Source organism: Nocardia sp. NPDC050412 (assembly GCF_044458825.1).
Classification (GTDB): Bacteria; Actinomycetota; Actinomycetes; order Mycobacteriales; family Mycobacteriaceae; genus Nocardia.
On record NZ_JBITIJ010000002.1, the window covers coordinates 496,279 to 726,964 of the forward strand.

General features: G+C 65.8%; 187 protein-coding genes and 2 pseudogenes (2 of these 189 running past the window's edge). 109 read left to right on the forward strand and 80 right to left on the reverse strand.

The genetic code is table 11. The annotated features are described in order from the left end of the window. Positions 1-867: the 3' portion of an SDR family NAD(P)-dependent oxidoreductase gene (locus tag ACIBI6_RS06355; protein WP_364347830.1), read on the forward strand. It extends 45 nt beyond the left edge of the window; the window shows 867 of its 912 coding nt (coding positions 46-912); the start codon falls outside the window, past its left edge; the stop codon is at positions 865-867. Here the strand turns inward: ACIBI6_RS06355 and ACIBI6_RS06360 are convergent. Next, complete coding sequence (locus ACIBI6_RS06360; RefSeq protein WP_364347827.1) at positions 828-1,925, reverse strand: 4Fe-4S binding protein; 1,098 nt, start codon at positions 1,923-1,925, stop codon at positions 828-830. The genes ACIBI6_RS06355 and ACIBI6_RS06360 overlap by 40 nt on opposite strands. Positions 1,926-2,176: 251 nt before the next feature. On the opposite strand from ACIBI6_RS06360, the gene ACIBI6_RS06365 reads away from it, so the two are divergent. Genes ACIBI6_RS06365 through ACIBI6_RS06375 form a run of 3 tightly spaced genes read left to right on the forward strand, consistent with a single transcriptional unit; the run spans position 2,177 to position 4,231 of the window. Next, positions 2,177-2,833 (forward strand): urease accessory UreF family protein, encoded by a 657-nt coding sequence (locus tag ACIBI6_RS06365; RefSeq protein ID WP_364347824.1) that lies wholly within the window; start codon positions 2,177-2,179, stop codon positions 2,831-2,833. A 41-nt stretch (positions 2,834-2,874) separates the two neighbouring features. After that, positions 2,875-3,591, forward strand: a complete 717-nt coding sequence (gene ureG / locus ACIBI6_RS06370) for an urease accessory protein UreG (protein WP_364347821.1) — start codon at positions 2,875-2,877, stop codon at positions 3,589-3,591. Next, positions 3,581-4,231 carry an urease accessory protein UreD gene (locus ACIBI6_RS06375; RefSeq protein ID WP_396955502.1) on the forward strand — a complete coding sequence of 217 codons (651 nt, stop codon included), beginning with the start codon at positions 3,581-3,583 and terminating at the stop codon, positions 4,229-4,231. The genes ureG and ACIBI6_RS06375 overlap by 11 nt, the downstream gene beginning before the upstream one ends. A gap of 144 nt (positions 4,232-4,375) precedes the next feature. Here ACIBI6_RS06375 and ACIBI6_RS06380 read toward each other — a convergent pair whose 3' ends face one another. Both ACIBI6_RS06380 and ACIBI6_RS06385 read right to left on the reverse strand, forming a co-directional pair. After that, on the reverse strand, positions 4,376-5,140 hold the full coding sequence (locus ACIBI6_RS06380) for a hypothetical protein (RefSeq protein ID WP_364347815.1): 765 nt from the start codon (positions 5,138-5,140) through the stop codon (positions 4,376-4,378). 111 nt (positions 5,141-5,251) lie between these two features. Next, a complete protein-coding gene (locus ACIBI6_RS06385; protein WP_364347812.1) occupies positions 5,252-6,694 on the reverse strand; it encodes an NAD(P)/FAD-dependent oxidoreductase in 1,443 nt (480 codons plus the stop codon). Positions 6,695-6,871: 177 nt separating this feature from the next. Between ACIBI6_RS06385 and ACIBI6_RS06390 the strand changes: the two genes are divergently transcribed. Then, positions 6,872-8,365 carry a cytochrome P450 gene (locus ACIBI6_RS06390; protein ID WP_364347809.1) on the forward strand — a complete coding sequence of 498 codons (1,494 nt, stop codon included), beginning with the start codon at positions 6,872-6,874 and terminating at the stop codon, positions 8,363-8,365. A gap of 32 nt (positions 8,366-8,397) precedes the next feature. Here ACIBI6_RS06390 and ACIBI6_RS06395 read toward each other — a convergent pair whose 3' ends face one another. Further along, on the reverse strand, positions 8,398-9,246 hold the full coding sequence (locus ACIBI6_RS06395; protein ID WP_364347806.1) for a tat pathway signal sequence: 849 nt from the start codon (positions 9,244-9,246) through the stop codon (positions 8,398-8,400). 100 nt (positions 9,247-9,346) lie between these two features. Beyond that, complete coding sequence (locus ACIBI6_RS06400; protein ID WP_245567223.1) at positions 9,347-9,544, reverse strand: hypothetical protein; 198 nt, start codon at positions 9,542-9,544, stop codon at positions 9,347-9,349. A 263-nt stretch (positions 9,545-9,807) separates the two neighbouring features. On the opposite strand from ACIBI6_RS06400, the gene recC reads away from it, so the two are divergent. The 9 genes from recC to ACIBI6_RS06445 all read left to right on the forward strand — a co-directional run bounded on the left by recC (position 9,808) and on the right by ACIBI6_RS06445 (position 21,918). Beyond that, entirely contained in the window at positions 9,808-13,155 is a 3,348-nt protein-coding gene (gene recC / locus ACIBI6_RS06405; protein ID WP_396955503.1) for an exodeoxyribonuclease V subunit gamma, read from the forward strand. A 118-nt stretch (positions 13,156-13,273) separates the two neighbouring features. After that, positions 13,274-16,624, forward strand: coding sequence for a UvrD-helicase domain-containing protein (locus tag ACIBI6_RS06410; RefSeq protein ID WP_364347799.1), 3,351 nt, complete (start codon positions 13,274-13,276; stop codon positions 16,622-16,624). A gap of 136 nt (positions 16,625-16,760) precedes the next feature. After that, the gene (gene recD, locus ACIBI6_RS06415; protein ID WP_364347796.1) at positions 16,761-18,650 is read left to right on the forward strand and encodes an exodeoxyribonuclease V subunit alpha; all 1,890 of its coding nucleotides are present in this window, start codon (positions 16,761-16,763) and stop codon (positions 18,648-18,650) included. Positions 18,651-18,702: 52 nt separating this feature from the next. Further along, a complete protein-coding gene (locus tag ACIBI6_RS06420; RefSeq protein ID WP_364347793.1) occupies positions 18,703-19,182 on the forward strand; it encodes a sigma-70 family RNA polymerase sigma factor in 480 nt (159 codons plus the stop codon). Beyond that, a complete protein-coding gene (locus tag ACIBI6_RS06425; protein WP_396955607.1) occupies positions 19,182-19,796 on the forward strand; it encodes a methylated-DNA--[protein]-cysteine S-methyltransferase in 615 nt (204 codons plus the stop codon). The genes ACIBI6_RS06420 and ACIBI6_RS06425 overlap by 1 nt, the downstream gene beginning before the upstream one ends. 11 nt (positions 19,797-19,807) lie before the next feature. Continuing rightward, positions 19,808-20,527: a 2OG-Fe(II) oxygenase gene (locus tag ACIBI6_RS06430; protein WP_364347791.1), complete on the forward strand. Its 720-nt coding sequence runs from the start codon at positions 19,808-19,810 to the stop codon at positions 20,525-20,527. 1 nt (position 20,528) lies between these two features. After that, a complete protein-coding gene (locus ACIBI6_RS06435) occupies positions 20,529-20,783 on the forward strand; it encodes an Ada metal-binding domain-containing protein (protein WP_364347789.1) in 255 nt (84 codons plus the stop codon). Between the two features lie 62 nt (positions 20,784-20,845). Beyond that, entirely contained in the window at positions 20,846-21,358 is a 513-nt protein-coding gene (locus ACIBI6_RS06440) for a methylated-DNA--[protein]-cysteine S-methyltransferase (RefSeq protein WP_364347786.1), read from the forward strand. Positions 21,359-21,405: 47 nt separating this feature from the next. Beyond that, positions 21,406-21,918, forward strand: a complete 513-nt coding sequence (locus ACIBI6_RS06445) for a DUF664 domain-containing protein (protein ID WP_364347783.1) — start codon at positions 21,406-21,408, stop codon at positions 21,916-21,918. Between the two features lie 2 nt (positions 21,919-21,920). Here ACIBI6_RS06445 and ACIBI6_RS06450 read toward each other — a convergent pair whose 3' ends face one another. Next, a complete protein-coding gene (locus tag ACIBI6_RS06450; RefSeq protein WP_396955504.1) occupies positions 21,921-22,484 on the reverse strand; it encodes a TetR family transcriptional regulator in 564 nt (187 codons plus the stop codon). 139 nt (positions 22,485-22,623) lie between these two features. Here ACIBI6_RS06450 and ACIBI6_RS06455 point away from each other — a divergent pair, with 139 nt between their 5' ends. Both ACIBI6_RS06455 and ACIBI6_RS06460 read left to right on the forward strand, forming a co-directional pair. Further along, positions 22,624-22,911, forward strand: a complete 288-nt coding sequence (locus ACIBI6_RS06455) for an antibiotic biosynthesis monooxygenase (RefSeq protein ID WP_396955505.1) — start codon at positions 22,624-22,626, stop codon at positions 22,909-22,911. A 23-nt stretch (positions 22,912-22,934) separates the two neighbouring features. Next, positions 22,935-23,525, forward strand: coding sequence for a DUF2867 domain-containing protein (locus ACIBI6_RS06460; RefSeq protein ID WP_396955506.1), 591 nt, complete (start codon positions 22,935-22,937; stop codon positions 23,523-23,525). 27 nt (positions 23,526-23,552) lie between these two features. Here ACIBI6_RS06460 and ACIBI6_RS06465 read toward each other — a convergent pair whose 3' ends face one another. From ACIBI6_RS06465 to ACIBI6_RS06475, 3 genes are all read right to left on the reverse strand, one after another. Then, positions 23,553-24,122, reverse strand: a complete 570-nt coding sequence (locus tag ACIBI6_RS06465; protein ID WP_396955507.1) for a DUF3558 domain-containing protein — start codon at positions 24,120-24,122, stop codon at positions 23,553-23,555. Then, positions 24,119-24,508 (reverse strand): hypothetical protein, encoded by a 390-nt coding sequence (locus ACIBI6_RS06470; protein WP_364347768.1) that lies wholly within the window; start codon positions 24,506-24,508, stop codon positions 24,119-24,121. Before ACIBI6_RS06470 ends, ACIBI6_RS06465 begins: the two co-directional genes overlap by 4 nt. 82 nt (positions 24,509-24,590) lie before the next feature. Next, entirely contained in the window at positions 24,591-24,752 is a 162-nt protein-coding gene (locus ACIBI6_RS06475) for a hypothetical protein (RefSeq protein WP_364347915.1), read from the reverse strand. Between the two features lie 73 nt (positions 24,753-24,825). Here ACIBI6_RS06475 and ACIBI6_RS06480 point away from each other — a divergent pair, with 73 nt between their 5' ends. After that, complete coding sequence (locus tag ACIBI6_RS06480) at positions 24,826-26,319, forward strand: flavin-containing monooxygenase (protein ID WP_396955508.1); 1,494 nt, start codon at positions 24,826-24,828, stop codon at positions 26,317-26,319. Between the two features lie 7 nt (positions 26,320-26,326). On the opposite strand, the gene ACIBI6_RS06485 is transcribed toward ACIBI6_RS06480, so the two are convergent. Beyond that, positions 26,327-27,001 carry a TetR/AcrR family transcriptional regulator gene (locus tag ACIBI6_RS06485; protein ID WP_364347762.1) on the reverse strand — a complete coding sequence of 225 codons (675 nt, stop codon included), beginning with the start codon at positions 26,999-27,001 and terminating at the stop codon, positions 26,327-26,329. A gap of 120 nt (positions 27,002-27,121) precedes the next feature. Between ACIBI6_RS06485 and ACIBI6_RS06490 the strand changes: the two genes are divergently transcribed. Both ACIBI6_RS06490 and ACIBI6_RS06495 read left to right on the forward strand, forming a co-directional pair. Continuing rightward, entirely contained in the window at positions 27,122-28,069 is a 948-nt protein-coding gene (locus ACIBI6_RS06490; protein ID WP_364347759.1) for a metal-dependent hydrolase, read from the forward strand. Further along, complete coding sequence (locus tag ACIBI6_RS06495) at positions 28,066-29,136, forward strand: PDR/VanB family oxidoreductase (RefSeq protein ID WP_396955509.1); 1,071 nt, start codon at positions 28,066-28,068, stop codon at positions 29,134-29,136. Before ACIBI6_RS06490 ends, ACIBI6_RS06495 begins: the two co-directional genes overlap by 4 nt. Positions 29,137-29,138: 2 nt before the next feature. Here ACIBI6_RS06495 and ACIBI6_RS06500 read toward each other — a convergent pair whose 3' ends face one another. Further along, complete coding sequence (locus ACIBI6_RS06500; RefSeq protein ID WP_364347753.1) at positions 29,139-29,834, reverse strand: TetR/AcrR family transcriptional regulator; 696 nt, start codon at positions 29,832-29,834, stop codon at positions 29,139-29,141. Between the two features lie 164 nt (positions 29,835-29,998). Here ACIBI6_RS06500 and ACIBI6_RS06505 point away from each other — a divergent pair, with 164 nt between their 5' ends. After that, positions 29,999-31,570 carry a succinic semialdehyde dehydrogenase gene (locus ACIBI6_RS06505; protein ID WP_396955510.1) on the forward strand — a complete coding sequence of 524 codons (1,572 nt, stop codon included), beginning with the start codon at positions 29,999-30,001 and terminating at the stop codon, positions 31,568-31,570. Positions 31,571-31,613: 43 nt separating this feature from the next. Further along, positions 31,614-32,444, forward strand: a complete 831-nt coding sequence (locus ACIBI6_RS06510; protein ID WP_364347747.1) for an SDR family NAD(P)-dependent oxidoreductase — start codon at positions 31,614-31,616, stop codon at positions 32,442-32,444. 59 nt (positions 32,445-32,503) lie between these two features. Here ACIBI6_RS06510 and ACIBI6_RS06515 read toward each other — a convergent pair whose 3' ends face one another. After that, a complete protein-coding gene (locus tag ACIBI6_RS06515) occupies positions 32,504-33,304 on the reverse strand; it encodes a putative protein N(5)-glutamine methyltransferase (protein ID WP_364347744.1) in 801 nt (266 codons plus the stop codon). 101 nt (positions 33,305-33,405) lie between these two features. Continuing rightward, positions 33,406-34,248 carry a YdcF family protein gene (locus ACIBI6_RS06520; protein WP_364347741.1) on the reverse strand — a complete coding sequence of 281 codons (843 nt, stop codon included), beginning with the start codon at positions 34,246-34,248 and terminating at the stop codon, positions 33,406-33,408. A 236-nt stretch (positions 34,249-34,484) separates the two neighbouring features. On the opposite strand from ACIBI6_RS06520, the gene ACIBI6_RS06525 reads away from it, so the two are divergent. After that, a complete protein-coding gene (locus ACIBI6_RS06525) occupies positions 34,485-35,339 on the forward strand; it encodes a bifunctional 5,10-methylenetetrahydrofolate dehydrogenase/5,10-methenyltetrahydrofolate cyclohydrolase (protein WP_364347738.1) in 855 nt (284 codons plus the stop codon). Positions 35,340-35,572: 233 nt separating this feature from the next. On the opposite strand, the gene ACIBI6_RS06530 is transcribed toward ACIBI6_RS06525, so the two are convergent. Further along, complete coding sequence (locus ACIBI6_RS06530) at positions 35,573-36,055, reverse strand: MarR family transcriptional regulator (RefSeq protein WP_364347735.1); 483 nt, start codon at positions 36,053-36,055, stop codon at positions 35,573-35,575. Positions 36,056-36,136: 81 nt separating this feature from the next. On the opposite strand from ACIBI6_RS06530, the gene ACIBI6_RS06535 reads away from it, so the two are divergent. Next, on the forward strand, positions 36,137-37,897 hold the full coding sequence (locus ACIBI6_RS06535; protein WP_364347732.1) for an ABC transporter ATP-binding protein: 1,761 nt from the start codon (positions 36,137-36,139) through the stop codon (positions 37,895-37,897). A gap of 27 nt (positions 37,898-37,924) precedes the next feature. On the opposite strand, the gene ACIBI6_RS06540 is transcribed toward ACIBI6_RS06535, so the two are convergent. Beyond that, positions 37,925-38,335 (reverse strand): helix-turn-helix domain-containing protein, encoded by a 411-nt coding sequence (locus ACIBI6_RS06540; protein ID WP_364347730.1) that lies wholly within the window; start codon positions 38,333-38,335, stop codon positions 37,925-37,927. 67 nt (positions 38,336-38,402) lie between these two features. On the opposite strand from ACIBI6_RS06540, the gene ACIBI6_RS06545 reads away from it, so the two are divergent. Continuing rightward, a complete protein-coding gene (locus ACIBI6_RS06545) occupies positions 38,403-39,311 on the forward strand; it encodes an NADP-dependent oxidoreductase (RefSeq protein WP_364347727.1) in 909 nt (302 codons plus the stop codon). Positions 39,312-39,314: 3 nt separating this feature from the next. Here the strand turns inward: ACIBI6_RS06545 and ACIBI6_RS06550 are convergent, their stop codons facing one another. From ACIBI6_RS06550 to ACIBI6_RS06560, 3 genes are all read right to left on the reverse strand, one after another. Further along, positions 39,315-40,733 carry a hypothetical protein gene (locus ACIBI6_RS06550; RefSeq protein ID WP_364347724.1) on the reverse strand — a complete coding sequence of 473 codons (1,419 nt, stop codon included), beginning with the start codon at positions 40,731-40,733 and terminating at the stop codon, positions 39,315-39,317. A 133-nt stretch (positions 40,734-40,866) separates the two neighbouring features. Then, complete coding sequence (locus ACIBI6_RS06555) at positions 40,867-41,619, reverse strand: L,D-transpeptidase (RefSeq protein WP_364347721.1); 753 nt, start codon at positions 41,617-41,619, stop codon at positions 40,867-40,869. Positions 41,620-41,783: 164 nt separating this feature from the next. Then, positions 41,784-42,416, reverse strand: coding sequence for a cyclodeaminase/cyclohydrolase family protein (locus ACIBI6_RS06560; protein WP_364347719.1), 633 nt, complete (start codon positions 42,414-42,416; stop codon positions 41,784-41,786). A 117-nt stretch (positions 42,417-42,533) separates the two neighbouring features. Between ACIBI6_RS06560 and ACIBI6_RS06565 the strand changes: the two genes are divergently transcribed. Then, the gene (locus ACIBI6_RS06565; RefSeq protein WP_364347716.1) at positions 42,534-43,574 is read left to right on the forward strand and encodes an LLM class F420-dependent oxidoreductase; all 1,041 of its coding nucleotides are present in this window, start codon (positions 42,534-42,536) and stop codon (positions 43,572-43,574) included. 186 nt (positions 43,575-43,760) lie between these two features. Here the strand turns inward: ACIBI6_RS06565 and ACIBI6_RS06570 are convergent, their stop codons facing one another. The 7 genes from ACIBI6_RS06570 to mftR all read right to left on the reverse strand — a co-directional run bounded on the left by ACIBI6_RS06570 (position 43,761) and on the right by mftR (position 49,756). Continuing rightward, positions 43,761-44,135 (reverse strand): STAS domain-containing protein, encoded by a 375-nt coding sequence (locus tag ACIBI6_RS06570; protein WP_396955511.1) that lies wholly within the window; start codon positions 44,133-44,135, stop codon positions 43,761-43,763. A 43-nt stretch (positions 44,136-44,178) separates the two neighbouring features. Then, positions 44,179-46,518 (reverse strand): SpoIIE family protein phosphatase, encoded by a 2,340-nt coding sequence (locus ACIBI6_RS06575; protein WP_396955512.1) that lies wholly within the window; start codon positions 46,516-46,518, stop codon positions 44,179-44,181. A gap of 165 nt (positions 46,519-46,683) precedes the next feature. Further along, positions 46,684-47,322 (reverse strand): SpoIIE family protein phosphatase, encoded by a 639-nt coding sequence (locus ACIBI6_RS06580; protein ID WP_364347710.1) that lies wholly within the window; start codon positions 47,320-47,322, stop codon positions 46,684-46,686. Further along, positions 47,315-47,740, reverse strand: a complete 426-nt coding sequence (locus tag ACIBI6_RS06585; RefSeq protein WP_040691752.1) for an ATP-binding protein — start codon at positions 47,738-47,740, stop codon at positions 47,315-47,317. The genes ACIBI6_RS06580 and ACIBI6_RS06585 overlap by 8 nt, the downstream gene beginning before the upstream one ends. Then, positions 47,718-48,107: an STAS domain-containing protein gene (locus ACIBI6_RS06590; RefSeq protein WP_327098425.1), complete on the reverse strand. Its 390-nt coding sequence runs from the start codon at positions 48,105-48,107 to the stop codon at positions 47,718-47,720. Before ACIBI6_RS06590 ends, ACIBI6_RS06585 begins: the two co-directional genes overlap by 23 nt. Positions 48,108-48,119: 12 nt before the next feature. After that, entirely contained in the window at positions 48,120-49,028 is a 909-nt protein-coding gene (locus ACIBI6_RS06595) for an STAS domain-containing protein (RefSeq protein ID WP_040691747.1), read from the reverse strand. A gap of 74 nt (positions 49,029-49,102) precedes the next feature. Then, the gene (gene mftR, locus ACIBI6_RS06600; RefSeq protein WP_396955513.1) at positions 49,103-49,756 is read right to left on the reverse strand and encodes a mycofactocin system transcriptional regulator; all 654 of its coding nucleotides are present in this window, start codon (positions 49,754-49,756) and stop codon (positions 49,103-49,105) included. Between the two features lie 67 nt (positions 49,757-49,823). Between mftR and mftE the strand changes: the two genes are divergently transcribed. Both mftE and mftD read left to right on the forward strand, forming a co-directional pair. Beyond that, complete coding sequence (gene mftE, locus ACIBI6_RS06605; protein WP_396955514.1) at positions 49,824-50,552, forward strand: mycofactocin biosynthesis peptidyl-dipeptidase MftE; 729 nt, start codon at positions 49,824-49,826, stop codon at positions 50,550-50,552. Further along, on the forward strand, positions 50,549-51,742 hold the full coding sequence (gene mftD, locus ACIBI6_RS06610) for a pre-mycofactocin synthase MftD (RefSeq protein ID WP_396955515.1): 1,194 nt from the start codon (positions 50,549-50,551) through the stop codon (positions 51,740-51,742). The genes mftE and mftD overlap by 4 nt, the downstream gene beginning before the upstream one ends. A 9-nt stretch (positions 51,743-51,751) precedes the next feature. On the opposite strand, the gene ACIBI6_RS06615 is transcribed toward mftD, so the two are convergent. Further along, positions 51,752-52,222, reverse strand: a complete 471-nt coding sequence (locus tag ACIBI6_RS06615) for a MarR family transcriptional regulator (protein ID WP_364347696.1) — start codon at positions 52,220-52,222, stop codon at positions 51,752-51,754. Positions 52,223-52,477: 255 nt separating this feature from the next. On the opposite strand from ACIBI6_RS06615, the gene ACIBI6_RS06620 reads away from it, so the two are divergent. From ACIBI6_RS06620 to ACIBI6_RS06635, 4 genes are all read left to right on the forward strand, one after another. Continuing rightward, entirely contained in the window at positions 52,478-54,154 is a 1,677-nt protein-coding gene (locus tag ACIBI6_RS06620; RefSeq protein WP_364347693.1) for a fumarate hydratase, read from the forward strand. A gap of 187 nt (positions 54,155-54,341) precedes the next feature. Continuing rightward, entirely contained in the window at positions 54,342-54,743 is a 402-nt protein-coding gene (locus ACIBI6_RS06625; protein WP_396955516.1) for a hypothetical protein, read from the forward strand. 30 nt (positions 54,744-54,773) lie between these two features. Beyond that, a complete protein-coding gene (locus ACIBI6_RS06630) occupies positions 54,774-55,073 on the forward strand; it encodes a hypothetical protein (RefSeq protein ID WP_396955517.1) in 300 nt (99 codons plus the stop codon). Between the two features lie 294 nt (positions 55,074-55,367). Then, positions 55,368-55,970 carry a D-alanyl-D-alanine carboxypeptidase family protein gene (locus ACIBI6_RS06635; RefSeq protein WP_396955518.1) on the forward strand — a complete coding sequence of 201 codons (603 nt, stop codon included), beginning with the start codon at positions 55,368-55,370 and terminating at the stop codon, positions 55,968-55,970. Between the two features lie 4 nt (positions 55,971-55,974). Here ACIBI6_RS06635 and ACIBI6_RS06640 read toward each other — a convergent pair whose 3' ends face one another. The 10 genes from ACIBI6_RS06640 to ACIBI6_RS06685 form a co-directional block, all read right to left on the reverse strand. Continuing rightward, entirely contained in the window at positions 55,975-57,276 is a 1,302-nt protein-coding gene (locus ACIBI6_RS06640) for an MFS transporter (RefSeq protein WP_396955519.1), read from the reverse strand. Between the two features lie 16 nt (positions 57,277-57,292). Next, entirely contained in the window at positions 57,293-61,504 is a 4,212-nt protein-coding gene (locus tag ACIBI6_RS06645; protein WP_396955520.1) for a TIGR02680 family protein, read from the reverse strand. Positions 61,505-61,507: 3 nt separating this feature from the next. Beyond that, positions 61,508-62,917, reverse strand: a complete 1,410-nt coding sequence (locus ACIBI6_RS06650) for a TIGR02678 family protein (protein WP_364347900.1) — start codon at positions 62,915-62,917, stop codon at positions 61,508-61,510. Beyond that, positions 62,917-64,404 carry a TIGR02677 family protein gene (locus tag ACIBI6_RS06655; protein ID WP_364347897.1) on the reverse strand — a complete coding sequence of 496 codons (1,488 nt, stop codon included), beginning with the start codon at positions 64,402-64,404 and terminating at the stop codon, positions 62,917-62,919. Before ACIBI6_RS06655 ends, ACIBI6_RS06650 begins: the two co-directional genes overlap by 1 nt. Positions 64,405-64,557: 153 nt before the next feature. After that, complete coding sequence (locus ACIBI6_RS06660) at positions 64,558-64,881, reverse strand: type II toxin-antitoxin system PemK/MazF family toxin (RefSeq protein ID WP_364347678.1); 324 nt, start codon at positions 64,879-64,881, stop codon at positions 64,558-64,560. Then, entirely contained in the window at positions 64,871-65,083 is a 213-nt protein-coding gene (locus ACIBI6_RS06665) for a hypothetical protein (protein WP_364347675.1), read from the reverse strand. Before ACIBI6_RS06665 ends, ACIBI6_RS06660 begins: the two co-directional genes overlap by 11 nt. 61 nt (positions 65,084-65,144) lie before the next feature. Then, a complete protein-coding gene (locus ACIBI6_RS06670; RefSeq protein WP_396955521.1) occupies positions 65,145-69,086 on the reverse strand; it encodes a CHAT domain-containing protein in 3,942 nt (1,313 codons plus the stop codon). A gap of 47 nt (positions 69,087-69,133) precedes the next feature. Next, positions 69,134-70,273 carry an XRE family transcriptional regulator gene (locus ACIBI6_RS06675; protein ID WP_364347669.1) on the reverse strand — a complete coding sequence of 380 codons (1,140 nt, stop codon included), beginning with the start codon at positions 70,271-70,273 and terminating at the stop codon, positions 69,134-69,136. 530 nt (positions 70,274-70,803) lie between these two features. Beyond that, on the reverse strand, positions 70,804-73,410 hold the full coding sequence (locus ACIBI6_RS06680) for an AMP-binding protein (RefSeq protein WP_364347666.1): 2,607 nt from the start codon (positions 73,408-73,410) through the stop codon (positions 70,804-70,806). A 99-nt stretch (positions 73,411-73,509) separates the two neighbouring features. Then, positions 73,510-74,412, reverse strand: a complete 903-nt coding sequence (locus ACIBI6_RS06685; RefSeq protein WP_387293241.1) for a PAC2 family protein — start codon at positions 74,410-74,412, stop codon at positions 73,510-73,512. Positions 74,413-74,548: 136 nt separating this feature from the next. Here ACIBI6_RS06685 and metH point away from each other — a divergent pair, with 136 nt between their 5' ends. From metH to ACIBI6_RS06740, 11 genes are all read left to right on the forward strand, one after another. Beyond that, complete coding sequence (gene metH / locus ACIBI6_RS06690) at positions 74,549-78,148, forward strand: methionine synthase (protein ID WP_396955522.1); 3,600 nt, start codon at positions 74,549-74,551, stop codon at positions 78,146-78,148. Between the two features lie 414 nt (positions 78,149-78,562). Then, a complete protein-coding gene (locus ACIBI6_RS06695; RefSeq protein WP_396955523.1) occupies positions 78,563-80,218 on the forward strand; it encodes a serine/threonine-protein kinase in 1,656 nt (551 codons plus the stop codon). Between the two features lie 18 nt (positions 80,219-80,236). Then, positions 80,237-80,908 carry an HAD family phosphatase gene (locus ACIBI6_RS06700; RefSeq protein ID WP_364347654.1) on the forward strand — a complete coding sequence of 224 codons (672 nt, stop codon included), beginning with the start codon at positions 80,237-80,239 and terminating at the stop codon, positions 80,906-80,908. Positions 80,909-81,110: 202 nt separating this feature from the next. Further along, entirely contained in the window at positions 81,111-81,974 is an 864-nt protein-coding gene (locus ACIBI6_RS06705; RefSeq protein WP_364347651.1) for an arpA protein, read from the forward strand. 10 nt (positions 81,975-81,984) lie between these two features. After that, positions 81,985-82,821 (forward strand): class I SAM-dependent methyltransferase, encoded by an 837-nt coding sequence (locus ACIBI6_RS06710; RefSeq protein ID WP_364347648.1) that lies wholly within the window; start codon positions 81,985-81,987, stop codon positions 82,819-82,821. Next, a complete protein-coding gene (locus ACIBI6_RS06715) occupies positions 82,818-84,629 on the forward strand; it encodes a choline/carnitine O-acyltransferase (RefSeq protein ID WP_364347645.1) in 1,812 nt (603 codons plus the stop codon). Before ACIBI6_RS06710 ends, ACIBI6_RS06715 begins: the two co-directional genes overlap by 4 nt. A gap of 113 nt (positions 84,630-84,742) precedes the next feature. After that, positions 84,743-85,006 (forward strand): phosphoribosyl-ATP diphosphatase, encoded by a 264-nt coding sequence (locus tag ACIBI6_RS06720; protein WP_069162624.1) that lies wholly within the window; start codon positions 84,743-84,745, stop codon positions 85,004-85,006. A 123-nt stretch (positions 85,007-85,129) separates the two neighbouring features. Continuing rightward, positions 85,130-85,981, forward strand: coding sequence for an ATP phosphoribosyltransferase (gene hisG / locus ACIBI6_RS06725; RefSeq protein ID WP_364347641.1), 852 nt, complete (start codon positions 85,130-85,132; stop codon positions 85,979-85,981). A gap of 146 nt (positions 85,982-86,127) precedes the next feature. Further along, positions 86,128-86,262 (forward strand): hypothetical protein, encoded by a 135-nt coding sequence (locus ACIBI6_RS06730; RefSeq protein ID WP_364347638.1) that lies wholly within the window; start codon positions 86,128-86,130, stop codon positions 86,260-86,262. Then, positions 86,262-87,425, forward strand: coding sequence for a putative sulfate exporter family transporter (locus tag ACIBI6_RS06735; protein WP_364347635.1), 1,164 nt, complete (start codon positions 86,262-86,264; stop codon positions 87,423-87,425). The genes ACIBI6_RS06730 and ACIBI6_RS06735 overlap by 1 nt, the downstream gene beginning before the upstream one ends. Before the next feature lie 200 nt (positions 87,426-87,625). Next, positions 87,626-87,775 (forward strand): hypothetical protein, encoded by a 150-nt coding sequence (locus ACIBI6_RS06740; protein ID WP_364347632.1) that lies wholly within the window; start codon positions 87,626-87,628, stop codon positions 87,773-87,775. Between the two features lie 2 nt (positions 87,776-87,777). On the opposite strand, the gene ACIBI6_RS06745 is transcribed toward ACIBI6_RS06740, so the two are convergent. Next, complete coding sequence (locus tag ACIBI6_RS06745; RefSeq protein ID WP_364347629.1) at positions 87,778-88,677, reverse strand: RecB family exonuclease; 900 nt, start codon at positions 88,675-88,677, stop codon at positions 87,778-87,780. Positions 88,678-88,757: 80 nt separating this feature from the next. Between ACIBI6_RS06745 and ACIBI6_RS06750 the strand changes: the two genes are divergently transcribed. Beyond that, positions 88,758-89,591: a tRNA (adenine-N1)-methyltransferase gene (locus ACIBI6_RS06750; protein WP_062989275.1), complete on the forward strand. Its 834-nt coding sequence runs from the start codon at positions 88,758-88,760 to the stop codon at positions 89,589-89,591. A 1-nt stretch (position 89,592) separates the two neighbouring features. Here ACIBI6_RS06750 and ACIBI6_RS06755 read toward each other — a convergent pair whose 3' ends face one another. Further along, a complete protein-coding gene (locus ACIBI6_RS06755) occupies positions 89,593-90,087 on the reverse strand; it encodes a hypothetical protein (RefSeq protein ID WP_364347625.1) in 495 nt (164 codons plus the stop codon). Between the two features lie 206 nt (positions 90,088-90,293). Here ACIBI6_RS06755 and arc point away from each other — a divergent pair, with 206 nt between their 5' ends. The 4 genes from arc (at position 90,294) to ACIBI6_RS06775 (ending at position 95,039) form a co-directional block, all read left to right on the forward strand. Beyond that, positions 90,294-92,054: a proteasome ATPase gene (gene arc / locus ACIBI6_RS06760; protein WP_364347894.1), complete on the forward strand. Its 1,761-nt coding sequence runs from the start codon at positions 90,294-90,296 to the stop codon at positions 92,052-92,054. Between the two features lie 289 nt (positions 92,055-92,343). Then, positions 92,344-92,973, forward strand: coding sequence for a helix-turn-helix domain-containing protein (locus tag ACIBI6_RS06765; protein WP_364347622.1), 630 nt, complete (start codon positions 92,344-92,346; stop codon positions 92,971-92,973). Continuing rightward, a complete protein-coding gene (locus tag ACIBI6_RS06770; RefSeq protein ID WP_396955524.1) occupies positions 92,973-94,490 on the forward strand; it encodes an ArnT family glycosyltransferase in 1,518 nt (505 codons plus the stop codon). The genes ACIBI6_RS06765 and ACIBI6_RS06770 overlap by 1 nt, the downstream gene beginning before the upstream one ends. A gap of 111 nt (positions 94,491-94,601) precedes the next feature. Continuing rightward, positions 94,602-95,039: a VOC family protein gene (locus tag ACIBI6_RS06775; RefSeq protein ID WP_364347616.1), complete on the forward strand. Its 438-nt coding sequence runs from the start codon at positions 94,602-94,604 to the stop codon at positions 95,037-95,039. Positions 95,040-95,058: 19 nt separating this feature from the next. Here the strand turns inward: ACIBI6_RS06775 and ACIBI6_RS06780 are convergent, their stop codons facing one another. The 3 genes from ACIBI6_RS06780 to ACIBI6_RS06790 all read right to left on the reverse strand — a co-directional run bounded on the left by ACIBI6_RS06780 (position 95,059) and on the right by ACIBI6_RS06790 (position 98,117). Beyond that, positions 95,059-96,216 (reverse strand): alpha/beta hydrolase family protein, encoded by a 1,158-nt coding sequence (locus ACIBI6_RS06780; protein WP_396955525.1) that lies wholly within the window; start codon positions 96,214-96,216, stop codon positions 95,059-95,061. A 153-nt stretch (positions 96,217-96,369) separates the two neighbouring features. Next, positions 96,370-97,245 carry an LLM class F420-dependent oxidoreductase gene (locus ACIBI6_RS06785; RefSeq protein WP_396955526.1) on the reverse strand — a complete coding sequence of 292 codons (876 nt, stop codon included), beginning with the start codon at positions 97,243-97,245 and terminating at the stop codon, positions 96,370-96,372. Positions 97,246-97,397: 152 nt separating this feature from the next. After that, complete coding sequence (locus tag ACIBI6_RS06790; protein ID WP_364347607.1) at positions 97,398-98,117, reverse strand: peptidylprolyl isomerase; 720 nt, start codon at positions 98,115-98,117, stop codon at positions 97,398-97,400. 404 nt (positions 98,118-98,521) lie between these two features. Here ACIBI6_RS06790 and ACIBI6_RS06795 point away from each other — a divergent pair, with 404 nt between their 5' ends. Next, positions 98,522-100,264, forward strand: a complete 1,743-nt coding sequence (locus ACIBI6_RS06795) for a CocE/NonD family hydrolase (protein ID WP_396955527.1) — start codon at positions 98,522-98,524, stop codon at positions 100,262-100,264. Here ACIBI6_RS06795 and ACIBI6_RS06800 read toward each other — a convergent pair. Beyond that, complete coding sequence (locus ACIBI6_RS06800; RefSeq protein WP_396955528.1) at positions 100,261-101,712, reverse strand: aminotransferase class I/II-fold pyridoxal phosphate-dependent enzyme; 1,452 nt, start codon at positions 101,710-101,712, stop codon at positions 100,261-100,263. The two genes, ACIBI6_RS06795 and ACIBI6_RS06800, sit on opposite strands and share 4 nt — an antisense overlap. 122 nt (positions 101,713-101,834) lie before the next feature. Here ACIBI6_RS06800 and ACIBI6_RS06805 point away from each other — a divergent pair, with 122 nt between their 5' ends. From ACIBI6_RS06805 to ACIBI6_RS06835, 7 genes are all read left to right on the forward strand, one after another. Continuing rightward, entirely contained in the window at positions 101,835-102,671 is an 837-nt protein-coding gene (locus ACIBI6_RS06805; protein WP_364347598.1) for a nitrilase-related carbon-nitrogen hydrolase, read from the forward strand. A 16-nt stretch (positions 102,672-102,687) separates the two neighbouring features. Then, the gene (gene hydA / locus ACIBI6_RS06810) at positions 102,688-104,109 is read left to right on the forward strand and encodes a dihydropyrimidinase (protein WP_364347595.1); all 1,422 of its coding nucleotides are present in this window, start codon (positions 102,688-102,690) and stop codon (positions 104,107-104,109) included. A gap of 37 nt (positions 104,110-104,146) precedes the next feature. Then, positions 104,147-105,184 (forward strand): TIGR03842 family LLM class F420-dependent oxidoreductase, encoded by a 1,038-nt coding sequence (locus ACIBI6_RS06815; RefSeq protein WP_396955529.1) that lies wholly within the window; start codon positions 104,147-104,149, stop codon positions 105,182-105,184. A gap of 88 nt (positions 105,185-105,272) precedes the next feature. After that, positions 105,273-106,163: an ABC transporter permease subunit gene (locus tag ACIBI6_RS06820; RefSeq protein WP_364347589.1), complete on the forward strand. Its 891-nt coding sequence runs from the start codon at positions 105,273-105,275 to the stop codon at positions 106,161-106,163. Further along, a complete protein-coding gene (locus tag ACIBI6_RS06825) occupies positions 106,160-107,068 on the forward strand; it encodes an ABC transporter ATP-binding protein (protein ID WP_396955530.1) in 909 nt (302 codons plus the stop codon). Before ACIBI6_RS06820 ends, ACIBI6_RS06825 begins: the two co-directional genes overlap by 4 nt. Then, entirely contained in the window at positions 107,065-107,841 is a 777-nt protein-coding gene (locus ACIBI6_RS06830) for an ABC transporter permease subunit (RefSeq protein ID WP_364347583.1), read from the forward strand. The genes ACIBI6_RS06825 and ACIBI6_RS06830 overlap by 4 nt, the downstream gene beginning before the upstream one ends. Then, positions 107,838-108,980, forward strand: coding sequence for an ABC transporter substrate-binding protein (locus ACIBI6_RS06835; protein WP_364347580.1), 1,143 nt, complete (start codon positions 107,838-107,840; stop codon positions 108,978-108,980). The genes ACIBI6_RS06830 and ACIBI6_RS06835 overlap by 4 nt, the downstream gene beginning before the upstream one ends. A gap of 130 nt (positions 108,981-109,110) precedes the next feature. Here ACIBI6_RS06835 and ACIBI6_RS06840 read toward each other — a convergent pair whose 3' ends face one another. Next, on the reverse strand, positions 109,111-109,632 hold the full coding sequence (locus tag ACIBI6_RS06840) for an OsmC family protein (protein WP_364347577.1): 522 nt from the start codon (positions 109,630-109,632) through the stop codon (positions 109,111-109,113). A 181-nt stretch (positions 109,633-109,813) separates the two neighbouring features. Between ACIBI6_RS06840 and ACIBI6_RS06845 the strand changes: the two genes are divergently transcribed. Beyond that, positions 109,814-110,023, forward strand: a complete 210-nt coding sequence (locus ACIBI6_RS06845; protein ID WP_364347575.1) for a hypothetical protein — start codon at positions 109,814-109,816, stop codon at positions 110,021-110,023. Positions 110,024-110,271: 248 nt separating this feature from the next. Then, complete coding sequence (locus ACIBI6_RS06850; protein WP_396955531.1) at positions 110,272-112,281, forward strand: polyprenyl synthetase family protein; 2,010 nt, start codon at positions 110,272-110,274, stop codon at positions 112,279-112,281. 177 nt (positions 112,282-112,458) lie between these two features. On the opposite strand, the gene ACIBI6_RS06855 is transcribed toward ACIBI6_RS06850, so the two are convergent. Further along, entirely contained in the window at positions 112,459-113,574 is a 1,116-nt protein-coding gene (locus ACIBI6_RS06855) for a YbdK family carboxylate-amine ligase (protein WP_364347571.1), read from the reverse strand. A 404-nt stretch (positions 113,575-113,978) separates the two neighbouring features. Here ACIBI6_RS06855 and ACIBI6_RS06860 point away from each other — a divergent pair, with 404 nt between their 5' ends. The 5 genes from ACIBI6_RS06860 (at position 113,979) to ACIBI6_RS06880 (ending at position 118,506) form a co-directional block, all read left to right on the forward strand. Then, complete coding sequence (locus tag ACIBI6_RS06860) at positions 113,979-114,254, forward strand: hypothetical protein (protein WP_396955532.1); 276 nt, start codon at positions 113,979-113,981, stop codon at positions 114,252-114,254. 253 nt (positions 114,255-114,507) lie between these two features. After that, positions 114,508-115,821, forward strand: a complete 1,314-nt coding sequence (locus ACIBI6_RS06865) for an aspartate aminotransferase family protein (RefSeq protein WP_364347566.1) — start codon at positions 114,508-114,510, stop codon at positions 115,819-115,821. A gap of 56 nt (positions 115,822-115,877) precedes the next feature. Further along, on the forward strand, positions 115,878-117,410 hold the full coding sequence (locus tag ACIBI6_RS06870; RefSeq protein ID WP_396955533.1) for a glycosyltransferase family 39 protein: 1,533 nt from the start codon (positions 115,878-115,880) through the stop codon (positions 117,408-117,410). A 13-nt stretch (positions 117,411-117,423) separates the two neighbouring features. Then, entirely contained in the window at positions 117,424-117,798 is a 375-nt protein-coding gene (locus tag ACIBI6_RS06875) for an arsenate reductase family protein (protein WP_396955534.1), read from the forward strand. Positions 117,799-117,825: 27 nt separating this feature from the next. Then, positions 117,826-118,506 (forward strand): TIGR00266 family protein, encoded by a 681-nt coding sequence (locus ACIBI6_RS06880; protein WP_396955535.1) that lies wholly within the window; start codon positions 117,826-117,828, stop codon positions 118,504-118,506. Positions 118,507-118,720: 214 nt separating this feature from the next. Here the strand turns inward: ACIBI6_RS06880 and ACIBI6_RS06885 are convergent, their stop codons facing one another. Then, positions 118,721-119,230 (reverse strand): NUDIX domain-containing protein, encoded by a 510-nt coding sequence (locus ACIBI6_RS06885; RefSeq protein WP_396955608.1) that lies wholly within the window; start codon positions 119,228-119,230, stop codon positions 118,721-118,723. A 116-nt stretch (positions 119,231-119,346) separates the two neighbouring features. Between ACIBI6_RS06885 and ACIBI6_RS06890 the strand changes: the two genes are divergently transcribed. Next, entirely contained in the window at positions 119,347-119,685 is a 339-nt protein-coding gene (locus tag ACIBI6_RS06890; protein ID WP_364347554.1) for a nitroreductase family deazaflavin-dependent oxidoreductase, read from the forward strand. A gap of 448 nt (positions 119,686-120,133) precedes the next feature. Beyond that, complete coding sequence (locus ACIBI6_RS06895) at positions 120,134-123,403, forward strand: protein kinase (RefSeq protein WP_396955536.1); 3,270 nt, start codon at positions 120,134-120,136, stop codon at positions 123,401-123,403. Positions 123,404-123,536: 133 nt separating this feature from the next. Here the strand turns inward: ACIBI6_RS06895 and ACIBI6_RS06900 are convergent, their stop codons facing one another. Continuing rightward, on the reverse strand, positions 123,537-123,992 hold the full coding sequence (locus ACIBI6_RS06900; protein WP_364347544.1) for a nitroreductase/quinone reductase family protein: 456 nt from the start codon (positions 123,990-123,992) through the stop codon (positions 123,537-123,539). 57 nt (positions 123,993-124,049) lie between these two features. Beyond that, positions 124,050-127,334 (reverse strand): BTAD domain-containing putative transcriptional regulator, encoded by a 3,285-nt coding sequence (locus ACIBI6_RS06905; protein WP_396955537.1) that lies wholly within the window; start codon positions 127,332-127,334, stop codon positions 124,050-124,052. Between the two features lie 56 nt (positions 127,335-127,390). Between ACIBI6_RS06905 and ACIBI6_RS06910 the strand changes: the two genes are divergently transcribed. Next, positions 127,391-128,083 (forward strand): hemerythrin domain-containing protein, encoded by a 693-nt coding sequence (locus ACIBI6_RS06910; RefSeq protein WP_396955538.1) that lies wholly within the window; start codon positions 127,391-127,393, stop codon positions 128,081-128,083. 306 nt (positions 128,084-128,389) lie between these two features. Here the strand turns inward: ACIBI6_RS06910 and ACIBI6_RS06915 are convergent, their stop codons facing one another. After that, positions 128,390-129,322 carry a hypothetical protein gene (locus ACIBI6_RS06915; RefSeq protein ID WP_364347535.1) on the reverse strand — a complete coding sequence of 311 codons (933 nt, stop codon included), beginning with the start codon at positions 129,320-129,322 and terminating at the stop codon, positions 128,390-128,392. 281 nt (positions 129,323-129,603) lie between these two features. Further along, complete coding sequence (locus tag ACIBI6_RS06920; RefSeq protein WP_364347532.1) at positions 129,604-129,978, reverse strand: hypothetical protein; 375 nt, start codon at positions 129,976-129,978, stop codon at positions 129,604-129,606. Between the two features lie 1,217 nt (positions 129,979-131,195). On the opposite strand from ACIBI6_RS06920, the gene ACIBI6_RS06925 reads away from it, so the two are divergent. Together ACIBI6_RS06925 and ACIBI6_RS06930 are read left to right on the forward strand one after the other, a co-directional pair. Beyond that, a complete protein-coding gene (locus ACIBI6_RS06925; RefSeq protein WP_396955539.1) occupies positions 131,196-155,630 on the forward strand; it encodes a non-ribosomal peptide synthase/polyketide synthase in 24,435 nt (8,144 codons plus the stop codon). Further along, on the forward strand, positions 155,624-156,412 hold the full coding sequence (locus tag ACIBI6_RS06930) for an FkbM family methyltransferase (RefSeq protein ID WP_364347526.1): 789 nt from the start codon (positions 155,624-155,626) through the stop codon (positions 156,410-156,412). The genes ACIBI6_RS06925 and ACIBI6_RS06930 overlap by 7 nt, the downstream gene beginning before the upstream one ends. A 32-nt stretch (positions 156,413-156,444) precedes the next feature. On the opposite strand, the pseudogene ACIBI6_RS06935 reads toward ACIBI6_RS06930, so the two are convergent. From ACIBI6_RS06935 to ACIBI6_RS06955, 5 genes and pseudogenes are all read right to left on the reverse strand, one after another. Continuing rightward, a pseudogene (locus ACIBI6_RS06935) lies at positions 156,445-156,624 on the reverse strand (sterol desaturase family protein); the annotation flags it as partial. 55 nt (positions 156,625-156,679) lie between these two features. Further along, positions 156,680-157,498 (reverse strand): helix-turn-helix domain-containing protein, encoded by an 819-nt coding sequence (locus tag ACIBI6_RS06940; RefSeq protein ID WP_396955540.1) that lies wholly within the window; start codon positions 157,496-157,498, stop codon positions 156,680-156,682. A 308-nt stretch (positions 157,499-157,806) separates the two neighbouring features. Further along, positions 157,807-158,979, reverse strand: a complete 1,173-nt coding sequence (locus ACIBI6_RS06945) for a helix-turn-helix domain-containing protein (RefSeq protein WP_364347520.1) — start codon at positions 158,977-158,979, stop codon at positions 157,807-157,809. Between the two features lie 21 nt (positions 158,980-159,000). Next, positions 159,001-159,297, reverse strand: coding sequence for a fatty-acid--CoA ligase (locus ACIBI6_RS06950; protein ID WP_396955541.1), 297 nt, complete (start codon positions 159,295-159,297; stop codon positions 159,001-159,003). 110 nt (positions 159,298-159,407) lie between these two features. Then, the gene (locus tag ACIBI6_RS06955; RefSeq protein ID WP_364347514.1) at positions 159,408-160,184 is read right to left on the reverse strand and encodes a helix-turn-helix domain-containing protein; all 777 of its coding nucleotides are present in this window, start codon (positions 160,182-160,184) and stop codon (positions 159,408-159,410) included. A 45-nt stretch (positions 160,185-160,229) separates the two neighbouring features. On the opposite strand from ACIBI6_RS06955, the gene ACIBI6_RS06960 reads away from it, so the two are divergent. Further along, positions 160,230-161,099: an alpha/beta hydrolase gene (locus tag ACIBI6_RS06960; protein WP_364347511.1), complete on the forward strand. Its 870-nt coding sequence runs from the start codon at positions 160,230-160,232 to the stop codon at positions 161,097-161,099. Here ACIBI6_RS06960 and ACIBI6_RS06965 read toward each other — a convergent pair. From ACIBI6_RS06965 to ACIBI6_RS06985, 5 genes are all read right to left on the reverse strand, one after another. Then, a complete protein-coding gene (locus tag ACIBI6_RS06965) occupies positions 161,096-161,986 on the reverse strand; it encodes a DUF4873 domain-containing protein (RefSeq protein ID WP_364347508.1) in 891 nt (296 codons plus the stop codon). The two genes, ACIBI6_RS06960 and ACIBI6_RS06965, sit on opposite strands and share 4 nt — an antisense overlap. A gap of 10 nt (positions 161,987-161,996) precedes the next feature. Continuing rightward, on the reverse strand, positions 161,997-162,461 hold the full coding sequence (locus ACIBI6_RS06970; RefSeq protein ID WP_396955542.1) for a hypothetical protein: 465 nt from the start codon (positions 162,459-162,461) through the stop codon (positions 161,997-161,999). A 207-nt stretch (positions 162,462-162,668) separates the two neighbouring features. Then, on the reverse strand, positions 162,669-163,196 hold the full coding sequence (locus tag ACIBI6_RS06975; protein ID WP_364347505.1) for an NUDIX domain-containing protein: 528 nt from the start codon (positions 163,194-163,196) through the stop codon (positions 162,669-162,671). Positions 163,197-163,206: 10 nt separating this feature from the next. Further along, positions 163,207-163,965 carry a hypothetical protein gene (locus ACIBI6_RS06980; protein ID WP_364347502.1) on the reverse strand — a complete coding sequence of 253 codons (759 nt, stop codon included), beginning with the start codon at positions 163,963-163,965 and terminating at the stop codon, positions 163,207-163,209. Between the two features lie 197 nt (positions 163,966-164,162). Then, the gene (locus ACIBI6_RS06985; protein WP_364347499.1) at positions 164,163-165,377 is read right to left on the reverse strand and encodes a DUF418 domain-containing protein; all 1,215 of its coding nucleotides are present in this window, start codon (positions 165,375-165,377) and stop codon (positions 164,163-164,165) included. 138 nt (positions 165,378-165,515) lie between these two features. Between ACIBI6_RS06985 and dop the strand changes: the two genes are divergently transcribed. The 5 genes from dop (at position 165,516) to pafA (ending at position 170,781) form a co-directional block, all read left to right on the forward strand. Then, complete coding sequence (dop, locus tag ACIBI6_RS06990; protein ID WP_040691614.1) at positions 165,516-167,015, forward strand: depupylase/deamidase Dop; 1,500 nt, start codon at positions 165,516-165,518, stop codon at positions 167,013-167,015. A 382-nt stretch (positions 167,016-167,397) separates the two neighbouring features. Continuing rightward, a complete protein-coding gene (locus ACIBI6_RS06995; RefSeq protein WP_014351559.1) occupies positions 167,398-167,592 on the forward strand; it encodes a ubiquitin-like protein Pup in 195 nt (64 codons plus the stop codon). Continuing rightward, the gene (prcB, locus tag ACIBI6_RS07000; RefSeq protein ID WP_364347495.1) at positions 167,589-168,470 is read left to right on the forward strand and encodes a proteasome subunit beta; all 882 of its coding nucleotides are present in this window, start codon (positions 167,589-167,591) and stop codon (positions 168,468-168,470) included. The genes ACIBI6_RS06995 and prcB overlap by 4 nt, the downstream gene beginning before the upstream one ends. After that, positions 168,467-169,246 (forward strand): proteasome subunit alpha, encoded by a 780-nt coding sequence (gene prcA, locus ACIBI6_RS07005; RefSeq protein WP_364347492.1) that lies wholly within the window; start codon positions 168,467-168,469, stop codon positions 169,244-169,246. Before prcB ends, prcA begins: the two co-directional genes overlap by 4 nt. Positions 169,247-169,422: 176 nt before the next feature. Further along, positions 169,423-170,781: a Pup--protein ligase gene (gene pafA, locus ACIBI6_RS07010; protein WP_364347489.1), complete on the forward strand. Its 1,359-nt coding sequence runs from the start codon at positions 169,423-169,425 to the stop codon at positions 170,779-170,781. A gap of 159 nt (positions 170,782-170,940) precedes the next feature. Here pafA and ACIBI6_RS07015 read toward each other — a convergent pair whose 3' ends face one another. Next, entirely contained in the window at positions 170,941-171,237 is a 297-nt protein-coding gene (locus ACIBI6_RS07015; RefSeq protein ID WP_364347486.1) for an MTH1187 family thiamine-binding protein, read from the reverse strand. 88 nt (positions 171,238-171,325) lie between these two features. Between ACIBI6_RS07015 and ACIBI6_RS07020 the strand changes: the two genes are divergently transcribed. The 7 genes from ACIBI6_RS07020 to ACIBI6_RS07050 all read left to right on the forward strand — a co-directional run bounded on the left by ACIBI6_RS07020 (position 171,326) and on the right by ACIBI6_RS07050 (position 179,581). Next, on the forward strand, positions 171,326-172,321 hold the full coding sequence (locus tag ACIBI6_RS07020) for a YafY family protein (protein ID WP_364347483.1): 996 nt from the start codon (positions 171,326-171,328) through the stop codon (positions 172,319-172,321). A 70-nt stretch (positions 172,322-172,391) separates the two neighbouring features. After that, positions 172,392-173,369, forward strand: coding sequence for a YafY family protein (locus ACIBI6_RS07025; RefSeq protein ID WP_364347480.1), 978 nt, complete (start codon positions 172,392-172,394; stop codon positions 173,367-173,369). 22 nt (positions 173,370-173,391) lie between these two features. Then, on the forward strand, positions 173,392-174,435 hold the full coding sequence (locus ACIBI6_RS07030; RefSeq protein ID WP_396955543.1) for a 2-dehydropantoate 2-reductase: 1,044 nt from the start codon (positions 173,392-173,394) through the stop codon (positions 174,433-174,435). A 197-nt stretch (positions 174,436-174,632) separates the two neighbouring features. Continuing rightward, positions 174,633-174,905, forward strand: coding sequence for a Sec-independent protein translocase subunit TatA (gene tatA / locus ACIBI6_RS07035; protein ID WP_364347477.1), 273 nt, complete (start codon positions 174,633-174,635; stop codon positions 174,903-174,905). A 105-nt stretch (positions 174,906-175,010) separates the two neighbouring features. After that, on the forward strand, positions 175,011-175,964 hold the full coding sequence (gene tatC, locus ACIBI6_RS07040) for a twin-arginine translocase subunit TatC (RefSeq protein ID WP_364347474.1): 954 nt from the start codon (positions 175,011-175,013) through the stop codon (positions 175,962-175,964). 2 nt (positions 175,965-175,966) lie between these two features. After that, complete coding sequence (locus tag ACIBI6_RS07045; RefSeq protein ID WP_364347471.1) at positions 175,967-178,705, forward strand: RNA helicase; 2,739 nt, start codon at positions 175,967-175,969, stop codon at positions 178,703-178,705. A 150-nt stretch (positions 178,706-178,855) separates the two neighbouring features. Beyond that, positions 178,856-179,581: a DUF4333 domain-containing protein gene (locus ACIBI6_RS07050; protein ID WP_364347468.1), complete on the forward strand. Its 726-nt coding sequence runs from the start codon at positions 178,856-178,858 to the stop codon at positions 179,579-179,581. A 304-nt stretch (positions 179,582-179,885) separates the two neighbouring features. On the opposite strand, the gene ACIBI6_RS07055 is transcribed toward ACIBI6_RS07050, so the two are convergent. After that, on the reverse strand, positions 179,886-180,857 hold the full coding sequence (locus ACIBI6_RS07055) for a 5'-3' exonuclease (protein WP_364347465.1): 972 nt from the start codon (positions 180,855-180,857) through the stop codon (positions 179,886-179,888). An 89-nt stretch (positions 180,858-180,946) separates the two neighbouring features. Here ACIBI6_RS07055 and ACIBI6_RS07060 point away from each other — a divergent pair, with 89 nt between their 5' ends. Beyond that, positions 180,947-182,074: a Xaa-Pro peptidase family protein gene (locus ACIBI6_RS07060; RefSeq protein ID WP_364347462.1), complete on the forward strand. Its 1,128-nt coding sequence runs from the start codon at positions 180,947-180,949 to the stop codon at positions 182,072-182,074. A gap of 156 nt (positions 182,075-182,230) precedes the next feature. Here ACIBI6_RS07060 and ACIBI6_RS07065 read toward each other — a convergent pair whose 3' ends face one another. Further along, on the reverse strand, positions 182,231-182,641 hold the full coding sequence (locus ACIBI6_RS07065) for a PPOX class F420-dependent oxidoreductase (RefSeq protein WP_364347459.1): 411 nt from the start codon (positions 182,639-182,641) through the stop codon (positions 182,231-182,233). 138 nt (positions 182,642-182,779) lie between these two features. Here ACIBI6_RS07065 and ACIBI6_RS07070 point away from each other — a divergent pair, with 138 nt between their 5' ends. From ACIBI6_RS07070 to ACIBI6_RS07090, 5 genes are all read left to right on the forward strand, one after another. Then, positions 182,780-183,304, forward strand: a complete 525-nt coding sequence (locus ACIBI6_RS07070; RefSeq protein ID WP_364347456.1) for a hypothetical protein — start codon at positions 182,780-182,782, stop codon at positions 183,302-183,304. Between the two features lie 43 nt (positions 183,305-183,347). After that, the gene (locus ACIBI6_RS07075) at positions 183,348-184,103 is read left to right on the forward strand and encodes an SDR family NAD(P)-dependent oxidoreductase (protein WP_396955544.1); all 756 of its coding nucleotides are present in this window, start codon (positions 183,348-183,350) and stop codon (positions 184,101-184,103) included. Beyond that, on the forward strand, positions 184,100-185,341 hold the full coding sequence (gene cbiE, locus ACIBI6_RS07080; protein WP_396955545.1) for a precorrin-6y C5,15-methyltransferase (decarboxylating) subunit CbiE: 1,242 nt from the start codon (positions 184,100-184,102) through the stop codon (positions 185,339-185,341). The genes ACIBI6_RS07075 and cbiE overlap by 4 nt, the downstream gene beginning before the upstream one ends. Positions 185,342-185,439: 98 nt before the next feature. Beyond that, complete coding sequence (locus tag ACIBI6_RS07085; protein WP_396955546.1) at positions 185,440-186,021, forward strand: hypothetical protein; 582 nt, start codon at positions 185,440-185,442, stop codon at positions 186,019-186,021. Continuing rightward, positions 186,018-186,761, forward strand: coding sequence for a cobalt-precorrin-6A reductase (locus ACIBI6_RS07090; protein ID WP_396955609.1), 744 nt, complete (start codon positions 186,018-186,020; stop codon positions 186,759-186,761). Before ACIBI6_RS07085 ends, ACIBI6_RS07090 begins: the two co-directional genes overlap by 4 nt. A 1-nt stretch (position 186,762) precedes the next feature. On the opposite strand, the gene ACIBI6_RS07095 is transcribed toward ACIBI6_RS07090, so the two are convergent. Then, positions 186,763-187,293 (reverse strand): PadR family transcriptional regulator, encoded by a 531-nt coding sequence (locus tag ACIBI6_RS07095; RefSeq protein WP_364347444.1) that lies wholly within the window; start codon positions 187,291-187,293, stop codon positions 186,763-186,765. Positions 187,294-187,395: 102 nt separating this feature from the next. On the opposite strand from ACIBI6_RS07095, the gene ACIBI6_RS07100 reads away from it, so the two are divergent. Both ACIBI6_RS07100 and ACIBI6_RS07105 read left to right on the forward strand, forming a co-directional pair. Next, complete coding sequence (locus ACIBI6_RS07100) at positions 187,396-188,037, forward strand: GntR family transcriptional regulator (protein WP_396955547.1); 642 nt, start codon at positions 187,396-187,398, stop codon at positions 188,035-188,037. After that, positions 188,037-189,263 (forward strand): MFS transporter, encoded by a 1,227-nt coding sequence (locus tag ACIBI6_RS07105; protein WP_364347438.1) that lies wholly within the window; start codon positions 188,037-188,039, stop codon positions 189,261-189,263. The genes ACIBI6_RS07100 and ACIBI6_RS07105 overlap by 1 nt, the downstream gene beginning before the upstream one ends. Before the next feature lie 43 nt (positions 189,264-189,306). Here ACIBI6_RS07105 and ACIBI6_RS07110 read toward each other — a convergent pair whose 3' ends face one another. The 4 genes from ACIBI6_RS07110 to ACIBI6_RS07125 form a co-directional block, all read right to left on the reverse strand. Then, positions 189,307-189,861, reverse strand: a complete 555-nt coding sequence (locus ACIBI6_RS07110; protein WP_364347435.1) for a dihydrofolate reductase family protein — start codon at positions 189,859-189,861, stop codon at positions 189,307-189,309. A 107-nt stretch (positions 189,862-189,968) separates the two neighbouring features. Continuing rightward, the gene (gene cobJ / locus ACIBI6_RS07115; protein WP_396955548.1) at positions 189,969-191,615 is read right to left on the reverse strand and encodes a precorrin-3B C(17)-methyltransferase; all 1,647 of its coding nucleotides are present in this window, start codon (positions 191,613-191,615) and stop codon (positions 189,969-189,971) included. Continuing rightward, entirely contained in the window at positions 191,612-192,238 is a 627-nt protein-coding gene (locus ACIBI6_RS07120) for a precorrin-8X methylmutase (RefSeq protein WP_396955549.1), read from the reverse strand. Before ACIBI6_RS07120 ends, cobJ begins: the two co-directional genes overlap by 4 nt. Before the next feature lie 104 nt (positions 192,239-192,342). Continuing rightward, the gene (locus ACIBI6_RS07125; RefSeq protein ID WP_040691444.1) at positions 192,343-192,780 is read right to left on the reverse strand and encodes an Lrp/AsnC family transcriptional regulator; all 438 of its coding nucleotides are present in this window, start codon (positions 192,778-192,780) and stop codon (positions 192,343-192,345) included. Between the two features lie 171 nt (positions 192,781-192,951). On the opposite strand from ACIBI6_RS07125, the gene ddaH reads away from it, so the two are divergent. Then, a complete protein-coding gene (ddaH, locus tag ACIBI6_RS07130; RefSeq protein ID WP_396955610.1) occupies positions 192,952-193,827 on the forward strand; it encodes a dimethylargininase in 876 nt (291 codons plus the stop codon). 16 nt (positions 193,828-193,843) lie between these two features. On the opposite strand, the gene ACIBI6_RS07135 is transcribed toward ddaH, so the two are convergent. Further along, positions 193,844-194,356: a hypothetical protein gene (locus ACIBI6_RS07135; RefSeq protein WP_396955611.1), complete on the reverse strand. Its 513-nt coding sequence runs from the start codon at positions 194,354-194,356 to the stop codon at positions 193,844-193,846. A 134-nt stretch (positions 194,357-194,490) separates the two neighbouring features. Then, complete coding sequence (gene cobG / locus ACIBI6_RS07140; RefSeq protein WP_396955550.1) at positions 194,491-195,705, reverse strand: precorrin-3B synthase; 1,215 nt, start codon at positions 195,703-195,705, stop codon at positions 194,491-194,493. 108 nt (positions 195,706-195,813) lie between these two features. Here cobG and ACIBI6_RS07145 point away from each other — a divergent pair, with 108 nt between their 5' ends. The 3 genes from ACIBI6_RS07145 (at position 195,814) to ACIBI6_RS07155 (ending at position 200,743) form a co-directional block, all read left to right on the forward strand. Next, positions 195,814-196,254 (forward strand): nuclear transport factor 2 family protein, encoded by a 441-nt coding sequence (locus ACIBI6_RS07145; RefSeq protein WP_364347415.1) that lies wholly within the window; start codon positions 195,814-195,816, stop codon positions 196,252-196,254. 178 nt (positions 196,255-196,432) lie between these two features. Next, complete coding sequence (gene cobN / locus ACIBI6_RS07150; protein ID WP_364347412.1) at positions 196,433-200,041, forward strand: cobaltochelatase subunit CobN; 3,609 nt, start codon at positions 196,433-196,435, stop codon at positions 200,039-200,041. A 171-nt stretch (positions 200,042-200,212) separates the two neighbouring features. Then, positions 200,213-200,743: a hypothetical protein gene (locus ACIBI6_RS07155; RefSeq protein WP_364347409.1), complete on the forward strand. Its 531-nt coding sequence runs from the start codon at positions 200,213-200,215 to the stop codon at positions 200,741-200,743. 113 nt (positions 200,744-200,856) lie between these two features. On the opposite strand, the gene ACIBI6_RS07160 is transcribed toward ACIBI6_RS07155, so the two are convergent. From ACIBI6_RS07160 to ACIBI6_RS07170, 3 genes are all read right to left on the reverse strand, one after another. Next, a complete protein-coding gene (locus ACIBI6_RS07160) occupies positions 200,857-201,831 on the reverse strand; it encodes a YafY family protein (protein ID WP_364347406.1) in 975 nt (324 codons plus the stop codon). A gap of 114 nt (positions 201,832-201,945) precedes the next feature. Next, positions 201,946-202,197 (reverse strand): DUF6228 family protein, encoded by a 252-nt coding sequence (locus ACIBI6_RS07165; protein WP_364347403.1) that lies wholly within the window; start codon positions 202,195-202,197, stop codon positions 201,946-201,948. Between the two features lie 188 nt (positions 202,198-202,385). Beyond that, on the reverse strand, positions 202,386-203,384 hold the full coding sequence (locus ACIBI6_RS07170; protein ID WP_364347400.1) for a putative sulfate exporter family transporter: 999 nt from the start codon (positions 203,382-203,384) through the stop codon (positions 202,386-202,388). Between the two features lie 147 nt (positions 203,385-203,531). On the opposite strand from ACIBI6_RS07170, the gene ACIBI6_RS07175 reads away from it, so the two are divergent. The 14 genes and pseudogenes from ACIBI6_RS07175 (at position 203,532) to ACIBI6_RS07240 (ending at position 219,281) form a co-directional block, all read left to right on the forward strand. After that, positions 203,532-204,461 carry a LysR substrate-binding domain-containing protein gene (locus ACIBI6_RS07175; RefSeq protein WP_364347397.1) on the forward strand — a complete coding sequence of 310 codons (930 nt, stop codon included), beginning with the start codon at positions 203,532-203,534 and terminating at the stop codon, positions 204,459-204,461. Between the two features lie 122 nt (positions 204,462-204,583). Further along, positions 204,584-205,402 carry a GntR family transcriptional regulator gene (locus ACIBI6_RS07180; protein ID WP_364347394.1) on the forward strand — a complete coding sequence of 273 codons (819 nt, stop codon included), beginning with the start codon at positions 204,584-204,586 and terminating at the stop codon, positions 205,400-205,402. A gap of 12 nt (positions 205,403-205,414) precedes the next feature. After that, a pseudogene (locus ACIBI6_RS07185) lies at positions 205,415-208,080 on the forward strand (fumarate reductase/succinate dehydrogenase flavoprotein subunit). Then, positions 208,080-208,307: a ferredoxin family protein gene (locus ACIBI6_RS07190; protein ID WP_327098653.1), complete on the forward strand. Its 228-nt coding sequence runs from the start codon at positions 208,080-208,082 to the stop codon at positions 208,305-208,307. Before ACIBI6_RS07185 ends, ACIBI6_RS07190 begins: the two are co-directional and overlap by 1 nt. 22 nt (positions 208,308-208,329) lie before the next feature. Further along, positions 208,330-209,760: an ABC transporter substrate-binding protein gene (locus tag ACIBI6_RS07195; protein ID WP_364347390.1), complete on the forward strand. Its 1,431-nt coding sequence runs from the start codon at positions 208,330-208,332 to the stop codon at positions 209,758-209,760. 29 nt (positions 209,761-209,789) lie between these two features. Beyond that, entirely contained in the window at positions 209,790-210,665 is an 876-nt protein-coding gene (locus ACIBI6_RS07200; RefSeq protein WP_364347387.1) for an ABC transporter permease, read from the forward strand. Then, the gene (locus ACIBI6_RS07205) at positions 210,662-211,438 is read left to right on the forward strand and encodes an ABC transporter ATP-binding protein (protein WP_364347384.1); all 777 of its coding nucleotides are present in this window, start codon (positions 210,662-210,664) and stop codon (positions 211,436-211,438) included. The genes ACIBI6_RS07200 and ACIBI6_RS07205 overlap by 4 nt, the downstream gene beginning before the upstream one ends. Continuing rightward, positions 211,435-211,770, forward strand: coding sequence for a ferredoxin (gene fdxA / locus ACIBI6_RS07210; protein WP_357477765.1), 336 nt, complete (start codon positions 211,435-211,437; stop codon positions 211,768-211,770). The genes ACIBI6_RS07205 and fdxA overlap by 4 nt, the downstream gene beginning before the upstream one ends. Further along, entirely contained in the window at positions 211,767-213,137 is a 1,371-nt protein-coding gene (locus ACIBI6_RS07215; RefSeq protein WP_396955551.1) for an FAD-dependent oxidoreductase, read from the forward strand. The genes fdxA and ACIBI6_RS07215 overlap by 4 nt, the downstream gene beginning before the upstream one ends. 30 nt (positions 213,138-213,167) lie before the next feature. Continuing rightward, positions 213,168-214,310 (forward strand): Mrp/NBP35 family ATP-binding protein, encoded by a 1,143-nt coding sequence (locus ACIBI6_RS07220; RefSeq protein ID WP_364347927.1) that lies wholly within the window; start codon positions 213,168-213,170, stop codon positions 214,308-214,310. A gap of 316 nt (positions 214,311-214,626) precedes the next feature. Next, entirely contained in the window at positions 214,627-215,520 is an 894-nt protein-coding gene (locus ACIBI6_RS07225) for a class I SAM-dependent methyltransferase (protein WP_364347930.1), read from the forward strand. 782 nt (positions 215,521-216,302) lie between these two features. Continuing rightward, positions 216,303-217,469 (forward strand): lipase family protein, encoded by a 1,167-nt coding sequence (locus tag ACIBI6_RS07230; protein WP_364347933.1) that lies wholly within the window; start codon positions 216,303-216,305, stop codon positions 217,467-217,469. Between the two features lie 159 nt (positions 217,470-217,628). Continuing rightward, on the forward strand, positions 217,629-218,795 hold the full coding sequence (locus ACIBI6_RS07235) for an epoxide hydrolase family protein (protein ID WP_364347936.1): 1,167 nt from the start codon (positions 217,629-217,631) through the stop codon (positions 218,793-218,795). Between the two features lie 108 nt (positions 218,796-218,903). After that, entirely contained in the window at positions 218,904-219,281 is a 378-nt protein-coding gene (locus tag ACIBI6_RS07240) for a PPOX class F420-dependent oxidoreductase (protein WP_364347939.1), read from the forward strand. 1 nt (position 219,282) lies between these two features. On the opposite strand, the gene ACIBI6_RS07245 is transcribed toward ACIBI6_RS07240, so the two are convergent. The 4 genes from ACIBI6_RS07245 to ACIBI6_RS07260 all read right to left on the reverse strand — a co-directional run bounded on the left by ACIBI6_RS07245 (position 219,283) and on the right by ACIBI6_RS07260 (position 224,386). Next, positions 219,283-219,546: a helix-turn-helix transcriptional regulator gene (locus ACIBI6_RS07245; protein ID WP_364347942.1), complete on the reverse strand. Its 264-nt coding sequence runs from the start codon at positions 219,544-219,546 to the stop codon at positions 219,283-219,285. Positions 219,547-219,608: 62 nt separating this feature from the next. Continuing rightward, a complete protein-coding gene (locus ACIBI6_RS07250; protein WP_364348439.1) occupies positions 219,609-220,826 on the reverse strand; it encodes a cytochrome P450 in 1,218 nt (405 codons plus the stop codon). 373 nt (positions 220,827-221,199) lie between these two features. Further along, positions 221,200-222,372, reverse strand: a complete 1,173-nt coding sequence (locus ACIBI6_RS07255; RefSeq protein ID WP_364347945.1) for an aminoglycoside phosphotransferase family protein — start codon at positions 222,370-222,372, stop codon at positions 221,200-221,202. 385 nt (positions 222,373-222,757) lie between these two features. Continuing rightward, positions 222,758-224,386: a hypothetical protein gene (locus ACIBI6_RS07260; protein WP_364347948.1), complete on the reverse strand. Its 1,629-nt coding sequence runs from the start codon at positions 224,384-224,386 to the stop codon at positions 222,758-222,760. A 195-nt stretch (positions 224,387-224,581) separates the two neighbouring features. Here ACIBI6_RS07260 and map point away from each other — a divergent pair, with 195 nt between their 5' ends. Beyond that, on the forward strand, positions 224,582-225,346 hold the full coding sequence (map, locus tag ACIBI6_RS07265) for a type I methionyl aminopeptidase (RefSeq protein ID WP_364347951.1): 765 nt from the start codon (positions 224,582-224,584) through the stop codon (positions 225,344-225,346). Positions 225,347-225,352: 6 nt separating this feature from the next. On the opposite strand, the gene ACIBI6_RS07270 is transcribed toward map, so the two are convergent. Further along, entirely contained in the window at positions 225,353-226,075 is a 723-nt protein-coding gene (locus ACIBI6_RS07270; RefSeq protein ID WP_396955552.1) for a glyoxalase, read from the reverse strand. Between the two features lie 108 nt (positions 226,076-226,183). Between ACIBI6_RS07270 and ACIBI6_RS07275 the strand changes: the two genes are divergently transcribed. Together ACIBI6_RS07275 and ACIBI6_RS07280 are read left to right on the forward strand one after the other, a co-directional pair. Beyond that, positions 226,184-226,732, forward strand: coding sequence for a PadR family transcriptional regulator (locus tag ACIBI6_RS07275; protein ID WP_364347957.1), 549 nt, complete (start codon positions 226,184-226,186; stop codon positions 226,730-226,732). 44 nt (positions 226,733-226,776) lie between these two features. Then, positions 226,777-227,160 (forward strand): PPOX class F420-dependent oxidoreductase, encoded by a 384-nt coding sequence (locus ACIBI6_RS07280; RefSeq protein WP_364347960.1) that lies wholly within the window; start codon positions 226,777-226,779, stop codon positions 227,158-227,160. Here the strand turns inward: ACIBI6_RS07280 and ACIBI6_RS07285 are convergent, their stop codons facing one another. The 3 genes from ACIBI6_RS07285 to ACIBI6_RS07295 all read right to left on the reverse strand — a co-directional run. Next, complete coding sequence (locus ACIBI6_RS07285; RefSeq protein ID WP_364348442.1) at positions 227,161-228,552, reverse strand: TldD/PmbA family protein; 1,392 nt, start codon at positions 228,550-228,552, stop codon at positions 227,161-227,163. An 8-nt stretch (positions 228,553-228,560) separates the two neighbouring features. Then, the gene (locus ACIBI6_RS07290; protein ID WP_364347963.1) at positions 228,561-230,090 is read right to left on the reverse strand and encodes a TldD/PmbA family protein; all 1,530 of its coding nucleotides are present in this window, start codon (positions 230,088-230,090) and stop codon (positions 228,561-228,563) included. 111 nt (positions 230,091-230,201) lie between these two features. Continuing rightward, positions 230,202-230,686: the 3' portion of a glucose 1-dehydrogenase gene (locus ACIBI6_RS07295; RefSeq protein ID WP_364347966.1), read on the reverse strand. It continues 283 nt past the right edge of the window; only the last 485 of its 768 coding nucleotides appear in the window; its start codon lies beyond the right edge, outside the window; its stop codon occupies positions 230,202-230,204.

Here is a 230,686-nt window from a genome sequence, read left to right on the forward strand (position 1 = left end):
CGGGTGGCGTCCTGGCTGCTGTACCCGACCTCCCGGCCGCGTGAGAAATCCCTGCGCGGGGAGGTCGCGGGCCGGACCGTGCTGGTGACCGGCGCGTCGCACGGCATCGGCAAGGCGAGCGCGCGCAAACTGGCCGCGGCCGGTGGGACGGTGCTGCTGGTAGCGCGCTCCGTCGACGCTCTGGAGCAGGTGGCGGCCGAGATCACCGCCGAGGGCGGCACCGCATGTGTGTACCCGACGGATATGACCGATATGGACGCCGTCGAAAAACTCGGGCGCGATCTACTGGCCGAACACGGCCATATCGATGTGCTGATCAATAACGCGGGCAAGTCGATTCGCCGCTCGATCGACGAATCCTACGACCGCTTCCATGATTTCACGCGCACCGTCGATGTGAACTATCTCGGGCCGGTCCGGCTGTTGCTCACCTTGCTGCCGAGTATGCGCGAACGCAAACAGGGTCATATCGTCAATATCTCCACCTGGGGCGTACTCATGCCGCCCGCCCCGCGGTGGGCGGCCTACGGTGCTTCCAAATCCGCGTTCGATGTCTGGTTGCGCAGTGCCGCAGCGGAAATAGCCGCCGACAAGGTGACAACGACCTCGATCTACATGCCACTCGTGCACACCAGGATGAGTGCGCCGACCGACTTCAGTCGCGTTCCCGGGCTGACCGTCGACGAAGCCTCCGATCTGGTCTGTCACGCCGTGGCCGCCAAGCCGCGCAAAATCGCGCCGTGGTGGTCGTCCGGAGTCCAGGCGTGGTCCGATCTGACCCGAGGACGGGCGCAGCGCTTCATGGAACGTGCGTTCCTCGCTGATCGTTATACGCCCGGTTTCCGGCGCGGACGCGGGCCGATCTGATCGAGCAGGACGTTGACCTCGTCCGGGAAGCCATTGGTCACCGCCTTCGCCGTCTTGTTCGGAAACCGGCGCGTGACGTGCTCCTGCGCGGCCGATCCCGGCAGGACGTAGACGGGTTCGGCCTTGTTCTGCAGCGGACGCACGACATCGTCGAGGTGGGTTTTGCGATCGTCGAGGTAGGCGCCGATCACATCCTCCCCGGCCGGGCAGACGGCCATGCAGTATCCGGCCTTGTAGTTGGGCTTGAACGACAGGCTCTGCCACATCGAGAATGATTCGCCGGTGGTGACGCGCTCGCGGTACTCGGCGGCGCTATCGCTGTCGGCGACGGTTTCGGCCCAATCGGTGAAGCCGCCCATGAACTCGCGGTAGTTGTGGGTATAGCAGGCCTGGAAATCGAAGCCGCCGTCATTGGTGATCGCGCCGACCGGACAGGCCGATACGCACAGCTTGCATTCCAGACACGGATTGAAATCCAGTGCGGCGCTCGGCTCGTCGATCACGGCATCGGTGACCACCGTGCCCAGCAGGATGAAATTGCCGAACTTCGGGTGAATCACGTTGCGGTGGATACCCATAACGCCCAATCCGGCCGCCTCGGCCACCACCTTGTGCGCGATCACCCAGATCCGACCCGGGAACTTGTCGACCTCCATCGGATATCCGGGCGCGGGGTAGACGGCGCGGTACCCGGCATCCTGCAGGGCCCTGGTAATGCGGCGCGATACCTCGTTGGTCTCGTCGTCGGCGTGGTTGAATTCGGTATTGGCCAGGCTGCGCATGGTGCTGCGCAGGTTGTCCCGGTTCATCCGGACACAGAAGGTTACGAATGTGCGTGCGGAGGGCAGGATTTCGCGCGCATGCTCGAGTTCGACCGCCACCCTCGGATCGTCGACCGGTACGAAGCCCACATCGTCGGCTCCCGCCGCGAGGCACAGCTCGCGCAGCCGCGCCGCATTCAGCACCGGATCCGGTGTCGTGCGCGCCATTTCGGTCACCCGCTTGACGGTCGGATGCTCCGCCAATCGTCGCTGTCCCGTTGATTCCTTATCAGTCATCGGCCCTCCTCATAACCGCGAGACCGTTACGGCCTCAGGAAGATAGACCGCGCGGATCCCCGAAACTCATCGCACTCCGGCGTGTCGCACGCATCCGACGGTGAGTCGTTGGCGGTAACGCGGTCGGGCGCACCGCGATGCCTTCAGACCCGGCGGTGTCAGGAGACATCCCGACCCCGCTCTGGTCCGAACATCATGTGTGGCCCGGTCGGGGTGAGGGAGCCCGACCGTGTCACGCATAGGATCGACGGGTGCGCGGATCGGATGCGGGGACCACGGGGTTGGCGACGCTGTTCGCGTTGGCGGACTCGCGCCTGCCGATCGGGGGGCATGTGCATTCCGGGGGAGTGGAGGAGGCGGTGGCGTCCGGGGTAGTGCGGGATGTCGCGACCGTTGAGCTGTATTTGCGGCGGCGGATCCGGACTTCCGGCCTGGTGGCGGCCTCGTTGGCGGCGGCGGTGTGTGCGGGGAAGTTGACCGCGGAGCGGGCCGAAGCCGAGGCGGATGCGCGGACACCGGCTCCGGCCGCGCGGGCAGCGTCGCGGGCACAGGGGCGCGGCTTGGTGCGGTTGGCGAAACAGGTTTGGCCAGGGAAGGATTGGACGGTTCTCGGTGTGCGGCCGCATCTGTCGACGGCCTTCGGTGTGGTCGGTCAGGTCTGCGGTGCGACTTCCGAGCAGGCCGCCGCGGTCGTCGTCTACACGACCATGACCGGCGCGGCGACCGCGGCACAGCGGTTACTGGCATTGGATCCCGCTGCGGTCGCAGCCTGCACGATCCGGCTCGGCGAACTCTGCGACCGGACCGCGGCCGCGGCCGCGGCCGAACTCGCCGCGCTCTCGGATCCGCTACAGGACGTACTCGCACAGCGACACCTCGTCCGCGATATGCCCCTGTTCGCGTCCTAGGCGCGCAATCGGCAAGGATAGAAGCGGAAAGGAGCACCGATATGCCACCCCACCTGATCGACGGCGAACCGCACGATCACTCGCATGACCGGCCCAAGCGTGAGCGCACGCCCGGCGAGGCGCTGCGCATCGGAATCGGCGGACCAGTCGGTTCGGGTAAGACCGCCCTGGTGGCTGCCCTATGCCGACAACTGCGTGACGAACTCTCGCTCGCGGTGCTGACCAACGACATCTACACCACCGAGGACGCCGATTTCCTGCGCCGCCACGCGGTGCTGCCGGATGAGCGGATCACCGCCGTGCAGACCGGCGGCTGCCCGCATACCGCCATCCGCGACGACATCACCGCGAATCTCGATGCCATCGACGATCTGATCGCGGCCAATCCGCCCCTGGATCTGATCCTGGTCGAATCCGGCGGCGACAATCTCACCGCCACGTTCTCCTCCGGCCTCATCGATGTACAGATCTTCGTCATCGATGTCGCGGGCGGCGACAAGGTGCCGCGCAAGGGCGGGCCCGGCGTGACGTTCTCGGACCTGCTGGTGATCAACAAAACCGATCTGGCCCCGCTGGTCGGCGCCGACCTCGACGTCATGGCACGCGATGCCGCGAAGGTACGCGAGGGCCGCCGCACGGCGATGATCTCGCTGACCGAGGATCCGGCCGCCACCGCGGTGCTCGCTTGGGTGCGCGAGCAACTGCGGGCCATCGCTGAACAGGACAAATCAGTCACCGAATCCGCTGTTGCGCACTGAGGTTCGCATTGTCGCGGCCGTCGGCGCACTGCCCGAGATCCACGCGAGCGGTGGCCTGGCGGCCCGGCGCACCGGTCCGGACACCGTCCACCTGATCGGCACTGCGGCCACCCCGCTCGGCGGCGATGAACTCGATATCGAGATCGTGGTCGGTGCGGGCGCACGGCTGGTCGTGCGCTCGGTCGCGGCCACCATCGCGCTACCGAGCATGCGCACGCCATTGTCGTTGGCGCACTGGCATTTCGACGTCGCGGGAGAGCTGGATTTCGATCCGGAGCCGACGATCGTGGCGGGCGGCGCGCACCACCACGCGGTGACCGAGGTGCGATTGACCCCCGACGCCCAGCTACGGCTGCGCGAACGCGTACAGATCGGGCGCACCGGCGAAGACGGCGGCGGTTGGCGCGGTGACCTGATCGCCGATATCGGCGCCCTGCCGCTGTTGCGGCATCGACTCGAACTCGGTGCGGGTAGTGCCACCGATGACAATCTCGCCGCACCGAGGGCATTGGACAGCGAACTCGTCTATCCGGACGACCGCCCCGTGGAAACCGACGGCCTGGTCGCGGCCCGCCTCCCTCTCGCTTTGGGCGGGTCCCTGTCCACCCGTACGGGACCGCTGCTCGTCAGTACGCGGTAGCTCCAGGTTCGCTGAGCGATGTGTCATCCATCACAGCGGGCTTTTACCCCGACCCACACGGTGTAGCGATGCACCGGGCGGGGGAATGAAAAGAGGTGGGAGCCCGACAACGTCGTCAGGTTCCCACCCCGGTTCGGCGTTCGATCAGTCGCCGACGACCCGCGAGGGCGCGTTGAACGCGTTGACCGCGCCGACGGCCGCACCGGCCGCCGCCCCGATGGCGGCCGCGGGGACCGTGATCACGGCCGCACCGAAGCTCGCCCCGAGCATCGGACCCGCAACCATGCCCACCGGCACGAACGGAAGTCCGAAGACCAGTCCCAGCGCACCCCCGACCAGCGCGGAGGTCGCCGCGACCGGGATAGCCGCCCCCGCCCCCGCCATGGCACCCATCGCGGCGGTGCCGATGGTTTGTCCAGCGATCCGGTCGGAACGACTGCGCTCCATGCCGATCGAATCGAGGAATGTCGCCAGATTGGCCTCGGCCGTCGCCGAGTTGTCGTTGATCTGGATCGCCTGCTCCTGGTTGATCCAATCCGGTGCGTCGATGACGACGTCACCGAAGCGGAACTTCCCGGGTGGCGGGGCGATCGGCGGTACCGGAGCCACGGGGCCGGGGCCGTGCAGCACACCGACGGGGGCGAGGTACTTCTTCTCCGGAGCGGGACGCGACCATTGCAGTGAGCTCTTGGTGTCGTCCGGGATGTGCAGACCCTCGTACGGCATCGCATTCGGGGCGTCGGCCGCAGGCCACTGCTCCGGCTGGGTCACCGTATTCGACTGTGCAGGCTCGGCATTCGCGGTGCCGGTGCCCACCAGCGCCAGAACGAGCGGTACCGCACCCGCCGCGACCATCGTCCCCATCTTCTGCCGCTGCGGGTTAGGAGCTCTGTGCTTGCCTGTCCCCATACATCGCCTTTCATCCGGAGAAATGTCATCCCACATTCGGATTCGAGGCACGCTCGGATGGGTGCGAACTTACGAAGCAGAGAGATTACTGATAATTAGCTGACTGTAAGGCTAGCCCACCTTGCGGTCAGCCGCCTTCTCAGTACGCGCGGCTGCCTTCCCATTCTCCGCGGGCGGCGCCCCCAGCGCCGCCGCGAGTTCGTCGGCATCCTGCTGATCGGCCTGTACCGCCTCCACCGCGAGCCGGGCGAAGACCCACTGCTCGGTGGCCGCCATCTGCCCGCGGGTGCGGCCGAGGAAGGTCACGAACCACTGGATGACCGTGATGATCCGGCTGCGGTAGCCGACCAGGTAGTACAGGTGCAGCGCGAGCCAGGCCAGCCAGGCGATGAATCCGCCGAACTCCAGCTTGCCGACCTGGCAGACAGCGCTGAAACGCGACACCGTCGCCATGCTGCCCTTGTTGAAGTACTTGAACGGCTTGCGGTCCTGCGGCGCTTGGCCCTCGAGTCCGGCCTTGATCTGCTTGGCCGCATAGGTCGCGCCCTGGATCGCGCCCTGCGCCTGACCTGGCACATTCGGCACCGACATCAGGTCGCCGACCACGAAGACATTCGGATGGCCCTTGATGGTCAGATCGGGTTCGACGATCACGCGTCCGGCGCGGTCGGTTTCGGTGCCGTCGGAGCGTTCGGCGAGCATCTTGCCCAGCGGGCTGGCCTGCACACCGGCCGACCACACCTTGCACGAGGATTCGATGCGGCGCACCGTACCGTCGGCATCCTTGACCGTGACACCGTGCGCGTCGACATTGGTGACCATGGCGTTGAGCTGAATCTCCACGCCCATCTTCTCCAGTCGCCGCTTGGCCTTACCGCCCAGCTTCGGACCCATCGGGCCCAGTACCGCACCCGCGCCCTCGACCAGGATCACCCTGGCGTCGCGCGGATCGATGTTGTGGAAGGTGCCCTCCAGGGTGCGATCGGCCAGTTCGGCGATCTGACCGGCCAATTCGACACCGGTGGGTCCGGCGCCGATCACCACGAAGGTGAGCAGCCGGTCCCGCACGTCCTGGGTGACCGCAAGTTCGGCGCCTTCGAATGCGCCCAGGATGCGCGCGCGTAGCTCCAGCGCGTCGTCGATGGTCTTCATACCGGGGGCGTAGGTGGCGAACTGGTCGTTACCGAAGTAGGACTGCTGCGCGCCGGTCGCCACGATCAGGCTGTCGAACGAGGTGATGGTGTTTGTGTTGAGCAGTTGCGAGGTGACCGTTTTGTGCTCGAGGTCGATATCGATGACATCGCCGAGCAGCACCTGGGCGTTCTTCTGCTTGCGCAGCACCAGCCGGGTCGCGGGGGCGATCTCGCCGACCGACAGGATGCCGGTGGCGACCTGGTAGAGCAGCGGCTGGAACAGATGGGTCGAGGTCTTGGAGATCAAGGTGACGTCGACGTCGGCATGCTTGAGGTGCTTGGTACCGAACAAGCCGCCGAATCCGGAGCCGATCACCACCACCCGATGGCGATGGTTCTCCTCGACAGACTGAGTGCTCATCGTCGGTGCTCCTCAAACCTGGGGTGCGGCCCCTCGAACGTTGTTGACCCGACTTACGGTAGTCGGCGCTGTCCTGGCCGTCACGGCGAGATCCCGGTAGCTGATGTGCCGATTCTTTTCGAGCGAACGAATGTGAAAAGAGAATACGATAGATTCTGTCGTTCAGGGAGGTTTGTCATGGTCGGTGGGGGCCGTGTCGTCCACATCCGCACCGGGAACCGAAAGCCCAGCGTGCGGCCCGAATCCGAGAATGTGTCGCTCATCGACATCCCGGACGACCACCTGATCGATCGACTGCTGCGTCGAGTTCCCGAGCGTCCGCATGTGCTGGCCTCACCGCCACGCGGCAGCAGCGCGACCGCGGTAACGGGCGATGCCGGACTTCCGTATTTCGGCCGGGGTCTGCACTACCTGCGCTGGGGTCCGGCGGAAATGATGCAGCGGTATCGCCGCTACGGTCCGGTATCGCTGAATTCGTCGCTTGGCTTGGATCGGGTGCTGGTCTGCGGTCCGGAGGCGATCGATGAGGTGCTCGGCAAGCGGCGTCGCGATTTCGGCCAGGGCTGGGATTACTTCATCGGTCCGTTCTTCCGGCGCGGACTGCTGCTCCTGGAGTTCGACGAGCACATGTTCCATCGCCGGATCATGCAGCAGGCCTTCACCCGGGAGCGGCTGGAGGCGCATCTTGCGGCATTGACGCCGGTGGCGCGGGCCGCCGTCGATCGGTGGGTGCCGCAGAACGGCGGCACTGTCCGGCTCTATCCGACGATCAAGGAACTGACCCTGGAGATCGCGGGCGAGACCTTCATGGCCGTCGATGTCGGGGCGCAGCGCCGCAAGCTTATCGATGCGTTCATCGACTGCACCCATGCCGGGCTGTCGGTTATTCGACAGCCCGTGCCCGGTGGCAATTGGCGTGCCGGGCTGCGCGGGCGCAAGGTGCTCGAGCAGTACTTCACCGAGATGCTGCCGCGCAAGCGCCGGACCGAGTCGGTGGATTTCTTCTCCGGACTATGTCATGCGCGCACGGAGGACGGCGCCGTGTTCAGTGACACGGATGTGGTCAACCACATGATCTTCCTGATCATGGCCGCACACGACACCACGACGACCACCGCCACCGCGGTGGCCTACTACCTCGGCAAACATCCCGAATGGCAGCGGCGGGTGCGCGCGGAGGTGCGCGCGGTCGATGCCGAAATCGGCGGCGGCGCACCGACAATCGCCGACCTGGACCGGATGCGCGAACTGGATCTGGTGCTCAAGGAGAGTTTGCGCTTGATGCCGCCGGTGCCCGGACTGCCGCGACGGGCGGTGCGCGACACCGAAATTCTCGGGCACTACATTCCGGCGGGCACGCCGATCGACTGCGCGTATACGGTTAATCACTTCCTGCCGGAGCTATGGACCCGGCCGGAAGTATTCGATCCGGAACGCTTCGGCGAAGCCCGGCGCGAGGACAAATCGCATCGACTCGCCTGGGTGCCCTTCGGCGCGGGTGCGCACAAGTGCATCGGAATGCACTTCGGAACCTTCGAGGTGAAGACGATCATTGCCGCGCTGGTGCGCGATTACGAGTGGGAACTCCCGGGGGATTACCGAATGCCGTGGGGATTCACGACGATTCCGTTCCCCCGGGATGGTGCGCCCGTGCGGTTGCGCCGCCGCTAGCGATCGCTTGCGGGGCGCCCGAAAGGATCAGCTCAGCGGCCGCTGAACAGCAGTTCGGCGACCTTGGTGTCGGTCGCGGCGCCTTCGGTGTAGCCGCCGTCGCTGCCGAGCGAGCTCATGATTGCCAGCGTGTAGCGTTCGCCGGGTCCGGCGAAGCCGACCGAGTTCACCACCCAGCCGCCCTGCTCCTCGGACCAGCCGTTCTTGAGGCCGGGCCGCATCGCGGCGCCCGCGCCCCATACGCCCCAATGCTGGTTGCTGTCGACCGCGCGCATGCGGTCGAACAGGTAGTTCCGGTCGTCGGGGTGCATATTGTTGAAGATCGAGTCCATCAGCCGATCCAGATCGGCGGGGGTGCACTTCTGGAACGACCAGTCGGGGAACATGGCGGTATTCGTCGGCTGCGGAACCAGGTTCACCATGCCGTTGGAGCGGAAGGCGTTGTTATAGGCCATCCGATCGATGCCGGCGTACTTGTTCCAGAGGATGTCGGCGGCTTGGTCATTGGAGGTGGCGAGCATCGATTCCATCAGGCCGCGGTCCTCCGGACCGAGTCCGATCACGCCGGCCCGCGCGCGGTTGAGCAGATCGGCGGCGATCGCCAATTTGATGGTGGAGGCGGTCCAGACCGAGTTCTCCGCATTCTCGTTCGCGTACACCCCACCGCTGACTCGATCACGGACCACGTAACCGGTCACACCGGGCCGACTCTTCAAATACGCGTCGACAGAGGCGATTCGGCTGCTCATATCGCAGTCGAAACCGGCGATGCAGCCCTGCGTATGCGCCGGAGGCGCCGCGTAGGCCGACGGAATCAGCGCGGTGGTAGTGGGGACCAGGATCGCCGCAGCGGCGAGGACAGAGACGGAGGCGTGACGCACGAGGCAACACGATCGCACATCGGCGGGCCGGACGCACGTCTTGAGCTCTGCCCGTCGCTGTGGTAAACGGCGTTGTGCTTGTACCGCAGCGTCTTTCGCGCTAGCGGAATGCGGCGTGCAATTCCTCGACGGTGCGCCCGTTGAGGCGGTAGCAGTGAGCGAAGGCCTCGGCATGCTGATCGCGCGGCCAGGAGTGTAGGACTACGGTGCGACCGTAGGAGCGCGAGTTGACCAGCTCCCATCTGTCACCGACCCGGCGGACCGTGAATCCGCCTCTCGGCATCAGGGGAATCACCATCGCCATCATGAACGCGAACCAGCCTTTCGTGCAGCTATCCCGTTCCTCCCCGGTTGAGCACTGTTGCACATCGACGGGCGCGATCCGACGTGACACGACCAAGTAAATCGTTCGCGTGTGGCTTATTTCACTCCGGTGCGAATGGGGTCGGGAGGTTGCGTGCTGGTCGCTGGGCGTATAAACGTGCGGAAGCGCCGAGCCGTGCCGATAGACGACTTGACGCGCAGTGCGGACATACCGGACCAACCGAGGAGAGGGCGCAGATGCCGCTGCACATACATCGCGCCGAGCGCGCCGATGCGTTGGCGGAGGCGTTGGCCGCACTGCTTGCCGAACCGTTGCCGGATGCCTTCGCGGCCGAGGTGGTCGCGGTGCCCGCGAAGGGTGTCGAGCGGTGGTTGACGCAGCGACTGTCGACGGTGCTCGGCGTGTCGGGTCGCTCGGATGGTGTTGCCGCGAATATCGGATTCCCGTCGCCCGGTGCGTTGGTCGCCGAAGTATCGGCGGCGGCGAGTGGGGTGCGGCCCGAGGCGGATCCGTGGGCGTCGGAGCAGGTCGTGTGGACCTTGCTGCGGGTGATCGACGCATCGCTGGGCGAACCGTGGAGCGCGGTCCTCGCGCGGCATCTCGGGGTCGGGGAACCCGCCGGACATCGGGTCGGTCGGCGGTATGCGACTGCCGCGCATCTGGCGGCGCTGTTCGACAGTTATGCGGCGCAGCGACCCGGGCTCATCGAGGAGTGGGCGGCGGGTTCGGATACCGACGGTGCCGGGCGGGCGGTGCCGGATGATTTGCTGTGGCAACCGGAATTGTGGCGGCGGTTGCGGGCTGAAGTCGGGGTGCCGAGTCCGGCCGAGCGGTTGGACGCGGCCTGCGCGCGGTTGCGGGACGAGCCGGATCTGGTGGATCTGCCTGCGCGTTTGTCATTGTTCGGGGTGACGCGAATGCCGAGCGATCAACTCGCGGTGTTGTCGGCGCTGGCGCATCGGCGGGATGTGCATCTGTGGCTCGCACATCCGAGTCCGGTGATGTGGACGCAGTTGAGTGGGCTGCCCGCCGCCGTGGCGCGGGCCGATGATGTCAGTGCGACGGTGCTGCGGCATCCGTTGCTCGCGGGGCTCGGCAGGGATGTGCGGGAGCTCCAGCAGCGGCTGGTCGGTGCCGTGGACCGACACCATGCGGCAGTCGGGTCGAATCACGCTGGCGGTCAGGGGGATTCGGACCGAACACTGTTGAGTGCCCTGCAGTCCGGGATTCGGGACGATGTGTGGCCGCCCGAACCCGCGCGCTTCGATGACCAGACCGTGCAGGTGCATTCGTGTCATGGCCCAGCACGACAGGTCGAAGTGTTGCGCGAATGTCTGCTCGGGTTGTTCGCGGCCGATCACACACTGGAACCGCGCGATGTGTTGATCATGTGCCCCGAGGTGGAGGCGTATGCCCCGCTGGTGCGGGCGGCGTTCGGGCAGAAGATGGTGGGATCTGTCGAGTCGGTGGGTGATCCGGCGCATCCGGCGCATCTGCTTCGGGTGCGGCTCGCCGATCGCGGGCGCGGGGTGACCAATCCGATGCTCGCGGTGATCGCGATATTGCTCGAGCTCGCCGACGGGCGGGTGACGGTGACCCAGGTGCTGGATCTGGCGGCGTCCGAAACCGTCCGTCGCCGTTGTGGTTTCGATGACGACGATATCGAGCGGTTGCGCGAATGGGCGGCCGAATCCGGTGCGCGGTGGGGAATCGGGCAGCGCCAACGGCAGGCATTCGGGCTTGCCGACTTCGCGCAGAACACGCTCAATAGCGCGGTGGACCGCATCCTGCTCGGTGTCACCGCGGACGAATCTTCAGAGGACTGGCTGGATCTCGCGCTGCCGCTGGACGATGTGGACAGCAATGATGTCGACTTGGCGGGCCGGTTCGCGGAATTCATCGACCGGCTCGCGGTCTGCCTGCGTGACCTGCGCGGACCACGTCCGGCGCAGGAATGGGCGACGGTGCTCGGGCGCTGTCTCGAACTGCTCACCGACGTACCCGACAGCCAGGCGTGGGTGCGCACCGAGGCCCGTCGTGAGCTGGCCGCCGCCACCGAACATGCGAGTGATGTGCCACTGCGGCTGGCCGATGTCGGTGTGCTGCTGTCGAGTCGGCTCGCGGCGCGACCGACCAGGGCGAATTTCCGGACCGGCGAATTGACGGTGTGCACGATGGTGCCGATGCGTTCGGTACCGCATCGTGTGGTGGTGTTGCTCGGTCTCGACGACGAGATCTTCCCGCGCACCAGCGGCGTCGACGGTGACGATGTGCTCGCACGCAATCCGCTACTCGGCGAACGGGATGCGCGTAGCGAGGATCGCCAGCTGCTGCTGGATGCGGTGCTCGCGGCCACGGAGCAATTGCTGATCTTCCACACCGGAGCCGACCCGGTGACCGGCGCGCATCGTCCACCCGCCATCCCGGTCGCCGAACTGCTCGATGCGCTGCGCGCACACGTCGGCGCGCCAGGAATGGACGCGGTGGTGACCCGACATCCGTTGCAGGGCTTCGACCGTCGCAATTTCGCGGCCGAGCGCCCGTTCAGCTTCGACACCGTCGCATTCGCCGGAGCGCGGGCGGCCGGACAACCCGCACAGCCGCGGCCCGCCTTCCTGCCCGAACCGCTGCCCGCGCTCGAACCCGCGGATGTCGCACTGGCCGACCTGATTTCGTTCGTCGAACACCCGGTACGCGCATTCCTGTGGCAGCGCCTCGGACTGCGCGTTCCCGAACACGAAGACGACATTGCCGACCGGCTGCCCATCGAACTCGACGGCCTCGCCAAATGGGAGCTGGGCGAACGACTGCTGTCCGCGCGGCTCACCGGCGCGGATCCGTCGACGCTGCGCGCTGCGGAGTGGCGGCGTGGCACATTGCCGCCGTTCGGATTCGGTGGTGCGGTGCTCGACGAGGTCGAGTCGACGGTGGACAAGCTGGTGCGCGCGGCGCTGCCGGAGTACGAGGGTGCGCCGCGCGCGGTCGATATCGCGGTAGATCTCGGTAATGGCCGTCGGCTCACCGGCACGGTGCCCGAGGTGCGCGGCGAATCCTTGGTTCGCACCACGTTCTCTCGGCTCGCCCCGAAACACCGCATTGCCGCTTGGGTTTCGTTGCTTGCCTTGGCGGTGACAGAGGATCGCTCGTGGCGCGCGGTCACCACGGGGCGCGGCCAATTCGGCCGTCCGGCATGGCGTTCCGAGCTCATGGCTCCGGAACCGCCCGCCGCACTGGCGATCCTGCGTGAACTGGTGCGGTTGCGTGATGCTGGCCTTACCGAACCGCTCCCGATCGCTGCTGGCGCTACCGCCGTTTACGCCGAACGTCGCTTCCGCGGATCGAACGCCGACGAAGCGGTGAGCGCCGCCGAACGCGAATTCAATGGCGGGCCCAATGGTCCCGGGCCGTTCGGTGACCACACCGACCGTCACCTGCGCTACATCTGGGGGCCTGCCCCTCGCCTGGAACACCTCATGGCCGCCCCCGCGCCCGCGGGCGAGCCCGGGGAAACCACCCGCTTCGGGTCCGTGGCTCGTCGCATGTGGGCACCGCTGCTGGCTGCCGAGAATCAAGGCCAGCCATGAGGCGTACTCGTCGATTGGGAGGGCACTTCGTTCGGCGCGCCTCCCGGATACGGGCGGGCGCCGGGGGGAACGTGGAGGCGAGCACCGGATTTGCCAGGCACGGAAAGGGGCGGCGGGGATGACCATCGAGGAAGCCGCATTCGCCGCGCCCTCGCTGGATGCCGACCGGTTCGATCCCGACGGGCCACTGCCGACCGGAACCACGGTGCTCGAAGCGAGTGCCGGTACCGGTAAGACGCATGCGATTGTCGGGTTGGCGGTGCGGTATGTCGCCGAGATCGGGATCGATATCTCGCAGCTGTTGCTGGTGACGTTCAGTCGGGCCGCCACACAGGAACTGCGGGAACGGACGCGGGACCGGTTTGTCGCGGTGGCGACGGCACTGGCCGATCCGGAGACGGCTCGGGCCCACGCCGATGAGCTGATTCGACTACTGGCGCAGGCGGATTCGGCCGAGGTGCTGCTGCGTCGGCGGCGATTGCTCACCGCGCTTTCGGATTTCGATGCCGGGACCATTGCGACGACCCACAGTTTCTGCCAGCGGATGCTGGACGAGCTCGGTGTGGCGGGCGAACATGATCCCGGATCGCGGTTGGTCGAGACGATCGATGATCTGATCGGCACGGTAGCTGATGACCTGTACCTGAACCGGTATGCCCGCGCGGAGCCGCCGTTTTCGCTGAAGGAGGCGCATACGCTGGCGCTGGCGGCGGTGCAGGATCGCCACGCCGTATTGGTGCCGAAGGGAGAGGGACCGGCGGGGGAGCGGGTCGCCTTCGCCGCCGCGGTGCGCAAGGAAACCGAGCGCCGCAAACGCCTTGCCGGACTGCGTGATTTCGACGATCTGCTGGTGCTGTTGCACGACGTGCTCGCCGATCCGGAGCACGGGCCGCGGGCCTGTCGCCGCATCCGCGACCGGTATCGGGTCGCCCTGGTCGACGAATTCCAGGACACCGATCCGCTGCAGTGGGACATCTTGCGGCTGGCGTTTCACGGTTATTCGACCCTGGTGCTCGTCGGTGATCCGAAGCAGGCCATCTACGCCTTCCGCGGCGCGGAGGTGCTCAGCTATCTCGATGCCGTCGCACACGCCGATACCCGTAAGGAGCTCACCGACAACTGGCGCAGTGATGCGGGTCTGCTCGCCGCACTGGATCATCTGCAGGGTGGTGCGGCGTTGGGGCATAAGGAGATCACGGTCTACCCGGTTACCGCGACCCGTGGCTGGTCGCGACTGTCCGGCCCCGATGACCTGACGACGCCGCTGCGGATGCGGTGTCTGCCGCGCACCGGAGCCGGGCCGCTGAACAAATCGGGATTCCCGGCGGTCGGGCGCATGCGGTCGAAGGTCGCCGAGGATCTCGCGGCGGATATCGTGGGGTTGCTGGAGTCCAGTGTGCTGTTCGCGGCGAAAACCGGACCGCGACCGATCGGACCGGGCGATATCGCGGTACTGGTGCGGACTCGATCCCAAATCGACGTGGTGCGAACCGCTTTGGAGCGTGTCGGGGTCGCCTCGGTACTCGCCGGTGGCACCAGCGTCTTCGCCACCAGCAGTGCGACGGACTGGCTGTGGCTGCTGCGCGCACTCGAACAGCCGCATCGCTCCGACCGTGTCCGCCTCGCCGCCTGCACACCGCTGCTCGGCGTGACCGCGGTCGAGATCGATAGTGGGGGTGCGGATCTGGTCGGCCGCATTTCCGCCCAGCTGCGGGAAGCGGCCAGGCTGTTCGCCCGCGCGGGTTTCGCCGCGGTCTTCGAAAAGATATCCGCCGAAGCTGATCTGGCCCAGCGGCTGCTGTCCGTCGAGAACGGTGAACGCGAGCTGACCGATCTGCGGCACATCGCGCAACTGTTGGATCAGGTCGCGCTGACCGAAGGTCTCGGCCTCACCGCGCTGACCCGCTGGCTCGCCGACCGAGTGCGCGATCCCGCCTCCGGCTCGGTCGCCGACCGCAGCCGTCGCCTCGATCGCGATGCCGCGGCCGTGCAGATCGCGACCGTGCACGCCAGCAAGGGACTCGAATTCCCCATCGTCTACCTGCCATTCGCATGGGACAACGCGAAGAACCCGTACCCGCAGACCCTGCTATTCCACACCGACGACGGCGCCCGCGTACTCGATGTCGGCGGCCAGGACGCGTCCGGCTATGGCGAGCGCAAGCTGCGCAGTGAAGCCGAGGAGGCGGGCGAGGAACTGCGGCTGCTGTACGTCGCACTTACCCGCGCGATGTGTCAGATCGTCGCCTGGTGGGCGCCCGCGATCACCACCGCCAACGCACCGCTGCATCGAATGGTCCTCGGCCGCCCGGACGGCGGGGATCTCGTACCGAGCAAGGCGGCGGTGCCGGCAGATGCCGTTGCGGTGTCGATGCTTTCGGCCTGGGCCGCCGGGGCGCCGGAGGCCATATCGGTGGAAGGTGTCGAGCACACCGATACGGTCGAGGTCCGCCGCGTGCGCACCGAACTTCCGACCGGAGCCATTGCCGCGGCGCAGTTCGCCCGCACCATGGACCTGCAGTGGCGTCGCACCTCCTATTCGGCACTGACCGCAGATGCGCACGACGCCGCTATCCCGGAGGCCGAACCGGAGGACGACCGCGGCCCATCCGATGAACCCGGCACGCCGCTTCTCGCCGAAACCGAACCCGCGATCGCCGATGCGACCCGTTCTCTGATGAACGCGCTGCCCTACGGCGCCGAATTCGGCACGCTGGTGCACGGTGTGCTCGAGCGAATCGATACCGACGCACCAGATCTGGCCACCGAGGTGCACACCCGCTGCCGCGCGGCCACGGAAGAGCTCATGGCCGAGGCCGATCCGGTGCTACTCGGCACCGCCCTACTCGCCGTGCTGCACACACCACTCGGATTCGGTTGTCTCGCCGATATTTCCACCCGCGACCGGCTCAACGAACTCGACTTCGAGCTCCCGCTCGCCGGCGGGGACATCCCCGGTGCGCACACAGTCACCCTGCGCCGGATCGCCGAACTGCTGCGGACCCATCTCCCGGCCGACGATTCCTTGTCCGGCTACGCCGACCAACTCGCATCGCTGGACGACACCCCGCTGCGCGGCTACCTCACCGGCAGTATCGACGCTGTGCTGCGCATCACCGAAAATCCGGATGCGCAACCACGATTCGTCATCGTCGACTACAAGACCAACCGCCTCGGCACCGGCGATCTCACCGTCGACCACTACACTCACGACCGCATGGCCGCGGAAATGCTGCGCTCGCACTATCCGCTGCAAGCCCTGCTCTACGCGGTCGCCCTGCACCGCTACCTGCGCTGGCGGCTGCCCGGTTACGACCCCTCGCACCACCTCGGCGGTGCCCGCTACCTGTTCGTGCGCGGCATGATCGGTCCCGACACTCCGTCGGGCTGTGGAGTTTTCGACTGGAATCCACCGGCTGCGCTGATCGTCGCGCTGTCCGATCTACTGGCGGGGGAGGCTGCCCGATGACCGACGGTCGCCCGCACACCCACTGTGGCAACCGCACACCCCGCAAACCTGGTGTGCGGCTGCGACAACGGGTGCACAGCCTATTCGAGCGAGCCACCTTCGACAGCCACCTCGCGTCGACGGCGCAGGCACGCCGATGACGTCGATTCAGCTGGCGCAGCGGGGAACCGGGCTGCTGCGCATATTCAACGAGGCGGGGGTGCTCTCCGCCGCCGACGTGCACGTTGCACTCCGATTGGGGCGGATGGGGCGCGAATCCTCGGAGCAGGTGCTGTTCGCGGCGGCCCTGGCCGTGCGAGCGGTGCGCTCTGGCTCGGTCTGCCTGGAACTGCACCGCATGCGCGAAATCGGTGTCGATGCCGACGAAACCTGGGATGCGGGTTCGGATATCGACCCCGCGACGTTGCCGTGGCCGGATATCGATGCCGTGGTCGCCGCGCTGCGGGTCAGTCCATTGGTATGCGGGGGACCAGCTGGGCCCTTGCAACCGCTGCGCCTGGTCGACGTGCAGTCCACCGGGCCATTGCTCTATCTGGACCGCTACTACCAGCAGGAGCAGACGATCCGCCGCGTGCTCACCGAGCGCTCCGGACACCATCCGAAGGTCGATCCGGCCATCGTGCGCCGCGAACTCGACCGACTCTTCGACGCCCAGGTCGGTGCGGTCCCCGACCGCCAGCGGATCGCCGCCGCACTCGCCGCGACGCACTGGACCACGGTGGTGGCGGGCGGGCCGGGCACCGGCAAGACCCACACCATCGCACGCATTCTGGCCCTGCTCGACGCGCACCAGAAGGCGCATCCGAAGCTGCCCGCACTGCGCATCGCCATGGCCGCGCCCACCGGCAAAGCTGCCGCACGATTGCAGGAAGCGGTGCGTGAACAGGCCGAATCGCTCGCGCTGCCGGAGCTCACCGCCGCAACCCTGCACCGTCTGCTCGGTTGGCAGCGCGGCCGGGCGACCCGGTTCCGGTATCACGAATACAACCGGCTGCCCTATGACGTGATCGTGGTCGACGAAACCTCGATGGTGTCGCTGACCATGATGAGCAGCCTGCTGGCCGCGCTGCGCCCGGATACCCGCCTGGTGCTCGTCGGCGATCCGGATCAGCTCGCGTCGGTCGACGCGGGTGCGGTACTCGCCGATCTCGTCGCCGGACCTGTTGTCGGCGAACCGAATCCGGTTCTCGACCAGGTGCTTGGTGGGGAATCCATTGCGGCCGACGGTAATCCGGAGGCGCTGACCGATCTCGAGCGAACGCGGTTGCGCGGCGGCATCGTCCGGCTGACCCGTGGCCGCCGCTTCGGCGGCAAGATCGCCGAACTCGCCGTCGCGGTCCGCGCTGGTGACGCCGACACCGCACTTGCATTACTGCGCGCGGGTGGCGAAGAACTCTCGCTCTGCGCTCCTGAGGACACCGCACCCGTTCGTGTCGATGTCGTGCGCGCCGCCCGCGAGGTCACCGCGGCCGCCCTCGATGGCGATGCCGCGGCCGCACTGACCGCCCTCGAATCCCATCGCCTGCTGTGTGCGCATCGCCAGGGTCCCTTCGGTGTCGAGCGCTGGGACCGCATGGCCGGTGAATGGGCTGCGGCCGGTGGCGCGGGGCCGGATTCGCACCACGCGCCGTGGTATCCGGGCCAGCCCCTGCTGGTCACCGCCAATGACCACGAGGCGCGCATCTACAACGGCGATACCGGTGTCATCGTGCGCATGCCCGACGGTTCACTGCGCGCGGCGCTGCAGCGCGGCAGCGAACCCTATCTGGTGCATCCGACCCAATTTCCGGCCGTTGTCACCGTCTTCGCCATGACCATCCACCGCAGCCAGGGCAGCCAGTACGACACCGTCTCGGTCGTCCTGCCCGAACCCGAATCCACCCTGCTCACGAGGGAACTGCTGTACACGGCCATTACCCGCGCGCGCCGCCACGTGCGCATCATCGGCACCGACGACTCAATCCGCGCCGCCATCGACCGCCGCGTCCTGCGTGCCAGCGGCTTGTCGCGCACTCCGGAATCATAGTGAGCCTGACCTGGGAATCTCACGTTTTCCGCGTCCCAGCCGTCTACCTAGCGTGAGATTGCCTCCGTTCGAGGAAGTGGTGGCCGAGTACGGCCCGATGGTGCTGCGCGTGTGCCGGGCGGTGCTCGGTCCGACGGATGCCGCCGATGCGTGGTCGGAGACCTTTCTGTCGGCCCTGCGGGCCTATCCCGAGCTCGACCCGAAGACGAATATCGAGGCATGGCTGGTCACCATCGCGCACCGGCGCGCGATCGATGTGGGGCGCGCACTGACCCGCGCGCCCGTTCCCGCCGAAACCCTGCCCGATCGCATGGCACCCGATGCCGACCCGGCCGAATACGACCGCGATCTGTGGGACGCACTCGCGGTGCTGCCGCCCAAACAGCGTCAAGCGGTGGCCTACCACTACCTGGCGGGTCTACCGCACGCGGAAATCGCTCAGCTGCTGGGCAATTCGACTGATGCCGCCCGTCGCGCCGCCGCCGACGGCCTCAAAACATTGCGCAAGCTCTACCCGAAGGATCGAACATGATGGCCACTATCGACCGGGATCCGGACGGCCTCTTCGACGGCCTGACCCCGAACTCCGCCGAGATCCTGTCCCAATTGCGTCGACGTCTGGCCGCCGACGCCCAGGCCGCGGGCCTGCTCGACGTCGCCTACCGCACGCTGGACACGCCCGTCGGCACCTTGCTGCTCGCGGCCACCCCCGCGGGTTTGGTGCGGGTCGCCTACCCCAACGAGAACCACGACACCGTACTCGCCACGCTCGCCGAGCGGATCAGCCCGCGTGTGCTGGCCGCCCCGAGTCGTCTGGATGCTGCCGCCCGTGAGATCGAGGAGTACTTCGCCGGTGCGCGAACACAATTCGATCTGCCACTCGATCTGCGGTTGACCGTCGGGTTCCGGCGTCAGGTGATCGAGCATCTGAGCGATATCGGCTACGGACATCGCGAGAGCTACGCCGATGTCGCCGCGGCCGTCGGCAGTCCGCGCGCGGTTCGTGCGGTCGGCTCGGCCTGTGCGCACAATCCGCTGCCGGTGGTCATCCCGTGCCACCGGGTGGTGCGCAGCGACGGTTCGATCGGCCAGTACGTCGGTGGTGTCACCGCCAAGACCACCCTGCTCACGCTCGAAGCTGCGTGAAAGAAGAGGCGATGACAACCCTTGCCGCACTGGAAGAACGAGTCGAGGCACAGCCGTGGAGCGTTCTTACCGAGGAGATCGATGCATACGGCTGCGCTCAGACCGGCCCGTTGTTGACTCCGGAGGAATGCGCCGAATTCAGCGCCATGTGGGAGGATCTGGGCCGCTTCCGGTCGACGATCGATATGGCTCGGTACCGATTCGGCCAGGGCACCTACCGGTACTTCGCCGATCCGGTGCCCGCGCCGATCATGCGGTTGCGCAGGGCTTTCTACCGCGAATTGCTGCCCATCGCCCGTACTTGGGCCGAGCGACTCGACGATCCGACGCCTTGGCCCGACGAGTTCGACGATTGGCTCGACACCTGTCGCGCCGCCGGTCAAGCCAAGCCGACGCCAATCCTGTTGCGCTACACCGAAGGTGACTGGAATGCCCTGCACCGTGACCTCTACGGCGAGCTCGTCTTTCCGCTGCAGGTCGTAATCGGCCTGGACCGTCCCGGCATCGACCACACCGGCGGTGAATTCCTCCTGGTCGAGCAGCGCCCTCGCGCGCAATCCAAGCCGATGGTCACCATCCTGGAACAGGGCCACGCGCTCGTCTTCACCACCCGAGACCGGCCGACTCCATCGGCGCGTGGTTGGTCTCGCGCCCCGATCCGCCACGGCGTCAGTCGAATTCGTAGCGGTCACCGACACACCCTGGGCCTGGTTCTGCACGACGCCGAATGAGATGTACACCCTGACCGACGCCGACGGCCGCCCGTATCCCAGCCCCACTCCGGGCCGATTCGGCGGTCATCGGCGCGGCAAACTCTACGGCCGCCTCGACTGCCCGTCGGCCTTGCGTGCGTTGGCGCGCGGCCACTACCGCACTCAGCGTGTCTTCTTCGCCGATGAACAGACCGCCGTCGCCGCCGGTTACCGGCCGTGCGCGGTCTGCCTGCCTGCGGCATACGCGGCATGGAAAGTTGACTCCGGCAGGTGATCTCACGTTTCGGTACTGGGCGGCGTCTACCTGATGAAGGCTCGAAAGAAGGGAGCAACATCATGTCCGATACCGCCACCGCACGACTGGTGCACGGCTCGACGCTTGGCAACCTGCTGATCGAAGCGAACCAGACCGGTGTCACCATGGTCGCGTTCACCGACGCTCCGCCGACCGGATCGTCGGGCAAAAACGTCACGGCGCGTGAGCATCTGGAGATCGCCGCAGATCAGATCGACGAATACTGCACCGGCGAACGCCAGCAGTTCACGGTACCGATGGATCTGACGGATATGAGCGCATTCGATCGAGAGGTCCTGCGGACACTCGAGGCGACCACCGGATACGGCAGAACAACCACCTATGGTGCTCTGACCCGCCAACTCGGCCGCACCGTAGCCGACGCTCGCAAGGTCGGCGGTGCGCTGTCTCACAACCGACTGTTGATCCTGCTCCCGTGCCACCGCGTGATCGGAGCCGACGGATCCCTGACCGGCTATGCGGGTGGACTGCCTGCCAAACGAGCCCTGCTCGACCTCGAATCGGCCGACCTGCTGCTGCCGCTGGGTGGATAACGGCACGATCGGGAATATCGGCGGCGGCTGTGTGCTTGCATGAGGTCATGACGAGCGCTGAGTTGTTGGTCGATGCCTTCGGACGGGTTCGGGAGAATGTGCACGGCGCGGTCGAGGGGCTCGGACAGGCCGAGTTGGCGGCTCGGATCGATCCGGACGCCAACTCCATCGCCTGGTTGATTTGGCATCTGACCCGGGTGCAGGACGACCACGTCGCGGACGTGGCGGGACTGGAGCAGGTGTGGACGGCGGCGGGCTGGGCCAAGCGGTTCGACCTGCCGTTCCCCGCCGAGGCGACCGGCTACGGGCACCGCGCCGCGGAGGTCGCCGAACTCGGCGGGATTTCCGCCGAGCTGCTGCTGGGCTACTACGACGCGGTGCACGCGCAGACGATCGACTACGTCTGCGGACTCGCCGATGCCGATCTGCCCCGCATCGTCGACCCCCGCTGGGACCCCCCGGTCACCTTGGGCGTACGGCTGATCAGCGTCGTGGACGACGATATCCAGCACGCCGGCCAGGCCGCCTTCATTCGCGGAGTTCTGCTGCGCCGCAGGTAGTTTCAGCGCTCCGGCGCAGCCTCGAACAGCAGGTCGGCGGCGCGGACGACCACCTCGAGGCGGGTTCGCTCGTTGTGGTCGGCGGCGAGGAAATGTTTACCGACCGCCAAACAGAATGCGAGCAGCGCGCGGGCCTCTATTTCGTCGGGATCCGAGCAAAACTTGCCGAACAGCTCGCGCGCATACTCCATCCGGTCGTTGTCTACCCGACGTAGCCGTTCGGCGACCGCCGGATCACGGCGGGCCCAGTCGCGCACGGCGAGGTCGATGGGCAGGCGCTCGTCGGAGAAAGTGAGCAAGCCCGCGCGCCGAATCTTGGTCTGTGGGTTGCCGCCCTCGCTCTCGACCTGCGCGCGAACCTCATCGGTGCTCTCGTGCTCCCACGTATCGAGCATTTCCTCGAGCAATGCGTTGCGGTCGGCGAAGTGCCCGTAGAAGCCCCCCTTGGTGACACCGAGTGCCTGCGCGAGGCTCTCGATGCGGACAGCATCGGGACCGCCGGTCGACAGCGCCAGCAGGCCCTGCTCGATCCAGCTGCTTCGTGGGGTGCGAGTGACGGCAACCATACCTTCAGTATCGCGGACGGTGTTGACACCGCCGCACCGCTGGCTACGATCGAAGTATACGGCACCGTATATTTGAAAGCCGTTGGTACATCAGCGATTGCGAGGGCTACGGTGTCCTCGCCAACGAGAGGGGACCGTCATGACGGTCGGATTCGTCGCATTCCACTACCCACGACCCGAGGATTTCGACGACTTCGTCGCCCGGGTCCGCAAAGTCGGCGCGGTGCTGCGATCGGTGCCCGGATGCCTGTCCGCTGACTGCTGGGTCACCACCGATGGTGGTGACGCGGTCGTCTCCACGGGACAGTGGGAATTCGACGAGGCGTTCGCGGCGTCCTTCGCGGCCGTCGCGGCGGCCGATGTAGACGTCACCTTCGACGAGCGCGAAGACCGTCCGCGCAAGATCTTCGAACTCGCATCCCGATGACGGCCTCGGATATGGATGGCGCAATGCGACTACCGAATTCCGCACACACATCCCGGCTCTGGCGGATCCATGACATAGCGCCCGATTTCGGGGTCGAGGATGTCTGGGCATTGCCGACACCCGGCGGTCCGGATGATTTTCCGCGGCTGGTGCGGCAGATGACCTCGGGTAACAATGCGAGTGAATTCTCCGTCGTCTACCGAGTGCTGTTCGCGATCCGCTGGAAGCTCGGTGCGTTGCTCGGCTGGGACAGGGCCGACGCGGGTATCGAGGCGCGCGTACCGTCGCTGCGTGACCGGTTGCCCGCTGATCTTCGCGACGTGCGTGGACCAGTGTTCGAGGGCGCCCCATTCCGCTCGATCTACCTGACCGACACCGAATGGGCCGCCGAGATCGCCAACCGAACCATGCACGGCGTGATGCATATCGGTTGGGTCCGCGACGAAACCGGCGGCTACCGCGGCCAGATGGCCGTATTGGTCAAACCGAACGGCCCACTCGGCAAGCTCTATATGGCCGGAATCCTGCCGTTCCGCTATCTGCTGGTGTACCCCGCGCTGATGCGCGGTATCGAAAGTGGCTGGCGAGCGGCGGGCGATCCGGTTGCGGGATAATCGGATTCGCTCCAGGGCGACAACCTGTCAGCTGCCTTGGGGGAGCTGTGGGACGACGGCTTCGGCGATTTCGGTGACGTTATCGCAGGGGGTGAGTTTGCGGGGGTGCAGGCCCCGGGGATCGTCTACGAGAATGTAGAGGGAGCCGGATTTCATATCGATATTGACGGTGCAGCCGCCGGGGACGTCGGGGCGGGCCTCGTAGCGCAGGGCTTTGCGGCCGTGGATGGTGAGTTCGGTTGCGGTGGGGAACTTTTCGCGAGCCTCGGCGAGGGTTCCATTGGTGGTCTGGACACCGAAGCTGTAGCGCGCTCGTGCGAGGTAGGCGCAACCTGTCCAGGTGAATGCGCCGGTGGTTGTTTGCTTGTGCTCCGGAGCTCGGGCATCCCATTGATGCTGAGCCAGAAATTGCGGCGTCAAGGCGGTGCAGGGATCGAATGCCGTCGCGGTGGTGTCGGACGAGCCGGGCGCGGAGGTCGAAGTGATGCTCTGCGGGGTCGGTGAGCCCTTGTCACTCGTGCATGCGGTGAGAAGTGCCAGCGCGGCCGCCGACAGCGCCGGACCGGTCAGCCGCCGATTGCGCAGCGGCTGGCTCATACGCGGATCTCGCGAAGCTGACGGGCGAATTCGGCGTCGGTCTGCTCGTAGGTGTCGCGGATGGTCTTGAACAGGTTCTGGATCTCGGTGGCGATTGTTATGTAGTCGCCGATGGTGTCGTATGCATTGTTCGGACCGCCGAAGGCCTTCTCCCGGAACAACTTCACCAGTTCGATGGCGGACGTGAGCCGGGGATTGTTCTCACCGAGGCCCCAGGACTCTTTCTCGCCGAGCGACCGGGCATCGTGCTGCGCGACCGTGAGCTCGTCGATGAGGCTCTGGCAGGCCGCGTCGATATCCAGAAACGCCTGCGGTTCCATCCGCACCTTCAGCGCCCCGGTCTTCGCATCCTCGGTATACCCGCCGAACGGACTATCAACAGCCATCGCGGTCGCCCCTTCCTTATCCCGTCTGATCATAGAGACGCACACGCCGAGGAAACGGTTCCATCGAAACATATGTGCGTTTTCAGGAAGTCGGTGTGGGCTCCTCCTCGACCACCGGGACAGTGCCCCCGGCGGCGAACCACCACCCGGTAGCCACCAATTCGCCCGCCCCCATCAGCGTGACCAGCGCGGGCACCAACAGCATCCGAACCAACGTCGCATCCACGACCAGGGCGATGATCATCCCGATGCCCAACAGATAGGCTGGAGGTGAAGTCGGTGCGAGTCGCGCCGCCGAATATCGGAGGACGAGATCGATGACGGTCGCTGGCGAGCACGTCGATGTGCTCATTGTCGGTGCCGGACTGTCCGGCATAGGCGCGGCGTATCACCTGCGGCGGGCCTTCCCGGGGAAGAGCTATGCGATTCTGGAGAGCCGCGACGCGATCGGTGGCACCTGGGATCTGTTCCGCTATCCGGGAATTCGCTCCGATTCCGATATGTACACCCTCGGCTATCGCTTCCGTCCATGGCTGGGGGACAAGTCGATCGCCGACGGGGCGGACATCCTCGACTATGTGCGCGCCACCGCCGCCGAGAACGGGATCGACCGCAATATCCGCTTCAATCATCGAGTCGTCGGTGCCGAATGGTCCTCGCGGGAGAACCGGTGGACGGTGCGCGCCGAGCGGACCGATACCGGCGAAACCATCACATTCGCAGCAGGATTCCTGTTCTGCTGCTCCGGTTACTACCGCTACGACGAGGGCTACACCCCGTATTTCGCGGGTACCGAGCGTTTCGCCGGGCCGATCATCCATCCGCAGCACTGGCCGCGTGATCTCGATGTCGCGGGCAAGCGCGTGGTGCTGATCGGCAGCGGCGCGACCGCGGTGACGCTGGGACCGGCACTGACCGACCAGGGCGCGCACGTGACGATGCTGCAACGCTCACCGAGCTACATCATCTCCGCACCCGCCCGCGACGACCTCGCCGTAAAGGCGCGCAAATTCCTACCGACTCGCGCCGCTTACGCGGTGGCCCGGGCCAAGAATGTGGCGCTGGCCACCGCGATTTACCAACTGAGCCAACGGTATCCGCAATCCATGCGCAAGCGGATCAAGGGCTGGCAGCGGCGCTGGCTGCCGGCGGGCTACGACATCGATACCCACTTCACCCCGATATATGATCCATGGGATCAGCGACTGTGCTTGGCCCCCAATGGCGACTTCTTCCGCGCGATCCGCAAGGGCCGATTGGATATCGTGACCGATAAGGTCGAGACATTCACCGAGACCGGCCTTGCCCTGGCCTCCGGCGCGACCCTCGATGCCGACATCATCATCACTGCAACGGGTTTGAATCTACTCGCCTTCGGCGGCATGGAACTTTCCGTCGACGGACAGCCGGTGCACCTCTCGGAACATATGGCCTACAAAGCCATGATGCTGTCGGATGTGCCGAATTTCGCATATGTCATCGGATACACCAATGCGTCGTGGACGCTGAAGGCGGATCTGGTGTGCGAGTACGTCGTTCGGCTACTACGCCACATGCACGACAATGGATACGCCCGCTGCACGCCGGTGCGCGATCCGTCCGTCGGCGCTGTGTCGCTATTCCTGAATTTCAATCCGGGCTACGTCCAGCGTGCCGCGAGTCAATTCCCGATCCAGGGGACCAAGGCGCCATGGCGCCTACGCATGAATTACCTACGCGATCTGTTCACGCTGCGCCACGGTAAGATCACCGATCGCGCAATGGTTTTCGAACGGTCGCGGGATCGGGATCCGGTGTCCACGCAAGGGTAACGGCAGGTCAGTGTGACTCCTGCGGCTCGGACGATCGCGCGGCCGCGATATGGCGCAGCACGCTGGTGGCGTGATCATCGAACCGTTCGCGCGGAATATCGATCGTTCCGTCCAGCCACGGACGGTACATATACGCCATCGCGCCGAAGATGGCGTTCGAGTTCAGGCTGTTCTCGTACTGGTCCGGTGGGGTCTGCGGCCCATCGTCACCCAACCCGATCGTGAGCGCGATCGGGGCGGTGAACAATTCGATGAGCTCATTGCCTCGGTCGCCGAGTACCCGGGTGGCCTGCGATTCCACGAACATGATCTGGCCGCGGCGGCGATCCTCGATCAGATATTCGGTGAACGCCGAAATGGCATGACGAAATAGTTTCTCGGGTTCGGGCGGCGCGGTGGCCAGCGCCGCGAGCAGGCATTCCTGCGCACCGAGAACGACGGTTTCCAAGGCCGCGGTGAGCAGTTTGTCCAGATTCGGGAAGCTCTCGTAGAAGTAGCGCTCGGTGAGTCCGGCCTGCCGGCAGACCCCGCGCATGGAGATATCGGAGGCTCCGATCGTGGCCATCAACTCGATGGCGGCCTCTACGAGCTGTTCGCGGCGCGCGGCGATTCGGTCGGCCGGGGGCGTGCCGCGCCAGCGGCGCATGCCCGGTATCGATCCATCGGAAACGGCGTCGTTCATGGCTCGATCCTCCCATAGCGGGGAAGTTGACATCATGTGATGTTGACAGCATTTGATGTTGACAGCGTCTGATGTCGGCAATACCCTGATCTTCCAGGGACCAGACGTGAGGACCATCAGATGGGCACTGCTTACGCCGATCAGGCTCATGCCATCAACGCGCGGGACGTCAGCTTCGATTTCGATTCGGTGCCGATGCACTACATCCCCGGCGAAGTGATGGCCACCCACATCATCAATGTGATGCACCTGGTGCTCCCCGAGGGCGAGCGGGCCATGGCGCAGGCGCTGGCCGAGGCGCTGCCGCTGATCGATGACGAGCGATTGCGGGAAGAGGTCCGCGGCTTCATCGGTCAGGAGACGATGCACGCCGGTTCGCACGAGAAGGCCCGCCACCAATTGGAACACCTCGGGCTCGATGTCGGTCCGATGGTGGATCGCGTCGCCTGGCTGATTGATCGGCTGCTCGGTGACCACGGACTGTCCGGCCGTGCGAAACACGAATGGCTGTGTGAGCGACTCGCCCTGTTCGCGGGAATGGAGCACTACACCGCAGTCATCGGCGAATGGCTGCTCACCAATGACAAATTGGCGGCCAAGGGAATGCATCCGGCAATGCTGGATCTGGTCCGCTGGCATGGTGCCGAGGAGGTCGAACACCGCAGCGTCGTCTACGACGCGTACATGCATCTCGACGGCGGCTACGCCCGCAAGGCGCGTCAGGCGCTGATCGCCAGTTCGGGTTTGCTCGCGTTGTTCGTGATTTCGGGCGCCTACCTGTTCCAGCGTGACCCTTCGCCGAATAAGGGCCGGTGGTGGCCGCTACAAATGGCCAGTGCCTCATTGCGTGGTGTGGTGCCGAACTTCACCACTTTCTTGACCGAGATTCCGCGGTACCTGCGGCCGGGATTCCATCCCTCCCAACTCGGTCCGATGGATAACGCACTGCGCTACCTCGCGCGGTCGCCAGCGGCACAGGCAAGCGCCGTGACCGAGCGCAGCGAGGAAACCAACACAGTCGCCCGGGCGGGCGTGACACAGCCGAGCGCAAGCGAGGCGGAGTCATGACCGCCGTGGAGGAGCAGTTCCGGCCGGGAGCCGGGCTGCGGATGATCGCGTCGGCGGTGGACACCTACAAGCGGGTATTCACCGAAGGGAAAGCGGCGCAGCTGCTTTCGCGGCCACAGCCGGTGCGGCGTACCGGTTTCGATTTCGAGTTGGCGATCATCGGAATCGAGGCCGAGGCAGACGAGGTGGTCAGCCTGACTCTGTGCGATCCAGGCGGCGCGGACCTGCCCGCCTGGACGCCGGGCGCCCATATCGATGTATACCTGCCCTCGGGTCGGCAGCGGCAGTATTCGCTGAACAGTGATCCGGAGGATCGCAGCTGCTACCGAATCGCGGTGCGCTACATCGCCGATGGCGACGGTGGTTCCCGCGAGATCCACGAGCAGCTGCGCGTCGGCGACCGAGTGTGGGTGCGGGGACCGCGCAATGCGTTCCCGCTCATCGACGCGTCGGAGTACTTCTTCGTGGCGGGCGGTATCGGGATCACGCCGATTCTACCGATGGTCACCGCCACCGAACGTGCCGGAATACCGTGGCGGCTCATGTATTTCGGGCGCTCGCGGGCGCGGATGCCGTTCCTGTACGAGCTCGCTCACTTCACCGGTGGTGATGTGGTGGTGCGACCCGATGACGAGTACGGGGTGCCGGATCCGCGGATGATCTTCGAACAGACGCCGACCGGTGCCGCGGTATATGTCTGCGGACCACCGGCATTGGCGGAAGCCGCGCGTAAAGTGCTGCTGTTGCACGATCCGACGGCTTCGCTGCATACCGAGCGCTTCTCGGCGGTACCGGTCAGCAACGGTGCGCCGTTCCGTATTCGATTGCGCCGCAGCGAAGCCGAGGTCGATGTCGCGGCCGACGAATCCGCGCTGACCGCGATCCGGCGGGCAGTACCCGGCGTCGCCTACTCGTGCCAGCAGGGTTTCTGCGGGACGTGCCGGGCGAGTGTGCTCGCCGGTGAGGTCGAGCACCGGGACCGGGCGCTACTGCCCGGCGAGCGCAACAATGCGATGCTCACCTGCGTATCGCGTTCTCGCGGTGGCGAACTCGAACTCGATCTATAGGTTCACTGCGCGGCCGGGAAGATGCCCGGTAGCGTCATCGCGTATTCGAGATCGGCGCGGGTGCCGAGCGTGGTGAGCAGTACGCGGATCATGGTGAGCCGTCCAGCGGCAACGGTTTCCGCGTCCGGCTCGGCGCCGGGCGTGGTACCCGCTGAAATGCGATAGACCACATACTCGCAAACATGCAGGGCCGCATCGAGATCCAGCGGTGACGGTACCGGCCGGCCCAATTCCGCGAACGTTTCGCGCACCAGCGCGCGGATATCGTCCAGTGCCCGTTCGCGATAGGCCGATACTGGTGAGGCCGGATCGTGCAGTTCGGCGAACAGCGGGCGCAGCATCGCACCATGTCCACGGGCCCATCCGAGGTAGGCGTCGATGAGACGAATGCCGAGTTCGACCGGCTCGTCCGGACCGGTCAGTGCCGTGCGGATGCCGTCGACGAGGCCGTCGTTGGAGACCTCCAACACGACGTGCAGCGGTTCGGTGGCATTGCCGAAATAGCGGTAGAAGGTGGGTCGGGCCAGTCCTGCCTGTTCGATGATCTGGGCGACGCTGAGTCCGCGCGAGCCGCCGCGGGTGAATACCGCCGCGGTGGCGAGCACGATGCGGGCGCGGACCTCCTCGGCCTGCTCCTGGGTCTGTGGTGGTCTGCCCCGGCGGGCCGCGCCATTCGTGTGGGAAGTGTCAGTGGACATGGTGATGCCTCACAACTCGAAGCCTGACCCGTCTGTGTCCCACACCCGACAGCTTGACATGAGGTGCGGCACCGGCATTAATCTAACACTAGTGTTCAGGAAATGGCTGAACTCGGCTTACCGCCTCGTCCAGCACAGGCGCCCGACCCAGGAGAGGGCCGACAATGACGACCGCCCGCCAGCTGACCGAACCGACGGCCCTGCCCGCGGCCCTGGTGCAACCCCTGCTGAATCGTGCGATCGCGGGCGGTGCCCCCGCGGTGGAGGTGTTTGCGCCCGCGACCGGACACAAGATCGCGGACCTGCCGCAGTCCGCTACCGGCGACATCGAAACGGCCTTCGCGACCGCGCGCACCGCGCAGCAGGAATGGGCGCGGCGCTCGGTCCGCGAGCGGGTCGCGGTGCTGCGGAAATTCCACGACATCGTGCTGGCCGAACAGCACACCATCCTCGATATTGTGCAGACCGAGACCGGTAAATCGCGCGCGCACGCCTTCGACGAGGTCGGGGATGTCGCGGTCAATGCCAGGTACTACGCGTCGGTCGCGAACAAGCTGTTGGCCCCCCGCAAGCCGCGCGGAGTGCTGCCGGTATTGACCCAGGTCGATGTGCGGCATCGGCCCAAGGGCGTGGTCGCGGTGATTTCGCCCTGGAACTATCCGCTGGCCCTGGCGGTCTCCGACGCCCTGCCCGCATTGGCCGCCGGAAATGCCGTGGTCGCGCGCCCGGATAACCAGACTGCGCTGACCGCACTATGGGCCATCGATGCCGCCGAGCGCGCCGGGCTGCCGCGCGGACTCTGGCAGGCGGTGCTCGGTCGGGGTTCGGTTATCGGCGGTGAGGTGATCGCGCGCGCCGACTATGTCGACTACACCGGGTCCAGTGCGACCGGCCGGACCATCGCGCAGCAGGCCGGGGCACGGCTCATCGGTTATTCGCTCGAACTCGGCGGCAAGAATCCGCTGCTGGTGCTGGCCGATGCGGACGTGTCCCGGGCGGCCAAGATCGCGATTCGGGCCTGCTTCGCCTCGGCGGGGCAGCTGTGCGAGTCGATGGAGCGAATCTATGTGCACGACAAGGTCTATGACCAGTTCGTCGGCGAATTCATCGAGCATGTGCGGGCGATCGAATTGGGCGGTGCGCTCGATTACGCCAGTGATATGGGGTCTTTGACATTCCAGCGCCAATTGGACACCGTCAGTGCGCATGTCGACGACGCCGTCGCGAAGGGCGCACAGGTGCTGGCGGGCGGCAGGGCTCGTCCCGATCTCGGACCGTATTTCTACGAGCCGACCGTGCTGACCGGAGTGTGTCCCGGGATGACGGTGTATCGCGAGGAGACCTTCGGCCCGGTGGTGTCGATCTATCGGGTCGGCAGCGACGATGAGGCGGTCGAGCAGGCGAATGACACCGCATACGGACTCAATGCGAGCGTCTGGACCAAGGATGCCGATCGAGGCCGCAAGGTAGCCGCGCGCATCAATGCGGGTTCGGTGAATGTGAACGAGGGCTTCATCGCGGCATGGGGGAGTGCGGACGCGCCATCGGGTGGGCTCGGCATTTCGGGTACCGGGCGTCGGCACGGTCCAGAGGGCTTGTTGAAGTACATCGACACCCAGACGATCGCGGTGCAGCGGATGCTCCCGATCGCGCCGCTGCCCGGCATGTCCGAGGAACTGTGGGCGAAGACGATGACGCTGTACTTCGGCGTCATGAAGGCGCTGCGTCAAAAGTAATTGCGCCAGAAGTTATTTCACGAAGAAATCAGGATGAGGACGAATGAAACTGGACACGGTAGCCGATAAGAAGGTCCTGGTCACGGGCGCGGCAATGGGCCTGGGTAAGCGGTTCGCCGAGCGGGCGGTGCGTGAGGGCGCGGCCGCGGTGGTGCTGTGGGATATCAACGAATCCGCATTGAAGGAGACCGCGGTCGAGTTGTCCGGTCGCGGTGTCGCCATTCATCACTATGTGGTCGATGTATCCGCGCAGGACGCCATCGGAGAGGCCGCGGCGGCGGTGCGCGCCGAAGTCGGCGATATCGATATCCTGATCAACAATGCGGGCATCGTGCGCGGCAACAGTTACTTCTGGGAGACCACCGATCGCGCCGATATCGATAAGACGATCGCCATCAATTCCCTTGCGCCGATGTACATTACGCTCGAATTCCTGCCCGCGATGGTGCGCGGCACGGGTGTGGCGCGCGTCTTGACCATCGCGTCCTCGGCGGGTCTGGTTTCCAATCCGCGCATGAGCGTGTACGCGGCCTCGAAGTGGGCGGCGCTGGGCTGGTCGGATTCGGTGCGCATCGAACTCGAACAGGCGGGCCACGACCACGTGCAGATCACGACGGTCTGTCCGACCTACATCAATACCGGAATGTTCGATGGCGCGAAGGGGTTCCTGTTCACGCCGATCCTGGAACAGGACGATGTCGTTGATACCTCGTGGCGGGAAATGAAGGCAGGCACTCCACTTGTGATCCTGCCGTGGACCTCCCGCCTCAACAAGGCGATCTCCGGTCTGCTGCCGATCAAGCTGCGCGATCTGTTCCTGAATTCGGTTGGTGTGTACCACTCGATGGACGAGTTCACCGGGCGCAAGAAGTAGCGGCCTCGGATCGCCCGAGCGGTCGTATCCAGTTCATCGGCGTTGCGTGGTGGCCTGCATCACGTATTCGGCTTGGTGCCGATTACCACGGTGGAGTAGAACTCATCGGATTCGGCGATGCGGCCGGTGAAGCCGTGCGCGGTGAGGACGCTGATCGAGGGCATGGCCTGGGCTTCGGTGGATTCGACCAGCAGGTGGCCGCCCGGCGCGAGCCAGCTGCGGGCGGCAGCGACGACACGGCGGAAGATATCCAGGCCATCGGGACCGCCGTCGAGGGCGGTGCGCGGTTCGTAATCGCGTGCCTCCGGCGGCATCTTGGAGATCATCTCCGATGGCACGTACGGGGTGTTGGCGAGCAAGATATTGATGCGCCCGGACAATTCACGGGGAAGCGGCTCGAAAAGGTCGCCTTCGTAGACGGGCGCGCCGATCGGGGTGAGGTTGCGGCGGGCGCATTCGACCGCCATAGGTTCGATATCGGTAGCGGCGAGTTCTATCTGACGGCCTTCGGCGGCCAGAGTTTTGGCCAGCGCGAGACCCAATGCGCCTGAGCCGCAACATATATCGACGACGAGGGGGTGCGCGGACATGGCGCGAGCGAGTTCGGCGGCCTCGTCGACGAGGAAGACCGTGCGCTGGCGCGGTACGAACACGCCCGGGGCGACCGCGACACGGATGCCGTGGAATTCGGTCCAGCCCAGCAGGTATTCCAGTGGAGTTCCGGAGACCCGTTGGGCGACCAACTCCATGAGATCGGCACCGGTCTCCGTCGCGGCGGCGATGAGCAACCGTGCCTCGTCTTCAGCGAATACACAGCCCGCGGCGCGCAGTTGCGCGACCACATCTCCGGTTGATGTCATCGGAATATCGTGCCGTGTTTGCGGGTGTGGTGGTGGCCGAGCGTGCACTTTTTGCGTTTGTGCCATTTCGGGGCCGAATGTGCACGCTCGGACCGGGTCGCTCAGCGGGTGGTGGCGAGCTGGAATGTCCGCGTGGCGTCCAGGTAGATGCCGCGCTGCGCCTGCCTGCCGGGCGGCGGCAACTGTGATACCAGCTGCTCGAGTGAGGTCATCGCCCCGACCACCTGGGTGCCCGCGACGATGAAATCGGCGACCGCGCGCCGGATGTGGTTGGGCGAGGTGACCACGACCGCGCTGTTCGCGCCGAGATCCCGCAGCATCCTGGTGCTGAAAAGTGCGTTCTGCACCGTAGATCCGGCCCGGCTCTCGACATTGATCCGGGATGCGGGCAGGCCATTGCCGACCAGCCAGGCCCGCATGGCCTCGGCCTCGGTGATCCCGTTCTGTGGATTACCGCCTGTGACGACGATCGGTGAAAGTGGTGAGGCGACCGCCTGCAACCAGGCCGCGGTCAGCCGGTTCACCAATTCGGGGCGCAGCGAACCGTCCGGGAGCAGGCCGTAGCCGAGCACCACGATTCCGGTCTGCGGTCCGACGATCGCGGGCAGCGGATTCGGCAGGGTGGCGATCGCGGCGCCGATCGCGCCGAGCACATTATTGGTGCCCTGGGCCATTGCCGGGTCGGCGGCGGCGAGGCGGGCCAGCGCATCGGCCATGGCGGGCAGGTCACCGGCGTAATGCGACCAGATCGCCTGCAGCGAAAGGGCCTCGGTATCAGCCGGGTCGGCGGCGATCAGCTGTCGAAGTTCGGCGCGTCCGGCGGCATCGTCGCCGTCGGTGAAGGCACGCTGGGCGGAGTTGTAGAGCACGTCGGTTTCCGGCGCCGCGATGGCGGGTGCGCCCGATAGTCCGGTGATGGTCGCGGCTGCGAACGCGGTCGCCACCCATAGTTTCCAATGCCTCGAGATCTTCACTGCAGTCGACACCTTTCCACGCGTGAAACGGGGTATGAGGTCGGTAAGCTGACAGTTAGCCATTGGCGAGCACGATCACAATACGACTGGTAAAGGCCATAAACTGGGAATTGCCAGGCGTTGTTTCCGGCGTTCGGGTAAACCGGGCCGCGCGCAGGACGACCAGCGGAACCAGCCGCGCGGTGCAGCCGATAAGGTGTGACAACGTGGATACCGTTTCGCTGTCCGGCAAGGAACTCGCCGCCGCCATCAACGCCGACACCAAGCAGCGCGCCGCCGCGCTCACCGCGGGCGGAACCGCGCCGCGCCTGGCCCTGATCGTGGCCAATGACGATCCGGCCAGCGCGTGGTACGTGAACTCGCTGCGCAAGGCCGCCGAACGTCTCGGAATCGCTTGCGACACCATCGAACTCGGTGCGGACGCGAGCATCGAGCGGATCCGCGAGGAACTCACCGCCCGCAGCGCGGACAGCGCCATCGATGCGATCATGCTGCAGACGCCGCTGCCCGCCGGTGTCACCCTCGACGATGTCAGCTCCGCCATCGCCGCCGGCAAGGACGTCGATGGCGTCAGCCCGCTCTCCCTCGGCCTGCTCGCCTCCGGCCTCGACGGTTTCGTCCCCGCCACCTCCGAGGCCGTCGTCGAACTACTGAAGCATCACGAAATCCCGCTCGCCGGTCGGCATGTCGCCGTCGTGGGCCGCTCCAATATCGTCGGCAAGCCCCTTGCCCAACTCCTGCTCGCCGAAAATGCCACCGTCACCATCTGTCATTCCCGCACCACCGACCTCCCGGTCGTCACGTCCGCCGCCGATATCGTCGTAGCCGCCGCCGGCCGCATCGGCCTGGTCACCGGCAAACACGTCCGCGCGGGCGCGACTGTCATCGACGTAGGCACCAACGAAGCCCCCGACGGCAAAATCGTCGGCGACGTCGACGCGGAAACCGTCCGCGGCAAAGCCTGCGCCCTCAGCCCCGTCCCCGGCGGCATAGGCCCCGTAACCACCGCCCTCCTCATGCGCCACGTAGTAACCGCCGCCGAAATTTCCCGCTCCGCCTAACACGCACCGCCCCAAGGACTTCGGCACTACGACCTGGCTACCTTGCCCGCAGCCACGGCGTGGATGTCGCGGGGTGACGCTGGCCGGTCCCGATGGTGCGGCTATTCCGGGCGACGATCAACGTCGAGACCGGGCAGGGATGCCTGGCCCGCTATGGGCTAGGTCCGTCTCGGCGGCGATGTCGGTCTGCGCCCTCGCAATCGGACCGGCGGGCGAGGCCGGCATGTCCCAATTCAGCACCGGGGCGGCGGGGAGGTCAACGAGATGTTCGTCCCAGCGGATGGGCCGACCGGCGCCTCCGAATCGAGTGCGGCAAGTAAATCGCGAAGCGTTGTGCGCTGCTGTTCACTCAGGCTGGCAAAGACCTCTTCAGCGGCCGCACGGCGGGCCGCGGCCATCTGCGAGAGCGCGGCTATGCCGGAGTCGGTCAGCGTCACCAGGGTCGAGCGGCGGTTGGTCGGGTCGGGCGCGCGCGTGACCAAGTCCGCGGCTTCGAGCGCATCGACGACGGTGGTGGCCGATCGCGGCACGATGCCCAGGTGCTCGGCGAGTATGGCCATCCGCAGTGGCTCGTCGTGGTGGCCGATAATGCGGAGAGCACGGGCCTGACCTGGGGTAATGCCTAGCGGGGCGAGTCGGGCGACCTGGTTGCGGCGGATGCGTTTCGCGGTGCGCAGGAACAGCTCGGGAAGGTCGGGATCGAGCGCGATATCCATTCGTTGAGCATAACTCATTGTTTTGGGAACAATTATGAGTCATGCTCAGTTTGCTGTAGTAGTCCTCGGAAGGAGGCGCCTATGCGGCCCCCACATCAACTTCGCCGGATCGTCCGGCTGTTTCGTCCGTATCGCGCGCGCTTGGCATTGGTCGCCGCGCTCGTAGGTCTGTCGTCACTGGTCGCGCTGGCATCACCGTTCATGTTGCGCGGCATCCTCGATGACGCCCTGCCACACGGCCGCACCGATCTGCTGACCGTGCTGGCGGCGGGCATGGTCGCGGTGGCCGCACTCACCAGCATCTTCGGCGTGCTCCAGACCTACATTTCCACCGCGGTCGGTCAAGAGGTCATGCACGATCTGCGCGCCGCGGTGTATGCGCAATTGCAGCGAATGCCGTTGTCGTTCTTCACGACTACCCGCACCGGTGAGGTGCAGTCGCGGATCGCCAACGATATCGGCGGCATGCAGTCGACGGTCACCTCGACCGCGACCTCACTGGTCTCGAACTTCACCACCGTGACCGCCTCGGTGATCGCCATGATCGCCCTGGACTGGCGGCTCACCGTGGTCTCACTGGTCATGCTGCCGTTCTTCGTCTGGATCAGCCGCCGCGTCGGCGACGAACGCAGGAAGATCACCGCGCAGCGGCAGCAGAAATTGGCGGGCATGTCGGCGATCGTGGAGGAATCGCTGTCGGTGAGCGGCATTCTGCTCGGGCGCACGATGGGCCGCTCGCCCGCGCTGGTTGCGGATTTCGCGCAGGAGTCGCGTGGGCTGGTGGACCTGGAGATCCGGTCCGGCATGGCCGGACGGTGGCGGCAGTCGACGATTCAGATCGTCATGGCGGCCATGCCCGCGATCGTCTACTGGGCGGCGGGATTGACCGTGGCGGCGGGACATCCGCTGGTTTCGATCGGCACCCTGGTCGCCTTCACGACCTTGCAGACCAGCCTGCTGCGGCCGATGGTGCAACTGCTGTACACCGGCGTGGAGGTGCAGAGTTCCATGTCGCTGTTCGGCCGGATATTCGAATACCTGGATCTGAAGCCGGATATCGAGGAACCGATAACGGCTGTGCCGGTGCCGGATTCGGGCGTCAAGGGCGCGGTCCGCTTCGAGCACGTCGGCTTCACCTATGGAGCCGGGACTCGGGATGTTTTGCAGGACATCGACATCGCCGTCCCCGCCGGGTCCAGCTTGGCAATCGTCGGCGAAACCGGTTCGGGCAAAACCACGCTCGGCTACCTGGTGGCGCGACTCTACGATGTGACATCCGGACGGGTCGAGATCGACGGAATCGATGTGCGCGACTTGTCGTTTGCCGATCTGGCCGCGGCCGTCGGCGTGGTCTCGCAGGAGACCTACCTGTTCCACGCCTCGGTCGCGGACAATCTGCGCTTCGCCAAACCCGATGCGACCGATGAGCAGTTGTACGCCGCGGCGCGGGCCGCGCAGATCCACGACCATATCGCGAGCCTGCCGGACGGTTACGACACGCTGGTCGGCGAACGCGGCTATCGGTTCTCCGGCGGTGAGAAGCAGCGTTTGGCGGTGGCGCGGGTGATTCTGCGCAATCCGCCGATCCTGGTACTCGACGAGGCCACCAGCGCACTGGACAACCGGACCGAGCAGGAGGTGCAGGCCGCCATCGATGCGCTCTCCGAAGGCCGCACCACCATTACCATCGCGCACCGGCTCTCCACCATCCGCGACGCCGACCAGATCGTGGTACTCGACCGCGGCCACATCATCGAACGCGGCACCCACCGCGAGCTCATGGACGCCGAGGGGCGCTACGCGGCCCTGGCATCCGGTGGCGACCTCCTGCACGCCGCCTGACCCACGGCTGAAAGACGCGGGTGGCATTCAGATGGGTTCGGGCTCGGCACGTGTATCGAATTCGTCGCGGGCGGAGAGGATTTCATTGTGGTGCTGCACCGACCAGACCCCCATCGCGTGGCTGAGCTCCCCGAGGCTGGCACCCAGATCGGTCAGTGAGTACTCCACGCGTGGCGGGACGGTGGGATAGACCGCACGGCGGACCAGCCCATCGCGCTCCAGATTGCGCAGCGTGCGGGTGAGCATCTTCTGGGTGATGCCGTCGAGCCGACGTCGCAGATCGTTGAAGCGCACCGGCCCGCCAGCCATGCGCAGCACACCGAGGACCAGCAGCACCCATTTGTCGGCGAGCACCGTCAGCACTTCGCGCGCCGGACAGTTGGTCAGATAGCTCTTGACCAGGTTGTCGGAGCCGGACCAGTCGACAATAGTATCCATCGGGTACCTCGGGATCATTGAAGTGCCTTCTTTCCCTTGGATACTAGGGGACCGCAGAATCGAGGGCATGCTCGCAATCACGCAAAAAACATTCGGTGGTCCCGAGGTTCTGGAAATCGTCGAGGTCGATCGGCCGAGCGCCGGACCTGGCGAGGTGGTGGTGCGGGTCGCCGCCACCGGTATGAATGCGGCGGACTGGAAGCTGCGGTCCGGACTGGTGCGCAAACTCGGGGATCCGCCGTTCACCCTCGGCTTCGATGTGTCCGGGATCGTCGATGCCCTCGGTGCGGGTGTCGAGCAATTCCGGGTCGGCGACGAGGTCTACGGCATGGTGCTCAGCCGGTCCGGCGGCTATGCGGAATACGTTGTGGTGCAGGCGGATTTCCTCGCACCGAAACCGGCGATCCTGGATCACATCCACGCGGCCGCCGTGCCTACGGCAGTGCTGACCGCATGGCAGGGACTTACCGAAGTCGTTGCCGGACAACGGGTGCTGGTGCATGCGGCGGCAGGTGGTGTCGGGCATTTCGCAGTGCAGATCGCGAAGGACCGTGGCGCGTATGTGATCGGCACGGCCCGCGCCGCCAACCACGAATTCCTGCGGGAAATCGGCGCGGATGAGGTGATCGACTACACGACATGCGATTTCGCGGACGCGGTGGGTGATGTCGACGTCATCGTCGATCTCGTCGGCGGTGACTACGGATCGCGTTCGCTACCGGTGCTCGCCGCGGACGGTCGCCTGATCGACGCACAGGGCAATGATGCCGAGGGCGATCCGCGGTACGAGCGGCTGTATGTCAATCCGTCCGGCCGCGATCTGCGCGAGCTGGCCGCCCTGTTCGAGGCGGGCCGGTTGCACGTGGAAATCGATCAGGTGCTGCCGATGGCAGAGGTGGTCAAGGCCCATCACCTGAGCGAATCCGGGCACGTCCGCGGGAAAATCGTACTGGTGCCATGGAATTCGCCGGTATGACCGTCAGGCCGCGCCGATTCCGGTGATGAGTGTCTGGTTGCCCACCCGCGCCGTCGTGACGACCTGAGGTTTGTAGGTGACCGATGTCGAATCGGGCCGGTGCTCGGTAACTTGCACCAGATACTGACCGACGGACGCCCCCGGCGTAATGCTGATGCAGTGGGTGGTCCCGGCCGGAATGCCATCGATGCCCTGTTGAATCGTCCCGGCAGGCGAGACGGATGCATTGGGCACGACGAATTCTCGGGTCGCCGCGCCGGATCGGGTGACGTAATACGCGTACTGGAACGCGAAGATGACGCCCGGTCCGGAATCCATTCCGCCCGCACCGTTGCCGGTGATGGTGTCCCCGACCCGCTCGGCCGGGCACTCCGCGGCGGAGGTGGAGCCGGAGACCGCGACCTGGCTGGGAGTGGAGGAGGCCACCGTCGCCGGTTGCGGATCCGGCCGAATTTGCACGAAAGCCACCACGAGCAGTCCGGCCGCCGCGACCGATCCGACCAGCACAGGCATCCACCGGCGCTTCGATCGATTCCGTCCGGACCGATCGATCATGGCCGCCAAGGCATCCTCATGCCGGAAGTAGTCCGGCGCAGACGGTTTCGACTCTTCGGGCGCTTCCTCGACCCACTCGGACCACTCACTTCGATAGTCGAACTCCTGCCGCGCGGGTCCCCTGTCGTCTGCCTGAATCGGGTGCTGCTCGTATGTGCGCGGAGCGTAATGGTTCGGATCGTGCCAGGCGGCCTCGCCGTGGGCGAACCCCGGATGAATCGGGTTCTGGCGCATCGGATCTCGCTGGAGCGGAGCCCGCCTGGGCGGCTCCTGGGGAACAGGCGTATGCCAGTTCGGCTCTTGCGGGGCGGGAGAGCTCGGGTTTCGGGTGATGGGTGCCTGACGAATCGGGTCCGGCAATGTCAGCGACTGCTGCTCACTGTCCTGCACGGTCGGTGCCTGATGCATCGAGACATGTGGGTCCGGGGCCGGACGCGCGGGAACTTCCTGCACGGGAATATGCGGGATCGGTCCGGTTTGCCTCGGGCCCTGGGGATCCGGAGTTGGGGGATTCGGAGCCGGGAGTTTCGGAGCCTGGCCTCCGGGAACTTGTTGGCCGCGAATGCGCCGGAACGGGTCGGTATTCGTCGGCGCCCGGTCGACCGGTACTCGGGGCGGCGGCCCGGATTGCGTTGCGGCGTGGTCGATCGGAACGCGCCGTAGTGGGCCGGTGTCGATAGGTGCGCCGTCGACCGGAATCCGGGGAATCGGCCCGGTCGGCGCATTGTCTTCGGTGAAGCCGATCCGGTGGAACGGGTTCGGCGGTGCCGGAGTCTGGTATGCCCTCGGCGCACCGAGCGGTTGTTGTGGTGCAGCGCCCGGCGGCGGGCCCGAATTCGCCCGCGAGGTCATATCCGGTCGATCCATCGCCCACCTTCATCGGGTCATACGATCACGTGTGTCTCGCAGTTGTATCAACCCCGGCAGGATACTGCCAGGTTTGCCGCGCGTGACGAAATTGAAGGGAGGTGTCGCGAAGGAAAAACGGATTGATTACGGCTCACCAGTGCACGGTGACCGGATCGCCGACGCCGACGGTCTGGTAGTACCAGGCAGCGTCATCGGGCGCCAGGTTGATGCAGCCGTGGCTGACATTGGCATTGCCCTGCGAATCCACCGACCACGGTGCGGAGTGCACGAAAACCCCGCCCCACGTAAGGCGTTCGGCGTATTCGCCATTGATGACGTAGCCCTCGGGCGAGCTCAGCGGGATCCCGATGGTGCGCGAGTCGAAGACGATGGAACGGAACTTTTCCAGCACCGGGAACGTACCTGTCGGTGTCTCGTGGCCAGGCTTGCCCATGGATGCGGGCACCGACCGCGCGACTGCTCCGCCGATGTTCACGGTGAAGGTATGCGCCGACATATCGGCGTCGGCGACCACGCCCGCATTGGTGCGGAACTCCGTGCGCGCGTTACCGACCTGCACCGAGATCGGCGCCCGGGCTGGCAGGAAACTTGTTGGCGTCCAAGTCAGTTCACGATCATTTGCCCAGGATAAGGCTCCAGGCAGCGGCTCGGTGGCTCGAATATCGACCAGTCGTTCGGCTCGGTCGCGGTTGGCGACCGGATTGGCGAATCGAATCGTCACCGGTGCCGCGATCCCGACTTCCTGGCCTGCCGACGGGGTAATCGTCGCGACGACGTCGGCGCTTGGTTTGAGGATCGTAGTGGCGAATGCCGTTCCGGACCCGAAGGCCCCCAAGGCGACGATCGTGGTCGCGAGGAACAGGTATCTGAGTGCGCTCCGCATTGTCCACCCCTTCACGCTGGTGTGGGACGCAGAAATCCAGTCTAGGACTTCATGATCAACTCGACGTACCGGTTCTGTAACGGCCGTCCAAGTCCACAGTTTTTCGTATAGGGGCGACATACCCGGCATGAAACCGAACAAACGATCCGACCGGTCGGTCGATTTCAGCTGCGTACGGCGTGCAAAACGTCCGCGTGCAATGCGTCCGCACGGGCAGTGATCTCGTCGACGCGGATCAGCACCGCCGCGAACTTATCGCCCTGTTCGGCGCTGAGCGAGCGGACGTTTATTTCGATATTGAGCTGCGAACTGGTGGCCGCGGCCCGTGCCGCGTCGGCGGCGGCGCCGATATCGGTGACCACATTGGGATTGCCGATCGGCAGCAGTTCGGTGGCGAGAGAGAGCACCTCGTCGGCCTCGTCGAGGACCGCGGCGGGCACCCGGGCCGCCTCGAGCAGCGCGGCGGTAATGGCATCGCTGCGCGCAGCGACCTGCTCCGGGGAATCCTTCGACAACTTGTAGGCGTTGCCGACGGCGGTGAATGCCGCCGCGTCGGCATCGGCCAGGGCCAGCGCGCGCTCGCGGGCCGCGTCGGCCGCCTCGATGATCCGGTCGATGACCGGCCGGTGCTCGGCGTCCTTGGCGCGGGTGGTGTAGCGCGCGACCATCGCGACCAGCGCGGCGCCCTGTGCGGCGTGCAATGCGGCGACGGCACCGCCGCCTGGTGCGGGCACCTTCGCGGCCAGGTCGGTCAGGTACTGCGCGAGGGTGGCCTCAGCGAAGGCGGGCTGCGACACGTCGGGTGGCCTTTCGTTTTCCTGCGACGACAGTGGAGAACTACGGCGAATACGCTACCGCTCGCACCGAGGTGGCCGGTGCGCGGCCGGTGCGTAGCTGCGGTTATGTTGAGTGCTATGCGGATCGGATTGAGCATCAACTACTCGGGTGGCTTCAAAGAGGCGGCCGCCGAGGTGGCCGACCTCGAAAAGGCCGGACTCGACATCGTGTTCGTGCCGGAGGCCTACTCGTTCGACGCGGTGAGCGCGCTCGGATATCTGGCGGCCAAGACCACCCGGCTGCAGCTGGCCTCGGGCATCCTGCAGATCTACACCCGTACGCCCAGCCTGACCGCCATGACCGCCGCCGGGCTGGACTTCGTCTCCGACGGGCGCTATGTCCTCGGCCTCGGCGCCTCGGGCCCGCAGGTGATCGAGGGCTTCCACGGCGTCCCCTATGACGCACCCATCGGACGGACCAGGGAACTGGTGGAGATCTGCCGCAAAGTGTGGCGTCGCGAGCGGCTGGAGTACCAGGGTAAGTACTATCAGATCCCGCTGCCCGCCGATCGGGGCACGGGCCTGGGCAAACCGCTCAAGCTGATCAATCATCCAGTGCGCGAACGCATTCCGGTGCTGCTGGCCGCGCTCGGCCCGAAGAATGTGGAGCTGGCCGCGGAAATCGCCGAGGGTTGGCAGCCGATCTTCTTCGTACCGGAGAAGGCCAAGGAAATCTGGGGCGAATCGCTGGATGCCGGTCTGGCCAAGCGTGATCCGATCCTCGGCGAGCTCGACGTCTACGCCGGCCCCGCACTGGCCATCGGTGAGAATGTCACGCCGCTACTGGAATTCGTGAAACCGCATCTGGCGCTCTACATCGGCGGCATGGGCGCCAAGGGCAAGAACTTCTATCACACGCTGGCCACCAAGTACGGATACGGCGCCGAGGCGGACCGGATCCAGGAGCTGTACCTGGCGGGTAGGAAGGAAGAGGCCGCCAAGGTGGTCCCGGACGATCTGGTTCGGGATATCTCGCTGGTCGGCCCGGCCGGATTCGTGAAGGAGCGGGTCGCCGCATTCCGCGCGGCGGGTGTCACGGTGCTGAATGTGGTGCCGATGGCGGCGACCGCGGCCGAGCGGGTCAAGCTGATCGAGCAACTGCGCGAACTCTGTGTCTAATACGCAGCGCCTGCGGCGCTGCGTATTCGCGGCCCCCTAGTGTCTCGAGGCCGAGCGGTCGAGACTCGCGACTTTCGTCGCATGCGCTTCGACCGCTCGGCCTCGAGACGGGCCGCGAACGTCGCTCGTAAGACTCGCTCCGTGACGGTCAGGTGATCGGAAAGGGTTCGGGTTGAATCGGGTGCGCTACCGGATCGAGGCCAGCGCCTCGGCCAGGGTGGTGTGCAGTGCGAACACCTGATCGAGGCTCGTCATCTTCAGCTGCCGACTGGTGGCCGGACCGTCCGCGACCACCACGATGGTCGTTGTGTCGCCCGCGCGCTGATGCGCCGCGACCAGGGTCGCCATACCCGCCGAGGCGAGGAAGCTGACACCGGTCAGGTCGATGATCAGGACCGCCGGTTTGCCGGTCAGGATGGCCTCGATGGTGTTCTCCAGCGCTGGCGCGGTCGCCAGATCGACCTCGCCGGAAACCGTGAGCACGGTCGCGCCATCGTGTGCCTCGACTGTGGTGGCCATCGTGTCCGCCAAGGGATACGCGTCTCCGGAGTTGTTTGTCACATCATCACAATCTGCCATGAACCCGCCTTTCGCGCTGCATTCCTCAGCCAGAAATCTGGCGGTTCGTGCCACGCAGTGGGTTCGCTACGGGGGATTTGATCGCGGGCAACGTTACCGACATGCGGACGCGGGTGCCCACCCCGCTGTGGTCTATCTCCAATTCTTCCGTCAATGCCCGCATCATGTCGATGCCGCGTCCGCGCGGCCCCGGATCGGCGGAGCGTGGTTTCCACGTTCCGGAGTCGGCGACCAGAATGACGACCTTTTGGGTATCACATTCGGCGGTCAGTTCGACGAGTCCAGGATCGGTGGTGGCCGCCTCGGCGCTGGTGGCACGGCCGAGCAATTCGGCCGTGGAGCTGATCGCGCGGGTGACCGGGCCGCCGCCATTGCGGTAAGCGTGCTCGATGCTGTTGCTACAGGCCTCGTTCGCCGCGGCGATCAGGTCGGAGGCGAGATCGTGCGGTACCGCGGCGGTGGCGAGCCAGGCCTTGAGCCGCTTGCGCATGGCCGAGAGCTGATCTGGATTGGCCGGAATCTCGAGCCGCAGCGGTGCCGGGGGTTGCCGGTAGACCACCATGGCGACGTCATCGTCGTAGCCCGCCGCCGGACGTAGTCGCGAGAGCACGGCATCGGCGACCTCGCGCGGCAGCTTGCCTGCGGTATCGGCGAGCACCCCCGAGATCTTCGCGAAACTGTCATCGATATCGACGCCGCGCTGTTCGACCAAGCCGTCGGTGAACAACACCAGCGTCGAACCCGGTGTGAGCGCTGTGGTGGCTTCGGGACGTCGTGGCGTATCGAAGGTTGCCAGCGGTACCGCACGGCCGCCCTCGAGTAATCGGCCGGGCTGACCGACGTCGGCCAGAATCGGCGGCATGTGTCCAGCGCTGCTGTAGCGGACCAATCCGCGCACCGGATCGAGGACGGCCGCGCAGACCGTCGTGCACATCGCGCCGGGAATCCGACCCGCGACGGTATCGAGTTCCGCGATCAGCTGCGCCGGGCCCGCACCGCGCAGCAGCAGAGCCCGTGCGGCCGTACGCAATTGGCCCATCACGACGGCCGCGGACAGACCACGTCCGACACAATCGCCGACCACGACGCCGATGGTGCCGTCGCGCAGCGGAACCACGTCATACCAGTCGCCGCCGATCTCCAGCGGCGGCAGCGCGGGCTCGTAATGCACCGAGAACCGCGGCGGCAGTTCGATCGGACCGAGCATGGCGCGCTGCAGCGTCAGCGAGGTCGAGCGCGCCTGATCGAAGTTGCGCGCCCGTTGCACCGCCAGGCTGAGATGGCCGATGAGCAGCGAGAACAATGTCCAGTCGGCAGCGCTGATGGCGCGCGGCGCGGCGAAGCGCAGCCACAGCGCCGCATCACCTGTCTCGCCGAGCGGTGCGACGATGCCCTCGGAACTCTCAGTGCTCTCCGGAATCGCGAACAGGCTGCGCGCCGGACGGCGGCGAGCCCGATCCAGTAGCGCCCGCGCACGGGCGTCGAGCACCGATCCCTCCGGAACACCCTCGGCCCCCGAGACATACGTCTCCGGCCCGGTATTGCGGTTGGGCCACACCATCACCACCGCGGTTTCCGCGCCGACGGTCCGTCGCAGTTCGTCCAGCCCGACGGCGAGCACTTCCACCACGCTCGTCGCCGCGCCGACCGCGGTGGCCAGTCGCGACGCCGCCTGATCGCGGGCCTGCGCATCGTGTTCGGCGGTGACATCGCGGATGGTGCCGACGAAGATCTGCTCGTACTTCTCCGGTTCGACCATCGCACTGGTGCTCACCGCCAGCCAGACAGTGCGACCGTCGCGATGCTTGACCGGAATCACGAATCGCTGTGCCTCGCTACCGAGATCGGGATAGCGGGGCCCTTCCGGCGTCGACCACGGATGCGGCAGCGGGAACGGAAGTTCCGATGCGCCGTAGCCGGTCAGCGCGCCGAAGGCGGAGTTGACCTCGATGATGGTGCCGCGCGCATCGGCGACGAAGAAGCCGTCCTGCAACGACTCCACCAGAGCGGTGCGAAAGGCGTCGCGCCCCGCGAGATCGTCGATGCGCGAACGCTGTTGTTCGGCGCGGCGGGTGCCGTCGATATAGCCGCGAGTTGCGATGTCCAGGGCGGCGAGGGTCTGCAGCAGGAATTCGAGTGCGGTCTCGGCGGGTTTGGGGGATTCGTCGGCTGCCGCGGTGCCCGATTCCGTGGCTTGCACCACACGGTAGTGGTTTTCGGTGAGATCGAGCAGGCTGATGCCCTCGACGAGAGCGCGGCGGCCCAGTTCGTAACCCTCGCCGAGACTCGCCTGCGACGGTGAGTGCAGATGCCGCCGTAGCGCATCCGAGTAGTCGTCGAGAAATGCGGCAAGTGCCGCGCTCATGTCTCCGCCTCGCTAGCGCTCGGCTCCGCCATGACCGCGTTGGCGGCTGCGCCTTTTGTTCGCTCGCTCCGCTCGCTCATGTCTCCGCCTCGCTAGCGCTCGGCTCCGCCATGACCGCGTTGGCGGCTGCGCCTTTTGTTCGCTCGCTCATGTGCATTCCGCCGTTCACGCTGGTGCCTCCAATACGCCGCCCCGGTGGCGGGCCGCGAGCGCCAATGCGTCATCGGTGTCCTTGGCATGCCTGGCCAGGATTTCGGCGGTGATCTCGGCGGTGGATTTGGACGGATCGATGCCGCTGTCAGCGGATTCGGTGACGATGCCGTCGGTCGACATCAGCAGCAGATCACCAGGACGCACCGGAACGGTCTGCACCTGTAGGTTCTGGGGTAGTCGATAGCCGACGATGCCAGCGGTCATCAGGACCGTCGCGCGCATGGTGAGCCCGACCGGGCCCGCGGTCAGAATCCGGCAATCGACATTGCCGACGCCGAGCCAGTGCACCGTATCGGCTGCGCCGAACAGCGCCAAAGACACTGCCGCGCCTCGGGTGTCGGCCATGGCCCGATGACACAGCACCATCAACACGTCCAGCGGTTCGGCGCGGTTCTCCGAGAGCACCTGCGCGGCGCGATCGGCGGCGTCCGCGGCCGCCGAGCCGTGGCCGAGGCCGTCGAGGACGGCGAAGAGCACCGCGCCGCCGCCCGCGTCGAGGACCACGCCGCGATCACCGGAGACCCGCTGACCGGGCAGGGCACGGCCGGCCACCGCCCATTCGATCCGGCCGATGATCCCGTCCTCATGCACCGTTGGGTACCCACTTCCACATCTCCACCAACGTGCCGCGACCAGGTGCCGAATCAACGGTGAGCCGGTCCATCAGCCGGCGCGCGCCGGGCAGGCCGAGTCCGAGCCCGCGGCCGGTGGAGTACCCGTCGTCGAGTGCGCGGGCGATATCGAGGATGCCGGGGCCCTGGTCCTCGGCCTGGACGACCAGCGCCTGGCGACCCTCCCGGTCATCGACCAGCAAACGTATTTCACCACTGCCCGCGTAACTGGTTATGTTGCGGGCGATCTCGGAGATCGCCGTCGAGATCATGGTCATATCTGTCAGAGAAAATCCGAGCTTGGCCGCCAGCTCACGTCCGGCTTGACGTGCGATCACGATGTCACCCGACACCCTGACCGCGATCACCAAGTTCTCAGCGGCCACTGTCACGACCATCTCGCTGGCGGCGGGCCGGAGCCATGCGATTCAGCCACGCCAAGCCCTCTTCCAGGTCGAGGGCGGTGTGCATATCCTCGAAGGTGAGGCCCAACTGCACCATGGCGAACGCGACTTCGGGCTGTAATCCGACGATGACCGTTTCGGCACCGCGGAGCTGCGTCATGTGCGCGATGGTACGCAGCGATCTGGCCGCGAACGAGTCCATGACATCGATCGCGGTGACGTCCACGATGATCCCGTGTGCCCGGTATCTGCTGACCTGTTTCATCAGGTCGTCCTGGAGACGTTCGGTATCCGCGTCGGTCAGGGCTGACTGGACCGACGCGATTAGATAGGTACCTTGTTTGAGGATCGGAACCGGCATAGGGGGGCCCGATCAGCGCCCATCGCGCTCGGTGAGCATTCGATCCGTGACGCGGGTCACCTCATAGCCGAGTAAGCGTTCGGCCTCTTCGATACCTCCCTGGAGGTCACCGACCGCGTTCATCTTGGACAGGTCGAGGCCGATGGTCACCAGAGTGAGGGCGATCTCGGAGGACAGGCCGGTGATGATCACATTGGCGCCCATCAGGCCGGATGCGTCGACGGTCTGCACCAGGTGGTTGGCAACCGTGGAGTCGATCGCGGGCACACCGGTGATGTCGATGACGACTACCTTCGCGCGATTGGCGCGGATGGCGCGCAGTAGCTGTTCGGTGAGCTGGCGGGCGCGTTGCGAGTCGAGCACACCGATGATCGGGAGGATGAGCAGCTGCTCACGCACCTGCAGCACCGGAGTGGACAGCTCGCGAATGGCTTCCTGCTGCTGGCGGATGACGCGCTCGCGTTCCTGCACGAACGAGATTGCCACGGTGCTCGCGATGCGGTTCGCGGCGGGCTCGTACGCGTCGAGTACAGCGTTGAGCATTTCGAAATCTGCCTGGTATTTCTCGAACAGCGAGCGGGCCAGCACGTCGCGCAGGAGCAGCACGATGCCCAGGACCTCGTCGGTTTCGACGCCTCTGGGAATGATGCGCTCGGACAGGTCGCGTGCGTAGGCCTGCAGCGCTTCGACGCTACCGGTTACGAGCACCTCGACGTAGTTGTCGTACATGGAGGTCGCCTCGGAGAAGATCTCCTCCGGGGTCATCGCGGTCAGTAGTTGAGCTTCGGTGATGCGCCGAGCCCATTCCTCGCGCAGCCCGGTTCGGTTCTGCCGCAGGTGTTCGACCAGCTGCGGAAGCAGGTTGTCGACCGGTCCTACGGGCAGGGAATCCGCCGAAAGGCTCATGGACACCTCGGACATGGAAATTCCAGCCCCTTTCGACGGGATTGTCGGGATAGTCGTGCGTTTCGGCTGCGCGCCGATACCGAGCCTAGTCATACCCCATCCCGGTCGCCGGTGAAACCTGCCGTTAGCTCGATGGTAGATCCGGGATCCTCGGACTGCGGCGCGAATCCACGTGCCAGGGCCGCGAGCACTTGGTCGAGATAGACCGTGAGGTCGGCGTCGGCGCGGGTCAGCCAGGCGTCGAAGGCGGCGCGCGCGGCCGCGAGTGTGGTGCGGCCGACCGCCATCGCGACCAGGTTGTCCTCCGGTACGCCGAGTCGGCGTGCGGCGAACGCGCTCACGGCCCGCTCCCATGCGTCGTAATGCGCGCCCGCGGCGGCGGCCAGTGCCGGATCGCCGCCGAGGAGTTGCATGCGTACGCGTAGTTCGGGCACGTCTTCGGCGCGATATCGGTTGGCGTTCACCACGACTCGGCGCACGGCGGTCATCATCGCAACGTCGTCGGGCACGGTGGCGAAGGCCGCGCGCAGCGCCTCGACCTCGGCGTCGAACTGGTACCAGAGCACCTCCGCCTTGGTGGGGAAGTAACGGAAGAAGGTACGCCCGCTGATACCCGCGGCCGCGGCGATCTGCTCGACGGTGGTTTCGTCGAAGCCCTGTTCGGTGAACAGTCGCATGGCGATCAGTTCGAGTTCGCGCTTGGTTGTGCCGCGTGGACGGCCCCGCACCTTGGCATCTGTCACGACTGTTGATTATGGGCGTCGATCGCAGGATCTTGATTATGTCAGTCACTGACGATAATCTCGCGGCATGGTGGAAAGTGTCGCGGAACACATCGTGGCCGCGCGACTGACCTGGCCGGAGGCCGGGTCGCGCGCGGCTGCGGGTGCGATTCTCGCCGTGCCGGTCGGGGCGACCGAACAGCACGGACCACATCTGCCGCTGTCCACCGATACCGATATCGCGATGGCATTGTGCGCGCGGCTGGCCGAGCTGCGGTCGGATGTGCTCGTCGCGCCGGCGATCCCGTACGGAGCCAGCGGTGAGCATGCGGGTTTCGCGGGCACGCTGTCGATCGGGCAGGCCGCGCTGGAGTTGCTGATCGTGGAGTTGTGCCGGTCGGCCACTGATACTTTCGACCGCATCGTGCTCGTCAACGGGCACGGCGGCAATCTCGAACCGCTACGCAAAGCGGAGGCATTGCTGCGTACCGAATCCCGGGATGTGCGGGTGTTCATGCCGCGCTATCCGGGTGATCCGCACGCGGGCCGCGCCGAGACCTCGATGCAGTTGGCGCTGCGGCCGGATGCGGTGCGGACCGAACGCGCCGTCGCCGGTGATACGAGGCCGCTCGCCGAACTCCTACCCCTGCTGCGCGCCGGGGGAGTCCGCGCGGTGAGCGCCAACGGCGTGCTCGGCGATCCGACGGGCGCGAACGCCGCCGAGGGCACCGCACTGCTCACCCAATTGACCACTGACCTGCATGAACAGATCCGGCTGTGGTGGCCGGTGGCTTCCCCGAAAGGATCCCTCTCGTGAACCCCTGGTTCGAAACCGTTGCCGAGGCGCAGCGGCGTGCAAAGAAACGACTGCCGAAGTCGGTGTACGGCGCACTGATCGCCGGATCCGAGCGCGGCCAGACCATCGACGAAAATCAGCAGGCCTTCACCGAACTCGGCTTCGCGCCGCACTGTGCGGGTCCGATCGGCGACCGCGACCAGTCGACAACCGTATTGGGACAGCAGCTGTCGATGCCGGTGCTGATCTCACCCACCGGCGTGCAGGCGGTGCATCCGGATGGCGAGGTGGCCGTGGCGCGTGCGGCGGCGGCACGCGGGATCGCGATGGGGCTCAGTTCCTTCGCGAGCAAGCCCATCGAGGAAGTCATCGCGGCGAATCCGGCGACATTCTTCCAGCTGTACTGGTGTGGTTCGAAAGATGAGATCCTGCAGCGGATGTCGCGTGCCAAGGCGGCGGGCGCGGTCGGTCTGATCCTGACCCTGGACTGGTCCTTCTCACACGGGCGCGACTGGGGCAGCCCGGTGATTCCGGAGAAGCTCGATTTCAAGACCATGCTGACATTCGCGCCGCAAACGCTGGCGCGACCGCGCTGGCTCGCGACTTATGCTCGCTCCGGCCGCATTCCGGATCTCACCGCGCCGAATATGGCTGTCGGCGACGGTCCCGCGCCCGGCTTCTTCGGCGCCTACGGGGAGTGGATGGGGACCCCCGCACCGGATTGGGCGGATGTGGCGTGGATCTGCGAACAGTGGGGCGGACCGGTCATGCTCAAGGGAGTGATGCGCGTCGACGATGCGCTGCGGGCGGTCGATGCCGGTGTGGCGGCCATCTCGGTGTCCAACCACGGCGGAAACAACCTGGACGGCACGCCCGCCGCGATTCGGGCATTGCCGGCGGTGGCCGACGCGGTCGGATCGCAGATCGAGGTGGTGCTCGATGGCGGCATCCGGCGCGGCAGCGATGTGGTGAAGGCGGTGGCGCTGGGTGCTCGCGCGGTCATGATCGGGCGGGCCTACCTGTGGGGCCTGGCCGCGAACGGGCAGGCCGGTGTCGAGAATGTGCTCGACGTCTTGCGTGGCGGTATTGATTCGGCGCTGCTGGGACTGCGCAAGACCAGCGTCGGCGATCTCGATCGGGGCGATCTGGTGGTGCCGGACGGGTTCGAGCGGGCACTGGGGGTCCCGAACCCAACCGTGCGGTCGGTTTGACCTGGCGGATTATTCGGTGGCCGCGGCTCTTCGATGATGGGCGAGCAGTGTGTCGTAGATATCGGCGAGGGCGGCCAATTGCTGGCGGTCGAGCACATCGACCATATGTCTGCGCACGCTCTGCACATGTGCGGGCGCGGCCGTGGCGAGCACGTCGGCGCCGCGCGGCGTTAGCCGCGCGGCGGTGCGGCGGGCATCGTCGGGAATCGGTTCTCTGGCGACCAGTGCGCGCTTCTCCATCCGAGTGATCTGATGGGACAGCCTGCTCTGCGACCATTCGAGTTTGGCGGCGAGATCGGCGAAGGTGAGTCGATGATCCGGTGCCTCGGCTAGGTAGGCCAGCACCGAGTATTCGACGTAGGTGAGGTTCGACTCGCGGGATGAGTCGCGCCCGACCGCGGCGGCGATGAGGTCCCTGGTGCGCACATATCCCACCCATGCGCGCATTTCGACGTCATCGAGCCAGTGGGGATCGGTCACGAGAGCGCTCCAAACTCTGACATGTCATTGAAATGTCCCGCCGCGTGATGTCGCGCGACAACTGCCAGATCTGAGAGGTAGCACTCGTGGGGTTGAACGTGCAACCTTTTGGTGGGATGCACGAGTGAGGGTTGCCTAAGCAATGGTCGGCCTCTTATTACTGGATACGCTCCTTGTGCTCGTGACCAGCCTGCCGAAGACCTTCCCAAGGCCCCGGCGGTGCGTCAGCCCTGAGACCGAATAAGGAGTGCGTCCGTGACCGCGCCGGATTTCCGCTATTCAGATCTGCTGCCGATCGGCGCCGACGACACCCCGTACCGGTTGATCACCACCGAGGGCGTCAGCACCTTCGAACACAACGGCCGCACCTTCCTGCAGGTCGAACCCGAGGCATTGCGCCTGCTCACCGCCGAGGCGATGCACGACATCAGCCACTACCTGCGGCCCGCGCATCTTTCGCAGCTGCGCCGGATCATCGATGATCCCGAGGCCAGCGGTAATGACCGCTTCGTCGCGCTCGACCTGCTCAAGAACGTCAACATTTCCGCGGGCGGCATCCTGCCGATGTGTCAGGACACCGGCACCGCCATCGTGATGGGCAAGAAGTCCGAGGGTGTGCTCACCGGTGCTGACGATGCCGAATGGATCAGCCGCGGCGTATTCGACGCCTACACCAAGTTGAATCTGCGCTACTCGCAGCTCGCGCCCATCACCATGTGGGAGGAGAAGAACACCGGCACCAATCTGCCCGCGCAGATCGAGTTGTACTCCACGCCGGGCGATACCGCGCATCCGTCCTACAAGTTCCTGTTCATGGCCAAGGGGGGCGGTTCGGCGAACAAGTCGTTCCTGTACCAGGAGACCAAGGCCGTGCTGAATCCCACGCGCATGCTGGAGTTCCTGGACGAGAAGATCCGTTCGCTCGGTACCGCCGCCTGCCCGCCCTACCACCTCGCGGTCGTAATCGGCGGCACCAGTGCGGAATTCGCGTTGAAGACGGCCAAATACGCTTCTGCGCACTACCTGGACACCCTGCCCACCGAGGGTTCGCTCGCGGCGCATGCCTTCCGCGATGTGGAGCTCGAGGAAGAGGTCTTCAAGCTCACCCAGTCCTTCGGTATCGGTGCGCAGTTCGGGGGTAAGTACTTCTGCCACGACGTGCGCGTGGTGCGCCTGCCCCGGCATGGCGCCAGCTGCCCGGTCGCGATCGCGGTGTCCTGCTCGGCCGACCGGCAGGCGCTGGCCAAGATCACGCCGGAGGGTGTGTTCTTGGAGCAGCTCGAGCGCGAGCCCGCGCACTACCTGCCCGAGCAGACCGATTCCATCCTCGGTGGCGATGTGGTCGAGGTCGACCTGAACCGGCCGATGTCCGAGATTCGCGCCGAACTGTCGAAATACCCGGTGAAGACCCGGCTTTCGCTGACCGGTCCGCTGGTGGTTGCCCGCGATATCGCGCACGCCAAGATCAAGGAGCGCCTCGACGCGGGCGAGCCGATGCCGGAATACCTGCGCGAGATGGCCGTGTACTACGCGGGTCCGGCGAAGACACCCGAGGGCTACGCCTCTGGTTCCTTCGGTCCGACCACCGCGGGCCGGATGGACTCCTATGTCGATCAGTTCCAGGCTGCGGGCGGTTCGTTCGTCATGCTGGCCAAGGGCAACCGCTCCGCGCAGGTGACCAAGGCGTGCAAGGAACACGGTGGTTTCTACCTCGGTTCCATCGGCGGGCCCGCGGCGCGACTGGCACTGGACTGCATCAAATCCGTCGAGGTTCTGGAGTATCCGGAGCTGGGCATGGAGGCCGTCTGGAAGATCGAGGTCGAAGATTTTCCGGCATTCATCGTCGTGGACGATAAGGGCAACGACTTCTTCGCGGAAACGCAGAAGCCGATTGCGTTGCGAGTGCGTACCCGTTCGAAGGAACGCGTCTGAACGGTGCTCTGACCTGGCGTTCGGCTGGCAGCGACTGCTTGCGGATCGCTCGAAACGGCAGCCATCAGGGCATGTGTCCGGACACCGGATTGTCACCCCGTTCGCCGGGGTAACAATCCGCCGACGCGAGGCACTCTTAAACGGGGGTACATCGCTGCACCGGTGTCGGTGGAGGTCGAGGAGGGCAATGAGTGCGTCGTTTCGTATCTCGGAATCCGCCAGCCGTCGGTTGGTCGAACGGGCCGCTCGTGAGGGAACCAGTTCCACCGAACTACTCAACCGCCTGATCCGGGAGGGTTTCGATCAGCTCGACCATCCCGGAATCGTTTTCCGCGGACCCATCTCCGACCGCCGTGCGGCATTGGCCGCCGGTCCGGAGGTGTGGGAAGTCGTTGCGCGCCTACAAGAACTGGACGGTCCGGTGGAACGCCGTATCGCTGTCCTGAGCCAGCAATCCGATCTGCACTCCCGCAAGATCAAGATCGCCATCGCCTACGCCCGGGCGCACGGTCCGGAGATCATCGAACGCATCGACCGCAATCGTGAAGCGGCCGAAGCGATCCGCGGTTCGGAGTCCGTGCGCCCCTGACCCATAGCCGATCGACAACATAAATAGCGGGTGGCTATCGCACATGCATTGCGTGCGGTGAGCCACCCGTTCTGCGTCTGTGTGCCGTGCGGCAGCGGAAAGGCTTGCGGTGCAATAGTGTTGCGCCGTATGTGGGCGATCGTCGGGCGCTGGGTTGCCGATCAGGACGGCGGCTTCGGGATTGTGACGACCGAGTCGTGCGAGGAGTTCGTGGTGCGCGATGCGGTGATCGAGTCCGATGCGCCACTGCATAGCGGGGACCGCGTGTGGCTCGAATTCGTCGACGGTGGGGATTCCGGCGAGGTCATGAAACTCGTGAAGGTGCGGTAGTTTCCGGGTTTCTCGGGAGTTGCTGGCGATTGTTGATCGTGATCCACAACACTGGAATAGATTGTGGACAGGGGGATTTCCGCTGCGACAAATCGGGCGTGGCACAGGATGTTTCGGACATTGGTGATTTATTGTGCTGTGGATATGTGGAAAGCTATGTGAATGACGTCCGTTCGGACAGGGAGGTGTCCTCCCGTTCGCCGGTATGTTGCTAGGGGTGAGCGGCGGCGGGATGTGGGCCGAAGGGGAGGTAGATGCGGGATCCGCGGCCGGGGTGCCGTTACTATCGCTGACATGTCGCCCACGCTTCGTGCCCGGACCCTGCTGGGCGTATCCGCCACGCTGTTCCCGGTGATCGTCGCTGCCGGGCTGTCCATGCCCGCCGCCACGGCCGCGCCAGTGGTACAGGTGGCCAATGCCAGCGGGACCGAGGGGTTGGAGCCGGGGCTCGCCGGCGCGTACACGCTGGCCGAGAATCAGGCGCATGCCGAAGGGGTCGCGCTGTACATCAACTCCGGCTACCGCACACCCGCCGAGCAGCAGGCGCTGTGGGACGACGGGGTGCGGACCTACGGCAGTCCCGAGGAGGCGCGACGGTGGGTGCTGCCGCCCAACGAATCGACGCATGTACAGGGTCGGGCTATCGACGTGGGGCCGCAGGCCGGGGCACAGTGGCTGGAGGCGAATGGGAATCGCTGGGGCCTGTGCCGGATCTATCAGAACGAATGGTGGCATTTCGAACTCGCCACCGCCCCGGGCCGAGCGTGTCCGGCGCTGCGCGCGGATGCGAGCGAGGGCGGTACCGCCCCGGCTCCGTCCGCGCCGATTCCGCCTGTCCTCCCGGCGCTGCCGTCGATCCCGCTCCCGCCGTGGTTGAGCGGATCCTTCGGGCTGTAGTCGCTCAGCCGACCGGTACGGGTGCCTCGGCTGTCCGGTCCGGTAGCGCCCGGATAAGCACCGCCGTGCTGATCGTGCTCAACGCGCAGATGGCGACGATGTAGCAGGTGACCGCCGCGGAGGTCGAGCCCGCGGTCCACAGTGCGGTCGCGATCAGCGGGGCGAGGCCGCCGCCGAGGATGACCGAGATCTGCACGATCAGCGAGGTGCCGGAGTAACGGACCGATGGTGGGAAGAGTTCGGCGATGATGATGCCGCCGACGCTGTGGGCGATGGGCAGCGTCACGCCCATACCGAGCAGTGCGAGGAAGACGACGGCCTTGTTGCCGGTATTCAGCAGCGGGAAGTACACCGCACACCACAGCGTCAGCGCGGCGGTGCCAGCGAGGAATACCCGACGCGTGCCGTAGCGGTCGGCGATCGAGCCCCAGAAGGGCATTGCGGCACACCAGAAAACGGCCGAAACGATAACGCCGAGCAGCAGGAAGTCTCGGCTGAACCCGAGCGCCTTGGTGCCATAGGTCAACGTGAACACCATGAAGATATAGACGACCGCCGAGGTCGCCACGGCGGCGAACAGAATCAACAGCAGCCGTACAGGTCCCACCCGAAGAGCGTCGCGAAGCGGAAACGACGCGACTTCGCCGCGTTGGACGAGTTCGGCATAGTGCGCGGATTCGGTGATCCCGAGCCGCACCCACAGCCCGACAATGACGAGAATCGCGCTGAGCAGGAACGGAATTCGCCAACCCCAGTTCAGGAACGCCGAATCCGGCAGCAGCGCACTGGTGCCGAGGAAGATGGCATTGGCCAGGACCAGCCCGGCCGGTGTGCCCATTTGCGGGTAGCTGGCATACCGGTTGAGCCGTCCCGATGGCGCATGCTCCATCGACAGCACCACCGCCCCCGCGCCTTCACCGCCGAGTCCGACGCCCTGCAGCAGTCGCAGCGCGATGAGCACTGCGGGAGCCCAGAATCCGATGCTCGCGTAGCTCGGGATCACCCCGATGAGCATGGTGCTCACACCCATCAGAAAAAGCGACACCACGAGGGTGTTCTTGCGACCGATCCGATCACCGAAGTGGCCGAAGAGCAGCCCGCCGACCGGTCGCGCCCCGAAACCGACCGCGAAAGTGCTGAATGCCGCCAGCGTTCCGGCGGCGGGGCTCAGCGTCGGAAAGAACTGTTTACTGAAGATCAACGCGGATGCCGTGCCGTAGAGCATGAAGTCGTACCACTCGAGGGTGGTGCCGACCAGGGTGGCGATGGCGACCTTGCGGTGGGGCGGGATGGAGTTCGAAGACACTGCTATCCATTCAAAATCAGCTGACCGGGGCCGGGGTGCCCGGCATGTTGTCCAGTGCCAGCCCGCCTTCGATCGAGTTCGCGACGCGGCGGCGGTTGGGGGAGCCGAGCGCGGCGGTGAGATCGGTTCCATCGTGTTCGGCCAGCAGATCGCCGCTGTCCCACACCAGCAGCGTCGCGCTGACGGTGTTCTCGGCAGCCGAATGCGCGAGATCGTAATGTGCGCAGCCGGGGACGTGCGGATAGGTGATCCACAGGTCGTAGCCGGTCATGAACAGATCCAGGTCGAATTGCACGCTCAGGCCGAGCAATTCGCTGCGGCCGTTGTCGTCGACACCGGCGAACGCCTCGTCCAGCGCGAGCAGTCGCGGGGCTTGCGGATCGGCCGAGTCGAGCATGACGTGCGCGGCCGCGAACAGCGGCAGATGCAGCGAGACGGACTGCTCACCACCGGAGAGCGCACTGTGCCTGGCCACGGTCAGCTTGTCCTCGCTGCCGTCGGCGGAGATGAGGGTGAAGGAGAACACCCGCCAGGTCCGGTAATCCAGTGTCGAGCCCAGGATTTCGGGGTAGGAACGTTCCGGATGTGCGGCGCGGGCGGCCCGGATCTCGGCGGCGAAGTGGGCGCGGATGGCCGCCAGATCATCGGCGACGAGAGAGGAGGCGTCGCGATCCAACAGCTTGCACATGGCCCTGGCCGCATCCGAGAGCGAATCGGACAGCACCCAGTGCACGCCGATGGTATTGCCCGAGGACATGCGGCGCTGCTTCATCTCCGCACCCATTCGGGCGATCAGATCGCGGGCATCGCTGGTTCGTTCGTAGATCTGCTGTGCCAGGCCGGTGAGCAGCGCGTCCTCGAGGATCCGGCGTTCGGCGTCGGTGAGCAGCAATTCCTGATCGCGACGGGCGGCGTCGATCCGGGTGGCGAAATCGGCCAGGGCGGACAGTCCGTTGTCGTCTTGTACCTGGACGACGGTCAGGCCGTCCGCGGCATCCCATTGCAGCCGGTAGTCGCGGCCGGAAGCGGCCAGTGCGGCATCGAATTCCTGCAGTGCGGAGGTCACCGCACTGCGGGTGGATTTGCGGGCCGCTTCGCCCGCCCGCACGGAAGACGTTGCGGCGGTGAGGTTGTCGAAGAGTTCGGCCACCTCGTCCGGCAGCACCTGGGGTTCGACCTCCGGCCCGGCCGCCGAAATGCGGTAGAGCAGTTGCTCGGGGGTCGACCAGGCGGCATCGCTGCTCGGCCAGCGGCTGTCGGCGGGTGCGCCGAGCAGGGTGAGCAGATCCGGTTGGGCGTAGGGCGCGAGGGCTTTCACATCGGCCAGGACTTCGGTGAGCGCGGTACCGAGCGATTCGTGCGCGGTGCGGTAGGCCGCCTCCGCATCACCGACCGCCTCGATCGCCGCATTGGCGGCCTTGCGAGCGGCCTTCTGCTCGGCCCTGGTCACCTCGATCTTCGCGCGCGCCTGTTCGAGTTCACGATCGATATCGGCGGCTCCCGCACCGAGTGCCTCGCGCAGGGTTTCGAGTTTGCGCAGCTGCTCTTGGTAGCCCGCATTCGCGACCTCGGCCTCTTCGGCGAAGGCCTCGGCCAGATCGCGGGCCTCGTCGAAGCGGTCCGAACTCTCGCGTTCGCGTTCGCGTTCACGTTCGTGGTCGGCGCGCAGGCGCAGTAGCCCGGTTCCGGTGTTCTCGAAATGACGGATCGCGGCGGCGAGGGCGTCGATCTCGCGGGCGCCGCGCGGAGTGCGATGCGCCTGGGCGACCGAGCGCAGCTTCTTCTCGACGGCCGAGGCCTCGGCCACCGCTTGGTCGAGGTCGCGTTCGGCCTGGGCGACCGTCTCGCAGCGCGAGCGCATCATGCCCGCGGCTTCGGAAACCGAGCGCAGGGCGGCGGTGACTGCCGAGGGGCGCGGTATTGCCTTGGCGGCGGCAGAGATTCGCGCGAGTTCGGCGTTCGCCGCGGACTCGCCGGCCCGAGCCCGCCGCTGTGTCTCCTCGGCGGCCTCGATTGCCGCGGCCAACTCGGCGAGCCGGATTTCCCGGCGCTTGGCGCGGGCGGTCGCTCCGATGAATTCGGCATCGGGTTTGTGGTGGCGGCCGACCTGAACGCCTTGGCGGAATCCGCCGGTGGTGCTCACACCGACTTCGGTGCCGAGGTCGGAGTCCTTGTCGTACAGGGCAATGGAGGCCAGCACATCCGCGACGACCTGCTTCGGCACCGTGAGATCGACCGAATCATCCTCCACGACAAGGACATCGGCTAACGTACGACCGGACGGCCGCGCGGCGGTGGGCAATGGAACGAGGAACTGGTCGGAAGTGTATTCCGGTCGTTCGGATTCCGCGCACACCCAACTGTCGAGCAGGTCGGCGGCGTGCAGGGCGGCCTCGATGCCTGCGGCTTGCGACGGTGTCACGGAATCGGCGAAGCCGACCAGTCGCCACAGTGGCGCACCCGGACGACCCTGCGCGCTGCGCGCCCGAGCGGCGGAAACCGGTGGGGCCTCGTCACGTTGGGCCGCGACCTCATCGCGTTCGGCATGGAGTTCGGCGAGGCGGTCACCGGCCAGCGCGGCGGTGGCGCGCGCTTCCTGACGACGGGTGCGGATGTCCTCGAGCAGCGGTTCGGCACGCTCGGCCAAGACCTCGGCGCCACCGGCGGCCTCATCGGATCCCGCGGTGGCCAATGCGGCATCGAGCGCCTCGAACAGGCCTTTCTGTATGGGGGAGTACACCTCACGATGCGCGTCCCACCAGGTGCGCAGTGCACCACTGGCCTCGGTACGCGCGAGCACTACGGCCGTCTCGGCGGCCGAGACCTCGGCTGCGGCCGATTCGCGCAGCGACCTGGCCCGTTCGGCGAGCTGTTCGGCACGATTGCGTTCGGCTGTGGCGGAATCCATCAGACCGAGCGCCTTGCGGACTGCGCGCACGTCGGCGTCGCGCTCCTCGGCATGGCCACGAACCGCGGCGGTCAGTTGATCGCCACGGGCCTGATCGGCCAATCCGGCCCAGGTAATTCCCGCCTCTTCGGCGGCGGCACGCAATTCGTCCTCGCCACGGGACAGTGCGGCGGCCGCATTCTGTACCGCTGCCGTGGCGCGTTCGGCTTCCTGTCCGCGCTGATCGAGGGTTTGCCTGGCCTTGAGCGCCTTGTCTTTGTGCACACCCGCCGAGGTCTCCAGGCGGCGGACGGCGTCGGCGAGGTCGTCGAGTTGCTGTTTGCCCTCGTAGGCGCTGGAGCGCTGCAGGGTTTCCCGGTCGGAAAGCGCTTGTTCGTAGGCGCGATCGGCATCGTCGGCGCGCGCCTCGGCAGCGGTGCGTTCGGCCTCGCGACGTTCGCGCAGTGCGGTGGCGGCGAAGAGGGCGGTGCTGGCGTGGGTCACCGCATCGAGACGAGTGCGGACCTGATCGACATCGGTCTTCGCTTGTACCGCAAGATATTTCCGGTACACATCGACGAAAGACCTGGTGGCGGTATCGGCGTGGACCAGACCCTCCAGGGTGCGCCCGACCTCCTCCATATCGCTGAACGAACGCGCCGCGTCCAGGATCAGCTGTTCGTCGAGTGGGCGCAGACCATCGGTGAGTGCCTGCGAAAGTCCGCGCGGATCAAGGTTTTTCGCGAGCTGGGGGCGGCGCAGCGTGAGAATGAGATTGATCAGCTGGTCGTAGCGCTGGGTGCCCAGGCCGAACATGCGTGCGTCGATCGCATTGCGATACTCGACCGGTCGATCGACGATGGCGTCGGTGCCGATCTGTTCGGCCAACTGCTTGCGGGTCAGCGGCCGATCATCCGGGCCGATGAGTGAAAAGTCCACGCCCGCACGACCGTCGGCGACGAAATACCAGCGCGTCACCTTGTCCGATGAGCGGGTGGCACGCATACCGATGCCGATGGTGACGACTTCGGGATCGTCCCATTTACCGCGCGCGAACTCCATCCACACATACGAATACGCGGATTCCTGCTTGCGGTACAACAGGTTCGACTTCATCGTGCGCTCTTCACCCGCGAACGGATTGAGCCTGCGCGGTTCGATCCGGCCGTCGAGTACGAATGGGAACAGCACCTCTAGCGCCTTGGTCTTACCGGAACCGTTGGGCCCGCGCAGCACCAGCCTGCCGTCGGCGAAGCAGTATTCCTGGTCGCGGTAGTCCCACAGGTTGATGATGCCGGCGCGCGTCGGGACGAACCGCACTCCGCCATGGATGAGCGACATGGTCTAAATCCCTTCCCTACCAGCGCTATCGGCCCCGTGCGTGTCGGAGGCGGTGACGAACAATTCGGCGGCCCGTTTGGTGCGGACGGTGACGACCGCGCCGCGGTAGCGAGCCAGTGCGGGCAGAATGATCAGGCCGTCCGCTACCACCTGGACCAGCCGCAGCCGCTCCAGCAGGGCGGTCACCTCCCTGGTCAGCCCGGGAACATCGGCCTGCCACTGTGCCGCGAAGGTGACACCGTAGCGGTCGGTCAGCGCTTGCACGGTCTCGCCGACCCAGCTCGCTTCGACGAATGGGTACGTCGCGCGCACGTAGGCCATCGCCTCCGTGTCCGGATCCGAGACCTCTTCCCCGACTTCGGGGTCGGTCGACGGGAGGTCGGCGAGCGGAACGAATACGGTGGACTCGGGGATGGCACCGTCGAGCTGCTCGGCCAGCGCGACCGCTGGATCGGGTGCGCCGGGACGCACCGGCACCGGATTGTCGATATCGAGTACGCGATCGGCGATCTCACCGACCAGCAGCAGCGCCACCTGCGCCAATGTGCCGGTGCCTGGGAAACGGACATCGGAGAGACGTCCGGAGACATCGATCAATGCGACGCCCTCGGCCCGGCGTTCTGCCCGCAAGCCGGTGAACAATTCGACATCCGCGACGACCCGATCCTGCAGCAACAGCGGACGCTCGTCATGGTCCAGATCCTCGGCGTACACCACCGGACGCTCAATGAGACTGCGCCGCACCCGCCGAGCCGCATCGGCGGCTTGCGCGTTCGCGGCCGGGCCCAGTGCGTCCTCGGTCAACAGACCACGGACACTGTGCAAATGCTGCAGCGCGCGCGGCGGTCGAAAAAGCGCGAATACAACCGGTCGGTCGATGTCGTACAGCGCTTCACCCGCCTCCGGATCGGCGGCCCAGCCACCCGCATCGCCATCGGCGAGGGTGAGGGCACCCCGATGTGCGAGCCAGCCGACAGCATCGACGAAGGCATCGCGATCGGCGGCGCGGTCGGGTGATAGTTCGAGCCCGTCGACCCGGCCGGTATAGGCGGCGACCTGATCGGCCAACTCCGACAACGTGATCTGATCGCCCGCGCGGCCGAGCGCCGCCAGTGCCAACGCCAGGTAGGCGTAGCGGCGGCGATCGAAGACACGGTCGGTGACGGAGCGGGCCGGTTTGCCGGAATCGAGCCGATCGATGACCGGGAAGACCCGGGCGGTCGTTTCGGTGACCTCGAGCCGGTAGCCGAACAATTCGGCCAGATCCTCGCGGAGTTCGGTGGCCCAGCGGCGGATCAGCGGCAGTGCGATCCGGTCCGGATATGTCCGGGTGACCAGGTGGTTGGCCAGGATCACCCGGGCCGCGCGCTGATAGTTGTCCAATGCGAGCGAGTCGATGCGGCGGGCGTTGATCATGCGCGCTGCCCGCGGGTCGACTGCTTCACCTCGAGGCGGCGGTTGTTCAAATGCAGCAGGCCACGCGCGGTGCGGACCACCGTCGAACCCGGATGTTCGGAGACGGTGAGGGTGACGCCGCTATCCGAGCCGGTGGTGCCGTCGGTGCGGCCGCTCACCGGAACCCATGCCGTGGACGCGGCGTCGATCAGGCGCAGCAGCACCTCGGTCTCCCGTTCGTCCAAGACGCGCTCGTGCACCGAGGCGGCGGCCAGGGATTTGGCGGCCTGAGCGCGGGCGCGCTGGGCGTCGAGTTGCGCTTCGCGGAGTCGGCGAATTCCGGCGTCATTGCGTTGAATTCGGGCAGGGGCACCGGCTTGCGCCGGTCTGCCCGTTTCGGCGAGGGTGCGCGATATTTCCAGTGGCGGTGCCTCCCACCAGGAGCGGATCGCGGGAATCAGATCCGCATCCGGATGTTCCAGCGAAATATGGCGCGGCCTGCCGAGACCGAAGACGGCGTCGAAGAGCGCATGCGCGCTATCGGTGGTCGGTGCGGCGGTGAACCAGCCCGCGAGATGCCGCAGCGCCGATTCGCGACTGACCCCGCCCTTGCGTGAATCGGTGACCCGCCGCAGCAGTGACAGCACGGCGGCAATGGCGCTCATGGTCGCCTCTCGCAGCCGATCCGCCTCAGTACCGGATGATTCACCGGGAGTATCGGAGGCGGTCGCGACGAACCAGGTTCGCAGTCCCTGCCAGCGCGCCCGCCAATCCGCCTGCCGCTCGGCCGGACTCAGCAGCACCCGCTCGTCACAGCGCGCCGCCCGCTCGATGAGTTCCTCGACGCCGGTCTCCTCGATCTCGCCGGTCGCGGCGGCCAGGCGCGGCGCGAAGCGAGCCAGATCCATACTGAATTCGCGCATATGCGCGAGCAGCGCGTCCTTGTGCGCCAGGAACGATTCCGGAGTGATCTCGGTGGTGCGGACCATATCGCCGAGCGAGAGGTAGAAGTGCGCGGCCCGCGTCGCCATATCCGAGAGTGCGGCATCCAGACGGCGCAGCGTCCGGTAGACGCGCTCGGCATCACCGGCCTTATTCGCCGCGGCGAGGGTATTGAGATCCGCGAGCAGTTCGGGCAGGACCAGACGCGAGAGCGCCGCCTCGTCCATTCGCGCCTCGAGCACCCCCGCGACCGCGCGATATGCCTTGAATCCGGCCTGTGTGAGTTGATAGACGTAGTGCCGATTCCGATACTCCGCGAGCGTCGCGGCGCGCGTGCCGTCATAGCTGCGCTCGACCACACCCCACTGATGCAGCTGATCCAACAGCGGACCGATTTCCGGGCCGGTCAGCTGCGGCGCATCGGGCGCACTGCGTTCGATCCAAGTCGCGACATCATCGGCGTGCAGCAACACCACATATGCCGCCCGCGCACTGTCGAACGCCCGCAGCACCCACAGATACTCCGCTCGCTTCTCGGCCGTGGCGAAGGAGAACAGCCGCAACCGCTCATCCCATAGCGCGGGCGCGGCATACGGCAGGCCGTCATCGGAGTCGGTCACCGGGAACAGGGTAGTAGCGGGTCGGTCGCGGGTGTCGAGACCGACCCCCATTCGGCGTGGCCGCGTCCGGTTTGCCCCTGTTCGCCACCCGAGGACTCACAGATCGAACCGAGCCCGCAGCCCGATCTTGACCTGTTCGAGCACCTCCGGGGTGAGCTCACCGACCTGCTCGGTGAGACTGTCCTTCGGCACGATGGCGATGTCGTACAGCGCGATCACCCGCGAACTCTCCGGCATTGCGACGGTGAGCAATTGATGGCGCGATGGCACCTCGCGACCCTCCCGCACCGGCGCGGCGACCAACATCGGCCGCTGCCGAATCACCACATCGGAATCCACGATCACCACCGTCGCGCGGCGTCCGGAGATCCGGCTGACGAGATTCCAAATCTGGCCTTGGTGCGTGGGTTCAGCTGGCACGGCCGAACAATACTTGTTCGGCGGTCTGCTCGGCGTCCTTAGCCCATTCGGTCCCGGTGCTGTCCGGCAAGGCCCTGAGTTCGTCCTCGAGCAACTGCCTGCGTACGGCCTTGGAGATGTAGTCGCTCAACTTGTCCTCCGATGCCGCACGGAGACGGGCCGCGAGATCGTCGTCCATCGAGATATTCAGGCGCACCGTCATACAGCAGACTTTACAGCGGATACCGCGCATAGTGGTACAGAGATGGTCGCTACCTGCGGAATTACCCTGGCGGGAGCAGGCGCCGCAGCAATGTCTTGCCCTGTTCGAGCAGAGCGTCGAAGCGCGTGGACCCGAGCGGGTGCGGGTCGACGATGTCGAGCACGCGACCCAGGGTGGTCAACGCGAACTCCATATCGCGCAGGGCGCGGGGGCTGGTCGGATCGGTTTCGAGGAGGTCTTGGGCGATCGCGAGGGCCGCACGGTAGACCTCGACGGCGGAGCCGTAGTCCCGCTCGCGTTCGGCGGCATCCCCGATCGCCCAGAGAATCAGACCGACATCGCGGTGCAGTTGCAGATTCTCCGGATCGGCGGTGGCCAAGCGGCGGGCGATGGTGAGTGCCTCGGTGTTGTGGCGGAAGGCGAGCGGGAAGGCACCGGTCGCGGCGGCGACCCTGGCGAGCTGGTGATGGGAGATGCTCAGATCGCGCTGCTTTTCGGTGTTGGTCGGATCGGCGGCCGCGAGTTGTTTCGCGAGGGTGAGGGATTGGGTGTAGTGGTGGTCGGCGGCCGGATAATCGCCGGTGTGGATGGCCAAGTCGCCGAGTTTGTCATGGGAAATGCTGAGGTCGCGCTGATTTCGAGCATTGCCCGGGTCGGCGTCGGCGAATCCGCGGTGGATGGCCAGGGATTGGGTGTAGTGGGTCGAGGCCGTGGTGAGTTCGCCGAGTCGCAGTGCCACATCGCCGGATCGGTTGAGCGCGATGGCGAGATCGCGTCGATATTCGGCATTGCCGGGATCCTTCTCGGCGAGTTCGCGGTGGATAGCGAGGGATTCGGTGAAGAACGTGAACGCTTCCTCGGGAGTTTCGTAGAGCAACGAGGTGTCGCCGATCTGCTGCATCGCAATGGCGACATCGCGGGTGATTTCGGTATCGCCCGGATCGGCCAGCGAGAGTTCGGTACTGATGCGCAGCTTTTCGAAATAATGCCTGCTCGCGGTCTCGCCGTGCCCCGTGCGCATAGCGAGATCGCCGAGTTTGCCATGCGCGATGGCCAGGCCGCGCCGGGATTCGGCGGCATCGGGGCCGGATTCGATGAGACCGCCGTGCAGGGTGAGCGATTCGGTGTAGAGGTACTGTGCGCCGTCGAGATCGGCGGTCAGTACTGCCAGGTCGCCGAGTCGGGTGCAGGCATTGGCTAGGTCGCGGCGCAGGTCGTCGCGGGTGCGGTCGTTGTCGGCAAGGGAGCGTCGGATGGCCAGCGCCTCGGTGTGGTGGGCGAGAGCAGCAGTGAGATCGCCGGTGCGAACTGCGATATCGCCCAGACTCTCCAGTGCGCGGCTGAGGACCTGTCGCATATCGACGTTGTTCGGGTCGGTATTCGTGAGATAACGTGCGGTGCGCAGGGATCGGCTGTAGTGCTCGCGCGCCGTGCCGAGATCTCCGGCCAGCATGGCGAGTTCACCGAGGGTGTCCAGGCCGATGACGAGTGCGCGTCGGGCATCGGCGCTGCCCGAGGCCGTTTGGACCCGGGCCCGCAGCACCTCGACCAACGCGCACTGGCGATCGGTCGCGGCACGGAGGTTTCCGGTACGGCGCAGTGCGCGTACCTCGCGCTCACCGAGTTCGAGATAGCCGGGAGTGTCGGTCGGCAGGGTCGGCATGATCTCGCCGAGCAGGGCGGCGACTTGCAATTGGTCCAGCTCGCGGCAGAACGGGATGGCGAGTTGGGTAAGTTCCGCGTACCGACCAGCAGCGAGTAGATGTCCGCATGCCTCGCTGTAGTCGTCGAAATCCCGGAAACCGGCCGAGATTCGGGCTATTCGCATCGCATGGGCTCGGTTGTGACGGCAAATTCGATCGGGGCCCTGGTGGGTATCGAGGGCCTGGGTGACCCACGGGTGCACGAGATATCGGTCGTCGTCGGTGGTCAACAGCGTCAGCCTGAGCAACGTATCGATGGCCGCCATCACTTCGCGGCACTGATCTCGTGTCGCGTCGGCACCGAAGCGGGCATGGGAGATGTCCAGATCGCGCAGCGGCGTCCGTGAAAGCGAAATCTGCAGCAGCAGTTCGCGTTCGGAAGCATTGAGCAGATCGAGCAGTGCATCGACGAGGATGTCGCGGGTGCCGAGTACCACTGCGGTGTCGAGGCTTTCGGTCAGTGTGCGGTCCTGGTCGAGATCGACTGCGTGTTCACCTGCCAACCGGCGCAGCCGTTCGCCGACCGGACGCAATGTTCCGTCACCACCACGCAATAGCGCGTCGACGAATTCGATGAGGCGAGGGTGCCCACCGATCGTCCGTGCGACCAGCCGCTGCTCCTGCGCCCGTAAACCGCTGATCTGTGGCAGCCGCAAGAACATTCGCTTCAACTCGGCGGGGCTCAGTGGAGTCAGGCCGACCTCCCCGAGGCCACCGGGAACCGGATAGCGACAGGTGACCAGCAATCGCCCCGTCTCGGCTATCCGACACAACTGCGAAAACTGTTCGGCGAAACCGGGATCCAGGAATTCCGCACCGCCGGGCCGGGTCAGATTCTGCTCGAAATCATCGAACAGCAATAACACTCGGCTCCCCGCCAACAACCGATGGACATGCTTCAATGCCTGCTCCCCGCTATCGCGAGCGAGCGCATCGGACACCGTGCGCAATGCCGGGTCGCCCTCGATCGCCGCGCGGACCGCGCCACACAGCGCGGACGGATTCCATTGCCCCACATGCTCGGCGATATGCCAGCCGCGCTCGCGCATGCGCGCCGCCACGCGACCGGCCACCGCCGTCTTCCCGAGTCCACCCATCCCGGTGATCACCACACCCGGTCGCCCACCCGACGAGTCGAGCATCCGGACGATATCGCGCACCGGCCCGCGACGGCCGATCAGATATCCGACCGGCAACTCACGCACCGTCGCACCGCTCGGTGCTTGCGTCCGGCGCCCGAGCGGTCGCGGCGGCGCCGTCGGATGCCACAGTGGCCGATCCGCGACGCCGGTCAGCAGCGTCGGCACGAACCATTCGGGTGCAACCGTTGCGCCATCGGCGAGTCGCTGTTGCTCGAGGGCGCAGCGCGCCTGCCCCAAAGCGAAGGCGACCGACCCAGACGGATGCGCGGATGGCATGGCGTAGAACGATTTCGCCAACAGCGTGGCATACCGGTCCGAAACCCGCGTCTGCATGACCAGCACCCGCTCGACACCCCCGCTGATCAGCGTGCGCGCCAATCCGGCAGGCCCACCGTCGACGCCGCCGCAACTCGACAACACCACCAAGGGCAGCGCCCGCTGCGAAGCACGCAGCGCGGCAATGAGATCCGCGGCCGCGACCACATCGGCAGCGCCGTCCTCATTCTCCAACTCCAGATTCGTCGCCGACCCGTGCGCACTCAGGTGCAGCACATGGAACTCCTCGGCCCGCAGCGCCGCGGTGATCTGCTGCAGTGAAGCGACTTCCAGAATGCGCACGCCACCGCCACCCGCGGTCGGCACCTGTGAGACGGCGTCGAGGATCGCCTGCATCTCCGCTTCGACATCCAATGCCACATTGGCCGTGCGGGTCTCGGTCGGCGCGGCGACCGCAGCGAGGATCTTCAACGGTCCCGGTGCCAGCACGGAGGTGGGCTGCCCGGTACCCGAACGCCTGCGGGAGATGGCTACTGTCGGCCGCATGGCCAGGGGCATATTGTCGGCGAGCACCAGCATCTCGTAGGGGAGCAGCATCGTATCGTCGTCGACATCGAAGACCACCTCGATATCGGAGCCCTCGACGAGCCGCGTCAGCTGCCAGATCGTGCGCGATTCGAACAGTGCGTCACGCAGGGCGGTACCGATCTGAACGACCGCTCGACGCACGGTCTCCGGCTGGCCACCCACCGCATCCCACGCGCACGCCACCAGTTCTGGCAGTGGCGCTACCCGTTCACCGATGGGCGCACCCGCCTCGAACACTGTGGTGCGTAGCGATCCGTCCGCATCGCGACGCACAATGACGCGAACCCGATTCATCGCCCACCCCTTACCGCTGGCGATGAGTCAAACGTACGCCGAAATGATCACTCGCAGGACAAGGTCCGCAACTGATCCAGATACACCCGAGTGCGGGGATCGCCCGGATAGCGCTCGATGATTTCGCGCGCGGCTTCGCCCGCGATCCACATCAGCGACGGCAGCGACCGGCGCTTGCCCGCGAAGGCCCGCATGCCCTCGTCCAGTGCGAGTTCCAGGTCGCGGTTGCGCACCGCGACCACCGCGAGGGTGAGATGTGCCTCCGACACCCGCATCGGATTGCGTATCGTGCCGTCAGCGCGGGTCGAATGGCGGATGACCTCGCGCGCATACGATTCCGCGAGCGCATCCTCACCCGCGACCCGGCAGCAGTCCATGGCGTAGAAGTCGAATTTCTGCGGATCGACCACGAAATGGTTGTCGAGATTGGTCGGATGGTCGAGTCGCTCGAGGATAGCTCGCCCCTGACTCAGCGACGCTTCCACCTCGCGCCGATCGCCAAGGCGGGCCCAGGCCTTCGCTCGTTGTGCGCACAACTGGACACCCACGCCGAGTTCGCCGCTGGTTGCCATCGCTGGATCGACCGCCTCGATCGCACCCCGATAGTTGCCCTGGGTCAGCGCGAACCAGGCCGCCATTTCCGCACTCCAGCCGGTGATCTCGGCATTCTCGGCTTCCTGGCCGAGCGAATAGGCCGCGCGGCGAGTGGCTTCCGCGGTGGTGCGCCGACCGAGGTCGTAGTCCACGCAACCGACCAGCAGCGCAACCCAACCGGCCAGTACGAGAATCTCCCGATGCTGCGCCAGCGTCAGTCGGCCATCCAGCAGCGAGGTGATGCGGCGCAACCAGGATGTGCCCTCGGAATGCAGATCGTGCGGATCGGCGAACGGATATTCGCAGCACAGCCGCTCCGCGGTGATCCGGATGGCATCGAGTGTGGCCGTGGAGACATCGGACATCCGTAGCCTGCCAATGAATTCGAGAGTATCCATCCCGGTTGCCGAGAGCAGCTCATCGTCGCGGTTCGGGCGATTTTTCGGGAAGAATGCGGCCGTCACTGTATCGAACGCGGCCGCGATGATAGGGGCGTAGAAGTCGTCCGGACGCGACTCACCCGACTCCCAGCGTCGCCAGTTACGCAGCAGGGTACTGTCCGTCGGCAGGTTGTGCGAAGACTTCGCGCGCATCACACGGACGGCGTCTGCTTGTGACCACCCCCGTGCATCGCGTTCGGAGCGCATTCGGACAGCCCAGACGGGTCGATCGTCTCCAGCGGCCACGTCTGTAGTATCTCATCAGTTAACGCTCAGTGGCCCGGATAGGGCATACAGATGTCACTGGGTTGACAGCTGCACTCGCAGTTTTGCGTCCTACATGATGGATATGGGCGCGGAAGATTTGCCACGCTCCGGATGTAAGAACATCTGCCTTCCAAGTGCGCAGTACCCCTCGGCGACGGGGGTGATCCACATTAGAGAACAGCGATATCCCCAATCCAACGGAGGTTCGGGTGGAAGCGTTGATCTATGGATACTTGCGTGACGATCTGGCCGATGGCCAAGGTGCAGAGCTCGAGGATGCGATGAGCAGCCTCGCCCGCGAGGAAGGGCTCTGCTTCGCCGCAACATTCCATGAATCGACTTCCGGTGACGGCACGGCATTCGCCGAGCTGACCCAGGAGCTCAAGCGGGCGGACGCGCATCATGTGGTGGTGCCGTCACTCGATCACTTTGCCGGCCAGACGATTCCGCGTGACATTCTGATCGCGAAGCTGGCTCAGGACGCGGCGGCGCAGGTGTGGACCATCGAGAGCTGTGCGCTTCGAGACGAGGCCCTTGGCGAAGAAGCTGTGCACCAGGACTGATCTGCGCCGCAGGTTCGCCACCACCCAGGTCGCGACCGCACCGGCCGCCAGGGATGCGAGCAGCGCCGCGACATGGTGTTGCCCGAACGGCGGATAGACCTGCCAGTGCAGCAGATACACGAATAGCGAGCTGTCGGCCAGCAGCGCGGCGACCCCGGCCACGAGGGCGGGTACGCGGACCGCGGGCAGCCAGATCAACAGCAGCAGCCCGGACATCACCAGCCGCTCCCGATCGGGAACGCCGAAGTAGCCGGGGACAGAGATCAGCAGCACCGCGCTGACCAGCAGCCGCTGCCAGATCGCCGTAGCCTTCGCGGCCGCCCAGCCGAGGGCGAAGAACCAGCAGGCCAGTGGCGAGAACGGCACATCCTTGGCCGGGTAGAGCCCGAATGACCAGACCCGGAACACGATGGTGATACCGACCAGGCCCATGGCGAACCAGAACGGCTCGCGCCGCTGCACGGCATCGATGAACGGCACCCGCACCAAAAGCGCGGACACGACCATGAACAGCACGAGCACCTCGATGAACCACAGGTGCCCCGCAGTGTCGCTGTCGCGCGGTCCGAGAAACTTGTTGAGCAGCAACACGTTCTGCCAGCTGTAATAGTCGGTGAACAGCAGCGTTAGCGCCACCCAGGCGGCGGTCGGGATCGCGATGAGTGCCACCGTGTGCAGCGCGTGCCGCAGTCGTTCGGCGCGCGGGGTCATGGTGACCGCGAAGCGGGCGAAGTTGAATCCAGCGACACCGAGCAGGATATGCGCCGCCCCCCAGAGCACGAACATGCCGATATGCGAACCCGCGATCAGCACGATCCCGGCGGCGCGCAATAAGGTGGGCGTGTCCACCGTGCGACCGAATACCCTGTGGCCGTCCGGAACTCGCTCGAGTTCGGCGACGGTCAGGTCGGGCCAGTTCGCGGGCAGTCGACCGAGCGCGCGCTCGAGCCGGGTCGATGTGGTGATGTAGGTGAGCGAATTGCCGCCGAGATCGACAAAGGTGCTGTCGGGCCGAATCCGGGCGGGATCGATGCCGAGGGCAATGGCATAGAGGGCGCGGATATCCCGTGGCGGCAGTTCGGATTCGGGTGCGGCGAGTCGGCGGATCGCCGGATAGTCGGGCTTGCCATTGGGCAGGCGCGGTATTTCGTCGACCGCGCACGCGCGAATGGCTGCGGCGGGCAGACCGGACAGTTCGGCGGCGGTCGCGGCGAGTGCTTGTGCCGGAGTTTCGGCGGCGACAACCAACTGGTCGCCATTTTCGGTACAGCAGGCTGTGAAATCGGCCGCCGCCAAACCGGATTCGAGCCGTTGCAGATCGATGCGCAGGCCGAAGATCTTGGCGAACCGGCTGCGCCTGCCGACCACTTGGTACAGACCCTCGGGCGTGCGTCGGGCCAGATCGCCTGTTCGCAGCGATTCGACCGTGCGGCCACGGGCGAGATCGCATGGGCCGTCGGCATAGCCGAGCATCACATTGGGCCCGTGATAGACCAGCTCCTCGTCGTCGGTATCCGGCACCGGTTCCAGGGTGAATCGACCGCCCGGTATCGGCCTGCCGATGCAGTCCGGATGGTCGGCGGCCAATTCCGGTGGCAGATAGGCCATTCGCGCGGTGGCCTCGGTCTGGCCGTACATGACGACGAAGTCCCAGCCCGCCCGCTTGCCCAGCTCGGCGTAGTCACGGACCCGCTCGGGCGCGAGGCGACCGCCCGCCTGGGTGATGTAGCGCAGGCTCGGCAGTGTCATCTCGGCGAAGCCGATGCGTTCGAGAAGATCGATCGTGTACGGCACGGCCGCGAAAGACGTTGCACCGTAGCGACGGAACTGGACCCAGAATTCGTCGTCGAGGACCGACCGATCGGTGAGTAGCAGACTCGCGCCGCGCAGCAGATGACTGTGCACGACCGACAGTCCGTAGCAATAGAACATCGGCAGCGTCGTCGCGGCGCGACTATCGGCGTCGATGGCCAGATAGTCGGCGATCGCATCCGCGTTCGACAGTAGATTGGCCGCGGACAATCGCACCAGCTTCGGCGAACCGGTCGAACCCGAAGTACTCAACAGCAGCGCCAACTCCGGATGCAGGCGATGTGCGGAGCCGGCCCGCCGAATCTCGGGCGGGCCCGCATCGATCACGACATCGGGATCGTAGGTACCCAGCAATTCGCTGGTGATCTCCGCGGTGAGCAGGACGACGCAGCCCGCGCTCAGCGCGCCGAGATACGCGACGAGCGAGTCGATATCGTTGCGCGCGGCGAGCGCGACGAGACGCCGGTTCGCGCCGAGCTGCCGCGCGTACTCCTCGACACGTGCCGCCAGCTGCGCATAGGTGACCCGCTCCAAACCATCCGGCACCGATTCCGCTGCTGTGACGGCCGCCGATGGAGATCGAGAGCAGAGGACGGCGATCCGGTCGTCGAAGTTGCGAAGGTGCGCGACGATCCGGTGAATAGTCACTCGGGAAGTCTAGATGGCAAGGCTTTCCATAACTGCGTGCGGCCCCGTGGCGAACTTTCGGTGAATTGTCCGAACCCGAACCGCAACAGCGCGAACCGATTACAACCCGAAGCTGCCCGGACCCCGCCTGCGCAGGTACTTTTCGAATTCGGCCGCGATTGCGTCGCCATCGATCTTGGCCATCGCGTCGTTGAGATCGACCGCCGCGTCGCCGCGTTCCTCGAGCGAGCGCACATACTCGCTGATCTCGTCGTCGCCGACGGTCATCTCGTTGACGGCGGTCTCCCAGTCCTCGGCCTGTTTGGGCAGCTCGCCGAGCGGCACCTCGATATCGAGCACATCCTCGACGCGGTGCAGCAGTGCGATGGTCGCCTTCGGATTCGGCGGCTGGGAGACGTAATGCGGAACGGCCGCCCAGAACGAGACTGCGGGTACGCCCGCCTTGACACACTGATCCTGCAGCACCCCGGTAATGCCGGTCGGCCCCTCGTAGCGGGTCTGCTCCAGGCTGAACCGCTCGGCGGCTTCCTTGCTATAGGCCGATCCGGTGACCGGCACCGGGCGGGTGTGCGGGGTATCGGCGAGCAGTGCGCCGAGAATCACCACGGTCTGCACGCCGAGTTGTTCGATGAACTCGAGCAGATCCGCGCAGAAGCTGCGCCAGCGCATATTGGGTTCGATACCGCGCAGCAGCACCACATCGCGATCGCTGCCGGGCGGCGAGCAGACCGAGAGCATGGTGGAGGGCCATTGGATTTCCCTGGTCACACCGTCGACCTGACGTACCGTTGGCCGATTGACCTGGTAGTCGTAATAGTCCTCGGAGTCGAGTTCGGCCAGCGGCTCGGCATCCCAGATCAGTTCCAGATGCTCGACGGCACCACTTGCCGCATCACCCGCGTCGTTCCAGCCTTCGAAGGCGGCGACCAGCACTGGTTCCCGCAATGTCGGCAGTTCCGGCTCGGGCGATACCGGAGATTCACTGGAGTTCACCCCGGTCAGCCTACGGCGTGTGCGGACGCGGCGTTGAATTTGCGCAGTCGGCGCGGCACCGTCGGTTCATCTGTCTGAGCAGGTGTGGCGCCCGACACCGATAGGGTGGTTCGGCATGTCGTAGCGGCCCACTACGCTTGATCACATGTCTGCGTCCAGCTCAGCCGCCTTCGATACCACCCTTCTCGATACGCTCCGTCGGCGTGTCGTGATCGGCGACGGAGCGATGGGCACGATGTTGCAGGCGGCCGAGCTGACCCTGGACGACTTCCGTGGTCTGGAGGGCTGCAACGAAATCCTCAATGACACCCGCCCGGATGTGCTGCGCCATATCCACCGCGCGTACTTCGAGGCCGGTGCGGATGCGGTCGAGACCAATACGTTCGGCTGCAATCTGCCGAACCTCGCCGACTACGATATCGCCGACCGGATTCGCGATCTTTCCGAGCGCGGCACCCGCCTGGCTCGTGAGGTCGCCGACGAGATGGGCCCCAGCGCGGACGGCACCCCCCGCTATGTGCTGGGTTCGATGGGACCGGGCACCAAACTGCCGACGCTCGGTCATGCCCCCTTTACCGCGCTGCGCGATGCCTACACCGAGGCGGCGCTGGGCATGCTCGAGGCCGGTGCGGACGCCATCCTGATCGAGACCTGCCAGGACCTGTTGCAGGTCAAGGCCGCGGTGACCGGAAGTCAGCGCGCGATGGTCAAGCTGGGCAGGCGCATTCCGATCATCACCCACGTCACAGTGGAGACCACCGGCACCATGCTGGTCGGCAGTGAGATCGGCGCGGCGCTCACCGCGCTGGAGCCACTGGGAATCGACATGATCGGCTTGAACTGCGCAACCGGCCCGGCCGAGATGAGCGAACATCTGCGCCACCTGTCTCGGCACGCGACGGTTCCGGTGTCGGTCATGCCGAATGCCGGTCTGCCCGTACTCGGCGCGAACGGCGCGGAGTACCCGCTGACTCCCGAAGAGCTGGCAATCGCGTTGCGCGGTTTCGTATCGGAATTCGGTCTCGCGCTGGTCGGCGGCTGCTGCGGTACCACTCCTGAACATATTCGCCAGGTCACCGCGGCGGTGCGCGAGGTGGAACCGACGCTGCCGCCGCTGGACGCGCGCCGCAAACCGGTGCACGAGCCGAGCGTATCGAGCATGTACACAGCGGTGCCGTTCGAACAGGATGCCTCGGTCCTGATGATCGGCGAGCGCACGAATGCCAACGGCTCCAAGGCATTCCGCGAGGCCATGCTGGCCGAGGACTGGCAGAAGTGCCTCGATATCGCCAAGGATCAGACTCGAGATGGCGCGCATATGCTCGATCTGTGCGTCGACTACGTCGGACGCGACGGCACCAGGGATATGGCGGCACTGGCGTCGCGGCTGGCGACCGCGTCGACCCTGCCGATCATGCTCGACTCCACCGAAACCCCGGTCCTGCAGGCCGGTTTGGAACATCTCGGTGGTCGCTGCGCGGTCAACTCGGTGAACTACGAGGACGGTGACGGTCCGGACTCCCGGTTCCAGCAGACGATGAAGCTGGTCGCCGAACACGGCGCCGCGGTGGTCGCGCTGACCATCGATGAGGAGGGCCAGGCCCGCACCGCCGAGAAGAAGGTGGAGATCGCCGAGCGGCTCATTGCCGATATCACCGGCAACTGGGGTCTTCGCGAAAGCGACATCATCATCGACACGCTTACCTTCACCCTCGGCACCGGCCAGGAGGAGTCGCGGCGCGATGGCCTCGAAACCATCGAGGCCATCCGGCTGCTCAAGCAGAAGCATCCCGAGGTGCAGACCACACTCGGTCTGTCGAATATCTCCTTCGGCCTCAATCCCGCCGCGCGCCAGGTGCTGAATTCGGTATTCATGCACGAATGCGTCCAGGCCGGATTGGACTCCGCGATCGTGCACGCCTCCAAAATCCTGCCGATCGCCCGCATACCGGAGGAACAGCGCGAGACCGCGCTGGATCTGCTCTATGACCGACGCCGCGACGATTACGACCCGCTGCAGAAGCTCATGTCGCTGTTCGAGGGCGTGTCGGCCTCGTCGTCGCGGGCCTCGCGCGCGGAGGAATTGGCGGCGCTGCCGCTGTTCGAGCGGCTGGAGCGCCGGATCGTCGACGGTGAGAAGGCAGCGATTGAAGCCGACCTCGACGCCGCCATGACTGAGGTGCCGCCGCTGCAGATCATCAATGAAACGCTGCTGTCGGGTATGAAGACGGTCGGCGAGCTGTTCGGCTCCGGCCAGATGCAGCTGCCGTTCGTGTTGCAGTCGGCCGAGGTGATGAAGGCGGCGGTGGCCTACCTCGAGCCGCATATGGAGGCCACCGACGACAGCGGTAAGGGCCGCATCGTGCTGGCCACCGTCAAGGGCGATGTGCACGATATCGGCAAGAATCTGGTCGACATCATCCTGTCCAATAACGGCTACGAGGTGGTCAACCTCGGCATCAAACAGCCGATCGCGACCATTCTCGATGCCGCCGTCGACAAGAAGGCCGATGTGATCGGCATGTCCGGTCTGCTGGTGAAGTCGACCGTGGTGATGAAGGAGAACCTGGAGGAACTCAACGCCAAGGGCGTCGCCGACCAGTTCCCGGTGCTGCTCGGCGGTGCGGCGCTGACCCGCGCCTACGTCGAGAACGACCTCACCGAGGTCTACCACGGCGACGTGCACTACGCCCGCGACGCCTTCGAGGGCCTGCGGCTGATGGACGACATCATGACCCGCAAGCGCGGCGGCGGCGGCCTCGATCCGGACAGCCCCGAGGCGATCGCGGAACGCGAGAAGGCGGCCGAGCGCAAGGCGCGGCACGAGCGTTCCAAGCGCATCGCCGAACAGCGCAAGGCGGCCGAGGTGCCGATCGAGGTGCCGCAGCGCTCCGATGTGGCCGCGGATCTGCCGGTCGCGGTGCCGCCGTTCTGGGGCACCCGGGTGGTGAAAGGCGTTTCGCTGCAGGAGTATTCGGGACTGCTCGACGAGCGCGCGCTATTCCTGGGACAGTGGGGTCTGCGCGGTCAACGCGGCAGTGAGGGCCCGAGCTACGAGGAGCTGGTGGAGACCGAGGGGCGGCCGCGGCTGCGATACTGGCTGGACCGGCTGTCCACCGAAGGCGTGCTGCAGCATGCGGCCCTGGTCTACGGGTACTTCCCCGCGGTCTCCGAGGGCGATGACGTGATCGTGCTGACCGAGCCCGATCCGGATGCGCCGCAACGCTACCGATTCACCTTCCCGCGCCAGCAGCGCGACCGGTTCCTGTGCATAGCCGACTTCATCCGCTCGCGCGAACGGGCACGTGAAACCGGTCAGGTCGATGTGCTGCCGTTCCAGTTGGTCACCATGGGTCAGCCGATCGCAGACTTCGCCAATGAGCTGTTCGCGGCCGACAACTACCGCGACTACCTCGAGGTGCACGGCATCGGCGTCCAGCTCACCGAGGCGCTCGCCGAATACTGGCACCGGCGGGTCCGCGAAGAGTTGGTGCTGGAAGGACATTCGATCGCCGACTCCGACCCGTCGGATGTGCAGGAGTACTTCAAACTCGGCTACCGCGGCGCGCGTTACTCCTTCGGTTACGGTGCCTGCCCGGATCTGGAGGACCGCGCGAAACTGGTCGACCTGCTCGAGGCCGGCCGCATCGGCGTCGTACTGTCCGAGGAACTGCAGCTGCATCCGGAACAGTCGACCGATGCGTTCGTGCTGCTGCATCCGGAGGCCAAGTACTTCAATGCGTAAGTGCCGACCAGTCTGTTTCCGGGCGGGATTCGTTATCCGCCCGGTACGGACGTTGTGATTCTCACCGCATCGGAATCGGGTCGATCGGTGCGGGTGATGGCCTTGATTACCTCGTGATATGTGAGATGAAATGCGGACGCCGACGACACGAGGGCTTGCGACGCGCGGGCGTATTCTTCGGCCGCGCGGCTCTGACCTGGGCTATCGCCTTCGGGTTCGCGCGCCGGTGGCTGGATGTCGGTCAGGTATGACAAAGTCGGAACTGTTGCAACTGCATCCGGGGCAGTCGGCGGATGTGTATGTCCTGCGGCAATTCGGGTGCAAAGGACTTCGGCGCGTAGCATTTTCGAAGATTTCCGCTTACGCGCGGAGTGCGGAATTGGCTCGGCGGGCAAGCAGGAGGGGCACAACACCATGACGGCGGACCGGTTGATCGCTGGACGGTATCGGCTGACGGATCCGATCGGCACCGGCGCCATGGGTGTGGTGTGGCGGGCTACCGATGTCCGGCTGCGCCGCACCGTCGCGGTGAAGCAGTTGGTGCTCGCGCCCGGTCTGTCCCGGTCCCAGGCCCTGGAGGCCAAGCTGCGGGCCATGCGGGAGGGCCGCATCGCGGCGCGACTACACCATCCCAATGCGATCACCGTCTTCGATGTCGCCGAGGAGGACGGCCAGCCGTGGCTGGTCATGGAGTACATGAACGCGCCGAGCCTGGCCGCGAAACTGGCGGGCAAGCGGACCCTGGAGCCGACCGAGGTGGCCCGCATCGGCGCGCAAGCCGCGGGTGCGCTGGCCGCTGCACACGATGCGGGCATCATGCATCGGGATGTGAAACCCGCGAATCTGCTCGTCGGCGACGACGGCACGGTGAAGATCACCGATTTCGGCATTTCCCGCGCCGTCGGCGATGTGACGGTCACCGCCACCGGATTCCTGGCGGGCACCCCGGCCTATCTCGCGCCGGAGGTGGCGCGCGGGGAGAATCCGGAACCGGCCTCGGATGTCTTCGCGCTCGGCTCCACGCTGTATGCGGCGGTCGAGGGCAGTCCGCCGTTCGGTGAGGGCGATAACGCTCTCGCGGTCCTGCATGCCGCGGCGCGGGCACAGATCCCGCCGCCGCAGCACGCGGGAGAACTCGGTCCGGTGCTGATGCGGCTGCTATCCGCCTCGATCGATGGTCGCCCAAATATGCGCGAGGCCAAGGAGGCGCTGGAAGCCGTTGCGGCGGGCCGGACTCCGGCGTTGGTGACCACGCCGACGATGACCAAGGTGCTGCCCGCACCCGGCGCGGATGCGACCACCGTTCTGAACAAGTCGGGTGGCGCGGCGGAAGACGCGACTCAGGTTGTCCCGCTCGCGGGCCCCGCCGCACCGGCCCGTACCGTCGCGCCGCCGCCCGCGCCGCCGAAGTCCGGCGGCACCCTGCCCGGCGGTGGCGGTGAGCAGAGTCGTGGCCGTCTGGTCGCGGTGGCCGCGGCCGCCGCGGTCGCGGTGCTGGTGCTGGTCGCGGTCATCGTGTCGTCGCTGAACAACGACGACAAGGGCGGTAGCGCAGTCGGTTCGACGACGCCGACACCGGCGCCCACCAGCTCGGAGACCGGACCGGAGTCGTCGATCGCGATCCAACCGGGTCAGCCGGAGCAGCAGGCGCCGACGACCACGGCGGCGCCGACCACCCAGCCCAGCACCACAGTGGCGCCGACCTCGTCTACCAAGCCGTCGACCACCGCACCGCCGACGACCACCACCACCCAGTTCGGTCCGGCCACCCCGGATCGGATCTCGCAATTCGTCTACGGCTACTACGGGATGTTGCCGGGCAATGTGCAGGGCGGGTGGTCTGAGCTGACGACGTCGTACCAGGCTCAGACCGGTGGCTTCGGCTCCTACTCACAGTTCTGGTCCACCGTTCGTTCGGTGAGCGTGGGCGGCGTCGCACCGAACGGTGAGAACCGGGCGGTCGTTTCGCTCACCTATAACCTGAAGAACGGCTCGACCTCTTCGGAGAACCGATGGATCCAGGTCGTGTCGGATAACGGGCGATTGCTGATCGCCGCTTCGGGCGTATAGGAGAGGGAGACGAATCGGGTGACGGCGCGACTTGCCGGTGTGCTGTGGGATATGGACGGCACGCTGCTCGATTCGGAGAAACTGTGGGATGTCGCCGTGCGCGAACTGGCTCGCGCACACGGTCACGAGATGACCGATGAACTGCGGCATTCATTGATCGGTGCGTCCGGACCGAACGCCCTTCGGCTCATTTTCGACGGTTTGGGTATCGAGAGGACACCGGATGCGTTGCGAGCCGCCGGTGAATTCATCGAGCGGCGGGTGACCGAACTGATGGCGGGGCCGATCCCATGGCGGCCCGGCGCGAAAGATGCGCTCGCATTGGCGCGCACTGCGGGTCTCCGCACCGCATTGGTCACCAATACCAAGCGGTCGCTTACGGAATTCGGCTTGGATACGCTCGGTCGCGATTTCTTCGACGTGTCGGTCTGCGGTGACGAAGTCGCGCACGGCAAGCCCGAACCCGAGATCTATCTGCGCGCCGCCGAACTGCTCGGTGTGCACCCGCGAGACTGTGTGGCACTGGAGGATTCGCCGACCGGTGCGGCCGCGGCCGGTGCTGCGGGCTGTGCGGTCATCGTGATCCCGTGTGAGATACCGGTTTCGGCGGCGCCGGGACGGGTATTCCTTGATTCATTGGTGGGATTGACACTGCGGGATCTGGAAGACGCGCTACGCGTCAGAGGTTGAGCCGCGCGCCCGAACAGGGAGCGTCTTCGGGACGGATCATGATCACGAGTCCCGCTGTTTGTGAGCCGACACTCCCGACCTCGCCATAGTGAGAGTTACTGTGCCGCAACGCAAGTGCGCGCAGTTGGCAGGTGTGACCGTAGTCACCGGCAACTTTGTCGAATCCCGGGCGTGTCGCCGATCGCTCTACCAAAATGACGCCATGGCTGCGACGGATGTCCTGGACGAGATCGTCGATACGGCACGGTATCCGCTGGGGGATCCGACCGGCGCGGCGTGCAGGGAAGCGGTGGCGCGGGCCCGCGCGGAGTTGGCCGAAAGTGGCTGCACCGTACTGCGCGAGTTCATCCGTTCTGAGTTGATCGAGACCCTGCGCGCGCAGGGCGAGACGATGGCCCCCGATGCGCACTATGAGGTCGAACGGGTCAACGCCTACAACATCCCGCTGAATACCGAACTGCCACAAGACCATCCGGGCCGCATCGTGTTGGAACGGGGCAATGCCTTCGTCCCGCGCGACCGCATTCCGGCCGAGGCCCTGATCCATCGGCTCTACACCAGTCCGCTGTTCCAGCGCTTTGTCGCGGATTGTTTCGGACTGACCGAATTGCACGAATTCGCAGACCCTTTGGCCGGATTGTGCCTGAACGTGGTGGCGCCCGGAATGTCACATCCCTGGCATTTCGACACCAATGAATTCACCGTCAGTATGTTGACCCAGCCTGCCGAGACCGGCGGAATCTTCGAGTACTGCCCGAATATTCGCTCACCCCACGCCGAGAACCTCGACGATGTGCGGGATGTGCTCACCGGATCCGGTGCGCAGCTCATCCGGCACCTCGATCTGCGGCCCGGCGATCTGCAATTGTTCCAGGGCCGCTTCTCGCTGCATCGGGTTTCGCCGGTCGAGGGCGGCACGGCACGGCATTCGGCGATCTTCGCCTATACCGATCGGCCCGGTGTCATCGGCACCGTGGAACGCACCCGCCAACTGTTCGGGCGGGTGCTGCCCGATCACCTAACCGCCGCGGCCGACGCCGTCCGTGGCGATCGGTTGCTCGACTGAGAGGGACGACATGCCAGTGCCGTTGCATACGACCGGAAAAGCTTCCTTCGACGATATCTACGACCGCCCCGATCCGCGCGATTACTACGCTCGGATGGCCGACTTGGATTACCGCATACCGGAACTGGCGAAACCGCACTTCCAGCAGCAGATTCGGGAATACCGTGCCTCCGCCCGCGTGGACACTCCGACCGTGCTCGATATCGGTTGCTCCTACGGCGTCAACGCGGCCCTGCTGCGCTTCGACACCACCGTGAGTGAACTCGCCGAGCATTACCGCGGTGCCGAGGACGCCGATCATGCCGCACTCATCGCCCGCGATAGGGCCCGCCTGGATGCCAGCAACCAGCTCCCCGGCGTCCACTTCATCGGCATGGATGCCGCCCGCCCGGCGCTGGCCTACGCCCAGGAAGCCGGATTCCTGCACGACACGGTGCACGCGGATCTCGAGGCCGCCGACCCGACCGAGGCGCAACGCCGTACGCTGGCGACCGCGGATATCGTCATCTCGACCGGTTGCGTCGGATACGTCACCGAGAAGACGCTGGCGCGGGTGGCAACGGCGCACCCGCGTCGCCGGCCGTGGATGGCACACTTCGTACTACGGATGTTCAGCTTCGAACCGATCGCCGCGGAGCTGGCGGCGCTCGGCTACCGCACCGAGCGAGCCCCCGGGGTGTTCGAACAACGCAAGTTCGCATCCGATAATGAACGCACCCAGGTGCTGAATGCCTTGGCCGCCAACGGAATCGACACCGCTGGCCAGGAAAGCACAGGTTGGCTGCTTGCCAACCTGTACATCTCGCGACCGCTACCGAAACACGCCGACCCCAAGGACCCGCATTGACCGAACGCACCTTCGCCGCCGACGACCACCTGCCAAGGGTGCCCCTGCCGACGCTGGAGGACAGCGGCGAGCGGTTGCTGCAGTGGTGTGCGCCACTGCTGACCGCCGACGAATTCGCCACCACCGAGGCAGCGGTCGCCGACCTGCTTCGCCCCGACGGTCCGGGCCGAAAGCTGCACGCGGCCCTGGCCGAATACGATGCCACCCCCGGCGTCGGGAGCTGGCTGGATCTGTTCTGGCCGTCGCGCTATCTGGGCCGTCGTGATCGCATCGCCTTGAATGCCAACTTCTTCTTCCTGTTCCGTGATGACACCGCACTGGCCGCCTCCACCGAGGCCTCGCAGGTGGCGCGGGCGGCCGGAATCATCACGGCCGCGGTCGATTACAAGCTGGCGCTCGATATCGAGGCGATCCCGCCGGTCACCCAGCGCGGACAGCAGCTGTCGATGTGGCAGAACAGGTACCTGTTCTCCGAAACCCGGATTCCGGGGGAGACACAGGATTCCGTGCGGGTGCCCTACAGCGACGAATGGCCAGGACCGTCGACCGCCAGGCATATTGTGGTGTTCTTCCGCGGCAGCATGTTCCGGATGGATGTGATCGGACCGGACGGTGTGCCCTACTCGCTGGAGGATCTCGCCGACGGGCTGCGCGCGGTGCTCAAGGCCGGTGCACGCTCGGCCCGCACCGATACCGCAGTCGGCCATCTGACCACCAAGGCGCGGGCCGAATGGGCCGTCAGTAGACAGGGATTGCTGGCCGAACCCGCCAACGCCGCGGCCTTGGACACCATCGAGACCGCACTGTTCGGCGTGTGTCTGGAGGATTTCCCGCCGCGCGATGAACTGCAGGCCTGTGATCAGCTGCTGCACGGTGACAGCGCCAACCGTTGGTTCGACAAGTCGGTGTCGTTCATCGTCTTCGCTGATGGTCAGGCTGGCATCAATGTCGAGCACTGCGGTCTCGACGGCACCACCATCCTGTCCTTCGTCGACACGCTGCTGGAGGCTCCGGCCGCCGAGCACGCCGAACGGGCCGGGGCACAGCCGCAGGGGTTGCCCCCGGTCGAGCCGATCGAATTCGTCCTCGATCAGGCGCAGCGCGCCGATATCGCGGCGGCTGGAGCGGCATTCTCCCGGTATGCGGCCGAGAATGCCACCGCGACAGTATCTTTCGATTTCGGCACCACTCGCGCCAAACAGTTCGGCATCTCACCGGATGCGTTCGCACAGCTGAGCTATCAGCTGGCGCACCGGCGCAGTAAGGGATTGACCGGCGCCACCTACGAATCCATTGCCACCAGGCAGTACCGCAACGGCCGCACCGAGGCCATGCGGGTGGTGACACCGGAGATGGTGGCCTTCGTCGATGCCATGCAAGATCCAGCGGTCGCGCAGGCCGACCGGCTCGCTGCCGCGCGGACGGCCGCGAGCGCGCATGTCGAACGCGCTAAGCAGTGTCAGGCTGGTAACGCGCCCGAACAGCATCTGTGGGAACTCGAGTGGATCCAGCGGCGGCGCGGCGCCGAACTCGGCGTCACCGAGCCGATCCCGCTCTACACCAGCCCCGGCTGGACGATCATGCGCGACGACTACCTGAGCACGAGCTCTGCCCCGTCGGTCAATATCCGCTACTTCGGTTTCGGCTCAACCAGCCAGAAGTGCGTCGGCATCGCCTACGTCCTGCTGCCGGACCGTTGGAACATCTACCTGGCCACCCCCAAGCCCGTCGCCGCGGAGATGTACGCCTTCGCCGATCACCTGCGCACCGCCGTAGCGGACCTGGAGGAACTCCTCTCGGCTGCCTGACGCATGGCTTCGCACCCCTTGTGGCAGCCACAAGGGGTGCGAAGAGTGCGCCTGATGGGTGGGGCCGGGCCGGAGCAACAGGTCCGCATACCCGTCTGAAACAATGGCTCACCGTGAAGAACTTCGAAACCCTGTTCGCCGAGCTGCAAGATCGTGCGGTCACCCGCCCCGAGGGGTCGGGGACCGTGGCGGCATTGGACGCGGGCGTGCATTTCCAGGGTAAGAAGGTGCTCGAGGAGGCCGGTGAGATCTGGTTGGCCGCCGAGCACGAGAGCGACGAGGCGCTCGCCGAGGAGATTTCGCAACTGCTGTACTGGGTCCAGGTGCTGATGGTGGGCCGCGGGCTGAAGCTGGAAGACGTGTACCGACATCTGTGACGGCGGTGTTGAATTTGCGGCACTCGCGGGCCCCTTCGTGGTTACGCTCCGCTACCGCCTCCGGGGCCGTCGCCCGCGCCGCCACGTCGATCCCTAGTTCTCCTCCTCGAAAGGACCCTCCCCATGCTGCGCGTCGCAGTCCCGAATAAAGGCGCACTTTCCGAATCGGCCACCTCGATCCTCGCCGAGGCCGGTTACCGCAAGCGCACCGATTCCCGCGACCTGACCGTCCTCGATCCGGCCAACCAGGTCGAGTTCTTCTTCCTGCGGCCCAAGGACATCGCCATCTACGTCGGCTCCGGTGAGCTCGACCTCGGCATCACCGGCCGCGACCTGGCGCTGGATTCCGGTGCACCGGTTCAGGAACGGCTCGCCCTCGGGTTCGGCCGCTCCTCCTTCCGCTACGCCGCTCCGGCTGAGCGCGAATGGAAGGTCGAGGACCTCTACGACAAGCGCATTGCCACCTCGTACCCGAATCTGGTCCTGAGCGATCTGCGGCGCCGCGGTATCGAGGCCGAGGTGATCCGCCTCGACGGCGCGGTCGAGATCTCCATCCAACTCGGGGTGGCCGATGCTATTGCCGATGTGGTCGGCTCCGGCCGCACGCTGCGCCAGCACAATCTGGTTGCCTTCGGCGAGACGCTGTGTGATTCGGAGGGCGTGCTCATCGAGCGCACCGGCTCCGATCAGAACGAACGGGCCCGCAATCAGCTCATCGCCCGCATCCAGGGCGTCGTATTCGGCCAGCAATACATCATGTTGGACTACGACTGCCCGAAGGAACTTCTGGCGGAGGCGGTCGAGATCACGCCCGGTCTCGAGTCGCCGACGGTTTCCCCGCTCGCCGATTCGAACTGGGTCGCCATCCGCGCCATGGTGCCGCGCAAACAGGGCAACGAGGTGATGGACCAGCTCGCCGAACTCGGCGCGAAGGCCATTCTGGCCTTCGATATCCGGTCCTGCCGCGCCTTCTGACCTGATTTCTACAACTCGGCCCCGTCACTCGGCGGGGCCGAGTTGTTTTGTGCGAGTGATCGATTCACTGCGATTGCAATCGGTGTGCTGACCTGCGGTTGATTGGTACGTTACGGCCTCGATGAGGAAATGCGAGGAGTATCACAGTGACGCAGACATCGCCCGTGAAATCTTCGGGCAGCACATTCGCGTGGAATGAGGACTGGCTGGCCGCCATCGTCGGCCTGGTTCTCATCGCCTTGGTTCTGCTCGGCGCAATCCCGGATTGGTTGGTGCCGTGATGTCGGAGAGCGAAGCCAGGACCGAGTCGGACGTCACCGATCAGAATACAGTCCGATCCGAAACCGCTGCACTGCAGTCGATTCCACGTCCCACGGTAGTTGAGATCGGAGTCGGGATCGCGGTCGTCATCCTGCTCGGCGCGCTGACCCGCTACTTCGACACCCATGTGCCGCGGTGGGCGGTCGGTACGCCGTTCAACCGGGTCGCCAAGTCGATCGAATTCCCGGTGTACGCCATTGTCATCGGCCTGATCGGCAATGTCGTACTCGCTGAACTCGATCTCCGGGAACGCCTTTCGGCCGGATTCCGCACCGAATTCTTCATCAAGACCGGTGTGGTGCTGCTAGGCGCATCGATCAATCTGAAGATCTTGGTGACCGCGGCGGGCCCGTCGATCGTGCAGGCGCTGCTGCTGATCACCGCCGTTTTCGGCTTCACGTGGTGGCTGGGCGGTCGACTGGGTCTCGACGATAAGCTGCGCGCCCTGCTGTCCTCGGCCGTCTCGATCTGCGGTGTCAGCGCCGCCATCGCGGCCGCGGGCGCGGTGCAGGCCAAACGCGAGCAGATCGCGTACGCGGCATCGCTGGTGATCATCTTCGCGCTACCGTCGATCTTCGTATTGCCCTGGCTCGCAGATGTTTTCAATCTCTCCGATGCGGTCGCGGGGGCTTGGATCGGCGGCAATATCGACACGACCGCGGCGGTCGCGGCCTCCGGTGCGATCGCGGGGGAGAAGGCACTGCAGATCGCCACCATCGTGAAGACCACGCAGAATGCGCTCATCGGCATTGTCGCCATCGCGCTGACCGCCTACTTCACGATCCGGGTCGAGCGCATTCCCGGTGCGGCCCGGCCCTCGCTGCGCCAGTTCTGGGAGCGGTTCCCGAAGTTCGTGATCGGCTTCGTCGCAGCCTCCGTCATCGGCACGCTCTATCTGCAGTCGGTGGACAAGAAGACCGGCGCGGCGCATATTGCGATCGTCAACGATCTGCGGACCTGGTTCCTGATCTTCGCCTTTGTCTCCATCGGTCTGGAGTTCTCGCTGCGCGGCTTGCGCGAGGCAGGCTGGCGTCCGGTCGTGGTCTTCGGATCCGCGGCGGTCTTCAATCTGGCGGTCGGGCTGGGTCTGTCCCTGCTGCTTTTCCGCAACTTCACCGCGTAGATCCGCGCCGGCAACCTGCGGTTACGGTGCTCGCCGGTCACCCCGGCGAGCATCGCAGTGGTGTTGTGTGCTTTCAGTTCGCGACGGAACTCACGAAAACTTCATGCTCTGCTGTCAACACTGGGGCCGGGTTGGGCGAAACAACTATGGAAGACCTCGGACGGGCAGGCCGTTCGGGACCGAAGGACAGGGGAAGCCCAGTGAAACCGAGTATCGAGTCGGTCGGTTCGTGGTGGCGGATTCGCAATATGCTCATCGTGATCGGTGATGCTCTCGGCGTCCTCGTACTCATCGGCGTCATCGCCGCACTCGGTTCGCATGGCCTCGATCTGAATCTGTTCCTCGGCTGAGCTCAGTCGGCGACCGCGTCGGCGAAGGTTTCGTCCGGCGATTCCCCGGTGCCACCGTCCGGCCAGCCCGGATAGACCGGTGGTGTGCCGCCGAATGCGGGGCACAGACTCTTGTAGCTGCAATGTCCGCACAGCCAGCTGGTACTCGGCAGGAACTCGCCGGTCCGCCCGGCCGACAGAATGGCCTGCCAGAGGGCCGAGAGGGTGCGTTCGAAGCGCAGCAGTTCGTCCTCGTCGGGGGCATAGGTGAGGATCTGCTCGTCGGCTAGGTAGATCAGTCGCAATTGGGTGGGCAGGATGCCGCGGGTGCGCAGCACGACCAAGGCGTAGAACTTGAGCTGGAACAGCGCCTTGGTCTCTTGGGCGAGTCCGGGAGCCCGGCCGGTTTTGTAGTCGACGACGCGCAGCTCACCGGTCGCAGCGACATCGATGCGGTCGACGAACCCACGCAGGAGCGCACCGTCGTCGAGTTCGACCTCCACTCGCGACTCGCACGACTCCGGATCGAAGCGGGTCGGATCCTCCAGCCGGTAGTACGTCTCGACGAACGCGCGCACTTCGCCTAGAAAGCCCGCCAGTCCGTCCGCTGCGACCACTTCGGCGACCTCGGGTCTATCAGCTAGCACCCGGGCCCATGCGGGCTCGACGAGCCCGGCAGCGCGTTCGAACCGGCGTTCACCGGCGGGCAGTCCGTACAGATCCTCCAGCACCGCGTGCACCACCGTGCCGCGCACCGCGACCCGCGTCGGCGGCTCCGGAATCCGATCGATCGCCCGGAACCGGTACTTCAGCGGGCACTGCTTGAAATCCATTGCCCGCGAAGGTGACAGTGCCGGACGTGGACGATCGGATGCGACCTCCCGCGCGATGTCGGCAGGGGGCGTGGTGACCGGCGGATGCATACCTGGCAGGCTATCCGGGCGCACCGACACGCCGGTGCCAGCCAGTGCGGACAGCAGCGACGACCAGCGAACGGAGATACATGACGGCCAGACGGACCGGGCCATTCACCATCGGGGACCGGGTACAGCTGACCGATGCCAAGGGGCGCCTCTACACCGTGGTGCTGGAACCGGGTAAGGAATTCCACACGCATCGCGGCGGTATCAAACACGACAACCTGATCGGCGCCGATGAGGGCAGTGTCGTGCAATCCACCAATGGCACACCGTATTTGGCATTGCGGCCGTTGCTGATCGATTACGTGCTTTCCATGCCGCGCGGCGCGGCGGTCATCTACCCCAAGGATGCCGCCCAGATCGTGCACGAGGGCGATATGTTCCCCGGCGCGCGGGTACTGGAGGCCGGTGCGGGTTCGGGTGCGTTGACGTGCTCGCTGCTGCGCGCCGTCGGCCCGCAGGGCCAGGTCGTCTCCTACGAGATCCGCGAGGACCACGCCGAACACGCGATCCGCAATGTGGAAACCTTCTTCGGCGAGCGCCCGGACAACTGGTCGATCACCGTCGCCGATGTCGCCGACTACGACGGCGCGCCGGTCGATCGCGTCGTCCTGGATATGCTCGCGCCGTGGGATGCGCTACCCGCTGTGTCCAAGGCGCTGGTCCCCGGCGGTGTGCTGATCGTCTATGTGGCGACCGTCACACAGTTGTCGAAGGTGGTCGAGGCGCTGCGCGAGCAGGAGTGCTGGACCGAGCCGCGCTCGTGGGAATCGATGGTGCGCGGCTGGCATGTGGTGGGGCTGGCGGTGCGGCCCGAACATCGCATGCAGGGCCACACCGCCTTCCTGGTCAGCGCGCGGCGCCTCGCCGAGGGCACGGTCACCCCGAAGCCGCAGCGTCGACCGTCGAAGGGCTGATTCAGGCCGGAACGCAGGGCGCCTGCGCGAAACCGAGCATCAGGCAGCCGCTGGCATCCGAGAGCTTCCAGGTGCCGTCAACATATTCCCAGGTCAGAGGCATCGCGGGGGCGGTGCCGTGCGGTGAGGTGATGGTCACCTGGGCGGTCGCGGATTCGCCGCTGGTGGTGATATCGGCGACCGCGTAGATGAGCTTGCCGTAGCTGCCGAGCGCCTGGTTCATCTGGTCGATATTGGCGGTGCGTTTTTCGCCGTTGACGATCAGCTTGGTCTTCTCGGAGGTGGGTTTTGCCGGGTCGGAGAGGGCATCCAGGACGGCGGTGAGAGTTTCGGCGGTGGGTGCGGCGGCGCTGCCGTGATCGCCGTGACCTGCGGCGCTGGTCGTCGCTGCGGCGGAGGTGGTACTCGTGGCCTTGGTATCGGACTTATCGTCGGAGCCACAGCCGGTCAGACCGACGGTAGCGGCCATCGCCGCCGCGGTGATAACCATGGACATACGCAGCGTCCTGGCGGGAAGGAGCATTGTCAGCAACCTTTCGGTTCGGGCGGCGAAGCGGGTCGCCGTGGTCTGGTTAGGGCAGGCTAACATGGTGGATCCGCCGCCGACCGCGGCCCAGATGTGATCACGACGAAACCATGTCGGAAAGCGAGAACGGTTCGCGCCCGGTAGCGTTAATAGACCGGGACTGGGAGGAGCAGCACATGAGCCCCATCGAGAATTCGGATTCGGCGGCCTGGAGAGAGCTCGAGGCGGTACGCGCCGAAGCGGCTGCACTCCGCAGGCAACTGGCCGATTCGCCGGATCGTGCACGGGAATTGGAAGCCCGTATCGATTCGCTGACCATTCGCAACACCAAGCTGATGGACACCCTCAAGGAAGCGCGCCAGCAGTTGGTGGCGTTGCGCGAGGAGGTCGATCGGCTCGGTCAGCCACCCAGTGGATACGGCGTTCTGATCGGTGTGTACGAGGATCAGACGGTCGATGTGTTCACTTCGGGGCGCAAGATGCGTCTGACGTGTTCACCCAATATCGACACCTCGACCCTCGAGTACGGCCAGACCGTGCGCCTCAACGAGGCGCTGACAGTCGTGGAGGCCGGCATCTTCGATGCAGTGGGTGAGATCGGCACCCTGCGCGAGATCCTCGACGACAGTCGTCGCGCGCTGGTCGTCGGGCATGCCGACGAGGAACGTGTGGTGTGGCTGGCGGGTCCGCTGGCCAAGCTCGCCGAAGTCGACGATCTCGAAGATCCCGATCAGCCGATTCGCAAACTGCGGCCGGGTGATTCGCTACTCGTGGATACCAAGGCGGGTTTCGCCTTCGAGCGCATCCCCAAGGCCGAGGTCGAGGATCTCGTACTCGAGGAAGTCCCCGATGTCGACTACGGCGATATCGGTGGTCTCGGTCGACAGATCGAGCAGATCCGTGATGCGGTGGAATTGCCGTTCCTGCACAAGGACCTGTTCCGCGAATACGCGCTGCGCCCGCCCAAGGGTGTGCTGCTCTACGGTCCACCCGGTTGCGGTAAGACTTTGATCGCCAAGGCCGTTGCCAACTCGCTGGCGAAGAAGATCGCCGAGGCGCGTGGTGAGGATGCCAAGGAAGCCAAGTCGTTCTTCCTGAACATCAAGGGCCCCGAGCTGCTGAACAAGTTCGTGGGTGAGACCGAGCGCCACATCCGGATCATCTTCCAGCGTGCGCGAGAGAAGGCGTCCGAAGGTACGCCGGTGATCGTGTTCTTCGACGAGATGGATTCGATCTTCCGGACCCGCGGTTCGGGCGTGTCCTCCGATGTGGAGACCACGGTCGTGCCGCAGCTGCTCTCGGAGATCGACGGTGTCGAGGGTCTCGAGAACGTCATCGTGATCGGTGCCTCCAACCGCGAGGACATGATCGACCCCGCGATCCTGCGGCCCGGACGTCTCGATGTGAAGATCAAGATCGAGCGCCCGGACGCCGAATCGGCACAGGACATCTTCTCCAAGTACCTGACCGAGCATCTGCCGCTGCACGCCGACGATCTCGAAGAGTTCGGCGGCGACAAGGGGCTGTGCATTCGCGCGATGATCGAACGGGTCGTCGACCGGATGTACGCCGAGAGCGAGGACAATCGCTTCCTGGAGGTCACCTACGCCAACGGTGACAAGGAAGTCCTGTACTTCAAGGACTTCAACTCCGGCGCCATGATCCAGAACATCGTGGACCGCTCCAAGAAGTACGCCATCAAGGCCGTCCTCGACACCGGCAACCCGGGCCTGCGCATCCAGCATCTCTACGATTCGATCGTGGACGAGTTCTCCGAAAACGAGGACCTGCCCAACACCACGAATCCCGATGACTGGGCCCGCATTTCAGGTAAGAAGGGCGAGCGGATCGTCTACATCCGCACTCTGGTTACTGGCAAGAACGCCAGCGCCAGCCGCGCCATCGATACCGAGTCGAACACAGGTCAGTACCTGTAGGTTTCGGGCCGAGGGCCGTGCCTCCTGTTGGGGGTGCGGCCCTCGGGTGGTTCGGGCGAGTGGATCGTCTACATCCGGCTGTGCGTGTTCACTGGCAAGAACGCCAGCGCCAGCCGCGCCATCGATACCGAGTCGAACACAGGTCAGTACCTGTAGGTTTCGAACCGAGGGCCGTGCCTCCAGTTGGGGGCGCGGCTCTTCGGCGTTTCCGGGGTCATCCTTGTGGGGTAGGTGGAGGTCGTTCTTTGGGCTGATGTGGGGATTTGGGCGGGTGGGTTAAAATTTGGCCATGCGGCCAGAAAATGGGACGGGTGGTCGGCAGCGGTCGTTCATCGAGGAGGCGCGGCGGCGGCAGATCATTGCTTCGGCGGTAGAGGTGATTTCGGAGGAGGGGTATGGGCGGGCTTCGCTGGCGCGGATCGCGAAGCATGCCGGGATCTCCAAGGGCGTCATCTCGTACCACTTCGCAGGGAAGGACGAGTTGATGGAGCAGCTGGTGATCCAGCTGTATGTGTCCGGTGGCGAGCACATCGCGCCCGCGGTGATGGCGGCGGACGGGCCGCGGAATCAGTTGCTCGCCTATATCGGGGCGAATCTGGGATTCATCGATGCGAATAAGAAGTATGTCGCGGCGCTGACCGATGTGGTGCTGAATCTGCGTGATGCGGAGGGTAAGCCGCGGTTCGCCTCGGCAGAGGGGGAGCAAGAGATTATCCGACCGCTCATCGACATCATGCGGGAGGGGCAGCACGCCGGCGAATTCGGCGAATTCGATCCGGCGGTCATGGCCAAGTCGATTCGCGATGCCATCGATGGCGCGGCCGGACGGGCGATTCGGGAGAAGGACTTCGATATGACGACGTACTCGGCGCATGTGTGCCGACTATTCGATTTGGCGACCCGAAAGGGGGGGACGTGATGACCACCGTGGTGGAAAGTGAAGTGCGGCAGGAAGATAACGGCGAGACGGCACCGTTCGCTTGGTTCGGTGTGGGCGCGATCGCCGTGGTGGCGGCAACCATGCTGTTCGCATCGCTGGGACGGTACGGATACTTCGGTGACGAACTGTATTTCCTGTCGGCCGGGCGCCGACTCGGATTCGGCTATGCCGATCAGGGGCCGCTACTGCCCGCGATCGCCCGGCTGATGGATGTGCTGGCACCGGGATCGCTGGTGGCACTGCGGATTCCGGCCGCACTGGTCACCGTTGCCGCAGTGCTGATCAGTGCCCAGATCGCCCGGGAGTTCGGCGGTTCGCGGACCGCGCAGATATTGAGCGCGGCAGCATATGCGACCTCGCCGTTCCTGCTCGTGCAGGGAACTCAGTTGGCCACCAACACGATTGATACCGCGTTATGGGTGGTGATCAGCTGGCTGGTGATCCGGTGGGTGCGCACTCGCCAGGACAGTCTGCTGTTGTGGGCCGCGTTGGTCACGGCGCTGGATATGCAGGTGAAGTGGCTGATTCCGTTCTTCTGGATCGCGGTCGCCATCGGCCTAGCGATCTATGGTCCGCGGGAGCTGTTGCGGCGACCGGTGTTGTGGATGGGCGCGGTTTTCGTTGTCCTGGTGATGGTTCCGACGCTGATCTGGCAGGCCGAGCACGACTGGCCACAGCTGCGATTGGGTGCGGTGGTCGCGGCGGAGCAGGCGACGATCGGTGGCCGCTACAGCTGGCTGCCGCTGGCGCTGATCGCGGCCGGATTGTTCGGCGGTGTGCTGCTGGTCGTGGGAATCTGGGCGCTGTTCCGCTCGGAGACCTTGCGGCCGTACCGATTTCTCGCGCCGCTGCCCCTGCTGCTGGCCGTGGCATTCGTCGCAACCAACGGTCGCCCCTACTACGCGGCCGGCTGCTACGCGGCGATCATGGCGGCGGGCGCGGTGCGCTGGACCGAGTACACCGGACGATGGCGAACCTATGCGACAGTTCCGCTGGTCGCGATTTCGGTGGCGATCGCGGTGTTCACGATGCCTTGGCAATCCGAGTCGTCCATCGATCCGGTCGACAGTCAGGCCGAGGCCGGTATCGAAATCGGCCTGTACGGCAAGTTCGGCTGGCCGGAGCTACGCGAGGCGACCGCCGACGCCTACCGGGCACTCCCACCGGCCGAGCGTGCGAACGCGGTGATAGTCACCGATTCCTATTGGCAGGCAAGCGCTTTGGATGTCGACTCGAATCGCTTCGGCCTGCCCGCCACCTATAGCCCGAACCGCGGTTTCGGATACTTCGGTACCCCACCGGATTCCGCGACAACGGTGCTGTGGGTCGGCAATGCCGAAGACGAAATGCGTGCCACCTGTGGCGAATTGACCCCGGTCGGTCGCGTCGACGCGCGCCTCGGCTACCCGGACGTCACCCGCAATGTCACCATCTGGCGCTGCACCCCACGTCAGCCCTGGTCGCAGGTCTGGTCCGACCTGCTTCGCCTCGACTGACCGGCCGTTTGTCCGATTCGTTCAAGACATCCGAACAACACCCGCGTTGACTGAACCATGGCAGGGCCGAAGCCGCACCCCGGCCATGGTTCGAGGATCAGGAGGATCGGTATGAAAACGAATATCCGGGCGATCACCTTGGCCGTGAGCGACCTCGAACGGTCGCTGCGCTTCTACCGCGACGGCCTCGGCCTCTCCTCCCCGGGCATTATCGGCACCGAGTTCATCCGCGACGAGCAGAACCCCGGCGGGTCGGTCGCCATGTTCACCCTCGACAACGGCCTGATTCTGTCCCTCTACTCGCGCACCGACCTGGCCATGGATGCGGGCATCGCCGTCGATCGAGTCACCGGCTCACCGATGAGCCTCGGCTTCTTCGCCGACTCCCGCGAGGACGTCGACCGTATCCTGCAACAGGCCGAACAAGCGGGCGGCACCATCGTCCGACCACCTGTGACTCGCCCATGGGGTATCTGCGCGGGCTACTTCGCAGACCCTGACGGTCATCTGTGGGAAGCTGTGTACTTCCTGAACCGCATGTCGGATTGATATCCGTTGTCTCACAGTGTTATTCGGTAGCGAACAGGCCGGTGAGGAACGGGATCAGTTGGGGCCAGGAGGCTTCGACGATGCCCTGGTGGTCGGTGGGGTAGCTTCGGAACTGGTATCGGGTTCCGGAGGCGCTCAGTTGGCCCAGGAGGACTGCGGTCGAGGGGAAGGGGACCGTGGTGTCCTGCTCGCCCTGAGTGATGAGCAGCGGTTGTCGGTAGCCGGAGGTCGATACGGCCAGGTACCGGGTGAGTCGAGCGGTGAAGTCGCCGGTCAGTAACGGTTTGGTGAGTAGCGAACCGAGGGAGAGGCCCTGGACCTGGGCGGGCCAATTCGATACGCACGAGGTGGCCAGACGTTCCATCGCGGCGATACCCGTTGGGGTGTAGTAGCTTTCGATATCGGAAGCGGGGTAGGCGATGCGCATGCCCTCGAGTACCGCGGCGACGTTGTCGATGAAGCCATCGAGGACCGGAGCGCGGGGTACGTAGGGGCCCGCGAGCGCGATGGCCTGCTCCATGTTGGCCGGTGGTGCGAGGGCGGCGGTGCCGCGGAAGTCGAGTTCGGGCGCGTAGGTCGAGGCGAGAGCGCCGGTGTTCAAGGCCGCATGTCCGCCCTGGGAAACGCCCACGACCGCCCAACGCGTCGACAGGTCGGGATCGGCGGTGCGCGCGGCACGGACGAGGTCGACGGTGGCAGTGGCTTCGGTGCGGGATTGCAGGTAGGGATGCGGTGTCACGGCACCGCGATTCAGGCCGACATAGTCGGGGGCGACCACCGCATAGCCTCGGTCCAGCAGGCGATGCAGATACGAGGCATCGGACCGGGCCTTCGTGGTGGTGATTCCGCACTGCGGGCCCAGGCCGCTGGTGCCGTGATCCCATGCGATTACCGGCCAACCTCCGGGTGGCGGTGTCCCACTCGGGGTGAGCAGCAGTCCGGTCGCCGTCGTGGCTGCGCCGGTCGGGCCCTCGGTGACGTATTCGAGCACCGAGGCCCGATCGAACCCACCCCAACCTGGCGCCTGTGCGGTCGAGGACTCCGGTCCGCCCACCGTTTCGTCGGCATGCGCGCCACCCGCGCCCGTTACGGCCAGTATCGCGGCTGCCAGCGTAGTGAGACCGGCCCGTAGGCGAATGCGTTTCGAATCGCCGCTGTTCCGACAGTGCGCATGCATAGCTGCTCCTCTGCTCGGTACAGATGTCAGCAGACTATCGAGAACCCGCCATCGGCGGTAGGCGAACTCGAGCCGCTCGCCCGTAACGAGATCGGATACGACACGCGCCCTTTCACCCGAACTTCATGCGAAAGGGCATGTGCCGTAAGGGAGTTAACTGAGCTCGGCGAGTTGAGGTACCACCGGCGCCATGCCCTCGATCCACGCCGCTGGGGACCCGGAGGTCGGGATAATGATCACGGTGTGCACGCCGAGCTTTGCGTAATCGGCCATCTGGCGGACGAATTCATCGCGATTGTCCGGATTCGGGCGCGGATTATTGGCCATGATGGTGATGCGGATATCGTCGAAATCGCGCCCGACATCGTCGCAGTGGCGGCGCAGGACGTCGAGTTTGTGGCCGACTTCCTCGGGAGCGGAACCGAAGAGGTTGCAGGCGTCGCCGTACTGCGCGACCAACCGCAGCGTCTTGCGTTCGCCGCCACCGCCGATGAGCACCTTGGGGCGGTTGATCGGCTGCGGCGAGCACAGTGTCTCGGCCAGCTGATAGTGCTTGCCGTCGAAGGGGCCGTTGTTCTGCGGGTCCCACATCTGCTGACAGATGCGCAGCGTCTCCTCGAGGCGCTCGAACCGTTCGGCGATCGGCGGGAACTGCACACCGAGCCCACGATGTTCCCGCTCGAACCAGGCGGCGCCGAGTCCGAGCACCGCGCGGCCACCCGACAGGACATCGACGGTGGTGACGATCTTGGCGAGCAGACCGGGATGCCGGTAGGTCACGCCGGTGACGAGCAGGCCGAGGTTGATACGGGAGGTGTGTGCGGCCAGATAGCCGAGGGTGGTGTAGCCCTCCAGCATATTGGCCTCGGCAGGCAGGCCGGTCGGCTCGATCTGGAAGTAGTGGTCCATGAACGACAGCCAGGTCGCACCGGACGCCTCTGCCGCGGCGCCGACCCTGGCCAACTCACCGGCAATGGCGGTGGTGCCGCCGTCGATGTCGAATATCGGTAGGTGAAAACCGAGTTCCATGAAGTGATCCCCTGGTACTAGACGATTTTGCACTGCCAACGCTATGACCTGGAGTGCACTCCAAGTCAAGTGTCGGGAAGCAAATCTTGCAGGGGGCCACCAAAACCGATGGCGGCGTCGCCATGGACGACACCGCCATCAGCTTATGTCGATCAGCCCTGAGCGGTGGTCACCGAATTCAGGACGACATCGGCGTTCGGGCGACCGTCTTCGCCGTCCGCGGCGCCCGCATTGGCGACCCGCGCCAGAACATCCATACCGCCGGTGATCTTGCCGAACGGGGTGTAGTTCGGCGGCAGCTGCGAATCCTTGTAGACCAGGAAGAACTGGCTGCCGTTGGTGTCGGGACCGGCATTGGCCATCGCGACAGTACCCGCCGGATAGGTGGCGCCGTCCAGGTTCTCGTTCGGGAACTGGTAGCCCGGACCGCCGGTGCCGGTGGCGGTGGGATCACCGCACTGCAGGACGAAGATGCCCGCGGTGGTCAAGCGGTGGCACTGGGTGTGGTCGAAATACTTCTGTCCGGCCAGGAATACGAAGGAGTTCACCGTGCGCGGCGCGCGGGCGGCCTCCAGGGCGATATTGACTGTGCCGCAAGTGGTTTCCAGCTGCGCGGTGTACTTCGCGCCCGTGTCGATCGCCATGGCGGGCTCGCTGGCCCACTGCTTGCTCTCGGGTTTGGCCGAATCGGGGGCCACGCATCCGGCGATCGGGGTGCCCGGATCCGCCGAGACCCCGCCCGCGGCGAAGATCGCGAGGGTGGTGCCGACGGCGAGTACACCGACGCCCCGGAGCAGGGCAGTCCCGACTCTGCGAGGCTGCCCGATGGGCTGATGGTGGTCGAATTGCCGCGCCTGCACTTCGCTGCTCACCGGTCGAGGTCTCCTTCTGTTGTGTATCGCATCGGGTGATGCTGAGCGGATCATTCCATCTCGACGCTTCCAGCGGAACGAGATGCGTATTGCGACTGTGTGGCAATGGAATCCGCCGCTGTGCGGAGAGTGGTCGGTTAGCATGGCTGCGAGGGAGGCGCATCTGATCGGCTAGCCGGCTCGGCACGCATCGGCTCTGGCGGTCACATCGCCTCCACGGGAGGTGTATCAGCTTGTCCGGATACATATTTCGCTGGTGTACCGCGGTGGTGTGTGTAGGCGCACTAATAGGCGGATGCACGGCGAGCGCCGGGACGAAATCGACCTCGCAAACGGGTGCCTGGCCACCCGACGATGACCGTGGCACATGTGCGGTCGACAAGCAGGCCGACCTTCCGGCAACGATGCGCGACGGCATGTTGCTGCGCGCCGATGTGTACCGCCCGCAGACCAGCGATCTGGTGCCGGTGATCCTGATGCGCACCCAGTACGGCAAGTCCGCCGCGCAGATCCAGCCCTCGCGCTATCGCACACCCGACTGGTTCGCCTCGCACTGCTACCTCGTGGTCATCCAGGACATCCGCGGTATCGGCAGCTCCGACGGCACATTCAGTGAATTCGGCAATGACATCCACGACGGCTACGACACGGTGGAATGGGCGGCGCGGCTGCCCGGTTCGAACGGCAAGGTCGGCATGTACGGCTCGTCATATGTCGGTGCCACACAATGGCTGGCCGCCGTCGAGACGCCACCGCATCTGACCACGATCGTGCCCGCGAATACCGCCTCCGACTACTACGACGGCTGGACCTACGAGGGCGGCGCGTTCCGGCTCGGTTTCGTCGAACCATGGGCGATGGGCACAATCGGCCTGGAATCCGCCGAACGACGTGACGACAAGGCCACCGCCAACCAGCTGCGCGCGGATCTGCAGAACATCACCTCATGGCTGAATTACCGCCCCTACAAAGACTTTCCGCCACTGCAGCCGAATAATCCGGCCGTCGCGCCTTGGTACTTCGACTGGATCCGCAACTCGACACGTAACGACTACTGGAAGCAGCGGAGTATCCGCGACCGCTATCCGAATGTGCAGGTGCCGGTACTCGATATCGAGGGCTGGTACGACGCATTCCTCGCGGGTGGCATCGAGAACTTCACCGGCATGGTCGAGCGTGGCGCCGCATCGGCCCGGCAGAACCAGCGATTGGTCATCGGTCCCTGGGACCACCTCGGCTGGGGGCGGCCGACCTCGATGATCGCGCCCCGGCTCGAGCAGCTCGGACCGGTCGGCGACAGCCCGATCAACGAGCTGATGCTGGCGTGGTTCGACCACTTCCTCAAAGGCACGGACAGCGGCGTCGCGGGCAAACCCCGCGTCGACTACTTCCTCATGGGCGCCAATCGATGGAAGTCGGCACCGAGTTGGCCACTGCCGCAAACACAATGGAAGGAATACTTCTTCGCCGACAGCGGCGCCAACGGTGTGGCCGGTCGGGGCGGCAAACTCATCGACCACGCACCGAGCGGGCCAGTCGCGGTCGACCGGTATGTCTACGACCCCGCCGCACCCGCACCGAGCATCGGCGGACATTCGTGCTGTTCGGTCGGATCGGGCCCACAGGGACCGTTCGACCAGACCGCGGTCGAGCAGCGTTCGGATGTGCTCACCTACAGCACCGACCGGCTCGGCGCCGATACCGAGGTCACCGGTCCGATTACCGTGAAGCTGTGGGCGTCGTCCACCACACCGGATACCGACTTCGTCGCGCGGCTGGAGGTCGTCGCACCCGATGGATCGGCCGTCAACCTCAACAATGGCATCATCCGCGCCACGTTCCGAGAATCGTTATCGGATCCGACACCCTTGGTGCCCGGCCGGCCCTATCAGTTCACGATTAAGATCTGGCCGACCAGCTACCAGTTCAAGGCGGGCGATCGGATCCGAGTGGCGATCAGCAGCAGTGACTATCCGCAGTACGCGCCGAACCCGAATACCGGCGAACCCTTCGGTGACAGCGCCCGTACGCAGCCCGCCACGCAGACGATCTACAAGGATGCCGAGCATCCCTCCTCGGTGATCGTGCCCATTATCCCGACCGGTGACGACGGCTCGACCAGTTTCGATATCGAGCCGGGATCCTAAGCGCGACGAACGCGACGGTAAGTGGGGGCCGCGGTGGTCGCGGCGGCGAGCTCGGTGGCGACCCAGTCCAGCTCGCCGTCGGTTATCGCGGCGACGGTGATGCGCAGGTGGTCGCCGTGCGGGTGGTCCTCGACCTCGAAGGGGCGGCCGGGTGCGGCCTTGATGCCCGCGGCGGCCAGGGAGATCATGGCCGCGTTCTCGTCGGCGACCGGGAGCCACACATTGATGCCGTCACCACGGGCAACGGCGATGCCTTTGCGGGCCAGGGCGCGACGGAGTTCGGTTGAGCGTCTGCGGTATTCGGTGCGGGCCGCGGCGACGGTGCGCACGGCGGTGTCGTCGTCGAGCATGGTGAGCAGCAGGCGCTGCAGCAGTCGGCTGGTCCAGCCGGGGCCGAGCATGCGCCGCTCGATCATCGGATCGAGCAACTCGGCGGGGCCGCCGACCATCGCGAGGCGCAGGTCCGCACCGTGGGATTTGGAATAGGAGCGGATGTGTACCGTTCGGCTCGGCAGTCGCGAGCCGAGGGATCGCAGTGTGGTGGCGGCGATGCCTGCGGAGTGGTCGTCCTCGATGACGAGGGTGTCTGTGCCGGTGAGGATTTCGGACAGTTCGCGGGTACGGGCTGCGGTGAGCGAGACGCCGGTCGGGTTCTGTGCACGCGGCTGCAGGATCAGCGCCACGGCGCCGCGTGCCCGCTCGAGATCATCTGGCAGTAAACCGGATTCATCCATGCGAACCGGAATGGGTCGAGCGCCGACCCGGGCGAGCAGGTCGAGAAATGGTGGGAAGCAAGGATCTTCGACGGCCACCGCGTCGCCGAGCCGCACATGCGTGGTGAGCAATCGGTCGATGGCGTCCAGTGCTCCGTCGACGACCGCGAGCCGTTCGGCGCGAAAGGGCCAATCGGTGCGCACCTTGGCGGCCAGTTCCGGCAGTACGGCCTCGCCGAGATAGTCCGCCGCGAGATCATTGCCGCGTCCGTGCTCGGTGATCGCGCGCAGTGCGGCGACCAGATGCGGTAGGAGCCGCGGATCGGGGGTACCGCGGGACAGATCGATGCGGAAGGCGCTGTCCGAGGGTGGATGCAGGCGCTGATAGCGGCCCGTCGGCGTGGTCGCGCGGGTGGCGGTGCGTTCGCCGACGAAGGTTCCGGCGCGCCCTCGCGCCACGATCGCGCCGGTGGCGGCCAGCGCGCGCCAAGCCTGGTTGACGGTAGCGGGCGACACCCGCAACTCGCGGGCGACTTCACGCACGGTCGGTAGCCGGGATCCGGGTTCGATTGCTCCGGAACGAATCCGGCGGCTCACCGCGGCCGCGATTCCGGCCGGGGTGCGATCTTCGAGATCCGCGTTGAACAGGCCGGACCCGGCCGTGACAGGTGCGGGCGCGGTGTCTCGCAGGTCGTCTGCGGGCACCGGCGGCGCGGTCGTCGGATCGAAGTTCACAGCGTCATTCTGCGTCGGGCACAGCGCCGGAACGAGGACCGGCCCCAAGGTTTACGGCTACGAAACTGTTTCCGCAATCTTGTAACACAACCGAATTGGATCTCGGTGAAGTATAACAAAGCATGGGAATCGTTCGAGCGGCGCTCGTCCAGACGAACTGGACGGGTGATAAAGAGTCCATGATCAAGGCGCACGAGGACTACGCGCGCCAGGCCGCCGCACAGGGCGCCAAGGTGATCTGCTTCCAGGAGCTGTTCTACGGCCCGTACTTCTGCCAGTTGCAGGACGCGAAGTTCTACGACTACGCGGAATCGGTGCCGGGTCCGACGACGGAGCGATTCGCGGCCCTGGCAAAGGAATTGGGTTTGGTAATGATCCTGCCGGTGTACGAGCAGGAACAGCCCGGGCTGCTCTACAACACCGCGGCGGTCATCGATGCGGACGGCAGTTACCTCGGCAAGTACCGCAAACACCATATTCCGCACGTCAACGGATTCTGGGAGAAGTTCTACTTCCGTCCCGGAAATGTGGGCTGGCCGGTCTTCGATACCGCGGTCGGCAAGGTCGGCGTCTACATCTGTTACGACCGGCATTTCCCGGAGGGCTGGCGTGCCCTGGGCCTGGCGGGCGCGGAAATCGTCTTCAACCCCTCCGCGACCTCGCGCGGCCTGTCCGGGTATCTGTGGAAGCTGGAGCAACCGGCCTCCGCGGTCGCCAATGAATACTTCATCGGCGCCATCAACCGGGTCGGCATCGAGGAATACGGCGATGACGATTTCTACGGAACCAGCTATTTCGTGGATCCGGAAGGTAAATTCGTCGGAGACGTCGCCTCGGACTCCGATCCCGAACTGGTGATCCGTGACCTCGATATGGATCTGATCAAGGTGGTGCGCGACCGCTGGGCGTTCTATCGCGATCGCCGCCCCGACGCCTACGGACCGATGGTGGCTCCCTGAGGCTGGTGATATCGATATGACGAAGATATTTATTCACGGCGGCACGGTGGTCTCGGCCACCGGATCGCAATTGCTCGATGTGCTCGTCGACGGCGAGACAATTGTCGCCGTCCTGCAACCCGGCGCCACCGCATTGGGCGCGAATCTCGGCGAGTCCGCCGAAATGGTCATCGACGCGACCGGAAAATATGTGATTCCCGGCGGTGTGGACGGCCACACCCATATGCAGCTGCCCTTCGGCGGCACCGAGGCCTCGGATACCTTCGAAACCGGCACCCGCGCGGCCGCCTGGGGCGGTACCACGACCATTGTCGACTTCGCGGTGCAGAAACCGGGCGAGCGGGTGCAGGACACCCTCGCTCTATGGCATGAGAAAGCCGCGGGCAACTGCGCGATCGACTACGGCTTCCACCAGATCATCGGTGAAGTGAACGACGAATCCCTCAAGGGGATGAGCGAATTGGTGGCCGAGGGTGTCACCAGTTTCAAGTTTTTCATGGCCTATCCGGGTGTCTTCTACTCCGATGACGGTCAGATCCTGCGGGCCATGCAATCGGCGGGCGATTTGGGCGCGCTGCTGATGATGCACGCGGAGAACGGAATCGCCATCGATGCGCTGGTCGAGCAGGCGCTGGCGCGCGGTGAGACCTCGCCGTATTACCACGGTGTCACCCGGCCGTGGCAGATGGAGGAGGAGGCCACCCATCGCGCGATCATGCTGGCGCAGTTGACGAATGCGCCGCTGTATATCGTGCACGTCTCGGCCAAGCAGGCGATGGAACAGATCGCCGCCGCGCGGGGCAATGGGCAGAACGTCTTCGGTGAAACCTGCCCGCAGTATCTGTACCTGTCGCTCGAAGAGCATTTGGGCGCACCGGGTTTCGAGGGCGCGAAATGGGTGTGCTCGACGCCGCTGCGGTCGCGGGCGCAGGGACATCAGGATGAGCTGTGGCGCTATATCCGCACAGGTGATGTCACATCGGTGAGCACCGACCACTGCCCCTTCTGCATGAAGGATCAGAAAGAGTTGGGGCTCGGCGATTTCAGCAAGATCCCCAATGGGATCGGCGGCGTCGAACATCGGATGGATCTGATGTTCCAGGGCGTCAAGAACGGGTTGATATCACTGGAGCGCTGGGTCGAGGTCTGCTGCACGACCCCGGCGCGCATGTTCGGCATGTATCCGCGCAAGGGCGTCATCAGTCCGGGCGCCGACGCCGACATCGTCATCTATGACCCGAACGGGCACACCAGCATCGGGTTCGGCAAGACCCATCACATGAATATGGATCACTCGGCCTGGGAGGGCTTCGAGATCGACGGACACGTCGACACGGTGCTCTCGCGCGGTCGCGTGATCGTCGACGACGGTGCGTATCTCGGCCGGACCGGTCACGGCCGGTTCATCGCCCGTGAATTGTCGCAGAACCTGATCTGACTCGAATGGCCTGATCGACCTGAATGGAGAGTGCCGCATGGATATCGGTGTGGTGCTGCAATGCACACCTCCCGCCTCGCGGGTGGTCGAACTGGCCAGACAAGCGGAGACACATGGTTTTTCGCATGTGTGGACCTTCGATTCGCACCTACTGTGGCAGGAGCCCTACGTCATCTACAGCCAGATCCTGGCCGCCACCCGCAAGGTGTTCGTCGGCCCGATGGTCACCAATCCGGCCACCAGGGACTGGACGGTGACCGCGTCGACATTCGCGACGCTCAACGATATGTTCGGCAATCGCACCGTCTGCGGAATCGGGCGTGGTGACTCCGCGGTGCGCACCCTCGGCGGCAAGCCGACGACCCTGGCGACATTGCGTGAATCCATCGAGGTGATCAGGGAACTCGGCAATGGTCGCAGCGCCGAAATCGGCGACACCGTAGTGCGTTTTCCATGGGCGAGTGCCTCGCGGCTCGAGGTGTGGGTGGCCGGATACGGTCCGCGCGCACTCGACCTGACCGGTGAAGTCGCCGACGGGTTCATTCTGCAACTCGCCGACCCGGATATCGCCGCATGGACGATCGCCCGGGTGCGGGCGGCCGCCGAGAAGGCGGGGCGTGCGCCAGAATCGGTGAAAATCTGTGTGGCGGCACCGGCCTATGTCACCGACGGGTCCGATGCCGCGACGGCCCATGCCCGGGAGCAGTGCCGCTGGTTCGGTGGCATGGTCGGTAATCACGTCGCCGATATTGTCGCGAAATACGGTACCGGCGGCGATATTCCGGCCGCGCTCACCGACTACATCGCGGGCCGTCAGGGCTACGACTACAACGAGCACGGCCGCGCGGGTAACACCCATGCCGAATTCGTGCCAGATGCCATCGTGGACCGCTTCTGTGTGATCGGCACGCCCGATGAGCAGTTGGCGCGGTTGCACGAGTTGGAGAAGTTGGGTGTCGACCAGTTCGCGGTCTATCTCCAGCACGATGCCAAGACCGCCACTTTGGAGGCGTACGGGGAGTCGGTGCTGCCCAGGTTGGCGCATCCGGTCACGGCGACGGCGGGAGCGGAGTGATCGTCTCGGCAGCGGCGCTCGCGGCGGGGTGCTATGAGCTGGTCGACAGGCGTGTCCCGGAGCCGGCTCCGGTGTCGGCGGGTGACCGATGAGAGCGGGAGCTTTGCGGGCGCGGCAGGTCGGCTACGCGGTCGGTGTGCTGGTGCTGGTGGTCGCGGTATGGGAACTGGTGAAGTACTTCGTGCCGGAGCACGGGATGAGTATCGGCGACACCCGGATTCTGCCGCGCACGAGTGACGCAGCGTTGCCGCACGTCTGGTCGGTCATCACCGTGCTCGGTGACAAAGACGGCACCGGCACCGTCGGCGGAACACTGCTGCGCACAGCGGGATTCACCTTCGGGCTCGCGCTGTTGGCATTGGCGATCGGCACGGTAGTCGGTATCGCGCTCGCCGTGGTAATGCAGCGTTTCGCCTTCGTCGAGCGCGGATTGCTGCCCTACATCGTTGTCTCGCAGACGGTTCCGTTGATCGCCTTGGCGCCGCTGGTGGCCGGATGGGGCGGGAAGATCGTTATCGCCGGTGAGCCGTGGCGACCGTGGATGAGTATCGCGGTCATCGCTTCGTATCTGGCCTTCTTCCCGGTGGCAGTCGGGATGTTGCGCGGATTGCAGGCGCCGTCCAAGGCGTCGGTGGAATTGCTGCACAGCTACTCCGCGAATTGGTGGGAGACATTGGTGCACTTGCGATTTCCCGCTGCGGTGCCGCATTTTCTGCCGGCCCTGCGCTTGGCCGCGGCGGCATCGGTGATCGGTGCCGTGGTCGCGGAGATCTCGACCGGCACCGCGGGTGGCATCGGCCGTCAGATCATCGTCTTCTCCCAGCAGGCCACCGGCGATGCGGCCCGGCTCTACGCGGCTGTTCTCGCCGCGGCACTGCTCGGTGTCGCTGTGACCGCCGTCGTCGGCTTCGCCGAACTGGCACTACGTCGTTACAGCCGTCCCGCCGGGGCGCGCGGTTCTTCAGGAGGTACCCGTTGACCGGGAAAGTGGAATCGGCCACCACGGGCAGCGATGCGGCCGACGAGCAGATCCAGGCAGCGGATCCGGTTCCCGTCGCGGCGAATGCCGAAGACGTTGCGGCGGTCGAGCTCACCGATGTCGGCAAGATCTTCGACGCGGGTTCGGTGACGGCACTCACCAGTGTCTCGCTGAAAGTCATTGCGGGGGAGTTCGTCTCGCTGATCGGTCCCTCGGGCTGCGGTAAATCCACCCTGTTGCGCATCATCGCCGATCTGGAAGGACCGAGCAGCGGGACCGTGACCGTGCATGGCAAGTCCGCGCGGCAGGCCAGAATCGATCAGGACTACGGCATCGCCTTCCAACAGGCGGGACTGCTGGACTGGCGCAACGTGCAGGCCAATGTCGAATTACCGCTCGAACTGCACAAGGTTCCGAGGGCCGAAAGGCGCGCTCGCAGTGCGGAACTCCTAGAGATGGCTGGACTGACCGATTTCGCCGACCGCTATCCGGCGGAACTGTCCGGCGGTATGCAACAGCGTGTGGCTATCGCCAGAGCACTGGCCCCAAAGCCCTCGCTGCTGCTCATGGACGAACCGTTCGGTGCGCTGGATGAGATGACCCGCGAACACATGCAGGGTGAGTTACTGCGCATCGCCGGAGAGACCGGCGCCGCAGTGGTTTTCGTGACGCATTCCATTCCGGAGGCAGTGTTCCTGTCCGACCGCGTCGTGGTCATGTCACCGCGGCCCGGCCGCATCACCGAGATCGTGCCGACCGGCGGCTGGGGCCGCGAGGCAGGCGTCAGCGGCGACGATATTCGTTCCAGCGAGGCGTTTTTCGAGGCCATCGCCGCCGTTCGCACCGCACTGCGCGGCGGGCACCAGACCGCCGACATCATCGTGGCCGGACAGGATCTGCGATGAAGACGTGGCTACCTCCGATGGTTTTCGGTGTCGGCGGATTGGCGCTGTGGCAGGTGTTGACCGTCGCCGCGGGTGTGCCGTCGTTCCTGCTGCCCGCGCCGACCGCGATCGCGAAACAGTTCACCGAGAACTTCGACCGCATTGTCGATGCCGCCACCGCAACGGGTACTAATGCCCTCATCGGCCTGCTGGTCGGTGCACTCGTGGGCATTGGGGCGGCCATGGTCGCGGTGCGGTTCCGGCTGGTCGAGGGGCTGTTGACACCGCTGGCCGCCGCGGCCGCGGCCGTGCCGATCGTCGCACTCGCCCCGCTGCTGAATTCGATGTATTCGACCACCACCGAGACCCCGCGCCGCATGGTAGTGGCCATCGTGGTGTTCTTCCCGATGTTCGTCAGCACCGCCCGTGGCCTTCGGCAAGTGCCACAGGTGCACGCGGATCTGATGACCTCGTATGCGGCGGGCGGCTGGCAGATCACCCGCACGGTGCGGCTACCGGCGGCACTGCCCTATCTGTTCACCGGACTGCGAATCGCGGCTCCGGGCGCGGTGATCGCGGCCATAATCGCCGAATACTTCGGCGGCCTGCAGAACGGCCTCGGCAGCCGAATTACCTCCGCCGCGGCGAACACCGCCTATCCGCGCGCCTGGGCGTATGTGGTCGGCGCCATGATCGTCGGCCTGCTCTTCCTTACCGTCGTCCTGATCCTCGAACAACTGACCCGCCGACCCCGGACCATTCTGATCCGCGACATCTTTGGGAGATCGAAATGAGAATTTCCACAGGGCGTTTACGTGCTTGTCTCGCGCTGGTGGCGTTGGCGGCGGCCGCGCTGACCGGCTGCAGTACCACCGACAATGGTTCTGGAACCACCGCAGATGGCCTGACCAAGGTTCGTCTGCAGTTGCAGTGGTTCAAGCAGGGGCAGTTCGCGGGTTATCTGGCCGCCGTGGATCAGGGCTTCTATAAGGAGCAGGGCCTTTCCGTCGAAATCCTCGATGGCGGAACGGATATCGTCCCGCAGACGGTACTTGCGCAGGGGCAGGCCGATTACGCGATCGCCTGGGTGCCCAAGGCGCTGGCATCCCGCGAGGCCGGGGCGGGTATCACCGATGTGGCGCAGGTGTTCCAGCGCTCGGGTACCAAGCAGGTGTCGTTCAAGTCCGACAACATTACGGGACCGGCCGCACTGCGCGGTAAGACCGTCGGAAACTGGGGCTACGGCAATGAATTCGAGCTGTTCGCAGGCATGACCAAGGCGGGCATCGATCCGTCCGAGGATGTCAAGCTCGTCCAGCAGCAGTTCGATATGAACGCCTTCCTCGCCAAGGACATCACCGCCGCCCAGGCCATGTCCTACAACGAGTACGCCCAGCTGCTGGAGACGAAGAATCCGGTCACTGGAAAGCTTTACACCGCAGACGATTTCGCGACCATCGACTGGAACGACGAGGGCGTGGCCATGCTGCAGGACGCGATCTGGGCGAATTCGGAGAAGCTGAAAGACGCGAAATACCAGGACCAGACCGTCAAATTCATCACGGCGTCGCTGAAGGGCTGGGCATTCTGCCGCGACAATGTCGACAAATGCCGCGATATCACCGTCGCCGCCGGCAGCACTCTCGGCGCCAGCCACCAGCAGTGGCAGATCAACGAGGTCAACAAGCTGATCTGGCCCTCGCCCAACGGGATCGGCATGATCGACAAGTCCGCATGGGACCGCACGGTGAAGATCGCCAAGGAGACCAAGAACCAGGAGGGCGTCACGGTGTTGAAACAGGATCCCGATGCGGGTGCGTTCACCAACGAATACGTCACCAAAGCGCTGGACCTACTGAAATCCGGTGGAATCGATGTCACCGGAACGGGATTCGCGCCGCAGCAGGTGACCCTGACCGAAGGCGGCAAATAGGCACCACTGACGGTGTCCGGGATTTTGCCCGCATGGATCGCACGCGTACGGAACCCGTACTCGCGTTCAACCATTGGCCTCACACCCGCCTCATCGCGCCACGAAAACCGTCGAACCCTAGGGTCCCGGGCTAGGTAAGGACGACTTCGAGCGGCACCGCGTTGCGTACCGTATGTCCCACCGGCGAACTGGCCAGCACCTTCGCGTGCAACTGTTCGAGCTGTTCCGGGGAGGCGTCGGCGTCGATCGTCACGGTGGCGGTAATCGACTCGAAGCCCGCGTGCCCGTCGGCGAGCCCTAGGAAGACGTGCAGGTCGATATCGCCCTTCAAGTCGACGCGCAGGTCGTTGACGTGGATACCGGCGATCGTGGCGTTCGCTGCGTATCCGACGGTCAGGCAGTTCCCGAGCGCTGCGAGGAGTTGCTCTACCGGATTCGGGGCACCGTCGGCTCCGCCGAGGGCAGCCGGCTCATCCGATGGGACAGGAGCGAATGTGCGGATACTCGCCTCCGAGGCGAACGCACCCTTCCATGTCACGTGAGCCGTCCAAGTGGTTTGGGCCTTAACCGGGTCGGCCTGGATAGCCCCCACCAGGCCACCGACGGCGTCGATGTCGACGTTGTTGAGAAATGCACTGGTATCGACAGTCACGGATTCTCCCTGAAATAATGTAATTCCCTGTGCCTCATCAGTTTTTCCCTCTCATCCGGCTGTGGACAGGGTTTCGCGCAAACTGATTCAAGGCCCGAAGTGCCGTGGTCATCCCGGCGCCCTACGGCACACGGTTCCAAGAACCGTGCGGAGCCGTTCGGCACCATGACTACGGAACGTTGTGCGTACGCACGGCGCGGTCGGCGATGTCGTCGAATTCCTGCGCAGGCTCGAGCTGTGGCCGGACAGTCTCGCCGACATCGACGACGTCGCCTACCACGACGGTGTGCAGACCATGTGGACGACGGTGTTCGGCGATGACGTTACGCGGCACCGGATCCCGTCGATCCGGATCTGCGTCGTTAGCGCCAGAGTGATCTACAACCGCTGACGGTGCCGGCGATCGCCCGCGCGCTCCCGGGCGCGGCTGGTCCGCGCGCCGCGCGCCGAAACGACCAGGTAGCTGCGGCGGGCATCGGCAGACACGCCCACCCGGTGCGCACCAACATCCACGGAGACCCATCCACCGAGTATCGAGAGGTTAAAAACGGGTTGCGCCAACATTTTTCGCGTGGGGTGGTCAAATTCTCTTGATCACGGTGTTGTGGATGACCGATGTACCCAGTCAGGAGCGTGCGCGTGCCCAGTGAAATCGATTCTGCTGTTTTCCCGTATCTGGAGACGGACTTGGACCGTGTTCGCGATGTTCTGGGGCCGGTCCGGTTCCGGGGCAGGCCGGAGCTGACCCCGCTCACTGACCAAGGCCCGGATACGTCGCGGCGTCTTGTCCGGCCCACGTTGACGTTGCTGTCGTATTACCTGCTCGCTGATCCTTCGGTGCCGGCCGATGACCGGGTGGTGCAGGCCGCGGCCGCGGTGGAGTTGCTGCATCTGGGGTCGCTCTACCACGACGATGTCATCGATCACGCTTATGAGCGTCGAGGACGTCCCAGCGCCAACGCGGTGTGGGGCTCGCATATGGCCGTCCTGGGTGGAGACTCGGTGACGATGGAGGGCGCGCATCTGCTGGCCGAACTCGGCCAGCGCGAAGCTCTCGCGGGAACGAGCGCAGGCAAGCAGATGTGCGCGGGCGTGGTGATCGAGGCGGCCGACCTCTACGACCCATACCGCAGCGAGCAGTCCTACCTGGACTCGATCGACGGCAAGACCGCGGCGCTGCTCTCGCTGGCATGCCGGGTGGGTGCGATGCAGGCCGGACGCGGTGATCGGGAAGAAGAGGCACTGGCCATGTTCGGCCGGCACTTCGGGGTGGCCTACCAGCTGTATGACGACATCCTCGATTTGACCTCGACCGCCGAGGAAATGGGCAAGCCCGTGAACGCGGATCTGCTCGAGGGCATCTACACACTGCCCGTGATCCGTGCGGCCGCCCGCGACCGGGCCCTTGCCCGCCTGCTGAACAGAGCAATGACAGGGCAGGAAGCCGCACGTGCCCGGGAAATCGTCATCGCCTCCGGTACCGTCGACGAAGCACAGGCGATGGCCGATGAACTCATCGACCGGGCCGTTGGTCGGCTCGCAGTGTCGACCATTGACCCGCGCACCCGCCACGCGATGACCGCCTACGCCCGGTCCGCACTCGATCGGCGAACTCCTGCGCCGGTGGCCTCCCGGCCTTCGACGCAACCCCCAGCAGCTCATGATGACGCGCTCTCGCCGCAGGTCGCGCAATGGCTGAGGAGCTGGATGGTGGACACCGGCCTTGTCATCTCCCCGGCCGAGTTCGACCGCCACTACCGGTGGGCAGCAACGCCACGGATCCCGGCGCAGATCCTGGACGCGACGGACACGGCCCGCGCCCGAACCGCCGTCGGTCTGGGCATGCTGGCCTTTGTATGGGATGACCTGTTCGACGATCCGCAGCTGATGGACCCGCAAGCAGTCACCGCCCTGCGGCGTGGCCTGGTGGCAACGCTGCACCAGGACCCGCAGGTACCTTGGCGGCACGGTCCGATCCCGGCGGCGTGGGCTTATTTGTGGCCACGCGTGCGCGAGGGCCGCAGCGCCCGCTGGCAGGAACGGTTCCTCGACAGCCTCGAGGAATGGTTCGAAGCCGCCGAACGCGAAGCGCACCATCGCATCAACGGCTACATCCCCCCGACGGCCGACTACCTGTCGCTGCGGAGGTCGACCAGCGGGATCGACATCGCAATCGCAGGCCTGGAGGTGCACCAGGACCGAGAATTGCCGCCGAAGCTGCGCAGCCACCCCGTGATTCGCCGACTCGAGGAACTGCTTTTCATGGTGACCTGCGCGGAGAACGACGTGGTGGGGCTGGATCGGGACGAGGCCGGCCATGTCCCCTACAACCTGGTGCGGGCGATCCAGCACGAAACCGGTTGCAGCTGGGGTGAAGCCATCGAGCAGGTGCAGCGCCAGACGGCCGAGCAACGTGCCCAGATCGACGCGCTGACCCGTTACCTTCCCGCGCTCCTGCGTGTACTGCCCGGCCTGTCGGGCCGGGGGGAAGAGTACGCGGCGATCTACGAGAACATGACGAACGCGGCACTCTGGATGCGTGAGAGCGAGCGGTACACCCAAACCTCCACTTCCGCAGCACCAGACTTGGAACGCTTGCGCCGTGATATCTACTTCCTGGCTGCCGACCCGGCTCCGACCACGCCATAAGCCGCGACCGATTCTTCGGCCGCCTCTAGGTATCGTCCCTGTTTCTGACCGGCTTGCAGGAAGTGCGCCTGACGTATTCGGCCGTGCGACGCTGGTACGGCTCGCGGGCTGGGACACTGCTGATGCTCGATATCCGTGGCGGATCAAAGGAGGTGGCGGATCAAAGGAGGTGGCGGATCAATGGAATTGGGCGCACGGGCCGTTAGTCAACCGGAAGGACTCGATGAGTTCTTTCAATCCGAGCCTTGCCACGATGCGCTGTCGTGCGGCACCGGTTCCATGGTGTTCCAGTGCGGTCAGTAATCGCCGGGCAACCGCGGTGTCACCGGCTTCTTCGAGTTCGTCGGCGATCCAGTCGATCAGATTGCCCAGCATTCTCAAGGCGGGCACCTGTACTTCCTCGACGGTATCGATCGCGGGTCCGGTGAGACCGTGTCGGGCCGCTGCCCATACCGCGGCCGCACCGACTTGGTGGTCGATATGCGGGCCCTCGATTCCGGCTTCCAGTTTGGTAATTGCGGTTTGCACCAGTCCGCGGGTCAGTACCGCCTGCAGGACGGCGTCGTCGACCGTCGCGGCAGTGTCGGCGGCGCGAACTTCGACGGTCGGGTACACGTCGGAGGGGCGAGCCAGCCAGAACGACATGTGGGCGTCGATGAGGACGCCGGATTCGACGAGCGTCGCCACTCGATTCTCATAGTCGTCGGCCGATCGCGCATAAGGCGGTAAGCCCGAACCGGGGAACCGAGACAGTTCGGCGATCCGCCATGAGCTGTAGCCGGAGTCGTGGCCGTCATGGAACGGCGAATTCGCGCCGACCGCGATCAGGGTCGGTAACCATGGCCGTAGATGATTCACCACGGCGACGGCCTGATCGTCCCCGTCGACGCCGATATGCACATGCGCACCGCAGGCGGTATAGGTTTGCGCCATTTCCCGATATCGGTTGTGGATACGCGCATATCGGCTGTCCTCGGTGCCGCCGCAGTGCGGGGTGGCGCAGACGGGCGCGTATCCGATCGGGAGGACCAACAGTTCGCAATCGCGCCCGGCGGTGGCGAGCTTTGCGCGGGCCGTGCTCAAATCTGTCCGCAAGGTTTGCATCGTCGTGTGAACGAGGCTGACCGACTCGATCTGGACTCGTTGTAGCTCCGGTTTGAATCTCTTGGATTCATCGGGCTCGAGATTCGTGTGCATCCAGTCGATAACCGTGTCCACTCCCACGACCGGCACTCCGCCGACGTCGAGTAGGAGAAACTCTTCCTCGAATCCCACTGTGCGCCGCTGCTGCATCGGATCTACCTTCGTCGCCCGTACTCCTGCCTCGCCGACATACCCGCGAAGTATTAGGGCAAACACCTGGCACTTGCTGCCTGCGCACACCTGACCGCAAGTTTTCCGCGATGTTTCAATCGGCCGGAGCCGGGTAAGCGGGCTGTCAGTCGGTTAGGCGAAATATGGTGCGGAGTCGGCAGGCTCGCCTGCGGGTTGATCTCACGAGCGATCCGGGAGATGTTCCATCCGTTGTGCGACGGAAGGCGAGGATCCGGACGACTTCGGCGGGATCTCGGCGGTGAGCCGTGTCCTGATCGCAAATGCAGGCAGCACGTTCAGTCCAGCACCCCGCGGATCGACACCCCGATTCGACCGTGTGCAGTGAGTCCGCACCGCTAGCACTAGGGCTACTGTATGCATCTATGGCGACCAGGGAGGTTACCGTGACGGTGACCGTGGACGACACCGAGTGGGCCGAGCTGTGTGATGCGGCCGCGTGCGCGGGCATGAACGTGCCCGACTTCCTCGCCCAGAGTGCACGATTGGTCGCGCTGAAGCCCAGCGCGGCGCGGTCGGCGCGAGTATCCCGGGAGCACCCACCGCGCGGCTCGTCGCGGGACGACAGCGAAACGGCCGCTTGGGCCGAGAGCTTCTCTCAGCGTCTGCATCACCGGGCCGATCTATTCCGCAACGACTAGACCGCCACGAGCCCGACGGCGTGCGCTGCGCGTTCCCCCGCTGCAGCCTCGCTCGGGCACCGAACAGCAGGCCAGCCGTCGCGGTCAGGCCAGCAGTGGCAGTTTCCGGCGGATTGAACTTCCGAGTCGGAGTCGATGACGGGAAAGCCTGCGTCGGGGTCGCCCGGACCGCGCCTCCAGCCGCGCAGGCGCCGCAATCGGGCTATGGTGCCAATGTGCTGTTCTATCCAGCTTCGAAGGGGGAATTCGCCCCATGATCGGGTCAGATCATGTCTTCTATCCCTGGAGCGCGCAGGCGACCCTGAATCCAGTGCCGATCGTCGGCGCGTCGGGCTCATGGTTCTGGGAAGAGAGCGGCAAACGCTACCTCGACTTTTCCTCCCAACTGGTGAATGTCAATATCGGCCACCAACATCCGGATATCGTCGCGGCCATTATCGATCAGGCACAGAAACTCGCAACCATCTCGCCAACCGTCGGCAACGAAGCGCGCAGCGAACTGGCCCGACTGATCGTGGAACGCGCACCGGGCGAGCTGAACCGGATTTTGTTCACCACCGGCGGCGCGGAGGCAGTCGAACATGCGGTGCGGCTGGCCCGCAGCTACACCGGCCGCACCAAGATGCTCGCCGCCTACCGCTCCTATCACGGCGGCACCGGCACCGCGATCGGACTGACCGGTGAGCCGCGCCGCTGGGGCGCGGAACCGACCAATGTCGACGTGGTCCGCTTCTTCGCGCCCTACCCCTACCGATCACCGTGGGGCACAAGCACTCCCGAGGAAGAGACGACGGCAGCGTTGAATCACCTGCGCCAGGTCATCGAATTGGAAGGGCCACAACACATTGCCGGGCTGATCCTGGAGACTGTGGTCGGTACCAACGGCGTACTCGTGCCGCCGCCGGGCTATCTCGCCGGTGTCCGAGCCCTGTGCGACGAATTCGGCATTGTCTACATCGCAGATGAGGTGATGGTCGGATTCGGCCGGGTCGGTGAGTGGTTCGCGGTCCAGGCCTTCGATGTCGCACCCGATATCATCACCTTCGCCAAAGGCGTCAACTCCGGTTATGTTCCGCTCGGTGGCGTACTCATGGCCGAACGGATCGCGCAACGCTACGACAATACGGTGTATCCCGGTGGACTCACCTATGCCGGACATCCCCTCGCATGTGCCGCGGGCATCGCCTCGATCAATGTCTTCGAACGCGACGGCATCCTCGACCATGTGCGCACCGTCGGGGCATATGTCCTCGGAAAAGGATTGGCGGAGTTGGCATCTCGGCATCCAAGCGTCGGCGAGGCACGCGGCCTCGGCTTCTTCTGGGCACTGGAGTTGGTGCGCGATCCACACACCCGCGAGCCGCTGATCCAGTTTGCGGCGGCTGGTCCAGCCGCCGAGCCGATGAACCGGGTGACCGCCGCCGCCAAGGAACGTGGGCTGTGGCCCTTCAATGCGGGCAATCGCTTCCAGATCGCGCCCCCGTTGACCACCTCGGCCGATGAATTGCGCACCGGGCTGGAGATCGTCGATGAGGTGTTGGAGGTCGCCGACGAATACGTGGGGTGAAGCGCATGCTGGCTGGCGGGGAGACGGCCGTTTCCTGGAACTCCGCAGGAGCTGACGTGACCGACACCGCCGATCGTCAGGAGTTGACCGCCACCGGGGCGGGCCCGCCGATGGCGACCATAAGCGTCGGTGTCATCGCCGTGGCATCCTCGGCCGTCTTGGTGTTCTCGACCAGCCGTTATGACTACTTCGGCGATGAGCTCTACTTTCTGGCGGCGGGTCGGCGGCCGTCATTCGGCTATGCCGATCAAGGTCCGGTATTGCCGATGCTGGCGCGGTTGATGGACACGATCGCACCCGGAAACTTCTTCGTGCTGCGGCTGCCCGTTGTCGCGCTGACAGTCCTCGGCATCGTGCTGTGCGCGGTGATCGCGCGCGAACTCGGCGGCGGTCCGGCGGCCCGGGTGCTCGCGGCTGTCGGCTATGCGACCTCACCGTTTCTGCTGCTCCAAGGCAAAATGCTGACCACCAACGCGGTCGACACCGTGCTCTGGGTGGTGATCACCTGGCTGGTGGCGCGTTGGGTGCGGACCCGTCGCGATCGCCTGCTGCTGTGCGCCGCACTGGTGACCGCGGTCGATATGCAGGTGAAGTGGCTGATTCCCTTCTTCTGGATCGGTGTCGCGGCGAGTTCGCTGATCTTCGGTCCGCGCGAACTGGTGCGGCGGCCGCTGCTGTGGCTCGGCGGTGTCATCGTGATCGTCGCGACCGCGCCATCACTGATCTGGCAGGCGCGCAATGATTGGCCACAGCTGTCGATGGGCCAGGTGATCAGCGGTGAGCAGGGCATACTCGGCGGCAGGGCGCTGTTCGTACCGCTCGCGCTGCTGCTGGCCGGGTACCTGGGTGCGGCGCTGTTGATCTATGGCGTGTGGGCGCTGATGCGTAGTTCTTCGCTGCGGCCGTACCGGTTTCTCGGCGCGTCTGTGCTGATACTCGTCGCGGTCTTCCTGGTGATCGGTGGCCGGATCTACTACGTCGCCGGAATGTACGGTGTGGTGCTCGCGGCGGGCGCGGTCGGTCTCGTCGAACTCGCGGATCGCCTGAATCCCACACCGAGACGGTTGGCGACCGGGGCCGGTGTGGTGCTCGCCGCCGTGACCACAGGCTATGTGCTGTGGTCGACGCCGTGGCGCGATGCCGCGCACGTCCGGCCACCCGTCGATGACGCCGAGGCCGCCGTCAATATCGGCGTCTACGGCGAATTCGGTTGGCCCGAACTGACTTCCGCCGTCCTGCAGGCCTATGAATCGCTCACCCGGGCCGAACGCGCCGACGCCGTCATCGTGACCGACACCTACTGGCAGGCCAGCGCCCTGGACCAATTCGACCGCGATCGCCTCCCACGGATCTACAGTCCGAGCCGCGGTTTCGGCTACTTCGGCATGCCACCGGACAATGCCTCGGCCGTGATCGCTGTCGGCGTGAACGACGACTTCCTGCACTGGGATTTCGACCACATCGAACCAGTTGCCAAGGTGGACAGCCGAATCGGCTATCCGGGCAACAGCCAGAACGTCATCGTGTGGAAATGCACCGCCCTGCGCTACCCGTGGTCCCAGGTGTGGCCGACCTGGATGCACCTGTAGGTACGCTGCGACCATGACATCTGGGCAAACCGAGATCTGGCACAACCCGCAGTGCAGCAAGAGCCGCAATGCCACCACGCACCTGGCGGAGGCGGGCGTCGAGTACAAGGTCCGGCGCTATCTCGACGATCCGCCGACCGCGGCGGAATTGCGAACGGTGCTGCAGCGGCTGGGCGCCGAGCCGTGGGATATCACCCGCACCGGTGAACAGATCGCCAAGGACCTGGGCATATCCAGCTGGGGACGTACCGCGGCCGACCGGGAGCGCTGGATCGAGGCATTGGCGGCGAATCCGAAGCTGATTCAGCGGCCGATCGTGCTCACTCCCGACGGCGGTGCGGTCGTCGCGCGCGATGCGAAGACCCTGGAATCGCTGGACCCTTCGTAGCCGAAATAGCCGGTAGGGTCGGCATTTATGAAGGTACAACTGCGTCATAGTCCGGCCTCCGCGGTCGCGCGGTGCTTCCTGGCCGGCGGGGAGCCGATGCGGGTCGAGAGTGGCGCCATGGTCGCGCATTCGGCGGGAGTTTCGTTGCAGGCCAGGGCCGAAGGCGGCATTCTCGCCGGGCTGAAGCGTTCGGTGCTTGCGGGCGAATCATTCTTCGTCTCGACCTTCACCGCACCGCCGCAGGGCGGTTGGGTGGATGTGGCGCCCGCACTTCCCGGCGACATGCTGAACCTGCAGATCACCCCCGATCGGCCGTTCTTCATCAGCCGCGGCGGTTGGATCGCGAACTCGCACGACGTGCAGGTGGAGGGCAAATGGGGTGGTCTCGCGAACCTGTTCGGCGGCGAGGGCGGCTTCGGTCTGCGCGCGCACGGCGAGGGTGAGGTGGTCGTCGGTGTGTTCGGCGCGATCGATGTGATCGATCTGCAGCCGGGTGAGCCGATCACCATCGATACCGGCCATGTGGTGGCCTATGACCTGGCCATGAACTTCACCATCCGCCGCGCGGTATCCGGGCGCTCGATCCAGTCGCTGAAGTCGGGCGAAGGCTTCGTCTTCGACTTCACCGGGCCAGGCCGGGTGCTGCTGCAGACCCGCAATCCGGGCGCCTTCGCCGCCTGGGCGGGCTCGGTGGCGTCTTCGGGTTAGTCACCCGTTTTCACGACCCTCTTACCTGCTGGACACCTAACTCATGCAGAATGCAAATTTCATATCGGGTCCAGCAAGGGAATGTACATGGAGCTCCTCGAAGTCGTCGCGAACCTCTTCACCCAGGTCATGGGTGCTATGAGCGGCAGCGCCGCCTGACAGAACGCAGGCTCGTCGGCCCATCAGGTCCCCGACCTGGTGGGCCGATGGCGTTTCAAGCCAGCAGCTGATCGGTGAGGATGCGGGTATCAGGGACGAAGGCCCAGGACGGGTCGGCCAGGTGCGCCCGCAGTTCGGCATCGGTCCACCACCAGCCGTCAACGATCTCCTCGGGTTGGTGCCGGATCGGCCCGTCGTAGCGCAGCTCGTAGGCGAACAGATGACAGCGCATCGGGGCGCCCTGCCAGACGCCGTCCCAGGAGGCGCTGGCCCGCAAGGGGAGCGGTGGCGCATCGTCGGGCAGGACGATGCCGAGTTCCTCGGCGAGTTCGCGGACCGCCGTCTGTGCCGGGGTTTCACCCGGATCGACGACACCCCCGGCCAGGCAGTCGTGCATACCGGCGAAGACCATCTTGGTACCGGTGCGGCGGTGCACATAGACGCGTTCGCCGTCGCCGGAGCGAACGAGTACGCCCGCACTGGCATGCCAGATGCCGTCGCGATAGACGGTGGCCCGGTCGGCCGCGCCGACTTCATGGCCCGCGGCGTCATAGACCGCGATCATCTCCGACTGAGGGTGTCCGAACACCGCTCGAGAGTAACCTGATCTCCGCACGCCACCCTGAGAGAGGACCGCCCCAGATGGTGCTTCCGCGCACACTGGCGAAATTGAATCGGCACGTGACGAACCCGATCCTCGGCCGTTTGGCCGGGAAAGTGCCCCCGATGAGCATGGTTGTCCACAAGGGACGAAAATCCGGGCGTCCCTACAGAACTCCGGTGTGGGCGTTCGAAAACGACGGTGTATACCGGATCGCGCTGACCTATGGCCGCGATGTGGACTGGGTCAAGAACATCACGGCCGCAGGCGGTTTCGAGCTCGAGGCCAAGGGCACTGTCGTGCTGCTCATCGATCCGGTGGTGGTGCACGATGCGTCGGCTGGGTGGGCGCCACTCGGTGTTCGGCAGGCGCTGAAGGTGATGTCGGCGACGGACTACTTGCAGGCGCGTCCGGCTTAGCAGTCTTCTTCTTGACGCTGAAACCCCTTGTCCGCGTGGACAAGGGGTTATTCAGGTGCTCGTGCGGGTCGAGCACCGCCCAGCTCCTGAACATAGCGAGACCTCGGCCCAGCTGGTCTTTCGCACCACCGGAGATCGAGGGGAGAAAGCGCCCCGCGTGCGTGCCCGAGACGGTCAGTCGCCAGTACTCGGTTCGGCGCCCTGCACCGCCAGGGGATCGGTTGCGTCGTTCTTCGGCGGCGATCGGCGCATGGAATTGTCCGGCGCGCCGGCGCGGTCCGACGGCAAGGCGGGTAGCAGTCTCCGGTGATTGCGGTCGGTGTCGCGCTCTGTGCGCCTACAGCGATATTCCTCTGTCGATGTTCTTCGGCGATACGCTGGCATTGGCGAAAGGTGAGTGCATGTTGCCTGGTGTCCGGAGAGATGCTGGTCGGATCACACCCGGCCGATGACAGATGATCCGCTGCAGACGCGCCGTGAGGCGATGACGCCTGCCACGGCGGAGTTGGCTGCGGTTGGTTTCGAGGACGCCGTGGAAATCGGACACGGCGGTTTCGGGGTGGTGTATCGCTGCACGCAGCCGAGGTTGGATCGGACGGTTGCGGTGAAGATTCTGACCGCGGAACTGGACGAAGACAATCAGGCGCGGTTTGTTCGGGAGCAGCACGCGATGGGCCGGTTGACCGGGCATCCCAACATCGTCACCGCGCTGGAGGCCGGTACCACCGAGAGCGGGCGGCCCTACCTGGTGATGCCGTATCACCGGCTGGGTTCCCTGGATGGCTGGATCCGCGAGATTGGTCCCCTTCCTTTGGAGCGGGTGGCGCAGATCGGGGTGAAGATCGCTGGTGCGCTTGCCAGCGCGCATCGTCTCGGTATCGTGCATCGGGACGTGAAGCCGGGAAACATTCTGCTCACCGAGTACGGTGAACCAGCGTTGACCGATTTCGGTATCGCCCATATCACCGGTGGGTTCCAGACGACTGCGAGTGTTGTGACCGGATCGCCCGCGTTCACCGCACCGGAGGTGCTCGAGGGTGGCGATCCGACCCCGGCCGCGGATGTCTATGGACTCGGCGCCACCCTGTTCTGCGCATTGACCGGGCATGCCGCGTTCGAGCGTCGTAGCGGTGAGAAGATGGTCGCGCAGTTTGTCCGGATCACCACCCAGCCGGTGCCCGACCTGCGGGAGGACGGCATCCCCGAGGACGTGTCGGCGGTGGTGGAGACAGCGATGAGCCGCGACCGCAAGCAGCGGCCGGCGGCAGCGGCGCTGGGGGAGACATTTCGGCAACTGCAGCAGCGCCACGGGTTCGCGGTGGGCGAGATGGCGGTGGGGGGTGAACCGAATCTCGCCGATTCCGACCAGAAGCCACCGGTGCGGGCAGCGCGCAAGCCGACGGCGGCTAGCCGGGACCACAGTGGCAATCTGCCGCTCGAGTTGACCAGCTTCATCAATCGGCGCACCGAGGTATCGGAGCTGAAGAATCTGCTGTCGAGCGCACGGCTGGTGACGTTGACCGGGACCGGGGGTGTCGGCAAGACGCGACTGGCGCTGCGGGCCGCATCCAGTGCGCGACGTGGTTTCGCCGACGGTGTGTGGTCAATCGAGTTGGCCGAAGTGTCCGACCCCGCGCTGCTGGTCGATGTGGTGGCGGCCACCCTCGGTGTGCGCAACGAGTCGGCCAGTCCGTTGCTCGAGGTTCTGATCGGCTTCCTCAGCTTGCGAGAAACACTGCTCGTGGTGGACAACTGCGAGCAGATCGTGGATGCGGTGGCCAAGCTGACCGAGACGTTGCTGCAGACTTGTCCGGAGCTGCGGATTCTCGCCACCAGCCGCGAACCACTGAACATCGCCGGGGAAGCAGTGCTGCGGGTGGCACCACTGTCGGTCCCGGACCCGGACCGGGAGCCGACCCTGGCCGGGCTGCCCGGTTTCGATGCGGTGACCTTGTTCGCCGACCGCGCCGCGGCAGCGGTTCCGGGCTTCGAACTCGATGAGGACAACAAGGCCGCCGTCACCGGGATCTGCACCCATCTGGACGGGTTACCGCTGGCCATCGAGCTTGCCGCGGCCCGAATGCGCACGATGTCACCGCAGCAGATCCTGGCCCGGCTTACCGATCGGTACGCGCTGCTCACCCGCGGCAGTCGCACAGCCCCGACACGGCAACAGACGCTGCGATGGAGTATCGACTGGAGCTACGGGTTGTGCAGCGGGACCGAACAGCGGCTGTGGGCCCGGATGTCGGTGTTCGCCGGCAGCTTCGAACTCGACGCCATCGAGCAGATATGCGGCACAGACCTGGCAGCGGATACGCCGCTGGATGTGCTTTCGTCCCTGGTGGACAAGTCCATCCTGATCCGGGAGGAATCCGATACTGTCGTGCGTTTCCGGATGCTCGAGACAGTTCGCGGCTACGGCCGGGAAAAACTACGAGAGTCCGGCGAAGATACCGAGCTGCGCCGACGCCACCGCGACTGGTATCGGCAGTTGGCGTTGGACGCGGAAGCCGGGTGGATCAGCGACCGCCAGCTCGACTGGATCATCCGCCTCGAACACGAACTACCCAACCTGCGCGAAGCGCTCGAATCCTGCCTGTCCGAGGACACCCAGGAAGCAGCTGAAGCAGGGCTGCGCATCACAGCCGCACTCTACGATTTCTGGAGCTTATCCGGTCTGTATGGGGAAGGCCGATCCTGGATCGACCGCGTTCTCGCCCACCCCGGCGCGCAACCGGTACTCGACCGCATCAAGGCGTTCTGCGTCGGCTGCCAACTGGCCGCGCCGCAGGGGGATGTCCAGTCCGCGGCCGCCCTTCTGGAGCAGGCACGAGTGCTCGCCGAACAGGCCCCCGCCCCCGCGATCCAGGCGCAGATCGCCTACGCGACCGCCCTTCTCGCACTCGCTGGCGGCGAAACGGCCAACGTATCGTCCTCCCTCGAACATGACATCGAGACACTCAGCTGGGACAGGACGGGCGCTCTGTACATCGGTACCCTGACCATCCTCGGCTGGGCATATGAGCTACGCGGCGACATGACTCGAGCAACCGAGCATTACCGCCGGGTATTTTCCATCACCGAAGCGCAGGGCGAACTGCTCTATCGTTCGGCTGCGCTACGCGGCTTGGGCGTGGCCGCATGGCAGCAAGGCGAGCGGGACAAAGCCCAACAGCTGCTCCAGGAAGCGCTGCGAGTCAACCGGCGGCCGAATAGCCCGGTGCTCAACGCGTTCAGTCTCGAGGCCCTGGCCTGGACTGTCGCCGACCAGGGCGACGCCGATCGCGCGGCCGTGCTGCTGGGAACCGCGCAAGGAATCTGGCTCGTAGGAAGCAGTGTTGGAGCTGTCTTCCCGGACATAGCGCGCTTTCACGAAAGCTGTGAGCAGACAGCGCGTCGCACCCTCGGCACCCGCGCATTCGATGCGGCCTTCCGCCACGGTCAGGCGATGGGTATCGGCGCCGCTGTGGCGTACGCGCTCGGCGAACAGCCCGCCGATACCGCGCGCGCATCCACGAAATTGACCAAGCGTGAGCGGCAGATCGCCGACCTCATCGCCCAGGGACTCAGCAACAAGCGGATCGCCGCCAAACTCGTGATCTCGCAACGCACCGCCGAAGGCCACGTCGAACACATCCTCACCAAACTCGGCTTCACCTCACGCTCACAAATCGCGGCCTGGATCGCGGAGGAAACCAAACAAGCGAGTCCGTGACCCCTGCCCGACATCCGGCTTCTGCGCCGGTGATATCGCGGCGCGCTGTCGGCGAACCCGGTGCAATAGCCAGTGCGCTGTAACCTATGGTTACCGGTTGCCGGCCCGTGCGTGCCGGTGGGGGCGACGGCTATCAGATCGGTCGAGTGTCGATCTCATCGGTGATTGGTGTCAGGGTGACCAGAGGTATTGTTCGGATGGTCATTTCCTGATAGGCGGCGTAGCCGGGGTGGGCTGCGATGACATCGGGCCAGAGCTTGTCCCGGTCGGTCGATGACAGCACGCGAGCGGTCATCGGCCGTTTCGGGCCTTGCTCGAGTGAAACCTGGACTGTGGGGTTCGCGCGGAGGTTGTGCAGCCATGCCGGGTCGGTGGGATCGCCGCCACGGGAGGCGACGATGACGATCGTGTCGCCGTCGATGATCGGTGCGGTGAGGATAACGGTGTGCGGTCGCCCGGATTTACGGCCGATGGTGGTCAGTGTGATCGTCGGCATGCCTTTGAAGGTTGTGCCGAGGATGCCGCCGCTGAGCTTTATCACGGTGCGGTGGAGGGTGTTCAAGGTCTTGAGTTGACGATCGGTCGGCATGGCGGGCGCTCTTTCTGCTGGCTGATGAGTGATCTGCTACCCAGCTTCCGGGCGCGACTAGTAATCGACTTGTAAACCGATTCGATTGTGCACGGCGGTGATCCACTCCCGGCATCCGCAGCGGCGGGCCAGCCGGTCCGCGACGGCGTAGTGCTCGGCCGCCTGGGCGGGTTTGCCGAGCAGCGCCGCGAGGTCGCCGAGCACGGTGTCGACCGGTCCTGCGGCATGTGCACCGGTGTCCGCGCCGGCGATCTGACCGGTGTAGGTGCGCAGTTGCTGGTACACCTGCGCTGCCTCGGTGTGTTGTTCGAGTCCCGTGACGGCCATGCCGCGCACGGTGAGGAACAGCGAACGGAAGAAGTCGGTACGCAGCGGGTGGCGGGCCTGCGTCGCTGCTCGTGCGCCGTCCCGGTCACCGGTCGCCAGCAGTGCCAACGCGAGCGGGTCGACGACGAGGTCGGCGCCCGAAGTTTCGAGCTGCGTGAACATTTCGGTGAACAGAGGTGCGAATTCGCCGACCCGGCCTTGCGTGAGACGGATGGTGAAGAGGGCGATCAGCAGGTTGCCGCCCGAATCGAAGACTTTGTGGCGCATGAACAATTCGTGGGCCTGCTGATAATGTCGTTCCGCCGCTTCGAGATTCCCCGTCAGGTGGGCGATCATCGCGCGGCCCATGGTGTTCGCGGCTTGGGCTTGACGCCACTGGTAGCGGTCGGCCAACAGTGTCGCGGCCGCGAGTTCGGTATTCGCGCGGTCGATGTCGCCGCGGGCTGCGGCCACTTGGAGTGCGGCGTTACGGCCGATCAGCGCGAAGGCGGGGAAATCGTTGTCCTCGCCGAGGCGGATCAACTCGGTGGCGAGCCGTTCCCGATCGGCGAGCGGAATTGATGTGTCGTACACCGAGGTCCGCGCCTGCAATGCCAGCCCGAGCAGTCCAGGATCGCTCAGTCCACGTGCCAGCGCTTCGGCTTCCTCGGCCGCCTCGCGCGCTCGTTCGTGCAGCTCTCCGCCGATCTCGCGGACGAGCGCGACGAGCAGCCGGCAGCGCGCTTGCGGTGTGAGCCCGGGTGTCCGCAGCGCCTCGTCGATAGAGGCAACCACCCGCTGGTCGACGGACCCGTACGCGCGGTTCAGCCAGGGAGTCGGCGTGTCCCATGCGGTGAGCGCCCCGACGAGCAATTCAGGCGTGTCGGCCGCCGACACTGCACGGTCGCGTGCATCGCGAGCTGGCAGGCCGGCGCCGGCCGCGAGGTGGCTCCTGCTCATACGCGAAAGCGCGGCGACCCGCTCGGCCGTCGTGTCCGCGCCGGTGATCCGTTCGAGCGCGATGACGGCGCGACCGTAGTTTTCGGCCGCGACATCGTGGACAAATCGGCGTTCGGCCTGTTCACCCGCCGCGCGAGCGTAGTCGGCGGCCCGCCGTGCCGTCGCCGCGGTGAGCGCCTCCCCGAAATGGTGCGCGAGCGCCGACAGGTCGTCCGGCCCGGCCCGCTCGACCGACTCGGCGATGCGCAGATGCCAGCGGCGTCGCCGTATACGGGACAGGTCACCGAGCAAGGTGTCGCGGACGAGCGCGTGCGTGAAGCGCGCGTAGTCGGGACCCGGTTCCTCGAGCAGTCCGGCGAGCACACCCGCCTCCACGGCATCGAGGACCTTATCCTGGTCGATTTCGGCCGCGCCGATCAGCACGTCGATGTCGAATTCGCGCCCGATCACCGCGGCGAGACGCAGGACCGACACGCTGACCTCGGGTAGCCGTGCAAAGCGCCGGCGCAGCACGTCGCGGACGCCTTCCGGTACCTCAGAAGTCGCCACGAGCGCGCCCTCACTGGCAAGTAGACGAGCACTTTCGGTGAGATAGAAGGGATTTCCGTCGGTGCGTTCGGCCAGTGCCGCGATCGTCGCCGGCTCGGGATCGTGTCCCGACACCGACCGGATAAGAACCGCCGCATCGTCGAAACCCAGGCCGCGCAGGCGTATCCGCGTTGCGGTCGCGGGGGCGAGCGAGGCGAGCGCGTCTTCTAGGGGCATTCCGATCTCGTCGGGACGGTAGGCGATCACGATCAGGATCGAGGCCGATTTCGCCACGCTGCCGAGCAGGGCTACCGTCTCGGAGTCGCCGCGGTGCAGGTCGTCGAGAAACACCGCGAGCGGTTGCTGCCGCGCCGCGTCGTCCAGGTACGCACCGACGGCGCGATGCAGCAGGAACCGCCCGACCGAGACATCGGCGCCGAATTCACGGCGTCGGTCGGTGAGCAACGGCTCCAGCGGCTCGGCGTATCGGCTGGGATCGACCGTGCCCGCGAGCTCGCGCAGGGCTTCCACCCAGGCCCACGCCGGTGGTGCGCCGTCCTCCTCGGGACAGCTGCCCGTGACCACGCGCCAGCCACCGGCCGCCAGCTCTGTCCGAAACCGCTGCAGCAAACGGGATTTGCCGCTACCGGCTTCCCCGATGACAGCCGCTACACGAGGTGCGCCGCCCGCCCGCGCCGCCCGCCGCAGCTCATCCAGTTCCCTTGTCCGGCCGACGAATTCGGAATGCAACGGGTCCAGCGCGGGTGTCGGCGACGGAAACGAGACCGGTGCGGGTAGATCGACGGGGATGCGTTGCGCCAGCAAATCGGCTTCGAGCCGCACCAGGGCCGGGCCGGGGTCGATGCCGAGTTGGTCCGCGAGCACCTCACGGGCGGCACGCAACGCGGCGAGCGCGTCCGCTTGCCGCCCCGCATGGAACCGTGCCAGCGCCGAAATACGCCACGCCTCCTCGCGCAGCGGATGCGTGCTCGTCAACGCATCGGCCTCCGCGGCAGCCGCCGTCGGGTCGCCGAGTTCGACCAGTGTCGCGGCCAGTCGCTCGCGCGCGGCCAGGCGCAGTTCCTCGAGTCGGTTCGCCTCGGGCTGCGCCCACGATTCGTCGCTGAACTCGGCGAATGCCGGGCCGTGCCATCGGCTGAGCGCCTGTTCGAGACTGCGTCGTCGTTCTGCGGGATCTGTTGGCGCGCTGCGTAGTTCGGTCTCGAACAGCCAGGCGTCCACTGCCTCCGGGGCGAGCCGCAACGCGTATCCCGGCGCCTGGCTCACCAGCACTGTGGCCGGCGAGCGGGGCAGCCGATCCGGCTCGAGGAGCTTGCGCAAGTGCGAAATGTAGGCCTGCAACGCGCCGAGTGCGCGCGGCGGCGGCTCACCACGCCACAGATCGTCGATCAGCCGGTCGATCGGCACGACCGCGCCGCGGGCAACCACCAGAAGGGCGAGCACGCCGCGCTGGCGTGGGCCGCCGAGATCGACACTGCCGCGCTCGGTCTGCGCGGCCAGCGAGCCGAGCACCTGAATCCGCACCATGACCGGCCAAGTCTATTGCAAGTGCGCTACAAGCGGATCGACAGACAGTGAGAACCATGAACACCGCGACACAGACCCCCGACCGCCCCGATACCACCGACCGTCCCGATACCGCTGACATGTTGCTCGTCCACCGCGCCTTCCGCCGCCATTTCGACGCCCTGCCCGGCCTCGTCGGCGGTGTCGCCGACGGTGACACCGCGCGCGCGGGTCGCATCGTCGAGTTCCTCACCGAACTCGATACCGGCCTGCATCACCACCACTGCGCTGAGGACGAGCTGATGTGGCCACTGCTGCTCGAGCGGGCGAAGACCGATGGCGCACTGATTCTGCGGATGGAGGAACAGCATGAGCGGATCGCCGAACTGATCGACCGCGCGGACCGGCAGGCCGAGGAATTCGCCGCATCGGCGCATCCCGAGGTGCGCGGGCATCTCGCCGCCACGCTGTCGGCGCTGGCCGTCGCTCTCGACGAACATATGGCTGAGGAGGAGGCGCGCATCCTGCCGCTCGCCGGACGCGTCATGACCGCCCGCGAATGGCAGGCGCTCGGCGAACGAGGACGCGCCGCCGTACCCAAGGACCGGCGGTTGATCTTCCTCGGCTTCATCTTGCAAGCTGTACCGCACCCCGAACGCCGAAAGTTCCTAGCCGACATGCCGTTCGCCGCCAGACTCGCCTGGCGCCTGCTCGGCAGCCGCACCTTCGCCAAGGAGTACCGCTCGATCTATGGGACAGATCCCGAGTAGATCTTCGCGCAGACCGGGCGCCCGCAGCGCGGGTGTGCATCCTGTGATCATCGAAGTATCGGTTCGGTTCCAGAAGTTGATGTTTGGTTACGCAACGAGGTGCAAACAGGACCTTCCAACTTGGCTGGTATACGGCAGCAATGCGATGGAATCCGGGTCGATCCGCCGTACCTCATGCCGAACCTGATGTCGGTATCACTGACCGGTTCTCGACGCTGAAACCCCTTGTCCGCGTGGACAAGGGCTATTCAGGCGCGCTCGCGCGGGTCGAGCACCGCCCAGCTCCTGAACATAGCCGTATTGATATTACTTTGTGTACATTTGAGCGTACCGAAGCTTGCATTCCTTGGGATAGTCGCACAGCCGAAGTTTCGCATCTCGTGCCATGGAACCATTCTCCAGGTCGTACATCGGAACGTATGCTCGCTCGTACGAGCCTGTCAGTGTGACGAATCGAAATGGCTTTCCCTGGTCGTCTACGGCCAGTGATCGACCGTCCCCGAATCCGATGTCCACAACAAATTCACAATCGCAATCGTGCGCCCGGATCTCTATCTTGAAGGCCAGCGTCTCATTCAGCGCAAGCGTAACTGCATGTGTCTTCATGTAGTCGCTGTCAGTAAATTGTCCGAATCCGTCCAAAGCCTTCGCCTCGACAACATCTCCAGAGTTCAGATCGAATCCCATTGTCAATGCTTCGGTAACTCCTTGTGAATAGAATGGGACAATCGTTCCTGCAGGAGGTCGCCGCCTTTCGACTATCCTGGCGGCAATGCTAGAGATTTGGACCGGCGTGAAATTTTGTCCAGTGAGCTTGAAGTATATCGAGCCTTCACCGAACCCTTCCAGAGAGTTCATCGGATTGCGTGGATCAATCACACTCTGCCCGAGCGCGACCCCATCGGGGACGAGACGCTGCATGGTCGCCTTGTCCGGTCTGACTCCATCCAATTCGATAATTCTTGACGATGCCAATGATCCCGGGACGCCTGGCGGGCCGCTCACGCCCTCGGCGCGTGCCGGTGGTGTCGCATTGTCTCTCCCTTCGCGGTCTGCCTCGATTGCGCGCTGTTCGGATACCGCTCGATCCGGTTGCAGTAGATAAATTGTGACAGATGCCGAGACCGATACGACAATCAGGATGGCGACGCCGATCGCAACCAGCCATCTTCGACGTTCGGACCAGAAGTTGTTCTGTATATTTCCTTCACCGACTTGAATCGGGATCTGGTTTTTCACGCGAACCTCGAATCCATCACAATAAGAATTGCATCGTCAATGATTTCTAGTGCCGCGTCCATATAGCTCCTGCCGTATCGAGCCTTGGTGCGGAGGGTTCCGTCGAACGCAGCCGACCGGTGGTCGCCCGCACCGCATTCGATCGCCGTATCCTCGAGCTCGGCGAGCAGTCGGAGCGGGTGGCGCAGCAATCTATCTGGCGGAGGCACCAGTAGCGGGGGCCGACACGTGGCGATTTCTTGGTCTAGGTGCTAGCGCGCGTCAACGAGCCGGGCGTGCGATCAGTTGAAACTGTTGTGTTGAGTGTTGTTGTTCCCCAACTGCACCCCTTTTGCGTGCCGCAGGTCGATAAGTTTACGGGCCCGGTCGGTTTCCGCGGTCGGTAGTGCTTCCAGGAGTTGGGCTGCTAAAGACTGCAACTCGCTGTCATCTCCGCCCCTCGCGCGGAGCACTGCGGCTTCTAGTGCTGCAACGTTACTGCCAGGCGATGTTTCGTTGGCTTCGAGAGCGGCCCTCACTTGTGGGCCGTCGTCACCGCGGCTTATGCGACGCCGAATCGCCTGATAGACCTCGCGCACTGTTGCCGACGCCGCATCCTGGCCACCAGCCGCCGCACCAGCGATCAACGCGGTCACGATCACCGTGAACGGATCCACATCGCCCCCTTCGTGGTCTGCTTCTCCAAGTCCCTTGTGCAGCAATACTACGCAAAGCCTCGAATCACCACAGCTTGTTCGCCTTGCCTGGCCCGTGGGTCGGTGACGTTGTCCTCCTGGGTGACGGCTCAGCCGAAAATTGATGGCACGCATCGGCATTCACCTTAATGAAGCACCTCCTCGGTTCAGAGGAGCGGCAGTGAGATCTATTCGGTTGTGGGCGACCGGCTTTCACTTGCTCAGGAGCGCGGCAGCGTCATTCGAGCCGGTGTTCATGGTGTCCGTATTCCGGCGTCGCGGCCTTGTCGTCGGCCGAGCGTGACGAGTCGCGACGCGATCAGGAATCGGATGCGGCATCCGTCCGCTGCCTTCCGGAGCGATGTCTTGCCGCGATCGACATGTGCCAACCACAAGAAATGGCTCGACGCCGAAGCCGACTTGCCGCCCATCGATGCTGATCGAGCGTAACCATCAAGACCACTTCGGTAGCCACCACCGTCTCCCGGTAAGCGACAGCCGAATCACATATTTGCGATTTCACCGGTTTCGGCGCCGGTGTTCCTGTTGCGCCCGATCGCAGCTGGCCGTTGGGTGGGCATTCGTCGAGCTCATCGATTCGTGTCGAGTGCGAGACATGAAAGCCGGTGTTCAGTAGCATTAAATAGGTACGGTGCAGCGGGTTTCCCTATACTGCGGCCGCAGCAGGTTCCCGCGTCAGTAGCGGCGCGGGGATGTTGTGAGCATGTTGTCTTTTCGACCGAACGAAGGGGCTAATAATGTTCGAAGCGGCAGCCGCCCGGGCCCGGGTCGACTTTGGGGCGACATCCCGAACCGAGGTGGGGCACGGGAATAGGCTGATTCGACTACGCAAATCTAATTCGAATACGGACATAACGTACGTAGTTTGACGCTTTCGGCTGAATGCGCACGGCCAGGAGTTTCCGGACCGTGCCGCGGCAGATCGTCGTGCCGCCGTCACGACAATTTTGTTGCACAGTCGTTCGACAGGGTCGGGGGACAGGGGGCTAAATACGTTCGGTGGGCGCCGACGCCTGAAGGCCGTATCCATCGGGGAACGGCCGGGTCCTTGTGTTGTGGTTCGCAATGTAGGTGAGGTGTGCATATGTAAGTGCATCCGCAAATGCACTTCGGGAAATGCCGGGCGCGTGGGGGACTTTGTTGTTCTCGTGTCCCGGAATTCGAGGAGAGGTTAGACGATGAGTCCGAATTCAGCCACGCCTGCCGCCCACGATCCGGATCTGATTCCGCTTACGAGGGCACAGTACGGAATGTGGCTCGCTAACAATCTACCGGGCGGCCCGAACGTCAATATCGCGCACTACGTCGAGATCCAGGGACCGATCGACTACTCCGCGTTCACCAAGGCGGTCAACGACGCCGGGCACGAGACCGAGTCGCTCGTGGTCCGGGTGGTCGAATTCGGCGGTCATCCCTATCAATTCGTCGATCGCAGCATCGTCTACGACGAACCGTTGCTGGATCTCAGCGCCGAAGACGACCCGTACGCGGCGGCGATGGAATGGATGCGCCGGGACTACAACACGAAGGCCGTCGATCTGGCCCGGGAGCGACTCGTCGCGACGCGGCTGATCCGGCTCGGCGAGGACCGGTATCTGTGGTATGCGCGCGCCCATCACCTGGTGATCGATGGTTATGGCGCGTTCAACGTCTTGAACCGGATCGCCGAACACTACAATGCGTTGCTCGAGGGCAGGCCACCCACGCGGCTGGTGGCGGCCCGGCTGGCCGACATCATCAAGGCGGAGCAGGAGTATCGCGCCGCCCCACGATTCGGTAACGACAAGGCGTACTGGCTCGACAAGGTCGCCGATCTGCCGCTTGCGCCGAGTCTGTCCGGTCGCACCGCCAAATGGAGCGAGGACGATCGCTTCACCGGCCAGCGGCTGCCGTCGGGGCTGACTGTCGCGCTCGACCGTTTCGCCGCGGATCTGCAAGCATCGACCGCACAGGTGCTGGGCGCCGCCTTCGCCGCTTTCCTCGCCCGCATGACCGACACCGACGACGTCGTCTTGTCGCTGCCGGTGACCGGGCGGGTGACGATGCGCCTGCGCAACGCCACCGCGATGTTGGCGAACATGGTGCCGATCCGATTCGCCGTGGACGCGACGACCACCGTGGAAGGGCTGATGCGCGCGGCGGCGTCCGAGCTGGTCCTGGCCATGCGTCATCAGCTCTACCGGTTCGAGGATCTGCGCCGCGATTCCGACGCGTTGGACCCGGCCGCGGCCTCGTTCGGCCCGATCGTCAACATTCTGTTCTTCGATTCCGAGATCCGCCTCGGTGCGGCGGTGGGCCGCTACCGCGCCCTGACGTCCGGGGCACTGGACGATCTGCAGCTGAATCTGTACCGCTCCGGGGTCGACGCGCCGCTGCTCATCGAATTGCACGGCAACGCCAATCTGTACAGCCAGGACGAACTCGACGTGCACACCAGTCGATTCGTCGACTTCCTGGAGCGCTTGATGGCCGCGCCGATAGACACCCGTGTGCTCGACATCCCGCTCGCCGCCCCGGAGGAGGAGCGGCGCATCCTCGGTGAACTCGCCGGCCGCGACGGCGTTGCGACGGCCGCGACGCTCGTCGATCTGCTGACCCGGCAGGCCATGGTCAGCCCGTCCGCGGTCGCCGTCACCGCGGGCACGACTGCCCTCACCTACCTCGAGCTGGACGAGCGTTCGAACCGGTTCGCCCGCACGCTCATCGCCCGCGGCGCGGGGCCGGAATCGCTGGTGGCCATCGCGATGCCGCGCGATGCCGATCTGATCGTCGTGGCGCTGGCGGTGCTGAAGTCGGGCGCCGGATACCTGCCACTGGATCCGGCGCACCCGGTCGATCGACTGGACTACGTGCTGCGCGATGCCGATCCGGTCGCGGTCGTGACAAAACGAAGTCTGCGCGATCGGATGCCCGCAGAGCCGGGCCGAGTGGTGCTGTTCGACGACGACCGGGAGGTCGAGACCGCGCATCCGATCACCGACGCCGATCGCGTGCGCCCGCTGCGCCCCGATAACATCGCCTACGTTATCTACACCTCCGGATCGACGGGCCGGCCGAAGGGCGTGCCGATCACCCATCGCGCGGTGGCGACCTACCTGACGAACGCCTGTGCCGACATCGGAATCCGTGCCGACGACGTGTGGACGCTGTTCCATTCGTTCGCGTTCGACTATTCGGTGTGGGAGATTTTCGGCGCGCTGGTCACCGGCGGTCGCGTGGTCGTGGTGGACAGCGCAACCACGCGTTCGCCGGACGAGATGCTGCGACTGGTGGCGCGCGAGCGGGTGAGCGTCTTCAGCCAAACCCCCTCGGCCTTCGATCAATTCGTGACCGCACGAGGGCGCTATGCGGATGCGGATGCGGACGAGCCCGACGGTGAGCTTGCGCTGCGGCTGGTCGTTCTCTCGGGCGAAGCGCTCGACCCGGCCGGTTTGGCGGCCTGGTACCGGCACAATCCGAATCTGCCCGTGCTGGCCAACAGCTACGGCATCACCGAAACCACGGTCTTCGTCACCTATCTAGAGCTGCCACCGGACATCGCCGTGCCGGGTGCGCCGAGCACAATCGGACGGCCGCTGCCGGGCTTGCGCGTCCACATCCTGGACGCGCACTTGCGCCCGGTGCCGCTGGGCGCCTGGGGCCAGATCTACGTCGCGGGCGACCAACTGGCCCGCGGCTATCTCGACCGCCCCGGATTGACTGCGGGACGCTTCGTCGCCGATCCGTTCGGCCCGCCGGGCGAGCGTCTGTATCGCAGCGGCGACGTTGCTCGCCGAAACACCAAGGGCGAGTTGGAATATCGTGGTCGCGCCGACCAGCAGGTGCAGCTGCGCGGGTTCCGGATCGAGCTGGACGAGATCCGCAGCGCGCTGCTGAGCCACAGCGCGGTCGCGGCGGCGGTGGTGATCGTGCACCTGCCGGGGACGGAAGCGGCCCGGCTGGTCGCGTATGTCGTGCCCGCCGACAACGTGGTCTACGAACCCGAGGCACTGCGCGCGCACGTCGGGTCGCTGCTCCCGGAGTACATGATCCCAGCACACATCGTCGCTATGCCGGCATTGCCATTGACCGTCAACGGCAAAATTGATTATCGCGCGCTGCCCGAGCCTGCCATCGATTCGGGCGCGGTGTATGTCGCGCCCAGCACCGTCGTCGAGGAGACCATCGCCGACGTCTTCGCCGAGGTTCTGGGTGCCCCGCGGATCGGTGTGCTGGACGACTTCTTCGAACTGGGCGGCAATTCGCTCACCGCGACCAGCGCCGCTGTGCGGATCGCCGAGCTGACCCGCTGCGAGGTGTCGGTGCGCGACCTGTTCGGCGAGCCGACCGTCGCCCGACTCGCCGCCCATATCGACGCCAGGCAGCACTACAGCCGCCCCACCCTGCGGGCACAGCCGCGCGTCGAACCCATCCCGCTGGCGCCGGCACAGAACCGGATCTGGCTGATCAATCAGGTGGATCCGACCTCGGCGGCCTACAACATTCCGCTGGTGCTGCAGCTGACCGGATACCTCGACGCCACGGCGCTGCGTTCGGCGCTGACCGACCTGCTCCAACGACACGAATCCCTGCGCACCGTGTACCCGGCAGTGAATGGTCAAGGGACGCAGGTGGTTCTGCCCGCCGAGCTGGTGGCCGCCGATCTCGATCCGACCCCGCACCCCACCGATCCCGACGAGCTCGAGCACCGAATCCGGGAGTTGGCCTCGACCGGCACCGATGTGCGCCGACGTCCGCCGATCCGGGTCGCGCTGCTCGCATCCGCCGACCCTCTACGACACACCTTGGTCGTCGTCCTGCATCACATCTGCTGCGACGGATCGTCGCTGCCACCACTCGCAGCCGATTTCGCGGCCGCCTACCGAGCACGGTCGCAGGGGCATGCGCCGGACTGGCAACCGCTGAGCGTGCAGTACGCCGACTACAGCATCTGGCATCGCAACGTGCTCGGCGACCAAAACGACCCGGATTCGCTCGCTGCACGCCAATTACAGTATTGGACAACGCAATTGGCGGGAATGGCGCGGCTGCTCGAACTGCCTGCCGACCGCCGGCGCCCGGCTCGCCGGTCCATGCTTGCCGACGTCGTCGACACCGTGATCCCGCCCGCGACGCGCGCCGGGATCGAGCGGGTGGCACGCGCGACGAACGTCACCAGCTTCATGGTCGTGCACGCCGCGGTGGCCGTCCTGCTCACCCGGCTGTCGGGCACGGCGGACATCACGATCGGGACGCCGGTCGCAGGCCGCGGCGAGCGCGCGCTGGAACCGCTGATCGGCATGTTCGTCAACACGGTTCCGCTGCGCACCCAGGTGCGCGGCGACGAATCGTTCGCCGAGTTTCTGACCCGGGTCAAAGACATCGATGTGGATGCCTTCGCCCACAGCGATCTGCCCTATGAACGCGTCGTAGAGGTGGTCGATGCGATGCCGTCGGCGGCGCACGACCCGCTGTGCCCGGTGTACCTCGCCTTCGAGAACATGGACCGTCCGAGCCTGGAGCTGTCCGAGCTCACCGTCGAGGTCCTGGAACCGGGACCACAACCGGCGAAGGTCGATCTCATCTTCACCGTCACCGAGAACACCAGCGCAGCAGGCGATCTCGGCCTGCGGATCAACTACGCCACGGACCTGTTCGATCGCACTACGGTCGAGGAGTTCGCCGGGCGGCTGAATCGGATCCTCGCGTCGGTCGTGTCGAATCCGCGGCAGCGTGTCGGTGCGGTCGATGTGCTGGCAGCGAGTGAGCGAGCCGCGCTGGTGCCCGCGTCGGGTGGCGCTGCCGAGCCGCCGCGGGTGCTGGCGGAATTGCTGACGGTCGAGAATCCGGAGGCCGTGGCGATCGTGTCCGCGGAACGCACGGTGTCGTATGGGGAGTTGGATGTCCGGTCGAATCAGCTCGCTCGGTTGTTGATCGAGTGGGAAATAGGTCCCGACGACCAGGTCGTGCTGGTGCTGGGGCGGTCCGTGGAACTAGTGGTCGCGATGTGGGCGACGGTGAAGGCCGGTGCGGCATTCGTCCCGGTGGATCCGCGCAATCCCACCGAGCGGGTCGCGCTCATGGTCGCGCAGGCCGCGGTGGTGCTGACGGCGGCAGCCACCCAAGACCTGCTGCCACCCTCGGTACCGCGGTTGCTGCTGGACGATCCGGGCAGCGAGATGTGCATTGCCTCGCGATCCCCGGCCGCGGTGACGGATACCGATCGGATCCGGCCCTGCCGGGTCACGAACTCGGCGTACGTCGTGTACACGTCGGGGTCGACGGGCGAGCCGAAGGGCGTCACTGTGACGCACGCGGGCTTGGCGAATTTCGCCGCCGAACAACGAGAACGCTATCGGATCGACAGTTCCGCACGGGTGTTGCAGGTGGCGGCTCCGGGGTTCGATGCACTGGTCCTGGAGCTGCTCATGGCACATCCGAACGGTGCCGCGCTGGTGCTGTCGCCGCCGGATGTCTTCGCCGGCGACCGGCTGGCGGAATTGATTCGTACGCAACGGATCTCGCATGCATTCATCACACCCAGCGTGCTCGCGACCATGTCTCCCGACGGTGCGGACGCCCTGCAGGATCTGGTGGCCGGTGGCGAGGTGGTGTCGGCGGAAACGACAGCGATGTGGAGTCGGGGCCGTCGGTTGTTCAATGGATACGGGCCGACCGAGACCACGATCATGGTCGCGATCAGCGACCCGCTGCGCGCCGATGCCCGCGTCACGATCGGTGGCCCGATTCGCGGTGTCGAGGCTCTGGTATTGGACGAGAATCTGCAGCCGGTGCCGGCCGGGGTGACGGGACAGCTGTACATCTGTGGCATTCACCTCGCCCGCGGCTACCTCGATCGGCCGGCGGATACCGCGTCGGCGTTCGTGGCCGATCCGTTCGGTACGCCGGGTGCCCGCATGTACCGCACCGGCGACCTCGCTCGCTGGACGCCCGAGCACACCCTGGAATACGTCGGGCGCACCGACTTCCAGGTGAAGATCCGCGGCCAGCGCATCGAACTCGGCGAAATCGAAGCCATTCTCGCGGGGCATCCCACCGTGGCGGCGGCGGTGGCGGTCAGTGTGGCGACGGAGAGCGGACCGAGACTTGCTGCCTACGTCACGCCGGCGATCGATGCCATCGACGCCGCGGAACTGCGGGCTCACGCCGCGCAACACCTGCCGTCGCATATGGTTCCGGACGCGGTGACGGTGCTCGACGCGCTGCCGCTGACCTCGGTGGGCAAGGCCGACCGCGCGGCATTGCCCGCGCCGGTATTCGCCGCCGAGACCGAATTCGTCGCGCCTCGCGACGCGGCCGAGCAGATCGTCGCGGATGTGTGCGCCGCTGTGCTGGGCGTCGATCGCGTCGGCGTGCTCGACAACTTCTTCGACCTCGGCGGCAACTCGCTGTCGGCGACGCGGCTGGCGGCGCGGCTGAGCGCGGTATTCGCCGTCGATGTCGCACTGCACACCGTCTTCGATGCGCCGACTCTCGCGGCCTTCGCGCAGACTCTGAAGGCAATCGAGGGACCTGGTCGGGAACCGCTGGTTCCGCAGGGGCGGCCGGCTCAGATTCCGCTCTCGCCCGCCCAGACCCGGATGTGGTTCCTCAATCAGTTCGACACGAGCTCGGCGCTGTACAACATCGCGCTGGTCGTGGGCATGTCGGGACCACTCGACGTGGCCGCGCTGCGCGCGACGATCACCGATGTGCTCGACCGCCACGAAGCGCTGCGCACCGTCTATCCGGACAGCGACAGTGGACCACACCAGCTGATCGTGCCGGTGCGGTCGGCCCTGCCCTCGCTGGAGCCGATCGAGGTGCCGGCGGACGAGGTCGAGGCGCACATCGCTGCGGCGGCCGCGGCCGGATTCGACGTCACCCGTGCGGTGCCGTTGCGAATCACGTTGCTGCGCAGCGGCTGCGAGCAGCACACCCTGGTGCTCATCGTCCATCACATCGGCTTCGACGGGTCCTCGCTCGCACCGCTGGCCGCGGACCTGGTGACCGCCTACAACGCCCGCGTGCGGCAGCAGGCGCCGCAGTGGCCTTCGTTACCTGTGCAGTACGTCGATTACGCGCTGTGGCAACGGAAATGGCTTGGTGCCGAGAACGCGCCGAGCTCTCCGGCCGCCACCCAGATCGAGTATTGGCGGACGGCGCTGGCCGATCTGCCCGAAGTGCTCGACCTGCCCACCGATCGTCCGCGCCCGGCCCGGCAATCGTTCCGCGGTGCGACGGTGTCGGCGGTGCTGCCCGCCGACCTCGGTCGCGACATCGTCGCGCTGGCCCGCCGTCACGACGTGACGGTCTTCATGGTGCTGCACGCCGCGTATGCCGCACTGCTGGCCCGGCTTTCCGGAACCGGCGACATCGCGGTCGGCACACCGATCGCCGGTCGCGGCGAACCGGGACTCGAGCGCCTGATCGGCATGTTCGTCAACACCCTGGTGCTGCGCACTCGCATCGAACCCGGCGCGTCCTTCCTGCAGATCCTGGAGCAGGTGCGGGCGACCGATCTGGCCGCCTTCGACCACGCCGACATTCCGTTCGAGCGGATTGTCGAGGTGCTCAATCCGCCCCGCACGACGGCACATGCGCCGTTGACACAGGTCGGATTCTCGTTCCACAACATCGAGATTCCCACCGTGGAATTCGAGGGCCTGACGGTGTCGGCGCGGGCCGCCGATCCGAGCGTGGCCAAATACGATCTGCATCTCAACCTCGTCGACACCGCGGCGCGCGACCGTGAACCGGGCGCAATGGCCGTGGAATTCGGTTACGCGACAGACCTTTTCGATGAGGTAACGATCACCTCGATGTTCGAACGATTCGTGCTGCTGCTGCGGGCGATGGTCGCCGATCCCGCGCAGGCGGTCGGCGACGTCGAGCTGCTGACCGCGCAGGAAGCACGCGAGCTGGCCGCGCGTGCGGCCGCGGGCACGACCCCACCGCCGTCGACGACAGTCGTGGACCTGTTCGCCGCCCAGGCCGCGGCGACGCCGGACAGCACCGCCGTGCTCGACGCCGAAGACGGCGCGCGGCTGAGCTACCGCGAATTCGCGGCGCGGGTGAACCGGCTGGCCCGCGCTTTGATCGGACGCGGTGTGGGTCCGGAAACGGTTGTGGCCGTGGCAATGCGGCGCTCGGTCGACCTGCTGACCACACTGTATGCAATCCACGCGGCCGGCGCGGCCTATCTGCCCCTGGACCAGGACCATCCACGCGATCGCGTGCGCGCCATTGTGACCGCCGCGCGGCCGAGGGCGGTACTCACCCGTCCCGGCGACGACGCGAATCTGTCCGACCACGTTCCGGCGTGGATGCTCGCGGATCTCGACGCCGAGCACGAGGATCCCTCGCCGGTGACCGATGCCGATCGGCTCGGGCCGCTGCAACCGGGGAATCTGGCCTATGTCATCTATACCTCCGGCTCGACCGGGGTACCGAAGGGGGTGGCGATACCGCATGCCGCAGTGGCCAATCAGCTGCGCTGGATGCGTGAGCACTACGACCTCGACGACGGCGTCATGCTGTTGCGGACGCCGGTCACCTTCGACCTCTCGGTCTGGGAGTTGTTCTGCCCATTGATATCTGGTGCGAAGTTGGTGGTCGCTGGTCCAAACGGGAGCGGCGATCCGCAAGCGGTGGCCCGGCTGATTGCCGAACATCACGTGACGACCGCTGATTTCGTGCCGTCGCTGCTGTCGGTGTTCCGGGAGACGGCCGTCGGCCGCGAATTCCCGGATCTGCGGTCGGTACTGTGCATCGGCGAAACGCTGTCGGGCGAAACCGTCCGACGATTCCGGGATGTCAGCAATGCGCGCATCGACAACCTGTACGGGCCGACCGAGGCCGCGGTCAGCGTCACCGCGTACCACGTCGACGGGGTCGATGGCGCGGCGGTGCCGATCGGGGTTCCCGAGCCGAATGTGATTGTGCACGTGCTCGATTCGCGACTGCACCCGGTTCCGCCGGGGGTAACCGGCGAGCTTTATTTGGGCGGCGTCCAGCTGGCCCGCGGATACCACCACCGCCCGGGTCTGACGGCGGCGACGTTCGTCGCCGACCCGCTCGACGACACGCACGGAACGCGCCTCTACCGCACCGGCGACCTGGTTCACTGGGACAAGCGAGGCGCTCTGCGCTATGTCGGCCGCGCCGACGACCAGGTGAAGATTCGCGGACTGCGGATCGAACTGGGCGATATCGAGTCAGCCCTGCTCGCGCACGACCAGGTGACCGCAGCCGTCGCCCGGGTGCACCCCGGCCGTGACGAGCAACGCCTGGTTGCCTACGTGGTCACCCAGGAAGCCCTGGACGCCAAGCAGATTCGACGTTTTCTGCTGGAGCGACTGCCGGCCTATATGGTGCCGACGGCGATCGTCCGCATCGATGCCGTGCCACTGACGGCCAACGGCAAGATCGACTTCCGGTCCCTGCCCGAGCCGGAGCCGAGCGACCACGAGGCCGACTACCGGGCGCCGCGCGGGCTGGTGGAGCAGGCCGTGGCTGCGGTTTTCGCCGAGTTGCTCGGCCTACCGGCGGTCGGCGCGGACGACGACTTCTTCGATCTGGGCGGGAATTCACTGGTCGCCACGCGCGCGCTGAGCCGGATCGGGGCCGTCGTGGATGCGACCGTCCCGGTGCGAATGATCTTCGAGGCCCCCACTGTCGCCGAGTTGGCCGAACGCATCGCACAGCTGCGCGGGGTGCCCGGCCTGCCGGCTCCGACACCGAAGCCGAGACCGCATCGGCTGCCGTTGTCGACGGCGCAGGCCCGGATGTGGTTCATCAACCAGTTCGACCCGCTGTCGCCCGGTTACGTTGTGCCGCTGGCAATTCGGCTCGACGGTGTGCTCGACGTCGAGGCGCTGGTAGCGGCGGTCGGAGACGTCGTCACTCGGCACGAGAGCTTGCGGTCCATGTATCCGGCGGTCGACGGCACGCCCACGCAGGTGGTGTTGGACGCGGCCGATGTCGTGGCGGGCTGGAACCTCGCCCCGCAGCGGATCGAGGAGCGCGGGCTGGCCCGCCGGCTGGCCGCGTTCTCGAACACCGGATTCGATGTATCAAAGGGCGTGCCGGTGCGGGTAGCGCTGTATCAGTTGTCGGATATGGCCTGGGTGGTCGCGGTGGCCGTGCACCACATCAGTTGCGATGGCTATTCGGTGGCACCGCTGGCCGCCGATATCGTGGCCGCGTATCGGGCGCGAACCAGTGGAAGCCCTCCGGATTGGGCGCCGCTCCCCGTCCAATTCGCCGATTACGCCCTGTGGCAGCGCGAAGTGCTCGGCTCGCCCGACGCCCCGGACTCGCCCGTTTCCCGCGATATCGCCTACTGGCGAACCCGACTCGCGGGCCTCCCCGAACTGCTCGAGCTGCCGACAGATCGGCCGCGCCCGGTCGAGCAGACCCACCACGGGGCGGTGCTGAGGGTCGATATTCCGGCCGAATTGCAAGGCCGGGTGGAGGCATTGGCCCAGCGAGCCAGGGCCACCACGTTCATGGTGGTGCACACCGCGCTCGCGGTGCTGCTGTCGCGGCTGTCCGGCAGCGACGACATCGCGATCGGCGTGCCGCACGCCGGTCGCGGCCACCGGGCGCTCGACCACCTCGTCGGGATGTTCGTCAACACCTTGGTACTGCGCACCCGCGTCACGCTCGGACAGACCTTCACCGGCCTGCTGGATGCGGTGCGGCACAACGACATCGAGGCCTTCGACCATGCCACCGTGCCGTTCGAGCAGCTGGTGGAGGCGCTGAATCCGGCACGGTCGACGGCACACACGCCGTTGTTCCAGGTGATGCTCGCCTACCAGAACATGGTGCGGGCGCACGTGGAACTTCCTGGTCTCACCATCGAGACCATCGACCCGGGCGATAGTGCCGCGATCTACGACCTGCTGCTCATGATCACCGAGGAGCACGGGCCCGACAATGAGCCGACCGGCATGTCGCTGCGGCTGACCTACGCCACCGATCTGTTCGACGCCGACTCCGCGCAGCGTTTCGCCGATCGGTTCGTGCGCCTGCTCGACGGTGTCACGACCGACGCCGATGCGCCGATCGGCGATATCGATCTGATCGAGGCCGGCGAGCGGCAGCTGGTGCTCAAGCGCTGGAACGACACCGGCGACCCCGTCTCGGTGGGCCGGACCCTGGTGGACGCCTTCGGCGAACAGGTCGAGCGCACCCCGGATGCCCCGGCGATTCGGTTTCTGGACGGCCAGGCGCTGACCTACCGAGAGTTCGCGGCCGGCGTCAACCAGTTGGCCAGGTGGCTCATCTCCCGCGGTGCGGGTCCGGAAACCGTTGTGGCGGTGGCTGTTCGGCGCTCGATCGAACTCGTCACGGCGCTGTATGCGGTGGTCGAGGCGGGTGCTGCCTTCCTGCCGATCGACCCGGACCAACCGAGTGCGCGCATCGCCGGTGTGCTGGGTGCGGCACGTCCGCTGCTGGTGCTCACCACCTCAGCGGACGACGACGGTCTGCCCGCGGGATTCGACTCCGTTCGCATTGATCGAGTGGAGGTGGCCGAGCTGTCCGGCGCCCCGATCACCGACGCGGAACGGCGCTCGCCGCTGCGGCCGGAGAACGTGGCCTATGTACTGTTCACCTCCGGCTCCACCGGCGTTCCCAAAGGCGTGTCCCTGACGCACGCCGCGACCATGAGCCAACTGGCGTGGGCGCAGCAGCAGTGGCCGCACACCGCGTCCGATACGGTGCTGCATAAGACGCCGATCACCTTCGACATCGCCATGTGGGAGTTGTTCTGGCCGTTGCAGGTCGGCGCGCACATCGTGGTGGCCGAACCCGACGGGCACCGGGACCCTGCCTACCTCGCCAGCCTGATCGCAAGCGGTGACGTCAACACCGTACACTTCGTGCCGTCGATGCTCGACGTCCTGGTCGAAGCCGTCCACGATACCGAATTACCTTCCATCCGAAGGATTTTCGTCGCAGGTGAGGCGCTGGCGCAGCACATCATCGACGCCGCGATGCGCGTGTTCCCCGAGGCCGAGGTGGTGAACTGGTACGGCCCGGCGGAGGCGGAAGTGGTCACGGCCGCGCGCTGCCTGCCAGGTGCGCGGACCCCGGCGACGGTCCCGATCGGCGCGCCCGTGGCGGGCATGCGGGTCTACGTGCTCGACAAGCGGCTGAAATCGGTGCCGGTCGGTGTCGCCGGCGATTTGTACGTCTCGGGTGTGCAGGTGGCGCGCGGATATCATGCTCGCGCCGAACTCACCTGCGTCGCCTTCGCCGCGCACCCGTTCGGGGCGCCGGGGGAGCGGATGTATCGCACTGGTGACCTGGTGCGGTGGAGGCGCAGCGGTGAGCTGGAATTCCTGGGCCGCAGCGATTTTCAGGTGAAGGTGCGCGGTCAGCGGGTGGAGCCCGGTGATATCGAAGCGGCGGCGTGCGCGCTGCCGGAGGTCGCTCGCGCGGTTGTCGTCGCGACCTCGGAACGCATCGTCGCCTATGTGACGCTGGTGCCCGCGGCGGTGACCGACGGTCGCACGATCCGCGCGCAACTTTCGCACGTGCTGCCCTCGTATCTGGTGCCGGCTCGCGTCGAGGTGCTCGACGCCATGCCGCTCAGCTCGAACGGCAAACTCGACCGCGCGGCCTTGCCGCAGCCGACCTTCGACGACGGCGAGGAATTCGTTCCGGCTCGCACCGAACGCGAAGCGGCACTGGCCGATATCGTCGCCGCGGTCAGCGGTAGCGAGCTGGTGAGCGTGCGCGCGAACCTGTTCGAGATCGGTGTCGACTCCCTGTCGGCCGCCCGGATCGCCGCACGCGCCGAGACGGCGCTCGGTGTCGAAGTCGGCATCCGCGATGTTTTCGAGGAGCCGACGATCGCCGGATTGGCGGCACGACTGGCACAGCGGACGCGGGCGGCGCTGATCCCGCTCGCGCCGCGGCCGCGCCCGGCAACGATCCCGCTGGCGACGGCGCAACGCCGGTTGTGGTTCATCAACCAGTTCGATACCGCCTCGGCGGCCTACAACATCAGTTTCGCGGTCCGGTTGACCGGCGCGCTCGACGTCGAAGCGCTGCGGGCGGCGTTCGGCGACGTGATGGCGCGGCACGAGCCGTTGCGGACGGTGTATCCCGCGGTCGGCGGCGAGCCGTGTCAGGTTGTGCGGGACGTGACGACCGTGTTCGACGGCTCGGCACTGGATCCGGAGCCGGTCGCCGACGAGACCGTGCTGGGCGAGCGGATTCGGCAGACCGTCGAGACGGGCTTCGATGTCGCACACACGGTGCCCATGCGAGCGCGGCTGTATCGCACCGGCCCCGATGCGCACGTGCTGGTGCTGGTCGTCCACCACATCGCCGCCGACGGCGCGTCGATGGCGCCGTTGGCGCGCGACGTGTTCGCCGCGTACCGCGCACGGGTGAAAGACACAGCGCCACAATGGAAACCGTTGCAGGTTCAGTACGCCGACTACGCGATGTGGCAGCGGGAGGTCCTCGGCGCCGAGGACGACCCGTCGTCGATTATCGCGCGGCAGATCCCCTATTGGACCGACGCTCTCGCCGACGCCCCGGATCTGCTGGATCTGCCGACCGATCATCCTCGGCCCGCGACCATGTCGATGGTCGGCGGCAGTGTCCGCTTCTGCATCCCACAGCGGCTGCACGACGAGGTCGTGCGGCTGGCCCGTCGCGAGGGCGTCACCGTCTTCGTGGTGCTGCACGCCGCGCTGGCGATTGTGCTGGCGCGCACAGCGCACACCGACGATGTGTCGGTCGGTACGCCGGTCGCGGGGCGGGGCATTCCGGTGCTGGAGGATCTCGTCGGTATGTTCGTCAACACCGTGGTGCTGCGTACGCCGGTCCGCGACGATCGCTCGTTTCGGCAACTCGTGGCCGAGGTACGCGGCATCGACCTCGAGGCGCTCGCGCATGCGGATCTGCCCTACGAGCGGTTGGTCGACGTCCTCGACCGGCCCCGGTCGACGGCGTATACGCCGCTGTATCAGGTGCTGTTCGGGTTGCAGAAGACTGCCGCGGCCCGGTTCCAGCTGCCTGACATCGATGTCGAACTGCTCGATCCCGGTGTCGCCCAGGCCAAGACCGACCTCATGGTGTTGCTGACCGAATGCCTCGACGGTGCTCGACCGGCCGGGATCGAGGGTGAAATCATCTATGCGACAGATCTTTTCGTAGAATCCTCCGCGACCGCGCTGGCCGAGCGGTTCCTCCGCGTCCTCGACGCGGTCGTCGCCGATCCGACCCAGCCGGTAGGTGACGTCTCGCTGATCGGTGTCGGGGAGGCCGAACGACTGCTCCCGGCGCGCGGCGGCGACGCCCCCACGCCGCGTCTGTTGCCCGATCTGCTGACCTCGGCCGTGGCAACAACTCCCGAGGCGATCGCCCTGATCGACGGCGCGCATGCCCTCAGCTACGTCGAGCTCGACGCCCGCGCCAACCGGCTTGCGGCGCAGCTGCTTTCCTGGGGTGCGGGGCCCGGGATGCGCGCCGCCCTGGTCGTGCCGCGCTCGGCCGACTATCACGTCGCCATGTGGGCGATCATGAAGACCGGGGCGACGTTCGTGCCGGTGGACCTGCGTTATCCGCCGGAGCGGATCGCCTATCTTTTGCACGATTCCGGTGCCGAGGTCGGCGTCACGGTCGCGGCCGCGCGGCCGTCCCTGCCGGACGGTGTTCGCTGGCTCGTGTTCGACGATCCGCACGCGGCCGTCGAGATCGCCGCGCGTCCCAGCCACGCCGTGTCGGACGCGAATCGCCCGCGCACCCTTCGGATTCAGGATGCGGCATATGTGATCTACACGTCGGGTTCGACCGGCACGCCGAAGGGCGTGGTGGTCACCCATGAGGGGCTTGCGGCCTTCGCGGCCGAGCAGCGTGAGCGTTACCGGGTCGAGGCCACCTCGCGCGTGCTGCAAGCCGCGGCACCCGCGTTCGACGCGGTGCTGCTCGAAGCCTTGATGGCGCATGCGGCCGGCGCGGCCTTGGTGGTGTCGCCGCCGGAGGCGCTCGCCGGCGCGGACCTGGCCGACCTGATCCGGACCCACCAGGTGACACATGCGTTCCTGACACCGAGTGTGCTGGCGACGATGCCGCCCGGCGAGGTGGATTCGCTGCGGATGCTGGCGGTCGGCGGCGAAAAGGTGCCGCAGGATCTGATCGCCTCCTGGGCGGCCGGGCGGCGGCTGCACCACATCTACGGCCCAACCGAGACGACGATCGTGATCACAATCAGTGACCCGGTGCGGCCGGGGGAGGTGCTCACCATCGGCGGACCGATCCGCGGCGCCGAGGCGGTGGTGCTGGACGCGCGGCTGCGGCCGGTGCCGATCGCAGTGCCAGGGGAGCTGCACTTCTCCGGCGCCGCCCTGGCCCGCAGTTATCTGAATCGTCCTGGGACAACGGCATGTTCGTTCGTGGCGAACCCGTACGGTGCGCCTGGTTCGCGGATGTATCGCACCGGCGATATCGTCCGCTGGACCGCGCAGGACACGTTGCAGTACATCGGCCGCCTCGATTTCCAGATCAAGATTCGCGGCCAGCGCGTCGAGTTGGGCGAGATCGACGCGGCGCTAGTGACCCATCCGGCGGTCGCGACCGCGGTCACCGTGAGCCGCCGAGGCCCAGGCGGGCACCAGGTGCTCGCCGCGTACATCACGGCCGAACCCGCAACGGTCGTCGAACCGAGCGTGGTGCTCGATCACGTGGCTGCCGCCCTGCCCGCACATATGGTGCCGGCGACGATCACGGTACTCGACCACCTGCCGCTCACCTCGTCCGGCAAGGTGGATCGAGAAGCGTTGCCGGAGCATGTTTTCGAGACCACCGATGACGCGGCCGACGCGGCATCGACCGACCTGGAACGCACCGTGGCCGCCGCGTTCGCCGACGTCCTCGGCGTCACCACGGTGGGCGCGACGACCTCCTTCTTCGCGCTCGGCGGCGACTCCATCATGTCGATTCAGCTGGCCGCGCGCCTGAGGTCGGCGGGGGTCGCCGTGACGGCTCGAGACATCTTCGAGCACAAGACGATTCGTGGGCTGGCGCAGGTCGCGCAGGCGGCCGAACGGGCAACGCTCGCCGAGCTGCCCGGCGGTGGTGTGGGCGAGATTCCGGGCACGCCGATCGTGTCCTGGTTCGTCGAGCGGCTCGGGGCGCCGGCTCGGTTCGCGCAGTCGATGCTGGTGCGTCTGCCGCGTGACGCGCGCGTCGACGATGTGGTCTCGACCGTGCGGGCGATCGTCGAACGCCACGACGTGCTGCGCTCGCGGCTCGACAGCCAAAGCTGGGAGGTGTTGCCGCCGAGCGCAGCCGACGCCACCGGTTCGGTCTCCGTGCGGACCTTCGGCGCCGATGAGACTCCGGGCGGCGCCGGTTTCACGGCCGTGGTGCAAGCGGCGTCCACCGCGGCGTACGACCGGCTCGACCCGGCGGCGGACAGGCTGGTGCATGTCGTGTGCCTGCTGCCCGAGTCCGGTGTGGACGCCGAGGGCCGGGCACTGATCGTGATCCATCATTTGGCCGTCGATGCGGTGTCGTGGCGAATCCTGGTGCCGGACTTCGTGACTGCCTGGCAGCAGATCACCCGGGGCCGGGCGGTCGAGCTGGCCGCGCCGGGCACCTCCATGCGTCGGTGGGCGCACGCGTTGATCGCCGCGGCGGCCGAGCGCGCCGGCGAGGTCGAGCTGTGGCAGCGGATCGGTTCGGCACCGGATCCGTTGCTCGGGCGTATGGAGCTGGATCCCGCGCGGGACACCCAGGAGACTGTGCGTGAGTTGACCGTGTCGCTCCCGGCCGAGGTGACCTCGGGGTTGCTCGACGCGGTGCCCCACGCTGTGCGCGGCAGCGCCGACGATGTGCTGTTGGCCGCACTCACCGTGGCGGTGACTCGCTGGCGCAGGCGTCGCGGCGACGCGCACGCGGGCATGAAGGTCGTGTTGGAAGGGCACGGTCGCGAGGAGCAGGTCGCCGCGGGCGCCGACCTCTCCCGAACCGTCGGCTGGTTCACCACCCGCTATCCGGCAGCGCTCGATCTGAGCGGCATCGATCCAGCGGATCTGCGCGCGGTGGTGAAATCGGTCAAGGACCAGCTGCGCGCCATCCCGGACAAGGGCATCGGCTACGGCCTGCTGCGCTATCTGAACCCCGACACGGCCGACCGGCTCGCCGCGCTGCCCGAGCCGCAGATCAGTGTCAACTATCTCGGCCGGGTGGGCGTCGATCTCGCGGCACTGTCGGATCTGCCGTGGGTACCCACCGACGAAACCTTCGACCGCCGGGCCGCCTTCGATCCGGATATGCCGGCGGCGGCGGTGCTCACGATCGATGTGAACATCGTCGATGCCGCGGCCGGACCGCGGCTCTCGGCCTACCTCGGCTACGCCTCGCGGCTGCTCGACCACGACGACGTGGCCGAACTCGCCGACGAATGGGTCGATGCCCTGACCGCGGTCGCGGCCCTCGCGACCGAGGACTGGGGGCTGTCGCGAGCCGACGTTCCGCTCGTCGACCTCACCCAGCGAGATCTGGACGAGTTCGCCGACCGGTACGGACCGCTGAGCGAGGTGTGGCCATTGGCGCCGCTGCAGGCGGGGCTGCTGTTCCACGCCGAGATCGCCGCGGGCGGGCTCGATGTCTACCTCGCGCAATCGGCGCTCACCCTGAGCGGCGCGGTTGATGAGAACCGGCTCGAGCGAGCCGCCCATGCGCTGCTCGCCCGCCACCCCAACTTGCGGGCCGCCTTCACGCGAACCGTGGAAGGCGTTGCAGTGCAGGTGATTCCAACCGATACGGCCGTGTCGTGGCGCAGCATCACGCTGTCCGGCGACACACCGGACCTGAACGAGGTTATCGACGCGGAGCGAGCGACCGGATTCGATCCGGCCGATCCGCCACTGCTGCGGTTGCTGTTGATCGCGGTGCGACCGCACGAGTTCCGGCTGCTGGTGACCGCGCACCACCTGCTGCTCGACGGCTGGTCGTTGCCGCTGCTGTGGCGTGAGCTCATCGGGTTGTACGCCGCGGACGCACAGCCGCAGTTGCTGCCGGCTGCCGCGTCCTACCGCGACTACCTGGAATGGCTTGACCGCCAGGACCGCACCGCAAGCATCGAGGTGTGGCGAGACGCGCTGCGCGATGTCACCGAGCCGACACTGATCGCCGGTGCACACACCGAGTCGGCAGCGACCATCCCGACCGATCTGACGATCGATCTCGATCGCGATACGACAGCGGAGTTGGTGGACTTCGCCCGCACACAGTCGGTCACGATGGCGACGATGGTCCAGTTCGCCTGGGCGGTGGTCCTGAGTAACCTGCTCGGCACCGACACCGTGGTGTTCGGCAGCACGGTGTCCGGCCGTCCCTCCGACGTGCCCGGAGTCGAGTCGATGATCGGTCTGTTCATCAACACGATTCCGGTCGCCGCCGACGTGCGCCGGGACCGGACCATCGCCGACACACTGACGCGACTGCAGGCCGACAACACCCGTCTGCTCGACCATCACTACCTCGAACTGCCGCAGATACTGGCGGCCGTGGGCGCCGTCGCGCTGTTCGACACCCTCGTCGTGTTCGAGTCCTATCCGGTCGACAGCAGCGGGCTGGGTGAAACCGACATCGACGGGATGCGGGTGATCGCGGCGGACGGCCGCGACGCCGCGCACTACCCGATCACCGTGCAGGCCCACCAGACCGATACGCTGCACGTCCGCCTGCGCTATCAGCCGGACCAGATCGACGCCGAGATGGCATCCGGTCTCGCTGCCCGGCTCGACATCGTGCTGCGCGCGATCACGACCGATCCGTACGCGCGGCTCGATTCGGTGGATCTGCTGTCTGCGGTCGAGCGGCGGGAGTTGGTGCCGGCAACTGGTGGTACTCCGGTGGGGCCGCGGCTCGTGGCCGAGTTGCTGGCCGCCGGTGTCGACGTGAATCCCGGTGCGGCAGCGCTGCTTTCGGGTCGGCGCACGATGTCCTATGGCGAGTTGGACGCCCGGTCGAACCAGCTGGCGCGGCGGTTGATCGAGTGGGGTGTCGGCCCCGGTGATCAGGTCGCGCTGGCGTTGGGGCGGTCGTTGGAGTTCGTGACAAGTCTGTGGGCGGTAACCAAAACGGGTGCGGCGTTCGTGCCGGTCGATCCGCGCAACCCGGCCGAGCGCGTGGCATATATGGTCGCGGACGCCGGTGTGCGGGTCGCGCTCACCGTCGCGGCGTCCCGGGATCTGCTTCCCGACGAGGTGCGGCCGCTTGTCCTCGACGATCCGGACACCGAGGCCGGCATCGAGGCGAAGTCCGCAGCGGCCGTCACCGACGCCGAGCGCCTGCGGACGCCACGAATCCAGGACGCGGCGTATGTGATCTACACCTCGGGCTCCACCGGAGTTCCGAAGGGCGTCGAGGTCACCCACGCGGGGCTGGCGAATTTCGCCGCCGTCGTCCGCGACCGCTTCGGTGTGGACGCCGGATCGCGTGTGCTGCACGCCGCAGGTATCGGCTTCGATGTGATGTTCCTGGAAGTTCTGCTGGCGCACACCAGCGGCGCGTTGCTGGTGGTGGCGGAACCGGACGCGTTCGCCGGTGACGCGTTGGCGGAACTTATTCGTACGCAACAGGTTTCGCATGCTTTCCTCACTCCGAGTGTGCTGGCCACCATGGTGCCGGACGGGATGGATTCGTTGCGCGTGCTGATGGCCGGTGGCGAGGCGGTGATACCGGAGTTGGTCTCGGTGTGGGCGCCGGGCAGGCGGTTGGCGAACGGATACGGACCGACCGAAACCACGATTCTGGCCGCGATCAGTGATGCTTTGCTTCCCGGTGATGTGGTGACGATCGGCGGACCGAGCCGTGGCGTCGAGGCCGTCGTCCTCGATCCGTGGCTGCGGCCGGTGCCGGTCGGGGTGGTCGGGGAGTTGTACCTCGCGGGCATCCAGCTGGCCCGCGGGTACGTGCGGCGGCCTGCGGTCACAGCGGGTGCATTCGTGGCGAATCCCGTCGGGGCGGCGGGCTCACGCATGTACCGCACCGGCGATCTGGCCCGCTGGAACACCGACCACACCGTGGAGTATCTCGGCCGCCGCGACTTCCAGGTCAAGATCCGCGGTCAACGCATCGAACTCGGCGAGATCGAAGCCGTGCTGTCCGAACATCCCGGTGTCGACCACGCTGTGGTCGTGCTGCACACCGATGAGTACGGCACCGACCGGCTCGTCGGCTATCTGGTCGGCGACGGCCGCATCGATCCGAGCGCCGTCAAGGGCGCGGCTCGGCGGTACCTGCCCGCGCACATGGTGCCCGACGTGCTCATGCCGCTCGCCGAACTCCCGCTCACCGCGACCGGCAAACTCGATCGGGCGGCACTACCCGCGCCGCAGTTCCCGGACGAACGGGAACGGATCGCCCCGCGCACCGAGACCGAACATCGCATCGCGGATGTCTTCGGCGACGTCCTGGGTATCGGCGCAGTGGGCGCGACGGACAGTTTCTTCGACCTCGGTGGCAATTCGCTGTCGGCGACGCGGGCGGTCGCGCGATTGCGCACGGCACTCGGGGTGAGCCTGGGTATCCAAGACCTGTTCGACGCACCGACCGTCGCCGACCTGGCTGCGCATCTCGCCACGGCCGGCCGCCACGTCGCGGTGCCGCTGATATCGCGCACCCGCCCGGCGCTGGTGCCGCTGTCCCCGGCTCAGCAGCGGATGTGGTTCCTCAACCAGTTCGACACCTCGGTCGGCGGCTACAACATTCCGTTGGTGATCCGGCTGCACGGCGAACTCGACCTCGATGCGCTGCGGCAGGCGTGCGCGCTGGTCATCGACCGGCACGAGTCGCTGCGCACCACATTCCCGATGATCAACGGAACGCCCTGCCAGGTCATGGTCGACGTCGACCAGGTGGCACCGGCGTTGACCCCGATCCAGGTCGACGAACAGCAGGTGCTCGAGCGGGCGGCGGCGGTGGTCTCCGCGGGCTTCGATGTCACCCAGGCACCGCCGGTGCGAGCCGAATTGTTCGCCCTCGACGACCGCGATCACGTGCTGGTGATCTGTGTACACCATATCTGCGCCGACGGGCAGTCCATGATGCCGCTCGCACGGGATGTGGCGGTGGCGTACGAGGCGAGTCGGCAAGGGACGCAACCGAACTGGCCGCCGCTGCGGATCCAGTACGCCGACTATGCGTTGTGGCAGCGCGAGGTGCTCGGTGACGAGCACGATCCGGATTCGCTGGTCTCCCGGCAGCTGCGATTCTGGACCGACACCCTCGCCGGGCTGCCCGAACTGCTCGAGCTGCCGACCGATCTGCCGCGGCCGTCGGTGGCGTCCACACGCGGCCGCACGGTCGATTTCGAGCTGTCCGCCGAACTGCATGCCCGCATCGACACACTCGCCCGCACGGCCAACGCCACGGTGTTCATGGTCCTGCATACCGCGTTGACCGTACTGCTGGCACGGCTGGCCGATGTGGACGACGTGGCGGTCGGTACCCCGATAGCCGGTCGTGGCGATCGCGAACTCGACGATCTGATCGGCATGTTCGTAAACACGCTGGTGTTGCGGTCGCGGGTGTCGTCGCGGCAGCCGTTCGACCAGTTGCTCGCCGCCACTCGCGAAACGGATCTGGCCGCGTTCGCGCACGCCGAGGTGCCGTTCGAGCAGGTCGTGGAGGCGTTGAATCCGCGCCGCTCGACCGCGCACATGCCGCTATATCAGGTGACCCTCGATGTCCAGGATCTCAGCGCGGCCGCGTTGGAGCTGGCGGGGCTCACCGTCGAGCCGATCGAAACAGGCTTCGACCAGGCCCGCGCGGATCTGAACGTGAAACTCGTCGAACAGTTCGGCGCCGGGGGCGCACCGAGCGGCATGGTCGGCCGCTTGACCTTCGCCGCCGATCTGTTCGTGGAGCAGACGATGTCTCGCTTCGCGTGCGCGTTCACCCGAATTTTGGAGCAGGGGACCGCGAATCCGGCTGTCGCCGTGGGCGATATCGACATCGTGGACCCCGACCAGCGGCGCGAAGTCCTCGCGGCCGCCGGAGTCGACGGCGGCGCGGTCGCGGAAGTGACTCTGGCTGGGCTGTTCACCACCCGGGTCTCGGCCCAGCCCGATGCGATCGCGGTCACCGACGGTGTCTCGCAGGTGAGCTATGCGGAGTTGGATCGGCGCGCCACCCGGCTCGCGGTTCGGCTCGCCGAGCACGGTGCGGGCCCGGAAACCCTGGTGGCAGTGGCGTTGCCGCGTTCGATCGAACTGGTCGTGGGCCTACTCGCGGTGGTGCGCGCGGGCGCGGGATATCTGCCGCTGGATACGGCCAACCCCCCGCAGCGTTTGCGGTTCATCCTCGACGACGCGCGTCCGGCCACGGTGTTGACCTCGGCCGAGTTCGCAACGGACGTACCGGAATACGCGGCACCGACGGTTCTGATCGAAGAGGCCATGGACGTGGTCTCGGACCGCCCGTTGCCAGCGGGCGCGCGGCCGGACAACCTCGCCTACGTGATCTACACCTCCGGGTCGACCGGCACGCCGAAGGGAGTGGCCGTCAGCCACCGCGAAGCCGTCACCTTGCTCACCCACGCCGCCGAGCGGTTCGACCTGCGCCCCGACGACGTGTGGACGCTGTTCCATTCCTACGCTTTCGATTTCGCGGTGTGGGAGATGTGGGGCGCGCTGCTGAGTGGCGGCCGGGTGGTCGTCGTCGACTACCCCACCTCCCGGTCGCCGGAGGCGTTGGTGGAACTGGTGGCGCGTGAGCGGGTCACGGTGTTGAGCCAAACCCCGTCGGCGTTCTACGGATTCGTCGACGCCGAGCGACAGTACCGCGAATCGGGGTGCGGCTGCGGCGATCTCGTGCTGCGGTACGTCGTCTTCGGCGGTGAGGCATTGGATGCGACGCGGTTGACCGGCTGGTTCGCCGCGCACCGGCCCGGAGCGCCGCGATTGATCAACATGTACGGCATCACCGAGACGACTGTGCATGTGACTTTCGCCGAGGTCGACGGCGCGGGTGCGTCCGGGATCGGGGCTGCGCTGCCGGGGCTACGGGTATATGTGCTCGACGACCGGTTGCAGCCCGTGCCGATCGGTGTTGGTGGCGAAATCTATGTCGCCGGAAGGCAACTCGCGCGCGGCTATCTGCGAGCGCCCGCGTTGACCGCGAGCCGTTTCGTGGCGAACCCGTTCGACCCGCGCGGCGGCCGGTTGTATCGCACCGGCGATGTCGGGCGCTGGCTCGAGACCACCGAGGGGCTCGAATTGACCTACGTCGGCCGGGCCGACGCGCAGGTGCAGTTGCGTGGATACCGGATCGAACTGGGCGAGGTGGAGTCGGCGCTGCTGCGGCATCCGGCGGTGTCGCGGGCCGCCGTGGCGGTGCACCGCCACGAGCGGGAGGTAGATCAGCTGATCGGCTACGTCGTGGGCGGCGACGGGCAGCGGATCGATCCCGGCGAGGTCCGCGCGAGCGCCGCCGAAGTGCTGACCAGCTACATGGTGCCGTCGGTGATCATGGTCCTGCCCGATCTGCCGCTGACGGTCAACGGCAAGCTCGATCGGAAAGAGTTGCCCGCGCCCGATTTCGAACGAGCGGTCCAGCGGTTCGTCGCGCCGCGCACGCACACCGAGAAGGTGCTCACCGACGTGTACGCGCAGGTTCTGGGAGCCCCGCGGGTCGGGGTGACCGATGGGTTCTTCGATTTGGGCGGCAATTCGCTGCTGGCCACCATGGCAGTGACCGAGTTGAGTGCTCGCGGTGTGACGATCGAGTTGCCCTGGATGTTCGAGGATGCGACGCCCAAAGCCTTGGCGCGCCGGTCCGAGGACGCGGAAGGCAACTCCGGGCTGAAGGTGCTGCTTGCGCTGCGCGGGAGCGGATCCGGACCGGCGGTATTCGCCGTGCACCCAGCGGGCGGTCTGGCTTGGTTCTATGGCGGCCTCGTCGGACATCTGCATCCGGATCGCCCGGTCTTCGGGTTGCAGGATCCGCACGTCGTCTCCGGTGAACCGGATGCGCGGTCGGTCGATGAACTGGCCGACCGCTATGTGGCCGAGATTCGCCGCGTGCAACCGACGGGTCCGTATCACCTGCTCGGCTGGTCGTTGGGCGGGCAGATCGCGCACGCCATGGCGGTCCGGCTGCAGCGCGACGGTGACCGGGTCGGGATGCTGGCCTTGCTCGACTGCGCCGCCGAGGCACCGCCGCAATCGGCGCGCGCTGACCAGCCCGCGCCGGGACAGCTGATGGCCGATTTGCTCGGCGGCTGGCGAGAGCTGTTCGGCCTCGGCGACGAGCTGCAGGTGAGCAGCCATGAACAAGCCTGGAACATCATCCGCGACCAGGTGGTCGCGACCGGCCTGTTCACCGCCGAACAGACCGATCGGGTGATGGAGAGCTTCCAGACCGCGAGCGATATCTCCGCCGCGCACCGGCCGCACGTCTTCGACGGCGACCTGATGTTCTTCACCGCCGGGAAAGACCACGCCGACCCCGAAGAGCTCGCCCAGACGTGGCGGTCCTACGTCAGCGGCGAGGTACACAACGTCGTCCTGGACGCCCGCCACCTCGAGTTGAGCCATCCGCATGTGCTGGCCATCGTCGGCCCTGTCTTGGAAAGGTTCATGGAACAATGCTGACCACTTTGCAGCAACTGCGTCTGGACGACGGCAGAACGGTGACCTGCACCAGCCCGGCCGAGGCCCACATGTTGTGGGGCGAGACGACCTCGACAGGCGGGTTCTACCGGCGGGCCGCCGAATGTCTTCGACCCGGCGACATCGCCCTCGATATCGGCGCGAACATCGGCCTGACCGCGATGATGTTCGCCGACACCTGCCCCGGGATCCAGGTCATCGCCGTCGAGCCCGCGCCGATGACCTTTCGTTGCTTGGACCGCAACATCGCAGAGCATGTCCCGGGCGGCATCCCCCTGCAGATCGCGCTCGGCGCGACGTCGGGCACCCGGCCGTTCACCTGGTACCCGCATGCCACGGCGAACTCCGGTTTCTTCGCCGACCGTGAGGCGGACGACCAAGCCACCCGTATCTATCTGCGCAACAGTGGCCTGGACGATAAGGCCATCGCACTCATCACCACCGGACTGCACGACGGCGTGCCTTTGCAGGTCGAGGTCACCACTGTCTCGGCGATACTCGACGAACACTGCCGCGGCAGGGAGATCGGCCTGCTCAAAGTCGATGTGGAGCGGGCAGAATTGGAAGTCTTGCGCGGCATCACCGATGCGGACTGGCGATGTATTCACGCCGTCGTCGCCGAGGTCCACGACCTCGAGGGCCGCCTGCAGGAAGTCCGCGAGCTGTTCGATCGGCACGGTATGTCGGCGCAGATACAGCAGGATCCACGTTTGATCGGAACCGAAATACACGAGGTGTTCGCGACCAGGCCCCGCGCCGACTGATGCCGGTCACGCCAGTGCGTGCAGGGGTGTCGGTCCAGGCCACAGCCGCCGTCCGATGTGAACGGGTAGATGAGCTGGTCGACATAGCCGGTCGGGTAGTCGGGTTTGGCCGCCATACCGAGATCCTCGGATTCGAAGCGCCGCGCCGGATCATAGGAGTAGGTGCGGAACAGGTGATTCCAGATCAGGGTGAACAGGCCGAAATTGGTGTCATATGGGCAAGCCTGGTCGGCCGTGCCCGGAGTGACTTGAACGATTCGGCTGGACCTATCGGGCGTCGCCGAGATCCCAATCGACGCGGCGGCTCAGGGCCGACGGCGGCAGTCCGAAGGTGCGGCGGCAGGTGCGGGTCAGGTGGGAGCTATCTGCGAAACCCGCGGCGTGGGCGGCGGCGGTGAGATCGTCGCCGGAGCGGACGCGGGTGATCGCAACATGTAGTCGGAGCCAGAGAATATAGGGCCGCAAGGGAATTCCGACCTGTTCGGTGAACAGATGGGTCAGTCGGGTCGCGGAAATGCCGACCCGGCGCGCTACATCCGCGCCGCGGATCGGTCCGTCGCCGACGATGGACGGCAGCAATTGCAGCACCTCGGTGACCGCGTCGTGGCGCTCGTCCTCGATGCTGTGCGAATTGTCGCGTTCGAGATCGTCGACGACCTCGGCGACCAGTTCGGCGAGTGGTTCCCGCTCCGGATTGATGGGCAGCGAATGTTCGCAGTCGGCCCACCCGTAGGTATGGGCTCTGCGGTCGGCGGCCGCGCCTGCGACGGACTCCGGATCGAGATAGATCGCGGTGCCGTGCTCTGCGCCGGTGGCAATGCGATGTGGTGCGTCGGCGGGCACGATCACATGCGTGCCGCGATGCCGAATCCCGCACGCGTCCACCACAACCACCGGCGTACATGCGGCGACCACCTGGACGGCGTGATGGGCGTGCAATGCGGTGGGGCCGATAGTGCCGCCGAAGGCGAGTACGCCCGCGCGCAGCAATGCTGTACCCTCCCAACGTAATTCGCCGGGCGACCCGGAGACATAGTGGACGGATCGGGGCGAGGTGGATGCCCCGTCGGTAACCAGAGCCTTCATCATCGGATGCTCCCGGGTGGCTGCGAATCCCGAATCGGATCCCTCACGGAGACTATCCCGGCCGAGCGGCCGCTGTCAGGGTAACGGCGACGCGATCGAGGAACTCGGAGATCAAAGGGTCGCGCGGAGAGCGAATGCAATTCGAAGATGGTGGTGACGAGCGAGAGTCCGTCGCTGAACGCGTGATCGATGCTGTAGAGCAAGGTGAAGCCGTGGTCGATCGCGCCGCAGACGAACGATGGCCAGGGGGTGAGGTCGGCGGCGGCACGGAATCCGGGTGTGGCGCGCAGTTCCTCACCGGAGCCCGGTCAGGGGGCGAAGGCAGCGGATTCGAGGCGGCGGGCAAGTCGGGCCGCGGACAGGGTCATGGCGTCGGCGGGGCGATGCGGGTCGAGGCCGGTGAGTTCGTGTACGCGGGACAGGCGATAGGTGACCGTATTGCGATGCACGTTGAGTTGCCGTGCCGTCGCCAGCTGGTTGAATCCGCTGTCGGCGAACATCTCGAAGGTTTGTGCCAGCATCGGCTGTGTATCGAGGGGCGCGAGCACCGACGCCAGCCCGGGCCGTGCCGCATCGCTGACCGCCACCGTGTACTCGAACTGCAAATCCGTTCTACAGCAGAGGACTTCGCGACGGTTCAGGCACCGCCCCAGTTCGGCCAACACGCGCGCCTCGGCGAAGATCGTCGGGATCTGCGTCTTGCTCGCCGCCGCGCCGACGCCGACCCAGTAGGGCGGTGCCTGATCGCGCTGATGTGCCGGTAGTCGCGCGATGAGACCGCTGATCGCGGCCGTACCGTCGTCGCCGGGTTGCAGTGGGATCAATACGGTCCACCCGCCCGCGTCCAGCCGCTGGAAGACGCCCGGAATCGCCTCGACCCGGTGCCGCAGCGCCGATGCGTGCCCACCGCGGGTGCCGCACAGGCGGAATACCGCGACGAGGAAGGCGTCCGCGACCGGAATGACCGGATCATTGGCCCACTCCACCGGATCGCGTCCGGTGAGCAGGGCATCGGCGATGCCACGACGGCGTTCGAGCAGTTCCCAGCGCGGATCGTGCGAGCGCTGGGTGGCAGCGCCCGCGATGCGGGTCATGACCAGCGTGATGTACTTCAGCAGCGTCAGCGAGGCGTCGAGCAGCAGTTCCTGCTCGGCGGGAGTGGCCGATTCGCGCAGTCGCTCCCAGATGAAGGCCGAGCCGAGCCGATATCGCTCCAGCACCTGCGGCAGTGGCGTGCCGTCGCGGACCCGGTCCATGGCCAGTTCGACGAGCTCGCTGGTGTCCTCTTCGGAGGGTTCGGTGCCGCGCCGCAGATATTCGAAGAACAGGTCGACATTGAGTTTCGTGCCGCGTGCGAAATCGGTCTCCACCAGTGGCTGCGGTATCCGCGGATACGGTGGCAGGTTCCGGTAGAACCCATCGACCAGCGATGCGGCTCTTCGATGCAGATCTCCGACGACCCGGGTCCGCGTTGGCGTCATTGAACCTCTCCCGTCCCGGACTTACGAGTACAAGCGCTCGATCGTGTCGGTGTAGCGGGCGGCGATCGGGGTGCGTTTCAGTTTGCCGGTCGCCGTCAGGACATCGCTTCCGGGCTCCGACACCTCGGGTAGCACGATGTACTTCTTGATCTGCTCCACCCGGGAGAGTTTGCCATTGGCGGCGGTCACACCTTGCTCGATTGCGGACAAGACCTCCGGATTCTTCGCGAATTCGGAGACGGTGGTTGCGGCGAGTCCGTTGCGCTGGGCGAAAGCCGGCCCCCGGTCGGGATCGAGCATTCGCTTGGAAAGCCGCACACCGCGTGTCCGGGCGGGGTGGCCCGCCGGGACTGTCGATGAAACCAAGACTGCGGCCTTGGGGGACAAATAGCTTTCGGCCGAATTCGATCTCTATTTCGACTTATAGATCAGTCGATGTGGAGCGCGCCGTTGATGGTCAAGAAGGCGGTAGGGGTGAGACCGAACATTGCGCGGAACGTATCGCTGAAATGGGAAGGGGAGGCGAAGCCCGCGTCGACGGCGGCACGAGTGAGGTCGTGGCCCGCGGCATATGCCCTGCCGACGCGCAGCATCCGCGCCCATTGCACGTAACGTCGGAAGCTGGTGCCAGTTTGTTCGGCGAAGGTACGCAGGAAGTAGGAGGTGGATAGTCCTGCGGCACTTGCCTTTTCGGCGGCGCGCTGCTGCTGGGTGGGGTCAGCGCGGATGGCCGCGGCGACGGCGGCGATGCGGGGATCGCGGATGGTCGGGACCGGGATGCTGGCGAGCTCGAGCAGACGGTCGATATCCGGTGCCGGGTCGGCGCACAGCTCGATCAGTTCGGCCTCGTTGCGGTGGTCGGAGCTGTAGCCGTTGACCTTGCGGCGCATGCCGCCGAGGCAACGGGCCATATTTTCCGAGGTCGGATCGAAGAAGCAGAAGAGCTTGGGCGCATCGGTGTCCAGGATGTGGTGCGTGACGCGGGCGCGGAACAGGAAGCTGCGGGCCGTGATATCCGGAGCGTCGGCGACCCGGACCCGGAACGGGCCGTCGAGTCCGAGCCCGAGACCGGCGATTGCGGTGGAGTGCGCCCCGAGGGCCATCCCGGGGCCGATGTAGATCGCGTGTCCGAGCCGCAGCCAGAGCCGGGCCGAGGTGACCGCCGTTTCGGGAGCGCACGTTTCTGGAAGTGCCGACCGCGCCATATCCGCGACGATACAGAAAATCGCGGGACAGACGGGAGATCAGGGATGAAGCTGGATGGGCAGGCGGAATCGACGTACGAGCTGCGGGAGGTGACGGTCGACGGCGCGCGGTTGCGTTATGTCGATGTCGGGCAAGGTGTTCCGCTGGTGCTACTGCACGGCTGGCCGGAAAGCCATGCCGCGTGGCGGCACCAGATCGGTCCGCTCGCGTTATCGCGGCGGATTATCGCACCGGACTGGCTCGGGTGGGGTGCTTCCGATCGGGATACGGCGCTGAGTTGTGACTACGACAGTGAGGTCGAGCGGATCGGCCGCATGTTGGATGCGCTCGGCCTGGAGCGAGTCGATCTGGCATGTCACGACTACGGCGGGTTCCTCGGATTGGGGTTTCTGCTGCGTCATCCGGAACGAGTGCGCCGCTTCGCGATTCTGAATTCGCGGGCCCAGGGTATTTTCACACCGCCGTACTATGTATTGTTCGGCTTGCTGACCGTGCTGGCACGGATCGCACCGCTGCGCCCGCTGCTCACTGCACGAGCGATTCAATGGGTGCATCGGGTCGGTCTCGCACCGTACGTGCGCAATGGATCAATCGACATCGAACAGCTGCGCCGATACCTCGCGGTCCTGGACACCGCGGCGGGTCGCCGCTGGAACGCCCACTTCTGGGCAGGTTATCGCGTCCGGATCCGCCCGGAACTGGCTGCTGGACTGAGTTCCATCAACTGCCCGACGACCGTCATCTGGGGTGACTGTGATCCTGCCATCCCGTTGCGCACCGCCCAGGAACTGGCCGAAGCAATCCCCAACGCCACGCTGGTCCGCATCGACGGCGGCAACCACTTCATTATGGAAGAACGCCCCGACGAGGTCACCGAGGCGTTGCGCGCATGGCTCCTGCGCCCTGCCACTTAGGCAGCGGCCAATGGATAGGGCGGGGTGCCGATCCCGACGATACGGAGGTTGCCCCAGGGGTCGCGCTCCTGGAGGCGACCCGCGGTCGGCTCGCCGCCGGGCAGCGTGAGGAGCACTTCGGCACGTCCGGGATCGGGTAAATCGTGACCGTCGCTCGGGGCGACGCGTCCGTACCAGTGGTAGCGGCCGTCAATCGGATCCGGATGGCCGCTGAGGGTGACCTCGACTGGAACCTCCACCCCGGGGGCGTCGAGTAGTGCCGGCCCTGAATACTCGTGTGCCGGTTGACGATTCGCTGGCACGGTCAGGTCGTAGTGACCGGGATCGGGTCGGCGCATGGTGCGCCGGTAGGAGGCGCTGGAACCCGGCCAGGCGGCCCGATTCATCCCGTGCTCGTCCAGGTACGAACTCGGGCAGACGTCCGAATTCCACACGGTACCAGCCAGTTTCGACTGCAGGCGCCGGTTGAACTCGTGTTGGGTCGCGGCGCGGACTTCGATCCGGCTGTTGGCGGTCTTTCGCAGCAGCTCCAGGCATTGGCGGATGTAGCGAGCCTGTGCCTCGATCATGAAGACGATCGACTGATTTCCAACGCCGGAATTCGGGCCCATGATGAGGAATAGATTCGGGAAGCCGTGCACGGCGACACCGAGGAACCCTTCCATCCCATTGCGCCAGGCCTTTTGGAGAGTGAGCCCGTTCGCGCCGACGATGTGCTGATCGGCAAACCGGTCGGAAATCTTGAACTCGGTGCCGTACACGATGGCGTCGAATTCCTGCTCGATGCCATCGGCGGTGATGATCCCGGTCTCGGTGATCGAGGCGATCGGTGAGGTCACCAGCGCGACATTCTCCCGCTGCAGCGCAGGATAGTAGTTGTTGGACACCAGAATTCGCTTACACCCGAGCCGGTCGGGAGTGAGGCTGCGACGCAATTGGGGGTCGGGAACCTGACGACGCAGATGCGCCCGCGCCACCACCGCCGCGGCGACGCATGAGTTCCGGATTCATGAACGCCGGAGTCGACGACTCGTAACCCCAATAGATCGCCCAGCGGTAGAGCCGTTGCGCGCCTGGGAGATATCGGGATACTCGATGCGCCGCCGGCGACAGCGGTCGATCCGGCTTCGGCACGATCCAGTGCGGTGTCCGCTGGAATACCGTCACCTGCTCGGCCTGCTCGGCAATCTGCGGTACGAATTGCACAGCACTTGCACCGGTTCCGATGACCGCGATCCGTTTGCCGGTTACCTCGAAGTCGTGATCCCACTGCGCCGAGTGAAAAGTACGTCCCCGGAACATATCCCGGCCAGGGAAGGCCGGCACGCTCGGTTCGTGTAGCGGCCCCGGCGCCATCACCACCGCGCGCGGCTGGAAATGCCGCCCGTCCGAGGTCCGTACATGCCAGCGGTCCGTTTCGTCATCGAAGTCGAGTGCACGGTCCCAATAGAATCCGTCATCGCGTCAACCACCCCGCGCAGCCGCGGGTAACGAATGGCACGACGATCCACAGCATGGCCGAGACGACGATCGCGACTGCTCACCGGGCTCCATGCGCTACTCGGCTGATCAGCCTCGATGGAATTCGATTGCGAGCGCGAGCAATTCGACCATGTGGTCGCCATCGGTGCGCGAAAGGTGCATTGCCGCCTCGGGGGCGAAGGCGCGGACCTCGAGAATATTCTCCCCGTCCTCGGGATTGGTCGGAGCGGATTCGAGCAGCACATCCGCCGTGCACCAAAGCCACGCCTTGTGTGGGTGCGGTTGCCATGGATAGCGCGGTGCGGGCCGATCGGTGGTGGTGTGATGGGCGCCGAAGGGCCGCACCGGCCCGACCGGGCGGGCACCGGCCTCCTCCATGAGTTCGCGGCGCACGCAGGCGTCGATCGTTTCGCCCGCCTCCCTGGTACCGCCCGGCACGATCCAGATATCGCGATCGTCGCGGCACAGCACGATATCGGCGCCGACGAAGCAGACGACATGGATATTGGTGACCAGCTCGTCGGACGGCAGTTCGGTGGAGAAGCGTACGTCCAAACCGCCCCATTCCCAGCGGGTTGGCGTGTGCAACAAGGGATATCGGTCGGCGAGCGTCACACCGACGACGCTACTCGGTCCCGGACTTGCCGATCTGGAAGTGGATGTGATCGATATGCGCCGCGCGTCCGGTCGTAGCCGGAAGCGGGTGGTCGTCCGGATGGTCGGGATGCAGGATGAAACTCGGATCGCCGATACCGGAGATGGCGGTGGCGGGATCGGGACTATCCGAGCAGTCCTGCCATTCGCCCGCCGCGAAGTCGTAGACGCTGCGGAAGAAGTCGGCGACGAACAGATCACCGTCCGGGTCACCGAGCGGGCTCGCATCGGGTTCGTCGAGTCGATAACGCACCCGGGGTCCGGTGCCGCGCGGCCACGTTCCACCGGGCGTCACCGCGGTCTCGACGGTGCCCCAATGCGCTGCCACGGTGATCCGGCGGGTTACATCGCCGACCGGCATGGTGACACCGGCGAAATCCACGGCGCGGCCCTGGCCGTGGCAGTCGTCGGAATGCGTTCCGCGGCCGTCGATTCCGAGAGTGTGCAGCTCGGTGACACCGAAATTCGCGGAAAGGAATCGACAGAATCGCACCAATGCCAGTGCATTTCGTGGATCGAGGTGTTGCGGGGCCACCGGAGTGTTGCCGTGGCGGATGACCACCCCGGCGAGACTGCCCGGTAGCGGCTGGCCGGTCTGTGGGTCGAAACCGGCGAATCCGACCAGGGCCGGTGACGCGGGCCCGTCGAAGCGGATCAGGTCATCGTTCGCGAGACGTTCGAGTTCGGCGAACGCGTGGTCCTTACTCATTGCTCGGGCTGGTTCCGACACTACGCACCTCCTGTGCATCTGAAATCGATACGTCGACGCAGTTCGGTGACGTGGCGTCAGCATCAGCCATCGACGCGAAGAGAACACGAGTAGTGCCCTACTCGTGTTCTCCTTGTCAGCACTTGGCCGATGCTGGGTCGCGTTCGGCCCTGTTTCGGGTGTTGAACTGCGGCGATGTACGCCAGCGCAGCGGTGACTCAGCGTTCGCGGGACAGTGCGCGGTAGCTGAGATTCCACACCCACTCGACCGGACCGCGCTCGAACCGGCGCAACCACAGGTGCGCGATGGTCACGATGACCAGCGCGACCAGCAGGTAGATACCAACCGTGAACGGCACCCGAGCGTCCGGGCAGACGCGCGCGGCAAGTCCGAAACCCCACCCGTAGCACAGCACCGAAGCGACCAGATTCTGCAGGATGTAGCAGCTCAGCGCCATCCGACCGACCTCGGTGAGCCGCTTGCCGACGAAGCCGACCCGCGGACGACGCAGGTAGAACTCCGCGACCAGCGCGAGCAGGCCGAAGGCGACGAACGGGGCCGTGCCGTACCTGGTCAACAAAACCAGATCACCACCCCCGAGCACACCGACCGCAAGATCGATCGGCGCGGCGACAGCGAATCCGATGATCATGAGCCGCCGGCGGATCCGCGCCCCTTCCGGCCGGAACACCCCGGCCCGGAACAACCGCGCACCCGCGAGGAACAGCGCGATCGACATCGGGAAAACGAAAATCGGCTCGAAGCGGAACATGCCCGCATTCTCGAGCCGGAACAGCACCAGATCCCAGAATGATCCATTCGCATAGGGATTCGGATCCAGCGGCTGGCGCGGCGTCGAACCCTGTTGGCTCGCAACGGCCATCGCGATACCGATGAGCGTCAGCATAGCGATATGGAACCCGGCCGCTATCGTCAGCCAACGACGTTGCGCGCGTTCACTTGTCGCGAGAATGAAGGCGACGACTAATCCGGTGACTGCATAGCCCATCAGCACATCGAATTCCGCGACGAACAGAAAATTCAGCACACCGTCGAGGAACAACAGCCCGGCCCGCCATGGATAGCTACCCGGCCACCGTCGACCGCCGCGCACGGCCGAGCCCTGCTGGATCGCCAGGCCGATGCCGAACGCAATGGTGAGCAACCCGAGGAACTTGCCCTGCGCGAGTTGCTGCAGCACTCGCTGCGACCACATCCAGCCGGTCGCCGGGGTGCCGAACTCGTCGATGTAGCCGACCAGGCCCTCGGGATGGGTGAGAATCCAGATATTGGTGCCGAGCGTGCCGAGGATCGCGATGCCGCGCAAGACGTCCAGGGCAACCAACCGCGTCGGAGTCTTCGACCAGGTGACGGTGCTGGGCTCATCCGACTTGCGGTGCCGCCCCGCGATTTCGGCGATCGAATCGGTCATGCTCCGAATATCCCGGCCGCTATGGCCTGCTCGTATCCTCCGGAAGTACCACCGTCGGTATGACATCGATGTCACCCGAGATCGCCGATGCCGCCGGTCGCGACCGACGGCGGCCACGCGTCGCCTAGGCTCGACGGTATGCAGCGCATCATCGGTATCGAGGTCGAATACGGCATCTCCACACCCACCGAGCCGTCGGCCAACCCGATTCTCACCTCCACGCAAGCGGTTCTCGCCTACGCCGCAGCGGAGGGGGTGCCGCGCGCGAAGCGCACGCGCTGGGACTACGAGGTGGAATCGCCGCTGCGCGACGCCCGCGGCTTCGACCTGAGCCGGATGAACGGCCCTGCCCCCGTCATCGACGCCGACGAGGTCGGCGCGGCCAATATGATCCTCACAAACGGTGCCCGGCTCTACGTCGACCACGCCCATCCGGAGTACTCCGCGCCCGAGGTCACCGATCCGCTGGATGCGGTTATCTGGGACAAAGCGGGCGAACGGGTCATGGAGGCGGCCGCACGGCACGCGTCCAGCGTTCCCGGTGCGCCGCGGCTGCAGCTGTACAAGAACAATGTCGACGGCAAGGGCGCCTCCTACGGCACCCACGAGAACTACCTGATGAGCCGTGACACCCCGTTCAACCAGATCATCGTCGGGCTCACCCCGTTTTTCGTCTCGCGCCAGGTGATCTGCGGTTCCGGCCGGGTCGGCATCGGACAGTCGGGTGATCACGCCGGATTCCAGCTGTCCCAGCGCGCCGACTACATCGAGGTCGAGGTCGGCCTGGAAACCACGCTCAAGCGCGGCATCATCAACACTCGCGACGAACCGCACGCCGATGCGGACAAATACCGCCGCCTGCACGTCATCATCGGCGATGCCAACCTCGCCGAGATGTCCACCTACCTCAAGGTCGGCACCACCGCGCTGGTGCTGGACCTGATCGAGGCGGGTGAGGATCTGTCGGATCTGCAGCTGGCCCGCCCGGTCACCGCCGTTCACCAGATCAGCCACGATCCGACCCTGCGCGCCACGGTGGCCCTCACCGACGGCCGCGAACTCACCGGCCTGGCGCTGCAGCGCATCTACCTGGACCGGGTGGAGAAATTCGTGGCCCGCAGCGGCAACGACGACGAGCGCGTCAAGGACATCCTGGAGAACTGGGCCAACGTGCTGGATCTGCTGGAGCGCGATCCGATGGAATGCGCCAACCTGCTGGACTGGCCCGCCAAGCTGCGCCTACTCGAGGGGATGCGCAAGCGCGAGGGGCTGAGCTGGGCCGCGCCCAAACTGCACCTGATGGACCTGCAGTACTCCGACGTCCGCCTGGACAAGGGCCTCTACAACCGCCTGGTCGCCCGCGGTTCGATGAAACGCCTGATCAACGAGCAGCAGGTGCTCGACGCGATGACCAAGCCGCCGACCGACACCCGTGCCTACTTCCGAGGCGAATGTCTGCGTCGATTCGGCGCCGATATCGCGGCGGCCAGCTGGGATTCTGTGATCTTCGACCTGGGCGGCGATTCACTCGTGCGCATCCCGACCCTGGAGCCGCGCCGCGGCACCAGGGCCCACGTGGGCAAGCTGCTCGACGGCGTGAACACCGCCGCTGAGTTGGTCGAACAGCTGACCACTTAGCAAATCGCGCGAATAAGCCCAGGTAGCAACGGCTATCGCGATCGCAGCAACGACGGAGCGAGTCTTACTAGCGAGGAGTTCGCGGCCGAGTCGTCGAAGCGCGTGCGACGTAGTCGGGAGTCTCGACGGCACTCCCTGGCGACTGCTTGCCGGTCGCTCGAGAGGGTCGGCCGCGCGACAGCAGGGAGCCGTGAACACGCAGCGCCGAAGGCGCTGCAAATCGAACACAGTCGCGAACACGCCGTGCCCGCGCGGCCGATAACCGAGCACGTTGTCAGAATGGCTGGGTAGTGTTGATGTACGGGCACGGACATTGCTCATGATCAGGGTCGTGCTCAGAATGGAGCCCTGGTCATGATGAGGACAGAGGAGGTCGGCTGCCATGGCACAAGAGCAGACCAAACGCGCCGGGGGCGGCGACGAGGACGAGGGCCCGGAGGGCGTTGACGCCGCCGGTCAGGAGCGCCGCGAAAAACTGGCGGAGGATACCGACGACCTGCTCGACGAGATCGATGATGTGCTCGAGGAGAACGCGGAAGACTTCGTTCGCGCGTATGTGCAGAAGGGCGGCCAGTGACAGCAGGTGACCCCTTGCGTCTCCACCCGGGGCACGCCCTCTCGTCATTCACCGAGCACCTGCGCATGCACGCACCGGAACTGTTGCCTGGCAACCGATTCGGCGCGATCGAAGGTGCCACCCCGATCTCGGGTGGCACAGCCTCCGGTGGCACCGCCGCGAAACAGCTGGCTCCGCACGGAACCACCATCGTGGCGGTCTCGTTTCGCGGTGGTGTGCTGATCGCCGGTGACCGGCGGGCCACCCAGGGAAACCTGTTGGCCAGCAGGGATATCGAGAAGGTGTACATCACCGACACCTATTCGGCGGCCGGTATCGCGGGCACCGCGGGCATGGCCATCGAGATGGTGCGATTGTTCGCCGTCGAGTTGGAGTACTACGAGAAGATCGAGGGTGTCTCGTTGACCTTCGACGGCAAGGCGAACAAGCTGTCGAAGATGGTGCGCGACAACCTCCCTGCCGCACTGCAGGGTTTGGCGGTGGTTCCGGTGCTGGTCGGCTACGACCAGCACGCCACCGATGTGGACAAGGCCGGTCGGATCGTGTCCTACGACGTGGTCGGCGGGCGAAGTGAGGAGCGGTTCGGTTATACCGCGGTCGGTTCGGGTTCGATGTTCGCGAAATCGTCGTTGAAAAAGCTGTACGCCAAGGGTATCGATGAGGACCGCGCATTGCGGATCGCCGTCGAATCGCTCTTCGACGCGGCCGACGACGACACCGCAACCGGCGGACCGGATCTGGTGCGCGGCATCTACCCGACGGCGATCGTCATCGACAACGATGGCGCCGACGAGGTGACCGAATCACGGTTGGAGGAGATCACGCGGGCGATCGTCGCCGATCGCGAGGCCGCGGAAGAGGGGAGTGCCTCAGCATGACACTGCCGTATTACGCGTCGGCCGAACAGATCATGCGCGACAAGACCGAGCTCGCGCGCAAGGGCATCGGTCGCGGTCGCAGTGTGATCGTGCTGACCTACGACAAGGGTGTGCTGTTCGTCGCGGAGAATCCGTCCGCGACGTTGCACAAGGTGAGCGAGCTGTACGACCGAGTCGGGTTCGCGGCCGTCGGCAAGTACAACGAATTCGAGGCACTGCGCCGCGGCGGCATCCTGCAGGCCGATCTGAAGGGCTACCAGTACGACCGGCGCGATGTCACCGGCCGTGGCCTGGCCAATGCCTACGCGCAGACCCTCGGCACGATCTTCACCGATCAACTCAAGCCCTATGAGGTGGAGATCTGTGTGGCCGAGGTCGGCTACCCGGAACAGTCCCCGGAATCGGTGCTGTATCGGATCACCTTCGACGGCTCGATAGTGGATGAGCGCGAATACGTGGTGATGGGCGGCACGACCGAGCCGATCATGACCGCGCTGAAAGCCTCCTACCAGCCTGGACTCGACTTGTCCGGTGCGGTGGCAGTCGCGGTGAAGGCCTTGAAGTCCGGGGTGCCCGATGCCGCGGACAAAGACAAGCGGGTGCTAGGGGTGGGATCGCTCGAGGTCGCCACGCTGGAACAGGCGCGGCCCCGGCGGGCGTTCCGCCGGGTCGCGGGCGCGGCCTTGGACCAGTTGTTGACCGGCGGTGAGTCGGCGAGCAAGGCCGAGGCGGCGGACACCGAGTCGGAGTCGAAGGACGCTCCCGAATCGGAGTAGTTCCACCACGATCATTCGGCTGCGAAGGCCCTCCCGATTCATCGGGAGGGCCTTCGTTTCGTGCGGTGGTTTTCCGCCGAACATTTCGCTCACGTGCGAAATCGTTGTGAAGACGTATGCACCAGGGTTGTCCGCAGCCCCACGCGAGTACATGACATGGCTGTAATGTCGATAGTGTGCAGCGACGAATCATGGGGATCGAGACCGAATTCGGTGTGACGTGCACCTTCCACGGACACCGTCGGCTCAGCCCCGACGAGGTGGCCCGGTATTTGTTCCGCCGGGTAGTTTCCTGGGGCCGTAGCTCTAACGTGTTCCTCCGCAACGGTGCTCGGCTCTACCTCGATGTCGGGTCGCATCCGGAGTACGCCACCGCAGAGTGCGACAACTTGGCGCAGCTGGTCACTCATGACCGGGCTGGTGAGCGCGTGCTGGAGGAGTTGCTGATCGACGCCGAGCAGCGCCTCGCGGAGGAAGGCATCGGCGGCGACATCTACTTGTTCAAGAACAACACCGACTCCGCAGGCAACTCCTACGGCTGCCACGAGAACTTCCTCGTGGTGCGGGCCGGTGAGTTCTCCCGGATCTCGGATGTGCTGCTGCCGTTCCTGGTCACCCGTCAGCTGATCTGCGGTGCGGGCAAGGTGCTGCAGACGCCGAAGGCGGCCACGTTCTGCCTGTCCCAGCGTGCCGAGCACATCTGGGAGGGCGTCTCCTCGGCGACCACCCGCTCGCGCCCGATCATCAATACCCGCGACGAGCCGCACGCCGATGCCGAGAAGTACCGGCGTCTGCACGTGATCGTCGGCGACTCGAATATGTCCGAGACCACCACCATGCTCAAGGTCGGCACGGCGGCGCTGGTGTTGGAGATGATCGAGGCGGGCGTCTCGTTCCGCGATTTCGCCCTGGACAACCCGATCCGCGCCATTCGTGAGGTCAGCCACGACCTGACCGGCCGTCGTCCGGTCCGGCTCGCCGGTGGACGCCAAGCCAGCGCGCTCGAGATCCAGCGTGAGTACTACGCCCGCGCTGTCGAGCACCTGCGCAACCGCGACCGCGACCCCAATATCGACCAGGTCGTCGATCTGTGGGGCCGCACCCTGGACGCGGTCGAGGCGCAGGACTTCGCCAAGGTCGACACCGAGGTCGACTGGGTGATCAAGCGCAAGCTCTTCCAGCGCTACCAGGACCGCTACGGCATGGAGCTGTCCGATCCCAAGATCGCCCAACTCGATCTGGCCTATCACGACATCAAGCGCGGTCGCGGTGTCTTCGACCTGCTGCAGCGCAAGGGTCTGGCCAAGCGTGTCACCGAGGACGAGGCCGTCGACGCCGCCGTGGACACCCCGCCGCAGACCACGCGCGCCAAACTGCGCGGCGATTTCATCACAGCCGCGCAGGAAGCGGGCCGCGACTTCACCGTCGACTGGGTGCACCTCAAGCTCAATGATCAAGCCCAGCGCACGGTCTTGTGCAAGGACCCGTTCCGCTCGGTGGACGAGCGAGTGGATCGGCTGATCGCCTCGATGTAGCCGCTTCCGCCGCCAAGTCTGTCCGAGGGGCAGCGTGCCGCAGTCGGTGGATCGGCCGCGTCTGCGTCCTCGCAGATCTACCCAGCGCCTCGCACATGTTGTGACTTCTGCGAGGAGTGCGACGGGTGTGCGAGGACGTTGGTGAGCGTGGGCTTGCGGCTAGTTCTCGGCGAGGTATCGCTCGATGGTCTCGACCTTGGCGGACATCGCGTCGGTCACGCCCGGGCGGATGTCGGCTTTCAGGACCAGGCTGCAACGGGGTGCGACGGCGAGTATCGCGTCCGTGGCGTCCTTGACCACGGCCATCACCTCGTCCCATTCGCCCTCGATCGTGGTGAACATGGCGTCGGTGCGGTTGGACAGACCGCTGGCTCGCACGATTCGGACGGCTTCGGCGACAGCTCGGCCGACGTCGACGCCCGCACCCAGCGGTGTCACGGAGAACGCGATGATCATGACTCCATGATGGCGGTGCACCAACCGGAATACGGTGAATCGCGCGCCGACGCGCGGGCGCGCCGGTGGGCCGATTACCCTGTGTCGAGTGGCGATATCCAAGGTCGAGCGGCTGATGAATCTGGTCATCGCGCTGTTGTCGACCCGGCAATTCCTGACCGCGGAGCGGATTCGGGACAGCGTCGCGGGGTACGAGGATTCGGCCAGCGACGAAGCGTTCAGTCGAATGTTCGAGCGCGATAAGAACGAGCTGCGTGACCTGGGGATTCCCTTGGAGGTCGGGCAGGTCAGCCGGTTTTCGACGGTGGAGGGCTATCGGATCAACCGCGACGCCTACGAACTACCCGACATCGATCTGACCAGTGAGGAAGCGGCGGCGGTCGCGGTCGCGGTGCAGATGTGGGAGTCGCCGGAGCTGGCGGCAGCAGCCGATGGCGCGCTGCTGAAGTTGCGTGCGGCCGGAATCCACGTCGAGACCGATGCCGCGGTGGCCTCGGTGCCCGCGGTTCCGGCGCGCACCCGGGGCTCGGATGCGGTGCTCGGCAAGCTGCTGGCCGCGATCGATGCGGGTCAGGCGGTACGGTTCGAACATCGGGGTGCGATCAACGAGCCGTATGTCATGCGTGATGTAGAGCCCTGGGGTGTCGTCACCCACAATGGCCGCTGGTATCTGGTCGGACACGACCGGAATCGGAACGCGGTCCGCAGCTTCCGGCTATCGCGGATCGGCGACGATGTGACCGCCTACGGCCCGCCCAATTCGGTCGGCAAACCCGAGGGCGTGGATCTGCGTGAGATCGTCGGCACCGTCACCGGCAGCGCACCGGTGACCGGCACCGCGACGGTGTGGGTGGCCGAAGGCCACGGCCGTGAGATCCGCCGACTCGGACCCGTGCTGGAAGAGCGCACCATCGGCGAACGCCGTGGGGTGGTCGTCGAGTTGCCCATCCGATCCCGAGATTGGTTGGCGCGCTTGATCACCGGACTCGGTCCCGATGCCGTGGTGCTCGCACCCGAGGAACTGCGCGCGGATGTGGTGGCGCGATTGCGTTCGGTCTTCGACCATACGGAGGTCACCGCATGAGCGAGCGAACGACAAACACACTCGAACATCGCTCGTTCATGACCGAACCGAGAGCCAGCGAGGTGCGGTCATGAACGAGCGCAGTCGACTTTCGGTTCGGCTCTCACGGCTGCTCAACATGATTCCGTACTTCATTGCGAATCCGGGGATCAGTGCCGCCGAGGCCGCCGCCGATCTCGGCGTGACCACCAAGCAGCTGATGAGCGACCTCAACCAGCTGTGGATGTGCGGCCTGCCCGGTTACGGGCCGGGCGATCTGATCGACCTGTCGTTCTCCGAGGAGAGCATCGAGGTCACCTTCTCGGCGGGCATCGACCGGCCGCTGCGGCTGACCTCCACCGAGGCGACCGCATTGCTGGTGGCGCTGCGCTCGATCGTGGATATGCCGGGCATGGTCGATCCGACCGCGGCGCATGCGGCAATCGCCAAACTGGAATCGGCCATCGTGGGTGGTAAGACCGCCTACGATGCCCGCGAGCATCTGCCGACCGAGGCACCGGCGGTTTCGACGGTGCGTTCCGCGCTGGCCCGCCAGCGTGCGCTGCGGCTGGTCTACTATTCGGCGAGTCGCGATGTCGTATCCGAGCGTGTCGTCGATCCGATTCGTATTGTCCTGGTGGACAACAACAGTTACCTGCAGGCCTGGTGCCGCGAGGCCGAAGGTGTGCGCCTGTTCCGCTTCGATCGGATCGAGGCGGCCACCGAACTCGACGAGCCCGCCCGACCGCCGAGCCACGCGACCGAGGAGGCCGCCGCGCTCGACCTGTTCCAAGACGATCCCGCGGTTCCGTTGGCGCGCTTGCGTATTCGCGGCGACTACGGTTGGGTGCTCGATCAATACCCGATGCATCGGATGGCGGTGCACCCGGACGGCAGCATCGAGACGACCATGCGCTTCGCCACCATGGACTGGATGGCGCGGCTGCTGCTCGGCTTCGGTTCCGGCGTCACGGTGCTCGGCCCACCCGAATTGATCACCGCGGTGCGCGAACGCTCGAACGCCGCACTTGCCGCCTACGAAGCGGCCGGTTTCCTGGAGACCAGATGAATCGCACGGAGGCTGGACCGGCGTGAGTGATGTGATGGCACCCCCTCGGGTGTTGGTCCTGGGCGCCGGAAGCATTGGTTCCTTTGTCGGCGGAAAGCTGGCGGCGGCCGGCGCCGATATCACATTCGTCGGTCGGCAGCGGGTGCTGGACGAGATCAGTGCGTCCGGGCTGCGGCTCACCGACCTCGACGGCGGTGACGTCGCGGTGGCGAGGGATGCGGTGCGGGTGTCGACCACGCCGGAGGATGTCGGGTCCGCCGATCTGGTGCTGGTCACCGTGAAGTCGGCGGCGACCGCGGCGGCCGTGCGCGATCTCGACGGCAAGATCCGTCCCGGCACCGTGGTGCTGAGCCTGCAGAACGGGGTCGGCAACGATGCGGTGATCCGCGAAACCCTGCCGACCTGCGTGGTGCTGGCAGGAATGGTGATGTTCAACGTCGTGCATCATCCCGACGGCCGGTTCCACCGCGGTACCGAGGGCGGACTGGCGGTGCAGGACGATCCGGCGCTGGCACAGTTCACCGAGGTATTCGCGCGGGCCGGTCTGGCACTGCGGCGGTATCCGGACCTGCTGCCGGTGCAATGGGCGAAGCTGCTGCTCAACCTCAACAACCCGATCAATGCGCTGTCCGGTCGGCCGCTGCGCGAGGAACTGTCCGACCGCGACTTCCGGCGCTGCCTGGCCCTCACTCAGCGCGAGGCGCTCGCCGCGATGAGCCGAGCGCGAATTCGCCCCGCCCGGCTGACGCCGCTGCCGCCGAAATGGATGGCGCGGCTGCTGACCGTTCCGGACGGAATCTTCCGCCGGGTCGCCGCAACGGTGCTGGCCATCGATCCGCAGGCGCGCTCGTCCATGGCCGATGACCTCGAACTCGGTCGCAAGACCGAAATCTCCTGGTTGTGCGGGGAGATCGTGAGCCTCGGCGTGATGGTGGGACTGCCGACACCGGTCAATCAGCGACTCATCGAACTGATCGTGGCCGCCGAACAGGGTGGCCGGCGCGACTGGACCGGGCCGCAACTGCTGGAGCAATTGCGATCGGCGGCCGGCACAAAGGACGGCTGATTTCGTGACCCCACGGATAACTCGTTGGGCACCCCCAGAAATAGGCACACCACTCGACCGCTGGCCTGCTACGAAACCATCGACGCACCCACGTCCGGCAAAAGGATCGAAGAGGTGGGGGAGCACACCGACGCGGGCGTTCTCGCATGTCATAGTCCGGTAGCATCGGAGCTACCACATTCTTTGGAGGTTTCATTATGGGCAGTCTGAGCATCTGGCACTGGCTGATCATCGCCGCGGTCTTCGTGATGTTCTTCGGCGCGAAGCGTATGCCCGATGCCGCCCGCAGCCTGGGCCGCTCGCTGCGCATCTTCAAGAGCGAAGTCAGCCAGATGCAGAACGAGAGCAGCGCACAGGCAAGTGCAGCACCGGTCCAGCAACCGGCCGCCGAACTGCCGCAGGCCTCGGCGGTCCAGCCGACGGTCGCGCAGCCGCAGGCCGAGCCCCAGGCACAGCCGAAGTCGCTCTGAGCCCAGCCTTTGCCGCCGGGGTGAGTAGCGAACTCGCTCCGGGCGTAGTGCTGTTGCCCGCCGACCGCCGCGGGCACCGTCGACCTCAGGGGCCAACACACCACCATGCGAATTCCGTTCGATCCCCGGCGCAGTAAGCGCAGGACGAATCCCGACGGCACCATGTCGTTGGTCGAGCATCTGCAGGAGCTGCGCCGTCGGCTGCTGGTCTCGATCGCCGCGGTCGTCGTCACCACGCTGTTCGGCTTCTTCTGGTACGCGCACACGATCTTCGGCGTCGAAAGCCTTGGTTCGCTGCTCACCGGACCCTACTGTTCACTGCCCGCCTCGTCGCGGGCCGTGCTCACCGCCGACGGTGCCTGCCGCCTGCTGGCGACCGCGCCCTTCGAACAGTTCATGCTGCGGTTGAAGGTCGGCATGACAGCGGGCGTGGTATTGGCCGCCCCGGTGTGGCTGTATCAGATCTGGGCCTTCATCACGCCCGGTCTGTACGCGAAGGAACGCAAGTACGCGGTCGGATTCGTCACCTCCGGCAGTGCGCTGTTCGTGACCGGCGCCGTACTCGCGTATTGGGTTGTCGCACACGCGTTGAGCTTCCTGCTGAATATCGGCAACAACGCGCAGATCACCGCCCTGAGCGGTACACAATACTTCAGCTTCATCATCCAGCTGCTCGTCATCTTCGGTGTCAGCTTCGAAATCCCGCTGCTGGTAGTCGGATTGAATCTGGTCGGGGTGCTGCACTACGACAAGCTCGCCAAGTGGCGGCGCGGAATCGTCTTCGGGCTCTTCGTCTTCGCCGCGATCGTGACCCCGCAGGATCCCTTCTCCATGCTGGCATTGGCGCTGGCCCTCACGGTGCTTTTCGAGGTTGCCATCCAGTTCTCTCGGATCAACGACAAGCGGCGCGCGCGTCGGGAGGCCGAGGAATTGGCGGCACTCTCGGATGAGGAAGCCTCCACGATCTCCGGCCCCGATCCGATCAACCCGGCCGATTCGATCTCGGAACCCTCGGCGAAATCAGCACGACCCGTGTCGGACTACTCCGATACCCTCTGACCGTGACGTATCACCAGTCGCAGGCGGGCGAGCTGGCAAAGTTCTCCGCCGAGCTGACTTTCGGGTTGGATCCCTTCCAGCGCAATGCCTGCAAAGCCCTCGAGGGCGGGCACAGCGTGCTGGTCTGTGCCCCTACCGGCGCGGGTAAGACCGTCGTCGGCGAATTCGCGGTGCACCTGGCATTGGCGGCGGGCGGAAAGTGTTTCTACACCACACCGATCAAGGCGCTGTCGAACCAGAAGTTCGCCGATCTGACCGAGCGGCACGGGCGTGACCAGGTCGGACTGCTCACCGGTGACCAGTCGATCAATCCGGACGCGCCGGTGGTCGTGATGACCACCGAGGTGCTGCGCAATATGCTCTACGCCTCCTCGGACGCGCTGCGCGGACTGTCGTATGTGGTGATGGACGAGGTGCACTACCTCGCCGACCGCTTCCGCGGTGCGGTCTGGGAGGAGGTCATCCTGCATCTGTCGCCGGATGTGCGGCTGGTCAGCCTGTCCGCGACGGTCAGCAATGCCGAGGAATTCGGCGCGTGGATGGAGACCGTGCGCGGCGATACCGCGGTGGTCGTCGACGAAACCCGCCCGGTGCCGCTGTGGCAGCACGTCATGGTCGGGCGCCGGATGTTCGATCTGTTCGATACCAACTCCAGCGAACAGAAGGTGCTGGTCGACGAGGATCTGGTGCGCTACATCCGCCAGCGTGAGGCGGCGGACCGGATGAACGGCTGGGGTGGACCGCGTGGTCGCGGTGGTAATCGCAACTTCCGGCCGCTGCCCAGACCGGAGGTGCTGGCCAAGCTCGATGAGGAAGGGCTGCTGCCCGCGATCACCTTCATCTTCAGCCGGGCCGGATGCGATGGGGCTCTTGCCCAATGCCTGCGTTCGCGACTGGATCTCTCGGGGACGGCAGTCGGCGGAGCCGGCGGGGTGGGTAAACACAGTCGTGACGACCAGGCCGACGAGATCGACGCGATCATCGAGAAACACACCGGGGATCTGCCCAAAGGCGATCTCGAGGTGCTCGGCTACTGGGAATGGCGCGAGGCCCTGCACCGGGGCCTGGCCGCGCATCACGCGGGCATGCTGCCCGCCTTCCGGCACACGGTCGAGGAACTGTTCGTGCGCGGTCTGGTGCGGGCCGTATTCGCTACGGAGACACTGGCATTGGGCATCAATATGCCCGCGCGCACGGTGGTGCTCGAGCGGCTGGTCAAATACAACGGCGAATCGCACGCCGAACTGACGCCGGGGGAGTACACGCAGCTCACCGGCCGGGCCGGACGCCGCGGAATCGATGTCGAGGGCCATGCGGTGGTGCTGTGGCAGCCCGAGGTCGACACGAGTGCGGTCGCAGGTCTGGCATCCACCCGGACCTATCCGCTGCGCAGTTCCTTCCGGCCGGGTTACAACATGTCGATCAATCTGATCGACCGGATGGGCGCGGACGAGTCGCGGGCGCTGCTGGAGCGGTCCTTCGCGCAGTTCCAGGCCGATCGGTCGGTAGTGGGATTGGTGCGCGGGATCGAGCGCAACGAGGGGCAGTTGCGCAAACTGCGCGATCAGCTCGGCGGCGAGGACGGCGGCTTCCTGGAATACATCTCTCTGCGCGAGCGGATCAAGCAGCGCGAACGTCAGATCGAACAGCAGGGTCGGGCCGATCGGCGCGGGGCAGCGGTCGACGCGCTGGTGTCCCTGCGGCGCGGCGATGTGGTGGCCATTCCGTCCGGGCGGCGGGCCGGGCTCGCCGTGATTCTGGAGCCGGATGCCACGCCGGGGGATCCGCGTCCGCTGGTACTGACCGAGGACAAGTGGGCGGGGCGGGTGTCGGTCGCCGATTTCCCGGTGCCCGCGAAAACCCTGGGCCATATGCGGCTGCCACGCAAGATCGATCACCGCACGGCGCGGACACGGCGCGATCTGGCCTCGGCATTGCGTAGCACCGGAATCTCGGCGCCGGGGCGATCGCGGCGCGGTGACCGTTCGAAGGCAGGCGAGGACCGCGAGCTGTCGACCTTGCGGCGCAGTCTGCGTTCGCATCCGGCGCACACCCGGCCCGATCGCGAACAGATGAGCCGGGTCGGCGAGCGCTACAACCGGCTGCTGCGCGAGACCGAGACGATGCGCCAAAAGGTTGCCGCGACCACCAATTCGTTGGCGCGCACCTTCGATCGGATCCTCGGTCTGCTCGAAGAGCGCGGGTTCGTGGACGCGGGCGAGGTGACCGTCGACGGGCGTCGGCTGGCCAGAATCTACGCCGAAAGCGATCTGCTCGTCGCCGAATGCCTGCGGCAGGGGCTGTGGCGCGGGCTCGGTCCGGCCGAATTGGCGGCGGTGGTTTCCATACTGGTGTACGAATCCCGCCAGGAGGGTGGCTATCTCGGCGTCAGCGGGCCGACCGAACCGATTCGCCGGGCGGTCGGCGCGACCGTCGGCGTGTGGAGCGAGTTGCGCTCCGATGAGGCACGGCACAGACTGCCGCCCACCCGCGAACCGGATCTCGGTTTCGTGACAGGCGTTTACAAATGGGCCCGCGGCGATGGGTTGGCCGAGTCGTTGCTGGCCAGCGGTGATCAGAACGCGCCGCTGTCGGCGGGCGATTTCGTGCGGTGGTGCCGACAGGTGATCGATCTGCTCGATCAGATCCACGCAACCGCCGACGATGTCGAGGTCGCGGGGACCGCGGCCAAGGCCGTCCGCGCGATCCGACGGGGTGTCGTAGCCGTGGACGCCGCGTAGCCGATTCGATTGTGATTTGATTTCTTTCGCGTACCGACCGTGGCGGAGGAGTCGGACAGGATCGCACCTCATACCGGATCGGTCCTGTCGTGCGACGAGTCTCACGCGGGGGGCTACCGTGTGTATAACGATGCGAGTGGAGGCAACCAGATGAGCGGCCCGTACGGACCGAACGACGCCCCTGGTCCCGGGGAGGGACGCAACGATCCCACCCAGCAGTGGGGCGGACAGCAGGCACCCGGTGCAGCCGGGCCGACTCAGCAGTGGGGTGGTACCCCGCAGTCGCAGCCGACCCAGCAGTGGGGCGATCCGAACGCGCAGCAGCCGCAGTGGGGTCAGCCGAATCCGCAGAGCCAGCCCAGTCAGCCGCAGTGGGGTCAGCCCAACCCGCAGAGCCAGCCGAGCCAGCCGCAGTGGGGCCAGCCTCAGCCCAGTCAGCCGAGTCAGCCGCAGTGGGGGCAGCAGCCGACCCAGCAGGACTGGTCCGCGCAGCAGGGGCAACAGCCCTGGCAGCAGGGCCAGCAGCAGCCGTGGCAGCAGCAGACCCCGCAGCCGAGCAGCGGCGGCAAGAGCAAGGGCCTGTTCATCGGCCTAGGTGTGCTCGCGCTTGCCGTCATCGGCGCCATCGTGGTGCTGGTGCTCGTGCTGACCAGCAAGGATGAGCTCGACCAAGCCGCCGTTCAGGACGGCGTCAAGAAGGTGCTCTCGGATTCCTACGGAATCCAGGACGTCGCCGATGTCTCCTGCCCCTCCGGCCAGCAGGTCAAGGTCGACGCGACCTTCAGCTGTGACCTGAAGGTGAGCGGTGAGCAGAAGAAGGTCACCGTCAAGATCACCAAGGACGACGGGACCTACGAGGTCGGCCGCCCGAACTGACGGTTCTGCGGTCGAGATTGGCGAGCGGGTGTCGGTGGGGCGGCCCCGCTGCTCGTCGTAGGTAGACGTGTCGAGGTGGGTACGGTGCCTAGGTTCTGCTCGGGGTAGGCCCAACTGTTGAGTCGAGCATGGCGGTGCCGGGTGCCTAGTTCCCGGCTCTTGCGGAATGCGCGGTCGTCGGGCTGCTCGGAATGGACATTGCTGTGGTGGCGCAGCGGTAGTGAGTGCCTCGCACAAACTGCACAACCTCTGCGAGGCCATTACTGGGTATGCGAGGTCCCCGATCTTGTGCGTGGCCAGGCGGCTACGCCGAATGCGCAGCGGTCAGCGCTGTGACCAGGCGGGTTATCGGGCTCTCCGCGTTATAGGCGGTGGCCAGTTCACGGAGCCGGTCCGGGTCGACGGGGGTCGTGGGGAGAGTATCGGGGCGGGACAATTCCACATCGGCGTCGCAGACCACGCGGGTGACCGGGGCGGCGGCTTCGAGGTAGGTCTCGGCGGCGCGGAGTTTGGCGCGAATGCCCTGGGCCAGGTCGGCGGCGGGGTCGTCAACGGCCGCGGTGAGCGCGTCGAGCGAGCCGAAGCGGGAGATGAGCATCGCGGCAGACTTCTCACCGATACCGGCGACGCCGGGCAGGCCATCGGAGGAGTCACCGCGCAGGGTCGCCATATCCGCATAGGCCGGACCGGCATTCTCCAGCGGCACACCGTATTTCGCGGATACCTCGGCTGGGCCGAACAATTCGGCCTTGGCCAGGCCGCGACCGGCGTAGAGCACGCGCACCGGCGGCGCCGGAGCGTCGCGGACCAGTTGGAGCAGGTCACGGTCGCCGCTGACGACCACCACCGGATCGGTGCGCTCGGCGGTGGCCAGGGTACCCAGCACGTCGTCGGCCTCGAGTCCGACCGCGCCGCCGGTGGCGATGCCCGCCGCGGCGAGCACCTCGAGGATCATCTCTACCTGCGGGGTCAGGGTGTCCGGCACGTCCTCGGCGCCGGGTGCCGCATCGGCGGCGGTGTCGAGTCGGTGGGTCTTGTAGGTCGGCACCAGCGCCACCCGGAATGTGGGACGCCATTCCAGGTCCAGGCAGACGACCAGTCGGCTCGGCTTGTGTTTGGTGATGAGCGAGGCGACCATATCGGTGAAGCCGCGCAGCGCGTTCACCGATCGGCCGTCGGGTGCGGTGATCTTCTCCGGAATCGCGTGGAACGCGCGGAACCACAGGCTCGCGCCATCGAGCAAGAGCAGGGGCCCACCGGAAGTCGCAGTGTTCACGCCGCTGAGGCTACCTGTACGCGATGACAACCTCGGGTGATCGGTATTCGCATTCGGCTCGATGTCGGCGGCGGGTAACGTCGGGCGGTATGAGCTCGCACACGGAGTCCCGATTCGCGGCGGATGTCTACGGTGATCGACTCGAACGAGCGGTGCAATTGATGCGCGCCGCTCATCTGGATGCACTATTGATTACGCCGGGGCCGGATCTGCGCTACCTCATCGGCTCGGCGGCGGAATCCTTCGAGCGACTGACCTGTTTAGTCATCACGGCCGATGGCGCCACCCCGTCGGTGGTGATTCCGAAGCTCGAGTTGGCTTCGCTGGAAGGTTCGGCGGCGGGTGAACTCGGTCTGCAGGTGCTGGACTGGGTCGACGGCGTCGACCCCTATCAGCTCGTGAAGTCGTCGCTGCACGTCGGGTCCCGGGTCGCGGTCACCGATGTCATGCCCGCACTGCATCTGCTGCCGTTGGCCGAATCCGTCAGTGGACTGCCCGCCTCGGCCACGCCGGTGCTGCGGGAACTACGAATGATCAAGGACCAGGCCGAAATCGAGGCACTGCGCCGCGCGGGTGCGGCCATCGACCGGGTGCATGCGCGGATGGGAGAGTTCCTGCAGGTCGGGCGCACCGAGGCCGAGGTCGGCGCGGATATCGCGGCGGCGATCGTCGAGGAGGGGCATACCGAGGCCGCTTTCGTCATCGTCGGTAGCGGGCCACACGGTGCCGACCCGCACCACGGCGTCTCCGACCGTCGCATCGCGGCCGGAGATGTGGTGGTAATCGATATCGGCGGGCCGGTCGACCCCGGCTACTACTCGGACTCGACTCGGACCTACGTCCTAGGAGAACCCACGCCGACCGTTGCCACGCAATTCGGGGAACTGGAGCGCGCCCAAGCCGCCGCGGTCGCCGCCGTCCGTCCCGGTGTCACCGCCGAATCCGTCGACGCCGCAGCCCGAAACCTGTTGACCGAAGCCGGGTTAGGCCCCGCCTTTGTCCACCGCACCGGCCACGGCATCGGCCTGTCGGTCCATGAGGAGCCCTACATCGTCGAAGGCAACAGTCTGGTCCTGGAACCCGGCATGGCTTTCAGCATCGAGCCGGGGATCTACTTCCGCGGCGATTGGGGCGCACGCATCGAGGACATCGTCGTGGTCACCGAGGACGGCTGCGAGTCGATGAACCAGCGGCCCCATGAGTTGACGGTTCTCTGAGGCGCCTCAGAGTTGACTGGGACTGATTGTCACGAGGCGTCGGTCTACCACGCCTCGGCTTGGTGGCGGTGGCAGTCGGCCAGGGCGCGTGAGCCGAGGGAACGGCGAAATACACCGGGGCACAACGGCTCCGGCTAGTCGGCGACGGCCGCGCGCTCAGGCTGGGGTGGGGGCGAGGGTGCTGCTGGAGAGTACGCGCTGGACCTGGATGGCGATGACGACGCGGGTCGGGTTCTCGCGGGGGACTCGGTAGCGGCCCGCATAACGGTCGACAGCTTCTGCGACGTTGGCCGGATCGTCGAGCACTGTGGCCGGGCCTTCCAGGGTGATCCAACGGATACCGTCCACCTGGCTTACCGCCGCGTAGCCGGAGCGCCGCACGTTGCGTACCTTCACCGAGCCGTCGTTGGTGATCACTCGCGCGATCCCGGCTTCCGGATCCCAGGTGAAACCCACCGCGACCACATGGGGCGTGCCATCGGCGCGCAGGGTGGTCAGCGTCGCGAGGTGGCGCTCGGCGACGAATTCGAGTGCGGCAGTGGACAGCTGTGCTGTGCTGGTCGGCATCCCCTGACCGTAGCGGTATGCGGGCCGCCCGGCATCGGCACATACCGAGTCGGCATTTGCGGTACCAACTGGTCAGTTCGGTGTTCCGTGCGTGCTCGGATATTCTGACCCCGAGTTCGACAATCGAGGGGTTCAGGGATGCAGAGCGCGGATATCCAGTTGGCCGCCCGATGGTGGCAGTGGGCCATGTCGATTCCGATCGCCAAGAATCCGGTTTGCGACGAGACCGGAGCCTGCGCGGCCGAAGGTCAGCCCGACGATGTCTGGTTCCTCGCCGGAACGTTCGGCGGCAAGGTCAGCCGAAGCTGCTCCGTGCCCTATGGTCGCCCGATCTTCTTTCCCGCCTTCAACATGTTCCAGAAGGTCGAAAGGTCGTTTTTCCAATTCGGCAGCCGCCCGCCGGTGGCCCCGACGGCGAGCGGTCACGCTGAGCTCAACGGTGTCGAATTGCCGCTGCGGGAAGTGACCAACCGCACGGCATTCCGCGTCAACGCGGCAGCCGGTGGCCCGTTCCAGGTAACCGGCAGTTTCAAGGCGACGGCCTGGGGACTCTGGTGCCGGCTGGACGACCTGCTCCGCGGCGACTACATCCTGACCTTCGGCGGTGAATACGAGCCGGGCGGCTTCTGGGTCGAGGCGTCCTACCAGCTCGAGATCGTCTGACCTGCCGGATCGGCATATCGGGGTGGGGTGCGAGACTGGCGGCATGGGATCGCGTGGAATTGCCGAGGGGCCGGTGCTGGTACTCGGGGGCCGCAGTGAGATCGGGCTCGAGGTGGCGCTGCGGCTGGCGCCGGGGCGAGTGGTGATACTCGCGGCGCGACGCAGCGGGGAGTTGGCGCAGGAGAGTGCCGCGGTGTCAGCGGCAGGGGCGACGGCAGTGCATACCGTCGAATTCGATGCGGACGATACGGCCGGTCATCCCGCTCTGCTGGAGAAGATCGCGGCCGAATACGGGGGGATCGGGGTCGCCGTGGTCGCGTTCGGGGTGCTCGGGGATCAGGCGCGGGCCGAACGCGATCCGGCGCATGCGATCGCGGTGGTGCACACCGATTACGTCGCGCAGATCAGCGTGCTCACCGTTCTCGCGAATCTGCTTCGCGCACAGGGCAGCGGGCAGCTCGTCGTCTTCAGCTCGTTCGCGGGCGCGCGCGTGCGTCGGGCCAATTACGTCTACGGTTCGGCGAAGGCGGGGCTCGACGGATTCGCCAGCGGTCTCGCGGATGCGTTGCACGGCAGCGGTGTTCATCTGCTGCTGCTGCGTTGCGGGTTCGTGATCGGCCGGATGACCGACGGCATGGACCCGGCCCCGATGTCGAGCACCCCCGATCAGGTGGCGGATGCGGTCGTGCGTGGTCTGCGGCGCCGTGTCGGTCGGGTCTGGGTTCCCGGCATCCTGCGTCCGGTCATCTTCGCGATCCACTTACTGCCCCAACCCATCTGGCGTCGGATGCCGCGGTGACGGCAGTGTGGAATGGGCCGCCGATCGCCGTAGTCGGTATCGGCGCCGACGGGTGGAGCGGGCTCGGCGAGGCCGCGCGCGAAGCGGTCTCCGACGCCGGGGTGGTATTCGGTTCGGCTCGGCAACTCGAGTTGATTCCGCAGGACGTTACGGTGGCGCGGCGGGAGTGGCCTTCCCCTTTGGTCCCCGCACTGCCCGGTTTGTTCGCAGACCGGACCGGTCGGCAGATATGCGTGCTGGCCAGCGGGGATCCGATGTTCTATGGCATCGGGGTGACATTGGTGCGGCTGTTCGGGGCGGACCACCTGCGGGTATTTCCGCAGGCGTCATCGGCATCGCTGGCATGTGCGCGGCTGGGGTGGGCGTTGGCGGATACTCCGGTGGTGAGTGCGGTGGCGCGGCCGGTGGAGACGGTGTTGCCCGAGTTGGCGGACCGGCGGCGGGTGCTGGTGCTGAGCGCGGACGAGCGCACACCGCGACAGCTCGCGGAGCTGTTGCGGGACAGTGGGTTCGGGGAATCGACGTTGACCGTGCTCGAGCAGTTGGGCGGCCCGCGCGAACGGGTGGTGCGCGATCGCGCGGCAGGGTGGGAGCTTGCCGTCGGTGATCCGCTCAATATCGTCGCGATCGACTGCGTCGCCGATCCGAAACACCTGCGCGCGACGCGCGTGCCCGGACTGGCGGACGAGCTTTTCGGTGGTGCCGGTCAACTCACCAAATCCGAGGTCAGGGCGTTGACACTGGCCGCGCTTGCACCCGCGCCCGGGGAGTTGCTGTGGGATGTCGGCGGGGGGTCGGGCAGTATCGCGATCGAATGGTGCCGCACGCATCCGAGTTGTCGGGCGGTGAGCTTCGAGCGGCTCGAACACCGGCGGCGGCAGATCGCCGACAACGCCGCCGCCCTTGGTGTTCCATATATCGGTGTGCGTGGAGAGATACTCACCGATATCGGAAAATCTACCGAATCTGCGCCTCCCGACGCAATATTTATCGGTGGCGGGCTCACTCAAGATGGCGTAATCGAGACATGTTGGTCGCATCTACGCCAGGGTGGCCGTTTGGTGGCGAATGCCGTGACGGCGGAATCCGAAGCAATGCTACTGAATTGGGTCGTCGCGCACGGCGGTGAACTGCGGAAGTTTCAGATTTACCGGGCCGAAGCCCTCGGCAAGTTCACCACCTGGCGGCCGCAATTGCCCGTCACCCAGTGGGCAGTTGTGAAAGGCGGCTCTGTCTGAAACCTCGCTTTGCGGGTGAATCGGACTCGCTCCAGCGGTAGGGTCGGTGCCCGAGATCCGGACGTTATCGCCGGATTCCTGTCCTATTGGGGAGATTTATGAAGTACAAGAAGTTTGCCGCCACCGCGATGATGGCCGTTGCGGCCACCGGTATTGCGGCGGGTACATCCGGCGCCGTTCCGGTGGCACCCGCGCCGGCCGTGCAGAGCCAGGCCGTGCCGGCCGTGCAGGGTGAGGATCATGGCGTGAACTACGCGGTGCAGCTGGTCGACAAGTCGATTCTAGCGGCCGTCACCGGCGGTGCGTTCAGCCTTGATGCCGACCAGAAGTACGTCACGGTGAAGAACACCGAAGGCGCGGTCATCACCTCGATTCCGCTGCGCGCGCAGGTCGGCAACCAGCTGATCCCGATCGCGGCAACCATCGACCCCGCGGGTCAGAAGCTGACGCTGACCCCGCAGGTCGAGTCGGCCGCCGCGATCAGCGCAGAGGCCATCTCCTCACAGGAGTGGTTCTTCAGCGAACTGCAGCGCGCCTCGCTCGGTGCGCTGATCGGCGCCATCATCGGATTCTTCTTCTTCGGCATCGGTCTGCCGGTGGGTGCGCTGATCGGCCTGCTCATCGCGGGTGGTCCGAATCTGATCAATGCGGGCATCGCCTACTTCAGCGGGCAGCCCTGAAAACTCTGATTCTGGGCGGCACCCGGGAAGCCAGGGAAATCGCCCATATCGCTTCCGGCGAGCGAGGATTCGATATCATCTCCTCGCTCGCCGGTCGTGTTCGCGACCCACTGCTGCCGGAGGGTCCGGTTCGGATCGGCGGCTTCGGTGGCGGCGAGGGTCTGCGGAAGTGGTTGGTGGATAACGAGATCGCGGGCGTCATCGATGCCACACATCCGTTTGCGGGCACGATCAGTGCGAATGCGGCTGGTGCCGCAGCGGATCTCGGACTACCGATACTGCATGTGCGCCGGACAGGATGGTCCGAACAGCCCGGTGATCGGTGGATTCGGGTGCCCGATCTCGATGCGGCAGTGCAGGAGGTGGCGCAGCTGGGGGAGCGCGTCTTCCTGACGATCGGCCGCCAAGGTGTCGCGGCCTTCGCGGGCCTGACGCGGCAGTGGTTTCTGATCCGTGCCATCGATCCGCCCACCGGCGCGCTGCCGCCGCACCACGAATTGCTCCTCGCGCGAGGGCCATTCTCACCTGCGGATGAGCAGCGTCTGATGGCGCGACACGGGATCGACGTGCTGGTCACCAAGGACAGTGGCGGCGATCAGACCGCCGCCAAACTCGACGCCGCGCGCTCGGCGGGCCTTCCCGTGGTCGTCGTCGACCGCCCCGAGCTGCCGCCGGGCGCGGTAGTCGTGGAAACCGTCGACGCGGCGTGGACGTGGTTGCGGGCTATCGCATCCCGCTGATTCAACGGCCGAGCAGTTCCGGTAGGCGGTCGAACCAGGCGAGTACGGTGCGCTCGTAGCCGATGCCGAATTCCAGAGTGGCCCGTTGATAGGGGGGCATGTCCGTGTGCTCTTCGGTGAGGTAGCGGTCGAGGCGCTGCTGGTGAATCTCCTTGTTGGCGCCGATGATTCGATCGAGATGCGCGGGATCGACGTGCTCCCCGAAGGACAAGGTCAGTAGCAGCGGCACCCGAATGGTCTCGGCGCCCGGATCGCGGGCGATCCATTCCAGGAACGCTTCGTGACCGGCGTCGGTGATCTGATACGGCGTGCGGTCGCGCGCACCGGCCTCACCCTTTGCGACGAGTCCGGCCGCGTCCATGGCGGCCAGTTCCCGGTAGACCTGGCTTTGGGTAACGGTCCAGAAGTCGCCGATCCGGTCCTGGGCCTGAGTCACCAGATCCCAGCCCGACATCGGACCGTCGTGCAGAAATCCGAGCAGCGAGGCCGCCGTGGAATTCAGCGTTTTGCGTTGTGTCGAAGTGTTCGCCAACGGACTGCTCCCTTCGCTCTCAACGTTCCATAGTGGAATGTTATACGACGCTCACCCATGGCCTGGTCGGGGACCTGGTGACGTGTCGCTAAGATTCAACTTGTGTCTAAGACGTATTCATCCGCGGAACTCGCCTATCGCGAGGTCAAGGAACGCATCCTGACCGGCGCGTTGCCCGGTGGGGAGCTGATCAGCGAAGGCGAGATCGCCACCGACCTCGGCATGTCGCGGACTCCGGTGCGGGAGGCATTCCTACGACTCGAGGTCGAGGGGTGGATGCGCTTGTATCCCAAGCGGGGCGCGCTGGTGGTGCCGATTCCACCGGCCGAGGCCGAACACGTCGTGCACGCTCGCTATGTCGTAGAGACCGGAGCGGTCCGGGCGGTGGTTGCGGAGGAGCGGTCCGCGCTGATCGCCGAACTGCACGCCGGGCTGGACCGGCAGCGCGAGCTGGCCGTCGCCGCCGACTTCGATCGATTCGCGGTGGCGGACACCGACTTTCACCGCAGCTATGTCGTCGCCGCGGGCAATCCGTTGCTCACCGGGTTCTACGACTCACTGCGGGAGCGGCAGCGTCGCATGAACAGCGCTGCGCTGCATCGGGGGTCGACCGATACCGCCCGCATTGTCGAACAGCACACGCGTCTGGTCGATCTGATCGAAACCGGCGACGCGGCCGGATTCGCCACCGCGCTCGTCGACCACATGTCCGGCGTGCACCAGCTGGAAATGAGAGGCCTTTAATGGCAACGCTCCTCGCCATCGACACTCGGCCGTCGGGGCTACGGCAGAGTGCGCGGCATTGGTGGGGCGTCGCGGCCGCGATGTTCGCGATCGCCTGGGGTGGAAACGAATTCACGCCGCTGCTGGTGCTGTACAAGGGCAACGGAGTGCCGGTCACCACGGTCGACCTGCTGCTGTTCTGCTACGTGCTCGGCATCGTGCCCGCCTTACTGATCGGCGGACCGCTCTCGGACCGTTACGGCCGCCGCATGCTGCTTCGCCCGGCGCCATTGGTCGGTGCGGCCGGTTCTTTGCTGCTGGCCTTCGGATCGGCATCGGTGCCGTCGTTATCGGCCGGGCGGGTGCTGTGCGGAGTGGCGTTGGGGTTGGCGATGGCAGTGGGAAGTAGTTGGCTGAAGGAACTTTCGCAGCCGCCGTTCGGGCCGAAGTTGCCCGCGGGGACCGGGGCGCGACGTTCGGCGATGAGCCTGACCGGTGGGTTCGCCGTCGGTGCCGGAGTGGCCGGTGTTCTCGCGCAGTGGGCGCCGCTGCCGAATACGTTGGCGTATCTGATCAATGTGATGCTGTGTCTGATTGCGGTCGTATGGGTGGCTCGCGCACCGGAAACTCTATCGCCGCAGCTGAATTCGGGCCGATTGATCAATGAGCTGAAGGTTCCGGCGGCCGCGCACCGCAGGTTCCGGTATGTCGCGCTGCCGGTCGCGCTGTGGTTGTTCACTTCTGCGGCAACGGCTTACGCGGTGCTGCCGACTCTGATGGCGCCGAAGGTGCACGGTGCGCCCATCGCGTTTTCGGCATTGATCACGGTGATCACGTTGGGCTGTGGTTTCGCGATCCAGTCGCTGGCACGACGGATCGATCGACCGGGCACTGCCCGTGCCGCTGTTGTGGCGCTGGTGTTGGTCGTGTGTGGAATGATCTCGGCCGCATGGGCTTCGGGTGCGTCGGCCCTTGTGTTCACAATCGTTACCGCTGTCGTGCTCGGTGCCGGATATGGAATCGGGCTTGTCGCTGGACTACAGGAGATCGAACGCATCGCCCGTCCCAACGACCTCGCCGGACTGACCGCGGTGTTCTATTCGGTGAGCTACCTCGGCTTCGGCGTTCCCGCGCTGCTGGCATTCCTACACGAGTCTTTCGGCCTGGGATACCCGACAATGTTCGCGGCCGCCGTTGTGGGTGCGGCAGGATGTCTGGCACTCGTCGTTCGGAATTACCGCACCTGAGAACCGTCGGGGATGCCGATACACATCCCCGACGAGGCTGCAGTCAGGCGCTCTTCGGCCGGTAGTGCAGTTCGGTCACGCCGCATTCGAATCCGGTGGCGCAGACCAGGTCGAGTCGGGTGGTGCCGCGGAAGACCGGCAGGCCCGCGCCGATCGCGGTCGGACTGACGAACAGATGCAGGTCGTCGATGAGGTCCTCGGCGATCAGATTCGCGACGAGGGTGGCACCGCCGTAGACGATGAGGTCGCCACCCGCCTGGGCCTTGAGGTGGTTGATGGTCTCGGCGAGGTCGCCGCCCGCGACGACGGTGTTCTCCCAGGGCGATTCGGTGAGGCTGTCGGAGATCACGACCTTGGGCGTGTTGTTCATCTTGTCGATGGCCGCCTGGGGCTCGTGTTCGGGCTTGGAGGCCCAATGCGGGATGAAGCCCTCGGCGAGTTTGCGGCCGAGGACGATCGTGTCGAATTCGGCGGTGATGGCGGTGACGCGGGCGGCGAGGTCATCGGACCACTGGAAGGTCATCCAGTCCATCTCGCCGTTCGGGCCGGACATGTAGCCGTCGATGGTGGTCTGGACTTGGAGCTTCAGCTTGCGCATTCGGATTGCCTTTCCGGGTTGTCGCGGTCCTGTCCGGCCCGCTGTTGTTCATACTTCAGCGTGGCCGGACCCGTGTCGGAATGTGCGCGGTTTCTTGCGGAATCGAGTCAGCGTTGGTAGCGACGCGAGGTGTAGACCCTGGTGCCCTGGTCGGACTCGACGACGGCAGTGGTGGAGGCGCCGATGATCAGCAATGTGCGCATATCGACCTCGGCCGGATCCAACTCGGCGAGGGTGACCACACGGACGGATTCGGTGGGTCCGCCGACATCGCGACCGAGCACCACGGGGGTGTCGGGCTTGCGGTGTTCGAGCAGCACGTCACGCATCGCCGCGACCTGCCACATGCGCTGACTGGAGGCCGGATTGTAGATCGCGATCGCCATATCGGCCGCGGCGACCGCGGAAAGTCGTTGCGCGACAACCTCCCACGGCTTGAGTCGATCCGAGAGCGAAATCATCGCGTAATCGTGGCCGAGCGGCGCGCCGACTCGACTGGCCACGGCATTGGCCGCGGTGAGTCCGGGCAGTACCCGCACCGGCACCCCTTGCCACTGCGGATCGGCGGATTCCTCGAGTACCGCGGCCGCCATGGCGAAAACCCCGGGATCACCCGAGGAGACGACGACGACCTTGGCCCCGTGCTTTGCCAGGTCCAATGCCATGGCGGCACGTTCGGATTCGACCCGGTTGTCGCTGGCATGCCTGCGCTGCCCGGGACGCGACGGCACCCGATTGATGTAGGTCGTGTAGCCGACCAGATCGGTGGCGTCCGCGAGTGCGCGTTCGACTTCGGGCGTGGTCCAGTCGGGTGAGCCCGGGCCGAGCCCGACCACGACGACTTCACCGGTAGAACCACTGAAATGGCTCGAGGTTTCCTCGACCCGAGAGCTGTCGGAAGGAACGGTCCGGGCAGTGCGGGATTCGCTGTCCACAGCTTCGGGCGAGACTGCCGCGGTGCCGAGAAGGTCGGTGGCCGCGCCGATGGTTTGCGACTGCCCGCGCACCGAATGCGCAAGGGGCAGTGGGGTTGTCGGCCGTGGGCCGGGAACGAGGGTGATCGCGAAATACGGTACATCCGCATCGTCGACATCGTCGGCGGCGAGTACGCGTTGACGGGTACTGCTCGCGCGTTCGATGTAGTAGGCGTCGGCGAGGCGGCCGGAATCCGAGAGAGCTTGGCGCACACCGGGATAGGTGCGGCCGAGCTTCATGATGGCGGCGGCGTCGGTATCGCGGAGGCGTCGGGTGAGTTCTTCGGTGGGCATGGTGCCCGGCAGGACGGTCAACACCTGCTCGCCCTCGACGAGGGGGGTGCCGAGGGCGGCCGAGGCCGCGCTCACCGAGGTGATGCCGGGGATGATCTCGGCTTCGAACCGGTCGGCCAAGCGACGGTGCATATGCATGTATGAGCTGTAGAACAGCGGATCACCCGCGGCGAGCAGCGCGACGGACCGGCCCGCCGCCAGGTGGGTGGCGAGGCGTTCGGCGGCCCGTTCATAGAACTCGTCGATGGCGCCCTGATAGCCGCCGGGGTGGTCGGTCGTCTCGGTGGTCACGGGATAGATCAGGTGTTCTTCGAGTTGGTCCGCGCGCATGTACGGCGCGGCGATGCCACGCGAGATGCTGCGGCCGTGGCGTGCGCTGTGGAAGGCGATGACATCGGCTTCGGCGATTACCCGCGCCGCCTTCACCGTCACCAGCTCCGGGTCACCGGGGCCGAGTCCGACGCCCCACAACTTGCCGTTGCTCATTCCTGTTCGCTCGCAATCGCGTTCAGTGCCGACGCGGTAATGGCGCTGCCACCGCGCCGCCCACGCACCGTCAGATATTCGACCCCGCCGAATTCGATCAGCGCGTCCTTGGATTCGGCAGCACCGACGAAGCCGACCGGAATGCCGAGGATGGCGGCTGGTCGCGGCGCACCCGCATCGATCATGTCGAGCAGATGGAACAGCGCGGTCGGTGCGTTCCCGATGGCGACCACCGCGCCCTCGAGGCGATCGCGCCACAACTCCAGCGCCGCGGCCGACCGCGTATTGCCCATTGCCGCAGCCAGTTCCGGTACCCGTGGGTCGGCGAGAGTGCAGATCACGTCATTGTCGGCAGGCAACCGCTTGCGCGTCACACCGGACGCGACCATCTGCGCATCACAAAGAATAGGAGCCCCCGCCCGCAGCGCCCCCCGCGCAGCCGCCACCACGCCGGGCGAAAACGCCACGTCCCCCGCCAGATCCACCTGCCCGCACCCATGGATCATCCGCACCACAACCTGCGCCACATCCTGCGGAAACCCACTCAGATCCGTCTCCGCCCGAATCATCGCAAACGACCGCCGATAAATCTCGGCCCCATCAGTGACGTAAACATCGGACATGCCCCCCACCATATGAGCACTCCTTCCCTCGACTCGGCGCGGGTCGAGAATGCGACGGTGACGGCAAACGTCGAGAGTCCCTGCATGAATGCATTCCCGGCGGATCAGGTGCGCGGGCGTTCGAGGATTCGGGACATGACTATGGAGCTGCGGGTGCGGCCGACTCGGGTGTTTTCGCGGATGCGTTCTACGGTGGATTCGATTTCGGCCATGTCCGTTGCCATGACGTGGACCAGGGCGTCGGCTTCGCCCGCGATGGTCCAGACGCCGACTACCTGAGGGATCGGTTCGAGGCTGCGGCGGAGTTCGGCGGGGGTGATGTTGTCGCGGTAGTAGACCTCGACGTAGGCCTCGGTGGTCCAACCGAGGGCGGCGGGGTTGACCAGCGCGGTGAAGCCGGTGATCTGGCGGCTGGCGACCATCTTGTCGACGCGGCGCTTCACTGCGGGCGCGGACAATCCGACCTTCGCGCCGATCTCCTGGAACGAGGCGCGCGCCGATTTGAGCAGGTGCGCCAAAATCTGCCGGTCGATGTCATCCACGCCACACCCACTTCCGATCGACGCAATGATTCGCCGAATTCCACCGATCATGCGCAATGAATCATTGTTTCTGGCGCAATACTAGGCGAATTACCTTCGTGTCAGCGGAATAACCCGCGCCTACCTCCGGGAGACACGTTGACCTCTGTAGCCACCCTCCGTTTCGAGCCCGTGCGGCGGCCCTCCGCTAGCGACTGCTCGCAGGTCGCTCGACAGGGACAGCCACGTCAGTTCGTGATGTGCCGCCCGGATCATTTCGATGTCTGCTACTCGATCAATCCGTGGATGAATCCGCAGGAACCCGTCGACCGCGTGCTGGCGCTGTCGCAGTGGGAGACATTGCGCGCGACGTTCGAGCACTACGGCCATCGCATCGACGTGGTGCCAGGCGAGCCCGGTCTGCCCGATATGGTTTTCGCCGCGAATAGCGGGCTGATCGTGGGTGATCGGGCGATGTCGGCGCGGTTTACGCATGCCGAGCGGGCTGCGGAAGGTCCGGCGTATCACCGCTGGTTCGCGCAGCAGGGGCTAGTGGAGTTGGTCGGGGCGCAGGAAATCAATGAGGGCGAAGGTGACTTCCTGCTGGTCGGTGAGCGCATGCTGGCCGCGACCGGATTCCGGAGTTCGATTGCCGCGCACCGTGAGGTCGAGCGGTACTTCGATCTGCCGGTGGTTTCGCTCGAACTGATCGATCCGCGCTTCTATCATCTGGATACAGCGCTGATGGTCCTCGATGACACGAATGTCGCGTACTTCGCGCCCGCCTTCACTGCTGCCAGTCAGGCGATACTGGCCGAGCTCTACCCGGACGCCATCCTCGCAACCGATGCCGACGCCGTGGTTCTGGGGCTCAACGGTGTCTCCGACGGGCTGAATGTCTTCATCAGCAGTCGTGCCGACAACCTGGCTTCGGAGTTGCGTGTGCAGGGGTACAACCCGGTTGGCGTCGATCTGTCGGAGTTGTTGAAGGCCGGTGGTGGAGTGAAGTGCTGCACGTTGGAGATACACGAGGACCCGCGGAGTGCGCCGACCGCAGTTGCTTCGTAACGCGCGAGCATCGCTGTCAGAACGGGAGTTTGGTGCGCCAACCGCTGACGCCCGGTTCGGCCAACGGATGGACTTCGGCGACGAATTTGAACAACAGCAGTGCGCCGCTGATCTGTAGCACGGCGAGGGGGATTTCGCCGAAGCAGGCGATTGCGACGGAGAACCAGACGTCGCGAGGGTTGGCGGTCGTGATGTCGAACCAGGCATCCACGAGAAGCAACAGACCGGTGCCGAATGCGGGCAGTATGAGCAGTTGCTTGCGCTGCCAGCCCAGGTAGGCGGTCGTCGCCATCATGATGACCAGCAGGATGTCGAACCCGACCCAGGTCAGGGTCCAATTGCGGGCCTGATAATCGGGCGGCAGCGACACCGCGAGATACCCGATCCACGGAATCAACGCTATGGACCCACCCACCATCAGCGTCAACCGCACCCGTCGATGAAGCCGCACAATCTCCGGCCGAGGCAATACCCGCTCCGGCGGCAACTGCAACCGTCGAATCAACTCCCGCCGCTCCTGCGCCGACATAGCGTCGATCTCCGCATCACCCAGCGCCACCGGAACCCTCCTTACCACAGGCCATCAGCTGACCTCACCGTGCCACGGGCCGTGCCGAAGAACCAGATTATGTGGTGCCTGGTTGGTTGTTTGCTGGGCGAATGTCAGCCGATGCGGTAACCGTTTTCGGTAGCGACGATATCGGTGACCGGGCCGCGGGGGCGGCCGCAGCGGCGGTCGCAGCCGGACCAGTGTTGGCGGCCTGCGACCGTGACGTCGTCGGCGCTGTGGACTTCGATGGTCGCGCCGAGATCTGCCACGTCGCTGGAATTGCTCTCTGCGCCGGGCTGGTTTGTGGGGAGCAGTACGCGACCGGATTCGACGGCGGCGGTGGCGTCCGCGCGGACGTCGGTGAGCGCTTTTGCGCAGCCGGGTTGGCCTGCGCAGGCGCTGACCTGGAGCCAGGGGGAATTGGCGTCGAAGATCAGGCCCATGGGGGCCAGTACGCGAACGACCTGTTCGGCGGGCCATTCCGCCAGATCGGTGATCACCAGGCCGCGCCAGGGGGTGATGAAGATGGGGCGTTCGACGGCGGCAATGAATTCGGCGATGCGGGCGGGCAGAGAGCCGAGGCGAACGGCCGCGCCGAGGCTGACCAGACCATTGTCCTGGTCGAGCCAGCCGATCGGAATGTCATGGGAGACCCCGAATTCCAGGCGGTCGGGTCCGGGGGGCAGGCCGAGGATTTCGATCATCCGCCGCACACCGTCGTCGACTTCGTGCAGCCGCCATTGACCCGAGCCGAGCTCGAGGAAGGCGTGCGCTGCGGCCAGCATTACCTGGACCGCGTCGGCCGTGGATACTCGGATTCCGGAATCACTACCGGCCAGCACGAGCGCGAATTCGTCGGCGGCGGTGGCATGTACGCCGATGTCGCCACCGAGGCCGCTGATGTCGCCGCGACCGTCGTCGAGGGTGAACAGTACGCGGCCGGGCAGTTCGGCCAACCGCAGTGCGGCGCGCAAACCCGTGTCGAGCGCCGGAACGAGCGCATGTACATCCGCCCAGCCCCCGATCCGCCCCGACAGTGGTGACGCGACAATATTGCGCACCCGCTCATGCGTATCGCTCGGCAACAGCCCGGCACTCGCCAACCGCTCACTCAGCACGGCCGCATCACGCACCTGCCGCACCTGCACATTGCCCCGTGAGGTCAGCTCGATATTCCCATCGCCGAGCTCGACGGCTGCCTCGGCCAAAACCTGCAACTGCCCCGGCTCCAGCCGCCCACCGGGCAGCCGAATCCGAGCCAACGGCCCGTCGGCCGCCTGATGCAGCCGCAGCACACCAGGGCAGGAATCAGGATTCGCACGCTTCATGACCCGTCCAGCCTACGACCCCGCGGCCACGCAATCAGCGACGACTACGACGCTCGATAGCGACTGACCAGTCGGCGTCCACCCCTGCCCGCCATTAAGGTTGGCCGCATGAGTGAAATCTCCTCCGTTGCCGACCGACTCGCGATCATCGACGTCGTCACCAGGATGTTCGTCTACACCGATCAGAAGCGCTGGGATGACCTGCTCGCGGAGGTGTTTACGCCGAAGGTCGACTTCGATGGTGGCTTCGGTGGCGAGGTGGCGGTGCGACCCGCGGCCGACATCGTCGGCGATTGGCGCACGGGCCTGGCCGACCTCGACGGTCTTCATCACCAGGCGGGCAACTACCTGGTCGACCTGCAGGGCGACCACGCTGAAGTCCACGCCGACGCCATCGCGGTGCACGTGAAAAATGATGCGTCCCAAGGCAAGACGCGTACCTTCGTCGGCAGCTACAGCATCGGCGCCGACCGCACCGCCGCGGGCTGGCGGGTCGACAAATTCCACTACCACCTGAAGGTGATCGACGGAAACGCCGACCTGACCTGAGCGCAGAGTAGATGACCGTCGACGAGCGGCGCGAAGCGGCGGGCTAGCATCTGGGTTGCTCGGCGGGCGATGAGGAAACCGGTGGAACTCCGGTGCGGTCGCGCCACTGTCGAAAGCCAGACCCTCTCCGGCGAGCACTGTAACCGATGGGCGCGTCACCCGAGGAAGGCTGCCACCTGTGATTTTGCTGCTGTCGACGTCCGATACCGATCTATTGAGCGCGCGTGCGAGCGGTGCGGAATATCGGTGGGGGAATCCGGCTCGGCTGTTGGTCGAGGACCTGCCCGCGCTGCTCGACGGCGTCGATCTGGTGATCGTGCGGATCCTCGGCGGCAAGCGCGCCTGGGAAGATGGACTCGCCGCCGTGCGCGCCAGCGGGGTGCCGATGGTGGCGCTCGGCGGTGAGATCGCACCCGACGCCGAGCTGATGGAATGCTCGACGGTGCCCGGCGGTGTGGCCGCCGACGCCCACAACTACCTCGCTGCCGGTGGTGCGGAAAATCTACGTCAGCTGCACAACTTCCTTTCGGATACGGTGTTGCTCACCGGCCACGGCTTCGAACCGCCGGTGCAACTGCCGAGTTGGGGCGAGTTACAGCGCACGCCGAGCGCAACGGCCGAACATCCCCCGACTGTGGCCGTAATCTATTACCGCGCACAGCATCTCGCGGGAAACACCGCCTACATCGATGCGCTCTGCACGGCAATCGAAAACGCGGGCGCGAAAGCTTTGCCGCTGTACTGCGCATCTCTGCGCACCGCCGAACCGGAACTCCTGGACACCTTGCGCACCGCAGACGCACTGGTGGTGACCGTGCTCGCGGCAGGCGGCACCAAGCCCGCCAACGCATCGGCCGGTGGCGACGACGAGGCCTGGGATGTCGCGGCCCTCGCCGAACTGGATGTGCCGATCCTGCAGGGCCTGTGCCTCACCAGCGGCCGCGCCCAATGGGAGGCCAATGACGATGGACTCTCCCCGCTGGACGTTGCCACCCAGGTGGCCGTCCCGGAATTCGACGGCCGCATCATCACGGTTCCGTTCTCGTTCAAGGAGTTCGACGCCGACGGACTGTCCACCTACATGCCCGATCCCGAGCGCGCGGCCCGGGTCGCCGGTATCGCGGTCCGGCACGCGCGGCTACGCCACATCCCGGCCGAACGGCGCCGCATCGCCATCATGATGTCGGCCTACCCGACCAAGCATGCGCGCATCGGCAACGCCGTCGGACTGGACACTCCCGCCAGCGCGATCCGGCTCCTCACCGAGATGCGCGCGGCCGGTTACGACCTCGGCGACGAGAGCGAGGTCCCGGGCCTCGCGGAGCGCGACGGAGACGCGCTGATCCACGCGCTGATCGCCGCGGGCGGTCAGGATCCGGATTGGCTCACCGCCGAACAGCTCGAAGGCAACCCGATCCGCATCAGCGCCGACCAGTACAGCAGCTGGTTCGACACCCTCCCCGAGGATCTACGCGAAGCGGTCATCGAGGCGTGGGGACCGCCTCCCGGCGAACTCTACGTGGACCGCTCCGCCGATCCTAAGGGCGAAATCGTCATCGCCGCATTGCGTTTCGGCAATATCGTGCTGATGGTGCAGCCACCGCGCGGCTTCGGCGAGAACCCGGTCGCCATTTACCACGACCCGGATCTGCCGCCAAGTCACCACTACCTCGCCGCCTACCGATGGATCGCCGCGCCCGAGGGATTCGCCGCCGACGCCATGGTGCACCTCGGCAAGCACGGCAACCTGGAATGGCTGCCCGGCAAAACCCTCGGCATGTCCGCCTCCTGCGGCACCGACGCTGCCCTCGGTGAGCTGCCACTGATCTACCCGTTCCTGGTCAACGATCCGGGCGAGGGCACCCAGGCCAAGCGCCGCGCGCATGCCACCCTGGTCGACCATCTCATCCCGCCCATGGCCCGTGCCGAAAGCTACGGCGATATCTCGCGTTTGGAGCAGCTGCTCGACGAACACGCCAACATCTCCACCCTGGACCCGGCCAAACTCCCCGCCATCCGCCAGCAGATCTGGACGCTCATGCGTGCGGCGAAGATGGACCACGACCTGGGCCTGGCCGAACGCCCGGACGAGGATGTCTTCGACGATATGCTGCTGCACGTCGACGGCTGGCTGTGCGAGATCAAGGATGTGCAGATCCGCGACGGTCTGCACATCCTCGGGCAGGCGCCGGCGGGGGAGACCGAACTCGACCTGGTCCTTGCCATGCTGCGCGCGCGTCAGCTGTGGGGTGGCGAGCGGAATGTGCCGGGTCTGCGGGAAGCCTTGGGGCTGAACGAATCCGGCACCGAGGTGCGCGAGCGGGTCGATGCGGTGGAGACCCAAGCGCGTGAGCTGCTCTCCGCACTGCAAGCTGCCGACTGGTCCGTAGACGCCGTCGACGGAATTGTCGACTCATCGACCGCGCCCGCGACCGACCCGACGTTCGCCGCGGTGCGCGCCGTGCTGCGCTTCGCCGCGACCGAAGTCGTGCCCCGCCTGCGTCAGACCGGTATCGAGATCGACCGAATCCTGCACGCGCTCAATGGCGGCTTCATTCCCGCCGGGCCGAGCGGATCACCATTGCGTGGCCTGATCAATGTGCTGCCGACCGGTCGGAATTTCTACTCGGTCGATCCGAAGGCCGTCCCATCACGACTGGCCTGGGAGACCGGGTCGGCCATGGCGGATTCCCTGCTCGATCGGTACAAGGCCGATCACGGAGAATATCCGCGCTCGGTCGGGCTGTCGGTGTGGGGCACCTCCGCTATGCGCACCTCCGGCGACGACATCGCGGAAGTCCTTGCGCTGCTGGGTGTCCGCCCAGTCTGGGATGAGGCGAGCCGCCGCGTCACCACCCTCGAGGTGATATCGCTGGCGGAACTGGGCCGTCCGCGCGTCGACGTCACGGTCCGCATCAGCGGCTTCTTCCGCGATGCGTTCCCACATGTGCTCGCACTGCTCGACGACGCGGTCCGACTGGTCGCCGACCTCGACGAGCCCGCCGAGTCGAATTATGTTCGCGCCCACGCCCAGAACGATCTCGCCCAACACGGCGACAAGCGCCGCGCCACCACCCGCATCTTCGGCTCCAAACCCGGCACCTACGGCGCGGGCCTGCTGCAACTGATCGACTCCAAGAGCTGGCGCACCGACGACGACCTCGCACAGGTCTACACCGCGTGGGGCGGGTTCGCCTACGGCCGCGACCTCGACGGCGCACCCGCCGCCGACGATATGCGCACCGCATACCGACGGATCACGGTGGCCGCCAAGAACACCGACACCCGCGAACACGATATCGCCGACTCCGACGACTACTTCCAGTATCACGGCGGCATGGTCGCCACCGTGCGCGCGCTGACCGGTAAGAATCCGCAGGCCTACATCGGCGACAGCACCCGCCCCGATGCCGTGCGCACCCGCACGCTCTCGGAGGAGACCTCGCGCGTCTTCCGTGCCCGAGTGGTGAATCCGCGCTGGCTCGAGGCGATGCGCCGCCACGGCTATAAGGGCGCCTTCGAAATGGCGGCCACCGTCGACTATCTGTTCGGCTACGACGCCACCACCAATGTGGTGGCCGACTGGATGTACGAAAAGCTCGCGGAGAGTTACGTTTTCGATGACGAGAACCGCAAGTTCATGGAGCAGTCCAACCCATGGGCGCTGCACGGCATTGCCGAGCGTCTGCTGGAGGCGGCGCAACGGGAGTTGTGGGAGCATCCGGAGCAGGCAACACTGGACCGATTGCGGCAGATCTACCTGGAGACCGAGGGTGAACTTGAATAGCCGGTAATGCAATACCCCAGTTCCTCGGGTATTCCAATTTTTTGATCTTGCAACGTATTTCGATTTCATGATTCCCGCGACGCCGAGTGTGCCGAGGGCGCATGATGATTGATGTCCGATGTCCGTTTCTCGGAAACATCGATCGAATCGGCTGGATGATTGGAAATCAAAATGAAGATCAAAAAGTTGGTGGCGACAACGGTTTTGACCGTTGCCGCGACAGGCATCACCGCGGCCACCGCCTACGGCTCGCCTGAAGTATCGTCGGAAACTGTGCTCAGCGGCGTGGATCACGGCGTCCAATACACCGCGGCGGTCGCGACCGACCGCTCCGACGCGACCATCACACTGGCCTCGGGTAAGTTCGTCCTGACGCCCGATGCCGGCATCACGGTGCTCGCACCGGACGGGGTCATGGTCGCCAGCGTGCCGACCACACTGCAGACGGCGGCGGGCCAGCAGGTGCATGTCACGCCCGAAGTCGATGCCGCGGCAACGACATTGACGCTGACACCGGTCAACGCTCCGGCACCGCAATCGGCCCCGCTGCAGTTCATCGGTGATGCGGGCACCACGGTCGCGGGTGTGTTGATCGGATGCGCTGTCGGCGCACTGATAGGACTGCTGTTCTTTATCGTCGGATTTCTGCCCGGATGTGTCATCGGCGGAATCATCGGCGGCATCGCCGGCGCCAATCAGTAATGAGGTAAATCGAGCTGTTTGATTAAGCCTCGAGCGGGTACTCCCGGCCGGGCATTCCGGAGAATTCGTCCGACCGGGGTTGCCGCTCACCGAAATTCAGGACGCATCGCATTTCAATTTCCACCCGCAGCTTTGCGAAACCGCTCGGCCGTTGAGCGCAGGTGCGAGGCGAGTTCGGGTGCGTCCAGGACTTCGAAGTCGACATCGAGTAGTCCGAGATACAACGTCAACGTATGTGGCGTATCCGAACCGACCTGGATCACACAGTGATTCGGGCCATCGGGTTCGACTGTCACGGCTGCCGGTAGCCGCGTACGCACAGTGGTAGCCGGGGCCGCCACCCGCACCTTGGCGCGGTAGCGCCACGTCGCCGCGCCGACACCGCGCTGTATCCGTTCGGCCACTTCGGTTTCGGGAACGCTGCGCGGGGTGAATCGTGCACCGTTCGGTGTCCGCGGCGTTATTCGGTCGACTCGGAAGGTGCGCCAGTCGGCGCGACCGACATCCCACGCCACCAGATACCAGCGGCCGTTCCAATGCGCGAGCCGATGCGGCTCCACCTCACGCCGCGATGGCGGTCGTTGTTCAACTGTGTCCGAATGGGTTTCGTAATCGAACCGCAGCCGCTCGCTGGCCCGGATCGCCGCGGCGACAGTGGTGAGCACGCCCGCGTCCACATTCGACTGACCCGGATGCGGCACATGCACGGTCGCGGCGGTCAGCGCCCGAACCCGATGCCGCAGCCGCGACGGCAGCACCTGCTCCAGCTTCGCCAACGCCCGCACCGAAGTCTCCTCGATCCCGGTCACCGCCCCATTCGCCGCCGTCGCCAACCCGACCGCCACTGCTACGGCCTCCTCGTCGTCCAAAAGCAATGGCGGCAGCGAAGACCCGGCCCCCAACCGATACCCGCCCGCAACCCCCGGCGTCGCATCCACCGGATACCCGAGCCGCCGCAGCCGCTCGACATCCGTACGAATAGTCCGCGTCGAAACCCCGAGCCGCTCAGCCAACGCAGGCCCAGTCCAATCCCGATGCATCTGTAGCAACGACAACAACCGCAACAACCGCGCCGAGGTCTCCAACATTGCTCGATCATCGCAGCAATCGCGGAAGGAATTCTTCCGCAGGGACGTGGCGGAGTTACTGTCCTACGAGCAGACGCTCTCGGCGGGATGTTCTACCTGTTCCGCCGATCGCGATCACCCCGTCGAGGGCGAGCCACAGCGATCACGGACACCGTCCCAGCCGGTGAAGTTGCCAGCCAGTTCGTCGAAGAACGAGACGAGATCGCTGTCGCCCATGACTGCCAGCGTCACCTGGTGCACGGTGGCGAGCAGCCCGGGAGCGCCGATCTGGGCGCAGACCTGGATCGAGCCATCGCCGCAAGGATCGGCCCGGTTCCACAGCCGAGCCCATGTCCCGTTACCCGGAGCACCCAGGCATACTGCCATGCCGGGAGCGCAACCGAGTTGCAGTCGCACTCCATCACCGCATGCTATCGCTATCCACCCTGCTCGGCGGAGCCCTGATGACCTCTCGCATTACATTTCCGCGCCCCTAGGAAATGCGGAGCAAAATCTTCTGCAATGGCATCGAGAGTGATCCTCGTGACGAGAACAGAGCAAAAATGCGGCGAATATCAGCGCCAGCCGGTAGCGGTCTGAAGTGCCAGGCTGGTCACGGCCAGGATGAGGGCGATTGCTCCGCCGAAAAGGAGCGGGCGCGGTCCGGCGATGCGGACATGTTGCCAGGTAAGGGCAGTCCCGATGGCGGCGAGTACGGCGGCGATGAGCCACGCGCTGAGGTGTCCGAGCGGGGCCGACCAGGATGCGGGCACCGCACCGAGCCCGGCGATCAGCGATGCGATCAGGAAGAGGACGACGAACAGTGGGAAGGTCCGCCACAGTGGGGTTTTCGTAGTTTCACCTGCTTTTCGGCGAGCCAGCTGTAGGCCGAGACACATCGGAACGATCATCAGGCTGCGGACGAGTTTGACGATCACCGCGAAATGCGCTGCCGCAGGGCCGAATATCACGCCCGCCGCGAGCACCGAGGAGGTGTCGTTGATGGCGGTACCGGCCCAGAGTCCGAATGCCTCCTGGGATAGACCGAGCACGTGCCCCAGTGGTGGATACAGCAGTACGGCAACGATATTGAACACGAAGATCGTGCCGAGGGCGTAGGCGACCCGGTCCTTATCCGGCTTGATAACCGCAGTGGCGGCGGCGATGGCGGAGGCACCACAGATCATCGTCCCGACCGCGACCAGGATCGCCGATTCCTGTTCCAGCGCAAGCATTCTGCCGATGATGACCGCGGCCACCGCGCCGACGACGATGGTTCCGATCAGCACCACCGCTGTCTGCCGTCCAACTGTCAGTACCGAGCCGAAGGGCAGCCCGAGGCCGAGCAACACGATTGCGGCGCCGAGCAGGCGTTTGCGGGTGAGTGCCAGGCCGGGCGCGAATATCCCTGCTTCCTCGACCGATCGGCGCGCCAGCACGCCGATCGCCGCGCCAGCGAGTAGCGCGACGACAGGTGCGCCCACCATCGGCAGTGCGTTGCCGAGGATGGTCGCCGCAGTGGCGACAACGGCCGCGAGCAGGATCCCGGGAAGATTTCGGCGTAGCGACGTCACGCCTTCACGATCGTGAGCGGGCTGCTTCGCCGGTAGCCGTCGGGGCGGGTGGAGCTCATCAGCAGCGCTGATGGGCGGCCGGATGCGCTGGCGGCTGCGAATCGCTCCGGGTGCCGCATGCGGCGCGCCCACCCATAATCGGACCTCATGACCCTGCCGCCCGGAACGCCCGATCTGGACGTACTCGATTTGCTGGTTTCCGTCGCGGAGCTCGGCAGCCTCGGCGCGGCCGCACGTCGGCACGGCATTACCCAACCCGCCGCGAGTATGCGGATCAGTGCGCTCGAGCGCAGGCTGCGATTGTGTCTGCTGGAGCGCGGGCCGACCGGCTCGGAACTGACCGACGCGGGGCGGGTCGTGGTCGGCCACGCGCTGCCGGTGCTCGAGGCCGCACGTTCATTCGTGGATGGTGTGACCGCATTACATGCCGCTGACGTGTCCCGGCTGCGAGTCGCCGCCTCGAAAACCATCGCCGACCATCGGATGCCGCAGTGGCTCGACGCCTTACGAGCTATCTGCCCGGATGTGGCCGTTTCCCTTGCGGTGGACAACACCCGGCAGGTGGAGGCTATGGTCCGTAGCGCCGAGGCCGATCTGGGGTTCGTCGAGGGTCCGCATCAACCGCGTGACCTCGGCAGCCGGGTGCTCGGCGCGGATGAATTGGTGGTGGTCGTCGGGCCGACGCATGCGTGGGCGACCCGTCGCAAACCGGTCGCCCTACGGGAGCTTGCGACAACTGCCCTGCTGTGGCGTGAATCGGGATCGGGCACCAGGGAAGCCGTCTGGGAAATCCTGAGCGCCGAATGCCAGCCGGCGCTGCCCGCCGCCGAACTCGGTTCCGCGGTGGCGATCATCTCGGCCGCATGCAGCGGTGTGGCGCCCGCGGTGGTGAGCAAGCTGATCGCCGCATCGGCCCTGGCGGCGGGCGCCCTCATCGAGGTGCGCTTGTCGACCCCGGTGGCCTTGACCAGAAAGTTTCGGGCCATCTGGCGGCATCAACTGCCACCGTCGGGCCCCGCCGAGATTTTGGTGAAATATGCGGCGGAGCTGGAAGCCCATCGCGCATCCAACTGGTGATACTCCGGCCGTCGCAGGAATTTGCCCAGGTAGCGGCCCTGCGCCGGTGCCGATAACTGGCGTAACCATTCGGTAATTGCGGGAAACGTCGCACGTAACGAACGGTTCGCAGCATTTGCCGCATGACAGGCAGAACGCATTCGGGAAATCCGGCAAGGGCGGGCGCCCCGGATCCGAGCACCGGTAGGCGCTCGGCGCCGGCTCGCCGGATCCGGGACATCCTGCGGGCACGTATCCGCAGTGGTATCTACGGCAATCGGCCACTGCCGTCGGAGGCGCAATTGGCCGCCGACTTCGATACCAGCCGCAATATTGTGCGTGATGCGCTGGCATTGCTGCGCGATGAGGGTCTGGTCGACCGGGTTCCCGGGGCGGGCACCTTCGTCGTATCCGATAAGGCGGTGCAGGGGCTGGACCGGCTGCGTGGTCTTGCCGAGACCTTCGAGACCGGCACGGATCGGGTCGTCAACCGGGTGCTGCTGGCGGAGGTCGTCCCTGCGACACCCATCGTGGCCGAGCGGCTCGAGCTCGAACCGGCGACACCGGTGGTCGCGCTGGAGCGGATCCGCTACCTCGACGGCACACCGCTGTCGTTGGACGCCAGCTACCTCACCGCCGATATCGGCGCGCCGCTGCTGACGATGGATCTGACCGGCTCCGATGTATTCGGTCTGGTGGAGGCCGAACTCGGCCTACCGCTGGGTTCGGCGGCGGTTTCGATCGAGGCGGTAGCCGCGGATCCGACGGTCGCCGGTCTCCTGGAGGTCCGCGCGGGTTCGCCGCTGCTGTTCCTGGAACGGCTCACCTACACCGACTCCGGTCGGCCCATCGATCTGGAGTACGTCCGCTATCGCGGGGACCGGTTCTCGCTGTCGGGCCGACTGCATCGCATTCCGGTCACACCGAATCGCGGTGTGGCCGAACCGAACGAAAGGGGCTGATCTCCGATGCCAATGGATATCCCACCGGTTGCGCAGCGCAGGGAGCTGAGCTGCGATGTACTCGTCGTCGGCGGCGGCACCGCGGGAACGATGGCCGCACTCACCGCGGCCGAGCACGGCGCGAATGTCCTGTTGCTGGAGAAAGCGCATGTGCGGCATTCCGGTGCGCTCGCCATGGGAATGGACGGGGTGAACAACGCCGTCGTTCCCGGCAAGGCGAGCCCCGAGGATTACGTCGCCGATATCACGGTGGCCAATGACGGAATTGTCAACCAGCGCACCGTCTATCAGACCGCGACGCGCGGCTTCGACATGGTGCGGCGGCTGGAGAGCTACGGGGTCAAGTTCGAGAAGGATGAGCACGGCGAATACGCGGTGCGCAAGGTGCACCGGTCCGGCAGTTATGTGCTGCCGATGCCGGAGGGGCGCGATGTGAAGAAGGTGCTCTATCGCACACTGCGCGCCCGCGATGTCCGAGCGAAAGTGACGATCAACAACCGGGTCATGCCGGTGCGGGTGTTGACCGTCGGTGGACGGGCGGTCGGCGCGGTCGGATTCGATACGCGCACCGGTGAATTCGTCACGATCTCGGCCGGCGCGGTCATCCTGGCCACCGGGGCGTGCGGCCGGCTCGGTCTGCCCGCCAGCGGTTATCTGTACGGTACCTACGAGAATCCCACGAACGCCGGTGACGGCTATGCGATGGCCTACCACGCGGGCGCGGAACTGTCGGGTATCGAATGTTTCCAGATCAACCCGCTGATCAAGGATTACAACGGTCCGGCCTGCGCCTATGTCGCCAATCCGTTCGGCGGCTACCAGGTCAACGCCGATGGCAACCGGTTCGTCGACTGCGACTACTGGTCCGGGCAGATGATGGCGGAGGTCAAGCGCGAACTCGACAGCGCTCGAGGGCCGATCTATTTGAAACTCAGCCATCTGCCGGATGCGACGATCGAGCAGATCGAGGGGATCCTGCACACCACCGAGCGGCCGACCCGCGGCACCTTCCACACCGGACGCGGAACCGACTATCGGACGCGGGATATCGAAATGCACATCTCCGAAATCGGCTTGTGCAGTGGGCATTCCGCATCCGGGGTCTGGGTCGACGAATATGCCGCGACCACCGTGCCCGGACTGTACGCGGCAGGCGATATGGCGCTGGTCCCGCACAACTACATGATCGGCGCGTTCGTCTACGGCGATATCGCCGGTGGCAGTGCGAGTGACTATGCCAGCGGCGCGGCACATCCCGAACTGCCCGAGGACCAGATCTCTGCCGCGCACGCATTGATCTATCGGCCGCTGACCAACCCGGACGGTCCGCCGCAGCAGCAGGTGGAATACAAACTGCGCCGCTTCGTGAACGACTATCTGCAGCCACCGAAAACGCAGCGCTATCTGACGCTCGGGCTGGAGGCATTCGAGCGGATGCACACCGATATCGAGCGGATGGGCGCGCACACCCCGCATGAGCTGATGCGTTGTGCGGAGGTGACATTCATCCGGGATTGCGCCGAGATGGCCGCGCGTGCGTCACTGCGGCGTACCGAGAGCCGCTGGGGGCTCTACCATCAGCGCTCCGATCGGCCGGAGCGCGACGATGCCGAATGGTTCTGTCACCTCAACCTGTTCCGCGGTGAATCAGGGGCGATGGAGTTCACCACGCGGCCGGTCGCCCCCTACATCGTGCCGGTGCCCGGATTCGTCCGGCCCGACGGCGTGCCCGATGCGGCGGCACCGGAGTTGGTCGGCGCATGGGGTGCCCGATGAGTGCCCGCTTGCTCCAGTTGATGGATCTGGCCGATGCGTGTCCCGAGCTTACCCAACTTCGACCATTTCTGGTCGACCCGGATCCAGAGGTCCGCCGCACGGCACTGTCGGTGCTCAGCGAGACCACCGAGGAGTGGGCGGCGGCCACGCCGATGATCGCGGGGGGTCTGGCCGATGTCGATGTCACCGTGCGCCACGCCGCCATCGGTCTGCTCACCGAACTGCTCGAGGTGCTGGTTCCCGGCGTGGAATTCGATGCGACACTGCGAAGCTGCGTATCGGCGGCCGAACCCGCCGTACGCTCCGCGGCGATCGGCGCACTGTGGCGACACCGTCGGGTCGACGCCGCCGAACTGTTCGGCTTGCTCGCCGACCCGAATGCCGAGGTGCGCCGTACGGTGGTCAGCGGGCTCACCTCGGTGGATGCACTGGCCGAACTCGACGCAGCGGCCGCCGACCCCGATCCGCTCGTGCGCATCGCGGTCGCCAAAGGCGTTGCCGCGGTGGGCGATCCACGAGGATCGGCGACGCTCGTCGGACTGGCTACTGACGACGATGCGCTCGTGCGGGCCGCCGCGCTGTCCGGGCTGGCCGAAACCGGATGCAGTGCGGAGGCGGCAGCGGTCGCCGCGACCGCGATCACCGATCCGGCCTGGCAGGTCCGCCAGGGCGCGGCGAACGCACTGGCGGTTGTCGACGCCGATTACGCCGCACCTCACCTGATTTCGGCGGTCGCCGACGACAACCTCGATGTCCGCAAAGCGGCTGTGCGTGCACTCGCCGAACGGATCGCCGAACGTCCCGAGGTCACCGCCGCCCTGCAATCCGCACTGGAGGACCCGGACGCCGATGTCCGCGCCTTCGCTCGCATCGGCATCGCCAACTCTCGGAAGGAAATCTGATGGCTCTGGTCAACTCCCGAATCGACGTTCCGGTCACCGTCGATGAACAGAAATGCATCGACGGCTGCACCCTGTGCGTCGATATGTGCCCACTGGATTCGCTCGCGATCCACCCGGATTCCGGCAAGGCGTATATGCACGTCGACGAGTGCTGGTACTGCGGCCCGTGCGCGGCCCGCTGTCCGGTCGGCGCCGTGACCGTCAACATCCCCTACTTGCTGCGCTGATCGCGGGCGAAGGAACACCACGATGAGGACACCACGCACGACCTTTCGAGGCCGGCTCGCGCTGTTGCTCGGCGCCGCGACCGCGACAACCGTCGTCGCCGGCTGCGGCTCCGGCAGCGACGGCAAAACGATCACTGTCGATATCGGCTATCAATCCAAGACCATCAATACCGTCACCGCGGGCACGCTGTTGCGTGATCGCGGCACGTTCGAGGCCAAGCTGGCCGAACTCGGCAAGTCGAAAGGTGTGACGTACAAGGTCGAATGGAAGGACTTCGCCGCCGGGCCCCCGCTGACCGCGCAGATGCTGGCGGGCCAGGTCGATATCGGGTCGATGGGCGATGCTCCGATCCTGGTCAACGGGTCGAAGACGCGCGATCACGCCGACGTGAAGTCCGAATTGATCGCGGTCACCGGCTACAACCTGCGCGGATCACTGAATCAGGTAGTGGTTCCGTTGGAATCACCTGCGGCGACCCTGGCGGATCTACGCGGCAAGGTCGTTTCGACCAGCGTCGGCTCCGCCGCACACGGCATGCTCGCCACCGGCCTGTCCGGGATCGGGCTCACCCTGGACGATGTGAAACTGCTCGGCCAGGACCCGGCCGTCGGGGCGTCGGCACTGCAGGGCGATCAGGTGTCGGCGCTGGCGCAGTTCGTGCCGTGGCCGCAGAAGCTCGTCTTCGACGGTAAGGCCAGATTGCTCTATGACGGTGGTAGCGCCAACATTCCGACCTTCCATGCGGTTGTGGCGAATAAGCGATTCGACGAGGCGAACCCGGATATCGTCGCGGCATTCCTCGCCGCGCAACGCGAGACCACCGATTATCTGAACCAGAATCCGCTGGCCGCCGCGAAGCGGGTCGCCGAGATCACCGGAATACCGGCAGAAGTCGTGTACTTGTACAACGGCCCCAATGGCCTGGTGAGTTTCGATCCGACCATCAAGCCCCAGCAGGTCGATGCGCTCGGCAAATTGCTGCCCTTCTTGAAGGGGCTCGGTGCGCTGGCTGATCTGGATCTCGGCGAGTTCGTCAACGACAAATACGTTCGGGCGCTGTATGGATCCGACTACGAGACCCAGCGCGCCTCGACCAGCGCCCCGAGCAGATTGACCGGTATCGACTCGGTCTGTGGGGGCGCCGTCGACAATACGGCGACCGCTTCCGAGGTGTGGTTCGAAGGTGCCGACACCACCTCGGTGGCCAAGACCCCGACCTGCTTGCTTCGCCTGATCGCCCAGCACGGCGGCTCGGCCCGGGTCGGCTATGTCCCGGATACCGCGTCCGGAATGCGGATCTTCGCGGCCACCGCCACCTGGGTGAGTGATCCCGCGGCCGCACCCGACGAGCGGCTGAAACCGTTCGCGGTCAAGGCCGACGCCCAGGCCTATGCGGGCGGCCATCCGGGCGCAGCCGTAATCGACTACGCCGCAGCACTGCTGGCCCGCTAGACATCCGACACGAGATCAGGAGGTTCGATATGACGGTATCCGCCGAACCGGTTGCCGCAATCCCGGCAACGTCTGCCGAAACGGAGGCGACCACCCACCGATCGACCGGACGGCCCGTCCGGGTAGTGCTGCCTGGCCGACTGCGCACGGCACTGCTCACTGCGGTACCGCTGGGCGCGCTGGTTTTGCTGTGGTATCTGCTCACGGCGAACCAGGTGGTGTTCTGGCTGCGCTTCGACAAGATCCCCACGCCCGCGGAGGTCCTGGACTCGTTCCGAACTCAGCTGGGCACCCATTCCTACTACAGCAATATCGTCTCCAGCATCCGCCGAATTCTGATCGGCTTCGGGCTGGCGACGGTGGGCGGTGTGCTCGTCGGTATGGCGATCGGTCGCTCATACATGGTCAGCGCGCTGGTGCGACCGATACTGGAGGTATTCCGGCCGATACCGGCAATCGCGTTGGTGCCCTTGGCTATTCTGCTGTTCCCGACGGGGGAGCAGGGCATCGTCTTCATCACCTTCTTCGCGGCATTCTTCCCGGTAGCGGTCAGCACCATCCATGCCATGCACGCCCTGCCGAAGGTGTGGGAAGAAGCCGCTCGCACGCTCGGCGCGCGACGTTGGGAGATCCTGTTCCAGATCGCCTTGCCCGGTGCGCTACCCGGCATCTTCTCGGGGCTTTCGGTGGCGATGGGCGTCGCGTGGATCTGCGTGATCAGTGCCGAAATGATCTCCGGACAGTTCGGTATCGGTTATTTCACCTGGCAGTCCTACGGCCTGCTCGACTATCCGGGGGTCGTGGTCGGAATGCTGTCGATCGGAGTGCTGGGCTGGGCCACGGCCTGGCTCGTCGAAGTGGTCGGTCGGCGGGTCAACCGTTGGTTGCCGAGGGCAGTGCGATGAGTGCGGGAGCGGCCGTCCGGATGCGCCAGCTGCGCATAGCATACGGCGAAAGCCTCGCTGCCGAAGTGGATCTCGATGTCGACCCAGGCGAGATCGTGGTACTGCTCGGTCCGTCGGGATGCGGTAAATCAACCATCCTGCGTGCCATGGCCGGATTGCTGACACCGATCGGTGGCACCGCCGAAGTGGATGGCGGTGCAGTGGGTACCGGCGCACAATGCGCGATGGTCTTTCAGGAAGACGCGCTGTTGCCATGGCGCACCGCTCGTAAGAATGTCGAATTCGCGTTGCGGCTGCGTGGGGTGCCGCGCGGTCGGCGTCGACCGGAGGCATTGGAATTGTTGAATCAGGTGGGGCTCAACGACTTCGGTGACCACCTGCCCGGCGCCCTGTCCGGTGGTATGCGCCAGCGCGTGCAGCTGGCCCGCACCCTGGCCGCACAACCGCGCGTACTGCTCATGGACGAACCGTTCGGTGCGTTGGATGCGCAGACCCGCGCCGATATGCAGCGGTTGCTGATCTCGGTGTGGCAGCGTCACAAGACGACTGTCCTGTTCGTCACCCACGACGTCGACGAGGCTTTGCTGCTCGCGGATCGGATCGTCCTGCTGACCACTCGTCCCGCCCGGATCCAGCGCATTATCCCGATCGACAATCCCCGCGCGCCGGGCGCTCGATTCGAACCCGAATTCGCGCGGCGCCGCTACGAAATCCTGGCCGCACTCGGTGAAGACACCGAGCTCGCGGCCGCATCGGCTGAGGAGGCGTCATGACCTTCGTAATCGGCGCCGCCTGCGTGGACGTCATGGATCGGGCCTGTGTGGAGGAGTGCCCGGTCGACTGCATCTACACCGGTGGTCGGATGGCCTATATCCATCCGACCGAATGTGTGGATTGCGGTGCCTGCGAACCGGTATGCCCGGTCGAGGCCATCTACCTCGATGACGATATCCCTGCCGGGCAACAGCAGTTCGTGGCCGAGAACGAGCGATTTTTCACCGAACCGCTGCCGGGGCGCGATATCGCGCTCGGATCGCCGGGCAGTGCGGCGAAATTGGGTGCGGTCGGGGCGGATACGGCATTCGTGGAGGCGTATCAGCCATGAGTGTGCCGAAATACCCACTGCGCGTGGCGATCGTGGGCGCGGGCCCGGCCGGTATCTACGCCGCCGACGCGTTGATGAAGTCCGATGCCGAGGTGAGCATCGACCTGTACGAGCGCATGCCCGCGCCGTTCGGGTTGATCCGCTATGGCGTCGCGCCGGACCATCCGCGTATCAAAGGCATCATCACCGCCCTGCACAAGGTGCTGGACAAGCCGCAGGTGCGCCTGCTCGGCAATATCGACTACGGCACCGACATCACCCTCGATGATCTGCGCACGTTCTATGACGCGGTGATCTTCTCCACCGGCGCCAACGCCGACCGGGCGTTGCCGATCCAGGGCATCGACCTGGAGGGCAGCTACGGCGCGGCGGACTTCGTGTCCTGGTACGACGGGCATCCGGATGTGCCGCGCACCTGGCCGCTGGAGGCCGAGAAGGTCGCGGTCCTGGGTGTCGGCAATGTCGCCCTCGATGTGGCGCGGGTGCTGGCCAAGACCGGTGATGAGCTGCTGCCGACCGAGATTCCGCCGAACGTCTACAACGGCCTGAAGGCCAATAAGGCCATCGAGGTGCACGTCTTCGGTCGCCGCGGCCCCGCGCAGGCCAAGTTCACCCCGCTCGAGCTGCGCGAACTCGACCATTCCCCGACCATCGAGGTCATCGTCGATCCCGAGGACATCGACTACGACGAGGGTTCCGAGGCCGCGCGTCGGCACTCCAAGCAGGTCGACATGATCGCCAACACCCTGGAGCAGTGGGCCATCCGCGATGTCGGCAACCGCCCGCACAAGCTGTTCCTGCACTTCTTCGAATCGCCCGCCGAGATCCTCGGCGAGGACGGCAAGGTCGTCGGCCTGCGCACCGAGCGCACCCAGCTCGACGGCACCGGCAATGTCAAGGGCACCGGCGTGTTCAAGGACTGGGACATCCAAGCGGTCTACCGCGCCGTCGGCTATCTGTCGCAGAGCATCGCGAAGCTGCCGTTCGATGATCACGCGGGTGTGGTCCCGAACGAGGCGGGCCGGGTGCTGGTCGACGAAGGCGCAGACGGCGCCGCGCGTTTCATGCCTGGTGTTTACGTCACCGGCTGGATCAAGCGCGGTCCGCTCGGATTGATCGGCCATACCAAGGGCGATGCCAACGAGACCGTGGCCTGCCTGCTCGATGACCGCGAGAGGCTCTCGGGCGCAAAGGATCCCGCACCGGAGGCGGTCATCGATTTCTTGACGGGCAAGGGCATCCCCTTCACCACCTGGCAGGGCTGGTATCGCCTCGACGCCCATGAGCGCGCCCTCGGCGAGCCGGAGGGCCGCGAGCGCGTCAAGGTCGTCGAACGCGCGGACATGCTGCGCGCCAGCTTCGCCTGATCTAACCTTCTCGAGAAAGCCGGGTCATCCATGTCGATCACTGCCACGCAACCTTTGACGGAAGAGGGGATTCGGCAGGCGTTGAGCCTCGTCGAGGATCCGGAAATACACCGCCCGATCACCGAACTGGATATGGTCGCATCGATCGCTATCGACGCCGCGAATCACGTCAGTGTTGGAATTCTGCTCACCGTGGCGGCCTGTCCGCTGCGCGAGCGTATGGTCCGAGATATCCGGGAGGCGGTGCTAAAGATTCCTGGAACCAGTTCCGTAACAGTCGAATTCGGCGTCATGACCGACGAACAGCGCACCGCGCTGCGCCGGCGGATTCGCGGTGATGACGAGCCGGTGATCCCCTTTGCGCAGCCCGGTTCACTCACGCGTGTCTACTGCGTCGTATCGGGTAAAGGCGGTGTCGGAAAGTCCAGTGTCACTGTGAATCTCGCCGCTGCCATGGCGGCAGATGGGTTACGCGTCGGCATTCTCGACGCCGATATCCACGGCCATTCGATTCCCGCCATGATGGGTGTCGATGCGCGCCCCACGGCGGTGGACCGAATATTGATGCCACCCGCCGCGCACGGCATCAAGGTCATTTCGATCGGCATGTTCGTCGAGGGCAACGAGCCGGTTGTCTGGCGCGGCCCGATGCTGCACCGCGCGTTGCGGCAGTTCCTCGTCGATGTCTATTGGGGTGATCTCGACGTCCTGCTGGTCGACCTGCCGCCTGGCACCGGCGATATCGCGATCTCGCTGGCCCAGATGCTGCCGACGGCAGAGTTGCTCGTCGTCACGACACCCCAGCAGACAGCGGCCCGAATCGCGGAACGGGCTGGTGCCGTCGCGGCCCAAACGAAACAGCGGGTGGCCGGGGTGGTCGAGAACATGTCCTGGTTCGATGGGCCCGACGGTTCTCGGCAGGCGCTCTTCGGCTCCGGTGGCGGCGCGCTGGTCGGCGAGCGGCTCACCGCGATCCTCGGTGTGAATTGTCCGCTACTCGGCCAGATCCCGTTCGATCCCGACGTATGCGCCACGGGAGATCAGGGCATACCGATGGTGATCACCGATCCGGAATCGACCACTTCGGCAACGTTCCGCGCTATCGCGACCACATTGACCGACAGGCCTCGCGGCATCGCACGGATGAGCCTGGCGGTGCATCCGACCGGCTGATTTCGCTATCGCGGAATGGACGCGATCACACCTTGTGCGGTTGTATGACAGCCGTGATCCGGTTTCGATCCGGTCTGGTGCCACTCGACGAGGTCACCTCATGGGTCGAGCTTCGAGCCCCTGCCGACCACCCGTAGCACGCGGTAGCCGTGTTCCCGAAGACGCGGTCGTATGATCGAGTTCGTAACCAGCTCTGCCCATCGACAGCAGCATATTTGCCACGCCGAACAAGAGGGCTCCGCTTCCTCGCTCGAGCGTTATCCCGGATTCCGACTTGTCAGCCATGGCAATCAGGACACTTCGAGGGGACAGCATTATGCGTACCGAAGGCGATACCTGGGACATTGTGAGCAGCGTCGGCATGACAGCACTCGGTGTCGCGGCCGCACGCGCTATCGAGACGAAACGGCCCGATGCCCTCGTCCATGACGAGTACGCCGCCCAGTTCGTGGTGGCATCCGGCGATTCGGACATGAACCGACTGATCAACGATCCGACGCTGTGGGCGCAGATCCCGTTCACCTCTGGATTCATCGGATATCGAAGCAGGTTCTTCGACGAATTCTTCCTGTCCCCGGCGGCGGACGCGGTGACCCAGGCGGTGATTCTGGCTGCCGGGCTGGATGCCAGGGCCTACCGGCTGGATTGGCCGCCGGGCGCGGTTGTATTCGAGATCGACCAGCCCAAAGTGCTGGAGTTCAAACGTCAGGTGCTCACCGAATCCGGCGCCGTGCCGCGATCGGATCGGCGTGAGGTGGCCGTCGATCTGCGAGGCGACTGGCCTGCGGCGCTCGTCGAGGCGGGCTTCGATCCGACCTCGCCCACCGCATGGTCGGCGGAGGGGCTGCTGCCATACCTGCCAGGCGTCGCACAGGATGCCTTGTTCGCACGGATCGGTCAGCTTTCGGTGCCCGGTAGCAAGGTGGCGGTGGAGACTGTCGGCAAGGGAGTCGATATCGCCCGTATCGCCGAGCAGGAGTCGGAACACTTGAAAGACACTCCGTTCGGCAAGGTCGACCTCGCGTCACTGTTCTACACCGACGAACGCACCGATCCGGCTGAATTGCTCGCCGCCCGCGGGTGGACCACCTCATCCCTGCGCCTGCGGGAACTGGCCGAACGCTACAACCGTCCCGTGGCACCGGTCGCGGAGCCGCTGGCGCAAATGTTCGACAGCACGCGATATCTGACGGCTGTCAAGCCGTTCTGATTCGGCGGCGACACCGTCTCCGGCCGCGTCCACATCTGCGAATTCGACCGGTTGCGAAGCGGCAGTTCACATTTGAACGATGCGATCTACCACGATCGCTACCGGCGAACGGCCTACGGCTGGAGATTCACCGAGCAACTCGCCGCTGGTGGGATCACCGCCGGGACAGAACTGACCGGGCGTGGACGTATCCGTTGCCGAGCTGCACCGGTGATCATGCGGCGCCCACGGGGGCGTCGCACCTACAGGCAACCCTATGGGCAGCATCGCGTTATGTATGGCCTCGTCGAGATCGACGACATCCACCTCGCGAGCGGTCGACCTGAACGCCGCATGCGGCAGTAGAGATGATTGCCCCAGATTCGCTTCTTGCCGAACGAATGCCAGTTGATCGCCGGTGGCGCGTGCGCGCAGCGATACCAGCGGCCCGGTGTCGGCGCGTATGCGGACCCATGCCCCTGGGAGGTGGAGCCCGCTCGGCTTGGGCCCGTACATCGAACGGCATCGCATTGTGCTGGGGCCGCGTCCGTCGAACCTGGTTCGGCGAGCCATGAGCGGGCAGTGTCCGAGATCCACGCGTTCTCGCCCCGAAGTGTCATTTTCGGCGTATTCGACTCTTTCCTCGAGTGTGTCGCTGTAGATTTGCCGGCGATGGGATTTGGATTCAGCCTTGCTTGGCACTAATGCCGCGACAATCCGTGGAGGTCAAGGTCGTGACTCGTCCGTTTCATCTTCGAATCCCCCGCAGCCGGTGCGGCGGTTTGGCCGCTGCCCTCGGTGCATTGGGTGTTGCACTCGCGCTGATGCTGGCGACGACGGCAACCGCAGAACCGCTGTATCCGGTGCCCGATCCCGACCCGTTCTACGCCGCGCCGGCGGATCTGGGCGCGCACCAACCCGGCGACGTCCTCGACGTGCGGGCAATGCCGCCGGTGCCCCTCTTCCCTGGCGCCACCGCCACAATGGTCAAATTCCGGTCGACCGACTCGCACGGCGGGCCGATCGCGGCGACTACCACGATTCTTACCCCCTTCGGCCACCATCCCGACGGGCCGTTGCTGTCATATCAGCATTTCATCAATTCGCTGGGCACCGGCTGCGCGGTATCGCACACGCTGTACAACGGCGATGTGAATCTGGCGGCGACGGCCTCGATGTTGAACGTCATGCTGCAGCAGGGGTGGAGTATCGCGATGCCGGACCATCTCGGACCGCAGTTCGCTCTCGGAGCGGGGCATTTGGGTGGCCACATCGTGTTGGACGGTATCCGGGCGGCGAAACATCTGCCCGAACTCGCGGTGCAGCGCAGTCCTGTCGCGATGGCGGGCTACTCCGGCGGCGGCCTGGCCACTGCATGGGCGGCAGTGCTGCAGCCCTCGTATGCGGCTGAGTTGCGGATCACGGGCGCGGCCATCGGCGGTGTCCCGGTGAATTTGGTGACGATGGCGCAGGCGTTGGGCCTCGAGTCGCACCCGGCCTTCGGCCTGGCCATGGCGACGGCAATCGGTCTGGAGCGGGAATATCCGAACGAAATGCCGACCAGCTTGTATCTGAACCCGCGTGGCATCGCGCTGCGTGACGCCATGGCCAATCGCTGCACCAATGAGATCCTCGCCATCGGAGCCAACGGCAGCGCGCGTGAGTTCGTCACCAGCACTTCGGTCTTCGACAGGCCCGAAGCCCGGACGGTGGCGGAGGACAACAGTCTGGAGCTCTACCCTGCGGTGCCGGAAATTCCCATGTTCGAATGGCATTCGCCGAGCGACCCGCTGATTACGGTCGATGCCATCAACATAACCAACCGCCGCTGGTGCAATGCCGGCGTGCAACTGCAGACCGAGGTGGTGTCGGTGCCCGAGCATTTGTCCGCGGCGGCAGCGGGCGCCCCTGAGGTACTGCGGTGGCTCAACGGCCGGGTTCACGGAGAGCCCGCGCCTGTCGCCTGCTGATATCCCTATCAGATCCTGACGGGGTCGATATCGAGGTGTTCATCCCGCTCTTCGTGTGAGCCGCCCCCTCACCCACGAACTGGCTGAGAAGGGAAGCTCAACGAATTCGGACCCCATTGCGGAAGCAGGTCTTCCGCAATGGGGTCCAGAGTGGTCCTCATGACGAAAACAGCGACTATTCGCCCCTTCCGGATCGACATTCCGCAAGCCGAGCTCGACGAGCTGCGTGCGCGGCTCGCGAGCGCGCGTTTGCCGCATGCGGTGCCCGGTACCGAATCCGATTGGGGGCGTGGGATTGCGCCGGATTACCTGCGGGAGCTGGCCGAGTATTGGCGCAACGGGTTCGACTGGCGGGCGCAGGAGGCGAAGCTCAATGCGTATGACCAGTTCACGACCGAGATCAATGGGCAGATCATCCATTTCTTCCATGTCCGGTCGCCCGAGCCGGATGCGGTGCCGCTGCTGATTACGCATGGGTATCCGAGTTCGGTAGTCGAGTTCCTCGAGCTGATCGGGCCGTTGACCGATCCGCGTGCGCACGGTGGGGATTCGGCGGATGCGTTTCATGTCGTGATTCCGTCGTTGCCGGGTTTCGGTTTCTCCACACCGCTCGCCTCGGCCGGATGGGAGTTGGCGCGCACCACCGAGGCTTTCGCCGAGCTCATGGCTCGGCTCGGCTACGAGAAGTTCGTCGCCCAGGGCGGTGATATCGGTGCGGGCGTGACCGGGCGTCTGGCCGCCACGCATCCGGAGCGGGTCATTGCGACGCATGTGAACAGTGACCGGGGCTCGCTCGGTCTGGTGGGGGAGCAGCTGCCGATGCCCGAGGGTTTGACCGAGGACGAACTCGCCGCCATCGAGGCCGCGCGGGCCCGGTGGAATCAACAGAAGGGTTACCTGGTCCTGCAGACCACCCAGCCCAATGCCATTGCCGCCGCGCTGACCGATTCTCCGATTGCGCAACTGGCGTGGATCGCGGAGAAATTCCAGGTCTGGACCGATCCGGCCCGCGCAACCGGCGAGGCGGTCGACCGTGACCTGCTGCTGACCAATATCAGCGTCTACTGGTTCACCCGCAGTGGCGCTTCGGCCGCTCAATTCCTTTGGGAGACAGCACATTCCGATTTGGATTGGGTGGCATCGTCGGGCGTGCCGCAGGGGTGGGCGGTATTCAATACCGATCCATTGATGCGTCGGGTGATGAACACGGAAGGGTATATAGAGCACTTCAGCGAATACGTGGAGGGCGGTCATTTCGCGGCGCTGGAACAGCCGCAACTCCTCGTGGGCGATATCCGAACGTTCTTCTGGGCCTATCGCGGCTGAGCAGGTGTAATGGGCGGGCGCCGGCTCGCCCCATTACGTCGTCAGGCGTAGGGGCGAGTCTGTCCGTATACGGATGTAGCGGCGATCGCACCGGCCTACCGTTTCGGTATGACTTGGAACGAAGTGAGCACGAGCAGTTACGCCCTGCTGACCACTTACCGGAAAGATGGCACACCGGCCGGTACCCCCGTGTGGGTGGCTCCGGACGGTGAGCGGATTGTGGTGTGGACCAACCCGAAGACCTGGAAGGTCAAGCGGATCCGCCGCAATCCGGCGGTGACACTGCAGATATGCGACGGCCGCGGCCACCCGAAGAGCGAGGAGAAGGTCGCGGGCAAGGCCGAGCTGCTGGATGCGGTGGGAACGCAGCGGGTGCGTGATCTCGTCTCACGCAAATACGGGATCATCGGCACCGTGCTGATTCGCCTGCACAAGCTGTTCAGGGGCGCGGACGGCTCGGTGGGGATCGCGATTACACCGGCGTAGGTCAGGCCGATTCCGCGAGGCTCGCCGAGCGCCAGGTGTCGGCGAGTTCCTGCAGCGGAATCTCCAGGGCCGCCGCCAGCGACACGATCGTCCCGAATGCGGGCGTCGGTAGCCGTCCGGTCTCGATCTTGCGCAGCGTTTCCGGTGAGATTCCGGCCGCCTGAGCAATACGAGCGGGTTCGCGATCGGCGCGCGCGGCACGCAGTCGGGCTCCGAGGCGGCGACCGGCCTCGACCTGGGCGGGAGTCAGCGGAAGTCGGACCATGCGTCCAGACTATGGACGGTATTTAAATACCGCAAGCTCAACCGTTGTACTTCACCCGACCTCTAGCGTCTGGTTGCGTGCGGGTCAGGTGGACGCACGGGTTCGAGGTGCGCGTTCAAAGGAGGGGCGGGTGGAAAGGTGACCGGCAGTTCCGTCAGTGCCCGGTGGAATGGGCCCGGCCGCCATGTCGGCGTGCCGTCCGGTACGTCGAGCCGGATTTCGGGCAGGGCATCGAGGAGCTGGTCGATGGCATCCTGAGCGATCAAGTAGGCCAGGGATTGCGCGGGGCAGGCGTGTGGGCCGATACCCCAAGCCAGGTGGGAGCGATTGCCTGCCAGGTCATCGGTGCGGATCGAAGGATCGTTGTTGCAGGCGGCCATGCTGATGACGACCGGCTGATTGGCAGGCAGCCACACGCCGTCGACAAGGATCGGCTGGCGAGGGTAGGTGATGAGCAGGTTCGCCAGCGGCGGGTCATCGAACAACACCTCATCCAAGGCCTCCCGCGAGGACAGATTGCCGCCCAGGACACTGTCACCGAAACGATTGTCGGTGAGGATCAGCAGAAGGGTATTAACGATCAGGTTCAGTTCGAACTCGATGCCAGTGCCGTAGACCTGCGAAACATGGTGCGACACCTCCACGTCATCCAGCGCGGCCGGATGCTGTTGCAGGACCGAGGTGATGTCGTCCCCGGGCTCCGTTCGTTTGAGGGTCACCAGATTCATCAGTGCCGCGCCGAGCATCTGGCTGCCCTTCTCGGCATCGACCCCCTCGAGCAACGCGGCCGTGCCGGCGGCGACCTGCTGCCCGATCTCCGGCGGGCAGCCGAGCATGGAATTGACGACTTCGAACACCAGCGGGTAAACGTACTGGCTGATCAGCTCCGCGCGGCCGTTCTGGCAGAAGCTGTTGATCAGGGGGGTCGCGATGTCCTCCACGATGTCGTGCATGGCGTAGAGATCCACGGCGTCGATGCTCGCGCTGATCGCCTGCCGATACCGCACGAACTCGGTCCCGGTGCTTCTGCTGGCCATGGGACGCCATTCCAGCAGCGGGAGGATCGGGCAATCGGCGGGGACCGTCTTCTGCCAGGCGCGCGGATCGGCCGGGAAGTGATCGGGATCGTTGAGAATTCGCACTGCGGCGTTGTAGCCGATCACCAGCGTGGCGGGCACGCCGGGCGCCAGTTCGACCGGCGCCAAAGAGCCGTACTGTCTTCGCATTTCACGGTATGCGTGGTGCGGATCGGCGGCGAACTCCGGCGAGTGCAGCGGCATTCGCGGGCCGTCGGAAGCGATTGGCGAGCCGTGGATGACCGGGCACGACTGCGGGCGCACCTGGGACTGCGGCGTACTCAAGAAGAAGACTCCAGACTGTTCGTATTGCAGGTTGCTGTGGACTGCGCTGGGCCGAGCCGCTGCTCCGGAGAGCGCAGTAATCCTGCCGCCTCGGCAGGAACCGGTCAATGGCATAGCGGACAGCAAGGCACTGGAAACCATTCCGGCAGAATCTCTTCACGCACCTGAGCTTCAGGCCGGCGACTACGAAAGTGCGGTAGTCGGCGATGCGCATGGACTGCCGAGGCAGACACGCCGCGATGGTCGGGTGCGGACCTGACGCTGCGCAAGTACCGCACCCGTCTCGGCGGGACTAGACGCCGAGGGCTCCCAACGAATCGTGATCGTCGATCGCGGCGGTGATGCGCTTCAACAGCGTCAGGCATGTTTCGGTCGATTGCATCTTGGGTTGATACGCGGCACGGCCGATCGTGAAAGCCCATGCCGCGTAGGCGAACATGGACTGCTGCCGATACAGCAGCCAGGCGTCGTCGAACGACGGCACCTCGCCGCCGGCGTGCCCGAGCTCGTCCAGGTATGCCTCCAACAGTTCGCGGTCCCACGCACGCCGGTCCTCGGGCTCACATCCGGAGTTGACGGCATAGGCGAAATCGTGCGCCCACCCGCCACGCATCACCACCTGCCAGTCCACATACCCCATTTGCCCGTCGCGAGTCTTGTAGGTTTGCCCGATGTGTGGGTCGCCGTGTAACAGGGTCGCGGGAACGTCGTCGGTCGCGATCGCGATGGCCCGTTCGACACCCGCCCACAACCGCTCGCTCTGCCCGTGCAAGGCATCGGGAACGACCTCTTCCGCCCGGCGCAGGCCGACCTCACAGCGCTTCTTCATATCAATCGCGGCGAGATAAGCGTCGAGCATGTAGGACGGGGTGTTGAGGACCGCGATAGACGAGTCCTCCCAGAATGTGCCGTGTAACCGGGCGAGATTGCGGATCAGATCTTCGATCTGGTCGCGGGCGATGGGGGCGGTCGGCTCGCTGAACACGGCACCTCGCGTTGCGACGATATCCTCCATGAGCGCGATCGACCGCCACGACGACGGATCGGAGGCGCCCCAGTAGCCGATCGGCGCCTCCATCTCGACTCGCGGCCGAAAGTCCCGGAAGAAGCGGGTCTCTCCCTCGATCATCTTGCCGCCGCCGAGCAGTATGCGCTGGCTGAAGGCCGTAGTCGTCTTCGCGAACAGCTCCGTGGGCAATCCCGCCTGGGTGCCCACCTCGTTGTAGTCGACCTGGATCGCGACCCGGGTGGACGTGCCGCGGCTGCCGTTGGACGTGTCGAACGACAGCACCTCGGCATCGGGAACATCGCGACACAGGACCGCTGTCAGCCACTCGGGCGTGATTTCTTCGCCAGAAACCGGGACATCCTCGATGGACCGCGCTTTCGGGCGGGTGATCTTCTCGCCCAGTATATGAGCACTGACCGTGGCGGATCGCCTGAGCAACCAGAGCTTGTGGTTCACGCGCTTGCCTCGATTCCGGAGTACGACAACACTGTCCCGAGCAGCTGGCCGCGAGCGGCCGGGGCCCGCAGACACTACCCCATAATTCCGGAAGACGTTGTACGACAAGGACGTTGCCCAAGTCTCCCGCTCGTCGGCGCAGGCCCTGCATCGCCCGCGCCGGCAGCATGGTCCCGGGCGCGGGTATGTCGCGGTTGGTGTGCGTTCATCGTCGTCGGACTCCGGCTTTACCGAGGCGCAAGTACCGGCCACAGCTGGCGAATCTGCCGGATCGGCGGTTGTGGCGCATCGAAGGCATCGGCGAGTGACGCCACATGTGAGGCCGCAGAAAAACGTGCGTCAGACGAGGTGGCCTGCCTACGAGTGGTATCAAATACTGCAAAGCTCAACTGTTGTACTTCACCCGGAAGGGTCCGCCGACACTGTTGAACAGCAGATCCCCATTCGGAAAGAACTCGACCAGCGCGTAGGCGCCGTTCCCGAGATTGCTCTGTCCGAAGATGGTGCGGTGCACGGTCTTTCCGGTTTTCCAGTCCAGGCCGGTCACCTCCCAGCCGTCGGCCTTGGTGTAGCCGTTGACGAAAACTACGCCGGATTTGCTGCTCTCGGTGGGCACCATGCTCGTGGAGACCACATCGGCACGCGACCACACCGATGACCAGCTGTGGTTGGCCGGATCCCATTGGAACCGCTCGATACCCGACGGTGGCGCGAATACCGGACCGCCCGCGAGCACGTCGACGAGCCGGTCCGGTGCGCCTTGCGGCCGTGCATTGTTGACCACGAATGCGCCATAGCCGTCCACCGCGACCGACTGCTCGCTCTGGATGAATTCGGGCTGTGGATTCAGACCGGCCGTCACCTGGATCTGGTCGGCGATCCGATTGGATGCGGTGCCCGGCTTCGGTTGGAACCCTTCGGGAATGGCGTCGCGCCAGAACGCGACCAGTTTCATCCGGTTGGCGCCGTCGGTGAGCACCACGAGCCGGTCGTCATTGCCGTAGCCCATGAGCGTGGGTGTCGAACCGGTGCCGATGCCGAACTTCACCGCGGGCGGCTGCTGCCCGAAATCGTAGGGTGATGCCCACGCGCCGTCGGTGGCGGCGGTCGAGAGTTTGGATCCGGTCCAGACGACCTTGCGCATGATTTTGTCGGAGGCGGCGTAGATCCCGCCTTTGTCGTCCACGGCCATCGCATTGGACACCACCTCGTCGGCGCCGAAGTGGACCTGCTGCGGTTCGCCCTGCAGGCTGCGGTCGATAATCGATAGCCCGCGGGTGCTGAGCACGGCCAATTTGCCGTCATAGGTCATATTCAGGCCGACGATGGATTCTGGTTGACCGCCGAGACCGGGACCGGTGCCCAGCCAGGGTTTGAAGTCGAGGGTGCGCAGAATCCGTACGCCCGCTTCGGGATTGTTCGCATTCGTCAAGCCGAACACGACGATCTGCGCGTTCTGCGTGACGTAATAGACCCGATTGTCCTTGTCGACGAGGCTGTAGACGCCGTTGGCGATGCGTGTCCAATCGACACCCCAGTCGTTGTGCACGGCGGCGTCGACCTGACCTGCGTCGGTGAAGTTCTGGTCGAGTACCTGGTCGAGTGCTTGCGGCGCCAAGGGTTTCACACCCGGTGCGTCCGCGCGGGCGATCTCGTGGAACATGTCATTGCCGACCTGGGCATAGACCACGCCCTGGGTGGAGGAGACCCACATGTGGTCTGGATCGGTGGCGGCGAGCGTCATGATGTTGACCGGTCCCGAGGTGATGCGCTGCTGCTGCTTCGGGTCGATATGGAATTCGCCCTGCGGCGTTGGGTACGGGAAGGTATCGGATTGGCCCGGATCGATATGGGTGAGCCCATAGGTCGCGGCGGCGAGGTAGGGGTTGCGCGCGGGGCCTGCGGCGGTGCCCGACTGGTTCTCGTTCTTCGCCGAATCGCTGCCGCAGGCGGGGGTTGCCATTGCCACGGCCAGTGCGACGGCGATTACGAGTGCCTTGCGGCGGGGGCTCATCGCTTGCTCCTCAACGTTCGCTATCGGGGGAGTCGATCGGGCGGAACGCATGCCGCTCGGGGCGGCGAACAACGAAACAAACCAGTGCTCTTTCGCGTTCGCGAACATAACACATTGCCTGGTCACGCGAGGTGATTGGTATTTTTATACCGATCACCTATGCTTGGTATTAAAATACCGAGGTGGAGGTTGGTCATGGTGGAGTTGAAGTCGCCGGGAGAGATCGAACGCATGCGGGTGGCGGGGCGCTTCGTCGCCGAGATCCTGACGGAACTGCGTGCGCTGGCTCGCGTCGGGGTGAATCTGCTGGAGCTGGAAGAGCATGTGCAGCAGCGGATTCGGGAGCGCGGCGCGGTGTCGTGCTATTGGGACTATGCGCCGTCGTTCGGGCGTGGTCCGTTCCGCAATACCATCTGCCTCTCGGTGAATGATGCTGTCCTGCATGGACTTCCATTCGACTACGCGCTGCGCGATGGTGATGTGCTGAGTATGGACCTGGCGCTGGGCATCGACGGGTGGGTCGCCGATTCGGCCACCAGCACGATCGTCGGCACCGCGGATGCGGAGGATCTGCGGCTGATCAAGGCCACCGAGGATGCGCTGGCGGCCGCGATCGCGGTTGCCTTGCCCGGCAATCGTATCGGCGATATCTCCGCCGCCATCGCGCAGGTAGCGCGGGCAAATGGCTATCCGGTGAATACCGAATTCGGCGGCCACGGGCTAGGTCGAACGATGCACGAGGATCCGCATGTGCCGAATGCGGGACGTGCGGGCCGCGGGTATGTGCTGCGACCAGGTTTGACCATTGCGATCGAACCGTGGTTCGCGCGCACGACCGACCGGATCTATACCGATCCGGATGGCTGGACGATCCGCTCGGCGGATGGTTCGCGGACCGCGCATTCCGAGCATACGGTCGCGATCACCGCGGACGGGCCGCAGGTGCTGACCGCCGCATAACCAAACTCAATCCGTTTCGGATAGCCAATCCGCGAGATCGGTAGCGGCGCGCAGCTCGGCCGCGACACTCGCGCATTCGGCTTTCGACAGTGGTATGGCCCTGAGTTCGGCGCGCAACTTCTCTGCCCGCTCGGAATCGCCGGTGGCGACGGCCAATTCGGCCAGTGCCGCAAGCACACGCGCCTTATCGACGGCCGATGCTTGCGCGCCGTAGCGACGGAGACCGACCTCGAGTACCCGGACCGCCGTCGCATCGTCATTCTTGAAATCGCGCAGGATCCGGGCATTGTCCAAAACCCTTGCCAGGCCGTCGAGTTCGCGGGAACCGCCGTACTCGACGTCTTCGGGCTCATCGCGCTGGATGTAGATGATGGTATTGCCCACCGGGTCGACCACGCTGAATCTGCTTTGGCCGGGGCGGAATCGGGTGATGCGCGGGCAACCCTTCGCGGGGACCTTCCCGTAGCGCTTGCGTAGTGCCGCGGTGAATGCGCCGTGTCGCTCGGCGACATCGTCGAGCATGATCAGGCAGCCGACCTGTTCAGTGGGGAGTTCGATGCTCGGCGGTGCGGCTGCGAAATGGACCGCGCAACCATTGGCCTCGATCGCGCCGTAGGCGTATGGCCTGGTCTGCTCGTGGGTCACCGTATAGCCCAGCGTTCGATAGAAGTCGAGGGTGGCCTTCAGATCGCCGCTCCACAACACCGGAACCGCTGTATTGCTTGTCATCGCCCCTGCCTTATCGCGGTAATCAATTTTGAGTACCCGAGGTTAGGGCGGTGAAATGCTGGAAGTCAAATTTGAGTAGTATGGCGTTTCGGGAGAAGGGATATCCGAATGTCGGCTGTGCGTCTGCTCGTCCTCGGCGTGATGCGGTTGCGTCAGCCCACCTATGGCTACGCCGTGCGTCGCGAACTGCTGTCCTGGCGTGCCGAAACCTGGACAAATGTGAAGCCGGGGTCGATCTATCACGCGCTGAAACAGCTGACGCAGGAAGGCAAATTGAGTGCGTTCGGAACCCAGGGGAGTACCGAGGGGCCGGGGCGGACGCTGTTCGAACTGACCGAGGCGGGGGAGGCCGAGTTCCGCAAGCTCATGGACGAGGCGCTGGTCAGCGTCGATATGGAAGAACTCGGTGCGGGTATCGCGTTCATGGACGCGCTGCCACGGGCGCACGTCATCGAGAGGTTGCGCGAACAACGTCGCAATGCCGCGGCGGTTCGCGACGATCTGCTCGCCATGATCCCGAGCTTCCCCGGCCGGCACGAACCGCCGCATGCCACCGATCTACTCGAGCTGTGGAGCGGCGTGTTCGACAACCTGTCGAACTGGACCGGTGGCGTGCTCGAGCGCCTGGAGGCGGGTGAATACCGGATGTCGGACTAGTGGCAGGTCGCGCCCGCTGGTCAGATGGCGGATAGGCTGCCCGCATGACCAACACGCTGGGTGCGGTCGGCAAGGCCGACTACGTGCTGCTGACCACCTTCCGCAAGGACGGCACACCGGTCGGCACCGCCGTCTGGGCCGCCGAGGACGACGGCAAGCTGTATGTGTGGACCGAAACCAACAGCTGGAAGGTCAAGCGGCTGCGCAACAATCCCGCCGTCACCCTCCAGGCGTGCAACCCGTCGGGTAAGCCGCGCGGTGAAGTCATCGAAGGCACCGGCCGGGTGCTCGATGCCGCCGAAACCGAACGGGTGCGCAAGCTGATCAAGAAGAAGTACTGGCTCCTCGGCCCGATTCTGGTGACCGCGAGCAGTATTCGCCGCGGCAAGTCCGGCACCATCGGCCTCGAGATCACCCCTGTCGGGTAATCAGGTCGCCTGGCTCACCGAGGACATGTGGAAGTCCGGGATGCGCAAGGGCGGCATGGCGGTTCGGGTGAACCAGTCCTTCCATTCACGGGGCAGGGTGGTTTCGGTGGCACCCGCTTCGGTGGTGCGGCGCAGCAGGTCGATGGGGCTTTCGTTGAAGCGGAAGTTGTTGACCGCGGCGGTGACTTCGCCGTTCTCGACCAGATAGACACCGTCACGGGTGAGACCGGTGAGCAGCAAGGTCGCGGGATCGACCTCGCGGATATACCAGAGCGTGGTGAGCAGTAGGCCGCGCTCGGTATCGGCGATCATCGCCTCGATGCTCGCGCCGGAGCCGCCGGTCAGCAGTAGATTCTCACCGGGAACCGTGGTGGGAGCGTCGAATTCGGCCGCGGTCGCACGCGGATAGACCAGCGATTCGATGACGCCGTCGCGCAGCCAGTCCACGCGCCGGGCCGCAAGACCGTTGTCGAAGACCGACAGCGATTCCGAGGACGACGAAGTCGCCACGAACGGACGATATTCGAGTCCGCCCGCGCTTGGATCGGAATACAGCGTCAAGGGAATATCGCTGAGCCGCTCACCGATTCGAGTGCCACCCGCCGTGGCGAAAGCACTGTGCCCCTCGTGTGCGCCACGGCCCTCCATGGACCACGCCAGATAGATCATCAGGTCCGCGACCGCCGAGGGCGGCAGCAGGGTTTCATAGCGACCCGCAGGCAACTCGACCCGGCGCTTGGACCAATCCAAGCGCCGCGACAATTCGGTGAGCAGCGCGGGTACGTCGACATCGGCGAAGTCCGCGGTGCCGACACCGACCCACGCACTCGCGAGATCCGCACCCTCGCCACGCTTTCCATTGATCTCCACCGAACCGGTCGGCTGCACGAAGCGCCGGCGAATACCGGTGGAGGTACCCAGCCACGTCGTATGCATCTGGTGGTAGGCGAAACCGTAGAGCCGATCAGCGCCGTCGAATCCGCCTGCCAGGTCGCGTGCGAGGTCGGTGAAGATTTCGATCCCGGTGCTGCCGGGTGCGGCCGCCCACTCACTCCCGGCGTCCGGCAGACCATCTGAATCCGGCGTCAGCAGCGGCATCGCATCCTTCGCGGGTTCGGCGGTGCGGGCCGCCGTCTCGCTGGCGCGGACCACCGCCTCGATCTCCGCCGGGTCGACACTGGTGGAGCTGACGCTGCCGACGCGCGCGGAGTTCGGGCCGTCGCGGAAGATCGAAATGACCGCCCAGTCCCGGGAAATCGAGGAGCCATTGGTAGTCATCGAGTTGCCCGCCCAGCGCAGCGATGCCTCGTGTGCATCGGTGACGATGACCATCGCCTCGTCCGCGTGCGAGAGTGCCAGCGCCTGCTCGACGACCGCCCCTGCGGGCATCATCACCTCGATCACTGACCTGCCTCCGTCCGGGTGTTGAGAATGTTGATGCCGCGCACCAGGATCGACGGGCAGCCGTGGCTGACCGCGGCGACCTGACCGGGTTGGGCCTTACCGCAGTTGAACGCGCCGCCGAGGCGCCAAGTGGACGGACCGCCGACTGCCTCCATCGCACCCCAGAAGTCGGTGGTGGTGGCCTGGTAGGCGACATCGCGCAGCTGGCCGTCGAGCTTGCCGTCGCGAATGCGGAAGAACCGTTGGCCGGTGAACTGGAAGTTGTAGCGCTGCATATCGATCGACCACGACTTGTCGCCGACGATATAGATGCCGTTCTCCACCCGCGAGATGAGTTCGGCAGTGCTGGTGTCGTTTTCGGGGTCCGGTTGCAGCGAGACATTGGCCATGCGCTGGATCGGCACATGGTGGGGTGAGTCCGCGTAAGAGCAGCCGTTGGAGCGTTCGAGGCCCAGGCGGGGGGCGAAGACTCGGTCGAGTTGATAGCCGACCAGAATTCCGTCGCGCACCAGATCCCAGCGCTGTCCGGCGACGCCCTCGTCGTCATAGCCGACCGAGGCCAGACCGTGCACCTCGGTGCGGTCACCGGTGACGTGCATGATCGGCGTTCCGTACTTCAGGGTGCCGAGCTTTTCAGGGGTCGCGAACGAGGTACCCGCGTAGGCCGATTCGTAGCCGATGGCGCGGTCGTATTCGGTGGCGTGGCCGATGGATTCGTGGATGGTCAGCCACAGGTTGGTCGGGTCGATCACCAGGTCGGTGGGGCCCGCCTCGACGCTGGGCGCCTTCACCTTCTCGGCCAGCCAACCCGGGATCTGCGCGAGTTCCGCACTCCAGTCCCAGATTCCGTCCGCGCCGGTGACGTACTCCCACCCGCGTCCGGCCGGTGCGGCGAGGGTGCGCATGGTCTCGAAAACACCCGCCGCCGCGTCCACGGTGATCGCCTCGAGCTGCGGATGCAGGCGCACGCGCTGCTGCGTGATCGCGGAACCCGCGGTGTCGGCGTAGAAGGTCTGCTCCTTGACCTGCAGTACCGAGGCGGTGACGTGATCGACACCGTCGGCGGCCGACAGGCGGCTCGAATAGTCCTGCAGCACAGCGACCTTATCGGCGGTCGGAACCGTGAACGGGTCCAGGTGGTAGGCCGAAATCCAATGCACATTGTCGTATCGCGGCTCGTCGGCGAGTTCGACGCGCTCACGATTGAGGGCGCGCAGGGTCGTCGCCACCGTGACCGCCCGCCGCGCCAGCTCGGCAGCGGTCTCCGGGGTGAGCGCGGCATGTGAAGCGAAACCCCAGGTGCCGTCGACGATCACGCGCACGGCGAAGCCGAGGTCGGTGGCATTGCTGATCGCCTCGACCCGCCCATCGCGCAGTCGGATCGACTGGGTGACCAGTCGATGCACCCGCAGATCGGCGTGCTGCGCGCCCGCCGCACGCGCCGCGGACAGGGCAGCGTCGGCGAGCGCGTGCAGTGGTAACGCAAGGAATTCGGCGTCCACGTCCTTGGAAGTCGCGATGCTCACCAGACCCAACCTAGTCGGTCGCGCTGATGAGCGCCGCTTCCGATGCGTTGACGCAGACCTTGCGGACATGCATCGACTGCAATGCCGCACGATATGCCCAGCGGCGCAGTTCTAGACCATGGCCGCAGGGGTGGCGGCGACGAGTCCGCCATCGATGAGCAGGTCCTGTCCATTGATGTATGACGCCTCGTCGGAGGCGAGAAAGGCGACTGCTGCGGCGACTTCTTCCGAGGTTCCGATGCGCCCGGCCGCCACTGTGGAGATGGCGGCGGCCTGTACCTCCGGCGACGCTTCCGCATAGAACGCGGGAGTCCCCGTGTAACCCGGGCTCACCGAGTTGACCCGGATTCGCCTGGGTGCCAGTTCGGCCGCCAATGTCCGAGCCAGGTTGTGCACCGCCGCTTTGGTCGCCGAGTAAAGCGCCGCGCCGGGCCCGCCCCGGTGCAATGCGAATGATGCGTTGATCACGATCGTGCCGCCATCGGCCAGCATGGGGACGGTCTGCTGGATGGTGAAGAACGCGGCCTTGAAATTGATATCGACGACTCGGTAGAACTCGGCCTCGGTGATATCGGCGACCGCCTGGAATGAACCGA

Excerpts from the sequence above, each read along its gene's own strand:
- cobJ (WP_396955548.1), bottom strand. The coding sequence starts at position 191,615 with ATGAGCAACGGCAAGTTGTGGGGCGTCGGACTCGGCCCCGGTGACCCG.
- ACIBI6_RS06960 (WP_364347511.1), top strand. The coding sequence starts at position 160,230 with ATGAAGCTGGATGGGCAGGCGGAATCGACGTACGAGCTGCGGGAGGTG.
- ACIBI6_RS06625 (WP_396955516.1), top strand. The coding sequence starts at position 54,342 with ATGAGTGCGTCGTTTCGTATCTCGGAATCCGCCAGCCGTCGGTTGGTC.
- ACIBI6_RS07165 (WP_364347403.1), bottom strand. The coding sequence starts at position 202,197 with ATGGCAGTATGCCTGGGTGCTCCGGGTAACGGGACATGGGCTCGGCTG.
- ACIBI6_RS07195 (WP_364347390.1), top strand. The coding sequence starts at position 208,330 with ATGAGGACACCACGCACGACCTTTCGAGGCCGGCTCGCGCTGTTGCTC.
- ACIBI6_RS06425 (WP_396955607.1), top strand. The coding sequence starts at position 19,182 with ATGGCCACTATCGACCGGGATCCGGACGGCCTCTTCGACGGCCTGACC.
- ACIBI6_RS06665 (WP_364347675.1), bottom strand. The coding sequence starts at position 65,083 with ATGACGGTGCGCCTGAATATCTCGATGGACGACGATCTCGCGGCCCGT.
- ACIBI6_RS06795 (WP_396955527.1), top strand. The coding sequence starts at position 98,522 with ATGCGCGACGGCATGTTGCTGCGCGCCGATGTGTACCGCCCGCAGACC.
- ACIBI6_RS06710 (WP_364347648.1), top strand. The coding sequence starts at position 81,985 with ATGCCAGTGCCGTTGCATACGACCGGAAAAGCTTCCTTCGACGATATC.
- ACIBI6_RS06750 (WP_062989275.1), top strand. The coding sequence starts at position 88,758 with ATGACGGCCAGACGGACCGGGCCATTCACCATCGGGGACCGGGTACAG.
- ACIBI6_RS07070 (WP_364347456.1), top strand. The coding sequence starts at position 182,780 with ATGCAGAGCGCGGATATCCAGTTGGCCGCCCGATGGTGGCAGTGGGCC.
- ACIBI6_RS06695 (WP_396955523.1), top strand. The coding sequence starts at position 78,563 with ATGACGGCGGACCGGTTGATCGCTGGACGGTATCGGCTGACGGATCCG.
- ACIBI6_RS06505 (WP_396955510.1), top strand. The coding sequence starts at position 29,999 with ATGACGACCGCCCGCCAGCTGACCGAACCGACGGCCCTGCCCGCGGCC.
- ACIBI6_RS06485 (WP_364347762.1), bottom strand. The coding sequence starts at position 27,001 with ATGAACGACGCCGTTTCCGATGGATCGATACCGGGCATGCGCCGCTGG.
- ACIBI6_RS06765 (WP_364347622.1), top strand. The coding sequence starts at position 92,344 with ATGCGGCCAGAAAATGGGACGGGTGGTCGGCAGCGGTCGTTCATCGAG.
- ACIBI6_RS06490 (WP_364347759.1), top strand. The coding sequence starts at position 27,122 with ATGGGCACTGCTTACGCCGATCAGGCTCATGCCATCAACGCGCGGGAC.
- ACIBI6_RS06805 (WP_364347598.1), top strand. The coding sequence starts at position 101,835 with ATGGGAATCGTTCGAGCGGCGCTCGTCCAGACGAACTGGACGGGTGAT.
- ACIBI6_RS07275 (WP_364347957.1), top strand. The coding sequence starts at position 226,184 with ATGTCGGCTGTGCGTCTGCTCGTCCTCGGCGTGATGCGGTTGCGTCAG.
- ACIBI6_RS06770 (WP_396955524.1), top strand. The coding sequence starts at position 92,973 with ATGACCACCGTGGTGGAAAGTGAAGTGCGGCAGGAAGATAACGGCGAG.
- mftE (WP_396955514.1), top strand. The coding sequence starts at position 49,824 with ATGGTGGAAAGTGTCGCGGAACACATCGTGGCCGCGCGACTGACCTGG.
- ACIBI6_RS07175 (WP_364347397.1), top strand. The coding sequence starts at position 203,532 with ATGACCCTGCCGCCCGGAACGCCCGATCTGGACGTACTCGATTTGCTG.
- ACIBI6_RS06955 (WP_364347514.1), bottom strand. The coding sequence starts at position 160,184 with ATGGCGCGGTCGGCACTTCCAGAAACGTGCGCTCCCGAAACGGCGGTC.
- ACIBI6_RS06455 (WP_396955505.1), top strand. The coding sequence starts at position 22,624 with ATGACGGTCGGATTCGTCGCATTCCACTACCCACGACCCGAGGATTTC.
- ACIBI6_RS06585 (WP_040691752.1), bottom strand. The coding sequence starts at position 47,740 with ATGGTCGTGACAGTGGCCGCTGAGAACTTGGTGATCGCGGTCAGGGTG.
- ACIBI6_RS06910 (WP_396955538.1), top strand. The coding sequence starts at position 127,391 with ATGAACACCGCGACACAGACCCCCGACCGCCCCGATACCACCGACCGT.
- ACIBI6_RS07200 (WP_364347387.1), top strand. The coding sequence starts at position 209,790 with ATGACGGTATCCGCCGAACCGGTTGCCGCAATCCCGGCAACGTCTGCC.
- tatC (WP_364347474.1), top strand. The coding sequence starts at position 175,011 with ATGCGAATTCCGTTCGATCCCCGGCGCAGTAAGCGCAGGACGAATCCC.
- ACIBI6_RS06735 (WP_364347635.1), top strand. The coding sequence starts at position 86,262 with ATGTCGGAGAGCGAAGCCAGGACCGAGTCGGACGTCACCGATCAGAAT.
- ACIBI6_RS06885 (WP_396955608.1), bottom strand. The coding sequence starts at position 119,230 with ATGATCGCGGTCTATGACGCCGCGGGCCATGAAGTCGGCGCGGCCGAC.
- ACIBI6_RS06875 (WP_396955534.1), top strand. The coding sequence starts at position 117,424 with ATGACATCTGGGCAAACCGAGATCTGGCACAACCCGCAGTGCAGCAAG.
- ACIBI6_RS06435 (WP_364347789.1), top strand. The coding sequence starts at position 20,529 with ATGTACACCCTGACCGACGCCGACGGCCGCCCGTATCCCAGCCCCACT.
- ACIBI6_RS07205 (WP_364347384.1), top strand. The coding sequence starts at position 210,662 with ATGAGTGCGGGAGCGGCCGTCCGGATGCGCCAGCTGCGCATAGCATAC.
- ACIBI6_RS06550 (WP_364347724.1), bottom strand. The coding sequence starts at position 40,733 with ATGGATCGACCGGATATGACCTCGCGGGCGAATTCGGGCCCGCCGCCG.
- recC (WP_396955503.1), top strand. The coding sequence starts at position 9,808 with ATGCCGCTGCACATACATCGCGCCGAGCGCGCCGATGCGTTGGCGGAG.
- ACIBI6_RS06410 (WP_364347799.1), top strand. The coding sequence starts at position 13,274 with ATGACCATCGAGGAAGCCGCATTCGCCGCGCCCTCGCTGGATGCCGAC.
- ACIBI6_RS06830 (WP_364347583.1), top strand. The coding sequence starts at position 107,065 with ATGAAGACGTGGCTACCTCCGATGGTTTTCGGTGTCGGCGGATTGGCG.
- ACIBI6_RS06400 (WP_245567223.1), bottom strand. The coding sequence starts at position 9,544 with ATGGTGATTCCCCTGATGCCGAGAGGCGGATTCACGGTCCGCCGGGTC.
- ACIBI6_RS06575 (WP_396955512.1), bottom strand. The coding sequence starts at position 46,518 with ATGAGCGCGGCACTTGCCGCATTTCTCGACGACTACTCGGATGCGCTA.
- ACIBI6_RS07180 (WP_364347394.1), top strand. The coding sequence starts at position 204,584 with ATGACAGGCAGAACGCATTCGGGAAATCCGGCAAGGGCGGGCGCCCCG.
- ureG (WP_364347821.1), top strand. The coding sequence starts at position 2,875 with ATGCCACCCCACCTGATCGACGGCGAACCGCACGATCACTCGCATGAC.
- ACIBI6_RS06895 (WP_396955536.1), top strand. The coding sequence starts at position 120,134 with ATGACAGATGATCCGCTGCAGACGCGCCGTGAGGCGATGACGCCTGCC.
- ACIBI6_RS06595 (WP_040691747.1), bottom strand. The coding sequence starts at position 49,028 with ATGTCCGAGGTGTCCATGAGCCTTTCGGCGGATTCCCTGCCCGTAGGA.
- ACIBI6_RS06460 (WP_396955506.1), top strand. The coding sequence starts at position 22,935 with ATGCGACTACCGAATTCCGCACACACATCCCGGCTCTGGCGGATCCAT.
- ACIBI6_RS06945 (WP_364347520.1), bottom strand. The coding sequence starts at position 158,979 with ATGACGCCAACGCGGACCCGGGTCGTCGGAGATCTGCATCGAAGAGCC.
- ACIBI6_RS07065 (WP_364347459.1), bottom strand. The coding sequence starts at position 182,641 with ATGCCGACCAGCACAGCACAGCTGTCCACTGCCGCACTCGAATTCGTC.
- ACIBI6_RS06515 (WP_364347744.1), bottom strand. The coding sequence starts at position 33,304 with ATGACATCAACCGGAGATGTGGTCGCGCAACTGCGCGCCGCGGGCTGT.
- ACIBI6_RS06780 (WP_396955525.1), bottom strand. The coding sequence starts at position 96,216 with ATGCATGCGCACTGTCGGAACAGCGGCGATTCGAAACGCATTCGCCTA.
- ACIBI6_RS06775 (WP_364347616.1), top strand. The coding sequence starts at position 94,602 with ATGAAAACGAATATCCGGGCGATCACCTTGGCCGTGAGCGACCTCGAA.
- ACIBI6_RS06820 (WP_364347589.1), top strand. The coding sequence starts at position 105,273 with ATGAGAGCGGGAGCTTTGCGGGCGCGGCAGGTCGGCTACGCGGTCGGT.
- ACIBI6_RS06675 (WP_364347669.1), bottom strand. The coding sequence starts at position 70,273 with ATGCGCGCGAAGTCTTCGCACAACCTGCCGACGGACAGTACCCTGCTG.
- ACIBI6_RS06925 (WP_396955539.1), top strand. The coding sequence starts at position 131,196 with ATGAGTCCGAATTCAGCCACGCCTGCCGCCCACGATCCGGATCTGATT.
- ACIBI6_RS06535 (WP_364347732.1), top strand. The coding sequence starts at position 36,137 with ATGCGGCCCCCACATCAACTTCGCCGGATCGTCCGGCTGTTTCGTCCG.
- ACIBI6_RS06930 (WP_364347526.1), top strand. The coding sequence starts at position 155,624 with ATGCTGACCACTTTGCAGCAACTGCGTCTGGACGACGGCAGAACGGTG.
- ACIBI6_RS06745 (WP_364347629.1), bottom strand. The coding sequence starts at position 88,677 with ATGCATCCGCCGGTCACCACGCCCCCTGCCGACATCGCGCGGGAGGTC.
- map (WP_364347951.1), top strand. The coding sequence starts at position 224,582 with ATGGTGGAGTTGAAGTCGCCGGGAGAGATCGAACGCATGCGGGTGGCG.
- ACIBI6_RS07190 (WP_327098653.1), top strand. The coding sequence starts at position 208,080 with ATGGCTCTGGTCAACTCCCGAATCGACGTTCCGGTCACCGTCGATGAA.
- ACIBI6_RS06645 (WP_396955520.1), bottom strand. The coding sequence starts at position 61,504 with ATGTCGCTCATCCATGGCGGAGTGCGGTTCGTCCCGACGCGCGCCGGC.
- tatA (WP_364347477.1), top strand. The coding sequence starts at position 174,633 with ATGGGCAGTCTGAGCATCTGGCACTGGCTGATCATCGCCGCGGTCTTC.
- ACIBI6_RS06385 (WP_364347812.1), bottom strand. The coding sequence starts at position 6,694 with ATGAGCACTCAGTCTGTCGAGGAGAACCATCGCCATCGGGTGGTGGTG.
- ACIBI6_RS07155 (WP_364347409.1), top strand. The coding sequence starts at position 200,213 with ATGAAGATCAAAAAGTTGGTGGCGACAACGGTTTTGACCGTTGCCGCG.
- ACIBI6_RS06590 (WP_327098425.1), bottom strand. The coding sequence starts at position 48,107 with ATGCCGGTTCCGATCCTCAAACAAGGTACCTATCTAATCGCGTCGGTC.
- ACIBI6_RS06635 (WP_396955518.1), top strand. The coding sequence starts at position 55,368 with ATGTCGCCCACGCTTCGTGCCCGGACCCTGCTGGGCGTATCCGCCACG.
- ACIBI6_RS06555 (WP_364347721.1), bottom strand. The coding sequence starts at position 41,619 with ATGCGGAGCGCACTCAGATACCTGTTCCTCGCGACCACGATCGTCGCC.
- ACIBI6_RS07085 (WP_396955546.1), top strand. The coding sequence starts at position 185,440 with ATGAAGTACAAGAAGTTTGCCGCCACCGCGATGATGGCCGTTGCGGCC.
- ACIBI6_RS06450 (WP_396955504.1), bottom strand. The coding sequence starts at position 22,484 with ATGGTTGCCGTCACTCGCACCCCACGAAGCAGCTGGATCGAGCAGGGC.
- ACIBI6_RS07250 (WP_364348439.1), bottom strand. The coding sequence starts at position 220,826 with ATGCCGCTGCACTCGCCGGAGTTCGCCGCCGATCCGCACCACGCATAC.
- ACIBI6_RS07280 (WP_364347960.1), top strand. The coding sequence starts at position 226,777 with ATGACCAACACGCTGGGTGCGGTCGGCAAGGCCGACTACGTGCTGCTG.
- ACIBI6_RS07260 (WP_364347948.1), bottom strand. The coding sequence starts at position 224,386 with ATGAGCCCCCGCCGCAAGGCACTCGTAATCGCCGTCGCACTGGCCGTG.
- recD (WP_364347796.1), top strand. The coding sequence starts at position 16,761 with ATGACGTCGATTCAGCTGGCGCAGCGGGGAACCGGGCTGCTGCGCATA.
- hydA (WP_364347595.1), top strand. The coding sequence starts at position 102,688 with ATGACGAAGATATTTATTCACGGCGGCACGGTGGTCTCGGCCACCGGA.
- ACIBI6_RS06360 (WP_364347827.1), bottom strand. The coding sequence starts at position 1,925 with ATGACTGATAAGGAATCAACGGGACAGCGACGATTGGCGGAGCATCCG.
- ACIBI6_RS07215 (WP_396955551.1), top strand. The coding sequence starts at position 211,767 with ATGAGTGTGCCGAAATACCCACTGCGCGTGGCGATCGTGGGCGCGGGC.
- ACIBI6_RS06480 (WP_396955508.1), top strand. The coding sequence starts at position 24,826 with ATGACGGTCGCTGGCGAGCACGTCGATGTGCTCATTGTCGGTGCCGGA.
- ACIBI6_RS06465 (WP_396955507.1), bottom strand. The coding sequence starts at position 24,122 with ATGAGCCAGCCGCTGCGCAATCGGCGGCTGACCGGTCCGGCGCTGTCG.
- ACIBI6_RS06705 (WP_364347651.1), top strand. The coding sequence starts at position 81,111 with ATGGCTGCGACGGATGTCCTGGACGAGATCGTCGATACGGCACGGTAT.
- ACIBI6_RS07105 (WP_364347438.1), top strand. The coding sequence starts at position 188,037 with ATGGCAACGCTCCTCGCCATCGACACTCGGCCGTCGGGGCTACGGCAG.
- ACIBI6_RS06430 (WP_364347791.1), top strand. The coding sequence starts at position 19,808 with ATGACAACCCTTGCCGCACTGGAAGAACGAGTCGAGGCACAGCCGTGG.
- ACIBI6_RS06475 (WP_364347915.1), bottom strand. The coding sequence starts at position 24,752 with ATGATCATCGCCCTGGTCGTGGATGCGACGTTGGTTCGGATGCTGTTG.
- ACIBI6_RS06545 (WP_364347727.1), top strand. The coding sequence starts at position 38,403 with ATGCTCGCAATCACGCAAAAAACATTCGGTGGTCCCGAGGTTCTGGAA.
- metH (WP_396955522.1), top strand. The coding sequence starts at position 74,549 with ATGTCTGCGTCCAGCTCAGCCGCCTTCGATACCACCCTTCTCGATACG.
- ACIBI6_RS07015 (WP_364347486.1), bottom strand. The coding sequence starts at position 171,237 with ATGATCATCGCGTTCTCCGTGACACCGCTGGGTGCGGGCGTCGACGTC.
- ACIBI6_RS07145 (WP_364347415.1), top strand. The coding sequence starts at position 195,814 with ATGAGTGAAATCTCCTCCGTTGCCGACCGACTCGCGATCATCGACGTC.
- ACIBI6_RS06860 (WP_396955532.1), top strand. The coding sequence starts at position 113,979 with ATGGCGACCAGGGAGGTTACCGTGACGGTGACCGTGGACGACACCGAG.
- ACIBI6_RS07160 (WP_364347406.1), bottom strand. The coding sequence starts at position 201,831 with ATGTTGGAGACCTCGGCGCGGTTGTTGCGGTTGTTGTCGTTGCTACAG.
- prcA (WP_364347492.1), top strand. The coding sequence starts at position 168,467 with ATGACACTGCCGTATTACGCGTCGGCCGAACAGATCATGCGCGACAAG.
- ACIBI6_RS07220 (WP_364347927.1), top strand. The coding sequence starts at position 213,168 with ATGTCGATCACTGCCACGCAACCTTTGACGGAAGAGGGGATTCGGCAG.
- ACIBI6_RS06530 (WP_364347735.1), bottom strand. The coding sequence starts at position 36,055 with ATGGATATCGCGCTCGATCCCGACCTTCCCGAGCTGTTCCTGCGCACC.
- ACIBI6_RS07270 (WP_396955552.1), bottom strand. The coding sequence starts at position 226,075 with ATGACAAGCAATACAGCGGTTCCGGTGTTGTGGAGCGGCGATCTGAAG.
- ACIBI6_RS06995 (WP_014351559.1), top strand. The coding sequence starts at position 167,398 with ATGGCACAAGAGCAGACCAAACGCGCCGGGGGCGGCGACGAGGACGAG.
- ACIBI6_RS06540 (WP_364347730.1), bottom strand. The coding sequence starts at position 38,335 with ATGGATACTATTGTCGACTGGTCCGGCTCCGACAACCTGGTCAAGAGC.
- ACIBI6_RS07025 (WP_364347480.1), top strand. The coding sequence starts at position 172,392 with ATGAACGAGCGCAGTCGACTTTCGGTTCGGCTCTCACGGCTGCTCAAC.
- ACIBI6_RS06940 (WP_396955540.1), bottom strand. The coding sequence starts at position 157,498 with ATGAAGGCTCTGGTTACCGACGGGGCATCCACCTCGCCCCGATCCGTC.
- ACIBI6_RS07225 (WP_364347930.1), top strand. The coding sequence starts at position 214,627 with ATGCGTACCGAAGGCGATACCTGGGACATTGTGAGCAGCGTCGGCATG.
- ACIBI6_RS06900 (WP_364347544.1), bottom strand. The coding sequence starts at position 123,992 with ATGCCGACCGATCGTCAACTCAAGACCTTGAACACCCTCCACCGCACC.
- ACIBI6_RS07245 (WP_364347942.1), bottom strand. The coding sequence starts at position 219,546 with ATGGTCCGACTTCCGCTGACTCCCGCCCAGGTCGAGGCCGGTCGCCGC.
- ACIBI6_RS06565 (WP_364347716.1), top strand. The coding sequence starts at position 42,534 with ATGCGGATCGGATTGAGCATCAACTACTCGGGTGGCTTCAAAGAGGCG.
- ACIBI6_RS06500 (WP_364347753.1), bottom strand. The coding sequence starts at position 29,834 with ATGTCCACTGACACTTCCCACACGAATGGCGCGGCCCGCCGGGGCAGA.
- ACIBI6_RS06670 (WP_396955521.1), bottom strand. The coding sequence starts at position 69,086 with ATGAATCGGGTTCGCGTCATTGTGCGTCGCGATGCGGACGGATCGCTA.
- ACIBI6_RS06905 (WP_396955537.1), bottom strand. The coding sequence starts at position 127,334 with ATGGTGCGGATTCAGGTGCTCGGCTCGCTGGCCGCGCAGACCGAGCGC.
- ACIBI6_RS06985 (WP_364347499.1), bottom strand. The coding sequence starts at position 165,377 with ATGACCGATTCGATCGCCGAAATCGCGGGGCGGCACCGCAAGTCGGAT.
- ACIBI6_RS06785 (WP_396955526.1), bottom strand. The coding sequence starts at position 97,245 with ATGGAACTCGGTTTTCACCTACCGATATTCGACATCGACGGCGGCACC.
- ACIBI6_RS06755 (WP_364347625.1), bottom strand. The coding sequence starts at position 90,087 with ATGTCCATGGTTATCACCGCGGCGGCGATGGCCGCTACCGTCGGTCTG.
- ACIBI6_RS06835 (WP_364347580.1), top strand. The coding sequence starts at position 107,838 with ATGAGAATTTCCACAGGGCGTTTACGTGCTTGTCTCGCGCTGGTGGCG.
- ACIBI6_RS07240 (WP_364347939.1), top strand. The coding sequence starts at position 218,904 with ATGACTTGGAACGAAGTGAGCACGAGCAGTTACGCCCTGCTGACCACT.
- ACIBI6_RS06855 (WP_364347571.1), bottom strand. The coding sequence starts at position 113,574 with ATGCAGCAGCGGCGCACAGTGGGATTCGAGGAAGAGTTTCTCCTACTC.
- ACIBI6_RS06390 (WP_364347809.1), top strand. The coding sequence starts at position 6,872 with ATGGTCGGTGGGGGCCGTGTCGTCCACATCCGCACCGGGAACCGAAAG.
- ACIBI6_RS07120 (WP_396955549.1), bottom strand. The coding sequence starts at position 192,238 with ATGTCCGATGTTTACGTCACTGATGGGGCCGAGATTTATCGGCGGTCG.
- ACIBI6_RS06495 (WP_396955509.1), top strand. The coding sequence starts at position 28,066 with ATGACCGCCGTGGAGGAGCAGTTCCGGCCGGGAGCCGGGCTGCGGATG.
- ACIBI6_RS07285 (WP_364348442.1), bottom strand. The coding sequence starts at position 228,552 with ATGATGCCCGCAGGGGCGGTCGTCGAGCAGGCGCTGGCACTCTCGCAC.
- ACIBI6_RS06380 (WP_364347815.1), bottom strand. The coding sequence starts at position 5,140 with ATGGGGACAGGCAAGCACAGAGCTCCTAACCCGCAGCGGCAGAAGATG.
- cobG (WP_396955550.1), bottom strand. The coding sequence starts at position 195,705 with ATGAAGCGTGCGAATCCTGATTCCTGCCCTGGTGTGCTGCGGCTGCAT.
- ACIBI6_RS06445 (WP_364347783.1), top strand. The coding sequence starts at position 21,406 with ATGACGAGCGCTGAGTTGTTGGTCGATGCCTTCGGACGGGTTCGGGAG.
- ACIBI6_RS06470 (WP_364347768.1), bottom strand. The coding sequence starts at position 24,508 with ATGGCTGTTGATAGTCCGTTCGGCGGGTATACCGAGGATGCGAAGACC.
- hisG (WP_364347641.1), top strand. The coding sequence starts at position 85,130 with ATGCTGCGCGTCGCAGTCCCGAATAAAGGCGCACTTTCCGAATCGGCC.
- ACIBI6_RS06815 (WP_396955529.1), top strand. The coding sequence starts at position 104,147 with ATGGATATCGGTGTGGTGCTGCAATGCACACCTCCCGCCTCGCGGGTG.
- ACIBI6_RS06865 (WP_364347566.1), top strand. The coding sequence starts at position 114,508 with ATGATCGGGTCAGATCATGTCTTCTATCCCTGGAGCGCGCAGGCGACC.
- fdxA (WP_357477765.1), top strand. The coding sequence starts at position 211,435 with ATGACCTTCGTAATCGGCGCCGCCTGCGTGGACGTCATGGATCGGGCC.
- dop (WP_040691614.1), top strand. The coding sequence starts at position 165,516 with ATGCAGCGCATCATCGGTATCGAGGTCGAATACGGCATCTCCACACCC.
- ACIBI6_RS06440 (WP_364347786.1), top strand. The coding sequence starts at position 20,846 with ATGTCCGATACCGCCACCGCACGACTGGTGCACGGCTCGACGCTTGGC.
- ACIBI6_RS07110 (WP_364347435.1), bottom strand. The coding sequence starts at position 189,861 with ATGCGCAAGCTGAAGCTCCAAGTCCAGACCACCATCGACGGCTACATG.
- ACIBI6_RS06510 (WP_364347747.1), top strand. The coding sequence starts at position 31,614 with ATGAAACTGGACACGGTAGCCGATAAGAAGGTCCTGGTCACGGGCGCG.
- ACIBI6_RS07235 (WP_364347936.1), top strand. The coding sequence starts at position 217,629 with ATGACGAAAACAGCGACTATTCGCCCCTTCCGGATCGACATTCCGCAA.
- ACIBI6_RS07135 (WP_396955611.1), bottom strand. The coding sequence starts at position 194,356 with ATGTCGGCGCAGGAGCGGCGGGAGTTGATTCGACGGTTGCAGTTGCCG.
- ACIBI6_RS06880 (WP_396955535.1), top strand. The coding sequence starts at position 117,826 with ATGAAGGTACAACTGCGTCATAGTCCGGCCTCCGCGGTCGCGCGGTGC.
- ACIBI6_RS07075 (WP_396955544.1), top strand. The coding sequence starts at position 183,348 with ATGGGATCGCGTGGAATTGCCGAGGGGCCGGTGCTGGTACTCGGGGGC.
- ACIBI6_RS07050 (WP_364347468.1), top strand. The coding sequence starts at position 178,856 with ATGAGCGGCCCGTACGGACCGAACGACGCCCCTGGTCCCGGGGAGGGA.
- arc (WP_364347894.1), top strand. The coding sequence starts at position 90,294 with ATGAGCCCCATCGAGAATTCGGATTCGGCGGCCTGGAGAGAGCTCGAG.
- ACIBI6_RS07060 (WP_364347462.1), top strand. The coding sequence starts at position 180,947 with ATGAGCTCGCACACGGAGTCCCGATTCGCGGCGGATGTCTACGGTGAT.